Origin of the sequence: Streptomyces sp. NBC_00271 (assembly GCF_036178845.1) — a bacterium.
In the GTDB taxonomy this organism is placed as follows: Bacteria; Actinomycetota; Actinomycetes; order Streptomycetales; family Streptomycetaceae; genus Streptomyces.
Genome location: NZ_CP108070.1, coordinates 9,011,757 through 9,238,720, shown reverse-complemented (window position 1 = coordinate 9,238,720; position 226,964 = coordinate 9,011,757). Strand labels below are relative to the sequence as shown.

The window sequence follows — 226,964 nt, the reverse complement described above, 5'->3', positions numbered from 1 at the left end:
CGCGAGCTGTGCGGGAAGATCCGCAAGCACCCGGTGGACTGCGGGGACCGGGCCGGTTTCATCGTGAACGCGCTGCTCTTCCCGTACCTGAACAACGCGATCAAGATGGTCCAGGAGCACTACGCCACCCTCGACGACATCGACGCCGCGATGAAGCTGGGCGGCGGCTACCCGATGGGGCCGTTCGAACTCCTCGACGTCGTCGGTCTGGACGTCTCGCTCGCCATCGAGAAGGTCCTGCACCGCGAGTTCCGCGACCCGGGTCTCGCCCCCGCGCCGCTCCTGGAGCACCTGGTGGCCGCGGGCTGCCTCGGCCGCAAGACGGGCCGCGGCTTCCGCGAATATGCCCGCCGCTGAGCGTCCCGGCGACCGGCTGGCCGACACCGCCGACTGGGGCGGACTGCTCGGCCCGGCCGGGAACCCCCCACCCGTCGAGGGTGGGGGGTTCCCCGGACATGCGCGTTCCCCTGCGCACATGCAGTACGTTCGGGTCATGTCCCAGCCCGCCAAGTCCTCACGTACACCAGCCACGCCCGACGCTCCGGAGAGCGCCGCGGGCAGTCGCGCCGCCGCCCAACGGCTCAAGATGCGCCGAGAACTGGCGGCCGCGGCCATGGAGCTGTTCGCGACCAAGGGGTACGAGGCGACCACCGTCGACGAGATCGCGGCCCGGGCCGGGGTGGCCCGCCGCACGTTCTTCCGCCACTTCCGCTCCAAGGAAGAGGCGATCTTCCCCGATCACGACGACACCCTGATCCGCGCGGAGGCGGTCCTCAACGCGGCTCCGGCGCACGAACACCCGCTCGACACGGTGTGCCGCGGCATCAAGGAAGTCATGACGATGTACGCGGCCCAGCCCGAGATCTCCGTCTCGCGCTACAAGCTGACCCGCGAGGTACCCACGCTCCGGGAGGCCGAGATCGCCTCCGTGGCCCGCTACGAGCGGCTCTTCACCCGCTATCTCCTGGGCCACTTCGACGAGCACGCGCACGACGACGACGCCAACGACGATCCGCTGCTCGCGGAGGTCGCCGCGTCCGCCGTGGTCACGGCCCACAACCATGTCCTGCGGCGCTGGCTGCGGGCGGGGGGACAAGGCGACGTCGAGGCGCAGCTGGACCACGCCTTCTCCATCGTCCGCAAGACCTTCGGGACGGGGATCGGGGCCGGGCGGGAAACCACGCCCCGTACGGCGCCGGCGTCCGCCTTCACCGAGGGTGACGTCCTGGTGACCGTGGCCCGCGTCGACGCGCCCTTGGACCAGGTCATGCGGACCATCGAGCAGGCGTTGCGGGAGCGGTCGTAGAACGCGGGTCGCAGGGCCCTTCCGGCGCCGGGGGCGCGGTCCCGCCCGGACTCACGCGCGCCCGTCAGGACGGTCCGAGTCCACTCCTGACGGCTCGGCCGGGGACGAACTGATAGCTCGGCCGGAAGCGAATCCGGGGGGCAGAGAGTCGTCCGGCTTTCCCGTCAGCAGTCCCGTCACCAGGCGTCCCGTCGCCGGGGCCGGCATCAGCCCGAGCATGCTGGGGCCGGTCGCCAGGACCACCCCGGCACGCCCCGGGATCCGGCCGAACTCCTCCTAAGGTGTGCGGAGTTGATGGATCTTCTCGGGGCGCGGCACGGTCTGGACGGGTGGGTCTTCACCCTCGCCGAGTTGCGGTGCCGCGGCTGGTCGCCATGGCCGTCCACCGGAGCACGCGCACGGCGATGGCCCTGTACCTGGCCAGCCCGGCAGACGCACTCTGGCGCCGGCCCGGCACGCCACCGCCCCAGCCGGACGGACGGGCGCCGTGAGGCGTGGGCCGAAAAGTGCCGCCCTCAGGCAGGTACGCCCCCTGGTCCCGTCGCCCGCACCCCCGGCTTCGCCGCCGAGCGCCCCCGTCATCGACCGCCCGGCGCTCCCGACGCCCGGCGCTCCCCAGGACGTCTCGTCGGCCCTCTGCAACGTCGGCTCACCCCGACCCCACCCCCGCACGCGCCTCCACGCCGGAACCCTCACGCCGTGCCACCGACACCAGGTGTTCTCCGAAGCGGCCCGCCACCCCGCCGCTCCGGCCCGTGCGGCGGCCCCTCCAGACCGCCCCTGACCAGTGCGTTTTGATCGATCATCGGTCGATCTGATCGATCATCGCTCACGTGTTACGTAAAGATTTCACCTGAGCGAAATTCATGGCACTCCGTGCCTTGCGAGGTGACACGGCGTGCCATACGTTGATGTTGTCCGGGCGGCCGGCGTGCAGAGACCTTTCGTACGCCGGCTGTCCCCGCAAGCCACTGGCGAGCGCGCCCGGACGCCTGCGTCACAGGCAACCTTTTGCGCCAACCCGGCGCTGCCACCGCACCACCCCTCCGCCGAACCGACGGCACACCCCTCACTCCCAGCAGCAGCACCGACGTAACCCTCAAGTGTCTTCCCTCAAGACGCTCATCGCCGGAGGCAACACCGTGAAGGAAATCCTGGACGCGATTCAGTCGCAGACGGCCACGTCCGCCGACTTCGCCGCTCTTCCGCTCCCCGAGTCGTACCGCGCGATCACCGTGCACAAGGACGAGACGGAGATGTTCGCGGGGCTCACCACCCGCGACAAGGACCCCCGCAAGTCGATCCACCTGGACGACGTGCCGGTGCCGGAGCTCGGCCCGGGCGAGGCCCTGGTGGCCGTGATGGCCTCCTCCGTCAACTACAACTCCGTGTGGACCTCGATCTTCGAGCCGGTGTCGACGTTCTCCTTCCTGGAGCGCTACGGCAGGCTCAGCGAGCTCACCAAGCGGCACGACCTGCCGTACCACGTCATCGGCTCCGACCTGGCGGGCGTCGTCCTGCGCACCGGCCCGGGCGTGAACGCCTGGCACCCGGGCGACGAGGTCGTCGCGCACTGTCTCTCCGTCGAGCTGGAGTCCTCGGACGGCCACAACGACACGATGCTCGACCCCGAGCAGCGCATCTGGGGCTTCGAGACCAACTTCGGCGGCCTCGCCGAGATAGCCCTCGTCAAGTCCAACCAGCTGATGCCCAAGCCCGACCACCTGTCGTGGGAGGAGGCCGCCGCTCCCGGGCTCGTGAACTCCACCGCGTACCGGCAGCTCGTGTCGAGGAACGGCGCCGGCATGAAGCAGGGCGACAACGTCCTCATCTGGGGCGCGAGCGGCGGGCTCGGCTCGTACGCGACGCAGTTCGCGCTCGCCGGTGGCGCCAACCCCATCTGCGTCGTCAGCAGCGACCAGAAGGCGGACATCTGCCGGGCGATGGGCGCCGAGGCGATCATCGACCGCAACGCCGAGGGCTTCAAGTTCTGGAAGGACGAGCACAACCAGGACCCCAAGGAGTGGAAGCGGTTCGGGAAGCGCATCCGTGAGCTGACGGGCGGCGAGGACGTCGACATCGTCTTCGAGCACCCGGGCCGCGAGACCTTCGGCGCCTCCGTCTACGTCACCCGCAAGGGCGGCACCATCGTCACCTGCGCCTCGACCTCGGGCTACAACCACGAGTACGACAACCGCTACCTGTGGATGTCGCTGAAGCGCATCATCGGCTCGCACTTCGCCAACTACCGCGAGGCCTGGGAGGCCAACCGGCTGGTCGCCAAGGGCAAGATCCACCCGACGCTCTCCAAGGTGTACTCCCTGGAGGAGACCGGGCAGGCCGCGTACGACGTCCACCGCAACCTCCACCAGGGCAAGGTCGGCGTGCTCGCGCTGGCGCCCCGCGAGGGCTTGGGCGTGCGCGACGAGGAGAAGCGCGCCCAGCACATCGACGCCATCAACCGCTTCCGGAACGTCTGAGGTCCCGAGATGACTGAGCGTCAGAACGCCGCTGGACGGCGGGAGAAGGACCGGCCGTGGCTCATGCGGACCTACGCCGGTCACTCCACCGCCGAGGCGTCCAACGAGTTGTACCGGCGCAACCTCGCCAAGGGGCAGACGGGTCTCTCCGTGGCCTTCGACCTGCCCACGCAGACCGGGTACGACCCCGACCACATCCTCGCCCGCGGCGAGGTCGGCCGGGTCGGGGTGCCGGTCTCGCACCTCGGTGACATGCGCCGTCTGTTCCAGGACATCCCCCTGGAGCAGATGAACACCTCGATGACCATCAACGCCACCGCCATGTGGCTGCTGGCGCTCTACCAGGTCGTCGCCGAGGAGCAGGGCGCCGACATCACCAAGCTCCAGGGGACGACGCAGAACGACATCGTCAAGGAGTACCTGTCGCGGGGTACGCATGTCTTTCCGCCGGTGCCCTCACTCCGGCTGACGACGGACATGATCGCGTACACGGTCTCCCACATGCCCAAGTGGAACCCGATCAACATCTGCTCGTACCACCTCCAGGAGGCGGGCGCGACCCCCGTCCAGGAGATCGCGTACGCGATGTCGACGGCCATCGCCGTGCTGGACGCCGTCCGCGACTCGGGGCAGGTGCCCGCCGAGAAGTTCGGTGACGTCGTCGCCCGTATCTCCTTCTTCGTGAACGCGGGTGTCCGGTTCATCGAGGAGATGTGCAAGATGCGGGCGTTCGGACGGATCTGGGACCAGGTCACGCGCGAGCGCTACGGCATCCAGGACGCCAAGCAGCGGCGTTTCCGCTACGGCGTCCAGGTCAACTCGCTCGGCCTGACCGAGGCGCAGCCGGAGAACAACGTCCAGCGGATCGTCCTCGAGATGCTGGCCGTGACGCTGTCGAAGGACGCACGCGCGCGTGCCGTGCAGCTGCCCGCCTGGAACGAGGCGCTCGGGCTGCCCCGGCCCTGGGACCAGCAGTGGTCGCTGCGCATCCAGCAGGTACTGGCGCACGAGAGCGACCTGCTGGAGTACGAGGACATCTTCGAGGGCTCGCACGTCATCGAGGCGAAGGTCGCGGCCCTCGTCGAGGAGTCGCTCGCCGAGATGGACCGGATCGACGAGATGGGCGGGGCGATGGCCGCCGTCGAGTCGGGCTACCTGAAGTCGCAGCTCGTCTCCTCGCACGCCGAGCGCCGGGCCCGGATCGAGGGCGGCACCGAGAAGATCGTCGGCGTCAACATCTACGAGTCGACCGAGCCGAACCCGCTCACCGCTGACCTGGACGCGGCGATCCAGACCGTCGACCCGGCCGTCGAGGCCCGTGTCGTCGCCGCGCTCCAGCAGTGGCGCGACACGCGCTACCAGCCGCCGTTCAACCACCCGCGCCCCTGCAAGGCGCTGGAGCGGCTGAAGGAGGCGGCCAAGGGCACCGACAACCTCATGGAGGCCACCTTGGAGTGCGCCCGCGCCGGGGTCACGACCGGCGAGTGGTCCGAGGCCCTGCGCGAGGTGTTCGGCGAGTTCCGCGCCCCGACCGGCGTCTCGTCCGCGCCCGTCGCGGTCACCGCCGAGGAGGGCACCGCGCTGGCGCTGGTGCGCCGCAAGGTCGAGGCGACCGCCCGCGACCTCGGCGTCGGCAAGCTCCGCTTCCTGGTGGGCAAGCCGGGCCTGGACGGGCACTCCAACGGCGCCGAGCAGATAGCCGTGCGGGCCCGCGACGCCGGGTTCGAGGTGGTCTACCAGGGCATCCGGCTCACGCCCGAGCAGATCGTGGACGCGGCCGTCGCCGAGGACGTGCACGGCGTCGGCCTGTCCATCCTGTCCGGCTCGCACGCCCAGTTGGTGCCGGACGTGCTGGAACGGCTGCGCGAGGCCGGCGCGGCCGACATCCCGGTGATCGCCGGCGGGATCATCCCGAACGCCGACGCCGAACTGCTGCGCGCCGCGGGAGTCGCCGCGGTATTCACACCGAAGGACTTCGACATCACCGGAATCATCGGCCGTATCGTCGACGAGATCCGGAAAGCGAACAAGCTCGACCCCCTGGAGGTCCCCGCATGACCACGCCCGTCAACCGCCTTCGCCCGCGGCGTTCCTGCCTGGCCGTGCCCGGCTCGAACCCCCGCTTCCTGGAGAAGGCCCAGGGCCTCCCCGCGGACCAGGTCTTCCTGGACCTGGAGGACGCCTGCGCCCCGCTCGCCAAGCCCGAGGCGCGACACACCATCGTGAAGTTCCTGAACGAGGGCGACTGGACCGGCAAGACGCGGGTCGTACGGGTGAACGACTGGACGACGCACTGGACGTACCGCGATGTCGTCACGGTCGTCGAGGGCGCGGGCCAGAACCTCGACTGCATCATGCTGCCGAAGGTCCAGGACGCCCAGCAGGTCGTCGCGCTCGACCTGCTGCTGACGCAGATCGAGAAGACGATGGGCTTCGAGGTCGGCAAGATCGGCATCGAGGCGCAGATCGAGAACGCGAAGGGGCTCGTCAACGTCGACGACATCGCCGCGGCCTCACCGCGTGTAGAGACCATCATCTTCGGCCCGGCCGACTTCATGGCCTCCATCAACATGAAGTCGCTGGTCGTGGGCGAGCAGCCGCCGGGCTACCCGGCGGACGCGTACCACTACATCCTGATGCGCATCCTGATGGCCGCCCGTACGCACGACCTCCAGGCGATCGACGGCCCCTACCTCCAGATCCGCAACCAGGAGGGCTACCGCGAGGTCGCCCGGCGCGCCGCCGCCCTGGGCTTCGACGGCAAGTGGGTGCTGCACCCGGACCAGGTCGCCGCGGCCAACGAGATCTTCTCGCCCTCCCAGGAGGACTTCGACCACGCCGAGCTCATCCTCGACGCATACGAGTACTACACGTCCGAGGCGGGCGGCAAGAAGGGCTCCGCGATGCTCGGCGACGAGATGATCGACGAGGCCAGCCGCAAGATGGCCCTGGTCATCTCGGGCAAGGGCCGGGCGGCCGGCATGCAGCGCACGTCCAAGTTCGAAGCCCCGGAGGCCTGAGCACCATGCAGTTCGGACGCACGTACGAGGAGTTCGAGGTCGGCGCGGTCTACAAGCACTGGCCCGGGAAAACGGTCACGGAGTACGACGACCACCTCTTCTGTCTCCTGACCATGAACCACCACCCCCTCCACATGGACACGAACTATGCGGAGCGGACGACGGACTTCGGCAGGAACGTCGTCGTGGGCAACTACATCTACTCGCTGCTGCTCGGCATGTCCGTCCCGGACGTCTCCGGGAAGGCGATCGCCAACCTGGAGATCGAGTCGCTGAAGCACGTGGCGCCGACCTTCCACGGCGACACGATCTACGGCGAGACCACGGTCCTCGACAAGACGCCCTCGAAGTCGAAGAGCGACCGCGGGATCGTCCACGTCGAGACCAAGGGCTACAAGCAGGACGGCACGCTGGTGTGCGTGTTCCGTCGCAAGGTCATGGTGCCGACCGAGACGTACATCAAGGAGCGCGGGGGCGAGCAGCCCGGCCGTCCGGAACTCAAGCAGCAGGAGAAGTAGCCATGGCGCGACTCGCCCAGACCGCCGGTCTCACCGACGTCCAGCAGGAGATCCTCTCCACCGTCCGCGACTTCGTGGACAAGGAGATCATCCCGGTCGCGACCGAGCTGGAGCACCGCGACGAGTACCCCCAGCAGATCGTCGACGGCCTCAAGGAGTTGGGCCTGTTCGGTCTGATGATCCCCGAGGAGTACGGGGGCCTGGGCGAGTCCCTCCTCACCTACGCGCTCTGCGTCGAGGAGATCGCCCGCGGCTGGATGTCGGTCTCCGGCATCATCAACACGCACTTCATCGTGGCGTACATGCTCAAGCAGCACGGCACGCAGGAGCAGAAGGACCACTTCCTGCCCCGGATGGCCCTGGGCGAGGTGCGCGGCGCGTTCTCGATGTCGGAGCCGGCTCTCGGCTCGGACGTCTCCGCGATCACCTCGAAGGCGGTCAGGGACGGCGACGAGTACGTCCTGAACGGTCAGAAGATGTGGCTGACGAACGGCGGCTCGTCGAACCTGGTGGCCGTGCTCGTACGAAGTGACGAAGGACACCCGGAGGGCACCGCGCCCCACAAGTCGATGACGACCTTCCTGGTCGAGAAGGAGCCCGGCTTCGGAGAGGTCCGCCCCGGCCTCACCATTCCCGGGAAGATCGACAAGATGGGCTACAAGGGCGTCGACACGACCGAGCTCATCATGGACGGACTACGCGTTCCGGCCAATCGGGTACTCGGCGGCACCACTGGCCGAGGGTTTTACCAAATGATGGACGGAGTCGAGGTCGGCCGCGTCAACGTGGCGGCACGTGGTTGCGGTGTCGCACAGCGTGCGTTCGAGCTGGGTGTCTCCTATGCCCAGCAGCGTCACACTTTCGGCAAGCCGATCGCGCAGCACCAGGCCATCCAGTTCAAGCTGGCCGAGATGGCCACCAAGGTCGAAGCGGCCCATGCAATGATGGTGAACGCGGCCCGCAAAAAGGACTCCGGGGAACGAAACGACCTCGAGGCAGGGATGGCGAAGTACCTCGCCTCCGAATACTGCAAGGAAGTGGTCGAGGACGCCTTCCGGATCCACGGCGGCTACGGCTTCTCCAAGGAGTACGAGATCGAGCGCCTCTACCGTGAGGCGCCGATGCTGCTGATCGGCGAAGGTACCGCCGAAATCCAGAAAATGATCATCGGGCGCCGACTGCTCGAAGAGTACCGACTCCAGGGTTAAGCAGGGTTGGATGTCGTGGTTCGGGGTGTTTTCTTCGAGAAGAAGATCACACCCCGTCACACTCTTCGGCCGCCGACTCGGCTTCCTGGCTTGCCCAGTTGCGGCCCGCGCCCGGTACGATCCCGGGAAAGCCGCCGTCCCCCGTTCCAGCGCGGCATCATCCGCTACGAAGGTCATCCATGCCCCACAGCCAAACCTCTGCACCTCGCGGCCGGGTCCGCCTCGCGCGCGGAGCATCGCCGTGGCTTCTCCCGACCGTTGCCACCGCAGCACTCAGTCTGGCCAAGGCACGCCGCTCCGGCGCCGCCAAGGCCGTGGCCGTACCCGCCACCGCGCTCGCGGCGGGCATGCTGTGGTTCTTCCGCGACCCCGAGCGCGAGATCGCCCCGGGCCGGGTCATCTCGCCCGCCGACGGTGTGGTGCAGAGCATCATGCCGTGGAAGGACGGACGCACCCGCGTCGCGATCTTCATGAGCCCTTTGAACGTACACGTCAACCGCGCGCCGCTCTCCGGCACGGTGACCTCGGTCGAACACATCCCCGGTGGGTTCGTTCCGGCGTTCAACAAGGAGAGCGAGAACAACGAACGCGTCGTCTGGCATTTCGACACCGAACTCGGTGACATCGAGATGATCCAGATCGCCGGCGCGGTCGCCCGCCGTATCGTTCCTTATATCCCGCAAGGTACGAAGGTCGAGCAGGGCGACCGGATCGGTCTCATCCGCTTCGGCTCGCGCGTCGACATCTACCTCCCCGAGGGTGTCGAGGTCGATGTGGAAGTCGGTCAGAAGACCGTGGCTGGGGTGACTCGAATTGACCGTGATTGATCCTGAGACTCAGGCCGGCTGGGTGCCGGAGGCCGACGAGGTGGACGACGAGGAGGAGATGCCCCTCTCTCTCCGCCTCTCAATAGCGGACACCCTCACCCTCGGCAACGCCACGTGCGGCTTCATGGCGGTGTACTTCACCACCACGGGCATTCTGATCCCGCACCTCACCGGCAGCCAGGAGTCGGGCATGGCGCGCCACAGCGCCGCCACGGCCGTCATCCTGATGCTCTGCGCCGCGGTCTTCGACCTCTTCGACGGCCTCGTCGCCCGCAAGCTGCGCTCCTCCCCCATGGGCGCGGAACTGGACAACCTGTCGGACCTGATCAGCTTCGGTCTGGCGCCCGCGTACTTCGTCCTCGTCTACGGCATGGTCGCGGACGACGCGCACCAGAGAGTGGCGGCGCTCGGCGCGATCGTGGTGTTGCTCGCGGTCGTCCTCCGCCTCGCCCGCTTCTCCTGCGTCACGGTGAAGGACGGCACGTTCCAGGGCATGCCGTCGCCGTTCGGAGCGCTGACGGTCGTCTCGATCGTGCTCCTGGAGCTGCCCTTCGCGGCGACGCTGATGGCGATCCTCGGCACGGCGTGGCTGATGGTGAGCCGGGTGGAGTACCCGAAGCCGCGGGGCCGCCTCGCGGTGGCGATGCTCTCCTGGATCGTCCTGTCCATGGGTCTGCTGGCGGCGTGGGCTTTCGACGCCCCCAGCGGTCAGCTCCTGCTCCAGACCGGCTGTGCGCTGCAGCTCGTCATGGGTGCGGTGATTCCGCTGTTCGCGACGGCTCGGCGGGTGAACAACTTCCGCGACAACCGGCGTGAGGCACGGGCGGCGCAGCTGCCGTAGCTTTTCCTCGTACACGCCCGAAGGGGCCCGAACCGGACAACCGGTTCGGGCCCCTTCGTCATGCCGCGTCGTACCTCGCCTTACCTCTTCGTGCCTCGTTGTCCCCCTGGACCGGTCAGGTCAGGAAGTCGCGGGCGATGTTCTGGGCCACCGTCTCCAGGATCGGCCCCGCGTCGGAGATGCATCGTGCGATGTCGGGCTCGACCTCCGTGAGGGGGTACGCGCGCCGGATGCCGGCCCTGCCGAGCGCCTCCGGGCGCAGTGCCAGGCGCCCGCACACCGCGACGACCTCCTTGCCCGCGGCGCGGGCGGCCGCGGCCACCCCCGCCGGAGCCTTGCCGTGGAGGGTCTGTTCGTCGAGGGACCCCTCACCGGTGATCACCAGGGTGGCCCTCTCCAGCGCGGGCGCGAAGCCGAGGACGTCGAGCATCACGTCGATACCGGGACGGAACCGGGCGCCCAGGACCAGCGCACCGTAGCCGATGCCACCCGCGGCTCCCGCTCCCGGCGCCGCGGCGTACTCCGTGGCCCTGGACCCGATCGACTTCTCCAGAACCGCGGCGAAGTGTCCGAGGGCCGCGTCCAGGATCTCCACGTCGTCGGGGCTCGCCCCCTTCTGGGGGCCGTACACGGCGGGCGCGCCCTTCGGCCCGGTGAGCGGGTTGTCCACGTCGCTGGCGAGGACGAAGTCCACGGAGGACAGCCGGGGGTCCAGGCCGGACAGGTCCGCGGTCGCCACGTCACTCAGCGCCGCACCGCCGGGAGCCACCGGCTCCCCCTCCGCGTCCACGAACCGCGCCCCGAGCGCGGACAGCATCCCCGCCCCGCCGTCCGTCGTCGCGCTGCCGCCCACGCCGAACACGATCGTCCGGGCCCCGGCGTCCAGCGCGGCCCGCAGGAGCTCCCCGGACCCGTACGTGGACGACGTCAGCGGCGCGAACACCCCGGCGGGCAGCCGCTGCAATCCGCTCGCCTCCGCCATCTCCACCACCGCGGTGTCGCCGCGCAGCGCGAAGGCGGCGGTGAGCTCGTCGCCCAGCGGGCCGGCGACCCGCACCTCCCGCCGCTCGAACCCGGCCGCGACCGCCGCGTCCACGGTCCCGTCGCCGCCGTCGGCCACGGGCAGCGCCTCGACCTCGACACCCGGCACGACGCGGCGCAGCCCGGCCATGACGCGCTCCGCGACCTGCACGGCGGTCAGCGATCCCTTGAACTTGTCCGCGGCGATCAGCACCCGCGGAACACGCCCGGTGCCCGCACGTGTCGTCTTCACAGCAGAGTCCGCCACCTTGCATTCCCCTTGCTTTCCGGCCTCGCACACGTCAAGGCAGTCGCGCCGCTGCGACCTTAACCGGAGGACGCCCCCGCCGTCATGCTCCGACCGGCCCGTGGAACACCGCACGCTCATGCCCGGAATTGGGTAAACCGGAGCTATGACCCCTGTGGGCACCGAACTCGCGGACCGCGTTCTCGGGGGCTGGCTGGGCCGGATCGCGGGCAACATGCTCGGCAAGCCGGTCGAGCAGGGCGACCACTGGACGCGGGACCGTATCGACCGCTATCTGCGACAGGCCGCCGCCCTGCCGCTCACCGACTATCTTCCCGAGCCCGCCACCGACGGTGACGCCGGCGAGTTCGAGCTGCGGCCCGAGTGGCGGCAATGCGTGCGCGGCCGCATCCACGGCAGCTGCCGTGACGACGACGTCGACTACGCGATCCTGGGGCTGCACCTGCTGGAGACGCACGGTTTCGGTTTCAGCACCGAGCAGGTCGGCGACCTGTGGCTGCTGCGGCTGCCGTATCTGCAGACGTTCACGGCGGAGCGGGCCGCGTACCGCAACCTCGCCAATGGCATCAAACCGCCGCTGACGGCGACGTACGACAACCCCTACCAGGAATGGATCGGCGCCCTGATCCGCGCCGATGTCTACGGCTGGACCAGCCCGGGCGCGCCGCACCGGGCGGCCTCCCTCGCCCGTCGCGACGCCGTGCTGTCCCACACCGGCAACGGCGTGTACGGGGCGATGTGGGCGGCGGCGCTCGTCTCGGCCGCGTTCACCGCGCCCACGGTCCGCCACGCGCTGGACACGGCGCTGACCGTCATTCCCGCGAGCAGTCGCCTCGCCCGCACCGTAGGCCGGGTGCTCACGCTTCACGAGACCCGGATGACCTGGGAGGACACGCTCACCACGGTGTCCGAGGAGACCGCGGGGCTCGGCTGGATCCACACGATCCCGAACGCCGCCGTGCTCACGGCCGGGCTGCTCTACGGCGACGGCGACTTCACCCGGACCATCACGCTGACCGTCCGCGGCGGCCTGGACACCGATTCGAACGGCGCGACGGCGGGCTCGGTGGCCGGGGTCCTGTGCGGGGCCGGGGCCATTCCCGCGCAGTGGAAGGACCCGCTGGAGGACACCGTACGCAGCGCGGTGTTCGGCTTCGACGGTGTACGGATCAGTGAGCTGGCCGCGCGGACGCTCGCGCTGGCGGAGACGGAGGGCGAGGCCCAGGGCGGGACCGCTACCGGTCCCGACGCCCGGGACCTGTCCTAGGCCCTGTCGTCGGCGACCTCGAAGTCTCGTCCGTACGCTTTGGGAATGACCACTCCAGACTTCGCCACGTACATCGCGGGCCTCCCCCGTGTCCTCGCCGGTGCCGCCGCGCTCTTCCGCGACAGTGACGGCCGGGTGCTGCTCGTCGAGCCGAACTACCGTGAGGGCTGGGCCCTTCCGGGTGGCACCGTCGAGTCGGACGACGGGGAGACACCGCGCCAGGGCGCGCGCCGCGAGACCGCCGAGGAGATCGGGCTCGACATCGAACTCGGTCCGCTGCTCGCGGTCGACTGGGTGCAGGGGACGGCGCGGCCCCCACTGGTCGCCTACCTGTACGACGGCGGAGTCCTCGGCGAGCGGGAGCTCAAGGCGATCCGGTTGCAGGAGGAGGAACTGCTGTCGTGGCGGCTGGTGCCGCGGGAGGAGCTGGCCGAGTACCTGCCGGGCGCACTCGGCCGCCGGGTCCTCGCCGCGCTGGACGTACTGACGGAGGGCGGCGGAACCGCGGAACTGGAGAACGGCCACCGGGTGGGCTAGTCGCCCCTTGGCTACGGCGAATTCGCCAACTTCACTACCTTCGCGGGACATTGATCGGCACAATGCCCGTGCGCCGCACTACGACTACATGGAGTTCGCCCTCGCCGACGGGGCCCACGTCCGACTCGAGCTCGCGGCCGCGGGGGAGGCGTCGGCGGCGCGTGGAGCGCGTCGACACCGTCCACGCCGGCCAACTCCCCCTACCGGGCACCCGAGGTGACGTACTGGGGCGAGTCCCGGATGCTGCTGCGCTGTGTCGAGCCCGAACCCGCGGGGCGGCCGACCGCCCGGGAGGTGGCGGACGCCTTCGGGGCGCTGCTGCCGGGCGGGGTGGAGTGGGAGGACGTGGAGGGCGGCACGGGCGGGGACGAAGACAGCCCCGCCGTCGAGCCGGAGACGGCGAGCGACGAGGAGGACGACCACGAGCAGTGGATGCGCACCATCCGCACCCCCTTGCCGGAGCCCCTGCGGATCGCGCTCGTGGGTGTCAAGGACGGGGTCGGCTGCACCACGACCACGATGGTGCTGGGGGCCGTACTGGCCGACCAGCGGCAGGAGCGGGTGCTCGCCATCGACCCCGACCGGCACACGGGCAGCCAGGTCCGGATCGGCGGGCGGGTCTTCCGCAACACCCTGGCCAGCCTGTCGGCCCTGGCCGAGTCGCTGCACGAGGTGCGGCACTTCGAGGATCTCCAGCTGTTCCTGTCGCCGCACCGCTCGGGGCTCCAGGTTCTCGCCAACGACTCCGTCTCGCGCATCGCGTCGGTCGGCCAGTTCACGGACTACGACTTCCACCGGGTGACCCGCACCACCCGGGAGTACTTCGACCTCACCCTGGTCGACTCGGACAAGTTCATGCCCACGGTGCTCAGGGCGGCCGACCGCGTGGTCATCGTCTCGCGGGCCGACCCCGCCGGTCTGACCCAGGCGCAGCAGGCCATGGACCGTCTTGTCACCCTCGACCTGCCGGACCTGGTCCGCGAGGCCGTCGTCGTCCTCAACCACAGCCGCCCCGCGGCCGGTTGGACGCTCGACGCCGCCAGTATCCGGGGCCTGAGCTCCCGCTGCCGCGGCGTGGTCATGGTCCCCCGCGACGGCCACCTCACCATGGGCAGCACGGTCGAACTCTCCTGGCTGACCCCCGAGGCCTACAAGGCGTACCTGCGCCTCGCTGCCCTCCTGTTGGGCCCCCGCCCGATCTTCCCCTGACCGTTCGATGTGCCCACGCCGATTGCGCGTCCGGTCGAAAAGGCCGCGGCACTTCACGATCAAGCGGCCTGCTCGTCTGCGGTGCCGCCGGGTGCCGCCAGCCATGGCATCCGGCGGACGAGGCTGTCGCGCAGCTCGGTGAGGATCGCGATGCGCTCCTCCAGCTGAGCCACCCGCTGTGCGCCGACGCCGTAGCCGTCGGCGCACAGCGGTGAGTAGGAGAGCACCTCGGGCAGATCGGCGTCGAGGTAGGCCAGGAGGGACTTCACATCCTCCACGGTGAGCCCGCAGGACAGAAGCTCACGGATGTTCCGGACCCTGCGTACCGCACCGGGCTCGTACAGGCGATAGCCCGCCGTCGTACGGTCGGACTCCAGCAGGCCCTGCTCCTCGTAGTAACGCAGGGCACGGGTCGTGGTCCCGGCCTGCGCGGCCAGTTCTCCGATCAGCATTGCAGCCACCTCCGAGTCCGACCTTAAGGCTTCACCCGTACGTCAAGGTCAACTCCCGAGCCGGACCACCGTCTTCCCGGTGTACGCGCCGTTCACGAGATCGAGGAGAGCCTGCGGTGCATGGGCCAGCCCATCGATCACCGTCTCGTCATGGACGATCGCGCCCTCGCGCAACCACATACGGAATTGCGCGCCGAACTCCGGAGCACGCTCAAGGTGATCGCCCACGGTGAAGCCGCGGATGGTGAGCCGCTTGCCGAGGACACTGAACAGGTCGCCGGGACCGGCTTCGCTCTGCCCGCTGAGGGCTCCGCACAGGGCGACGCGGCCATGCGGGTTCATGATCTCGATCGCGGCGCGTAGCTGCTCGCCACCCACGTTGTCGAAGTAGACGTCGATGCCTTCGGGTGCGGCCTCGCGCAGCCGGTCGACGACCGGTCCGTCGTGATGGTCGAAGGCCGCATCGAACCCGAGTCTCCCGGTCAGATGGTCGACCTTGTCCCTCGATCCGGCGCTGCCGATCACCCGGGCCGCTCCCTTGAGCCGAGCGATCTGGCCGGCCATGCTCCCGGTCGCCCCCGCCGCACTGGAGACGAAAACGGTGTCGCCGGGCCGTAGTTCCGCCGCGTCCATGAGCCCGACGTAGGCGACCAGTCCGAAACTCAGGTAAGTGGAGGGCGTCGGGTAGGCGTCCCGGTCGACGCGGCGGAACAGCCCGGCCTGCGCCACGGCATACTCGCGCCAGCCAAGCCGGTGCATCACCAGGTCGCCCTCGTCAAGTGATGAATCCGCGGAGGCGACCACTTCACCGATGGCATCGCCGTACATCACCTCGCCGACCTCATAGCGGGGCATCGGCAGGCCGGACTCGCCCGCGATCAGCATGAGCATGCCGGGATCGAGCGACATGAACAGATTGCGGACCAGCACCTGCCCCGATGCGGGATCGGGAACAGCGACCTCGGTGATCTCGAAGTCCCCGGGAGCGGGCAGGCCTTCAGGCCGTGCCAACAGCCGGGCCTCCAGTCCGGTACGGGAGATGCCGGAGCGGCTGGAGAACGTTGCGCTCTTCGAAGATGTGTCCATGCCGACGACGCTAGGGATTGACCCATGCGTCAAGGTCAAGCCGTCCGACCGGCGGTGGCCTCGAGACGTACCTGGAGGCCGAACGGGGTATCGGCCCGCACGTAGTGCACAGGACTCGATGCCCCGGGTACCGGCCCTGTACTACCTCCCGCCCAGCAACACCGCCTACCCACGCGACCTCCAAATTCCCTATTCCCTATTCATTCCCTATCCCTGGGAGAGGACGGCTCCAGCGGGTTCGGACAGACCAGCCAGGCCGAGCGTGATTCAAACTCCCCCACCCGTTCGAGATCGCCCGCGGCGGGGTGCAGTCGCTCCCCAAACGCTGCTCGCTGGATCGGAACCGGTCAGCAGCGCGTTGAGCGTCGCCGGGACGTGAGGCGGAAGGTGCTCAGCCATCCCCGCCTAGGCCACGCCGACCGGACAGGACACACCGGGCCCGGCGAGCCTGCGCTGCCATGTGCCCCGTAGGCGGCAGTCGGCCGTTCGGTGAACTTGTGCCGTATCAGGCAACGTTTGCCCTGTTGACGATGGCTCGTAGGCGCTGGTCGTCGGCGTGACGGTTTCGCCAGATGATGTAGCGCCGGATCATGCTGCCCTGCTCCTTGTGGCTGGCGTGATCGGTGCCGTCGAGGGTGAAGTAGCGCAGGGTGGTGAACTGGGCCTCGATGCGGTTGAGCCAGGAGCTGTTGGTCAGGGTGTAGGCGATCTCGACGTTGTTGACTTGGGCCCAGTCACCTACTCGGGTGTCGCGCCTGGTGGTCAGGTGCGGGGAGAAGTTGTCGACCACGATGGCGATGCGGATCTCGGGCGGGTAGAGGCTGCGCAGATAGCGGCAGAACCCCAGGAACTTCGTTCGCGTCTTGGTCTTGTTGATGTGTCCGTAGAGCTTGTCCTTGCCCAGGTCGTAGGCGGCGAACAGGTGGCGGACTCCATGCGCGCGGGTGTAGGTCGCCCGCCGCCGCGGCCTGGGCTCGCGCTCGGGATCCTTCTGCTTGCCGCCGCGTTCGGCCCACTGCCTGCCTGGGTGCGGCTGGAGGTTGAGCGGACCGAACTCATCGACGCATAAGACCACGACCGGCTCACCGTCTTCGGGTATGACCTCGCCGTCGGCGATCGCGTAGAGGTGCTCGATACGAGCCTTCTTTGTGGCGTACTCGGGGTCGCGCGAAGCCTTCCAGGTCTTCACGCGTTGAAAGGAGACGCCCTCCTCGCGGAGCGCGATGCGCCCAGGCTCCAGGTCGAGAACGGCAGGCCGTGCTCGGCCGGCTTGGACTTGGCGATCTTCTTGACCTCGCGCCGCTCGGACAGCGTAAAAGTCCTCGGGTGACCGCCCTTGTACTTGGGGTAGAGCGACTCGAAGCCGTCGGTGTTGAAGTCGTGAATCACATCGCGGACCCGATCCGCGCTGGTGCACGTCACCTCGGCGATCTCCGCCACCGCCATGCCCTGTGCTGACAGCAGCACCATCTGGGCCCGCCGCCACGTCACGACCGAGCCGGTGCCTCTGCGGATGATCCGCTGCAACCTCCGGCCTTCATCGTCATCGATCTCACGAACCCGTACACGTTCTGCCACCCGGACAGACTCATGGTGACGCACCGCCTGCGCCAGCACCCGAGCGGCACGTCAGATCACAACAGGGCAGACGCTGCTTGATACGGCGCTAGATGCTCGCCGATGACATGGCGCGATGCGGTCTCGATGCCGCTGGCTCCCGGATTGTGGCGGCCGCCGACGGGAGGCAGGGTGGTGTCGAGACCGTTTCGCGAAGCAAGTTGTGTGAGCCGGGAACAGGCGAACTTGGTCACCGCCGAACGAGTGGGTCGGTACACCGGTCCGGAATGCGGTGGCCGATGCAAGATCGTCCATTCTGGGCAGGCTTACGGAGGTGCGGTACATGTCAGCGAAGGACCCAGAGAGCGGGAGCACGCACGAGGTCTCCTTGCCGCCCGAAGTCAAGTTGCTGCAGGAAGTCACTCCGCCTTTCTTTCCCGAAGGTGGTTCGGGAATGACCATCCTCGTCGATTGGCCTCCCGGTCACCCCGGGCTCCCTCCGCATCGCCACTCGGGCCCGTCGTTCGGCTACGTGATGGAGGGCGCGCTCCGGTTCGAGCTCGAGGGCGAGCCGGAGCGTGTGGTCGAGGCCGGTGGGACGTTCTGGGAGCCAGGCGGTGACGTGATCCACTACCAGGACGGCAACGCCCTGTCGGACGCACCGACCAAGTTCGTGGTGACCATGGTGTGCGCGCCGGGTCAGCCGATGCTCAAGCTGGTCGACGAGGAGGAGCTGAAGGAACGGGCCCACCTGCGCGCCCCGCGTCCCTCCGATGGCTGACCCGCGAGATCGACAAGAGTGCGGAGTCCGGAATACCGATCCAGGTGCCGGGCTTTGCAGCAACCTCCTGCCTTCAGCGTCATCGACCTCACGAACCTGCACACGTTTTGCCACCCGGACCGACTCATGGTGACGCACCGCTGCGCCAGCACCCGAGCGGCACGTCGCATCACGACAAGGCAAACGCCTGATACGGCACTAGTCGGTCACGGGCGCAGGGCGGCCAGTAGTTCGTCCCCGGCGGGGTAGGGGCGCTCCTTGGGCAGCAGTGCGGCCGCGGCATCCAGCTCGCTGCGGCGTACGAGCTCGTAGATTTCTCGGGCGAGCGGAGTCACGTCGCTGATGGCCACGGTCCACTCGTCCGCGTAACGCTTAACGGCTTCACCGGAGAGCCCGAGTTGGAGTGAGCGGTACGTCAGGGGGCGCAGGTGCAGGTCGCGCTCGGGGTCCCACTGGACGCGGGCCGGTGCGCGCTTGAGCTGACGTTGCCAGGTACTGAGGTCGGGGTGCGGCCCGCGCACGTAGCTGGCTGGACAGACAGGCATGACGCAATGCCCACTCGAAGCCGTCGCGGGTGATCTCGATGGCCAGGACAGTCCCCTGCCCGGCCTTCGTCGCCCAGCCACAGCGGTACACCATCCACAGGAAGGACGGCTTGATCCACGTCAAGCCGCGTTCACAGACCATTCGTCGAGCTGAAGCGGACTTGGATCGTTCCGTCGACCAGCGATCGTGACCGGCCGCCCGGCCGAACGGCGACTATGCGGAAACGCAGTGGGGGCCGGCGAGCAGGGCGCGCAGCGGGGCGGTGTCGGGCGTGTCGGCGACGGCGGCGTCGATGGCGTCGTCCATGCCCTTCTCCCACGACTCGGGCAGAATGAGTCCAGGCTGCCCCGACCAGGCGATGTCCGGTTTCGCGTATCCGGACTCGGCGAGGCGCAGGTGGACCATGCCCGCGAGCCCGTCGAAGACCTTGGGTCGAATGAAGTTGCGGGCTGACGGCCCGGACAGCCGCGCCGCCTGATGCGGCTTGGGCATGCGGTCGGCGACCGCCATCCACAGTAGGCCGCGGTCGAACGCGTCGAGTATCTTTTCCAAGGTGGGCAACTCGTTGTCGGCCACTGCTTCGGTCGTGGCGGTTCGGTGTACGGTCGCCGTCTTGCCTGCGCCTTGCGCCGATGAGCGAAGCGCCCTGGCCACGGCGACCCGCAGCGGCCGGGACCAGTCCTCGGCATCGGCGACCGCGCGGGCCATAACGAGGCGCCGCAGCCGCGCCGCCTCCTGCGACAGCGTGCGCGACTCCAACGCAATGAACACTTGGCCCAGGTCGTGCAGCAGAGTTAGCGCGGCCGGCTCGTCGGTCGCATCATCGGGCCGGCCATCGGTGGGCAGCTTCTCGATCAGGGCGATCCGTTCGGCTATCGGTGGGTGTGAGTCGTACTGGTGCGGCCGCGGCGGACGCTGCCCGGAGGAGAGCAAAGCGAGCTGCTCCCCGGTCTCGGCGAGCAGTCGACGGAAACCGCCGTGCACCTCGCCCTCAGGCGGTAGCGCTCCCAGCGACCTACCCATCGCGGCGTACGTCTCCAGGTAGTGGGTGTATGTGGCAGCGAGCACTGGAACGACGCGTAGTGCAGCGGCTGTCGCGTCGCGGCCCGCGTGCCGGGCGGCTGTCTGGTCCGCGGCAAGCTCCTGTTGGCGGGCCACGGACTGCGAAGTCCGCAGGAACATCCGGGCGTAGCCGATGTACAGGGCACCAATCGCGTGGTGCAGCCGAGTGCTGCCCTCCTGGAAGACCTCCACCGTGTGCAGTAGCGCGTCCCGACCGCGCATCGTGACAGCGCCGAGCCGGGTATCGAGGTTGCCGTAGTGCCCGAACTCGTGGGCGAGGACGGCGCGCAGTTGCGGGACGGTCAGCCCGCCGAGCAGCGGCAGGCCCAGGAGCATGCGGCGTCGTCCGGGCAACAGTCCCAGCAGGCGGCTTTGTTCGGCGACCCCCGCGTTGACCTCGGCGACCAGGTAAACCTCATTGGGCGGCCGTTGCCCCGTCACTTCGGCGGCGGCTTGTATCTGTCCCCACAGCTCGGGCTGGTCCTGTGGCGTGACCGCCACCCCGTGTGGCACCGGGCCCAGACGCCCGGCCCGTAGAAAGGTGAAGAGACCCCGCAGAATCGCCGCCGCCAACAGGGCGGTGACGGTCAGAACCATGCCTTCGAACCAGGCCGCCCGCGCGCTGAACAGCCGCGTCATCAGCAGCCAGTCGAACACCGCGATGGCCGACAACAGAGCGACTCCCATCAGATGAAAGCCGACCAACAGCGTGAACGCACGGACAGCGCGCAGCCGAAACGACATCGAAAAATCCCCCACCCACATGGTTCAACCAGCCCGAATGGGCCAAAGGCGCTCGCGGATAGTACCCCCGCAGATCACCTACGGTGTGGAAGCGAACCAGAGCCTCAGCGCTTGGGCTCGGACGGCTCCAGCACCACTGATGCGGTCTGTGAACGCGGCATGATGGCCCATGTCAAGCCACGTTCATAGACCTCACTCGCGATGACCGCGACGGATGCCATCTTCCTCAGGGCCGCACGTTCTGCACGGCGGAGGGCTACCACCAGCAGTACCTTTCAAGCAGCAAAAACCCGGACGGGTACTGCGGGCTGGGTGGGACGGGGGTCAAGCTAAGTACCCCGTTCGCGACGAAGTGTCCTGCCCGACGGGCATCGCACCGGCGCCGCAGGCCACCGAGGTATAGTCCGCGCAAGATGCTCTTGATCAGTCCCGGGCGATGGATAGGCTCACGGCATGGACGTCCATGTAGAGATCGCCCGGGAAGCAAGTCAGGAACTCGTGGATGCCTTCGGCCGGCTGCTACCGCAATTGTCTTCGACGGCGGACCCGCTCGGTTACGAAGCGATCGACCGGATGGTGACGTGTGATGCCAACACGGTGCTCGTCGCCCGGACATCCGATGAGATCGTCGGCACCCTGACTCTGGTGCTGCTCCCCTTGCCGTCCGGCTTGCGAGCCCGTGTCGAAGACGTGGTCGTGGACAGCGTTGCGCGGGGCCGGGGAGTCGCCGGCCTCCTCACCCAGGAGGCCTTGCGGATTGCCCAGGAGGCAGGTGCCCGGACGGTCGATCTCACCTCCCGGCCGGATCGTGCGGCAGCGAACCGGCTTTATGAACGTCTGGGCTTCCAGGCCCGGCAGTCAACGGTCTACCGCTTCCCGATCGACCGGTAGGACGTCCACGAACGCCGACACGCAGGCTGTCTCATGACCGGGATGACTTCCCAGCACCGAAAGCGGCTCCTCCCGACGCGGTGACGCCGCCCTTTCGCTCCCTTTCTCGCAGGGCCCGACGGGTCATGTGACATGGCAGGCCAGCCTGGACAGGGGTCAAGGTAAGTACCCCGTTCGGGACGAACTGGGGGGCGTCTTGCCCGACGGGGGTCGCCCCCACGCCGAACGCTGAATAGCAGCAGGGTCTGACCTTCCGAGCCCTCCTTTGATCAAGGAAGGGGCTCAGTGCTGCTGTCGCTCGCAACTGCGAGTCAGTCCCGCTCGGCCCGTTTCGGCTATGCCGAGTTACAACTTCCTCTGCGGCCGGGCCTGTGCTCCTGTCTCCGCCCCGCTCCAGCCCGGCCGGCGCCCGTGCCGCGCCTGCAGTATGCAGAGGTATGGTGCCAGCGAAAGGGCACATCGTGGCTGGATCGGTCGACTCCACAGCCCTAGAGAGTTTGGGCACGAGCCTCGAGGACTCAGAGGCCGCCGGAAGCTACGACGTAGCTCTTCGAGCCTCGGAGATCACAGCATCGACGAGACGCTCCAAGCCTCGCGGGTAATCTCCCAGGAACAGATTCGGCTCGATGAGCTCCAGCTCCATGACCACGGGCTTCCTGCTGTCGTCCAGGGCCAGGTCCACCCTGGCGAACAGCGGGGGCTGCGGAGACGGAACACTTGCCAGTGCTGCCAGCGCGGTGTCGATCTCCTCGGCGGTCGGTGAGTACTGGGTTACGTCGGGGTGCGGCACCCGGTCGTTGTCGATCACCCCGGGCTCGGTCAGTACGGGTCCCTTTCGGATCGCGTGGCTGAACGTGCCCGAGACGAAGACCAGAGCGCGTTCCCCCTCTTCCACGAGACGCAGATACGGCTGAATCATCACGACGCGGCCTTGATGCAGCAGCATCCGGGCATGCTTCTCGGCGTCGGCGTGGCGGTCGGGTTCGTAGCGTGCGGTGTCGAGTGCACCTGCGGATATCGCGGGCTTGACCACCACCCCGCCGACCCCGTGGAAGTCCTCCTCGTCGTACTGGTCGCCCGGTTCGATGAAGCGCGTGGGCACGACAGCGACCCCTTGCTCGGCGAGGTCCAGCAGGTAGCGCTTGTCGCTAATCCAGCGCACCACCGACGCCGGGTTCCACAGACGCGTGAGGTGAGCCGTCGTGTCAGCCCATGCCAGAAACTCGCCGACGCGTTCCGCATAGTCCCAGGTAGACCGGATGACCGCGAGATCGAACCTGTCCCACGCCACGCCCTCCGCGTCCCACGCCACTGCTTCGGCTATCGCACCACCATCGCGCAACGCATCCACGATCAGCCGGAGATCCGTGTCCCAGAGCATGCCTGCCTCGCTCGTCACGACCGCGATCCTGGCAGCGTCCACGTAACTCTCCTGTCGTAACCCGACAGGCCCGTGCAGTCCATGGGGATGGCTTTACCGCAGCGTAGGCGTGCCCCATCTATCCCAACCGAGTATCGATTACTCCATCCCGTCGGGCGCCCTGAACGACAGCGCAAGCCCACCGTCAGCCAGGCGCGGCGGGGAGCGGCTCCGCACCGGAGAGGTACGACCCGACGGTGAGACCCCACCCGTGTGCCCGTAGTCCTGGTGGAGCCAGATCAACTTCTTACTTCGTGGAGCCACTTTCCATTGCCGCACTGGAGCCCAAAGAACTGCTTACAGACAAACAGGTCGGCACCCGCCCCGATTCGGTCCTGCCCAGTTGAGGGACAAGTCCTAGATTCGGGCGTCAGCGGTTTCCTGCATCGGCTGACGACTCTCCACAACTGTGTTCGGTCGCCGGCCGGCCATGCGGCATCCGAGACAGTCCGCGTGGCCGCCGCGCGCACTCAGATCGCGCACGCGCCAGTCCCATTGGTCATCGGGACGAGGTCCGCTCGGCTTGCCCCATCCGGCTAGGTGAAGTACCCACGTGACCCCCGCAGCGAGTACGACGGTCGCAGCTCCAGCGTCGATCACGATGGCGGAGGCGGCTATCACGCCGATGCCGGCGATCCCGAAGCCGACCACGGCGATGAGGGTGCCAGTCCATCCCGCCATCGTGTGGCCCAGGTCCACATGGCCGTGCGCGCTCATCAGTTCTCCCAGGTCTCATGGCAATGAGCCGGTAGCCCATGCGCACGAGCAACGCTGGACCGCTCACGAGGCCACCGGATGAGTAAGAGGTACTCATTTCATCGGCACGGACCCCGTGCAGGCGACTGCACAGGGGCCTGAAGCAGAGCTTCGGCATAGTGGCGTGACGCACGGTTTGTGATCATCCGAGGCCGAGGAGAGCGAGAGGGCGATCCGCGGCCGCCGGACCAGGACGTAGTCACAGACCGTCGAGTACGACGCCTGGTCAAAGCCGTGATCCTGCGCGAGCCGCTGGTAAATCCGCCGGGCTGTGTGCTTCTGCTTGCGCGGCGCGGTGAGGTCCTCCCGCAGCATCGCGTCGATCCAGCCCTTGGCCGGATCCAGAACCGTCGCCCGCGGCACCGGCTTCTTCCTCGGTGGGGGGACCGCCGAGTTCAGAGCCTGACGCACCGTGGTCGCGGCAAGTGCTGTGGTCCTGACGGGACAACCCCGAAGGTGGGTCGGAGGTCCGAATCATCATGCGCATGTACCGGACCGGCGCCCTCCTCGGCGCACTGCTCGTCGCTCTGCTCACCTTCACCTCATGCGGTTCGCCCCGGGCGGGGAGCGGGGGGAAGGCCCCGGAGCGGCCCACGCCGTGGACCACGCCGAAGGGGCCGGGCGGCTACGGCGGGCTGCTCCTGGGCGCACGCTGGCGGGTCGACTGGGTCACCGTCGACGGGCGCGACATCGACGCACCGCCGGACGCCGGCGCGTGGGTCGAGTTCAGCTACGACAACACGGCCGTGGGCGACTATGGATGCACGCCGTTCAGGACGTCGGCCACGGTCACCGCCACGACGCTCACCGTCGGTGCGGACACGTCGGGGGCGACGCCGGACGACGCGTGCCCGGCGAAGGAGCGGGCCTTCGAGGAGCGGATGCGGAAGATCCTCACCGGCGGCCCCCTGGCGGTGGCCGAGCGGGTCGACGACCTCTCGATGACGCTGAAGAACCAGCGGGGCGACTATGTCGCGTTGCAAATGCTGTGGCCTCAGGGGCTCTTCGGAGCGCCCTGGCAACTCCAGAATCTGATCGTCTCCGATGCCACCATCGACATGACGGCCGGCAAAGAGGTCTACTTCGTCTTCCACCGGGACGGCACGGTCACAGGAAAGGGAGGCTGCAACGGCTTCAAGGGCCGGGCCGCCTTCGCAGGCGAGCACGTCACGCTGTACCCGCTCACCCGGACTACGCACCGGACGTGCTCACGGGAGATCATGTCCAAGGAGGACGGCCTGCTCGACCAGGACCCGCGCACGTTCCAAGTGTGGGTCAATCACGGCATCGAGTTCGTGGACGAGACCCGCGGCCTGGAATTCTTCGGCCACCACTTCGTCCGGCTGACCGGCACACCGCCGCGCCCCGGGTCCTAGATTCGCAGTCGGCCAACGGAGATGGAGAAGGTCACGTCACCCGGGACATCGCACGCGGTCTGTAAATCTTCCGTCGGCCGCCTCCGGGCCGTGCGAGGGCAACCGACAACAGCAACTAACGACCAACAACGACCATGAGGGCGCGGCAGTCGGCCGCGCCCTCATGGTGTGTCTGCGCAGCTAGTGCCATAGCAGGCAACGTTCGCCCGTGAAGGAGCGGCGTCCGGTGCGTGCTCTCGGCGTGCCGGCCGGAGGCCCTCGTACTGGACGTACTTGGGTCTTCGACGGGTGCGGCGAGTGGGGGCACCTCCCACGCCCTTAAGGCAGTGTGGGAGCGTGCCGGGCGTCGCGACAGGGCGAACACTGCCTGTCACGGCGCCAGACCCAGGTGTCCAGCCACATCCGGGAGCGCCACTGGTCTACGGGGATCGCGGTGCCCGTTGTCCTCGCTCCGACCGTCTGCGGATGGGTACGGTCGTGGTCGTGTCTGGTGCACGTCGGGTTGGTCACCCGTGGGCGTGTGCTGATTGATCGCGCGCGACTAGGGGAGCTGGTACGGGCATGGCGGTTGACGCTGCTCGGTCGGAAGAGGGGTTCACGTCGGCGGGGGCGACGCGGGTGATGGTTGCCGCCTGCCGGGCTGCGGGGCTCGATGACAGAGGCGCGGAGTTGATCCGCCTCGGGGAGAATGCGCTCTTCCGGCTCGTGTCGGTGCCGGTGATCGTGCGTATCGCGCAGTCGGTTGAGTACCAGTCGGCGGCTCGCAAAGAGGTGGCCGTGTCGCGGCGGCTGGCTGGCGAGGGATTTCCGGCAGCTCGTGTCGTTGAGGATCTTGAACAGCCGCCGCTGGTCGACGGACATCCGGTGACTTTCTGGCATCTGATCGTCGACGCGGGCAGGGCGGCTACGTACGGAGAGTTGGGTGCGGTCCTGCGTGATCTACACGCGCTGCCTCTGCCCGACAGCCTGGAACTGCCTCGGTACAGCGCCTTCGGACTCTCGGACTCTCGGACTCTCGGACTTGCGGCTTGAGCGGGCCGCGGGGATATCAGAAGACGACCTTGAGTTTCTGCGCAAGCAGGGGCAGGAACTGAAGGGGCGCTTGGCGGAGCTACGGTTCGGATCGCCGCTGGGGCCTGTGCACGGCGACGCGCACACCGACAACCTGATGGTCGACAGGAGCGGGGTTGTGCACCTGATCGATCTGGAGAACTTCTGCGTTGATCATCCCGAGTGGGACCTTGAAGTGGCCGCCCACGAATACCACCGTCTCGGTTGGGTGACAGACCAGCAGTACGCCGACTTCGTGGGCGCCTACGGCCGTGACCTGAGGGAGTGGTCCGGGTTCGCGACGCTGTGCGCGATCCAGGAGTTCAAGATGACCACGTGGCTCATGCAGAACGTGTCCGAGGGGGAGAAGGTAGCTCAAGAGGTGGGCCGGCGGATTGCGTCGCTGCGTGATGATGCTGCTCCACGCGACTGGCTCCCGTACTGAGAGACGGGTTACTTACTGCAAACCCGCTACGAGCGCCGCGCTGACTTGCATCCAGGACTTCTGCAATTGGCGTGCTGCGTCATCTGCCTGCGCCAACTGTCCAAGCATTTGTCCCATGCGCAGGCTGGCCGGACCTGAGTGCAGTGCTGCACCGGCCGGCTGTCACACTCGCCCGATGAGTACGAACAGCCGGCAAGGTCGATCCGTTGATCCGGAAGAGCTGCTGCTGCGGACAGACTGGAGCTCGGTGGAGCACTGCTGCCCGAACATTGCGCCGGCGACGCCTGTGGTCTTGCGGCAACTTCTCGACAATGACACGGGCAAGCAGGGCGCTGCTCTCCGTGACCTGCAACAAGCCGTCACGCATTCGAACACCTTCTACACTGCCACGGCCCCCGCGGCGTCTTTCGTGGCGGCGGTTCTCGGGCACCCGCGGACTCTCGCCGAAGTCACCGACCAGAGGCAATGGGATGCCGCTGACTTCGGTGAGGAACCACGGTTTCTCCTTCGCGTCGGTCTCCTGAACTGGCTCGGCAGCACGGCCTGGGACGCCAACGAAGAGTCACCTGACGGGTACGAAGCTGACATTGAAGCGTTCCGCACCCTTCGACCGATCCTCTATGACGCCATTCAGCCCTTCCTCAAAGACGACGAGCTGAAGGTCCGCGATGCCGCCCTAGCTGCTGTACTTCCGTTGCTTGCCTCACCAGAGCTCGCCCACCACGCTGAAGGCCTGCGTGATGACGTGTGGGCTCTCGCCGCCGATAGCGCCCCTTACCGGCAGCGCGCGATCGACACACTCGCCAGCTGGGGCGCGGACATCACGCCCTTCCAGCAGTACAAGCACACGCCCGCTGACGTCCGCGCTCACGCTGAAGGCTTCGCCGACGATCCGCCTTTCTGAAACCACCTTTTAAAGAGCATTTTGTCCCGGTAGGGACGTTTGTTGGCGCTTTAGGGGGTGACTCGACGTGGTGCCATTGGTGCAGACGCGTCCGGTGCGGCGGATGCAACTTCTGCGTCGTCTGGTGCGGGAGGCCGAAGGCCGCGATGGCGAGCCGAGCGCCTGCGTGCTGGACGCGCAGAGTGTGAAGACCTCCGCGAACATCCCCGCGGCCAGCCAGGGTATCGATGCCGGCAAGAAAATCGCGGGCCGCAAACGCCATATCGGGGTGGACACCCTCGGCCTGCTCCTGGCTGTCTGGGTCACCGCAGCGAGTGTCTCCGACAACGCGGGCGGCATGCACGTGATGTCCCGCGTTGCCGCCACGAACCCTCGCGTGACCAAGGCATGGGCCGACACCGGCTACCGCACCAAAGCCATCGACCACGGCGCCCGCCTCGGCATCGACGTGGAAGTCGTCCAACGCGACCCCGGCGTCAAAGGATTCAAAGTCATCCCCCGGCGCTGGGTGGTCGAGCGGACCTTCGGCTGGCTGATGCACCACCGCCGCCTCGCCCGCGACTACGAGACCCACCCACACCGCTCCGAAGCCATGATCAAGCTGGCAATGATCGACCTGGTAAGCCGAAGGCTCACCAGCGAGGGGACACAGAACTGGCGCGACACTTGAACCGCCGCGTTGCCCATCAGGTCACTGGAACGAGCTGGACCAGGCAAAACGTGGTGCGCGGTCTGGGCGTCACCTGCGCGGCTTGCACCTGGTAACGCCCTGCTGCGATCTCGACCCGCAAGCGTTCGTCCTCATACGCCTCGTCCCCCGGACAGGCTGAGTCCAACAGCACCACGGGGCCCGGCACATCCCACGTCACCGTCTCTTCCCAGACGACGGACGCAAAAGCCGTATCGACGCTGTCGAGAAGTTCCTCCTCCGAGTCCGCGGCGATCCAGCGCACGAAGGCACCAACGTTCGGCAGAAAGGCCGTAGAGGCGGGATCGAAGCCAAGCACCAAGGCATGCGACTGCCCCACGGCAATCAGGCCCACATGGCCGCCGACATCACACGCCCTGTCGTAATCCTCCCACTCATCCCCGCCAGCTCCCCTCCACGCAGACAGCGATACCTCGGGAATGACGATCAGAGGCCCACCACCGGACTCGATCCACTCAACGGCCCCCGGATCTGCGTATCGCATCATGCCGCGACGCTACAAGGCACTACTGACAGCCTCGTTGACACAACTCAGGACTCCATTACGAGACCAAACAGAACGAACAGGACTAAACGCTCTTTGAGTAGCAGCAAGCACGGTGACACTACGGCTTGAGAATTCAGTCGAGGAGCCACTTCAATGGCGCCGTGACCATGGCAGCGATGGACAGCAACGGGAATGTCGCCGGACGCATCTCACTCGGCGACGTCATCGCACAACTGGGCAGGCACAGGCCGGTCTTCCACTCCGAGGCCGATCTTCAGCACAGCTTCGCGCGGGCCCTGTGGGAACTGTCGCCGGATGTGCACTCCAGGCTTGAGGTACCGCAGAGGGCGGGGAGCAAGGCCGAATACCTGGACCTCCTGTGCATCGGCCCGTCGGCCCGCACCGCGATCGAGTTCAAGTACTTCACCCGGAGATGGACGGGCACGGTGGGCGCTTCCGCCGAGGACTACGCCTTGAAGGGGCATGCCGCCGCTGACCTCGCCCGCCTGTACTTCGTGCGGGACATAGCCAGGCTGGAGCGCTTCTGCCGCCGGCCTGACCAGAACGGTCTTGCCATCATGCTCACCAACGACGCGTCCCTGTGGACTCCGCCCGGCGCCAGCCGCGGGCAGACTCGGGATCGAGAGTTCAGGATCCATCAGGGACGTGAGCTGGTCGGCACGCTGCTGTGGGCCGAGGGCGCCTACGAGCCGAACACGTGCACGTTGCGGGGTACGTATCCGCTCGATTGGGAGCCGTACTCCGAATTGGACGGAGCAGGGGGAGAGTTCCGGTATCTCGCCGTGTCCGTCAGCCCGTTGTCGGGCGTGACCGGCGACGGGCCCTCGCATGTGTAGTGGGTTCGACCCCAGACTGCCGCGCAGTGCTCTGGTACTGACTACCGTCGTGGCATGACGTCGGTTGACGAATGGCCGGACTTTCCCGAAGGACTCGATCCCGGAAGCGTGTCGTTTCGGGAAGCCCGGTGCACGTGGCACGGCAGGACTTGTGCAGAGCCACCCGTCAAGGTCGTACACACCCGAGATGGAGCGCGGTGGGCGGCGTGCGCACGGGCCGTGCGCACGATCACTGCTGAACGTGGTGCCCAGCCTGGCCGGTAAGCCGCCAGGGTCCTGCGGCTCACGGATCACTCCGGGAAATGGAGCGCGTAGTCGCGGAAGATACGTCGCAGTCCGTCTCGCTCGATGTCACGGGCCCAGAGGAATTCTCCGAGGAGCCCGAACAACACGTCGACAGCCAGGCGCAGGGGCCGGCGCCGTAGCCGTAGAGGTACGTGACTTAGCCGCCGTACGAGGCGTCCAGGCCTGTAGTACACCGGGCCGTGTTCGGATGTGCTCCAGATGCTCCCCGAAGCTGAACTCACCGGTGCGGCGATCACCGAACATGGACATCGGCCAGCGATCAGTCAGCCGTGGGAACCGGCGTGAGGCCTGTCGGGCAGTACGGTCGCCAGTTCGTCCTGAACGGGTCACCTGGGTTGACCCTCGGCCTACCAAGGCCGCAGTACCCGTCCGTTTCACTGCTTGAAAGATGCTGCCGATGGTACGGCTCAGCCCGGCAGGAGTCGCTCCCGCTCCCACAGCCAGAGGCAAGGGCTCTGAGCGCGGGACATGCCCCTTGGCCGACGAGCACAGCCGACGCACGAGGGGCATGCCCCGATATCCACTCGCTCTGATCAGGCAGGAGTCCTACTCTCGGCCCATGGGCAGCCCTCTAGTAGCCATCCTCAGTGGCGCAGGTATTTCCACCGATTCAGGAATCCCTGATTATCGCGGTCCGAACGGGCTGTGGCGGCGGGATCCCGAGGCCGAGAAGCTCGTGACGTACGAGTACTACATGGGCGATCCCGAGATCAGGCGCCGGGCGTGGCAGATGCGGCGGAAGAACCGGACGCTCCAGGCCGAGCCCAACGCCGCACACCTGGCCGTGGCCGAACTCGAGAAGTCCGGGGTGCCCGTGCGCGTGATCACCCAGAACGTCGACGGCCTGCACCAGCTCGCCGGAATGCCTGCCCGCAAGGTCCTCGAACTCCACGGCACCGCACGTACCGTCGTGTGCACCGAATGCCACGCCAAGACACCCATGCAGGACGCCCTCGCCCGCGTCGAAGCCGGTGAGGAGGACCCGCCGTGCCTGAAGTGCGGCGGCATCCTGAAATCGGCGACCGTGCTCTTCGGCGAACGCCTCGACCCCGTCGTCCTCGGCGAGGCCGCCGCCATTGCCAAGGCCTCCCAGGTCTTCATCGCCGTCGGCAGCAGCCTTCAGGTCCAACCCGCCGCCGGCCTCGCGGGTGTCGCCGCCGACCACGGAGCCCGGCTCGTCATCGTCAACGCCGAACCCACCCCCTACGACGAGATCGCCGACGAGGTCGTACGGGAACCGATCGGCACCGCCCTGCCCGCACTGCTTCGCGGGCTGACCGATGAGATCAATTACTAAAGCGCGCCTGGAACGCCACCACGGCCCTCAGGCTGTTCAGCAGGGGGAGTCACCCGGCTCGATCTCCTTGGCCTGCTCAGGAAGCAGCCGATTGACCATCGTCTCCGGCGTCGCCTCCATGCCCAAAGCCTTCATAGCCGCGGCCGAGTTGAGACGATCCTTAGCGCCGGGGTCTCCAACCCGATCGATGAAGGTCGTCGCGACTTCGAGCTTATGGTCAATGTCGATCTTACTTTCGTTGTCCTCAGCAGCCTTGGTGAGGTTGGCCATGGTGCGCTTCGAGTGGAGCGCCAGTGCGCCACCGCCAACTGTGATCAGCGCTCCCGTCAGGCTCGTGACAAGTGGGAGATAGCTGAGGTCCGGGCACAAGCGCCAGGACTGCTCCGGCCAGAATCACCACCGCTCCACCCGTCATGAACCACACGCTGAGGCGAAAGGTCCACTCCGCCTGCTTGAGCGAGTGATTCAAGCGGCACGAGCGGTGCGGACTTCGTCGAACCCGTCACGAACCGCCCTGTTCGCTACACCACCTGCGACGGGAGGAACCACCCTTCTCTGCGTGTTACTTCCACCACACGGCACGTCAGGGCGGAGCGACGTGACGTCACTCCGCAAAGAAGTGGCGAGGTTTGGGTAAAGCCCCTCCCAATGGGGTGATCGACTAGGCGTTCGAGACAACAAACCGGAGGGGGAGCCGAGTTGTCTTTCGATGAGGAGTGGGCCCAGTTGAAGGCCGACGCCCTCGCGCGCAGGTCGACGGGCATGCAGATCGACCAGCTTCCGGCCGACGCGAGCGGTGGCACCGGCGCACCAGTCGCCGGGAGTCTGGTGGCCAAGACCGACTCGATCAACGGCAACGCGAATCTGCTGATTGAAATAGCGGGCTTCCTCCAGGAGGGCCGGCCTGACGCCGAACTCACCACCACGGCCCGGGAGCCTCGAACACACGAGGACGTGGCCAAGCAGGTGGCCCGGTTCGCCGGATTCGCGGATGACCAGTACCTGGACGCGGTCGCTCTCTTCGCGGCACTCTCCACCCGCCTGCGAACAGTCGGCAGCGACTTCGTGAAGATCGACGACGACACGGCACAGCGCTTCCTCGACAACATATTGCACTAGGGCCAGTACGTCGCTCCGGAGGCACGATGAGCGGCGGAATCAGCCACCGCAAGGACGTTGAATATCTGGAGGGCTGCAACCCGCCCCTCGTCGAGCGGAACGCGGACGAGTTCAAGCGCCTGCACGACATGCTCGTGGCGGTCGACCCGTCCGCCGAGCGAGCCGAGAAGCACACCCAGTGGAAGAGCGACGGCAGCCAGCACTACGAAGCCCGGCTCACCGAGGCGCGCAAACTGCTCACGCAGCTCGCCGAGGGCTACCATAAGGCCGCCGGCGCCCTGAGCGACTATTCGTTCGCCCTGGAGGTCGCCAAGGCGCACTACTCCAACGGCAAGGCGAACGAGCAGTCCCTCGCAAACCTGATCCACACCAAGGGCACGGCGATCACCCGTGAGGCCCAGGAGGCGGAGCCGATGCGCCAGTGGGAGGACATGCGGTCCACCACCGGTGTCATGGACTTCTTCGCCGAACTCACCATGGATGTCGACGACATCCGCGACGACGCGAACCGGCTGCACGACGCCGCCGGCGGCGATTTCCATCTGGCGAAGACCACAGAACACGAGGCACGGGAGCTCTGCGTCCACCAGCTCAAGCAGGCGTACGACCTGCTGCCCGACTTCCGCATGGGCTTCATTCAACGCGTCGACATCGTCTCGGCGATCGCGGACTTGCGGCGAGAGGCTGCCGAAGCGCGCACGAATCCGTTGACCCATCTGCCCGGCAGCGGCCTCAAGCAGGACTACTACCCCATCGCCGGGAGCGACATCGTCTCCCCGACGCTGCGCGACATCCGCCTCCAGGTCGCCAACCTCCCGGGAGCGAAAGACAGTTACTGGAGTCCGCCCTCCAACGCCCAGGAGCGCGCCGACTGGATCACAGCGAACAAGGACATCATCAAGGCGGCGGCACGGAACTCGGGGCTCCCGCCGGACATGGTCGCCGGTATCGCCTGGCAGGAGATCGGAGGACAGCCCGGCATCCTGGACGACATCACCGACACCATCCGCGAACAGGCCGACTCCCCACTCAGTCCGATCACCCCCGAGAGCCTCCCCTGGCGTCTCGGCGGCGATCCCGACAACACGTCCATGGGGCCCATTGCCATCCAGGTGCGACGTGGCGCCAAGGTCCTCGGCTACGACCCCGACCACCTCACCGACCAGCAACGCAGCATGGTGGAGGATTCTCTCCAGGACCCTGCGCAGAACATCTTCATCGCCTCGGAGTACCTGGCCCAACTCAAGGCGGAGAGCGAGTTCGCCAACGTGCCTGCGGAGGAGATGACGTCGGCCCAGTATCAGGAACTCGCCGCGCGTTACAACGGTGGCCCGTACTGGCAGACCGACGACGCCCAGGCCTACGGGCGTGGCTTTACGAACAATCTGGACGAGGCAAGGAACGCACTGCGCTGATGACCAGCCATTCCGAGGTGGACAACGACCGTGGCTGCCTGCGCCTGGTCCTCGCCGTTCCACTGATCCTGCTCACCCTTGTCGCTGCGTACTTCTGCTGGACGGCACTGACCATCCGTCCGTCCGGGCCCTGGGACGACGACGCGTATGCCGGCATCGTTCTCTCATGCGTCCTCACCATCGGGGCTGCCGGTGCGGTGGGAGTGCTGTGGCTGCTGCCGTCGGTGCGACGGATCATGGGGTGGTGGTGGGTGGGCCCCGCCGTGCTGTTGGGTGTGATCGCAGCGATCCGCTGGGTGACGGGCGGTTAAGCCGTCCAGCGCCATGGCTGCGTCGACTACCCATATGGTCCTGTAGCGAGTGCTCCGAACGCTCCATTCGTCGGCACGGTGCTTTGTGTTACATCCACCCATGCCTTGCGATTCCGGAATCCCCGACTATCGCGGGCCGAACGGGCTGTGGCGGCGCAATCCCGAGGCCGAGAAGCTCGTCACGTACGAGTACTACATGGGCGATCCCGAGATCCGGCGGCGGTCCTGGCAGATGCGACGCGAGAACCGCGCCCTCCAAGCCGAGCCGAACGCCGCACACCGGGCCGTGGCCGACCTGGAGCGGACCGGCGTGCCCGTACGAGTGATCACCCAGAACGTGGACGGACTGCACCAGCTCGCCGGCATGCCCGCACGCAAGGTCATCGAACTGCACGGGACCGCGCGGAGTTTCGTGTGCACCAAGTGCCACAAGCGGGGCCCGATGAAGGACGCGATCGCCCGCGTCGAGGCCGGCGAGGACGATCCGCTGTGCCTGGAGTGCGGCGGCATCCTCAAGTCGGCGACCGTGATGTTCGGCGAGCCGCTCGACCCCGTGGTCCTCAGCGAGGCGGTCGCCATCACCAAGGCGTGCCAGGTGTTCATCGCCGTCGGGAGCAGTCTGCAGGTGCAGCCCGCCGCCGGGCTCGCCGGTGTCGCCGCCGATCACGGAGCCCGGCTGATCATCGTCAACGCCGAGCCGACACCGTACGACGACCGGGCCGACGAGGTCGTACGGGAGCCGATCGGGACCGCCCTGCCGAAGCTGCTGCGCACCCTGAGCGAAGAGAGCTAGAAGAGTGCCGTACCGCTCTCGAAGTCCAGCAGGCGCTGCTTGCGGTCCAGGCCGCCGCCGTATCCGGTGAGGCTTCCGTTCGCGCCGACCACGCGGTGGCAGGGCACGATGATGCCGATGGGGTTCTTGCCGTTGGCGAGGCCGACCGCGCGGGAGGCGCCCGTGTTGCCCAGGGCTTCGGCCAGTTCGCCGTACGAGCGGGTCTCGCCGTAGGGGATCCCGCGCAGCTGCTCCCAGACGCTGCGCTGGAAGGGGGTGCCGGACATGCGCAGTTCGAGGGTGAACTCCTTCAACTCGCCCTCGAAATAGGCCTTCAGCTGGTCGGTGACCTCGCCGAAGGGCGTGTCGTCGCGTTCACCGAAGGTCTCCTCCGGCGGGCGGTGGCGTTGGCCGACCATGTAGAGGCCGCACAGGACGCCGTCGTCGGCGACGAGGGTGAGGGGGCCGTACGGGCTGTCGATGACCATGTGCTGTTTCACAGTTCGTACCTTCGAGTCGCTTGAAGCCATGCGCATGTGCCTGAAGTCGCTTATACGGGGAGGAAGTTGATCGGGTGGCTGTCCGTCGCCCACAGGTACTGGACCGCGTACGCCCGCCACGGGCGCCACGCCGCCGCGCGCGCCGTCAGGGCGGCGGGGGTCGACGGCAGGTCCAGCTCCTGGGCCGCGCGCCGGATTCCGAGGTCGGTGGGGAGGAAGGCGTCGGGGTCGCCGAGGGCGCGCATGCCGATGACGTCGACCGTCCAGGGGCCGAAGCCGGGGAGGGCGAGGAGGCGGGCGCGAGCCTCGGCCCAGTCACACTCCACTCCCAAGTGGAGGGAGCCGTCGGCGAGTTGGCGTACGAGGGTGGTGAAGGTGGTGCGGCGGGTGCTCGGCATCGCGAGCGTGGACGGGTCGAGGGCCGCGAGCGCCTGAGGCGAGGGGAAGACGTGGGTGAGGCCGCCCTCGGGGTCCTCGACGGGTTCGCCGTGCGCGGTGACCAGGCGGGCCGCGTGGGTACGGGCGGCGGCGGTGGAGACCTGCTGGCCCAGGACGGCCCGTACGGCGAACTCGGCCTCGTCGACCGTGCGCGGCACCCGGCGGCCGGGGGCCTTCGCCACCAGGGGCGCCAGCACCGGATCCGTCCGCAGCTGGTCGTCGACGGCTACCGGGTCGGCGTCCAGGTCGAGCATGCGGCGGCAGCGGCTGATCGCGACGGGCAGGTCACGCAGGTCACTGAGGGTGAGGCGGCAGGCGATGTGGTCGACGTGCGGGGTGAGCCCGACGATCCCGTGGCCGTAGGGCAGGCGCAGGGTGCGCCGGTAGGCGCCGTCGCGCCACTCCTCGACACCGGGTACGGCGGTCGCCGCGAGGTGGCCGAAGAGGTTGTCGGGGTTGAGCGGGGCGCGGAAGGGGAGCCGCAGGCTCAGGACGCCCGGGGTGGCCGGGGCGCGTTTCTTCGGCACCCGGTCGCGCAGCTCGCTCGGGGCGAGGGCGAAGACCTCGCGCACGGTGTCGTTGAAGGTACGGATGGAGGAGAACCCGGCCGCGAAGGCGATCTCCGCCATCGGGAGCGCGGTGGTCTCGATGAGCAGCCGGGCGGTCTGGGCGCGCTGTGCCCGGGCGAGCGCGAGCGGTCCCGCGCCCAGCTCGGCCAGCAGCTGCCGCTCGACCTGGCGGATGCTGTAGCCGAGCCGGCCGGCCAGACCCGGAACGCCCTCGCGGTCCACGACCCCGTCGCCGATCAGACGCATCGCGCGGGCGACGAGGTCGGCTCGCTGGTTCCACTCGGGCGAGCCGGGGCTGGTGTCCGGACGGCAGCGCTTGCAGGCCCGGAACCCGGCCTGCTGGCAGGCCGCGGCACTCGGGTAGAACGTCATGTTCTCGGGTTTCGGCGGCACCACCGGGCAGCTCGGCCGGCAGTAGATTCGCGTGGTCAGGACCGCCGTGAAGAACCATCCGTCGAAGCGCGCGTCCTTCGATTGGACAGCGCGCACACAGCGCTCCATGTCGGTGTGCATCCCATTCCGCATGCCTCAAGCATCGGGCACGCGCGAGGCCGGGGCTGGCGAGAATCCGACATCAACCTCACAGCGCCCGAGGTCGGCCTCCGTCCGGCCGACGCCCTGCGGACTCCCGCAGACGCCATGCGGACTCCCGGAGCAGCCGCAGCCCGTTCAGCCCGACCAGCACGGTGGAGCCCTCGTGGCCCGCGACACCGAGCGGCAGCGGGAGGTGTCCGAGCAGGTCCCACAGGACGAGGACCATGATGAACGTACCCGCGACAAGGAGATTCTGGACCACCAGGCGGCGGGCCGCGCGGGACAGCCGTACGACCGCGGGGATCGCCGCCAGCTCATCCCGGACGACGACGGCGTCCGCCGTCTCCAGCGCAAGGTCGGAACCCGCCCGGCCCATGGCGATCCCCGAATGGGCGGCGGCCAGGGCGGGCGCGTCGTTGACGCCGTCGCCGACGAACAGGACCTTGCGGCCGGCGCGTTGGAGCTCCCGTACGGCCGTGACCTTGTCCTCGGGCAGCAGGGATGCGCGTACGTCCGTGATGCCGGTGGCGGTGGCCACCTGGGCGGCGGCGCGCGGGTTGTCGCCGGTGAGGAGCACGGGTGAGGTGCCCGTCAGGGCGGTGAGCCCCGCGGCCGTCTCGGCGGCGTCGGTGCGCGGGCGGTCGGCCAGGACGAGCGTGCCGACGAGGGCGCCGTCGCGTTCCACGCGGACGACCGTGCCGCCTTCGACGTCGGTGTCCGTGTTCGCATTCGTGTTCGCATCCGTGTGCGTATCCGTGTCCAGGCCCGGGTCGGGGCGGCCGACCGTGACGACCCGGCCGTCGACCGTGGCGGTGACGCCGTGTCCCGGCTTCGCCGCGAAGTCGCGTGCGGGGGCGAGGCGCAGGTCACGGGTGCGGGCGGCGGCGACGATCGCGCGGGCGAGCGGGTGTTCGCTGGGGTGCTCGGCGGCGGCCGCCAGCGCCAGCAGGGCGTCCTCGTCCAGCCCCGATCCGGTCGCCGGGCGTACGGCCGTCACCTCGGGCGCGCCCTCCGTCAGCGTCCCGGTCTTGTCGAGGGCGGCCGTGTCGATCTCGCCGAGGCGTTCCATGGCGAGCGCGGACTTGACCAGAACGCCGTGCCGGCCGGCGGTGGCGATGGCGGAGAGCAGCGGGGGCATGGTCGCGAGGACGACCGCGCACGGCGAGGCGACGATCATGAAGGTCATCGCCCGCAGCAGCGCGCCGGTGAGGTCCGCGCCGAAGGCGAGCGGCACGGCGAAGACGGTGAGCGTGGCCGCCACCACGCCCACCGCGTAGCGCTGTTCGATCTTCTCGATGAACAGTTGCGTCGGCGCCTTGGTGCGCGAGGCCTCCTCCACGAGGGTGACGATCCGGGCGATCACGGAGTCGGTGGGGTCGCGCTCGACACGGACGCGCAGGGCTCCGGTGCCGTTGAGGGTGCCCGCGAAGACCTCGTCGCCCGGGGTCTTCAGGACCGGCAGCGGCTCGCCGGTGATGGTCGCCTGGTCGGCCTCACTCGTACCGTCGAGGACCCGTCCGTCGGCTCCGATCCGCTCCCCCGGCCGGATCAACAGCTCGTCACCGACGCGGAGTCGGCTCACCGGGACGGACTCCTCACCGTCGGCGGTCACCCGGGTCGCCGTCGCGGGCGCGAGGTCGAGCAGACCACGTACGGAGTCGGCGGTGCGGGCGGTGGCCAGGGCCTCCAGGGCGCCCGAGGTGGCGAAGATGACGATCAGCAGGGCGCCGTCCAGGACCTGCCCGATCGCGGCCGCGCCGAGGGCCGCGACGATCATCAGCAGATCGACGTCCAGGGTCTTCCCGCGCAGCGCCCGCAGTCCCGCCAGCAACGGCTCCCAGCCACCGGCGAGGTAGGCGATCGCGTACAGCGGCCCATACGTCCAGCCTGGCGCGTCAGCGAAGTGCAACGGGAGTGCCGACAGGAAGGCGGCGGTCGCGAGGAGCGCCCAGCGGGCCTCCGGCAGCGCGAGGACGCGGGTGCGGCGGCGCGGGGCCGTGCGGGCGGACGCGTCGAGGGAGGGGACGGGCGGCGAGTCAAGAGTGGAGGACACCCTGGCACCATACAGGAACGCATGAAGACTTATTCATACATTCATGTGCGATGAGTAAGATACGCCCATGGGTCATGGAGCCGTCACCACCGCGCAGGACGCCGCCGCTCGGAACGTCACCACGCGCGTGCGTCTGGACGCGGCCAATGTCGCGAAGGTGGCCACCACGCTCCAGGCCCTGTCCACCCCCTCACGGCTGCTGATCCTCGCGCGGCTGCGCGAAGGTCCGCTTCCGGCGACGGAGCTGGCCTCCGAGGTGGGCATGGAGCAGTCCGCCTGCTCGCACCAGCTGCGGCTGCTGCGCAATCTGGGCCTGGTCGTCGGCGAGCGCCGCGGCCGGTCGGTGGTCTACGCGCTGCACGACCACCATGTCGCCGAACTCCTCGACCAAGCGGTCTACCACGTGGAGCATCTGCGGCTCGGTCTCAGCGACGCGTCCGAGTAGCGCGGACGCCCCGGCCGACGGCCACACGGCAGATGCGGCCGCCGCGCGCCGCCGGGTTCACGAGGACCGGGATCAGGCTCCTTCGACGTAGGGGAAGACGCGGGTGAGGTCGGCGCCGGGTTCCGCCGCGGCGAAGCTCTCCCACAGGACGCCGGTGGCCGCCCCGATCGGTGACGGCCGGTCCTCTTCCTCGACGGCGCGCAGGTAGAGCTGGTGGCTCCGTAGGCGTCGCCGAGCACGGCCCGGCGCATGGCACGGGCGGCCCGCAACTCGTCGGTCTCTTCTCCACGGGAAACAGATGGGCGTCACGGCCCTGCCCCGGCAACCCGACCCGGAAGGGTCAGCGAGGCTCCTCGCCCTGGGCGATCTCCACCTCGTGGTGGAAGGTGAGGACGCCGGTCGCCGCCGCGGAGGCCGAGACGGTCGCGCAGGCGACGAGGAGAAGGGCGATCCAGGAGGCGACGCGGGGGCGGCGCCCGGGAGCCGCGAGAAGAGCCGCGACCCGCTGGGGTACGGGTCCGGTGGTCGCGGCGGCGGCGAAGTCGGGGCGGGTGGAGCGGGCGGCCGTGGTGGCGAGGGCGGCGCGGGCGATGGCGCGCGCGGTCAGCCGCCGGTCCCCCACCGCCGTGGCGGCGGCCTCGTCCGCGGCGCGCTCGGCGGCGAGCGCGATGCTGTCGCGGACCGGGCGCAGCCCGGGGTGGCAGTGCGCGGCGATCTCGGCCGCGACGAGGAAGCGGTGGTGGTTGCCCGCGTTGTGGGCCCGCTCGTGGGCGAAGAGCACCTCGCGCTCTTCGGGACAGAGGCTGCGGAGCATCCCGGTGGTCACGACGATGCGGTGCGGACGGCCCGGCAGCGCGTACGCGTCCGGGTGGGGCGATTCGATCACGCACAGGTCGCCCGCGGCCGGTCGACGGTCGGCCTGGCTGCGAGCGGTGCGGAAGGCGCGCAGCTGGCGCAGGGCGGAGCGTACGAGGGTCGCGGCGCCGACGGTCAGGAGGCCGGTGGCCGCCGCCGCCAGCGGCAGGACGATCAGGTTCGACGGGGTACGCAGGGGGTGGACGAGGTCACCCAGGCCCGCCAGGACCGGCAGCTTGAGCAGGCCGGTGAGGAGCAGCGCGCCGAGCGCGGCCACGGAGGCACCGGCCAGGACGAGGGCCGTGAGGGTCAGCGCCCACAGGGCGGCGACCGGCGCGAGGCGGTCGAGGCAGCGGCGGGCCAGCCCCGGCAGCGCGAAGGGCAGCAGAAGCGGGACGAGCAGCGGAATGATCAGCAGAGTGGTCATTACTCACCCGATTCTAGTGGCTCACCCGATTCCAGAAGATCACGCAGGAGGCGCTCGTCGTCGGGGCTGAGCTGGGCGACGAACCGGGCGAGCGCCGTCTCCCGGTCCTCGTCCCGGTCCAACTCGGTGTGCATGCGGCGGGCGGTCAGGCCGTGCGGGTCCTGGACGGGGAAGTAGGCGAAGCCGCGGCCCTGCCGCTCCCGGCCGACGATCCCCTTCTCGTGCAGCCTCGACAGGATCGTCGTCACCGTCGTACGGGCCAGCCCCGAGCCGAGCTCCGTCTGGACGCGGCCCGGAGTCAGGGGTGCGCCGGCGGCCCAGAGGGCGGCCATGACGGAGGCCTCGAGCTCACCCGCCGGTCGGCGTTCGTCCTTCGCGCTGGTCATGGGAACGATCCTCACCCCGGTATCGTCTACAGTTCAGTAGACCGTCTACAGGATTGTAGTCACTCGGGTGCCGTCACGACTGCGCCCGCCCGTCCAGTATGAGAGGGCTCCCGGCGATGGCCGCACCTTTGTTCGCAGCGTCACAGCTCGGTTCACAGCTCGGGTCGGAGCTGGCGGTGAACATCCTCAGCGCCCAGTCCCTGCTCGCCGCCTTCGGTGTGCTGGGTGTCGGCGTGGTGATGTTCGCGGAGACAGGGCTGCTGATCGGCTTCTTCCTGCCCGGTGACTCGCTGCTGTTCACGGCGGGCCTGTTGTGCACGGGGTCGGGCCACGGCGGCCTGAAGCTCTCCCTGGGGCCGCTCCTGGTCTGCGCCGCCGTGGGCGCGCTGGCCGGCTCCCAGTGCGGCTATCTCATCGGACGCAAGGCGGGCGGCGCGCTGCTCGCCCGCAGCGGTTCGCCCCGGCTGCACGAGGGGGCCAAGCGCGCCGAGGAGCTGCTCGAGCGGTACGGCCACGCGAAGGCGATCGTGCTGGCCCGCTTCGTCCCGGTCGTGCGCACGGTGCTGAACCCGATGGCGGGCGCCCTCCAGGTCCCCGCCCGCACGTTCACCGTGTGGCAGGTCGTCGGCGGTCTCGTCTGGAGCATCGGCCTCACCCTCGCGGGCTACGCACTGGGCTCGTCGATTCCGAACGTCGACCGCTATCTGCTCCCGATCATCGCCGTGATCGTCATCGTGTCGCTGATCCCGCTGGCCGCCGAGTTCCGCCGCTCCCGCAAGGCCGCTGCCACGACCGCGGAGAAGGGTGCCGAGGGATGATCCTCGCGTTCAACGGGTCGTCGATCGACGGCTCCACCTACACCTACGTGGTGAATCTCGCCCATGACTCCCCGTCCTGGCTGGACAGCCTGGTGTCCGCCTGGTCGACGTACGGGCTGGCGCTGTTCGCCGTTCTCATGCTCGTGGGCTGGTGGCAGGCCCGTCGCAGCAGCGCCCGGGCGGCGATGGTCGCGCTCGCGGTGCCGGTGATCGTCGTCGTCGCGTTCGGGGTGAACTCCCTGTTCAAGATGGTCGTGCGCGAGGACCGCCCCTGTCAGAGCCTGCACGTGAAAACACTGGAGGCGTGTCCCGCGCCGGGCGACTGGTCCTTCCCCAGCAATCACACGGTCATCGCCGCCGCGGCCGCCGTGGCCCTGCTCCACGTCTCCCGTCGCCTCGGCACCATAGCCCTGCTGGGCGCCTGCCTGATGGCCGTCTCCCGGGTCTGGGTCGGTGCGCACTATCCGCACGACGTGGTCGCCGGTGTCCTGGTCGGCACGCTGATCGCGATGCTGCTGATGACGCTCCTGCGCAGACTCTCCGACCCGCTGGCGGCCCGGCTGACGGACTCACGGCTGCTGCGCCCGTTGCTGGTCTCGGCGTAGACCCACGCCCACGGCTAGGGGTACGGCTACGGCTACGGCTACGGCTACGGCTACGGGGAACAGGCAAGCACCTTTCCGGAGCGGCTGAAGGCTGCCGGAGCGGCTGAAGGCTGAAGGAGGACCATGCGGCACACGATCCTGGTCGTCGAGGACGATCACGCCCTGCGTGACGTCCTGCTGCGCGGGCTGCGCGACGAGGGCTTCGACACCGTGCCCGCCCCGGACGGGGCGACCGCGCTGCGGCTGGCCGGGGACGACGTCGACGCGGCCGTGCTGGACGTCGGGCTGCCCGACGCGGACGGGCGGGACGTGTGCCAGGCGATCAGAGCCAATGGCTTCCTCTCGCCCGTCATCTTCCTGACCGCCCATCACCACCTCACGGACCGGCTGGCGGGCTTCTCGGCCGGCGGCGACGACTATCTGCCCAAGCCGTTCCACCTGACGGAGCTGGCCGCCCGGCTGCGGGCGGCGCTCAAGCGCAGCGGACCGCTCCCGGCCACCACGGCCGGGGACCTGACCCTGGACCCGGTCGGGCACAGCCTCACCGTCCAGGGCACCCGGGTCGACCTCACCCCGACGGAGTTCCGGCTGCTGGCGGCGCTGATGGCGGGGGCCGGGGACATCGTCCGCAGGCGGGAGCTGGTCAGGGCCGGCTGGCCGGAAGGCGCGCAGGTCAGCGACAACACGCTGGACCAGTATCTGACCCGGCTGCGCCGCAGGCTCCGGGACGGCGGCAGCGCGCTGACCATCACCACGGCGCGCGGCATCGGCCACCGGCTGTCGTGAGGGCGTTCGCCTCCCGCTGGTGGCCGCGCACCCTGCGAGGCCGGCTCTCCCTGGTCGCGCTCACCACGGCGACGATCCTGATGGTGATCCTCACGGTCGCGTTCAACACGGTCGTACGCCGTCACCTTCAGCACCAGGCGGACGACGAGCTGCGCACCCGGGCCGCCGCCGTCGCCGCGACCGTCGTCACCGACGGCTCCCGGGTGCGGGTCCTGGAGACCCCGGGCGAGGAGCTCCTCGACACGAACGTGTGGATCTACTCGGGCGGCCGGCTGCTCGAGAAGCCCCCGTCCGCCACCGCCACCAGCCCGCTGACCCGCGCCGCCGACCGGCTCGTGGCGCGCGGCGAGCGGCACTGCCTCACCGTGCACAGTCACGACGAGGTACGGCTGTGCTCGCGCCCGGTGCCCGGCGGCAAGGGCGCCGCCGTCGTCGTCACCGCACTCGACCTCTCCCCGTACCGCGGCTCGGCCGACACGATGCTCTTCGCGTCCCTCGCCCTCGACGCCGCGATGCTCGCCTGCACCTACGCGCTGACGCGGCTGGCGGTGGGCCGCGCCCTGCGTCCCGTGCGTTCGATGACCGAGCACGCCACCCAGTGGAGCGCGATAGCCTCCCAGGAGCGCTTCGGCACCGTGACCCGTCCCACCGAACTCGCCCAGCTGGGCGGTTCGCTGGACGCCCTCCTCGCCCGCATCCGCGCGCTGCTGCGGCACGAGCAGCAGCTCACCCGGGAGCTGTCGCACGAGCTGCGCAACCCGCTCGCCCGGATCATCGCCGAGCTCGACTGGTGGGGAGCCCGCCCCCGCTCCGACGCCGACACCAGGACCACGCACGCGGCGATCGCCGACGCGGCCCAGTCCATGCGCACGATCTGCGACACCCTGCTCGACGAGGCCCGCGACAGCGCGGCCACCGCGCCCGGCACGGCCGACGTACTGCCGGTGCTGCACCGCCTGGTGGACCGCCTCGGGCCCACGAAGGCGGGCGTCGAGGTCGTCGTCACCGCCTGCGACGCGCGGTTGTCGGCCGGGGTGCCGGACGCCCTTCTGGAGCGCATCGTCAGTCCGCTGCTCGACAACGCCCTACGGCACGCGCACACCCGGGTCGAGATCCTGGCCCGCGCCCGGCCCGGTGGCGTACGCGTCGAGGTCGGGGACGACGGTCCCGGCGTACCGGCGTCGTTCGCGGCACAGCTCTTCCAGCCCGGCCGGCGCGCCGATCCCGAGGACGAACACGGCGGAGCGGGCCTCGGGCTGCCGCTGGCGCGACGCCTGGCCCGCTCCGCCGGCGGGGAGGTGGACCACGACGGACGGCGCACCTCCGGCGCGACGTTCGTGGTCACGCTTCCCGCGGGTTGAGTACGTCATCCCGCCTGAAGACCTGCTCGCGGCCCCTACTGGAGGCTGAGCTCCCGCTCGGACTCGGTGACGTCCTTGCGAGTCATCGACAGGTACACCACCAGAGCGAGGATGACCGCGAGGAACAGCACGCTGGTGACCGTGGTGCCCAGGCCCAGGCCGCCGTCGCCGGTCGGCTGCGAGAGGTAGTCGCCCATGGAGGCACCCAGCGGGCGGGTCAGGGTGTACGCGATCCAGAAGCTCAGCACGGCGTTCAGGCCGAGCGCGAAGTGCGCGACCGCCACCGCGGCGATGGCAAGGCCGAACAGGATCGCGGACACCCAGTATCCGAGGGCCATCTTCTCCGCGACGAGGTCACCGGCCGAGGTGCCCAGAGCGAAAGTGAACAGCACGGCCAGCCAGTAGTAGGCCTCGCGGGACACCGTGTCGATGCTGTGGATGGACAGCGTTCCCTCGCGGCGGTACCAGATGGCGAATACGACGGCGAGGGCGACGGCGAACACGGTGGTACAGGTCGTCAACGACACGCCCGAATTGTCAGCCGATCCGGCTCGGCGACCTGGTCGTCGACATCACGGCACGCCGCTGCACCCTGCACGAGGACGAGATCCCGCTGAGGCCCAAGGAGTTCGAACTGCTCGCCGTGCTCGCCCAGAACGTGGGCGCGGCCGTCTCGCGCGAGACGCTGATGGCCGAGGTGTGGGACGAGAACTGGTTCGGCTCGACGAAGACGCTCGACGTCACCATGGCGGGACTGCGCCGACGGCTGACGGACACGGCGTCCCGTCCGTCCCGGACACCGCGCATCACAACCCTGCGGGGGCACGGCTACCGGCTTGAACCGCCCTGAGGTGCCGCGGCATTCGGCGAGCGCCGACAGCGGGGCCGCGCCGGAGTCCCCAAAGGGACCTTGCGGCGGGCTCACAGGACCTTGCGGCGGGCCAGTACGGCCAGTGCCAGCAGCCCGGGGATCAGGGGCAGCCACACCGTCAGCAGCCGGTAGCCGAGGACCACCGACGCCGCCGCACCGCCCGGGACTCCGGCCAGCGTGAGGGCCACGGCGAGCGCCGCGTCCAGGGAACCGATCCCACCGGGCGTGGGCAGGAGTACGGCGGCGCTACTCGCGGCGAGGTAGGCCAGCGCCACCTGGGCCGGGGGCAGCGGCAGTTCGAGGGCCTGGGCCACGGCGACGACCACGGTGGCGTGCAGCGCGGCGAAGGCCAGCGAGCCGCCCCACAGCGCGGCCGCGCGCGCCGGGACCTCGTGCACGGCACGGACGTCGACCAGCACGGCCCGCAGCGCGCGCCGCAACGGCCCGCGCAGCAGTACGGCGGCGGTGACCACCACGGCGAGCGCGATCGCGACCGCCGTCGCCGAGATGTGCGGCAGACGGAGCAGGCCGGGGCAGGCCAGCGCGAGCACGGCGATCAGGAAGCCTCGCGAGACGGCCCCGGCGGTGGCCTTCACACCGAGCGCGGTCGCCGACCGGACGACCGGCAGACCGCACCGGGTCAGGAAGCGGAGGTTGACCGCGCCCGCGCCGAGGCCCGCGGGCAACACATGGTTGGCGGCGGAGGCCGCGAACTGGACGGCCACCAGCTGCCGGGCGGGCAACGGCCGGGCCACCGCCCCCTGTTGGGCGAGAGCCGAACACAACCATGTCGCCACGGTGGCGACGGCCGCCACGAGCAGCCAGCCGCGGTCGGCGACGGCCAGCCGGCCGGCGCCGGTCTCGATCACCGGCCAGTGGCGCCGGCCGAGACAGACCGCGCCCACCACCATGGCGAGGGTCACCACGGCGTGCAGGGAGACCCGCCTACTGACGGTTGTCACGACTGTCGTCGACGCCGGGCGGAAGGAGGGTCATGTCGCTCAGCCTGCCCGGACGGCGGGGGCGACGTACACCATCAGATGGCCGACGCGGTGCGCTTCCCACGTGCGGGCGTACGTGGGTGGCTTTTGGCCCGGTGTGATCAGCACACCGACCGGGAGCCGCTGTCCGGCCCGCACTATGGCGTCGACGGTGGTGTTGGCGTTGTGGCCGACGGTGTCGACGGAGGAGCACCCGGTGTAGAAGGCGATCGGGACGTCCTCGTAGCCGGTCAGCATGCAGGGCGGCTTCACCCCCAGCCGGTGCAGCTGCGTCGCGGTGTCGGCCCAGTCCTGGTGGGAGACGGTAGTGCCATGCACGGTGTGCTGCAGCACCGCGAACTGCACCGCGAGATGCCCGGCCAGGCCGAGCGCCACCAGGGTGGCGGCCACCGGGCGCCTTCCGCCGCCGGGCGCGGTCACCAGGTGGATCAGGGCGTCGGCGGCCGGGATGGCCAGCAAGATGTACACGGGCAGCAGGAAGCGCGGCGCCGCGTATCCGATCATGAAGAGGTACGGGAAGCCCACCACCGCGGCGCAGGCCAGGGGCAGCAGGCTGTTCACCCGGCGCCGGGCCTTGACGGCGATCACCGCTCCGAGGACGGCCACGACGGGCAGCGCGAACCACCACAGCATCACCGGCGGGGCGGGCATCGCCCCGGTGCAGGGACGGCACAAGACGCGCCCGCCGAGGCTGCGCATCTGGTCGTCGAAGGCTAAGTTCCAGCCCAGGCCGCCCTGGATCTTGGACCCGTCGGAGAGCCGCTGGGCCAGGCCGCCATAGCTGACATACGCCTCGACGACCCATTCGCCGGCGCCGGCGACCAGGCCCGCGACGAGCGCCACCAGCAGCCTCGGGCTCCGCCAGCGGCGTACGCACACGACGAGGAAGAACAGCGGCAGGGTCACGTAGACCGCGTCGGTGGGCCGCATCCACGCCATCAGCGCGGCGCTCAGGCCCACGCCCCACAGCGCCGCCCGGTCGAAGCGGTCGGCCTGGGCGCGCAGGAAGCAGCCGACGCAGGCCAGGGCGCCGATCGCGACCCAGTAGTTGGGCATGGCCTGCGGGCCGTAGAAGAGGGTCACCCAGAGCGTGGCGAACAGGGCGCCCGCCGCCGCCAGTACCCGCGTCGGGAACAGTCCGCGCCAGACGCGCAGCGCCACGAACAGGCCGAGTCCGGAGAGCACCGCGAGATACACGCGCAGCAGGGCGGTGGACGAGGACCAGGACGCGATCGGTGCCACCAGCAGCGACACTCCGCGGGCGCGCGGGGCACTGAAGAAGGCGGCGGGGACGTCTGAGCCGACCTGGCTGACATAGACGGTCTCGTCCCAGCCGAGCCCCATGCCCGGCCGCACGAGGATCAGTTGGGCCAGAGTGAAGGCGCCCGCGACCAGGGCCAGCCACTGCTGGCCGTGCGGCCGTCTGAAGATGCGTTTCGTCGAGGGTGGGCTGCGGCGATCGGCGCCGACAAACGGACGGTTCACAGTCTTGGCCATCATCCACCCTTCACCCTACATTCTGTAGGGTCCTTCACCCTACAAGACGTAGAGTGAAGGGGGAAGTTGAGCAAAACACAGTCAAATTACCGTGGAACAAGCGGGGCTGCAGGGGATGTCGGGCATGCAGCCCGGGGGCCCACCCTCGTACACCCTGGGCACACTCGTACGCCCTCACCGCCCCCCGTGCCCCTACGCGCTGTAAGGTGACGGACATGGCTCGCACAGGCCCCCATGGCCGAGCGGAACGACGCAGCGCCGGTGAGCTGGAGAGCGAGGTCCTCGCCGCCCTCTGGGCCACCGAGGAGGCCCTCACCCCCGCCGACATCCAGGGTGAGATCGGCGGCAACCTCGCCTACAACACCGTTCACACCATCCTCAAACGCCTGTACGACAAGGGTCTGGTCCTGCGTGACGTCGACGGCCGGCGCGGCGCGTACCGGCCCGCCAAGAACGCCGCCGAGCTGACCGCCGAGGCCATGCACGAGGCGCTCGACCGGGGACCCGACCCGATCGCGGCCCTCCAGCAGTTCGTCACCGGCCTGAGCCCCCAGGAGGAAGAGGCCCTGCGGGATCTCCTCGGGGGGAGCGGGATGTGAGGATCGACGTCTACATCCCCCTCATCCTGCCGCTGCTGCTGACGGCCGTCGCGTCGCAGGTGGGTCTCAAGGTCTCCCCCGCGCTGGCCGCCCGTGTCCTCACCATCGCCGCCGTACTGGCCGCCACCGCCTCCACCTGGGCGCTGCTCCTGCTCGCCGCCACCCTGGTCAACGAGGCGCCGCACGTGGCCACGGAGGCCGGGGAGGACGGGCGGCGGCTGCCCGAACCGGTCCCGGTGGCGATCGCCGTCGCCGCGATCATGCTCCTGTGGCTGATCGGCTTCCGGCTCGCTCGCGCCCTGCGCGCCCACTACGCGACCCGCCACGTCCTCGAGCGGCTGTGCGAGGGACATCCGCCCGACAGCGAACTCATCGTCGCCGCCTCCTCGACGCCCCGGGCCTTCGCGATCCCCGGCACGCCGGGCCGGATCCTGGTCACGGCCGCCATGCTCGGGGCGCTGGAACCGGCGGAGCGGCGCGTACTGCTGGCCCACGAGCGCGCCCATCTCGCCCACCGCCACTCGGTGCTGTCGACCGCGGTGACCCTGGCCGCCGCCGCCAACCCGGTGCTCGCACCCGTGCGCACCACCGTCGGCTTCCTGGTGGAGCGCTGGGCCGACGAGGAGGCCGCACGGCGCGTCGGAGACCGCCGTACCACCGCCCGCGCCCTCGCCCGGGCCGCCCTTGTCGCCCAACGTGCCCGGCCGGGCTGCGCCCTGAGCTTCTCCGAACACGCGGTCACCCGCCGGATCGCCGCCCTGCAGACGACCCCGCCGCCGAACCTGTGGTCCATCGGCGTGGCCGTCCTCGCCCTCGGCGCCCTGCCCGCGTTCGGCGCGCTGGACGCCACCGGCGATCTGCTGCGCCTGCTCGGCGAGAGCCTGCCCGGGTAGGCCTTACGGGCTAGGCCTCACGGGGGCAGGACCTGTCTTTCGGTGAGGCCTGGCTCGCCGGTCTCAGGTGGCGAGCGTCCTGCGCTCCCGCAGGTGGGCATAGCCCATGAGAGCGACGAGCACCGCGAACAGCACGGCCGACGAACCCGCCGTACCGAGGTCGAGCCCGCCCTTGGCGGTCGGCTTGGTGAGGAAGTCGCCCGCGGTCGCGCCGAGCGGACGGGTGAGGACGAAGGCGATCCAGAACAGCAGCACGTTCGGCACCGCGGGGACACGCATCAGCGCGACGAGGACCGCGAGCAGCCCGGTGACGAGCAGCGCGCCGCCCGCGTAACCGAGCCCGGAGCTGTCCGACAGGAAGTCGCCCATCGAGGTGCCGAGGGTGTTCGACACGAGGATCGCCGACCAGAAGAGGGCCTCGGCCCGGAAGGTCACGATGTCGCGGATGACGAACGTCATCCCGGTGAACTTCCAGACGGTGAAGATCACGACCAGTAGCGAGATCAGGATCGCGGCGCCCGCGGGGTACCCGAGTCCCAGGCCCTGCGGACCCCAGCCCAGCGAGGTGGCCCCGTCGGAGAGGTACTTGGCGCTGGCGTCACGGTTCATGAAGTCGGACATCGTGGTGCCCGCCATGCTGGTGGAAAGGATCACCGTCCAGTAGAAGAAGGGGTTGTAGCGGCGCGACCTGAGCTGCACGACCAGTGTGACCACGAAGATCAGGAACAGCAGGATCGTGGTGAGGAAGTAGCCCAGCTTGAGGGTCTGCGCGAAGAGGTCACCCGCGGTCTCGCCGAGTGTCGTCGCGGCGATCTTCATGATCCAGAAGGCCAGGGTCACCTCTGGCAGCTTCTTCATCGCGGAGGCGCCGGGGTCGACGGCTTGGGGGTCGGCGACGAGTTCCGTCTTGTCCAACGTTCGCTCCTGGGGGGTGCATCGACGCCCCCAGGGACACGGCCGAAGGAGGGCGCGTGTCCATTGGCTCAGTTGGCTCAGTGTTGCGCAGGCCTGCGCGCCACGCCGATCAACGTGGCGGTCGCAGCCTGAACGCATCCTGAACGCGCGATCAGGCCTCCGGGAGGTCGTCCCGCGCAGGCACCCCTCTCGGACTCCTGGTTGATTCGTTACGGCTCAGTACGCCGGACGGGTGAGGAGCGCCAAGGCGCGGACGTGGGCGACGTGGGCGGTGGCGGGCAGACGGGTGAGGAGTTCGCGGGCCCTGCGGGCGTGGTCGTCGGCCATCGCGTGCGCGGTGTCCAGGGCTCCGGTCCGCTCCAGCACGGCACGGATCCGGCACAGGGCGAGCTCCGGTTCGGTCTCGTCCAGCAGGGCGTGGCGCAGCGCCGCGCGGCTCTTGGGGTCCGCGCGGCGGTGGGCGATCAGCACGGGCAGGGTGGGGCGGCGGTTGCGGACGTCGCTGTCGGAGGGCTTGCCCATGGCGCGCGCGGCGATCGGGTCGTACGGCAGCACGTCGTCGCGGATCTGGAAGCAGATCCCGAGGTGGTCGCCGAAGTCGCCGAGCAGCTCCGTCGTCGGGGCGTCACCGCCGCCGAGAATGGCGCCCACGCGGCAGGCGGCCGCCAGCAGCACGGCGGTCTTCGCCCGGGCCATCGCCACGTACGCGCCGACGCCCAGTTCCAGGTCGCCGCGCATCGCCAGTTCGTCGAAGGCGCCCCGGCAGATCGCCACCCCGGCCTCGGCCTGCACGGCCATGGCGCGTTCGACACGGTCGGCGGGCACCTCCAGGCGACCGCACTCGGAGAGCGCCGCGAACCAGGAGAAGAACAGGGCGTTGCCCGCGACGACTGCCTGGGCGGGTCCGAACTCCGTGTGGACGGCCGCGCGGCCGCGCCGCTGGGTGTCGCGGTCGATGATGTCGTCGTGCAGGAGGCTGCCGACGTGCGCCCCCTCGATACCGACCGCGGCGGGCAGCACCGCGCCCAGCTCTCCGCCCACCGTGAGCGCCGCGTGCAGCACCAGTAAGGGCCGCAGGAGCTTTCCCGGCGGGATCATCGCGTACCGGTGCACGGCGTCCAGCCCCAGGGAACGCCCCGGCCATCGCCGACCGAACTCCGCCTCCAGAAGCTCCGCGAATTCGACGCGGGGCGAGGGGGAATCGGGCGGGGATCCGGACGGAGGCGCGGGCACGGGGCCGGGTCCGGTGCCGGGGTTGGGGTTGGGGTTGGGGTTGGGGTTGGGCGCAGAGACGAGGCTGGGGCTGGGGTGCGGGTGCGGGTTGGGTACAGGGTCGAGGCGGGGGCCAGGGTGGGGGTGCGGGTTGGGTACAGGGTCGAGGCGGGGGCGGGGGCCAGGGTGGGGGTCGGACACAGGCCCGCGTTGGGGCTCGGGCCCGGGCTGGGGCTGGGCCCGGGGGCCGGGGTGGGGACTGGGCAGAGCCCCCGAGCCGAGTCGAGGCTTCGGCTGAGCCCCGGGACCGGGATGAGGACCGGGCTGAGCTCCCGAGCCGAGTCGAGGCTCGGACTGAGCCCCAGGACCGGGACGGGGACCGGGCTGAGCCCCCGAGCCGGGCTGAGGCTTGGGATGACGCTGGGGTCCACGTCGGGTATTGGGCTGGCCCTCGGATCGGACCTGGGGCTGGGCCTCAGGTTGGCCTTCGGACCGCGCCTCGGGCTGGGCCTGGGGGCGCACCTCGGACCGCACCTCAGGCCGCACCTCCGGCCGGGCCTCGGGCTGAGCCTGAGGCCGCACCTCGGACGGAGCCTCGGGCCGGACCTCAGGCCGTGCCTGGAGCCGCACCTCGGGCTGAGCCTGGGAAGGCCGGGCTTCGGATCGACCCTCGGGCCGCACCTCGGACCGCGCCTCAGGCCGGACCTGGGGCCGCACCTCAGGCCGGACCTGGGGCCGCACCTCAGGCCGGACCTCAGGCCGTGCCTGGAGCCGCACCTCGGGCTGAGCCTGGGAAGGCCGGGCTTCGGATCGACCCTCGGGCCGCACCTCGGACCGCGCCTCAGGCCGGACCTGGGGCCGCACCTCAGGCCGGACCTCCGGCCGTGCCTGGGGCCGCACCTCGGGTCGGGCCTGAGGCGCGGTCCGAGGGCGCGGCTCGGGCTGGGATCCGGTGGCGGGTGGGGCGTCCTCGCTGGGTGGTTCGGTCATGGAGGCTCCCCCGTCACCCGCTCGCCTGAGCGTGGCGATGTACCCACCCCAACACACCCGCGACTTCGCCGGAACGGCTCACGCGCATCCCGCGGCGGCACGCCTCGCCCCGCTGCCGGAGCTCGCGCTCCCACACCACCCGATCGGACGGTTTCACCGCACGGACGCGACCGCAGTCAGAGATAGTCGACCGGTCGTACAATTGCGTCATGGGACGAACCAGCGACGCCAGGGAAAAGATCCTCAGCGCCGCGCAGTCGCTCATCGAGCTGCGCGGCTACTCGGCGCTGGGGGTGGCCGAGATCTGCAAGGCGGCCGGCGTGCCCAAGGGCAGCTTCTACTACTTCTTCGCGTCCAAGGAAGCCCTCGCCCTGGCCGTGCTCGACGAACACTGGGACGCCCAGAAGAGCGCCTGGGCACGCGTCCTGAACAGCGACGAGGAACCCCTGCGGCGGCTGTACCGGCTGTTCGAGGAGACGGAGGCCGGCCAGCGCGCCGGCCAGCAGAGCTGCGGCACCGTGTCCGGCTGCCTGTTCGGGAACCTCAGCCTGGAGATGAGCAACCACACCGAGCCCATCCGCACCCGCCTGCAGGAGATCTTCGACGCGCAGGTCGAGATGGTCGAGTCGGTCATCACCGAGGCCCGTGCGCGCGAGGAGGTCACCACCCTCGACAGCCGGGAAGCGGCACGGGCGGTGGTCGCCCAGCTGGAGGGGCAGGTGCTGTTCGCCAAGCTCTACAACAACACCCGTCGGCTCAGCCCCCTGTGGGCGAACTGCCTGGCCCTGCTCGGTGCCCGCGCGCCACAGGAGGCCGTGGCGGGCGCCTGACGCCCGCCACGACACCGAACAGAGGTTTCAGAGGATTTCAGAGGGCATTGACGTCGACGACCGCCTTGGCGAATGCCGCAGGGGCTTCCTGCGGCAGGTTGTGGCCGATGCCCTTCAGCGTCCGGTGGTCGTACGCGCCCGTGAAATGCGCGCGATAAGAGGCACCGTTTCCCGGCGGCGTGAAGGGATCCAGTTCGCCGTCAAGGGTGATCGTCGGCTGCGCGATGGCGGGACTCTGGGCGAGTCGCTTTTCCAGCCGATCGAATCGCGGGTCGCCCTTGGCCAGACTCAGTCGCCACCGGTAGTTGTGGATCACGATGGGAACCCAGTCCGGATTGTCGAAGGCGGTCGCGGTCCGATCGAACGTGGCGTCACTGAAGTGCCATGTCGGGGAGACGTTCTTCCATATGAGTTTCGCGAAATCGTGCTTGTACTTCGCGAGGCCGAGCCGTCCCCTTTCGATGGCGAAATAGTATTGATACCACCACGCCCATTCGGCCTTTGGCGGCAGCGGCGCCTTTTGGACTTCACGGTTGGTGATGAGATAACCGGTCACGGAGACCAGGGCCTTGCAGCGCTCCGGCCAGAGCACCGCGATGATGTCGGCCGTCCGCGCTCCCCAGTCGAAACCGGCGAGGATCGCCTTCTCGATCTTCAGCGCGTCCATGAGCGCGATGATGTCGAGCGCGATCACCGACTGCTGGGCGTTGCGGAACGTCTTGTCCGACCGGAAGCGTGTGGTGCCGTGACCGCGCAGGTACGGCACGATCACCCGGTGGCCCGCCGCGGCGAGCCTGGGCGCCACATCGACATAGCTGTGAATGTCGTAGGGCCAGCCGTGCAGCAGAACGACCGGGGGGCCGTGAGCGGGACCGACATCCACATACCCTATGTTCAGCTCTCCGGCACGGATCTGCTTCAGCGGGCCGAAAGAGGTGTGTGTTCCGGCCTGGGCCGCGGGCGGAATTGCGGACTTTTCTCCGTCGGCCACGGCGGCCGACGCAGTGGATGAGGCGGAGGCCGATGTCACCGGGAGCGAGGCTCCGGCTGTTCCTACGGTGAGAATCCGGGAAAACGTGCGCCTGTCTATGGCATTCACCTTTCTTGACCGGTGCGTGACCAGTGGGGGAATCGACAAGGCCGGGACGTCATGAACGACGTCATGTGCCGTCGCCACCTCGCCAGATGTTGTCGAAGGCCGCGTTCTCGATGCTTCGCCGTTGCCGTACCGCTGCCAGTTCCGTCACCGCACCGTTGACGGCGGCCAGTACGGTCAGGACCGAGTCGTCGACGAGACCCGCGGCCTCCTCGGTCGACTCGTCGTGGATGCCCACGGCGGCCGCGAGGACGGTGAGGATGGGCTCGCCCGCGGTCCAGCGTTCGTCCGCGTGACTGCGATCCGGCGAGTCGGCCGCTTCCGTACGGCCGCCACCGAAGGGAATCCAGCGGTGGCGCGGCCGGGCGAGCTGTCCCTCCGCCTCCAGGTCCGCGCGATAGGCCACGGAAAGCCCACGGCCCCGGCGCCACAGCCAGTCGTCCACGGACTCGTACGGCCTCTGCCGGACCAGCGACGCCACGGCCCCGTCCAACAGACGGTCGCCCATGGTCCACTGCGCGCCGGGCACGATGCGGTCGTCCTCCAGCGTGATGGCCTGGGCCTCGATGAGGTCGACCAGTTCGGCTCCCGCGAGGGCCAGCGACAGGTCGCCCTGCTCGACGGGTCGGCTGGACGGGACGTCCATGGCGATCATCAGCAGGTCCCGCGGTGTGGTCATGGCGGACTCCACGTCTGAGTCATCGGTGGCTGCCCGCGTCCGCGGCGGATTCCGTCGGTGCGGGCTGTCGTACCGGGGCAGTAGCTCGCACTACCACCATGTGGTGCGGAAAGCCGATGCGCAGCACGGCGGCGGCCACGGCCGCCACGAGAACCACGGAAGCGGCCAGGATCAGGGCCTGCTGGTAGCCGTGGTGGAGCAGGGGCGCGACCACCAGCGGGCCGAGGATCTGGCCGCCGGAGTATCCGGCGGTCAGGAGCGCGACGGAGCGGGGGAACTCCAGGTGGGCCCCGGTGGCGAGGGCGAGGGTGCTGATCCCGATGAACGTCGCGCCGAACAGCACCGCGGAGACCAGGGCGGCCGGTGCCCCGCCGATCAGCGCGGGCAGGGCGATGCCCACCGCTTGGACGACGAGCGCGGCGAGCAGCAGGTCGGGGCGGGACCAACGGCGCCCGAGCCGGGCCCACAGCGCGGAGGAGGGCACGGCTGCCAGACCGACCAGCACCCAGGCGCCGCCGCCGAGCGGTCCCGGGGAGCTCTGCTCGATCGCGGCGACCAGGAACGTGCCCGCGATGATGTAGCCGATGCCTTCCAGCGTGTAGGAGGCGAACAGCGCGGTGAACCAGCGGTGCGTGCGCGGCCCGTCGCTGGAATCCGCGGTGGCCGCAGTGACTGTGGTGGCCCCCGTGGCCTGGGCGGCCGGAGCGGCCTGGATAGCCTGCGTGACCGGTGTCGTCGTGGAGGGTGCTTCAGGGCGGAGGTTCCACGAGGCGACGGCGAGGACCGCGGCGAGTGCGGCCGAGGCCCACCAGGCGGCCCGCCAGTCGGCGACGGGGCGCAGGAGCAGCACGAGCAGACCCGACAGGGCGATGCCGGCGCCGACCCCGCCGAACGCCCATCCGGGCAGATGAGCCGGGTACTCCCGCAGGTGGCTGAGGAGCGAGCTGACCGCGATGACGAAGATCAGAGCGCTGGCAACCCCGGCCAGCAGCCGCAGCGCGCACCACGCGGCGGTGTCGTGGGTGGCGGGCATCGCGGCCAGGGTGCCGGTCAGTACGACGAGGGAGGCCCGCAGCAAGGCCCGCGAGCGGACCACCGCGGGGGCCAGGATGCCGACGAGCGCGCCGAGGAGATAGCCGACGTAGTTGGCGGTGGCCAGGTTCGCGCCCGCACTCGCGGACAGCCCCGCCCCGGCGTGCATCAGCGGGAGGATCGGGGTGTAGACGAACCGGCCGACCCCCATGCCCGCGGCGAGTGCCGCGGCGGCCTGGGCCACGTGGCGCCAGGGCGAGTGCGGCGCGCCGGCACTTCCGGCCGGGGAGGCGCGCAGGGGTCGTACGCTCATGACGAAGTCCATGTCGCACCGGTCCCCGCCGTCACCGCGCGGCGTCGGTCCGGCCCGGGTCGTTGGGGTGGGACTCGAGCGCGGTGACGGTGAGACTCATCCACGGGCGCAGCGGCAGCGTGCCGAGCACCTTCTCGTGGAGTTCGTCCTCGTCACCGGCACACCAGATGCCGATGCTGCGCAGCTCGCCGACCGGGCGCCACAGCCGCGCCAGGTTGCCGGTGGCGGCCAGTTCCCGGGCACGGACGGCCTCGGCGGCGCGCCGCCGGTCGACTTCGTCCTGGGTGGTGCCCTCGGGGATCGTGGTGGTGATCTCGACCAGGAACTCTCGCATGGTCCTGCTCCGCTCGATGGGACGTCCGGCGGTCACCGGAACGCCGCGTGGGGTGAGGGTGGCCGACCGGAGGACCGCTGAGGTCGTCCGCCGTCAGGTGTCCCGCCGTCGTCCGCCGTCAGGTGTCCCGCCGTCGTCCGCCGTCAGGTGTCCCGCCGTCGTCCGCCGTCAGGTGTCCCGCCGTGCCGCACTCGGCCGGGCTTCCATGGGCTCCATCCTCCGCCTGCCACCGGGGCGATGCCACGACAGGCTTCCTCCCTGCTGAGAGGCGCGGCCTCGCACCGACGTAGCATGACCAGCGTGGAGTTGCGCCAACTGCGGTATTTCGTCGCCGTCGCCGAGGAGCTGAACTTCGGCCGGGCCGCCGAGCGCCTGCTGATCGCGGGCCCCTCTCTGTCCCAGCAGATCAAGGCGCTCGAACGCGACCTGGGCGTGCGGTTGTTCGATCGCGATCGTCGCTCGGTGTCCCTCACCGCGGCCGGTTCGGCCCTGCTCCCCCACACCCGCGCCCTGCTCGAGCGGGCCGACGACCTCCAGCGGCGGGCCGGTCGACTGTCCGGATCGGAACCGGTACGGCTCGGCTACGTCAACTGGCTCCCGTCGGACCTCACCGCCCGCACCGCCACCGTGGCCCAACTCCACCTCGACGCATGGGTCGCGCCCTCGCACACCCAGGCCGCCCGGGTCGCCGCGGGCGGTCTGGACCTCGCGGTCTGCTGGGTGCGGACCGAGGACCTGGAAGAACGCGGCCTGCGCGCCCGGCTCATCGGCGCCGACCGGCTCTATGCCGTCGCAGGCGGTGATGACACGAGCGACGTGGCCGCCCGGGACACCGCCGTCCTCCTCGACGCCGACACCACCTCCTGGTCGTCCTGGAACGTCTACGCCGAAGAGTTGGCCCAGGACACCGGGGCCCGCGCGGTACGCATCTCCAACGGCGGCATCACCGGACCGGCGTTCTTCGATCACGTCCGTCGCTGCGGTCGTCCGGTCGTCAACTCGCCCAAGGGCCAGACCACCCCGCTGCCGCCCGATCTGGTCCAGCGCCCGGTCACCGCACCGGAGATCTACTGGACCTGGTCGCTGGTCTGGCGCGAGAACGAGGACCGCCCGGCCGTCCTCGCCGTCGTCGACGCCCTCTGCGACGGTGTGGGCGACCTCGGCATCCGCGCCCCGGGCGCCTGGCTGCCGGACGGGGATCCGCACCGGTAGGGCCATCGGCCCACTGACCTGGACTGGGAGGCCGCGCCTACCAGCAGGGAGGAATTCGGTCCTGGTCAGGACCCTGTTGACCTTTGACTTCTCCGCTCCACCCCGCCTAACTTCCAAATAGTCGACCGGTCGGCTAGTACTAGCGGCATCGGCGACCAGTCAAGAAGTCCCCCGCTTCATCACGGAATCACGGAACCCGGAGAAGATCAGCATGAGCTCTCAGAACCAGAAGGTCGCCGTCGTCACCGGAGCCTCGCAGGGCCTCGGCGCGGGCATTGCCGAGGCCTACCGCAAGCTCGGGTACGCCGTCGTCGCCACCTCGCGCACGATCGCTCCCGCCGACGACGCGGGCATCGTGACCGTTCAGGGCGACATCGCCGACCCCGCCACCGCCGAACGCGTCATCGCCGCCGCGGTCGAGCGGTTCGGCCGTGTCGACACCCTGGTCAACAACGCGGGCATCTTCCTCGCCAAGCCCTTCCACGAGTACACCCAGGACGACTACGCCGCGGCGACCGGCGTGAACGTCACCGGCTTCTTCCGCATCACCCAGCTGGCCGTCGAGCGCATGCTCGCCCAGGGCGGCGGTCACATCGTCAACATCACCACCAGCCTGGTCGACAACGCCGACTCCAACGTGCCCTCCGTACTCGCCTCGTTGACCAAGGGCGGCCTGCAGTCCGCCACCAAGTCCCTCGCCATCGAGTACGCCACGCGCGGCATCCGCGCCAACGCCGTTTCGCCGGGCACCATAAAGACCCCGATGCACGCCGAGGAAACCCACGAGGCCCTCGCCGGGCTGCACCCGGTCGGCCGGATGGGCGAGACGAGCGACATCGTCGACGCCGTGATCTACCTGGAGAACGCCCCGTTCGTCACCGGCGAGATCCTCCACGTCGACGGCGGCATGAGCGCCGGCCACTGACGGAACACGACAAGGGGAGAATCCCGATGAACAGCACGACGGACAGCGACACGGAAGCGATCCTGCGCGGCGTCCTCGACCAGTGGAAGGCCGCCGTCGACGGGCACGAGCCGGAGCAGGTCGCCGCCCGGTTCACCGAGGACGCTATCTTCCAGGGGCTGCACCCCTACAGCGTCGGAAGGCCGGGCGTCGCGGCCTACTATGCCTCCCAGCCCATCGGACTGGCGGCAGCGTACCGGATTCTCGAGACCAGACGCCTCACCGACGACCTCGTACTCGGTTATCTGAGCGTCGACTTCTCCTTCACCGACCGCCCCACCCTCAACGTCAAACTCGGCGTACTGGTGCGACGCGTGCAGGAGACCTGGTACATCAGCCACTACCAGGTGTCACGGCTCGACTAGTCCTGCTCCCTGACAGGGACTTCACCTACAGGGACTTCTCCCAGGCCGCGGTGTCGCCGGGGCGGCCGAAGCGAAGGGTGTCGAGGGGCGCGAAGCGCGGGTCGCCGGTGCGGCGGGTGATCTCGCGGCGCCGGTTCGCGTGCTGGGACCAGGCCCACCAGAGGGGGTGTTCCCGGCTCAGCCAGCCGGTCCAGGTCTCCCTGTTGCCACCGAACAGCGGCTCGCGTGTGACGGTGCGGCGGACGGAACGGCGCAGGACGCGGGGCAGGACGACCCGTTTGGGATAGTCCAGCCATATCACCGTGTCGGCCCGGTCCCACATCAGGTCACGGACCTCGGGATAGCCGAGGGAGTCGATGATCCAGCCGGGTTCGGCGGTGATCCGCAGTACGTTCTCGCTCAGCTTCTCGTTCACGGCCCACCCGGCGCCGGTGAAGTACAGCGCGTCCATCTCGTGATAGGGCAGGCCGAGGCGAGCGCTCAGGCCCCGGGCGAGCGTGGACTTGCCCGCACCGGTACTGCCCACCACCAAGATCCGCCGCATCCCCGCACCCTAACCGAGCCGGATCCGTCCGCGAGAAAGGGGGAGTCAGCGGACCTGCGCGGCGAACGCCTCGTACGCCGGCTCGTCGAAGAGGACGAAGGTGACCTCCTCGACGGCCGTCCGCGTGGCCCGTACCGTCTCCACCGCGATCCGGGCGGCGTCGTCCATCGGCCACCCGTAGATACCGGCGGAGACGGCCGGGAAGGCGACCGTGCGGGCGCCGAGTTCGTCGGCCACCTTCAGCGACTCCCGGTAGCAGGAGGCGAGGAGTTCCGAGCGGTCCTCCTCACGGCTGAAGACCGGGCCGACCGTGTGGATGACCCACCGCGCGTCCAGCTCGCCCGCGGTGGTGGCGACCGCCCGGCCCGTGGGCAGTCCCTTGCCGTAGTGCGAGGCGCGGAGCCTGCGGCAGTCGGCGAGGATGGCGGGGCCGCCACGTCGATGGATGGCCCCGTCCACGCCTCCCCCGCCGAGCAGCGACGAGTTCGCCGCGTTGACGATCGCGTCGGCGCTCTGACGGGTGATGTCTCCCTGGACCAGGGTGATGGCGGTCATGACGGCCTCGGCCTCCTCGTATGCGGTCTTCGATCCTCCCCGCATCGGGCTCCGGCCGCCACGCGGTAACCGACTGTCAGACGACCACTCCGTCGATCTCGAAGGTCTGCACGGACGCGGCGGAGAAGGCCGCGGTGAGCGTCTTGCCGGTCAGATAGGTGTCCGAGTGGGCGGTGTAGAGGTCGCCGCTGCCGGAGGTGACGGTGTTCCAGCGTCGTACGAGTCCGCCGCTGCCCCCGCTGACCTGGCTGAACTTGGACAGGTCGAAGGTGAGGTTCTGCGCGGCGCCGGAGTTGACGGCCACGATGACCAGGCGCTTCGCGCTCGCGTCGTACGCCGCTGCCGCGTATCCGACACCGGTGTCGATGATGGTCATGCCGGGGCGGATGTGCCGGCTGAACTGGGCCATCACGTAGTACTTGGTCTGGACGGTGGTCGGCTGGAGGGTGCTCTGGTCGTAGGCGATCATCGCCCAGCCGGTGCTGGGGTCCATCACCTGCCAGTACACCCACGCGGTCGGGTGCAGCCAGCGGAAGTCCAGGCAGAGGTTGCTCGCCAGGGTGAGGCCGGTGGCGTCGGAGTCGCCCGTCTCGGAGTTCCACAGCCGCTTGCCCGCCGTGGTGACGACGTCGGTGTAGAGGAGGTCACGGCGACCGCCGGAGCCCTGATAACCGTGCACGTTGACCCGGTTGACCTGGGCTTTCGTGGTCGAGCTGAAGGAGTTCCAGGTCGTGCGGGCCAGGTCGTAGTTCGTCTCGTCGGACGCGGAGACCAGGGTGCCGGTCAGACCGCGCTTGTCGAGTTCGCTGCGCAGATACGGGAGGACGGCCGCCTGGACGGTCGCGTCCATGTGGCAGCCCTCCTGGGTGCCCGTCGCCGTCCACCAACTGGAGGAGGGCTCGTTGAACGCGTCGACGGAGCTGAAGCTCACACCCCAGTTGTTCTTCGCGTAGAGCGCCACCGCGGCCAGGTGGGAGGCGTGCTGACGGTAGTTCCAGGACTGGAGGTTGTTGCCGCCGCCGGACGCGCCGGACGGGTTGTGGTTGAGGCACATCCACCACATCGGCGAGTTGGCGAACAGCTCGCTGACGGCGCCGCGTTGGGTCGCCTTGACCAGGGCAGCCCGCTGGTTGGCGTCGGCCGTCCAGTCCCAGGCGGAGGAGGTGGGGTCCTCGTTGTTCCAGTCCTGCCAGTACCCCTCGATCTGCTTGAACGCCGGGATGTTGGCGGAGGCGACCATGCTCTCGCCGCTCACGGTGTTCCAGCTGCACGCGCCCAGGTTGTAGCGGGCGATGTTGAGGCCGAGGCCCGGCAGCGTCTTGCCGCCGTACGCCACGGACTTGGTGGTGAAGAAGATGTCGGCGAAGTCGTCCCGGGCGCCGAACACATTGGCCCACCAGGCGAGGGAGGTGCCCCAGCCCTCCCAACTGCCGTACGTCGTACCCGGGTTGACCCCGATGGTCGCATCGGCCCGAGCGGTGCCCGTGGCCAGCGCACTGCCGAGCAGCGCACCACCCGCCGCGGCCAGCACCGATCTGCGCTTGATCATGTGGAAGTCTCCTGTCACGGTCATGCCACGGCCCCATCGCATGATCGGGCCGGGGCGGGACGTTGTCGAGACGCGTGACAGCGCTTTCTTCCTGTGAAACGAGGCACGGATGTGACGGCTTGCGCCGCCTCTGGTCAGGACTGGTGGTCGCCTCTGATCAGGACTGGCGCAAGCGCCGCCATACGGCCTTCGCCGCGTTGTGCCCCGACATGCCGTGCACACCGGGGCCCGGCGGGGTGGCCGAGGAGCAGATGAAGACGGCCGGGTGCGGTGTGCTGTACGGAAACAGGGAGAGCTTGGGGCGCAGCAGGAGCTGGAGTCCGGAGGCGGCACCGCAGCCGATGTCGCCGCCCACGTAGTTGGCGTTGTGCGCGGCGAGTTCGCGCGGGCCCGCGGTGGCGCGAGCCAGTACGCGGTCACGGAAGCCGGGTGCGAACCGCTCCAACTGCCGCTCGATCGCGTCCGTGAGGTCACCCGTCCAGCCGTTCGGAACGTGTCCGTACACCCAGAAGACCTGCTTGCCCTCCGGGGCCCGGGAGGGATCGACGACGCTGGGCTGGACCGTGATCAGGAAGGGAGCGTCCGGCGCCCGGCCCTCGCGCGAGGCGGCGCGCAGGGCGGTGGCGATCTCGGCGCGGCTCGCGCCCACCTGCACCGTCCCGGCGGTGCGTGCCTCCTCTGCCGTCCAGGGGACGGGGCCGTCCAGGGCGTAGTCGATCTTGAAGACGGACGCCCCGTAGCGGTAGTCCTCGTAGTACCGCCCGAAGCCCGCGATGCGGGACAGCGCGGTGGGTGAGGTGTCGAAGACGTAGGCGCGGGCGGGCGGCAGGTCGTCGAGACGCTTGACTTCGTAGTCGGTGTGGACGGTGCCGCCGAGGTCCTTGAGGTACGCGGTGAGGGCGTCGGAGATGGACTGGGAGCCGCCGCGGGGCACGGGCCAGCCGCGGGCGTGCGCGGCCAGCGCGAAGACCAGGCCGACGGCGCCGGTGGCGATGCCGTCGAGCGGGGCCATGACGTGTGCGACGAGACCGGCGAACAGCGCCTGGGCCCGCTCGTCGCGGAAGCGCCGCATGAGCCAGGTCGAGGGCGGCAGCCCGGCCAGGCCGAAGCGGGCGAGCGTCACCGGGTCGCGGGGCAGGGCGGTCAGTGGCAGGGACATGAAGTCGTGGGCCAGCGTATCCCACTTGGGGAGGAAGGGGGCGACCAGTCTGCGGTACGCGCCGGCGTCGCGCGGGCCGAACGAGGCCGCCGTCTCGGCCACGGAGCGGGCGAGCACCGCCGCCGTGCCGTCGGGGAACGGGTGTGCCATGGGGAGCTTCGCGTGCAGCCACTCCAGGCCGTACCGCTCCAGGGGCATCGCTCGGAAGGCGGGTGAGTTGATGCCGAGGGGGTGGGCCGCGGAACAGGGGTCGTGCCGGAAGCCGGGGAGTGTCAGCTCTTCGGTGCGGGCGCCGCCGCCCACGGTGTCCCGTGCCTCGAACACGGCCACGGAGAAGCCGCGGCGGGCCAGCTCCACGGCAGCCGTCAGTCCGTTCGGCCCCGCACCCACCACGACCGCATCGAGCATCGATGGCACCTTCGGACTCCTTTGTCAGCCGACGGCCACTGGACATCAGGATATGCCGGGGGACTGACAGCCTTGATGGCGCGGGGGGTTGGGAGACGGAAGTCGTCCGGCGGACGGGGGTCTGGGCTACCGGGTCAGGGGCCGCCCGGGCTGTGGGGTCTGAGGCCGCCTGGGCTGTGGGCCCGCCGGACCTTAGGTCGCCGGGGTCCGGGACCCGCAGGGGGCCCAAAAGCCATCCGCTTTCACCTTGTGCCGACGGGGCCACTGGTGTGAGACGGGTGCTCGCCCGGACGGATCCCGAGATGCTGCTACTGGACCTGCTGGCCGCCTAGCGCGACCGCATCGACCGGCAGATGGCAGACCTCCGGAGCGTACACAACCGTCTCGACGACACGATCACCGAGGCGCGCGAGCCTGACCCCGACTGCCCCTATCTACCGGCTGAACCCCTGGACGGAGAACAGCGGGGCATCCGGCAGCAGGGGCGGGCAGCGTCGGCACGAGTGAGCAGCTGAGCGCCGAGCAAGTTCGGGATCCGCCCAGGCGAGAGCTGCTGGATCAGCCCGACGCGTTCGACCGCATCGGCCGGGTACTGGCGCTGTCCCCCCGCCCCCGACCGACTGTTCCCGATGGTCAGCACCCCCAGCGTCACCGTCCGCGAGATCGTCAGCGACGGCCCGCAACGCCTCATCGGCCTGGTCGACGCCCACGGTGTCCACCCGGCCGGCGAGTCCTGGACCATGCCGGTCACCGAACTCTTCTGGGCATGGCAAGCCGCTCGATATCGTCACGTCGAAGCCCTTGCCCGTTCCCGGTCGCAGTCGGGGGCGCGTGTGCGGTGCCGGACGGGCGCCGCGCAACCCCTCGACCTTCGCCGGGACCGCTTCCAGCCCCAGGGCCACGGTCGGCTGCCGACGCCGCCATGCCCTCGGCGCGTCGGTGGGGTCAGAGGCCGGCGGTCAGCAAGCCCCGTACCCGTCGGGCCGTGGCCTCGTCGCGGGCCGCCGTGAAGGGGAGGGTGTTGCCTCCCGTGATGCGGAAAGGTTCGCCCGTGAGGGTCAGGTGGGCGCCGCCCGCCTCCTCGACGAGGAGCAGGCCCGCCGCGTGGTCCCAGGCCGCCTCCCAGGAGAAAGCTGTCCCGTCGAGCTCACCGCGGGCGACGGCCAGATACTCCAGCCCCGCCGAACCGCAGGGACGCGGCCGCACGCCCTCGGTACGCAGGCCGAGGAGAGCGCGCTTCTGCTCGTCGGTGGTGTAGTCGGGGTGGGAGGTGGCTATCTCGAGGTCACGGCCGGGCGTGGGCGCACCCGGGCGCAGCAGCTCGCCGTCGAGGCGGGCACCCCGGCCGCGCACGGCGACGGCGAGCTGGTCGCGGGCCGGGGCATAGGTCCAGGAGGCGTGCACGACCCCGCCCACGGCGAGCGCGACGAGCGTGCAGAAACCGGTGTCGCCGTGGACGAACTGGCGGGTGCCGTCGACCGGGTCGACGATCCAGACCGGGGCCTGCCCCTGGATCGCCTCGTACGTCGCCGGATTGGCGTGGACCGCCTCCTCGCCGACGACGACCGAGCCGGGCAGCAGCTTGGTGAGCGCCTCGGTGAGGTACTCCTCGGCCTTGCGGTCGGCGTCCGTGACCAGGTCGTGCGGGCCGCTCTTCTCGTCGATCTCGTCCGCGGTCAGCTGCCTGAAGCGCGGCATGATCTCGGTGGCGGCCGCCTGCCGGATCGTTTCTTCGACGTCGGACGTGCGGCGCGCGAGAAACTCGTCGATGGTTTCGATGTCTTCGATCATGGCTCCATGACAACACGCGCCACTGACAATCCCCGCCCCTCCGGTGCACTCCGGGTGGAATTGCCGTGAATTCCCGGAGATGCTGATCAGCGTCCCACCGCGTACCCCTGCATCCCCCGCGGGTTCGCCGCCGCCGACAGCACACCCGTGTCCGGATCCCGGGCGACCGCGCACAGCAGGCCCTCGGACCAGGCCTCCGCGACCTGGACGTCATGGCCGCGACGGCGCAGCTCCTCGATGACCGCCTCGTCCGTGCGGGACTCGACGGTGAGGCTGCCGGGGCGCATGCCGCGCGGGTGGAACGAGCCCGGGAAGCTGTCGTTGTGCCAGTTCGGGGCGTCGATCGCGCCCTGGAGGTCGAGCCCGCCGCGTACCTCGGCGCGCAGCGCCACGGCCAGGAAGAAGTGGGTCTGCCACTGGTCCTGCTGATCGCCACCCGGGGTTCCGAACGCCATGACCGGGACTCCGTCGCGCAGCGCCAGCGAGGGCGTCAGCGTCGTACGGGGGCGGCGGCCCGGTGTGAGGGAGTTGGGCAGCCCCTCGTCCAGCCATGCCATCTGGAGCCGGGTGCCGAGCGGGAAGCCCAGCTCGGGTACGACGGGGTTGGACTGAAGCCAGCCACCGCTGGGGGTGGCGGCGACCATGTTGCCCCAGCGGTCGACGACGTCGAGGTGGCAGGTGTCGCCCCGGGTGCTGCCGTCCCGGGCCACCTCGGGTTCCCCCGCGGCCCTGGCGACGGTGGGTTCGCCCGCGCCCGGTGCCGCCGGTGCGTCGAAGGCCGGATTCCCGGCGGCGACCTCGCGCGCGTGGCCACTGATCGTCGGGGTGCGCCCTCCGGGACTGCCGGGACGCAGCTCGCGGGAGGCCTTGTGGCCGATGAGGGCGCGCCGCTCCGCGTTGTACTCCTGCGACAACAGCTCGTCGAGGGGCACCTCGGCCGCGTCCCCGTACCAGGCCTCCCGGTCGGCCATGGCGAGCTTGCAGCCCTCGACGAGCAGGTGGACGTACTCCGCGGAGCCGTACCGCGGCAGCCGGGGCGGGAGCAGGGCGAGCTGCTGGAGGAGGACCGGGCCCTGGCTCCAGGGGCCCGCCTTGCACAGGGTCCAGCCGCGCCAGTCGTACGTCGCGGGCGCCTCGTAGCTCGCGGACCAGGAGGCCAGGTCGGCGGCTGTCAGGGTGCCGGTGTGGCGCTGTCCGCTGGTGTCCATGGTGGGCCGCCGGGCCTGCCGTACGAGGGCCTCGGCGATGAAGCCCGAGCGCCAGACGCGGCGCGCGGCCTCGATCTGCGCCACGCGGCCGGTCTCTACGGAGACCTCCGCGAGCAGGCGGCGCCAGGTCGCGGCGAGGGCGGGATTGCGGAACAGTTCGCCGGGACGCGGCGCCTTCCCGCCGGGCAGGTACACCTCGGCCGACGAGGTCCACTCCGTCTCGAAGAGCGCGCGCACCGACTCCACGGTCTCGCCGACCCGCTGCACGGGCGGGTGCCCGTCCTCCGCGTATCCGATGGCGTACTTCATGACGTCGGCGAGGGACCTCGTGCCGTGGTCGCGCAGGAGCAGCATCCACGCGTCGAAGGCGCCGGGCACGGCGGCCGCGAGCGGCCCGGTGCCGGGTACGAGATCCAAACCGAGTCCCCTGTAGTGGGCGATCGTCGCCCCGGCGGGCGCGACGCCCTGCCCGCACAGCACACGCACCTCGCCGCCCGCCGGGGCGAGGATGATCGGGACCTCGCCGGCGGGTCCGTTGAGGTGCGGCTCGACCACGTGCAGGACGAAGCCCGCGGCGACGGCGGCGTCGTACGCGTTGCCGCCGTCCTCCAGGACGGCCATCGCCGACTGCGAGGCGAGCCAGTGCGTGGAGGACACCATGCCGAAGGACCCTTGAAGCGTGGGTCGAGTAGTGAAGTGCATCTCTCACCTCGGTGTTTGCGCGCGTCGGCCGGTACCAATGAGTCCTCCGGACGCGCCGTGGGAGGAATCCGGGGAGTTCCGGCCCGGCTCGGCTCCGGTCGCCCTGATCAGGCAGCAGACTACCGATCGGACGCGCTCTCACTTCGGCGCCCACCGGTGGGCGGCTGTCACCCACCGGTGGGGAGGTCCCCCGGAGGAGTTCCGCGGCTCGAACACCACGGTCGCCACGGACTTGCCGTTCTTCAACTTGAGCCACGTCGAGCGGACGGCGGTATCAGGAGACGGGCCGTCAGACGTCGTCGGGGGCGGGTACGAGCAACCCACCTCCGACGCACCCCTCAGTTCACACTCCCCCGGGCCGTCACCAAGCCCGACTCGTAGGCGAACACGACCAGTTGGGCCCGGTCGCGGGCGCCCAGTTTCGTCATCGCCCGGCTGATGTGGGTCTTGGCGGTGAACGGGCTGATGACCATGTGCGCGGCGATCTCCTCGTTGGTCAGACCGCGCGCGGCGAGTGCCGTGACCTCGCGTTCGCGGCGGGTGAGGCACTCCAGGCCGGGCGCGGTGGCCCGGTCCGGGGGCCGGGCGACGAACTCGCCGATCAGGGTGCGGGTCACGGACGGGGACAGCAGCGCCTCTCCGCGCGCGACGACCTCGATGGCCTGGAGCAGGTCGGCGGGCTCGGTGTCCTTGAGCAGGAAGCCGCTGGCCCCGGCCCGCAACGCCTCGAAGACGTACTCGTCCAGGCCGTAGTTGGTGAGCATGACGACACGCACGGCGGACAGCTCCGGGTCGGCGGCGATACGGCGGGTGGCCTCGATGCCCGACATCACCGGCATCTGTACGTCGACGAGGGCGATGTCCGGCAAGGAAGCGCGTACCAGCGCGAGGCCCTGCTTGCCGTCGGCGGCCTCGCCCACGACCTCGATGCCCTCCTCGGCATCGAGCAGGGCGCGGAAACCGGCGCGCATCAGCGCCTGGTCGTCGACGAGCGCGACCCTGATCACGGCACCTCCTCCGGTAGGCCCAGCGGCAGTTCGGCGCGCACCGAGAAGCCGCCCTCCGTGCGCGGTGCGGCGTGCAGGGTGCCGCCGAGGGCCGTGACACGTTCGCGCATGCCGGTGAGGCCGATGCCGGGGGTGGGCGGACAGGACGGGTCGGCGCCGCCGTCGTCGTCGACGGATATCGTCAGGTCGGCGGTGCTGTAGTCGAGTTGGACGGCCACCTTGGCGGGGCCCGCGTGGCGCGCGGCGTTCGTCAGGGCCTCCTGGACGATGCGGTACGCGGCACGGTCCACCGTCGCCGTGAGCGGACGCTCGTCGCCGCTCACCGTCAGCTCCACGGCGAGACCGGCCGCACGGGCCCGCTCCACGAGCAGCGCCGGGGTGCCGGTCGGCTCGTCGGTGCGCAACACCTCGAGCGTGGCCCGCAGTTCGCGCATCGCCTCGCCGCCCGCCTCCTGGATGGCGAGCAGCGCGGGCGGGACCTCCTCACCGCGTTTGCGGGCGAGATGGACGGCGACACCCGCCTGGAGCTTGACGATCGAGATGCTGTGCGTGAGCGAGTCGTGCAACTCGCGGGCGATCCGCAGCCGTTCCTCGCCCGCGCGGCGCAGGGCCGCCTCCTCACGGGTGCGTTCCGCCTCCATCGCGCGCTGTTCCGTCTGGCGCAGATACGCCTGCCAGTTGCGGTCGGCGAGGCCCGTCACCAGGGCGCACAGGAACCAGCCGGCGAGCAGGAGAGAGCGCTCGGCGCCTGCGCGTGCCGTGAGGTCCATGGCCACGAATGCCGCCAGGAACAGGGCACTCGCGAGCGCCGCCACTCCTCGATGACCCGCTCGGGCCGCCGTGTGGACGGCGGCCAGTACGGGCAGGGCGGCGAGGGTGCCGGGGTGGGCGTGCAGGACGTACGCCGTCGTGGTGACCGTACTGACCGCGAGTACCCGGCGCGGGGCGTGGCGGTAGGCCGCGAGGGCGAGGGAGCCCGCGGTGATCAGCGCGTAGTCGGCGGGGGTCGCGCCGCCGTCGGCCGCGGCCGCGGTCATGACGAGGGCACCGACCGCGACCGCGAGGGCCGCGTCGGTCAGGTGCCTGCGCGCGCCCTGGTCCAACGCCATGTTCCGCACGATAGACGGCTGTTCGGACAGTGGCGTCAGACCTGTGGAGGGGGCGCGGCGTACTCCGGCTGGAGTAGATCACGGCGCGCGCGGGGCGGGTGGGGGTAGTTCGGGATGCCTTCGGGGGGACGACGACCGGGGACGGCTCCCTGAAGGAGGGTGGCGATGGCGGCCGAGCCGGCGGCCTCGCGCTCATTCCCTACCAGGAGGCGTCCCATGCCCAGTCCCTTCCGTTACACCACCCCGTCTCCGCCCAGGTCCGCCACCGGCCGTATCGCGGGCGTCTACGCCCAGCTCGCCGACGACTTCGGCATCGAGCGCGCAGCGACCTTCGTCGTGCTCTCGCCCGCTCCCGGTCTCATGGCTTCCGCCTGGGCGTTGATGCGCGAGTCGCTGATCGCGGGCGCGGGCAGCCGGACGGGGAAGGAACTCGCTGCACTCGGGGTGTCCGTCGCCAACCGGTGCCCGTTCTGCGTGGACGCGCACACGATGTTGCTGCACGCGACCGGGGACCACCGGCTCGCGGAGACGGTGGCGCGCGGGGACACCCCCGCCGACGAGGAGCACGCGCGCGTGCTGGCATGGGGCGGGGCGACCCGGACCCCGGGGGCACCCGAGTTGGCGCCGTACCCCTTCCCCGTCGCGCACGCCCCCGCCTACATCGGCACCGCCCTGTCCTTCCACTTCATCAACCGCGTGGTGTCGGCGCTGCTCACCGAGAGTCTGCTGCCCGGCAACGCGCAACGGTTCCGGGCGGTGCGGAGTCTGGCCGGGCGGTCCGTCGCCCGGACGGTGCGCAGGCGACCCGCGCCGGGTGCGGGCCTGGAACTCCTCGACGACCCCGGGCCGGGTCCCGACTGGGCGCGCGGGACCACCGTCGGCCCGGCCTACTCCGCACTGCGGGCCGCCGCCACCGAGGGAGAGGGGCTTCTCGACGAGGCCGACCGGATCCTCGTACGGGAGACGCTGCGGGACTGGGACGGCTCGCACCCGCCGCTCGCGTGGGACGGACTGCCCGACCGTTCGCGGCCCGGGGCGCGGCTCGCGCTGCTGGCCGCGCTGGCCCCGTACCGGATCACGGACGAGGACGTGACGGCCTGGCGCAAACCCATCCATACCGACCACTGCCTGGTGCATCTGGTCGCCTACGGCGCCTTCGCCGCCGTCGACCGGATCGAGAGCGCGCTTCCCGTCCGCACTGCCGAGGAGACCTCATGACACAGATCGCCAACTCCGCTCAGGCGCGGGCCTGGAACGGCACTCTCGGCCACCACTGGGCGAGCCACCACGAGCGCTATGACACGCTCGTGTCGGGCCTGAACACCGCGCTCTTCGACGCGGCGGCGATCGCTTCGGGCGACCGCGTCCTGGACGTCGGCTGCGGGGCCGGTGCGACGACCCGGATCGCTGGCCGGCTGGCGGCGCACGGGCACGCCGTCGGGGTCGACATCTCGGCACCCCTGCTCGACCGGGCCCGGGCGACGACCGCCGCGGAGGGGATCACCAACGTCGCGTACGAGCTCGCCGACGCCCAGATCCACCCCTTTCCGGCCGCCGGATACGACGTCCTGATCAGCCGGGGCGGGGTGATGTTCTTCGCGGACCACGCGGCGGCCTTCCGGAACCTGGCGCGCTCGCTGCGGCCGGGAGGGCGGCTGGCGTTCGTCTGTCCGCAGCCCGCCGGCCCCGAGGTGGAGGAGTCACGCGCCTTGAGCCTTTTCGGAGAACTCCTGGACGAACCGGACGCCGCGACGGTCGCCGTCCAGGCCGCCATGGCCTCCCTGTCCGACCCGGCGCGCATCCGCGAGGTTCTGCACGGGTGGGACGACGTGACGGTGACTCCGGTCGCGACGGAGACGACATGGGGGCGCGACGCCGCGGACGCCGTCGACTTCATCCTCTCCCGCACGCCCGGCCGGACGGTCGACGCCGACACGCGCGCGGCCCTGCGGGACACCTTGCACCCTTATGAGACGGATCGCGGTGTTCGACTCCGGGCGGCGGTATGGCTGGTGACGGCGAAGTGGCGGACAGGCGGTTCCCAGTGAGTCACTGTCACCACACAGGTACGGAGTGAGTTGGCACTTCCGCCCCACAGGCAGGCATGTGACACTGGCGTTCCGTCCGCAGTGTGGACTCCCTCCGCACCGTCCCCCACGAGAAGTGCGCCGTGCATTCTCTTCCTCTGCCACTCGCCCTCACCGCGCGCCTGCTTCCGGTCGCGGTCCTCGCCTGCACGGGCTGGGTCATGTCGTCCGGCACGTCGACGACGACCCCGGCCGCCACCGACCACAAGTCGCCCCAGGCGACGCAGTCCCCGTCGGGCCCCGCGGCGACGGCGGTCGCGAAGACGTACACCGCGGCCCCCGCGCCCTGCACCGGCGTGACGGAGAAGACGGTCAAGGCCCTTGTCCCGGGCGCCAAGACGGCCGGCCAGGAGATTCCGTCGACCGACAAGTCGGTGCGCCGCACCTGTTCCTGGAACGCGCTCAAGGGCTTCGATTACCACTGGCTGGACGTCTCGTACGAGATAAAGGATTCGGACGAAGCGGCGCAGAAGTCCTATACGGGGCGCGTCGGGGACAAGAGCGGCGGAGGTGCGGTTCCCGGCCTCGGTGACTCGGCCTACTCCGTCGTGAACCTCACCACCACGGACAAGCAGCAGACCCGTGAGGGAGTGGTGATCGTCCGCGCGTCCAACGCGCTGGTGGTCGTCACGTACAACGGCAGCAACTTCGAGACGAAGAAGGCGCCCAGTACGGACGAGATCAACAAGGGGGCCATCAAGGCCGCCAAGGACGTGGTGGCGACGCTGGAGAACGGCCAGAAGAGCTGACCGTTCTCCGACGACTGTCCTTCCTCACGCGTCAGACTGCGGTCTTCTCCTTGCCCCGCAGCAGCATCAGCACCAGGTACAGCACCATCGACGTACCGAGTCCGACCGCCCAGCCGTAGTCGGCCAGGGACTTCAGCGCCGGAATGGGCCGTCCGTCGATGAGCGGGTGGAAGTCGGCGCCGCCGACGGCCAGGACGCCTCCGGTGAGGAAGGCGACGACGGCCCGCCAGTTCCAGCCGCCGTCGTACCAGTAGCGGCCGCCCGTGCGGTACAGGTCGGCGAGGTCGAGCTTGGTGCGGCGCAGGATCCAGTAGTCGGCGATGAGGATGCCGGCGACGGTGCCGAGCAGACCGCCGACGAGGCCGAGCCAGGTGAAGATGTAGCCCTGCGGGTCGGAGTACAGCTTCCAGGGGAAGATCAGCACGCCGAGGACACAGGTGGCGAGCGCGCCGGTACGGAAGTTGATCTTCCGCGGTGCGAGGTTGGAGAAGTCGAAGGCCGGCGAGACGAGGTTGGCCGCGATGTTCACGGACAGGGTCGCGACCAGCACGGTGACCAGCGCGTAGAGGAGGCCGAAGACGTTGTCGGTCTTGGCGGCCAGCTGGACCGGGTCCCAGACGGCCTCGCCGTACACGGCCTGCGAGCCCGAGGTGACCATGACCGACAGGAAGGCGAAGAGCGTCATCGTGGTGGGCAGACCGAGCGCCTGACCCCAGGTCTGCGCCTTCTGGCTCTTGCCGTACCGCGTGAAGTCGGGGATGTTCAGCGACAGCGTGGACCAGAAGCCGATCATGCCCATGAGCGAGGGCCAGAACAGCTTCCAGAAGTCGCCGCCCCAGCCGAGCTTCGAGGGCTGGTCGAGCAGCGGGCCGAAGCCGCCCGCCTTGCTGCTCATCCACCACAGCATCACACCGGCGCCCACGAGCACGAAGGGCGCCGCCCAGTTCTCGAAGCGGCGGATCGTCTCCATGCCCCGGTAGATGATGGCGACCTGGAGCACCCAGAAGATCGCGAACGACAGCCACATGGTCCAGGCGTAGCCGCCGACCTTCGAGGCATTGGCCCAGCTGTCGCCGAAGAGCTTCCCGGCGAGGAAGTAGATCGCCTCGCCGCCGATCCAGGTCTGGATGCCGAACCAGCCGCAGGCCACCAACGCCCGTACGACAGCGGGCAGGTTGGCGCCGCGGACCCCGAAGGAGGCGCGGGCAAAGACGGGGAAGGGAATGCCGTACTTGGGACCGGCATGCCCGGTGAGCAGCATCGGGACCAGCACGATCAGGTTGGCCAGCGCGATGGTGAACACGGCCTGCTTCCAGTCCATGCCGACGGCTATCAGGCCGGAAGCAAGGGTCCAGGAAGCGGTGTTGTGGGCCATGCCGACCCAGAGCGCCGAGAAGTTGTACGTGGTCCACGTGCGCTTCTCGACCGGGACCGGCAGCAGGTCCTCGTTGGCGTAGGGGCCGCTGGGCGCGGGCGCGTCGGGCGCGATCTCCACCCGGCCGTCGGTGAGCGTGACTTGAGCGACGGGCGGGCCCTCGCTGGGGACGGTCTCGGTCATGGGCAGGCCAATCAAGTGAGGAGTGACGGGAGAGGCCGTGCGGGTGACGCCGTGGGGGGTTGTGCGGATGCGGTGGTGCGGTGATCCCCTTCCCCGGACGGGGGGAAGGGGACGTATGGGGAGGAGGAGCGGTGGCCGGAGTACGGCCGGTGGTGCGGTGGGCGGCCGGAGGCCGGCCGCCCGGAGCGGAGTTGTCAGCCGTTGACGGCCGGGATGACCTTCGACCCGTACGCGTCGATCACGGCCTCCTGCGCGTCGTGCATGTCGTACACCGCGAACTGGTCCACGCCCAGCGCGCGCAGCGCCTTCAGCTTCTCGATGTGCTGCTCGGCCGTGCCGATCAGACAGAACCGGTCGACGATCTCGTCCGGCACGAACTTGGTGTCGGGGTTGTCGCTGCGCCCGTGGTGGGAGTAGTCGTAGCCCTCGCGCGCCTTGATGTAGTCGGTGAGTTCCTCGGGCACGGCGGCGGAGTGCTCGCCGTACTTGGAGACCAGGTCGGCCACGTGGTTGCCGACCATGCCGCCGAACCAGCGGCACTGCTCACGCGCGTGGGCGAGGGCCTCCGGCGAGTCGTCCTCGGTGATGTACGCGGGCGCGGCCACGCAGATCTTCACCTCGGAGGGGTCACGCCCCGCCTCGACGGCCGCGTCCTTCACGGCCTTGACCATGTACTCGGTGAGATAGAGGTCGGCGAGCTGCAGGATGAACCCGTCGGCCTCCTCGCCGGTCATCTTCAGGGCCTTGGGACCGTACGCGGCCATCCAGACCGGGAGTTCGGCACCCGGCCTGACCCAGGGGAACTTGACGACGGTGCCGCCGAGGTCGGCCTCCTCGCCGCGGCCGAGGGCGCGGATGACCTTCATCGCGCCGCTGATGCGGGCGAGCGTGTTGGGCTTGCGTCCGGCGACGCGCATCGCCGAGTCGCCGCGCCCGATGCCGCACACCGTGCGGTTGCCGTACATGTCGTTGAGCGTCGCGAAGGTGGAGGCGGTGACCTCCCAGGTGCGGGTACCCGGGTTGGTGACCATCGGGCCGACCGTCAACTTCTCGGTGTTCGCGAGGATCTGACTGTAGATCACAAAGGGTTCCTGCCACAGCACGGCCGAGTCGAAGGTCCAGCCGTAGGTGAAGCCGTTGCCCTCGGCGCGCTTCATCAGGTCGATGACGCGGGAGGCCGGGGGGTCGGTCTGCAGGACGAGTCCGAAGTCCATGGCGCCACTCCTAGTCGCTCAGAGAAGGTACTGACAGGTGGAGCGGGGGGTGTAGACGCCGTGACCGGCGCGTCCGGTGAACTCCCGCTCGGTGATGACCGGTTCGCCGCGCGAGAGCACGGTCTCGACCTGCCCGGTGACGCGCTTGCCCTCGTAGGCCGAGTAGTCGACGTTCATGTGGTGGGTCTCGACCGACATGACCTGCTCGGCGTGCGGGTCGTAGATGACGATGTCGGCGTCGGCGCCCGGCGCGATGGTGCCCTTCTTCGGGTACAGGCCGAACATCCGGGCCGGGGTGGCGCAGGCGATCTCGATCCAGCGGCGGCGCGAGATGTGCCCGTCGACGACGGCCTGGTGGAGCAGGTCCATGCGGTTCTCGACGCCCGGGAGGCCGTTGGGGATCTTCGAGAAGTCGCCCCGGCCGAGCTCCTTCTGGCCCACGAAGCAGAAGGGGCAGTGGTCGGTCGACACGACCTGGAGGTCGTTGGTGCGCAGGCCCCGCCACAGGGCGGCCTGGTGCTCCTTGGGCCGAAGGGGCGTGCTGCACACGTACTTCGAGCCCTCGAAGTCCGGCTCCGCGAGGTTGTCGGTCGACAGGAACAGGTACTGCGGGCAGGTCTCGCCGAAGACGTTCAGGCCCTCGTCACGCGCCCGTGCGATCTCGGCGACCGCCTCCTGCGCCGAGACGTGCACGACGTACAGCGGAGCGCCCGCGACCTGGGCGAGCTTGATGGCGCGGTGGGTTGCCTCGGCCTCCAGGAGCGCCTTGCGCACCTCGCCGTGGAAGCGCGGGTCGGTCTCGCCGCGCGCCAGCGCCTGTTCCACGAGGACGTCGATCGCGATGCCGTTCTCCGCGTGCATCATGATCAGGCCGCCGTTCTCGGCGGAGCGCTGCATGGCGCGCAGGATCTGGCCGTCGTCGCTGTAGAAGACGCCGGGGTAGGCCATGAACTGCTTGAAGGAGGTGACGCCCTCCTGGACCAGCAGGTCCATCTCCTTGAGCGTCTCCTGGTTGACGTCGGAGACGATCATGTGGAAGGCGTAGTCGATGGCGCAGTTGCCGTCGGCCTTGGCGTTCCAGGCGTCGAGGCCCTCGCGCAGTGAGCGGCCGACGCTCTGCACCGCGAAGTCGACGATGGTGGTGGTGCCGCCCCAGGCCGCGGCCCGGGTGCCCGTCTCGAAGGTGTCCGAGGCGAAGGTGCCGCCGAAGGGCAGCTCCATGTGGGTGTGGGCGTCGACGCCGCCCGGGATGACGTACTTGCCGGTGGCGTCGATGGTCTTCTCGGCCGTCCACGACTCGGCCGCCGGGGTGCCGGTCGCGGCGAGGGCGACGACCCGGCCGTCCTCGATCAGGACGTCGGCGTGGATCTCGTCGGACGCGGTGATGACGAGGCCATTACGGATGACGGTACGGCTGCTCATGCTCCCTCTCTCCTGCCGTGCGCTGAATGCGGTGCGCTGAAAACTGCGGGTCACTCGTGGCTGGTCGCGCCCACGCGGCGAAGCCGCGCACTGCCACAGCCCCGCGCCCCGTCGGGGGCGCGGGAAGCCCGGCGGACTCCAGGGCCCCGCCGGGCTACGGCGTGGTCAGCGGCTCGTACGCGTCGGGGCGGCGGTCCCGGTAGAACTGCCAACGGTCGCGCACCTCGCGCAGCTTGGCCATGTCGAGGTCGCGGACGACGAGCTCGGTCTCCTTGTCGCTGGCCACCTCCCCGACGAACTGTGCCTCCGGGTCGACGAAGTACGACGTTCCGTAGAAGTCGTTGTCGCCCAGCTCCTCCACGCCCACGCGGTTGATGGCGCCCACGAAGTACTCGTTGGCGACGGCCGCCGCCGGCTGCTCCAGCTGCCAGATGTAGGAGGACAGTCCGCGCGAGGTCGCCGACGGGTTGAACACGATCTCGGCGCCCGCGAGGCCCAGCGCACGCCAGCCCTCCGGGAAGTGCCGGTCGTAGCAGATGTAGACGCCGATCCTGCCGACGGCGGTGTCGAAGACCGGCCAGCCGGCGTTGCCGGGACGGAAGTAGAACTTCTCCCAGAAGCCCTCGACCTGCGGGATGTGGTGCTTGCGGTACTTGCCGAGGTACGAGCCGTCCGCGTCGATCACGGCGGCCGTGTTGTAGAGGACGCCGGGCTGCTCCTCCTCGTACATCGGCAGCACGAGGACGATGCCCAGTTCCTTGGCCAGCGCCTGGAAGCGCCGGACGATCGGGCCTTCGGGGATCTGCTCGGCGTACTCGTAGAACGCCTTGTCCTGGACCTGGCAGAAGTAGGGCCCGTAGAAGAGCTCCTGGAAGCACAGCACCTGTGCGCCCTGTGCGGCGGCGTCGCGGGCCGCCTGCTCGTGGACCTGGATCATCGACTCCTTGTCGCCGGTCCAGGCAGTCTGGAAGACGGCGGCGCGGATCACTCTGCTCATCGGGACCTCCGGTCGCTCGGTGTGCGAGGAGCCTAGGAAGCCCGGACCACGGCTTTGAGTTGCACCGTGTCACGTCTGAGGCGCTGTGCCGTTCCACGGTGTCACCCCCGCGTTGTCCCATGTTTCACCTGAGTCGTCCCGTGTTTCACCGTTGTTGCGCGTCATGTGCGAGCAGTGCGATGTGTACGGAGGCGGCCTGCTCGAAGTCGTCGAGGTCGACGCCGAGCCGGGCCTCGATGGCCTCCAGCCGGCGGTAGAGCGCGGGCCTGCTGACGTGGTGGAGCTGCGCGGTGCGGGACTTGTTGCGGCCGGTCGCGAGGTAGGTCCGCAGCACGGGCAGCAGCTCCGACTCGGCATCGGCCCCGCACAGCAGACCGTCCAACTCCCGTTCGGCGAAGGACTGGACGTTCGGGTCGTCGCGCAACAGCCGTATCAGGCCCCGCAGATGGACGTCACGCAGCCGTACGAGCACCGGCTGGTCCTGGTCGGCGGGCGCGTCGGCGGCGGCCTCGGCGACGTGCAGGGCCTCGCGCAGGCCGCCGGGGACGTCGTCCCAGGCGGTACGGGGCGAGGCCGCCGCCACGGTCGTACGAGTGCCGGTCTCATGGCGCAGCCGCAGCGCGAAGTGGGCGGCCAGCGCCTCCGCGTCCTGGTCGCGGGCGAGGCTGAGCAGCACGGCGGTGGCCCCGTCGGCGAGCTCGGCGACCAGTCCGGGGAGCCCCAACAGACGCAATACGCGGTCGAGTTGGCCCGGGTCGCCGTCCCGTACCACCAGCGGCACGAAGGCCCGCCGGTTGACGGGCAGCCCGGCCGCCCTGGCCCGCGGGAGCAGCTGCCGTGCCGGTACGACCCCGCTCACCAGGTCGGTCAGCAGGCCCTGCGCGGACTCCTCCTCCCAGGTGTGTACGGAGCCACCCAGCATCCGGTGCAGGACCAGGGCCTCGGCGGCACGGTCGGCGAGCAGCCGCCCGGTGGCGGCGTCGCCCCGGTAGCCGCACAGCACGATGCGGCCCCATCTCTCGCCGCGCCCGCCCAGCTCGGCGCGGATCCAGCCGTCGCCCTGGCTGCCGCCCGCCTGCCGGGCGATGCGCTCCCAGTCGCGCAGCACGTCGTCCACCGCGGACCGCTCCCCCGCCGTGGCGAGGACGCGGTGGGCGAGGTTGGTGACGACGACCGGGCACGCGGCGTGCACGGCGATCTCGTCGAGCATCCGTTGCAGGGGCGCGCCCGTGGTGATGAGCCCGGTGAGCGCGGTCCGTACGGCCTCCGAGAGGCTCACCGCCGCGAACTTGCTGCGCACGAGCCGGGACTGGACCTCCTCCGTCAGCTCGGCGAACGGGAAGGGCCGGTGCAGGACCACCATGGGCAGCCCGCAGCGCTCGGCGGCCCGGCGCATCACGTCCGGCGGGGTCGGGAAGGCCCGGCCGAGCCCGAGGACGACGGCCGCGGCCTCCGCGCGGTGCAGCGAACGGATGTACTCGGCCTGCGCGTCCGGGTCGCCGGCGAGCAGGACTCCCGTGGTGAGCACCATTTCCCCGCCGCTGAGCATCACGCCCACGTCGGCGGCCTCGGCGACGTGCACCCAGCGCACGGACCGGTCGAGGTGGCCCGCGCCGGCCACCACCTCGGGCTCTCCGGCGAGCACCCGGTCCAGGGCGAGGACCTGGCGTACCGACAGGGCGGGTTCCAAGGCGGTGGCGGTGGTCATGGCACGTTCCCTTGCTCAGAACTTCTTACTGGATACACCTCAGCGCGTGCTCGAGAATCGCCGCGCCCTCCTCCGCCTCCGCGACGGTGAGGGAGAGCGGCGGTGCGATGCGCAGCACGCTGGTGTTGTGACCGCCGCCCTTGCCGATCAACAGGCCGTCCTGGCGGGCCGCTTCGAGCACGGCCGCGGCGCCTTCGGGGTACGCCTCGTCGGTGCCGGGCCTGACCAGCTCGACGCCGATCATCAACCCGCGCCCGCGCACCTCCCGTACGTAGTCGAGCGGCACGGAGATCGCCCGCAGCCGCTCGCCGAGCAGACCGCCGACGCGTCGGGCGTTGCCCTGGAGGTCGTGTTCGAGGAGGTACGTGAGGTTCGCCAGGCCCGCCGCCATCGTGATCGGCGAGCCGCCGAAGGTCGAGATGGAGTTGGAGTCGAGGCAGTTCATGATCTCGGCGCGCGCGACGACGCCGCCGATGGACATGCCGTTGCCGATGCCCTTGGCGAAGGTGAGCATGTCGGGCGGGCCTGCGGAGGCGTGCGCCTGCCAGCCCCAGAAGTGCTCGCCGGTGCGGCCCCAGCCGGTCTGCACCTCGTCGGCGATCCAGAGGATGCCGTGCTGGTCCAGGACCTCGCGGAAGGCCGCGTACAGGCCGTCGGGCGGCGCGGTGAAGCCGCCGACGCCCTGGATGGGTTCGGCGATGAGGGCGGCGGGCGGGCGGACGTGGCCGAGCAGGTCCTTCAGGTCGTCGACGCAGGCCGCGATGAACTCCGCGTCGCCGAGATCGGCGTACGGGCCGCGGGTGCGGACGCCGCCGTGGACGTACAGCGTCTGGAGGGGCGAGAGGGAGGTCGGTGACCAGCCCTTGTTGCCGGTGATGCCGACCGCGCTGAAGGAGCGGCCGTGGTAGCTGTTGCGCATCGCCAGGATCTGGTTGCTCCGCCGGTGGGCGGTGGCGAGCAGCAGGGCCGTGTCGTTGGCCTCGGTGCCGGACGTGGTGAAGAAGACGCGGGCGTCGGGGATGCCGGACAGCTGGGCGATCCGCTCGGCGAGGTCGACCATCGGCCGGTTGAGGTAGAGCGTGGAGGTGTGGATGATCCGCCCGGCCTGCTCGCTGACGGCCTTGGTGACCTCGGGCAGGGCGTGCGCGGTCATCGTCGTCAGGATGCCGCCGAAGAAGTCGAGGTACCTGTTGCCCTGGGCGTCCCAGACGTGGCGGCCCTCGCCGTGGGTGATCTCGATCGGGTCCTCGTAGTAGAGGGCCAGCCAGTCGGGCAGGACGGCCTTGTGGCGCGCGTACAGGTCGCTCACGGCTGCACCAGCCCCTCGTAGGCGTCGGGCCGCCGGTCGCGGTAGAACGCCCACTGCTGCCGGACCTCCTCGATCAGGTCGAAGTCGAGGTCGCGGACGATCAGCTCCTCGGTCTTGTCACTGGCCGTCTCCCCCACGAACTGTCCCCGCGGGTCGACGAAGTACGAGGTCCCGTAGAAGTCGTTGTCGCCGTACTCCTCCTGCCCGACCCGGTTGATCGCGGCGATGAAGTACTCGTTGGCGACGGCCGCGGCGGGCTGCTCCAACTGCCAGAGGTAGGCGGAGAGGCCGCGGGAGGTGGCGGAGGGGTTGTAGACGAGCTGGGCGCCGTTCAGGCCGAGCTGCCGCCAGCCCTCGGGGAAGTGCCGGTCGTAGCAGATGTACACGCCGATCCTGCCCACCGCGGTGTCGAAGACCGGCCAGCCCAGGTTGCCCGGTTTGAAGTAGTACTTCTCCCAGAAGCCCTTCACCTGCGGGATGTGGTGCTTGCGGTACTTGCCGAGGTACGTGCCGTCGGCGTCGATCACGGCCGCGGTGTTGAAGTAGAAGCCGGACTGCTCGACCTCGAACACGGGCACGACGATGACCATGCCGGTCTCGCGCGCGAGTTCCCGCATACGAGTGACGGTGGGCCCGTCGGGCACCGGCTCCGCCCAACGGTAGTGCTCGGGCTCCTGGACCTGGCAGAAGTAGGGGGCGTTGAAGACTTCCTGGAATCCGATCACCTTGGCGCCCTGCCGGGCCGCCTCGCGGGCGTGCTCCTCGTGCTTGGCGACCATGGATGCGGTGTCGCCGGTCCAGGTGGCCTGGACCAGAGCGGCGCGTACGACGTTGGCCATGAGCTGCTCCTTCGACGAGACGTCAGAGAGCCTCTACGCCCGTAGACAAAGGCGGTAGAGGCTCGAAAGTAAGCCCAGCGGACAGCCTTGCCAAGACCATCGCCGTTAACCCGCTGAGTCGATCACGTTTCGCACCCCTGTGGGTGAGCGGTCGATCCGGTGGGCGACGGCTCGACGGACCTTCGGCGGGCTCAGGAATGCCTTCCCTGATGGCTCAGGCGGTGAAACCGGCCACCCTCAGCGCGTGCACCAGGTCCCAGTGGCGCTCTTCCGAGACGCCCTTGGCGGCTGCCAGCAGCAGCGGCACGAGGCGTCCCGGGTCCGCCTCCGCGCTGCGGGCCGCCTCCTCTGGAGTGCGGACGCGGACGTACGCGTCGAGCAGCGCCCGGATCTCGCGCTGCCGCCCCTCGTCGGCCAGGCTCAGCACGGCGGTCCCGATCTCGGGAGCGGGGCGGGCGACGCCCTGGCGCAGCATCTGCCGGCCGTCGGCGCTGCGGCCCGCCGCGACGAGCGCGTCCGCGGCGCCGACCAGCCGGTCCGCGGGGAGCGAGCCGGCCTCCCACAGCAGGGTGGCCCAGTCCGCGTCGAGGCCCGCCCGGTGCAGTTCGGCGGCGAGCAGCGGGAAGCGGGCGGCGGGCCAGTAGGCGGCCTCCACGAGCACGGCGTGCGCCTCGCCGCTGCGGCCCTCGCGGCGCAGCCGGGTCAGGGTCTGGACGGTCTCGGCGGTGACCCGCCGCGCGTCCTCGTCCAACGCCTCGGCGCGCGGCTGCGCGGGCGGCGGCTCGGCGGCACCCGCGAAACGGGCTCCACGGGGGCTACGGCCGCTCGGCGCGGCCGGGGCGGACACGGGCGGCCCCGCCGTCTCCGGGACGGCCACGGGGGCCGCCTCGGCCTCCATCATCCCGGCGAAGCGGGCACTGCCGCGGGGGCGCCGCTTGGAGCGCTGCTTGGGGACGGGGGCGGCGCTCGGAGTGGGGGCGGGGACCGGGCTGGGGGTGGCGCCCAGGTTGGGAGTGGTACTGGCACTGGCACTGGAAGTAGCGCCGGTACTGATACCGGCCTGGTCGTAGGGGCCGATACGGGCGGCCGCCGAGTCGCTTCGGGCGGCACGGGCAGCCGCCGGGTCGTACGGCCCGGAACCGGGGGTCGCCGGGTCGCGCGGCGCCGTGGGAGCGGGGGCGGGGAGGGAGCCGGGCCCGGAGTGGTCGGTCACCGCCGTCCCCGGCGCGCCGGGCCGCGTCTCGAGCGCGCGCTGGTCGGCCGGCTCCGCGACCCGGACGACGCCCCCGCCCGCGCCCGCCGAAAAGTCGAACGCGCCCGATACGTGGGTACGCAGGGCGCGGCGGTCCAGGTTCTCCATCCGATGGCGGAGTTCGACACATCGGGCGGTGGCCCGTTCGTGGTCGTCGTGGGCCCAGGCGAGGTCGACCCGGACGATATCGGCCTCCTCCTGGGTGGTGGCCGCGTGCAGCTGCCGGCTCAGTTCGGCCTGACGTTCCGCGGCGTAGCGCTGTTCGCGGAGCATGACGTCGAGACGGTCACCGAGGGCGTCCCGGCCGCCGGGCCGGCCGTCGTAGGCGGTGAGCGAGGCGCTGTGCAGGGCACGGGCGCGCTGGGCCTCCTGGGCCGCGGCCTGGGGGCCCTGCTCCGCGGCGAGGTCCTGGAGGAGCGCCTCCACGACGTCCCACGGGGGCACTTCCCAGCCGTCCAGGCAGGCCCGCATGCCGTCGGGGTCGCGCTGCCAGAACACTGCGCACCAGCCGCCGTCCTGATCGAGGCGTTTCATCAGCCCGCTCAGGTAACTCGCGAACTCCCGCACTTGACCCGGGAGTTGTTCCACAGCCATCACACGACTCCCCGCCCGACTGGAGTACTCCGGTCCGGTAGAAAACACCCTTCGTGTTACGGAACGGCTACAGGGAGTTTTCGGACTGGCCGCAGAGTCCTGTGATCGATGTCATCCATGGACAGTCCGAGCGCACGCGCCAGCGCCGCCACGGTGAAGAAGGCGGGGGTGGGGGCCCGTCCGGTCTCGATCTTGCGTAGGGTCTCGGCCGAGATCCCGGCGGTCGCCGCGACCTCCACCATGCTGCGGCTACCGCGCGCCTCGCGCAGCAACTGCCCGAGCCGCTCGCCGCGTTCGCGCTCTTCGGGGGTCAGGGGGTTACGCACCATGCCCCCATTCTAATACCGGTATAGTAATTGGCATGGTGGAACTCAAGACGGACACGTCGATCGACGAGATGTACGAAGCGGGCCAGGTCGTGGGCCGGGCGCTCACGGCGGTGCGCAAGGTGGCGGACGTGGGGGTCTCGTTGCTGGAGCTGGACGAGGTCGCCCACCAGGTGCTGCGCGACGCGGGCGCCGGCTCCCCCTTCCTCGGCTACCGGCCCTCGTTCGCGCCCACCCCCTTCCCCGCGGTCATCTGTGCCTCGGTGAACGACGCGATCGTGCACGGCATCCCGACCGGTTACCGGCTGCGGGACGGCGACCTGGTCTCCATCGACTTCGGGGCCGAACTGGGCGGCTGGGTCGGCGACTCGGCGATCAGCTTCATCGCGGGCGAGCCGCGCGTGGCCGACGCGCGGCTCGTGGAGACCGCCGAGCGGGCCCTCGCGGCGGGCATCGAGGCGGCGGTCGTCGGCAACCGGATCGGGGACATCGCGCACGCCGTCGGCACGGTGTGCCGCGCGGCGGGGTACGGCATCCCGGACGGCTTCGGAGGCCACGGCGTGGGCCGCCGCATGCACGAGGACCCGTCCGTCCCGAACGAGGGCCGCCCGGGCCGCGGCCTCCCCCTGCGCCACGGCATGGTGCTCGCGATCGAGCCCATGCTCATCGGCGGCGGCACCGACGGCTTCCACGCGGCCCCCGACGGCTGGACGCTGCGCACCGACGACGGCTCCCGCGCGGCCCACGCGGAACACACGGTGGCCATCACCCGGACGGGCCCACGCATCCTCACGGCGCGCTGATCGCCACCGGCGCGCCGACGTCGACGGGCGCGAGGGCGCCGCTCGCTACGACGCCGGTCGCACCACCATCGCCGAGCCGCCACCGCGCCGTACCTTCTCGGCGGCCGCCAGCCACTGGCCGCTCGGGAGGCGCTGGACGCCCGTCGCGGCGCCGATCTCGGGGTTGAGCTTGAAGGAGTGCCCGAGGGCTTCGAGCTGGGTCCGCAGGGCACTGTCGTACAGGCCGGGTTCGAGCTCGGTCTGGGCCGCGTTGCGCTGGCTGGCGCGCGGGGCGGCGATGGCGTCCACCAGCGGCAGCCCCCGGTCCAGGAACTCCGTCAGGGTCTGCAGGACGGTGGTGATGATGGTCGCGCCGCCGGGCGAACCGAGCGCCACCACGGGCTGGTTGTGCCGGTCCAGGACGATCGTCGGGGAGATCGACGAGCGCGGACGCTTATTGGGGCCGGGCAGGTTCGGGTCGTGGACGGCAGGGTTGGCCGGGGTGAAGGAGAAGTCCGTCAGCTCGTTGTTGAGGAGGAATCCGCGCCCCGGGACGGTGATCCCGCTGCCGCCGGTCTGCTCGATGGTGAGGGTGTACGAGACGACGTTGCCCCACTTGTCGGCCACCGTGAGATGGGTGGTGTTCTCGCCCTCGTACGTCGTCGGGGCGGCCGTTCCCCCGGTGGAGCAGGCCGCCGGACTGCGCGGGTCGCCCGGTGCGAGCGGGCTCGTCAGGACCGCGTCGTCCTTGATCAGGCAGGCGCGCGAATCGGCGTACTTCTGCGAGAGGAGTTCCTTCGTGGGGACGTCCTCGAAGGCGGGGTCGCCCACCCAGCGCCCCCGGTCCGCGAACGCGATCCGGCTGGCCTCGATGTAGCGGTGCAGGTACTGGACCTCGCTCGCCTTCGAAAGGTCCGTCTTCTCCAGGATGTTGAGGGCCTCGCCGACCGTGGTGCCACCGGAGGAGGACGGGGCGATCGAGTAGACCTTCCGGCCGCGGTACGACGTCTCCGTCGGCGCCTGCCGCTTCGCCCGGTAGGCCGCCAGGTCCTTCGACGACAGCTTGCCCGGGCGGGCGTCGTAGCCCGAAGCCGGGTCCACCGGGGGCTTGTTCACGGTGGCGACGATGTCCTTGCCGAGGTCGCCGTGGTAGATCGCGCCGACGCCCTTCTTGCCCAACTCCTCGTACGTTTTGGCGAGATCGGGGTTGGTGAAGATCGATCCGACCACGGGGAGCGAGCCGCCGGGCAGGAACAGCTTCGCGGTGTCGGGGAAGTTCTTGAAGCGCGCCTGGTTGGACTCGGTCTGCGAGCGGAAGGTCGCGTCGACCGTGAACCCGTCGCGCGCGATCCGCTCCGCGGGCTTCAGGACGCTCCCGAGCCGCTTGCTGCCCCAGCTGTCCAGAGCCGTCTGCCAGGTCGCCGGCGTGCCCGGCGTGCCCACGCTCAGCCCGCTGGTGACGGCGTCCGCGAAGGCGAGCGGCCGGCCGTTCTCCAGGAAGAGCCCCGAGTCGGCGGACAGCGGCGCGGTCTCACGGCCGTCGATCGTATGCACCGTACGGGACTTGGCGTCGTAGTAGACGAAGTAGCCGCCCCCGCCGACGCCGGAGGAGTACGGCTCGGTGACGCCCAGGGCCGCCGCGGTGGCGACCGCCGCGTCCACCGCGTTGCCGCCCTTCTTCAGGACCTCGATCCCGGCGGCGGAGGCGTCGGCGTCGACGCTGGCCACGGCACCGCCGTAGCCGACGGCGACCGGCACCTTCGCCGGGGTGGCAGGGGAGGAAGCCGTCCCGGCGGCAGGTGGTGCCGCCGCGCCGACCGACACCACCGCGGCCGAAACCGCCAAGACCGCCAGATTCCGCGCAACAGGGCGACGCATCCGTACCTCCAGTCAACAGCCGTCCGCGCAGCGTAACTTCACCGCGCCCCTCCCGTCAGGACCCCCTCGAACACCGGTCCGCACTCCCGATACCATGCGCGCCCATGAATGACGACGTGCGCAACATCGTCCTCGGCGTGGTCGCCGCCGCCATCAGCGCCGCGCTCGGCTGGCTCGCCCGCACCTACCTCTGGAAGCGCAGACTCCGGCGCAAGCAGGCGTTCTTCGGGCTGCCCGACAACTCCGAGTCGCTCCTGGTGGTGAACCGCGAGGCGGGCGGCCCGGAGCTCACGGTGATGCGTTTCGACGTGTTCGCGCTGCTCGAACTCGCCGCGCTGATCAAGGACTGCGGCGCGCACGCCCAGGTCGTCGCGCACGACGCCGCGCAGCAGGGGTTCGGGGAGCGGACCGAGTTCTGCGTGGGCGGGCCGTCGTCGAATCGGCGCATGGCCGCGCATCTTCACAGCCTGCTCCCGGGTATCCAGGTGAACACCGACGCCGAACCGGGCCCGGACCGCGGCGCCTTCCAGATCGGCAGCGAGCGCTACCTCCTGGAGCCGGGGAAGGGCGAGTACGTGATCCTCGCCCGGCTGATCGCGGGACAGGAGCGCGGGACGCGGCCCGTCTTCCTCTTCTGCGGGCAGCGCGCGATCACCAACCAGGCGGCGACCCGCTATCTCGCCCGCAACCACGAACGGCTGGCACGCAAGCACGGCGGCAACTCCCTCGTACTGCTGCTGAAGGTGGTGAACTCGCACGCGTACGGGCCCGATGTCGTCGAGCTCGTCGCGGATGTGACCCGGGCCGCCCAGACCCCGCTGCCCACACCCGCCCCGGCCCGCAACTCCCACCGCGCCTCGTAGATTTCACCTCGCCTCATAGATTTCACGGTCCTCGAACAATCTTTACCCGTGCGTAACTTACCGACGGGTTACTTCCGGTAAAGCAGCGAGGTTACCGTCGGGTCACATTCTACTGACACGAGTGAGGAGTGGCCCGTGGGACACCATCGTCATGCCCTGCGCACGTCCGCCGTCGGTGCCGTATCCGCAGCCCTGATCGCCGGTACCGCCCTCGGGCTCGCCCCCACCGCCGAGGCGGCCTCGGCCCCTGTCCGCTTCGTCGACATCGCCGGAGACGGCGGCACGGTCCTCAAGGCCAATGTCGTCACCCCCGCGGGCGCCGACGGCAGCCGCAGGTACCCGCTCCTCGTCATGCCGACGAGCTGGGGCCTGCCCCAGGTCGAGTACCTCGCACAGGCCCAGAAGCTCGCCGACTCCGGCTATGTGGTGCTCACGTACAACGTGCGCGGCTTCTGGCAGTCCGGCGGCGAGATAGAAGTGGCGGGACCGCCCGACGTGGCCGACGCCTCCAAGGTGATCGACTGGGCGCTGGCGAACACCCCGGCCGACGCCCAGAAGATCGGCATGGCGGGCGTCTCCTACGGCGCCGGGATCAGTCTGCTCGCCGCCGCGCACGACAAGAGGATCAAGGCGGTCTCCGCCATGAGCGGCTGGGCCGACCTCATCGACTCGATCTACTCGAGCCGCACCCAGCACTCCCAGGCCACCGCCCTGCTCGGCGTCGCCGGGACCATCACCGGGCGCCCGAGCGCCGAACTCCAGCAGACCCTCAAGGACTTCTTCGCCTCGAACCTGTCGAAGGAGCAGGAGATGATCGCCTGGGGGAAGAAACGTTCCCCCGAGACCTATGTCGACCAGCTCAACAAGAACGGCGCGGCCGTCTTCATGGCCAACGGCTGGGGCGACACGATCTTCGCGCCCAACCAGTACGCCAAGTTCTACGAGGAGTTGACCGGCCCCAAGCGCCTGGAGTTCCGCCCCGGCGACCACGCCACCGCCGAGGTGACCGGTCTGTTCGGGCTCCCCAACGACGTGTGGACGGACACCGGCCGCTGGTTCGACCACTACCTCAGGGGCGTCGACAACGGCATCGACCGCGAGCAGCCCGTCCAGCTCAAGCCCCGCACCACCGGCGCCTACGAGGGCTACCCCGACTGGAAGTCGGTCGGCGCGACCAGGAAGAAGATCGCCCTCGCGGGCACCACCACGATCCACACCAACGTCGACTCGGGCGCGGACGGCGGGATCATCTTCCTCTCGAGCATCCTCGACCAGATCGCCCAGGTGCCCCCGATGGCGTCGATCCCGCTGCTGCCGCGCCGCTGGGCGGCCGTCTGGCAGTCGGAGAGGTACGCGAGCGTCCAGCGAGTGCGCGGAACCACCACGCTGCACACCACGCTCACTCCGACCAAGGAGAGCGGCACCCTCGTCGCCTACCTCTACGACGTGGGCCCGCTCGGCCTCGGCAAGCTGGTCAGCAACGCGCCGTACACCTTCCACGGGCAGACGCCCGGAGAGCCGTTCGGCGTCGACCTGGAGCTGTACTCCACGGCCTACGACGTCCCGGCAGGGCATCGGCTCGCCCTGGTCGTCGACACGGTCGACCCGCTCTACATCGAGCACAACCCGTCCGGCGCGCAGCTGACCTTCTCCTCACCGGCGAACGACCCGTCCTACGTGTCCGTTCCCCTGCGCGAGCAGTGATCTCCGGCTGCTGGCGCCGGCCGGGTCTGGCCCTGTGAGCTGCTGCTCCCCCTACAGTCGCGGGGCTGTGGGGGGACCCCCACCCGGCAGCAGCGTCCCTGGTTCGGCCGGTGCCACATGCACGGCCTCGGTCTTGGGACTGCGCTGCTCCCGCCGGGACACCCACTGGGCGAACCAGGAGAGCAGCATGCACATCCCGATGTAGATCGGCGAGATCACCATCACCACGGGGATGAACGGCAAATCGTAGTCGAGGTTCGAGGCGATCAGTTTCCCGGCGTGAAGAAACTCCTCGTAGGTGATGAGAAAGCCGAGCGAGGTGTCCTTCAGGGCCACCACGAGTTGGCTGATGATGGCGGGCAGCATGGCCCGCACGGCCTGCGGGACGAGGACGTACGTCATGACCTGGGTCTTGCGCATGCCGAGCGCGAACGCGGCCTCCCGCTGGCCGCGTTCGACGGCGTTGACGCCGGAGCGGAAGACCTCGGCGAGCACCGAGCCGTTGTAGAGGGTCAGCCCCGCGACCAGCGCGGGCAGCGGCTGCACCTTCAGCGCCACGAAGATGAAGAAGATCATCACCAGTACGGGCATGGCGCGGAAGAACTCGACGACCAGCGCGGAGACCCAGCGCACCGGACGGTGGTCGGACAGGCGCCCCGTCGCGAGCACGGTGCCCAGCGCCAGCGAGAGCACCGCGGCCATCGCGAAGGCCTTCAGCGTGTTGCCCAGCCCCCGCAGCAGCAGTTCCTGGATGCCCTTGTACTCGAACGGCATCCACTTCGTGTAGGTGAACTGGTCGGTGTCGAAGAGGAGATAGAGGATCCAGCCGACCAGAGCGAGGATCAGGGCGGTGGACACGGCCGCGTAGAGCCGGTGCCGTTGACGGGTCCTGGGTCCGGGAACGTCGTACAGGGCGGTGGATTCGGGGGCGGTGGTCATCGGGCGACTCCCCAGCGCTGTTCGAGGTAGTTGAAGATCGCGCTGATGGTGAGGGTGATGATCAGATAGCCGACGGCGATCCAGACGAAGGTCCAGACGATGTTGTAGCCGAGCTCGCTCAGCGTCTTGTAGGTCCCGAGCAGTTCGTTGACGCTGAACGCCCCCGCGATCGCCGAGTTCTTGGCGAGGGCGATGAGCGTGGAACCGATGGGCGGGATCACGGACCGGAACGCCTGCGGCAGGACGACCACGGACAGCGTCTGGCTGAAGGTCATGCCGAGGCTGCGGGCCGCCTCGCCCTGTCCCTTGGGCACGGTGTTGATGCCCGAGCGCAGCGCCTCGCAGATGAACGCGGAGGTGTAGCAGCCGAGCGCCAGGATCGCGAACACCTTGAAGGGCAGCACGAGTCCGAACCGGGGCAGCCCGAGCAGCACGGCGAAGAACAGCAGGGTGAGCGGGGTGTTGCGCAGCACGGTCACCCACACCGTGCCGAAGGCCCGCAGGGAGCCGACCGGCGCGACCCGGAACGACGCCATCAGGAAGCCGAGCACGAGGGCCAGCACGCTCGCGTAGACGGTGAGTTCGACCGTGCCGAGGAATCCCTGGGTGAAGGTGTGGAAGTTGTCGATCAGTACGTTCACATCGGCCTCGCTCAGCTCGCCGGGTAGCGGTCGATGGCGGGCGGGGTGGGCGCCGGCACCCCGGAGAGCCCGAGCGTCGCCTCGTACGCCCTCTTCCAGTCGCCGTTCTTCTCACGGGCCTCCAAAGCATCGTCGAGCGCGAACCGCAGCGCGTTGTCGTCGCGCGGCACGCCGATGCCGTACGGCTCCTTCGAGAACGGCTTGCCGACGACCTTGAGTTCGTCGGGCACCTTCGCCGCGTAGCCGATCAGGATCGCGTCGTCGGTGGTGACGGCGTCGACCTGGTAGGTGAGCAGGTTGTCGACGCAGACCGAGTAGGTGTCGTAGGCGACGAGCGTCGCCCTCGGGTAGTCGGTCTGGATGCGCTGGTACGGCGTCGAACCGGCCGCCGAGCAGACGCGTTTGCCGGCGAGGTCCTGGGGGCCGTGGATGTCCTTCTCGTCCTTGCGTACGAGCAGCGACTGACCGGCCATGTAGTAGGGGCCCGCGAAGCCCACGAGCTTCTTGCGGTTGTCGTTGATGGTGTAGGTGCCGACGTAGAAGTCGATCTGACCGTTCTGCAGGGCGGTTTCGCGGTTGGCCGAGGCGATCGTCTTGAAACGGATGGTGCTCGGGTCGAAGCCGAGCGAGGCCGACATCATCCTGGCGATCTCGATGTCGAAGCCGGAGTAGATGCCGCTCGCCGGGTCCTTCTCGCCCAGGTACGGCTGGTCCTCCTTGACGCCGATGTTGAGGTAGCCGCGCTTTCTGGCTCTCTCCCAGGTGGGCGAGGAGGGGAGCTCGAAGTCCTCCGCCACCTGGTAGTGGGGCAGTTTGCCGGGGGCCGGTCCCTTGGTCGGCGGACTTCCCTCCTTGCCGCAGGCGGCCGTCAGCAGCGCGATGCACACGAGGGCGGCCACGACGAGGCGCGTACGCGTCGTACGGATCATGGTCGTACTCCCCCGCCTAGTGCTTGAGGATCTTGGAGAGGAAGTCCTTGGCGCGGTCGCTGCGCGGGTTGGTGAAGAACTCCTCGGGGGTGCGGTCCTCGACGACGCGGCCGTCGGCCATGAACACGACGCGGTTGGCCGCGGAGCGTGCGAAACCCATCTCGTGGGTGATGACGACCATGGTCATGCCGTCGCGTGCGAGCTGCCGCATGACTTCGAGGACCTCGTTGATCATCTCGGGGTCGAGCGCCGAGGTCGGCTCGTCGAACAGCAGGGCCTTGGGGTCCATGGCGAGGGCGCGGGCGATGGCCACGCGCTGCTGCTGGCCGCCGGAGAGCTGCGCCGGGTACTTCGAGGCCTGAGAGACGAGGCCCACGCGGTCCAGGAGCTCCATGGAGCGCCGGTCGGCCTCCTCCTTCTTGCGGCCACGGACCTTGATCTGGGCCAGTGAGACGTTCTGCAGGATCGTCTTGTGGGCGAAGAGGTTGAAGGACTGGAAGACCATCCCGACCTCGGCGCGGAGCCTGGCGAGCGCCTTGCCCTCGTCCGGCAGCGGCCGGCCTTCGAGCCTGATGGCGCCGGACTCGATGGTCTCCAGCCGGTTGATCGCCCTGCACAGGGTTGACTTGCCCGACCCCGAGGGGCCGATGACCACGACCACCTCCCCCTTGCCGACGGTGAGGTTGATGTCCTGGAGGACATGCAACTCGCCGAAGTGCTTGTTCACGTCCTGCAGTTCGATCAGAGGATCGACAGCCATGCCCGGCCCTACCCACTCTCAGCTGTGTCGCAGAAGCCGCAAACTATCCGGGCAGGGTGACCCCCCATACGCGACACGCACTTTTCGGGCATTAGCCGTATTTATGAAGTTTCAGGTTTACGCCGTCACGGCGGGACGGGCTACCCCTCCGCCACCTCGGCGTACAACTGAGAGAGTTCGGGGGCGCCGCTGGACGCCCAGGTGTGGCCGGCGGCGACGACATCGATCTCCCGGCCGGAGGCCAGCCGCACCGCCGGGTGGCCGTTGGGCCAGACCTCCCAGCGGGCGCCCGGCACCGTGCGCACGATGACCGAGCCGAGATAGAGCCCCGCGTCGTTGCCGAGCCATGGCAGGCTCTCCTCGTCGTCGCGCCAGCGCGGCAGCAGCTGGTCCAGCGCTTCCAACGAGGCGACGGAGTCGTCGAGTTCGACGCCCGCCTGATGGGCCTGCGAGCGCAGCAGCTCGCACTCGGAGAGGAGTTCGGCGACGCCGTCGGAGTCGTGATCACCGTCGGAGAACACCGCGACGCCGAAGGCGGGACCGTGCTTCTTGCGCCAGGTGCCCAGGAAAGGGATGTTCATACGCCCAGCGTGACATTCGCACTCCAGGTCGCACCACAGGCGCGCCCCGGGGGCACTCACACGTCGAGGTCCACCACGACCGGCGCATGGTCCGACGCGCCCTTGCCCTTGCGCTCCTCGCGGTCCACATAGGAGTCGGTGACCGCCTTGGCGAACGGCTCGTTGCCGTAGACCAGGTCGATGCGCATGCCGCGGTTCTTGGGGAAGCCGAGCTGACGGTAGTCCCAGTACGTGAACGGGTGGTCGTACTTCAGGGGCCGCGGGACCACGTCCGACAGGCCCGACTCGCGCAGCGCGGCGAGGGCCGCCCGCTCGGCCGGGGTGACGTGGGTGGCCCCCTCGAAGAGGGAGATGTCCCAGACGTCGTCGTCCGTCGGCGCCACGTTGTAGTCACCCAGCACGGCGAAGGGACGGCTGCCCGCCGCGTCGCCCGCGACCGCGGCCTTGAGTGCCTCGAACCACTGGATCTTGTAGGCGTAGTGGGGGTGGTCCACCTCGCGTCCGTTCGGCACGTACACCGACCAGACGCGGACCGGGCCGCAGGTCGCGGAGACGGCCCGGGGCTCCTCCACGCCCTCGTAACCGGGGTCACCGGGCAGCCCCTTGACCACGTCCTCCAGGCCGACGCGGGAGAGCACCGCCACGCCGTTCCACCGCCCGGTCGCGTGGACCGCCGCCTCGTAGCCCAGCTCGCGCAGCTCGTCGACGGGGAACTGCTCGGCGGCGACCTTGGCCTCCTGGAGGCACAGCACGTCCGTGCCGCTGCTCTCCAGCCAGGCCAGCAGCCTCGGGAGGCGAGCGGTGATCGAGTTCACGTTCCAGGTCGCGATGCGCATGCCTCACAACCTACCGGGCGGGTACGACAACGGGTCGCCGCGCCCGCCCGGCGCCCCTGCTCTCGGGTGGTGCTAGGGCCTGTCCGGCGGATCAGGTCGGAGGAAAGTAACGGCGCCTCATAAGTGCAGGTGAGCGGGGTCTGGTGCGTGCAGCTGCAAGGCGGAGGAGGGCGTCGACGCGGAGCGTCGGCAACCGACGACAACGCCGCAGATGGGCGTGCCAGACCCCGCGTCTCCGGCATGATCCGCCGGACAGGCCCTAGACCTCCGCCGACGCCCCCGGCGCGAGCCGCAGGTGCTCGGAGCCGCCCAGGGAGCCGATCTGGTGGTCGTAGATCGGGCGCGCGAGGTCCGTCAGGAGCGCGTCGTGGATGTCGTACGCGCGCTGCGGCTTCACCTCGCGGACGTAGTCGATGACCTCGGCGATCTTGTTCCACGGGGCCATGACCGGGAGCATCAGCGTCTCGACCGGCTGCTCGGGAACGGTGAGGGCGTCGCCCGGGTGGAAGACGCGGCCGCCGTCGATGAGATAGCCGACGTTCGTGATGCGCGGGATGTCCGGGTGGATCACGGCGTGCAGTTCGCCGTGCACCTGGACGTCGAAGCCTGCGGCGGTGAACGTGTCGCCGTGACCGACGGTGTGCACACGGCCCGGGAAGGCCGCGGAGATCTTCTCCGCGACCGACTTCAGGGTCCAGATCTCGGCCGCCGGGTTGGACTCCAGGCCGGCCCGCAGCCGGTCCTCGTTGAAGTGGTCGAGGTGCTCGTGCGTGACCAGGATCGCTTCCGCGCCGACGGCCGCGTCCTCCTCGGTGAAGGTCCCCGGGTCGATGACGAGCACACGCCCGTCCTTCTCGAGACGGATGCAGGCATGCGACTTCTTCGTGAGCTTCATGGGTCCATCCTCCCCCTCCCGGTGCCACGGAGGGCTGTCGAGACAGGTGCTCCCACTACCAGGCTCAAGATCACTCCTGGGGGGTGGTCTCCTCCCGGATGACCTGCTGCGCCACCTTGAAGGCGCTGTTGGCGGCCGGGACACCGCAGTAGACGGCCGCCTGGAGCAGCACCTCCTTGATCTCGTCCGGGGTGAGGCCGTTGCGGAGGGCGGCTCGGGTGTGGAAGGCCAGCTCGTCGAGGTGACCGCCCGCCACCAGCGCGGTGAGCGTGACACAGCTGCGCGAACGCCGGTCGAGGCCCGGCCGGTCCCAGATCTCGCCCCACGCGTAGCGCGTGATGAACTCCTGGAAGTCCCCGGAGAACTCGTCCGCCGAGGCCAGCGCCCGGTCCACATGCGCGTCGCCCAGCACCTCGCGGCGCACCTTGATCCCGGCGTCGTAGGGATCGGGCCTGCCCAGGCCCGCGGGCTGGACGACGGGCGGGGCGATCTCGGCGACGGGGCCGACCGGCGGGGGTGCCGCGAGCACCGGCTTGACCGGGGCCGCCGGGATGGCCATCTGGCCCGTGGTCGAGTCGTAGGCGGGCTGCCAGGCGGTGGAGAAGTGCCGTATCAGCAGGTCGGTGACCGCGGCCGGCTGCTCCACGGGCACCAGGTGCGAGGCGCCGGGTACGACGGCGAGGCGGGCGTCCGGTATTCCGGCGACCAGCGTGCGGGCCTCGGCGGGTCCGGTGACCTGGTCGTCGGAGCCGACGAGGACGAGGGTGGGGACGCCGATGCGGCCCAGTTCGACACGTACGTCGAACGCGGCGAGCGCCTCGCAGGCGGCGATGTAGCAGCCGGGGTCGGTGGTGCGCACCATCTGCACGGCCCACTCGGTGATCGCGGGCTGCGCAGCGACGAAACCGGTCGTGAACCAGCGCTCGGGCGAGGATCGCGCGATCGGGTCGAGACCGTTGCTGCGCACGATCACCCCGCGCTGCCGGAACTCGTCGGCCGATCCGAAGCGGGGTGAGGCGGCGATCACGGCGAGCGAGGCGATCCGCTCCGGGTGACGCAGGGCCAGCTCGATACCGATGGCCCCGCTGAACGCGCAGCCCGCGTAACCGAAGCGCTGCACGCCGAGCCCGTCGAGGGTGGCGAGCAGCCGCCCCGCGAGTTCGGTCACGGAACCCGCCGGGTAGGCGGGGGCGCCGCCGTGGCCCGGCAGGTCGAACCGGAAGATCCGCCAGTTCTTGGACAGCTCCGGTATCTGCCGGTCCCACATGTGCCAGGTGGTACCCAGTGAGGGACCGAGGATCAGGACAGGGGCGTCTTCTGGCCCGTCAAAGCGGTATTGCAGGGTGTTCATCGGTGTCTCACTCACCCGCCTGAGCCTCTCATCTGTCACGACTGCCCCTATGAGCGGGGTCCTGGCTGTAGCTGTTTGACCAGGTGGAAGACCTCGCGGGCCGCGTAGCGTTTGAGTCCTCTGAGTCAAGTCAGCTGGCTTTGAGGCGTTGGGTGGCGGGGTGGTTGTCAGGGTCGTAGGGGGTGGCGTTGTGCCAGCAGGCCCATATGACGCGGAGCCACGCGCGGGCGACGATGCGGGTGGCGTGCGGGTTGCGTTTCCCGCGTGCGCGGGCGTTTGCGTAGAGGGCGGCGGCCCAGGGTGATTGCATGCGGGAGTTGTGAGCGAAGGCGGTGACGGCCTTGCGGGCACGTGTGTTGGCGGCCCATCGGAAGTAGACGCCATGTGCCTTCCCGGATGCCTTGGTCACCGGTGCGGCTCCGCACTCGGCGGCGGCCTGTTCGGCGGACTCGACGCGGTCGAGGATCGGGCCGACCTCGGCAAGCAGCTGCGCGAGGTTGATGGTGCCCACGCCAGGCAACCGGGCGAGGAGGACGGCGCGCGGGTGCCTGGCGAGACACTTCTTGATGGTCGTCTCGAGCTGGGTGATGGTGGCCTGCAGACTGCGCAGGAGCTGGACTTGTGCCGTGATGAGCGCGGTGAGGACGGGCGTGGGGAGGCTGACCGGGGCGACGGGAGCGGAGCGGAGCCGGGCCAGCAGTGCGGATGCCGGTTTGCCGCCGCGGTAGGCATGGCGCTTGCAGAAGGCGGCCATGCGGGCTTCGCCGAGTCGGGCGGCCGCCTGCGGGGTGGGGTAGTCGGTCAGGAAGTTCAGGGCGATGTCGGAGACGAGCGAGCAGAACAGGTTCCTGGGCCCAGGCCAGTGCTGTTCGAGCAGGGCGCCGAGCTGGTTGCCGGCGGCCGTGCGTGCGCGAACGTGGTCGTCGCGCAGGCGCACGAGGGCTTGGAATTCTCGCAGGCCGCTGTCGACAGGCACGAGGCGGCGCAGGCGGTGGCCGTCGGTTCGCAGGTAGTCGGCGAGTTTGTAGCTGTCACCAGGATCGGACTTGGCGCCGGAGGCGCCCCATCGAGGCCGGGCGGCGTGGAAGGCGGTGGGGTGCACGGGGACGACCGGGTGTCCGGCCTCGAGCAAGCGGTCGACGACCAGCCCACTGGAACGTTCGATGATGACGGGCAGTACGGCCGGGGTGCCGTGGCTGGCCAGCCGGGCCAAAGCAGTCTCAAAGTCGTCTTCGCTGTGCTGGAAGGCCCAATGGTCGATCACGATGCCGCGGTCCTCAATGACGGTCACGTCATGGCTGGCGCTGGCCCAGTCCCATCCGACGAACATCAATCCCAGCCCTTCTGTCGGAGTTGGCGGTTGACTCCGCAGGTGGCGAGACCCAGCTGCCGGTTCCTCATTGTTCGGCCCTCGGTCGGGCATGTCCTTGACGCCGGTCTGGGGCCCCGGTGTGTCAGGGGCGGCAAAACTCAAACTGGCCGTCGAGCGCGGCACGGCAACGAGGCCGTCCCCCAACACCCACCGAGGGAGTCACGACCCGTGGATTGGGCCGCACCATCAATACTTCCCCAATGAGGCAACGGATGATCTCACGACGGGTCTTGCCCTCCTTGATGCGGCGCTCGTAGTAGTCCTGGGTACGCGGGTCGACCCGCAGGCGGGTGAACACGATGCGGTGCAGAGCGGCATTCGCCTGCCGGTCGCCACCATGGTTGAGCCGGCGCGAGCTCCGGCCGCCCGAGGAGTATTCGATGGGGCTGACTCCGCACAGAGCGGCGAAAGACGCCTCGCTGCCCAGCCGCTCGGGATTGTCGCCCATGGCGATCAGGAGCGTGACAGCGGAGTCCGGGCCGATACCCACCTGCGCGAGCAGCTGCCGGGCATGGCGTTCAACGAGCCCGGTCAGTCGCTGATTCAGCTCATCGATCTGCCCGGTGAGCTGCTCGATGCGCTGAGCCAGCATGCTCAGCGTCATGAGAGTGGCCTCGGCTACAGGGTCTTCATCGCTCCCGCCGGCCTCGCCCTCGCGCGGACTGAGGCGTGCGCAGGTGCGGAACAGTTCGCGGTTGCCCAGGCCAGACAGCCGTTCCCGCAGGACCGGGTCGGCTACGACCAGAACGGCCTTGAGCTGGTTGATCGCCTGAGTGCGGGCCTTGACCGCGGAATCCTTGGCGAGCTTGAACATCCGAGCACTCTGCACCGGACCGTCGCCAGTCTTCGCCCGCGCCTGGGCGCGACCGCTGAGCACCGCCCGCGCGGCGGCCTGTGCGTCGAGCGAGTCTGACTTCCCGAGCAGCCGGCGGGCCGAGCGGTCGGGCCGGTTCACCTCGAACACCGCGACATGCTGCGCCAGCAGGTACCGCGACAGACCCGCGCCGAAGGTACCGGTGCCCTCCACCCCGGCCCGCCGCACCATGCCTACCGGTAGTTCGTTAAATCCGGAGGTAGAGGTCAATGCCGTGTCCGGTGGTGACCTCTACCTCCGGATTTAACGAACTACCGGTAACTTGCGGGCCCAGGCGAGCAGCCGACGGTAGCCGACCGCCGTGACCGGAAAGGACTTGGTGCCCAGGATCTGGCCCAGTGGGCAGACCACTGCGGCAACATGAACCTCGCCGTGCGTGCCCACGCCCAAGACGACGAACCTGCTCTGGACGGGATAACGATAAGTTGACTCCTCGTCCACCCGTGACCGGCATTGACGGACAGCCCAGTGGCCCGCCCTACCAGCGGCCCCTCACCGGCCATCGCACGGGCGGCCTCGAACCCTCGTCTTGGTAAACGGCGGCCACAAGTCCTGTAACTGCTGCGCGAGTTCCCCGCCGGCTTCCCCAGCTCCTCCACGAGGTGGGTGCTCTACGCGGTCCTGGCCGCTGGCGTGCGAGCACCGGCGGTTCGCCCCTACTCGATGTGCGGCGGGATCGCACCGAGGGAGCCTGCCCCAGCGGCACATTCTCCCGGCAGGCGAGCAGCCCGGAGATGGCCACTTTCAGGGGCTGGCGGACCACGTCGGCGAAATCGATGTACAGGGCGACCACGACCGGGCCCTTGAGATACGCCGCAACGAGTTCCTGGGACATTGTCGGCTCAATTTCACCCACCACTCTCTATGCGCACAGGGGGAATTCGCGTTGCTTCCGGTTTCCTGATGTCATCACCAGCTCCACGAGCCCGGGCCCGGGAGTTGGGAGCCGCGGATCTCCGGTTCGCCGATGGCCGGTCCGCCGACGTCATGGGGCGGGACGGCACGGTCCTCGATCGGCTCGGGTTCGAGGGGAGCCCCTGAAGCGAGCACCCTTCGCCGACGAGAGGCTGCCCGACCACTCCGACGGCGCGGGGGCGGGGGCGCCTGCGGTTCCGGCGACCGCGCGAGGAGGCCCCGCAGCCCCGACTCCACGTGATCCAGGTCGGTGAGGGAGAACACGGGGTCCGGGTGGACCAGGACCGCCAACTGGGCAATGCCGGACTTCAATTCCATGGCATTGGACTCGCGCACCGCCTCACCCATGACCTTGGTGAAGTCGCTCCCCACCTTCAGCGGGGACGCGCCCAGAGCGTACTGGAGCATCGACCAGGCCTATCTGCCTGCTGGGCGGCAAGGAGGAGCCGGCGGGCGAGCTTGTTCAGCTCGGGCCGCGAGATCCTCGGAATGCGGTCTGGACTGCTCGCCTCTTGTTCCACGCTCATGGACGTACTCCTCGAAGAGCCGTGCCGACTGCGCCCGTTCGTCCTCGACGGTACGTCGCCCTGCGCAAGGCTGTGGGGCACGAGAGACGTACGGAGATCGACCGAACCGAACAGGCGGATGAGTCGGAGAGAAGCAGCCTTCAGCCGGCCGACAACTCCTTCTCCACCAGCGTCCGGAACCCCGGCGTCACCTGGTCGCACCCAGCCATGCCGTCAGCCGCTCCGCCTCCGCCTCTCCCCCCACGTCTTCCCCACCCAGGAATCCGCCACACGATCTCCCCGTCGGCCCGTTGCGCCCAGGCCCCCACCACCCGCCCGTCCCACCACACCGTCGGCCCCACGCTCCCGCTCCTCTCGACCAGGGACGGCCGTGAGGTCGATGGCGGCCGAGCGGCGGCCTCGGGCCAAGGGGACCTGGGCGGCACCGTCCCGGGCCGGGGTATCGGTGCGATCGATGCGGAGGACTTCGGCTCCGAGGTCGGACAGCACGGTGCAGGCGAAGGGGGCAGGCGCGAGGCTGGCGAGTTCCAGGACCCGTACGCCGCGCAGTGGGCCGGTCCCGGTCATGGCGTGGCTCCTTGAGGTTCCGACTTGTATGGCGGTAGCCATACAAGTCGGAACCTCAGTGCCAGGCGTCGAGGAGAGGGATGGCGCAACCCTGGAACCATCCCAGCCGTATTGACGTGCAGCTATGGGGAGTGCCTGGGATGCCGCCCCGGATCGGGACAGGACTGCACAGGCCGACGGATGGATGCGAGTACGGACCACATGGATGCAATCCACGATGACGTGGCGGAGTTCGCGCTACTGCTGACGCGTCTGAAGGAGCGCACAGACCGCAGCTACGCGGCGCTGGCCCGCCGTCTGGACATGAACGCCTCCACGCTGCACCGCTACTGCGCCGGAGAGGCGGTTCCCCTGGACTTCACCGGGATCGAGCGGTTCGCCGCACTCTGCGGAGCCTCCCCCGAGGAACGCGTGGAGTTGCACCGCCGGTGGATCCTGGCAGTCGCCGCACGGCAACGGTCCCGCTCATCTGATGCCCGGCGGACACCGACGCCCCACGACGCCACAAGCACCGCGGCATCGGCCGCATCCGCGAGTCACAGCAGCCCGGCGGACGAGGCACCCGAGCCGACCTTGCCGGCCGACCCGCGCCCGGAGCCGGCCTCGGCGGCCGACCGACGGCCCCACGCCGGGCGGCCTCGACGACAGCCTGGGCGATCGATAGCGCTGGCGGTTTCGCTCGCCGTCGCGCTCGCCGGCCTCACCACATCCGCTGCCGGACCCGTCTCCGGTGGCGGTGAGTCGTCGGCCTCCGCCCGCACCACACCGAAACCCTCAACGTCGGCCACGCACAGCGGCGACAGCCCGCAGACGAGCCGGGCGAGCGCCGGCACGGTCGCACCGCCGGCTCCGCTCACCTGGACGGCCGACTCCCAGCTTTGGCAACGCGAATGCGCCCATGACTACGTCATCGCCAAGCCACCGCAGCAGGTCCCGCCGCCGCCGACCCCGGCGGACGCCGCGGTGTGGGCCGCGTCCCAGGGGGCGGTGCACGGCGGCACCACCGATCTGCGGATCTCGGTGCAGGGACGCGGCTCCGCCGCCGTCGTCCTGGAGGCACTGCATGTGCGCGTGGTCAACCGCACCACCCCCGCCGCCCGCCGGGGCATCGCCTACTCCATGTATGAAGGCTGCGGCGCCATCCTCGTCCCCCGCTACTTCTCCGTGAACCTCGACGCTCACCGACCCCTGGCCCGTTCGATGCCCGGCAACGACCCGGACAGGCCGACGCCCGCGGTCGACTTCCCCTACCAGGTGTCCCTGCGGGAGCCGGAGGTCCTGCTGCTCTCCGCGCACACCGAGTCCTGCACCTGCGACTGGTACCTCGACCTGGACTGGTCCTCACAGGGCCGGACCGGCACGGCGCGCATCGACGACCACGGCCGCCCGTTCCGCACCACCAGCATCAAGGGGCTACCGCACTACTGGTACCGCAACCCCGCTGGCTGGGTCCCCATGACCGCCGCCTACGACGACAAGGCGGAAACCGGCGACTGACGAAGCGACAGGCCGCACAGCCCGTCCGACAGCAGGACCGGCAGGGGCGGTGGCCCGGCCGTCCCCGCCGACGATGGGATCCGGGCAGGGAGGTGGTGCCGTGCATCTCTCCGGCCGCGGGGTTGACCCAGGGGCCGCACCGTTGTGGTGCGGGTTGCTCCGAGGGTCTTGCCGTTGACGAACGGCTTGGCCGGGCCGCTGGGGGCGCCTCACGCAGCCCTGCCCGTCGCCCGGCGGGCGCGCTCACGCACGCCTGCCGGCCATTCCAGCGGATTCAGCACGTGGAGCTGCTGGAAATCTTTATTCCGTTGACGCTGTAGGAGTTGGTGAACACGGTTTGGGTGTTCGGCTCAAGGCAGATTGAGCCCCCGCTCTGGAGCCGCAGATACACCACGTCGTCATTCCGGGTGTTCAGGACCCCGTAGTGCGGCCGGGGCGTGACCGCCTGATAGGCGCTGGTGACGTCCCGGTACTTCGAGAGCGGCGTGCCCGCGTTCAAGGCATTGCCGTCCACGTAGAAGCAGACGTATGGGTACGGGCAGCCCTGGGTGGGGGACTCCGCGTGGGCTGCGGATGCACCGGTCATGGACATGGCCGCGACGGCCACACTCACCCCCGCGAAGCTTGCAACCTTCCGTATGACGGGCTTCATCAAACCTCCAGTAATTCGACTATTCGTTCGGATTGTCCGTGAGTGTCGACGGACATGACAGGGTGGGAGCGAAGCCGGGTGGACGTGTGCTGCTGTCGCAAACTTCCCACGTACCGAAGGTGCTTGCGGATGGTCACGCCCGGGCCCGGCCAGCAGAGCTCTGCTACTCGTCGCGAATGCTCCTTGCGGACGGTCTTGCTACAGGCGAACCCGGGGCCCGCCTGGACCTCAGCCGACCACGACGGCGGGCGCGCCCACCGACCACGCACACGTGTGTCTCGCTGTACCCCCACCGGCCTCACCCCGCGTCCTGGGTGCCCGAGGACATGGGTGTCCCAGGGGCGGGTGCACGGTGGGTGGGGTGTCATGGTGCTGCCGGGCCATCGGCCGACTTCAGCCGGTGTTCAGTAGGCCATGTGAGCGTTCTGGTCAGCCGCTGGGAAGAGGTCCGGATCGAGGTCCGTCACTTCGACATGATGAAATCCAGGGCGAAACCGGAAGCAGTCGTCCAGTAGGTGACAAGCTGGCCGTCGTCCGCGTACAACGTGGGGGCGGGCATGGGGACATCGATCGGCTTGCCCGCGTTGCTGCCGAGCTTGCGGCCCTGGAGGCTCAGAGTGATGCTCTTCGCCTCGTACTCGTCCCTGGCGCCGCCGCTGACGAGCAGAGCGGCATATGCCTCTTCACCCGGCGCGAGGGTGACGGGCACCCCCGGGGTCGGGTCGCTCTCCTTGATCACGGGGACCGTGGTCCGGGCATCGGCGCCAAGCCGCACGAGAGGGTAGCGGTAGAGGTTGCACTTCTTGTCGCCGGCGTTCTGGACGATCAAGAGGAGGTGCCTGGCCTCCTTGCTGTCCGCGGGCTCCTTCACGGAGGACACCCCCAGGACGTCCTGGGAGCAGGCGGCGATGGTGCCCTTGTCGCCACTGCCGCCGGAGCGGTGCGTCACCCCTTCATCGGTCTTGCCGCTGATCGTCCTTGGCCCGGTGGCGGAGGCATGCGCCGACACACCACACCCAAGAGCCAGGACGAGACCCGCGGCCACGGCCACCCGGCGGCCCGCAAGGGACTTCATGTTCATATGCGTGTTCCTCCTTCTGATCGGCGTTAGGTCGCACGCGCCTGCGGCCCGGCACTGCGGCTTACGGTGCAGGGCTGTCGGCGCCGCACCACCCCGTCTCCTCCCGGACCGCGTTGGCGGGGGCGAAGGCGGTCGGGCGCCCCCTTGAGCGTCCGCGCCTGCACCCCGGGCTCCCGAAGAGATGGGTGTCCCAGTGGACGGGTGAGTCGGGGTGTCGTGGCGCTGCCGGGCTCTCGGCCGCTTCAGCCGGTGCGACAGCCATAGCCTCGGATGCCTCGTGGGCCTGAGGCAACAGCCGCTACCCAACCTGCAACGGTGGAACGATCCCACCCCCTACCACCTGCAGAAACAAAGAAGCCTGGGATGCCTGTCTGGGATGGCAAACCCCCTGAGGCCGGCGGCCTGAGACCCGGTGGACTCGGCAGGCGTCGGCGGTCGGGGCGGCCGCTGGGGCCGATGCGTGCGTGTTCGTGCTGGGGGCTGGCGGGTAGCCCGGGTACGGCTGGATCGGCGACGCCCTGCGCAATGGGACCGCGCCTGGGCCGAGTCCGACGCATGCCAAGGCCACCGGCACGCGTAAGGCGCCAGCGGACCGGATCCTTGCCCAACTGCGGGACGCGGAAGGGGACTGGGAGCGGCCCGTTCTTGTGCACCGCACGACATCGCCGCCAGCGTCCTGCGCCTGACCCCAGGCGGCATCGACGGCGTCTTCGATGCCGCGCTGATCGGCGACCCGCTGCTGCCCGTACTGCGAACGGGCAGTTGCTTCGTCTCCGCCTCCCAGGCTCGTCTCCCCACCGCCGAACGCGCCATCCGGGTTGCGGCCGTCCGCGGTGCACCTGACGGCGCACAGCTTGCGGAGATCCTGGAACGGCTGGCGACCGGCCGCCTTACCACCCGCGTCGCCGAGGTCCTGCCCCTGGGGGCACGCCGCCGAGGCCCACCGTGAAGCGGAAGCTGGCGCCTCGCCGGGCCGACTCGTGCTGACGATCTGACCCGCAGCGTCAACGGCAGAAGTGGAACAACCATGGCGCTCCCACCTGTCTGCGCTGGTGCGTCGCCATCGGGATCCGCACACCGACGGTCGCCAAGGCTGGCATCCGTGCGCAGCGCCCAGTTCCGCCCCGTCCGCTCCGTCGTGAGGGCCACCGGAACAGCGGCCCTCATTCGACTCCCTGGTCGCCCTTGAAGGCGTCCCTGGCCTATGCGGCACTAGCTCGCGGGGGTCCTGCAGCGCGTTTTCTGTCACTGCCCCTATGAGCGGGGTCCTGGCTGTAGCTGTTTGACCAGGTGGAAGACCTCGCGGGCCGCGTAGCGATTGAGGCAGCGGACGATTTCGCCCGCGCGTGGGCCGTGAGCGGGGCCGCCTCGTGGGAGACTCCTCGCCGACCTCCTCGCGACTGTTCACGTCGGTGAACCGCGCACAGGTACGGAAGAGTTCTCCGCAATCACCGTCCCCGTAGCGGAGTTCAATGCCAGGGCCTGCGAGAACGGTTAACGCCACGGCGTCTTGCGCCAGGCCAGCCACTCACAAGACCGCGATCAAAAGCTGGAGTACTAGGCGACATGCGCGACCTCAGCGCCTTCGGCGACGCAACATTCGACGTCGTATTCCATCCGGTCTCCAACCTGTTCGTACCGGACTTGGCACCGGTGTGGCGTGAGTGTTTCCGCGTCCTGTGACCGGGCGGAACTCTGCTCGTGGGCTTCCTCAACCCTGATGTGTACTTGTTCGACCACGAGGCGCTCGACGAGCGCGGCGAGCTGATCGTCGTGCACAAGCTGCCCTACAGCGATGTCACGCAGTACTCCGCCGAGGAACGCGCCACGAAGTTCGGCGCGGATGCCGCTCTTGAATACAGCCACACCCTCACCGACCAGATCGGCGGGCAACTCGCCGCGGGATTCGTCCTCACCGGCTTCGCGGAAGCGCCGCACCAATCCAACGTATCCGCTCAATACATGTCGAACTATTTTGCGACGCTGGCGGTCAAGCCGGGCTGACCCAGCCGTGGGGCCGGCCGAGACGACCGTGTCTCCGAATGGCCAAGTGGAGCGCTGTGCCAGCCCGACCCCCACCAACGTCGCTGAGCCGCCATCCGGGCACTGAAAGCACAGCCGGTGCCGGTGCCGATCTCCAACACGCGGTCTCCAAGGCCGATGCCGACGAGCTCCAGCATGCGCACCACCAGTGACGGCAGGGTGGCCGCGGACGTGGGCCGGCCTGTCTGCGGCGTGGTGGCAGCGGCGGCGCGCAGTCCGTCGACCTGGGGTCACCGGGGTCTTGTCGGCGTACGCCAGGTGCAGCCAGTCCTCCTCGCCGAGGTCGCTGCGGGGGACCGGCTCCCGCAGCAGGTCGCGGTTCTGCCGTAGAGGTGGCTGCCGAGGAACACCTCGCGGGGCGCGGCTGTCGGCGGGCGCCGCTGCTGGCTTGTATCGGTGGCCCGCCGCCTTCGTCGCCTCCTTTCCCTTCCCGCGCCAAGCCGCAGGTTCCCGGCTGGCGGTCGCCGGAGCCGCTCCTTGCCATCCGCCCCGTCCCGAAATAGAATTACGATCGTAAGCTAAACGATCGTAATTCAATGATGCAGGGAGACTGTCATGGCGACTCATCGGCCGGTAGCACTCGTGACGGGGGCGTCATCGGGGATCGGTAACACAACCGCTCGCGCCTTCGTCGCAGCCGGGTTCGAGGTGATCGGAACCGGACGGAGCACCTCGGGGCTCACCCCGCCCGCCGGTGTGACCTTCCTCGACCTCGACGTGACCAGTGACGAATCCGTCACCGCCGCCGTCCAGGAAGTGATCGAACGGTTCGGACGGATCGACGTCCTCGTCAACAACGCCGGTCTGGGCTCGGCCGGCGCCGTCGAGGAGAACTCCGTCGCCCAGGCCCAGAGCCTCTTCAACCTCAACTTCTTCGGTCTCGTCCGCATGACGAAGGCCGTCCTGCCGCACATGCGCGCCCAGGGCCGTGGACGCATCGTCAACCTCTCGTCCGTCCTCGGCGTCATCCCGCAGCCCTACATGGCCCTCTACGTCGCCGCGAAGCACGCCATCGAGGGCTACTCCGAGTCCCTGGACCACGAGGTCCGCGAGCACGGCGTCCGCGTCCTGCTCGTCGAGCCCGGCTACACCCGGACCGCCTTCGATGCCAATGCCGCGCAGCCCGACACCCCGCTGCCGCTGTACGCGGAGCGGCGGCGTGTCTTCGACGAAGTGGTCGCTGCGGCGATGAAGACCGGCGACGACCCCTCCGTCGTCGCCAAGGAGATCGTCACGGCAGCCACCGCCCCGAAGCCGAAGCTGCGCTACACCGCCGGACCTCTCGCCTCACGCATCACCACCGCGCGACGCCTCGTCCCCGCCGGGATCTTCGACAAGCAGATCCGCAGATTCAACCGGATGCCCGGCTGACGTCGCACCCGGCCCATCGACCTGCGCGCGAGGCGCGTTCACCTCTGACCTGACAAGGAGCATCACCATGGGAATCAGCACGGAAGCACAGCAGTTCGCGCAGTTCCTCGAAAGCGTACGCGCGAAGGCATCGACACCGGGCCTCGATCTGGCCGTCGTCCGCGACATCGTCGACACACATGCTTCGGCATCGACCGAGCCGGAAGGCGTCACCTACGCCGACGTGGACGCGGACGGCGTCCCCGCCCTGTGGGTCATCCCTGAGGACTCCGACCCTGACAAGGCGCTGCTCCACTTCCATTTCGGCGGATCGGTCGCCGCCTCGATCTCATCGGACCGCAAGGCCGCCGGCCACATCGCCAAGGCGGCCGGAGCCCGCTCGCTCGTCGTGGGCTTCCGCCTGGCCCCCGAGCACCCCCACCCGGCGCAGATCGACGACGCCGAGACCGCCTACCGCTGGCTGCTCGCGCAGGGCTACGAGCCGCGCAACATCGGCAGCACCGGCCACTCCATCGGAGGCACCCTCGCGGTCGCGCTGCCGCTGCGCCTGCTCGCCAAGGGCGAGGCAGCCCCCGGGGCGATCGTCAGCATCTCGCCGTGGACCGACCTCACCATCAGCAACCCGAAGGTGGACGAGAACGAGGAACTCGACAAGATGCTCAGCCGGAACATCCTCGAGCAGTTCCGAGCGGCTTGGCTGCAGGACCCCGGCGTGGACTTCACCGACCCCAACATCAGCATCGTGAACGCCGACCTGACCGGCCTGCCGCCCACGGCCCTCCACTACGGCGAGTACGAGGCGCTTGCCGGCGAGGGCGCCGGCTTCGGCCGCCGACTCGCCGACTTCAAGATCCTCTCCGAGGTCCGTCCGCTGCCCGAGGGGCAGCACTCGTTCATCCTGGGCGCGGGGCGCGTGCCCGAGGTGGATCGGGCGATCGAGCAGATGGGTCAGTGGCTTCGACGGCACCTCGGCAGCTGACGTGGAAGCTAGCCGGACATGCGCAACGTCCGCCGAGAAGGCAACCGAGAAGATCACGCAAAGAGATGGCTGACATGAAGGCATTCGTCGTCGAGAAGTACGGCAAGGACGGCCTACGCGCCGCAGACGTTCCCGAGCCCACCGTCGGGGCCGGCGACGTCCTGGTCCAAGTGAGCGCCACCAGCATCAACCCGCTGGACAAAATGGTCCGCAACGGCGAGTTCAAACGACTCCTGAAGTACAGGCTTCCGTTCGTGCTCGGCCACGACGTCGCCGGCATCGTGACGCAGGTCGGGTCGGCCGTGCGCGACTTGACAGTCGGCGACGAGGTCTACGCACGTCCCCGCGACCTGCGGATCGGAGGCTTCGCCGAGTTCATTGCGATCGACCAGGACGACGTCTCGCTCAAGCCGGAGTCACTCACCCTCCGCGAGGCGGCCGCGGTGCCGCTGGTGGCCCTGGCCGCCTGGCAGATCCTCGTCGACCGCGCCCACGTGATGCCGGGTCAGAAGGTGCTCATCCACGCCGGTGCCGGTGGCCTCGGATCGACGGCCATCCAGCTCGCCAAGCACCTCGGTGCCACGGTGGCGACGACCACGAACTCCCGCACCGAGAAGCTGGTCAGGAGCCTCGGCGCCGACATCGTCGTCGACTACGCCAAGGAGGACTTCTCGCAGGTGCTGTCCGGCTACGACCTGGTGCTGGACTCGCTGGGTGGAGTCAACCTCGAGAAGTCGCTGACCGTGCTGAAGCCCGGTGGCCTGGCCATCAGTGTCGTCGGCCCCCCGGACGCCGCGTTCGCCAAGCAGCTCGGCGCCCCATCCTTTCTGGGCCTGGTCATGAACGTGCTCAGTCGCAAGATCCGCAAGCAGGCCAAGGCCCTGGGCGTGCGCTACCAGTTCTTCTTCATGCAGGCGAACGGCGCCCAGCTGCGCGAGCTCGCCACCCTCTACGACAACGGACAGCTCCGCCCGGTCATCGACCGAACGTTTGCCTTCGACCAGACGCTCGAAGCGATGGCGCACGTCGAGCAGGGCCGCACCGCGGCCGGAAAGGTCGTGATCTCGATGGCGCACGACAACGACTGAAGGTATGTCGGTACTCCAATACACCGTCGGCACACCATTGGAGTACGTTCGCAATCCAATACGATGGCGAAGCGCGGGTGACCCTTCCGGCGCACAAAGGAGCGAGCGCGTGGTGCGTTACGGGAAAGAGCACAAGCAGGCGACCCGGCAGCGGATCATCGAGACCGCCGGCCGCCGGTTCAAGAAGGACGGTATCGACGGCTCGGGCATCTCGACGCTGATGGCGGACGCCGGACTGACCAACGGCGCCTTCTACACCCACTTCGAATCCAAGGACGATCTCGTGGCCGCCGCGGTCGCGGACCAGTTGCGCGTGCAGTACGCGAACGTCATCGAGCAGGCGGCCCCCGGGATCGCCGGACTCGAGCAGATCGTACGGTGGTATCTGTCGCCCCAGCACCGCGACAGTCCCGACGACGGCTGCCCCTCCGCCGCACTCCTCGATGAGATCGGGCGCTGCGCGGACGAGACCAAGCAGGCGTACACCGACGGCGTGCTCGCCGTCATCGACGGTATCGCCGCTCGCCTGGCACCTGCCGATCCGCGCTCGGTGCACAAGAAGATCCTCAGCGTCTACGCCATGATGGTCGGGACGCTGCAGCTCTCCCGCGCCCTGGCCGACCGGCGACTCTCCGACGAACTCCTCGAAGAGGGCATCCGCAACGCCCTCACTCTGCTCAGCGCACAGGAGTCCCGCTGACACGCCGCAGCACCACGCGGCAGCCCCGCCGAGCCGCTCCACACCACGCCCCCGACCAAGCGTCCCATCCGGTTCCGGAGGCGATCAGTTCAGGGCCTTGCCCAGATCAGCGGCCCCCGAGGCCCTGCGGGCGCTGCCGCCGACCCATAGCTGCTCGGGCTGACTCACACGGCGTCAACAGATTTGACAGTGAGCCGGACTTCTCGTTCCGTTCCTACCGGGACACCCGTCCTTGGCCACCGGCATCCCCAGCAGCGCGGCCAGCCTGGCGCCGGGACGCCCCGCCAGCACCAGCGCGATCGACGACAGCAGCTGCCTTAACACCGGCGTGTACCGGGCGTGCGGCCGGGTCAGGCCCTCGACCTGCTCGGCGTACGTCACCGCGGCACAACGGGAGTTACGCGCTCAGAGCCTTGAGGCTGCCACAGCCCGTCTAAGGAGGTGCGCCCAGTACGACCTACACGCGATCCGGCTCCGCGTTATCCGCGACTGGCAGACATGAGGCAGGACCGGCCCGCGATCTGTCACTGCGGGGATAGAGCCCTTTGCGGCAGGCTCAAGGATGGCGACGCACTCCACGTGATGCGTCATCGAAAAGAGGTCGTCCCGGACGAGTCACGAAGAACACCAGCTCAGGGACCGTTTTCCTGCTCATTGCTCCGCGTGCGTGCGCCGAGAGCGTCAAACGAGCGTCAAGACCAACAGTCCCCTCCTCCTCACTCGCGACCGGTATTCGGGACTTCAAGGACAGCTTCTTCCTGCACCACCAGGATGTGCTCGAGCAGTCGCAGCAGGGAAGACGAGCCTTCGATGCATGCCCGAATCCAGTTGGGGTACTCGGCTCGATTCGGGCTTGAACAGAGGAGGAACATGGACGACGTCGCCGCTCCCGGCAGGGAAAGCGTCCCCCTGTCCGGGCATCAGGCGCGTTCTGGCGCCCTGCTCGACGGAACGCTGGAAAACCTGCGGGCGTCCGCCATCGCGATCGATGACGATGGCCTCATCGTCGCGGTCAACAGCGCGGCCCAAAGCCTGCTGGGCAGGGAAGCCTCAGAACTCGTCGGTCAGGACTTCCACGACCTGCTGCACCGGGACAGATACGGGCACTCGGTGCCGCGCACGCGCTGCCTGATGAGGAAGGCCATCCTCACGGGGGACACCAGACATGGCGACGCCGAGTGGTTCGCCTGCGGGGACGGCACTCTCGTCCAGTTGTCCTGGCTGATCACGCCCTACTCACCCGGTCCGGGCGGGACAGGTGCGCTGGCGATGCTGTACGAGCCGAGGCCCGGGGACGTGCGCCACACCGACGGCGGGCACTCCGCGCCGCTGACGGAACTGGACCGCCTGTCCCTGCTGGCGGAGACGACCACGCAGCTCACATCCACCCTGGTCGCGGACGAGGCGCTGCACCGACTGGCGGCCCTGACCGTGCCCCGGCTCGCGGACTGGGCCGTGTTCGACCTGCTCACCGAACGTGACGAAGTACGACGCGTTCTCGTAATGGAGCACAAGGACGGCATTCTCGTCGAGCGGGACGACCTGCAGGGCCCGATGCCTCCCGTGCCGGCAGAGTCACCGATGCCCCTGTCACGGGCCCTGCGCGGCGCCGCCTCCTCCCTCGCCGGCCCCGCCACCTACCAAGGTCCGCCCGACTCCGGCATAGCGGTCGAGCAGCAGCGCCTGTTCACCGCGACAGGTATGCACTCCGCCGTCATCGCACCCATTCGCGGACTGCGGGACGTACTCGGCGCCCTGACCCTGGGCCGCGCCCAGCGTCATGACGCCTTCACCCCTGCCGACCTGCCGCTGCTGGAGGACCTCACCCGCCGGGCGGGCCTGGCGCTGGACAACGCGCGCCTGTACCAGCGCCAGCGCAAAGTCGCCGAGACCATGCAACGCCACCTGCTGCCCCAGCTGCCCGTCCTGCCCGGGCTGGAGATGACCGCGCGCTACGTACCCGCTCCGGACGCCTCATCCGTGGGCGGTGACTGGTACGACGCCTTCGCTCTGGCCGCCCACGCCCACGCACTGGCCATCGGCGACGTCGTCGGACACGATCTCGACGCCGCAGCCGGCATGGCGCAGGTCCGCAACATGCTGCGCGCCTTCGCCTGGTCCCACCCCGAGGCCGCACCCAGCACCGTCGTCACACGGCTCGACGATGCCGTGATGCACATAGCCGAGGTACCCATGGCCACCATGATCCTCGCCAGGCTCACCCTCGGGAATGACACACTGTGGCGCCTACGCTGGACGAACGCCGGCCACCCGCCGCCCCTGCTCATCACCCACGACGGTCAGACCCGCTACCTCGACGAGGCTCACGGCATACTCCTCGGAACCGGAGTCACCAGACCTCGCCCCGACGCCGTCACCGTCCTGCCACCCCAGGCCACGCTCCTGCTCTACACCGACGGACTGGTCGAATCCCCGCACCACTCCATCGATCACGGGCTTGACCGGCTGCGCCGACACGCGGCCTCCCTCGCCCACCGCCCCCTCGACTCCTTCTGCGACTTGCTGCTGGACCAGGTCCGCCCCAGCGACAACGATGACGACGTCGCCATGATCGCGCTGCGCACACCCCCTCCCGTAGGACCCGCCTGACCCGCGCGTGAGGCAGATCGAGTGGGCGGAGCGGGAGACTGTCGAAGCTCCTGAGCCGGTGGGCTGAGGCTTCGAACGCCTCTCTCCGCCGCGCGAGAACTTCGCGCTGTGCGGGCCCCGCGCTGCCCCGCACTGCCCCGCCGGTGAGCGGGGCCAGAACGCGGTGTCCGCGTGCCGGTTCGCCGCGGAGGACGGGCACCGTGGGCATGTAAGTCGGAGGCGGCCAGGAGGAGCTGTTTGGTGAAGGCGTACGGCAGGTCCCTGCGGTGCTCGCGGGTATCGGCGTCACGGTGTCCAGGTCGGCTCCGGCGTATGGTCATCACCTTCGACGGCGGACTCGGCACGGCACGACATTCGCCTCAACCGCCTTACGCACACCGATGATGGGACAGCCTCTTGGCCGGCAACGAGGGCCCGGGAGGAAGACCGTCCTCACCGTGATCGCCCTGTCTGGACTCTCGTTCTGCGGGACCACGGGGGGCGGGAAGGGCGGTGCGTGTGGAGGACGAGCAGCGCCAGGGCGCCGGTCGCTGCGGACCAGGTGAGGGAGAGCAGGCCGTGGGACCAGGGGATATGCGGGGTGAGGGCTGAGCTCAGCGCCAGCTGGTGCACGCCGTACAGAGGAAGCGCGGACACGCCCGCCACATCCATGAGCGTGTTGAAGACGGGATTCTGCAGGCCGGTGTCGACCAGGCTGAGCATGATGATGAGGAAAAAGCCCTCCAGCTCGCCGCGGACCAGAGAGCCGAGCAGAAGACCGATGCCGCCGTAGGCAAGGCCGGCGCCCGCAAGGGCCAGCGCCAGGGGTGCTGTGTGGCGTACGGGCAGGGAGATCCACAGCAGGATCGTGGTGTAGAAGGCCAGCAGGGCGGCGGTGAGGCGACGGCAGCAAGTTTGGCCAGCAGTATCGGCAGCCGGGGGTAGCCGGCCAGCAGCAGACGGCGGTCCATCTCCCGTGATTGGAAGGTCTCGGTGAAGGCGATGAAGCCGGCGACCATGGTGATGGCGCCCAGCGCGCTGGCCACCTGGCCGGCCTGGCTGGCCGGGGCGGAGACGGGGGTGCTGATGGCGTCCAGCCGGATGTGCACCACTTGGCCGGAGGTGCACAGGCGTGCCACGGCGATCCAGATGGGGATGAACGCGATCGCCAGAACCAGGGCCAGCCGGTTGCGCAGGTGGCCCAGCAGAGTGCAGCGCAGCAGTTCGGTGAATGCCGTCCAGGAGAGCCTCATCGGTCGGTCTCCTCGAAGTGCAGACGCCCCTGGCGCAGGTGAGCGATCGCGTCGAAGTGGTGCAGGTCGTGCAGCAGGTGAGAGACCACGATGATCGACCGGCCCTGATCACGCAGGTCGGCGGCCAGGGTCCAGAACCGCTGATGGGTGTCCCAGTCGAAGCCCTGGTAGGGCTCGTCCAGGACCAGCAACTGCGGATCGTGCATGAGAGCGATCAGCAGGTTCAGCTTCTGTCGCGTTCCGCCGCTGAGCGCGCCGGCCTGCTGTCGCCGGCAGCCGGTCAGCGCCAGCTGCTTCATCAGCTCGTCGGCGCGCTCCAGTGTCGGCAGCCAGTAGGCCATCTGGAACAACCGCAGATGCTGTCCGACGGTGAACGCCTCGTGCAGTACTGCCCGTTGCGGGCAGTACCCCACCGTCCCGGTCCGTGTCACCGTTCCGCGGTCCGGTGCGACGTGCCCCACGGCGATCTCCAGCAGAGTACTCTTCCCCGCCCCGTTCTCGCCGACGACTCCCACCAGCGTCCCGGCAGACACATCGAGATCCACATCGCGCAGGACCTGCCTGCCGCCGTACCCCTTGCAGACTCCGCTGATCATCAGCCGTGGCCGGTGTGACCGGTGGCGCGTCGTCACTGCCTGCACATGAGCCCCTCGAAGGATCGGACAGGTGGAGCGAGCCGACCCGGAGGAAAGGCCCGCCACAGAGTCCGGGGCCGCGCAGGCTCATGTCCCCTGGCTTGCCAGGCTCATGACCGCTCAGCCGCGTCCTGCCCGGACGGCCCGGCCCTGGGGCGGACCGATCCCCCGCAAGGTCTACTGCCCGGTGTTCAAGGACTCCATACCGCCGGTGTAACGCGGTCACCCGCTGTTCTACACCCGTCAGTTGAGCGTGACGTGTGCCGCGGTCTGCCGTTGTAGGAGGCGATGCCCACGACACCACAGCGAGACCTCAGCGCTCCCACGATCGTGATCGGAGCCGGCCCCCACGGCCTGGCGGCCGCCGCGCTACTGAACCGCTCCGGAGAGCCGGCCGTGATCATGGAACGGTCGGACCGCGTGGGAGCGAGCTTGGCGCAGCGCTATGACCACCTGCGCCTGCATACCACTCCCAGCACGTCGAAACTCCCCGGCCTGTCGGTGCCGCGCGGCGGGCCGGTGGGTGAGCCGGGACGACTACGTGCGCTACCTGGAGGGTTACGTCGTCCATCATCCGCTCGACGTCCAGGTGGCCACCCCGGTGCAGCGCATCGAGCGGGCCGAGCCAGGTTCGAAAGCACAGTGGCTGGTCCATACCCCCGACGGTCCGGTGCCCACTGGCGCGGTCGTGGTGGCCACCGGCCGCTGCCACACCCCGAACATCCCCGACTGGCCCGGGCGTTCGACCTTCACCGGCACGCTGCTGCACTCGGCCCACTACCGCTCTCCGGCCCCCTACCGCGGGCAGCACGTCCTGGTGGTCGGCGCCGGTAACAGCGGTACCGAGATCGCGAGCGTCCTGGCTGGAGCCGGAGCCGAACGGGTACGGATCGCGGTCCGTACCCCACCCAACATCCTGCCCCGCTCCAGCGCCCGATGGCATGCGGCCGGCCGGCTGACGGAGGCCCTCCCGCTCGCGTGGCGCGACCGCACCTCCCTGCTCACGCAACGTCTCGCGGTGCCCGACCTGACCTCACGGGGACTGCCGCGGCCCCGCACGGGCCTGTACACCCGCAATGCCCGCGAGGGGGTCAACCCGGTGCTCGACCACGGCTTCGTGGACGCCGTCCGGTCCGGGCGGGTCGAGCCGGTCTCGGCCGTCCAGGCGTTCGACGGTCCCGACGTTTTACTGGCCGACGGCACGCGACTGCGACCCGACACGGTCATCGCCGCCACCGGGTACCGACCCAACCTGCACGACCTGGTCGGGTCCCTGGGCGTACTCGACGATGACGGGCAACCCCTCGCCGTAGGGGCACGGACCCATCCCGAAGCCTCGCGTCTCTACTTCGCCGGATACACCAATCCCCTCACGGGTGTCCTTCGACAGGCAGGCATCGAGGCGCGCGCCATCGCCCACGCGTTCCGCCGCGAGAAGGCGCGGGCAACCCATTCCACCCCCCAGCTTGGCGACCGCACGGCCGGCACACTCAGCAAAGGGCACGCTCCGAGCTGCCGGAGCTTCGGAAGCCTGGCCCTTCAGCGGCTTGCCCTGGCAGGGCGACGCCTCAGGGATGGAGCCGGGCGTACCCGTCATCCGCGGCGTTTCACGCACCACGTCAGCCCTGTCCCAGCGGATGCCGGTCTGGTCCGCAGCTCCGAAAACCTATGGGTCGATCTCCGAAAGACGCTCTCGGGTCGAAGTGGACGATCTTGCCCAACGATCCAGCGGTCGGCAGGAGTCTTTCGCTCAGCGGCGGACGGTGTCGCTACTGGCCGTGTCGGACAGGGCGAGGCGGGCCGTGATGCGTTTGCCGACGGGCTCCTGTTCGGTGAAGAGGTCCTGGGTGACGGCTTTGACGATCTCCAGGCCGTGCTGACCGATCCTGTCGGGATCGGCGGCCCGGGCAGCGGGCACGGTGGGGTCGCTGTCCCACACGACGACGTCCACGGCGTGGGCGGTGATGCGCAGTTCCATCAGGACGGGGCCGGGGGCGTATTTGAGGGCGTTGGTGACCAGCTCACTGACCACCAGCTGCGTGAGGTCTCTCGCACGAGCGGGCACGGGCAGCCGGTGATCGGTATGGGCCTGGTTGAGGAAGGCGACAGCGTGGTGGCGGGCGTCGGCGATGCAGCCGTCACCTCCGTCCAAGGCGTAGCCGGCTCGCATCAGGTACTGATCTCCGGTTGAGCCGACACCGTCGGCATGGGATCCCACGTATCTCGCCCTCACTCCCCCCGTTGACGTGCGCAAGTACCCGCGGCAGCGTCAGGCATGTCACCGGAGGTGTTGTCCGGCATGGCTGCCTGGGCGCATGCCGCCGCGGCGGTGGGGCAGGATCGTCCGGGCAGGCCCTGAGTGGGCAAGCCTAGGCGCAGCCGAGGAGACCTGAGCGACATTCACAAGGAAGACCGGCCACGCCGGCTCTCCATCCAGCACGCAGTGGTCGACGGCGCCCTCATCGTGACCGCGCACGGCGAGATCGACCACGATGTCAAAGATGTCCTCAGCCAGGCACTGCTGTCTTGAGGACGGCACGGCGCCGCCGCGGATCGTGGCGGACCTCAGCGGGGTGACCTTCATGGACTCCAGCGGCATCAATGTCTTCGTCACCGCCCACCGGCGCGCGAGCGGCGCTCAGGGATGGCTGCGCATCGCCGGTGCCCAAGAGTCCGTCGTGCGTCTGCTGCACCTGGTCGGCATTGACGAGATCATCCCCTGCCACCCCACCCTCAAGCAGGCCCTGAACACCTGACCCCCTACCCGTGCCGGTCCGGGACACCCTGATGAGACGAGCGCCGCTCAACCGCCGCGTCCAGCTCCTGGGCGGGAGTTGTCCATACGCCTGCCCGCGACCGGAACACCAAACACTCTCAGAGTGAAGCGAAGATCACATGGAGACTGCGGGAGGAGGGCACGGCCTCCCCGATCCCTCCAAGTCGTCACCAGGGACGAGTACCACCTGCGCCGCACCGACGACGGCACGACGAACCACTCCTGGACGGGGAGGACAACCTCTCAGTCCTGTTTTCGATCCCTCGCGGTGAAACGCCGGGCGGTTCCTTCCGGGAGGCAAATTACAAGGGCAGATTCCGTTTCGGCTGCCCCACGACATGACGGCACGGCACACGATCAACAGGTCTTGTCCCATGACAATCTGCAGGCCGACACGATGACTTGGAGCTGGAGGTACACCGCTCGTGGCGGCGAACAGCAACCCCACCGTCAGGAGGCGCCGCCTGGGGGCCGAGCTCCGCCGGCTAGGCACGGCCGGTGGGCTGAAGAGCACAGAAGTGGCCGAGCGGCTCATGGTCTCCCAGCCAAAGATCAGCCACCTGGAGAACGGCAACCGCGCCGTCAGCTCCCGCGACGTGCGCGACCTGTGCGCGCTGTACGGAGTGACGGACCAGCAGGTAATCGACACTCTGCTGCAGATGGCCAAGGAATCCGACAGCAGGGCTGGTGGCACGCCTACGGCGACGTCCCCCAGAGCGTCTACAGTGCGGGAGATCGTTCCAAAAGCCGATTTGCCGTTCGGCTTCCAGGTCCCCCACACCGACCGGGTCCAGCCGCTGGACCTGCAGCCGGGCGACCGGCTGGTGATGCTGACCGACGGCATGCTGGAGCGCAACGCCAACAGCCTTGATCGTGCGCACCCGCGCGCTACATCCCCGCGAGGCCGCCCGCACTCTGATCGCGGCGGTCGTCGACGCCAACCACGACCACCTGGAGGACGACGCGACCGTCATGTGCCTGGGCTGGCACGGCGTCGGCCACTCCGAGCGGGACGCCGACACGGCGCCGACCTCACCGACGCCTCTGACACTCCGCTACGTCCGGTCCCCGGGCCGGCGGCCGGGGGGGACGCTTGCCCGGCTGACCGCGTCACCGGGGAAGGTGCCTGCGGCGGCTGCCCAGGCGCAGGCCGAGGAGGACGAAGTCGGCGACCAGAACCACCACGCCGATGACCAACAGATAGAACAGGCCCTTCGCGACCACACCGATGATGCCGAGCACGATGGCCACAATGATCAGCAAGAGGAAGAGAGCCATTGGTGTCACCTCATGGTGGGAGACGTTGTTGGGGGCATCAGCGGCGGGCGAGGCGACGTTCGCCACCCTCACCCATGCGGTAGGCGAGCTCGTAGTGCGCGAAGACCGTCTTCTCGTCCTCCGCGAGCAGTTCGCCATCCGTGCCGATCGAGGGCGCTTCCTTTACCTGCTTCCTGTCGTAGGCGACCTTCAGATAACCGGGACCGACCGTCGCGTCGCCCAGGGGGACGAACACCAGCCGGTGCCGGGTCGGCAGGCCGACCGTGACCGTCGCGAACACGGGCTGGTCCGTGGCCGTGTCGACGTAAACCGCCTCCAGGACGCCGATCTTGTGCCGCTCGTGGTCGACCACGTCGTGGCCTCGCCATTCCCTGATGTCTTGCGCCTCGAACACGGGGCCCCCTCTGTCGCAGGTCAGCTGAAGACCGCTGTCGTCACTATCTCGCTCCTCCCTCCTTACCTGCCTACGGAGCGTCACACCCTGGAGAGCAGCCAACTTGCAGGCCGGACGACGGACGACCTTCACGGGCGGCGCGATGCCTCGGAGACCGCCCGGCCCGTCGCGGTCCAGCGCGCGCCAACGTGGGGGCGATGAACGGCGCAGGCCGGAACACCTGTCGCGGTCAGTAGGTGACCAGGGAGATGGCGATGTAGTGCGCGGTGAAGGCCGCCACGGTCAGGGCGTGGAACACCTCGTGGAAGCCGAACCAGCGGGGCGAGGGGTCGGGGCGCTGGAGGGCGTAGACGACCGCGCCCGCGCTGTAGAGGAGACCGCCGGCCACGATCAGGGTGAGTACGGCCGCTCCGCCGGTGTGCAGGAAGTCGGGCAGGTAGCGCACCGGTGCCCATCCCAGGGCCAGGTAGCACGGGGTGTACAGCCAGCGCGGCGCTCCGACCCACAGGACCCGGAACGCGATGCCGGCCGATGCGCCCGCCCACACGATCCACAGCAGCACGGACCGCTGGTCCGGCCGGAGGAGGAGCACGGCCAGGGGCGTGCAGGTGCCGGCGATGATGAGGAAGATGTTGGCATGGTCTAGACGTCGCAGAAGAGCCTCGCCGAGCGGCCCCCAGGTGCCGCGGTGGTAGACGGCGCTCGTTGCGAACAGCAGCCAGGCGGTGACCGAGTACACGGCACAGGCCAGGGCCGCCTGCGGGGTGCGAGCCAGGCAGACGAGCACGATGCCTGCGATCAGTGCGGCGGGGACCATTGCGGCATGGAGCCAGCCACGCAACCTCGGCTTGATCGGTTCCGCCAGGTCGGCCGCCCGCTCCACCAGAGCGGCGACCGGGTGAGCGTTCTTCCCTGCCCCGTCATCCTGTGATCCGACGGGCAGCCCCTCTTCACGGCGTTCTCCACCCCCTGAGGCGGCGTGGACGTGTTTGGCTTCAGCGGCGTCGCGGGACACAGCTTCTCGTCCTCCCTCGGACTCCTGGGCGTCACCGGTGATCATGGGGTCATGCTGGAAGACGACACCCCGACGGCATTCTAGGAGTCCGGTCGCGAACACCACGCCCGCGTCGCCGGCATGGTGTTCCGCAACCGTTTGGACTCCGACCTCGTTGATCCTGGCGCCAATCGGGCCTGCCGAGGCCGAGTAGATCGGCTGGTCATGGGAACGATCAGGGCTCCCGAACGGGCCTCTCTGCTTGCCTACGCGCAAGGATCGTCGATGCTTCCTGAGGTCTGCCCCCACGTATCCGCCCCCCTCGCACACCAGTTGGAACACCAATTGGGCCTGGCTCGGCATCTCGAAGCGGGCCAACTCGATGTGGAGCGCGTCGCCGGCATCGCAGTCGTCGCAGCTGCCCACTCCGATGGGTATGTGGCCACCGGCCATCTCCTCGGACTGCCGGCCGCGCTACCTGCCCCCACCAAGGCAGGAGAACGCTTCTGGTCGGACCTGTGGGGGCTTCGGGCACTGCGTACCTGCTCCCCGTCAACATCAAGGCTCTGGTGCTGCGTTCCCTGGCAGGAGAAGGAACCCCTGGCCCGACAGATCCTCTCGGCCGTCGATGAGGTGACCCTGCCCCAGCGCGTCGCGGCCGGGGAGGTGATCGGTCAAGCCCTCGCCGAGTCCGACCATTTTCCCGACCTCAAGACACAGGTCACCGGAGAACTGTGGCTGCGAGATCTCGAGCTCACCGCCTGGCGCGTCCTGCACGCAGACCACGGGTCGGACGATCCGGCTGGACGGACGGCCTTCCTCGACGCCTGGACCAGCGTCTGAACGTCTGCTCCTGCAAGCTGCGCTTTGCGTGCCGGGCAGCATGCGTGAGCGGCAGCGGCGAAGCTGCCGGGAAAGCCGTAGTCCCAGCCGTCTCAGGACGCGGCTGTTGGATTCGCCGATTCGGCGGCGCGGCGGTATTCGGCGTTGATGCGCTGGGCTTCCTCAAGCTGGTCTTCGAGGATGACGATGCGGCAGGCGGCCTCGATGGGGGTCCCGTGGTCGACGAGCTCCCGGGCGCGGGCCGCAATGCGCAGCTGGTAGCGGGAGTAGCGGCGATGGCCGCCCTCGGAGCGGAGCGGGGTGATGAGGCGGGCTTCGCCGATGGCGCGGAGGAAGCCCTGGGTGGTGCCGAGCATCTCGGCGGCCCGGCCCATGGTATAGGCGGGGTAGTCGTCGTCATCGAGACGGCCGAAGGAATCGTCTGCTGTCATTGCACCTCACTGTGGAACGCGTGGAGGGGCCCTGGTGCCATATGGCACCAGGGCCCCGAAGGGAACTGCTACACCATCTGCCGGCCCTGATACTGCGCCGGCCTACTTGTTCCGCAGGCCCACCCGGGAGAGGACGGGGAATGCGGGGATCGCGGATGCGTGACCGGAGACCACCTACCTATCGATGTCCTGCGGTACCCGGGCTCGAGCCTTCCGCCCGGGCGATCCTGATGGCGCTGAAGCCCTCCGTTCTTCCCTCTGAACCAATCACTTACCAAACGGGGACTGCGTACTGCTTGCACTGCTGATACCGCGAACTGCTGGTGGCCTCGCCTAGCGCCACTCTTCGGCAGCCAGCCCCGTCGCCGGTCCTGCATCTGCTCTGGCTTAGAACCCCACTGCCGAACCTCCCGGCACGCGCGCCCGCAGCCGACGCCTTTACCGAGGAACCACTGACAACCGCACTGCTGGTACTGCGAACTGCACTTACGGAACTGCTACTGCGTGAACTGCGGTCCTGCTCACGGCGGCCCCTGATCACTGCGGGCCACCCGGTCCGGTCGTCAGCCCCGTCGCCGTCCTGCGACAACCCTGGCTTCGGAACTCCACCACCGCACCGTCCTGCGAACTGCAACTACGTGTACTGCTGCCCGGCAGTTCATCTCTGCCGGGCCTCGCTCGATCTCGGCTACGAGAGAAACCATAGCCACACCACCACCCAATGTCTACTCCAGCAAACATAGATTTCCGTGTGCCCCGAGATGAAGCTATCCGCCTCGATCGGTCTATATGGGCGGTCGGATCTGCCCGAAGCTCAGGTCTGGCGTTCGGAGTGCCCCGCAGCCGGGCAGCCCGTTGGGCTGCCCTGACGCCGCCGACTGCGCCGCGGCTACCGTCGGCGGGTACCGGCCACCACTGGGCACCTCATATTTCCGGCCGTGACACCCCGACAGGCCGGCGGAGGACGGGCGTAGCACGAGGGCCTGCGCCGGCCTTGACGATCCCGGCCCCACGACGGAGCAGCAGTTCGTGGAAGCCATGCGCGCCGGTGCCGGTGCCGCAATCCGCAGACTGCCGTTCCTGCTGCCGCGTCAGCGCCTCGAGAGGATCTACTTCATCGGCCCGCGGTAACTCTCTGCGCCCTCGCCCGGCTGGCCGTGCTCGCCCGACCGGTGGCGTCCGCCTCGGATGGGCCGCCTGCTCGAACCGGCGCGGGGCCCCGACTCGAGCAGGCCGTGGGCCGGCACCGTGACACAGGCGTGACGCGGACGCACGGCAGTGCCTTGGCGGGTGGCGGGACGAGGCAAGAGATCGGGTAGGCAAGGCCGGGCATGGACGATCCAGAGACCAGGGTGACCCTGATGAACATGATGGCCGTCAACGCCACAACCGTCCGTTCCACGACAGCCGTTGCCGACGCACGCGATACGGCACGGGCCTTCCTCGAATGCCTGCGACAGCCGGCCGTGGCCCCTGACGCGGCGGACACCGTGGTCCTGGTCGTGTCCTAGCTCGTCACCAACGCCCTGCGCCACGGCCCGGGGCCGCTGCACATGGGAACTGACTGCGCACCCCGACACCATCGAGGTGGCCGTCCACGACCCCAGTCGGCATGCGCCGCGCATGAGCACCACTGACCTGAACGGCGGCGCAGGGGGCTTCGGTTGGCCCATGGTCAACCGCCGCGCCCGCGCCACCGCGGTCACCCGCCGGGCCTCCGGCGGCAAGACCGTGAGCGCCCGTCTTGCCCGGTGGCGCCACCGCTGAGCACTCGGATGGCCGGTAAATATAATCTGCCCCATGTCGAAGCCTGACGAGCTGCTCGTTGACGTCGCCGCCCTGGTGGAGTCCGGGCAGAGCAACCAGATGTCCCTGACCGTGGTCACCGGTGGCGCTGTCATCACCGGTCGGCTGGCTCCCGAAGCAGTGTGGAGGCAGAGGGTGTCGGATGTGCTGACAGATTCCGCCCGCTTGGGAGAATTCTCCGCCGCCTTCGACACCCCCGCGAAGAAGAACGGGCCGCCCACTCATCTTCACTTCCACGTCGCCCGGATCCTGCAGGGCACGGTCGGCATCCCGGAGACAGGCGGGATGTACCGTGTGGCGATCGACGACGTCAGCGCCTGGACCATGGGCGACTTCAGCTATTCCGACCACTGAGCGACACTGCGACGGAACCCCGTCGCAAGCAGTGTGGGCCCGACCGGCGCTCGCCGGTCGGGCCCACACTGCTGTTCAGGCGTCGGCTCGTTGCCTGTCCCGTCGGTCAGACGGACACGGGAGTACCGAGCATCGCGGAAGCTTGCTGGAGCGAGCTGAGGATGCGTACGGGTGCGGCCGTGGGGAGGGTGCGGCAGGTGAAGCCGAGCTGAGTCATGGCCCGGAGGACTTCGGCGGCGCTGAAGTCACGGCGGTCCTGGCGGGTGATGACCTGGCCGACTTGCTTGACGGGGTAGTGGCGGCGGCCGATGATCACGGATTCGCCGGTGCCGGGTTCGGGCTTGATGCCCTTCATCGATTCCAGCACGCCGTTCTTGGTGAGCTCGAAGGGGAAGCGGGCAATGACGCAGCGCATGTGGCCTCACAACGAGAAGGAGAGAACGGTCCGCCCAGGGTGAGGCGGTTCAACGGGAGAGGGCGAGGACGCCCAGGGCGCTGCCTTGCCCGTCGACCACCGGCAGGGCACCGAGCCGGCGGGAGCGCATCGCGTGCTCGGCTTCGGCCATCGTGGTCACGGGTGAGGTGAACGACCTGTGGTCGCCGAGGATGTCGCGCAGGCGGACGCGGTCCGTGTAGGCGGAGCTGTCGCGGACCGCGGTGAGTTCAATCTGGGTGACTAGTCCGGTGCACTGGCCGTCCTGGTCGCAGACGACCAGTCGGCCCGTGCGGGCGGCGGCCATGACGGACAGCGCCACCTCGACGCTCATGTCGTCACAGACCTGCGGTCCGGCCGCGTCCACGACCTCAGCCACCGTCCCGCGCACGTGGCTGGCGATCGCCGGGCGGGGCTGCATCTGAACCAGCGTCAAAAGGTGCCTCCTGCAGAGATGGGTCAGCTTCCTGATCACGAAGGTCTAGGCCGCGGCGTCGAAGACGGACTTTCGTACGGGCGCGCGCCGGGTTGCCGAAGCGGGGCGGCGTCGGCCTCGGGAGGAGGCGCTGCGCTTGGAGCGTTCGACCACCGGTGCGGTGATGACGACCGGGATGCCGGAGGGGGCCTGGGCGCCGGTGATCCGGCTCAGGGCCTCGTCGCCCGAGCGGATCTGGGTGGTCTGCGGCCGGATCCCGGCGTCCGACATGAGGCGGACCATATCGCGGCGCTGGTTCGGTGTGACGAAGGTGACGACGCTGCCGGACTCGCCGGCGCGGGCGGTACGTCCGCCGCGGTGGAGGTAGTCCTTGTGGTCGGACGGCGGGTCGACGTTGACGACGAGGTCGAGGTTGTCGACGTGGATGCCGCGCGCCGCGACGTTGGTCGCAACCAGCACGCTGACGTGCCCCGTCTTGAACTGCGCCAGCGTGCGGGTGCGCTGCGGCTGCGACTTGCCCCCGTGCAGCGCGGCGGCCCGTACCCCGCTGTTGAGCAGGTCCTGGGTGAGCCGGTCGACGGCGTGCTTGGTGTCCAGGAACATGATCACCCGACCGTCGCGAGCGGCGATCTCGGTCGTGGCGGCGTGCTTGTCGGCGCCGTGGACGTGCAGGACGTGGTGCTCCATCGTCGTGACCGCACCGGCCGAGGGATCGACCGAATGCACGACAGGGTCGGTCAGATAGCGGCGCACCAGCAGGTCGACGTTACGGTCCAAGGTGGCGGAGAACAGCATCCGCTGCCCCTCCGGACGCACCTGGTCGAGCAGCGCGGTGACCTGCGGCATGAAACCCATGTCAGCCATCTGGTCGGCCTCGTCCAGAACCGTGACGCCCACCTGGTTCAGCCGGCAGTCGCCACGGTCGATGAGGTCCTTGAGCCGGCCAGGGGTCGCGACGACGATCTCCGCTCCGCCTCGCAGCGCGCCGGCTTGCTTGCCGATCGACATCCCACCCACCACCGTGGCCAGCCGCAGTCTGACGGATCGTGCGTACGGAGTGAGCGCGTCGGTCACCTGCTGCGCCAGCTCACGCGTCGGGACGAGGATCAGCCCCAGCGGCTGGCGGGGCTCAGCACGCCGTCCGGCGGTACGGGCGAGCAGGGCGAGGCCGAAGGCGAGGGTCTTGCCGGAGCCGGTGCGCCCGCGGCCCAGGACGTCACGGCCCGCCAGGGAGTTCGGCAGCGTCGCGCCCTGGATCGGGAACGGCGCGCTCACGCCCTGCCTGCCGAGTTCGGCCAGCAGCTGCTCGGGCATGCCGAGATCGGCGAAGCCCTCAACGGCAGGCAGTGCGGGGGTGATCGTCTTGGGGAGCGCGAACTCCCCCTGCACCGCGGCGGGCCGACGGCCGTAACCGCCAGAACGGGCCGGGCCGCCGGAACGGCGCGGTGCCGGCGAGCCGAAGCGACTGCCGCCCCTTCCTGCGTCGGCACCACCCTTACGGGCGCGGGCGGAGCGGTCGTTCGTACGTGTGCGGTTCATGTGGGGCCTTCCTCGATGTGGCACATATCAAGGAATTCCCGCAAGCGATGAGCAGCACGGAATTACAAGTATGAACCGATGTCAAAGCAAATCCGGCCGACGGGAATCCACGCGGGCGTAAATGCCGAAATAGGTGACGCAGTGGGGACGTAAAATCCGGGGGGTGACTGCGGTGTAGCTCTTCAGGATGCGCCTGCGTCCCGAAGGAGGAGCCGCATGTGGTGAGACTGCGGATTCCTCCGAGCCGTCCCGCGGGTGAAACCACCGCGGGAAATGGCTGCAGCTGGGGCCCGCACCCCGAAGGATGCGGGCCCCAGCTACAAGTCTGTCAGGCCGGAACGATGTTCTCGGCCGTCAGGCCCTTCTGGCCCTGCGCGATATCGAAGTTCACCTTCTGGCCTTCGAGCAGCTCACGGAAGCCCTGGGCGGCGATGTTCGAGAAGTGGGCGAACACGTCAGCGCCGCCACCGTCCTGCTCGATGAAGCCGAAACCCTTTTCCGCGTTGAACCACTTCACGGTACCAGCAGCCATGTCATATCTCCTTTGGGGCAGTACACCGACGTCCGCACTGTGCGAGCACCGTGTCGCCGCGATGATTACCCCGCCGGAAAATGACCGGAAATAAAAAAGCGCTCTCCCCGGCAAGAGCGGGGTAGGAGCACTTGAAGTTTCGGGAACCACAACTGCAACTGAGATGGACAGTAGCACGCCGCAACGGCCCGCGTCGGTTAAGTAATTCCACTCCACTTGTTGCGGCAAAAACTCTCACTACACCGTCCGTCAAACTCTCACCTCACGAACACAGATATTGACTCACTCGCAGTGCAACGTTCCAAAAAAGGGAGCGGAGTCGTCAGCCGCTACCATGGCCGCCAGGGCGCTATGACGTGCGCGGCCGTCCGAAAGATCGCCTTCAACAACGGCTAACACGATGAGGCGGACCTGCGCTGATCGCCGCGTCCAGAGCAGTAGTCGAGCTTTCGGTCCGGTGCGGAGACCCCACCGTGGATCGTGTCGGGCAAACTACGCCCTCCGGCAGTGCCGCGGGCACGAAGGCTCCGCTTCCCCGGACATGGCAGCTGACCGCCGAGCTGGAAATTCGGTGTTCGTTCGCCGTCTGCCCGACGGGCGCCCCGCACTCCTGACGACCTGCGGCGAGAGTCCGACCGCTGACCGGGAGCGGGGCGCCGTTGCCTGGCGTCAGGAAGTAAGGGCTTGACGAAGCGTGGGGTAGCAAGGAATGACCGTGTCGAGACCAACCATTTCAACGACCCGCTGAACCGTTGCCCTCAAGGACGCCAGCCGGATCCAGCCGTCGGCGGACGCTGCATCGCGTTGCGCGGCGGCCAGGGCACTGATGGCGCTGGCATCCAGGAAGGCGAGCGCACCGAGGTCGAGAAGCGTCCGCGACGCTCTGGCGCCGTCTATGCGGAGGGCCTGCCGCAGGAGGTGGACGTTACCGGCGTCGACTTCGCCGCTCGGCGCCAGGACGCGGATGCCTGCGGCGGTTGCCTGGTTGATCATAGGCCGGGCGCCCTGCCCGGCCGTCTCGTGCATGTCTGACGCGTGTCCTTCAACAATCCTCTGCGGCACCGCCAACGCCCCCAAAGAGGGCACCGGAAGCGCTACACCCCATAAGGGCGCTGCCCCCGTGTAACTGTGCTGGAGGGTAACGTTCCGGTCGGGCATACCCGGCATACCCGGCCCTAAAAGGGGTAGCGGGCGGGGAGAGGGAAGCGGGCACGGATGGACGAGACGAGTGGGGCCGACGGCGGGGCGGCCTCGCTGCTGGAGGCATCGCTCGCGCTGGACAGCGACGGCTCCCGCATAGCCCAGGCCCGCCATCTGGCATCGGCTTTCCTGACGACGGCGCGAGACGACCAAGGCATCCCGGTGGTGACCGCCACGGTCGAGATCGTCCAGCTGATCGTCAGCGAACTGGTCACGAACGCCCGCAAGTACCCGCCGGGACCGGCCCTTTTGCGTCTGCGGGTCACCGGTGCCGTGGTGCGGGTTGAACTCTGGGACAGCAATCCCGTCGTACCGGCCGCCAAGCCCCCGATCCCGAACGCGTGGGCCAGCACGGCCTTGAGACCGTCCGAGCACTTGCCCAGAGCGTCACTGTCGAGCGGACACTCCTCGGCAAGCGCATCACCGCGGACATCGCCCTCACCACGGCGACCACATAACCGGACCGGTCTCGGCAGTTGCTGTCCGCTCATGGCGACGGCCGCCGGCCGCCCGGCGACCGTGTGCCTTGCGAGACGTGGCCCCCGTACCGTCCGCATCGAGCACTCCCCACGGGCACAACCCGGAAGCGCGGAAACCCGGTCTCGAAGCTGGCCGCCAGGGACGCACCGGGCCGCGGCATCTGCGGGAGCCGAGGTGGGCCCGGCGCTCGTGGAACGCCGCAGGCTCACTGTGCTGCGGGAAGCAGCCTCAACCACCACGCCCGAACGGCACGGGGAGACTGCATCAACCTAGCCCTCACAGCCGCTATCGACCGCCATAAGCGCCCCAGCTGCTCACGCACAAGGGAGGAAGCGAGCCTGCGTGCGTCCGATCGCTCCAGCTCCGCGGCCGTGGAAGGCGAAGCTGCGCAGCACGTTGCGCGTCGCTGGCGACCTGCGAGGGTGACAGGCAGTGAAGCGCGGGTTGCACGTCCTGGCCGCCTCAGGCGGCGGTTGTCGGGTTCGCTGATCCGGCGGCGCGGCGGTACTCGGCGTTGATGCGCTGCGCTTCTTCGAGCTGGTCTTCGAGGATGACGATGCGGCAGGCGGCCTCGATCGGAGTGCCCTGGTCGACGAGTTCCCGGGCGCGAGCGGCGATGCGCAGCTGGTAGCGCGAGTAACGGCGGTGTCCGCCCGCGGAGCGCAGCGGGGTGATCAGGCGCGCTTCACCGATGGCGCGGAGGAAGCCCTGGGTGGTGCCGAGCATCTCGGCGGCCCGGCCCATCGTGTAGGCGGGGTAGTCGTCGTCATCGAGACGGCCGAACGAGTCGTCTGCTGTCATTGCACCTCTCTCATGGAACGCGTGGAGGGGCCCTGGCGCTGTTCACGCCAGGGCCCCGAAGGAACTGCTACACCATCTGCCGGCCCTGATACTGCGCCGGCCTTCTGAGTCCGCACCAGCTCACGGGGGATGAGGGCTTGTGCGGGGATCGCGGTTGCTCGACCGGAGACCACCTCACTATCGATGTCCTGCGGTACCCGGGCTCACGACTTCCGCCCGGGCGATCCTGATGGCTCTCGGCCCCTCCGTTCTTTCCCTCTTGGATCAACTAACTGCTGGTACTGCTCTCCTGCGTACTGCTGGTATTGCGAACCGCTCGGTGACCTGTCACAGCGCCACTTTCCGGCAGCCAGCCCCGTCGCCCGTCCTGCGTCTGCTCTGGCTTGGAACCCCACTGCCGAACTTCCCGGTGCGCGCGCCCGCAGCCGACGCCTTCACCGAGGTACCGCTCGCTCTCTTCACTGCTGGGCCTTGCGAACTGCACTTACTGGTACTGCCACTGCATCAACTGCGGTCCTGCTCACGGTGGCCCCTGTTCACTGCGGGCCACCCGGTCCGGTCGTCAGTCCCGTCGCCGTCCTGCAACCACCCTGGCTTCGAAACTCCACCACCGCACCGTCCTGCGTACCGCTGCCCGGTAGTTCGTGTCTGCCGGGCCCTGCTGTCTCTCTGGGCTACGAGAGAAACCATAGCCAGTCGATCACCCAATGTCTACTCCAGCCAACATAGATTTTCGGTTGTTCGGCAGCGAGATAATCGGCCTCGTGTAGCGACGACGATCTCAAAACCGGGGGACCTGATGGACACCATGAGCGTCAGCGCCGCAGCCGTCCGCTCCACGACATCCGTTGCCGACGCTCGCGAGAGCACCCGGGAATTCCTCGAAGGGCTCGTGCCGGCGGTCGCGGCGGAGGCTGCCGAAACCGTGGTCCTGGTGGTCTCGGAGCTCGTCACCAACGCCCTGCGCCACGGCGGCGGCACCTGCACCCTGGACCTGACCGCGCACCCGGCAGCATCGAAGTAGCCGTGCATGACCGCAGTCCGCAGGCGCCGCGCATGCGCACCCCCGACCTGAACGGCGGCACTGGAGGCTTCGGCTGGCCCATGGTCAACCGCCTCGCCCACGCCACCGCCGTGACCCGCCAGGCCGCCGGCGGCAAAACCGTCAGCACTCTCCTTCACCGGTAGCACCAAGACGCCAGCACCGACGGCATGACCGGCCCGCTTTCACGTACAGCGCCATGCGGGGCTCAGACCTGGAATTCCGCGGTTAAGGGGGCATCTTCCGGATGGACGGGTGCTGACGTCTGCCCGCACCGACCCGCCGCCAAGGCACGCCAGAAGGGGGGAGGCGGCAGAACACCAGGTGCCCGGTCCTGCGGCGCTCTGCGGGATTGGGCTACGCGCCTCGCGGACGGCGGCCGAAGTCCGCTTGCGGCTGGGTGGGAGTATGGCGGTACGGATATCCGCAGCAGGAACAATGTGACGGTCACTGGCGGGCTCGCCGCAGGTCCAGCTCCTCACAGATCTCCACCACATCGTGGGCATAGCCCTTCAGCGAGGAGTACCGCTCGGGGCTGAAGACCGACGGATCCGAGCCGCCGGAGCCTACGTAGTCGAACAGCACCACCCGGTACCGCTCGGCCAGGGCGGGCACGGCCAGCCGCCACATGTTCTGATCACAGCCGAACCCGTGCGCCAGCACCACCACCGGCCCATCTGGACCCGGGCCAGGACCTGGTCACCGACCTGTCCGGCCTGGAGTACTGCGACTCCACCGGCATCACCGCTCTCCTCGCCGCCCGCCAACGCGCCCAAGCCGCCGACGCAGACATGACCCTGGCCGCCGTTCCCCGCCAACACCCTCCACATCCTCACCGTTGTCGGCCTGGACCAGGTCTTCACCATCCAACCCGGCAGCAGTACCGCGTGGGATTCACGTCATCACGGCGTCGGCACGGCGCCCCGTGCACGGGTGAGCATCGGACCCGACCTCATCACGTGCGCCAAGCGGATCTGTTCGGCTGCTGGGGGGCAGGACAGCACAAATCCCGGCAGCCCACGGACGTGGCTGCCGGGATCAAAAGTGGTGCGCCTACTTGGGCTTGATGGCGTCCTTGGCCTTCTCCTTGGCCTCGCGCAGGTCGCCCTTGGACTCCTCGGCGTGACCCTCGGCCTTCAGGGACTCGTTGCCGACCGCATCGCCGACGACCTTCTTGATCTTGCCCCTGGCCTGCTCACCCTTGGCCTGAGCCTTCTCGTCCGCAGCCACAACCACTCACTCCTGTCTCGCTTGAAGGAAGTTTCACCCTCCGTGTCGCCCTGGATTCCACTCTTTAAACCGGAAGGCCGCCGCACAAACTCCTCGCAGCTCCGGGCTCTCTACGAAGTACGCGAGGTCCGCAGGAATGGAGATCGCCACGCGGGGCACACGAGGGGGCGGAGGTTGATAACTATGGTTCCTATTCTTCTTGTTCTTCTGCTCGCCCTGATTCTCTTCGGTGCCGGTTTCGCACTCAAGGCCCTGTGGTGGATCGCCGTCATCGTGCTGATCGTGTGGATCCTCGGCTTCGTGATCCGCCCCACAGCAAGCGGTGGCAAGCGCGGCCGCTGGTACCGCTGGTAAGCGGCCTGAACAGCGCACCCATACGGGTGGGGCCCGACGCCGCGGCGTCGGGCCCCACCCGTTTCCTGTCTTCCTGTTACCACAGGGATAAAAGTGGTGATTCTGCCGCTTCGGGGTACCTGGAGGTCATGGCCGGAGGTGGCCGTGACGCCAGGAACCGTGGCCTCCAGCACGGCACCTCCGGCCATCCGCAATTCTTCTCGGCATGATGTGTGGGGTCCGGGAGGCCGGGGCACCCGGCTTTCTGAGGAAGCGTCACCGAATTCGATGACGTCTGTAACTCCGCAGTTCTGCTGCGGCAGCAGCAAGGAATTCGACAAGGGAGCCGTTCTTTATGAGTGACAACATCTGGGGCTACCAGCCGACCACCGGCTACACCGCGGGCACCGACCTGACCGGATGGAAGGTCGAGGCCACCGACGGCAGCATCGGGAAGGTCGACAAGCACTCGGACGACGTCAGCTCCGCCTACCTCGTCGTCGACACCGGCGTGTGGATCTTCGGCAAGCACGTTCTGCTGCCGGCCGGGACCGTGAAAACGGTTGACCTGGCCGAGCGGAAGATCTACGTCGACCTCACCAAGGCCCAGATCAAGGACTCCCCCGAGTTCGACAAGGACAAGCACGTCGGCGACGCCGACTACCACGAGCAGGTCGGCGGCTACTACCAGAACCACCGACACGCCTGACCTCAGCACCACCCCGGAAGTGGGGCCCGCCGGAGACGCTCCGGCGGGCCCCACTTCTCACGGCCCAGACCACCCCATTGGGCAAAAACCGGGTGCGCTGGGTCCGCTCTAAAATCACCTGGCATGCATTCTTCGAACCCGGGTACGCCGTCTGTTGCCGCCGCACAAGGGGCCGGTGACACGAAGCCTGGATCGCACAGGAGGGGCCTGACATGACAGTGACGAAGACGGCAGAGGCACGGACCGTGGTGCTGCCCGAGATCGCGGACCCGTCGCAGGTCGCCCCCAAGGACGCCCGGCAGTTGTCCAGGCTGTTCTTCGACCAGCTCGGCGTTCTGGAAGAGGGCACGCCCGAGTACCAGTACGCGCGCAACACGCTCATCGAGATGAACATGTCCCTCGTCCAGTACGCGGCCGGGCGCTTCCGCAGTCGGGGCCAGGACGAGATGGAGGACATCGTCCAGGTCGGCACGATCGGACTGATCAAGGCCATCGACCGGTTCGAGCTGTCCCGCGAGGTCGAGTTCACCTCCTTCGCCGTCCCCTACATCGTCGGTGAGATCAAGCGCTTCTTCCGCGACACCTCGTGGGCGGTCCACGTCCCCCGCCGTCTGCAGGAAGCCCGCATCCAGCTCGCCAAAGCCACCGAGGAACTCCGCAGCCGACTGGGGCGCATGCCCACCGTCAAGGAACTCTCGCAGCTGATGTGCCTGAGCGAGGAGGAGGTCAACGAAGCGCGTCTGGCTTCCAACGGCTACAACTCCTCCTCCCTCGACGCCACCATCAGCTCCAGCGAGGACGGCGAAGCGGTGCTGGCCGACTTCATCGGCATCGATGACAACGCTCTCGAACTCGTCGAGGACTTCAACGCCCTCGCCCCGATGATCGCCCAACTTGACGACCGGGAACGGCGCATTATCCACATGCGGTTCGTCGAGGAACTCACCCAGGCTCAGATCGGCGAACAGCTCGGCATCTCCCAGATGCACGTCTCCCGCCTCCTCAACCGCACCCTCGTCAAGCTCCGTGAAGGCATGCTCACCACCAGCTGACCGCAGCGGCCCGCAGCGAACCGGTGGTGTTTCCCCCACCAGGGGGGAAACACCACCGGTTCGCGTCACGGCATGTCGGTGAGGGCGCCTTCCTGTACCTCCCGTGTGGATGGGCGGACAAATCTGGGTGATCGGTACCGGAATGCTGGGGGGACCGGGCTGGGTCTCGTGGCGTCGGCGCGGGTGGGGAGTCCTAGGGGACGAGGCGGAGCATGGGCTGGTCGATCAGTGCTTGCTGCAGTCCGGCAAGACCTTCGGTCAGTGCGGTGCGCTGGTGGCTGGGCATGCTGTCGAGAGCCTGGAGGAGAAGTTGGTCGCGCCGTTCACAGACCTGGGCCAGGTGTCTACGTCCGGCGGGGGGGTCACGCACAGCGTGACTTCGCGGCGGCTGTCGGGGCACGGCCGGCGGTCGACCAAGCGGCAGACGGAGGGCGGCGATGCGCCCAGGAGCCGGGTGAGCGCCCGCATGCGGATTCCGTTCTTGTGGTCGACGATGTACATCACGCGCAGCTGGGAGACAGAGAGATACGGAGGCGGCCCGTCGTTGCGGTCTTGTTCCCACATGACGTCGAGGAGTTCGGCGATGCTGCTGGCCTGGCGGGCCGCGGCGCGGACGGGGTCGAAACTGGAGCTGATGCGCTCGGGCATGCGTTTTCCATCCGCGGGGCCTGGTTCCTGATTAGGGTCATGCACGCGTGGTCGGACGGCGCCAGAGTCCGATCCAGCCGACGAGACCCTTGGCCGTCGGCGTGGCCAACGAGTATGCCGTCCTCTGACGTATGACGATATGCCCCCTTGGAGCTCGGTCATAGCGCCGGCTCCTGATGTGCGTGCCTGCCTCACGCGCTTCTCTAACTCCGACAAAGATTGCGTGGACGGGTGCCCGTGCAGCGCATCCGTACCACCGTCACTCCAGGGCGACCGGCTTCTGGCATCAATGCCGCAGACCGGAGCACACCCGCCGATCGGGAGCGCAATGGCCCTCCGGTGTTCAGTAGTGGGCGTCGCCGGTCTGGCGGAGTTGGTCGGTGTGGTGGGTGATGGTGGCGATGCGGGCTGCGAGGTCGGGGTGGTTGGGCTTGAGGTGTGTGCGGGTGTCGGCGAGTGGGGCGATGAGGTTGGCGGCGTCGTTGTCGGCGAGGGCGTCGGCGAGCCGGGCCAGAGGTGTGCGAGCACGAGCGGGGAGGTCGGTGAGGGCGGTGATCTGGCCGGCGAGTTGGCGTAGTTCGGCGGCGTTGGTCCGGGCCCAGGTGGTGATGGTGCGGTCGGCGGCCCGGCGGTTGCGGGTGGCTTGTACGCGCTGTTCGCCGGTGGTGCCGGGTGTTCCGGGGCGTACGCGCAGGTAGCGGCGTTCGGCGGCCTGGCGGCTGGCGACGCCGAGCGGGTGGGCGAGGTCCGCCCAGCTGGAGCCTGCTGCCCGGGCTGCCTCGATCAGTCCAGGTTCCCATCCTGCGAGTTGGTCGCGCAGTTCACGCAGCAGGAGGAGTGCGGCCAGGGCCTGGTCCGCACTGGCTTGTCCGTCCTGTGGGTGCGCTCCGCTCTGGGGGGTCTGGGCGGTGCGGACGGCTTCGTTGATCGTGTTCAGCGCTGCCGCGGCAGCGAAGAACGAGGTGGGGTCGCGGGGCTCGGGGGAGGCGTTCACGGAGATCCTCTCGGCATTGTCACCCTTTGGACGACACCTTACTTGTCATCGTTTGGATGACATGTTACAACGGTGTCAGACGAAGCGCATTGGCAGTTCCTGCCAGACCTGTGGAGGTGTATTCGCGATGTTGATGCGCACCGACCCGTTCCGCGAACTCGACCGGCTTGCCCAGCAGCTGACGGGTGTGACCGGTACCTGGTCCAGGCCCTCGGCGATGCCGATGGACGCCTACCGTGAGGGCGAGGAGTACGTGATCGCCCTCGACCTGCCCGGTGTCGCGAAGGACGCGATCGACATCGATGTCGAACGGAACATGCTCACCGTCAAGGCCGAGCGCCGCCCGGTCGTGAAGACCGACGACGTACAGATGGAGCTCTCCGAGCGGCCCCTGGGTGTCTTCTCCCGCCAGCTGGTGCTGGCCGACACCCTGGACACCGAGCGCATCACGGCCGGCTACGAAGCGGGGGTGCTGACCCTGCGGATCCCGATCGCCGAGCGCGCCAAGCCCCGCAAGATCGCGATCGGCGGGGAGTCCGAGCACAAGCAGATCGGCGGCTGAGGAGCCAGTTCCCCGGCCGCGCCGACGGCGGAGGACGGGCATCGATCCCCCCTCTGGTCCCGTCCTCCGCCCTACGTCCATCACACAACGACGTGAAGGGGGCAGTGGTGGCCATGCGATGGGAAGCATTCCTCGACCACGTGCAGGAACGCGGCGAGTACACCACCCCCCAGGAAGCCGAACGGGCCGCGCGTACCGTTCTGGCCCTGCTGGGCGCGCATCTGGTGGGTGAGGTCCGCGCCGAGCTGGCCGCCCGGCTCCCGGAGACCTTCGCCCTGGTTCTTCTCAACCCGCTGCAGGCCACCGAGCCCCTCCCGCCGGAGCGGTTCCTGCGGGCCACCGCGGCGTGGATCGAGGGAGCCACCGAACAGACCGCGGCCTGGGACGTCAGCGCCGTACTGAGCGTGACCGCCGATGCGGCGGGCGAGGAACTCACCCGCCGCATCCTGCTCCAGCTCCCCCCGGGCTACGACCTCCTCTTCGGCCGTCCCGAGCACGCCTGAGCCCAGGAACGCGTGACCCGCTCATCAATTCAGCAGGGCCGGCCGGCACTCACCCCGGCCGGCCCTTCCCACAGGCGACAACGCCCTTGCCCGAGAAAGGAAATCACTCCCGATGCTTCCGCTGCGTGAACCTGCGACTGCCCGACCCGGCCCGCCACCCGCGAGGGCCTGGCGGCGATCACCACCGTCATCGGCCGGGGCATCAGCGTCAACGTCACCCTCGTCTTCTCGCTGGAGCGCTACCGTGCCGTCCAGGACGCCCGTCTGACCGGTCTCGAAGAGACACCATGTACGTGAGCGAACTGGTCGTCCCAGGGACCGTGAACACCATGCCGGCGAGCACGCTCGACGCGTTCGCCGACCACGGCCACGTACCGGCCGCCGCCCCCGTCGCCGACACCTACGCCTCGGCCGCCGCCCACTTCGAGGAACTGGGCCGCACCGGCATCGACTTCATGGACGTAACCGACACCCTGGAACGCGAGGGCCTGGCCAAGTTCGAGGACAGTTGGGCCGAGCTGGGCGCCACCGTGGACCGTGAGATGCGGGCCGACGCCGATGCCTCCGAGGACGGCACCGGGCCGTCGGGGGAATCGTCGAACGCCCCTGCTCTGCTGGCGATCTACCTCAACGACCATCTGGCGGGAGCGACCGGCGGCCTGGAACTCTGCCGCCGTGCCGCGCAGGGACAGCGGGACGAGGAGCGGGCCACCGCCTTCTCCACACTGGCCAAACAGGTCGAGGAGGACCACGACTCCCTGGTGCAGATCATGTTCGACCTGGGCGTCTCCACCGATCACCCCAAGGTCGCGCTCGGCCGGCTGACCGAGAAGGCCGGGCGGCTCAAGCCCAACGGGCGCCTCTTCTCCCGCTCACCGCTCAGTGACGTCCTCGAACTGGAGTCCATGCTCCTCGGCGTCCAGGGCAAGGCGTCCTGCTGGCGCACCCTGCGCGTCCTGGCCGAGGACGACGACCGTCTCTACGCCGAACACCTCGACGCCCTCCTGGAACGCGCCGAGCACCAGACCGCGACCCTTGAGGAACTGCTCCTCGCGGCGGCGGCACACACGCTGGGTCACGCGGCGGTCTGCGCACCGGGGTCATCGCTCACTCAGCTCACCGGTCCACCGAACTCGCCGAGTTCACGGGCCTCCTCGGGCTCGGCGGCGGAGGTCGCGCACGAGCAGGCGGCACCCCGAGCCCTGCCGGGCCGCCCGCCGTCCCAGCAGGATCTCCGCGCAGCCGGCGAGCGCTAGCAGGCGTACGACCTGGGCCGACGGCCGTCGCAGTGTCAGGCGCCGGCCCGAGTCCGCGGCGTGCTCGGCACCGTCCAGGAAGGCGTTGAGTCCGCTGACGTCACAGAACGTGAGCGCGGACACGTCGATGGCCATCTGCCGGCCGGGCCCACGCAGACAGAGCTCGATGGCCGTACGCATCTGGGGGACGGACTCCAGATCGGCCTCGCCCCGCAGCGCGACCGCCGGACGGATCCAGCGTCCACGCCGTTCGGCGACCTCGAAGGGAACCACCGTCACGCACCTCGGCTCATCGGACCGGCTCATACGGCACTGGCAACACCGGGGGCTTGGGCGCACTCGAACCCTACTCCTGGCACGCCACTCGGGGCAGGGCGCGTCTACGGGCCCTGACTCGCGCATCGCGTCAACTCGCGGTATAGGCATGCGGGTCGGGGGTACCCGCACCGTCGATGACAGGTTCACGTGAGTGGAGACCCCTGGTGCTGATGGCTCACCCCGCGGTGCTGAAGGACCTGGTCGAGCAGTACGAGACCCTGTGCACACTGCACGCCGAGAACGGCGGCGCCACCGCACGGCGACGGATGGACGACGTCGCCTGCACGCTCTGTGTGTCCACCGGCACCCGGACCGTCGAGGACGCCCTCGACGCCGCCTGCCGCCGCCCGCACGGCACCCGCGCAGGGCGACGCCGTACTCACCGGCGGCTGACCTCTCGTTCCCACACCTCCCCCTCACTCCTTGTCGGCGAAGACGCCGGAGTCCAGGTGGGCGAGGATGTCGGCGGCGTCACGGTAGACCGCGTGGGCACCGGCGGCCTCCAGGTCCGCGCGGGGAATCCCGCCGGACAGGACCGCCACCGGAAGCACTCCGTCCCGTACGGCGGCCTTCATGTCCCAGACGGTGTCGCCGACGAACACGGCCCGTTCGCTGGGCACACCGGCGAGTTCCCTGGCCTGTCGGACGGGGTCGGGGGCTGGTTTTCCGTCGGATACGTCGTCCGCGCTGGCCGCCCCGAGGATGACGTCGTCCGCGTCGATGGCACGCCGTAGCGCGGCCAGTTCGGCGCCGCTCGCCGAGGTCGCCAGGACGATCGTCCAGCCCCGCCCGGCCAGGGCGCGCAGCAGGTCGCCCGCCGAGTCCAGCGCCGGCAGCCGCTCGAAGTACGTGGCGTAGAGGGCGTGATGAGCGGCAGTGAGCTGCTCGTCCTCGTCGGGATCGCGGTCGTCGCCGTCGCCGAGCAGGTGGTCCAGCAGGTCGCCGCCGCTGAGTCCCACGGCCCGGTGGACGTCCCGCATGGGGACCTGGTGACCCGCCTGCCGAAACGCCTCCCACCAGGTGACGACGTGCAGGTGGTTGGTGTCGACGAGTGTTCCGTCGACGTCGAAGATCGCGGCGCGTTTCGTGGTCATCGCGGGTGCCCTCGCCCTCTCACAGTTCGTAGCGGAGGGCGGGCAGCAGCTTCCGCTCCGCCCACTCCAGGTACGGCTCCTGGTGGTCGCCGCCGATCTGGACGAGCGCGACCTCCGTGAACCCCGCGTCGGCGTAAGGGCGTACGGCCTCGACGACCGCCTCCACATCGTCACCGCACGGGATGGACTCGGCCACGTCCTCGGGCCGTACGAACTGCGTGGCACTCGCGAACGCGGCAGGCCCTGGCAGTTCGGAGTTGACCGGCCAACCGCCGCCGAACCAGCGGAACTGGTCGTGGGCGCGGGCGATCGCGGCTTCACGGTCGGTGTCGTAACAGATCGGCAGCTGGCCGACCTTGGACTTGCCCGTGCCGCCGTGGCCCTCGAACGCGGAGATCAGTTCCGGCCTGGGTTCCGTCGCGATCAGCAAGTCGGCCAGACGGCCCGCGAGTTGGCAGGAGCGGTCGCCGGAGACGGCGACACCGATCGGCGGGGGCCTGTCGGGGAGATCCCACAACTTGGTGTTCTCCACGTCGAAATGGGCGCCGTGGTAGTTGACGTTCTCCCCCGCGAAGAGCGAGCGGATGATCTCCACGGCCTCCTCCAGCCGCTCCAGGCGGACGTGCGCGGCGGGCCAACCGCCGCCCACCACGTGCTCGTTGAGGTTCTCCCCTGAGCCGAGCCCAAGGCGGAAACGTCCCTGGGAGAGGAGTTGCAGGGTGGCGGCCTTCTGGGCGACGACCGCCGGGTGGTAGCGGGTCGTCGGGCATGTCACGTAGGTCATGAGGGGGATGTGTTCGGTGGCCTGCGCGGCGGCACCGAGCACGCTCCACGCGTAGGAGGCGTGGCCCTGGGACTCCAGCCAGGGGAAGTAGTGGTCGGACGTGACCGAGAAGTCGAAGCCTGCCCGTTCGGCGCCGACCACATGGCCGACGAGTTCTCGCGGGCCGGCCTGCTCGGTCATCATCGTGTACCCGATCTGCACCATGTCGCTCATCTCCTCGTGGGTCGGAGTCTCGCGAGGACGGCTTCCTGTCCCGTCACCGCTTCGTCGTGAGCCGCAGGTCGACCTCCTTCTCCTGGTCTCCCGACGCCGCGCCCCAGTGGTCCACGGCGAACGCCGTGCTCAGGGCCTCGAACAGTTGGTCAACGGCGACGTAGGCGCCCTGGAGTGTGGCGGAGACCGAGCCGTCCAGCGGAATGGGATCGGCCGGGATCCACTCCTGCGTCGGCTCGAACTCCGCGCTCCACACGGCGGAGTGGTCGCCCGGCTGCTCCTGGGGTACGTCGTCGGCAGGACGGTCGGTGGGGAACGCCGTCCTCAGGACGCCGAAGACGGTGGCGGCGTCCTCCTTGGACGCTCCGGTGAGCGACACGGTGGCCATCGGGCTCACTCTCCTCAAACTTGAATACGGCGGGACGTGGGTGATCAGACGCACCCGTTCACGAATGGCGACAGCACACGGCCGAGCGGATCCCGCCTCGGCTCCCCCGGCGCGCGGGGCGTCAACCCGTCGATTCGTCGGGCACGGGATGCCCCGGACGCGTACTGCCGGAATGCCCGGCACCCCTCCGCCCGGTGCCGGCCTCATCCGTGTCGGGGATCCTCGGGTCGGGGACCTCCCGATCGTGCCCCTCCGGCTCGCGCTGTTCGTCGGCGCCGGCCTGCTGATCGGGCGGGTCCCTGGGGATCGGCTTCGGTTTCGGCCCCCCTCTGTTTCCGGGGGCTTCCGGGCGGCGCTCGCTCACGGTGTTCTCGCTTCCTCGCGCAGGGTGGGTGTCAGGCGCGGGTACCCCGACGGCCGACGATGATGCGGACCCTGGCGCTCCGGACCCTGGGGTCCCGGACCGGGCACGGCGAAGGGCGGGCACCGGCAGAACGCCGGTGCCCGCCCCTGTGTACTGCCGCGACGGTCAGGCTCGGTGGTCTCCGTAGTAGCCGCCGACCTGCTCGTGGTAGCCGGAGTCACCGGCGTGCTTGTCCTTGTCGAACTCGGGGGAGTTCTTGATCTCTTCCTTGGTACGGCCGACGTGGATCGTCCGCTCCGCGACGTCAATGGTCGAGATGACACCGGCAGGGAGCAGAACCTGCTTGCCGAAGATCCACACTCCGGTGTCGACGACGATGTACGCGGCCCCGACATCCTCGGAGTGCTTGTCGACCTTGCCGATCGAACCGTCGCTCGCCTCGACCTTGAATCCGGTCAAGTCCGTCCCCGTCTGGTGACCCGACTCGGCCTGGTAGCCCCACATGTTGTCCGTCATACAAAACCTCCCCTTGCAATACGTGAATAGCGAGGAAGCCCGTCCAGTATTTCGGTGGGCGACCCTCGGTAGGTCGAGTGCCCACGGTTTTCCGTCCCACACCCTCATCCATTTATTGATGGCGAACCCTGCACCACCGAATATCAGGGCAAGACAAGTACAAGAATCAACACAACCGTTTTGACAGCCAAGAACGGGCGGTCGGCACGGTCGGCCCGCATGAGACGGGCCAAGCGGGTTACCCGTGGGTCGTGTTGAGAATCGGAATGATCGCGGTGGTCGTGGGCGCCGCCCTCGCAGTGGCCGGTGTGGCCGTCGTGGTGTCGCCCTGGTGGTGGCTCGCGGCGGTGCCGCTCGCCGTGCTCGGTGTCATCGGTGTGTGGGACCTGACCCAGCGACGGCACTCGGTGCTGCGCAACTACCCGGTGATCGGGCACGCCCGCTTCCTGCTGGAGCGCATCCGTCCCGAACTGCAGCAGTACTTCGTCGAGCGGAACTTCGACGGGCGGCCCTTCGACCGGGACATCCGCAGCATCGTGTACGAGCGAGCCAAGGGCAGCGCCGCGGAGGAGCCGTTCGGCACCGAACGCGACGTGTACCAGGCGGGCTACGAGTACCTGGTTCCCTCGATGGCTCCCCGCCCGGTGCCCGAGCACCCGGGGCGCGTACGGATCGGGGGTCCGGACTGCACCCGGCCGTACGACATGGCCCTGCTGAACGTCTCCGCGATGAGCTTCGGCTCGCTGTCGGCCAACGCCGTACTGGCGCTCAACAAGGGGGCCGCGGCGGGCGGTTTCGCGCACGACACCGGTGAGGGCGGGCTGTCGGAGTACCACCTGCGCCCGGGTGGTGACCTGGTCTGGGAGATCGGCACCGGCTACTTCGGCTGCCGGACCCGGGACGGGGACTTCGATGCCGGGGAGTTCGCCGAGAAGGCGTCGGGCGACAGCGTCAAGTGCGTGTCACTCAAGCTGTCGCAGGGCGCCAAACCCGGTATCGGGGGTGTACTGCCCGGAGCGAAGGTCAACGCGGAGATCGCCAAGGTGAGGGACGTCCCCCAGGGACAGACGGTCATCTCGCCCCCGTACCACAGCGTGTTCGCCACCCCGCGTGAACTCGTCCAATTCGTCGCGCGGATGCGGGAGTTGTCCGGCGGCAAGCCGGCCGGTTTCAAGCTGTGCCCCGGTTCACGGCGCCAGTTCCTCGCCGTGTGCAAGGCGATGCTCGAGGAGGGCACCGCACCCGACTTCATCATCGTCGACGGCGGGGAGGGCGGCACAGGTGCCGCACCGCTCGAATTCGCCGACCACGTCGGCACCCCGCTCACCGAGGGTCTGATGACCGTGCACAACGCCCTGGTCGGCGTGGGCCTGCGGGAGCAGATCCGGATCGGCGCCAGCGGCAAGATCGCCACCGGGGCCGACCTCGTCAAACGCCTGGTCCAGGGCGCCGACTACGGCAACGCGGCCCGCGCCATGATGTTCGCGGTCGGTTGCATCCAGGCCCAGCGCTGCCACACCAACACCTGCCCCGTCGGCGTCACCACCCAGGACCCGCGGCGAGCCCGCGCGCTGGACGTCGGCGACAAGGCCGAGCGGGTGCGCCGCCTGCAGGAGGCCACCGTAGGCAGTGCACTGCAGATCATGGCCTCCATGGGAATCACCGACCCCGCACAGCTCCACCCGCACATGCTGCGGCGCCGCATCGACGCGCAGACCGTGCGCTCCTACGACGACCTGTACGAGTGGCTCTCCCCCGGACAACTGCTGGTCGAGCCGCCCGCCGACTGGGCGACCGACTGGAAGGCCGCCGACCCGGACCACTTCACCATCTGACCCACGACCGCTCACTTCACCGTCCGACCTGGAGGAAACCGTGGCACGAACCGTCGCCCGCGTCATCGTGGACGCCCTGAGCGAACTCGGCGTCCGCCAGGTGTTCGGCGTCGTGGGAGACGCGCTCAACCCGCTCACCGACGCCATCCGCACCACCGACGACGTGGAGTGGGTGGGCTGCCGTCACGAGGAGGCGGCGGCCTTCGCCGCGAGCGCCCAGTCCCAGCTCACCGACCGCCTGGGGGTGTGCATGGGCACGGTCGGCCCCGGTTCCGTGCACCTCCTCAACGGCCTCTACGACGCGGCCAAGAGCCGTACGCCCGTCCTGGCCATCGCCGGCCAGGTCCCCCTGTCCGAGCTGGGCAGCGACGCCTTCCAGGAAGTCGACAACGACCTGCTCTTCCGTGACGTGGCGGTCTTCCGCGCCACCATCACCGACCCCGACCAACTGCCACAGCTCCTCGAGACGGCGGTACGCAACGCCCTGGGCCACAAGGGCGTCGCGGTCCTCACCGTGCCGGGCGACATCGGCGACCGGGAACTGCACGCCGACCGTCCGGCCCGCTTCTCCCTGACCACGCCCACCACCCGCCCCGAAGCGTCCGCCGTACGCCGGGCCGCCGAGCTCCTCGACCACGCGGACCGGATCACCCTGCTGGTCGGGCAGGGCGCCCGCGCCGCCCGCGGAGACGTCCTCGCGCTGGCGGACCGCCTCGCGGCTCCGATGGTGCTGACGTTGAAGGCCAAGGAGGGCTTCGAGGGCGACAACCCCTTCCAAGTCGGCCAGACCGGACTGATCGGCAACCCCGCGGCGGCCGGCGCCATGCAGTCCGCGGACACCCTGCTCCTGCTGGGCACCGACTTCCCCTACCGCGACTGGTATCCCGAGGGCCGCACCGTCATCCAGGTCGACACCGAACCGGCGCACATCGGCCGCCGCGTGCCGGTGGACATCGGCCTCGTCGGCGACGCGGGTGCCACCGTGCGCGACCTGCTCGCCCACCTGACCGCCGAGCCGGGCGGGTCGTCCGGGTCGGACGGCGCACACGACCGCGGACACCTGAACCAGGCACGGGAACGTTTCCTGAGCTGGCGTGAGGGCCAGGCACGCCTCGCCGATCCCGCACACGACAAGAGTCTGGTCGGCAGGGCCCGCTCCGCGCTCGACAACCGCGAACACGACATCCGCCCGGAAGCACTGGCCGCCGCCGTGGACCGCAACGCCTCCGACGACGCGATCTTCACCTCGGACACCGGAATGGCCACCGTCTGGCTCTCGCGGTTCGTCGAGATGCGCGGGACGCGTCGGCTGCTGGGCTCCTACAACCTGGGCTCCATGGCCAACGCCATGCCGCAGGCACTCGGCGCGCAGTATCTGGACCGGGACCGCCAGGTCGTCGCGTTCTGTGGCGACGGCGGTCTGAGCATGCTCCTCGGCGACCTCATCACCCTCAAGTCCTGCCGACTGCCGGTCAAGCTCGTCGTCTTCGACAACCGCCGCCTGGGCATGGTGAAGCTGGAACAAGAGCAAGCCGGTCTCCCGGAGTTCGGAACCGTCCTGGACAACCCCGACTTCGCCGCCGTCGCCACCGCCATCGGCATCACCGGCATCCGCGTCACCGACCCCGCCGACCTCGACGACGCCGTAGGCCGCGCCTTCGCCACCCCCGGCCCCGTCCTCCTCGACGTCCTCACCAACCCGGACGAGATCGCCGTCCCCGCCAAGCCCACCGTCGAACAGGGCTGGGGCTTCGCCGTCGCCAAGATGAAGGAACGGCTGCGCAGCCACGGCGACGAAACCCACGACTGACCCCCTCCGCCGAAAGCGACCATGCCCGCCCGGGGATCCGGGAAAGGAAATCCGGGCGGGCTGTGGTCATGACTGATCGTGCGGCACCAGGGCCACGGTTCAGCGGCGGCGCAGCATCATGACGACAGCGACGATGACAATGATGACGACGACAGTACCCAGACCTATGTACACGAGTTTCTCTTTCCTTCGGGGAACAGCACCCATCGGTGCCGCAGAGAACCGAGTGCCCCCGTCAAATCCTTTCATCCCGCTCCGGTGAGTCTGTTGCCCCGCCGTGGCATGTGCCCATAGCTGCTGACCGCCACTGAATTCCTCGGCCGCACAGGCCGCAGAAGAAGGTCGGTCATGGTCTCCCTTCGCCCGATAAACGACCGGAACCATAAACGCACCGAAATAGCAATCACGGTGTCAGCTCAGGACCGCTGTGATGGCGTCTGCTCCGAGCAGCGGTGAGGCGCCGTTGCCCGGGTACACGGACACAGGATCAAACGGTGGCAGGCGAAGGCCGGTTGGTCGCCGCCCACGGCGGTTCACGACCTCCGGTGAGCACGAACGGACGCCGAACGTCACAGGACCTGCCGAAACGCCGACGAAGGACAGGTGAGCGCCCATGACCGCAGAGGGTTCCCCACGCACCGACAGTGGAGCACAGGAACCGGTCGGCGACCTGGTCCACCGCGCCTCGCAGCAGTTGTCGCAGTTGGTCCGCGCCGTCGCCGCGCTGATGGCAGCTCTCGGCAAGCGGCAGATCAGCAAGGCATACCCGCCTGCACCGGAACAGACCATCGACAGCGTCAAGGCCGACGTAGCCGAAATCAGGGAGAAGGCACAGCGATGACCCAGGACAAGCCGCACACGGGCGATGAGGCAGCCCCCTCCACGGAGGAACTGCGCAAGCAGGTCGAGGCGACCCGCGAGGAGCTCGGCGAGACCGTGGAGGCGCTCGCGGCCAAGGCCGATGTCAAGGCCCGCGCCCAGGAGAAGACGGACGCCGTCAGGGAACAGGTCGAGGAGAAGGCGGCACAGGCCAAGGCCCAACTGCGGGACACAGCATCACGCGTAGTCCACGAGGTGCAGGACAGGACCCCGGAGCCTGTGCGGGCCAAGGCCGCCGCCGCCACGGAGCAGGTCCGTGACAAGGCAGTTCACGCCGGTCAGCTCGCCTGGGAGAAGACCCCGAAGCCGGCACGCGAAAAGGCCGGCCAGGGTCTGCGGGCGGCACGAGCCAACCGCGCTCCGCTGCTCGCCGCGGCAGGCGCACTCATCGCGCTGCTGCTCATCCGTCGCTCCAGGAAGCACCGATGAAAGCGAGCAAGATCGCTTACAAACCACTCGGCATGGCCATGGGCGCCCTCAGCGGCATGCTGGCCGGTGCGGCGTTCAAGCAGGTCTGGAAACGGCTCGGCCACGACGACGACACCCCCAACGCCACCGACGAGCACCGCACCTGGCCCGAGGTCCTGTCGGCAGCCGCCCTGCAAGGAGCGATCTTCGCCGGCGTCAAAGCCGCCGTCGACCGCGGCGGCGCCACCGCTGTCCGCCGACTGACCGGCACCTGGCCCGGCTGACCACTTCCCTCGGCGTCCCCCGCAGCCCGCAGCCGGGCGGACGCCGACGGGCAGTCAGCTTCCAGAAGGAAGACACCTTCCAGCTCTCCCCTTCGCCATGCCCCCTTGCGGTTGCCGGGCCCCTCTCGTCTTCGGACAACCGGGCAGAGAGCCAGAAGCCGACGAAAGAGGTCGCCAAACGCCTGCCAGCCCAGGCGTGCTTCTCCATGTGCTCCTGTAACGACGTCCTTCCGGCCGCCGCCGACTTCCCAAGCTCAGCCACCCGTCGGCCGCCAAGAGGGGCCCTCCACGCCTCCGAATCGACTGCGTGCCCATAGCGTGCCCATAAGACCGGTGAACCACGGTCAACAGCGGTGCGATTCCGTGCCGACGAGTGCCATAAAAGAGCACATACGCCCAGGTCAGAAGCTGTCCGACTCCGCGAGCGCCGTCGCTTCCCAAGCTGAGAGCGCGAGGCCGAACCAGCACCGCCTCTCAAAAGCCCGAGGCCATGGGTGACCGGCGCCCCGCTTGATGCGGTGGGATGCGCGATCTCCTCCGGGTTCGCCGCGCCGCCGTCGGTGAACTCGTTGAGGCTTCCAATCACCAGTGACGTTCCTCCCACTGCTGGCCGTATGGGGGGCGTGGTGCAGGCCGCGCTGATCTTACTGTTCCCGATCCGCCGTTGGGGGAAGTCGTCCCGCGGCCAGGTAGCCCACGAAGGTGCTGAGCGCCAGACCCGCGCCCGCGCCGAGCGCGATCACCTTGCGTGGACGCCAGGTGCGCTGGAAGGTGGCCCCACCCGCGGAGTAGGCACCGAGGGCGGCGGACGCGGCATAGGCAGGAGAGACCAGCCACAGCGCCGGCCCGATGACGATCGCCAGCCCAGCGGCCGTGCGCAGCGCGAGCAGGGGCTCCAGCCGCGTCTCCTCGATCGTGAGCCCGGATCGCACGACCTCCCCGAAGGCCCGCAGCCACGTCACGGGTGTGAGCCCAGCCGGAACACCCTGCCGGGTCGCATCGGCCTGGTTGAGGTGCGGCAACCGTCGGGCAGGGAAGCCTCCCACACGCCCCGCGAACAGGCCGGCGGCCGCAGCCGCTGGACGGGGTGCAGCCACTGCGGACACTGCTGAGCGTCCGCCGTCCGTCCTACCGGGCCGGAGCGCGGGCAATCGCCGTTGGTTCAGGTCCGACAGAAGCGCGGGCGATTGCCCCCAGCCCCGGCCGGAGGACGGGCGGACGGCGGCCCCGGGTCGCCTACCGCTTGTGGCCGTTCCCGTGTCCGTTCGGATGCAGGACCACCTTGGTCCAGCCCTCGTCACGTGCGTCGAAGTGCTCGTAGGCGGTGGGGGCCTCGTCCAGGCTGAGTTCGTGGGAGACGACGAAGCTCGGCTTTGCCTTCCCGCCGGCGATCAGATCCCGCAGCGCCCGGTTGTACCTCTTCACCGGCGCCTGCCCGGTGCCCATGTGCTGGCCCTTGAACCACATCATGCCGAAGTCGATCGGGACCTTGCCTTGCGCCTCCAGTTCCCCCTGGGCCTCCGCGCCGCCGGGGTCCTGCGGCAGGAACACGCCCACCACACCGATGTCGCCCGTGAACCTGACCGAGTCGATCAGTCCGTTGAGCGTGAGGCTGGCGTCCTCATGTCCCTCGGGGTCGTGTGCCTGGTAGCCGACGCACTCACAGCCGTTGTCGGCGCCCAGACCGAGGGTGGCCTCCTTGACGACCTCCGCCGGCTTCTGCTCGGCGGTGTTGATCGGGATGGCCCCGATCTCCTCCGCCTTGCGCAGCCGGTCGGGCTGGTGGTCGGCCACCCAGACGCGCCCGGCGCCCTTGAGGAGGGCGGAGTAGGCCGCCATCAGCCCGACGGGGCCGGCCCCGAAGACAATCGTCTGGTCGCCCGGTTTGACGTGGGCCATCTCGGTGGCGTGATAGCCGGTGGGGAAGATGTCGGCGAGCATCACGTAGTCGGTCTGCCGCTCGGCGGCGTCCTCACCCAGCCGCAGCGCGTTGAAGTCGCCGTAGGGCACGCGCAGCAGTTCCGCCTGGCCGCCCTGGTAGGGGCCCATGTCGGCGAACCCGTAGGCGGCCCCGGCGAGAGCCGGTTCCGGCTGCATGGTCAGGCAGTAGTTGGTCAGACCCCGCTCGCACTGCTTGCAGAAGCCGCAGGCGATGTTGAAGGGCAGGACCACATACTCGCCGACCTGGACCTTGCGGACGGCCGAGCCGACCTCCACGACCTGGCCCATGTTCTCGTGTCCCAGGGTGCGGCCGGACTCGAACGAGGTGCGGCCCTCGTACATGTGCAGGTCCGAACCGCAGATGTTGGTAGTGGTGATCTTGACGATGATGTCGCAGGGGTGTTCGATCTTCGCGTCCGGTACGTCCTTCACCGTGACCGTTCGCGGGCCTTCATATACCGCTGCTTTCATGATCGCTTCCTTCGGTGCCGCGGCATGACCGCAGCACGGGTGCGATGGAGACGGCGTACCGAGCCTGACTCCCGGGAGTTGGTCCGACGGGGTCCATGGCTCCGGCATGCCTCTGTGGGCCGTTCACCCGGTTCAGGGGAACGGCGGTGCCGCCGTGGGCCTGCCCAGGCGGAGCTTCGGCGCTCCGGCGGCGTGCCTTCCGAGTCCCCGTCGGCCCTTGACCGAAACAACCACGCACCGATCGATCAGCAGCGGAATCTTCGTACACGGACGACCACCAACCACCGACGACCACCAGCCACCAACGAATCTCCGACTCGGGTCACCAGCTAGTCGCCGTCGTCGTCTTGGAGTATTCGGCGGCGCTCCTGTTCGCGCTTGGAGTAGGCGGCTGCCCGGATCGCCTCGTCGCTCTCCAAGCCTGATCCCAGCGCCCCGCCCACCGTGGCGACCGAAGCGACGAACCAGGACAACGTCCAGTATTCCGCGGCGTGAAGCGGGGTTCGTGTCGTGGAGGCGAACACTTGGCCGTTGAGGATGAACAGGGCCCACACCAAGTTGATGACGATCAAACCCACGTAGCAGACGAGCACCCCGATACCCACGGTCATGACCGTCGAGGCGTTGTAGAGCCTCGCCCTCTGCCTCGCCTCCCGCGAGACCTCTGCTGATCGATGCCACAGCTGCGCGTCCACGATCAGCCAGCCGATCATGAGCGCGACGGACCCGACCGTGGCGATCACGAGGCGTGGCGCGCTCAGGGACTCGGCCAGGTTCCAGATGGTGGAGTTCACAGTGGCGACTGCTCCCGTGGCGAGTGCGGCCGCCAGGGCTTTCGACAAGCCCGGCACCAAGCGCCACGGCCGGTTGGCGCGGACCATACCGACGAGCACCCTCAGGTAACCGCGCGGTCCGCTGACGACGTACCGAAGATCAGCGGTCTCCTCCTCACCGACCTGGCCCGGGTGAATAGGCGCGAGGCGACTGACGAAGGGCCCCAGAAGCGGCTGACTCCGCGGAGTTCCCTCAGCCCCGGTGGCCCGCGGGCCCGCCAAGCTGAGCACGGCTTCTTCCACGGCCCGCCGGGCTCTCGTCTGCAGACGCAGGCCCCCCAGCGGAGGAAGAGACAGCAGGGCCAAGCCGTGTTCGTGACTCAGATCCACAACGAGCTTGCGCCCGTGTGAGTGCAGCGGAAGGTCGGTGAGGGCCACGACGATGTCCCAACTCTCCGCTCTTCCGCGGTCCATGATCCGGCGCATCAAGGTGGACGGGTCATCGGTCCCTGCGGTGAAGGGCTCACTGACCACCTCGACGTCGAACCGTCGCCCCTGGCCTGACTTGTCGGCGAGCCGAGTGGGAAGTATCCGGGCCATGCGCTGCGCGATCTCCGTGGGCGCGTCGGGATCCGCCAGGAGAGCCACGACCGTAACGCCCTGAGACGACACCCGCATGACTCCTTCTCGTCGGCTGCCCCCGCGACCGCCCGTGCCCACAGGATGCCCCCGAGGTATCGCCGACGCCGCGTGACACGCTGGCCCCTGCCAGCAGGTGCAGGCGGTACGGTCAGATCTCCTCGTCCTCCGCGCACAGGGCCTGCTCCACCACCGGGCCACGGTTGCGTGCGCCACCCCGGGCAATGTCACTGCGGCGTTCCTGCTCACACCGCAGTCCTTGCCTCCCCTCGTCCGACACCAGCACGATGCCGAGTGCCTCTCCACGGTCCCGGTGCTCGTGCACGAGGCGGATAGCCATGGCACCCTCACCGGCCGCCGACGCCACCCGTCTGATCTGGGCATCTCCCTTGTGTGGCCGGGGTGTTGAGCGCTGAACAGGTGTGGGTGGAGACGTTCACAGAACTTCGGTTGACGCAGTTTTCGCGGCTGCTCAAAGCAGTGCGGGAGCGCGGTGGCAACGGCACGATGCAGGTGTTCGGAGTGTCCTCGTCCACCGTGTACCGGGTGAATCCAACGCCAGGACGTGACCGTCCTGGGTGACGGCGCCTACCTCAACTGCGGGATGGTCGTGCCGCACCGCAAACGCCCGCGCCGGGCCGTACTGGCAGGCGAAGAAGCGGACAACGCCGCCCACCGCAAGGTGCGTGCCCGGGTGGAGCATGTGATCGTACGCATGAAGAACCATAAGATCCTCCGCGGCTGCCGACAGCACGGCGACGGCCTCCACCACGCCGTCCGCGGGATACTCCGGACGCTCGTGTGAGCGGGGCCCGGTGACGGCTCCTGTCGCGCGGTTCCCGGTGCGATCAGGTAATCAGGAACGGTGAACAAGGACGCGACCGACCTCTTCGTACATGTCCGGGGCGCCAGTGAGAACAACCTGCGGAACATCGATGTCGACGTTCCGCGGGACGCGATGGTCGCCTTCACCGGCGTCTCCGGTTCGGGCAAGTCCTCGCTCGCGTTCGGCACGCTCTACGCGGAGGCCCAGCGGCGCTACTTCGAGTCCGTAGCACCGTACGCCCGAAGGCTGTTGCAACAGGTCGGCGCACCGCACGTGCAGGAGATCACCGGACTGCCACCCGCCGTGGCCCTGCAGCAGCGACGTGGGTCGCCCAGCTCGCGCTCGACGGTCGGCACCATCACCACGCTGTCCAATCTGCTGCGCATGCTGTACTCCCGCGCCGGCACCTATCCGCCCGGGGCCGCACGGCTGGAGGCCGAGTCGTTCTCACCCAACACGGCGGCCGGGGCCTGCCCGGAGTGCCACGGACTGGGCGTCGTGCACGACGTCGCCGAGGACCTGCTCGTCCCGGACCCCTCGCTGAGCATCCGCGAGGGGGCGATCGCCGCCTGGCCGGGCGCCTGGCAGGGCGCCAACCTGCGCAGTGTCGTGAGCGGCCTGGGGATCGACATCGACCGACCGTGGCGCAGGCTCAGGAAGAAGGACCGGGACTGGCTGCTGTACACGGACGAGCAGCCCTCCGTGTACATCGAGCCGGAGGAGGACCGCGTCGACTACGGCTACCAGGGCAAGTTCTGGAGCGCCCGCAAGCACGTCATGCACGTCCTCGCCGACTCCAAGAGCGAGAAGATGCGCGAACGGGCGCTCCGGTTCGTCAGGAGTGTGCCCTGCCCCGAGTGTCACGGCAGCGGACTGCGGCCCGAGGCGCTCGCCGTGACCTTCGCCGGACGTTCCATCGCCGAGATCAACGCGATGCCGCTCACCGAGGTCGTGGCGCTGCTGCGGCCCGTCGCGGGGCGGTCCGAGGCCGACGCCACCACGTCGACCGCCCGATCCGGGGAGACGACCGAGGTCGCGGTCCGGATCTGCGGCGATCTGGTCGCGCGGGTCGACGTACTGCTCGACCTGGGCCTCGGATATCTCAGCCTCGGGCGCCGCTCGACGACCCTGTCGCCCGGCGAGGCGCAGCGCCTGCGGATCGCCACCCAGCTGCGCTCGGGGCTGTTCGGCGTCGTCTACGTCCTCGACGAGCCCTCCGCGGGCCTGCACCCGGCTGACGCGGAACCGCTGCTGGACGTGCTGGACCGCCTCAAGGCGGCGGGCAACTCGCTGTTCGTCGTGGAGCACGACATGGACGTCGTACGGCGGGCGGACTGGGTGGTCGACATCGGCCCCGGCGCGGGTGAGGGCGGCGGACGCGTCCTGTACAGCGGCCCGGTCGCCGGTCTTGAGCGGGTCGGGGAGTCGGCTACGAGCCAGTACCTGTTCGGGCGCGCCCAGCCGCTCGATCACCGCCCGCGCGCATCGCACGGCTGGCTGCACCTGAGCGGCGTCTCCCGCCACAATCTGCACGACGTGTCCGTCGACGTACCGCTCTGCGTACTGACGGCGGTGACGGGCGTGTCCGGTTCCGGAAAGTCGACGCTGGTGACGCAGGTGCTCGCCGAGGTCGTCCGCGGCCACCTCGGACTCGTACCCGAGGAGCCCGACGAGGCGCAGCTGGAGGTCGACGTCCAGGACGCGTCGGGGGTCGAGTCGTTCGACCGGCTGGTCCGGGTCGACCAACGGCCCATCGGCCGAACTCCCCGGTCCAACCTTGCCACGTACACGGGGATGTTCGACGCGGTGCGCAAGCTGTACGCGGCGACGGACGAGGCCAAGGCGCGCGGCTACTCGGCCGGGCGGTTCTCCTTCAACGTGCCCGAAGGGCGGTGCGAGACCTGCCAGGGCGAAGGATTCGTCGCGGTCGAACTGTTGTTCCTGCCCGGCACCTACGCACCGTGCCCGACCTGCCAGGGCGCCCGGTACAACGCCGAAACGCTGGAAGTCACCTACCGCGACAAGAACATCGCGGAAGTGCTGGCGCTGTCCGTCGACGCCGCCGCCGAGTTCCTGTCCGCCGTCCCGGCCGCCTCCCGCAGTCTGGAGACGTTGCGCGAGGTGGGACTGGGGTACCTGCGGCTGGGGCAGCCCGCGACGGAACTCAGCGGTGGTGAGGCGCAACGCATCAAACTGGCCACTGAACTCCAGCGAGCCCGCCGCGGTCACGCGCTCTACCTGCTCGACGAACCGACGGCGGGGCTGCACCCCTCGGACATCGCGCTGCTGCTGCGACAGCTGCACCGGCTCGTCGACGCCGGCAACACGGTCGTCCTCGTCGAGCACGACCTGGACACGATCGCCACCGCCGACTGGGTCATCGACCTCGGGCCGGGCGGCGGCGACGCGGGCGGGCGGGTGGTCGCGGCGGGCCCGCCGGCCAAGGTGGCGAGGGCCCGCCGCAGCGCCACCGCGCCCTATCTCGCGGCCCGGCTCGCGCGCTCATGACGACGGCGCGAAGGGCTGAGCACCGGTTCAGGACGCGGGGTCGCTCGCGTCGATGCCGCGTTCCAGCTTGTGGCGGATATCGCTCGCGAGGTGCCCCGTCTGGGCCCATTCCGCCGGGTCAGCTGGGCATGGGGTGGTGCGCCCGGGCGAACTGCTCCACGACGGCGGCGCAGAAGGCGGGCAGGTCGGCCGGGCTGCGGCTGGTGACCAGCTGCCCGTCGACGACCACCTCCTGATCGGCGACGACCTCCGCGCCGGCGTGGCGCAGGTCGGTGCGGATGCTGGGCCAGGACGTCAGGCGACGGCCGCGCACGGCGTCGGCTTCCGCCAGGGTCCACGGGTCGTGGCAGATCGATGCGACCGGTTTCCCGCCGGCCATGAAGTCCTTGACGAACTGCACCGCGTCGCGGTCCATGCGCAGCTGGTCAGGGTTCATGGTCAACACCCTGCTGCAGATCCTCGATGACGGCAGCATCACCGACGCTCAGGGCCGCACCGTCGACTTCCGCAACGACGAACTGCGGCAGCGGCTCGCCGAACGCCGCATCACCGTCGAACTCACCGACGCCGCCAGAGAAGTGATCGCCCACCAGGGCTACGACCCGGTGTACGGGGCCCGGCCACTGCGCCGCTACATCTCCCACGAGGTCGAGACACTGGTCGGACGCGCCCTGCTGCGCGGCGACGTCCAGGACGGCGCGACGGTCCGCGTCGACGCCGAACACGGAGAGCTGGTGGTCACCTACGACCAGCCCGAGGACGTGAAGGGAGCGCGGGCGGCATGAGCACGATGCGGGCGACGACCGTCAGTTGTCCTAACTGCGGGCGCATCAACCGGGTGCCCGTGGCCGCGGAGGGCCGCCCCAAGTGCGGCCACTGCAAGCAGCCCCTACCGTGGATGGTGGACGCGGGCGACGACGACTTCACCGAGGTCGCCGGGCGGGCCGACGTCCCCGTAGTGGTCGACCTGTGGGCCACCTGGTGCGGCCCCTGCCGCATGGTCAGCCCCGCGCTGGAGAAGGTCGCCACCGATCTCACCGGCCGCATCAAACTCGTCAAGGTCGACATCGACAAGAACCCGCGGCTGTCGCGGCGTTTCGAGGTCCAGGCGGTACCGACACTGCTCGTCCTCGACCAGGGCGAGACGGTCGCCCGGCAGGCGGGGGCGGCACCCGCCCCCGTCCTGCGCCAGTGGGTGGAACAGTCGATCACGGCCCGGGAAGGGTGATCCGGATGACCCTGCACGCAGACCCCCACCTCGCGCTTGTCCGGCCGGTCCAGCCGCTGACCCCAGAAGGGTGTCAGGAGTGTCTGCTGCTCGGCTCCCCGTGGGTCCACCTGAGGCTCTGCCTGACCTGCGGGCACGTCGGCTGCTGTGACTCCTCGCCGAACAAGCACGCGCGCAGGCACGCAGCTGCCGACGCCCATCCGATCGTGCAGTCGTTCCAGCCCGGCGAGGATTGGCGCTGGTGCTACGTTCACGAGGCGTTCGTCTGATGTCCGGCGACCGGCCGCTGCCGGGCGGAGAACCGGTGCCGGAGGAAGCGGACGAGGCCGTCTTCCGGGAGACCCCGGACACCTGCGGCGCGTATCCGCGCCTTACGGAGGACCAGATAGCACGTCTGGCGGAGCACGGGCAACGCCGGAGCATGGCTCCGAACGACGTGCTGATCCAGGAGGGGGAGCGCTGCGAGACGTTCTTCGTCGTGCTCAGCGGTACCGTCGCCGTCGTCGAGGACTATGGCACTCCCGAGGAACACGTGCTGCGCGTGCACGGCCCCGGTCGCTTCATCGGCGAGCTCGGGCTGCTGCACGGACAGGTGGCCTTCTACACCGCTGTCGCCAGGGACCCGGGCGAGGTCCTCGTCGTCTCCTTGGACCAATTGCGCCACCTGGTGTCCCAGGACTCCACCATCGGGGACCTCGTGCTGCGCGCCTGTCTGGGCCGGCGCGCGCTGCTCGTCGGACAGGGCGTCGGCTTCCGCATCATCGGCTCGCGCTACTCCCCCGACACCCGGCGGCTGCGCGAGTTCGCCATCCGCAACCGGCTGCCGCACCGCTGGATCGACCTGGAGACCGACGAGGAGGCCGAGGACCTGCTGCGCCGCTTCGGCGTCGGCCCGGAGGAGACACCGCTCGTCATCTGGCGGGACACCACCCTGTTGCGCAACCCCAGCAACGCGGAACTGGCCCGGCTCATCGGCCTGCCGTCATTGCCCGCCGGAAACCGTCACGGCGACGTCCTCATCGTCGGCTCCGGACCCGCCGGCCTCGCTGCCGCGGTGTACGCCGCCTCCGAGGGCCTGAGCACCACCGTGGTGGAGGCGTTGGCCACCGGCGGCCAGGCCGCCACGTCGTCCCGCATCGAGAATCTGCTCGGCTTCCCCGCCGGCATCTCAGGCGCCGAACTCACCGAACGCGCCGTGCTCCAAGCCGACAAGTTCGGCGCCAGGATCAGCGTTCCGCTGGAGGCGACCGGTCTCCGTCCCAAGGACGAGGACCACTACGTGGTGGCGTTCGCCGACGGCAGCGAGATCGCCGCCCGCGCCGTCGTCCTGGCCACGGGCGCCCGCTACCGCCGGCTCCAGGTGCCCGGCATCGAACGCCTGGAGGGAACGAGCGTCCACTACTCGGCGACCGTCTACGAGGCCCAGCAGTGCCGCACCGACCCGGTGGCCGTCGTCGGCGGAGGCAACTCGGCGGGCCAGGCGGTGCTGTTCCTCGCCGGGTACGCGCCGAAGGTGCACCTGCTGGTCCGAGGACCCAGCCTTGAGGCCAACATGTCCCGCTACCTGGTCGACCAGGTCGAACGCCATCCGCGGGTGGAGGTCATGCTGCACACCGAGGTCACCGAGGTCATCGGCCAGGAGGTGCTGGAGGAGCTCGACGTGGTCGACAACCGCACGGGCGGGCACAGCCGACTCGCGGTACGGGGCCTGTTCGTCTTCACCGGCGCCGACCCCCACACCGAGTGGCTCGCCGGCATCATTGCCCTCGACTCCCGCGGCTTCGTCCTCACCGGCCCGGAGGCCCAGGAAGCCTGCGCCTACCCCGAGGTGTGGCACGGCCTCGGGCGCTCGTGCATGACCCTGGAGACCAGCCTGCCCGGGGTCTTCGCGGTAGGAGACGTCCGTAGCGGCTCGGTAAAGCGGGTGGCCTCCGCGGTCGGCGAAGGCGCGATGAGTGTCCACTTCGTGCACCGCTACCTGGGCCGCACGGCCGCGCACGGCGGCACCGACAGCTCACCGCAGACCCGTCCGAAGGAGTCCGCTTGGCTCGCATGACGCCCAGGAGATGCGGGACTTGCGGGATCTGACGCGGTCACGGACAGCGATGACACAGGAACGGGCTCGGATGATCCAGCGACTGGAGAGGGTGCTCCAGGATGCCGGGATCAAGCTGACATCGGTGGCCTCCCAGGCGTACTCGAAGTCCGCGCGGGCGATCCTGGACGCACTGGTGGAGGGAGAGCGCGATCCAAAGGTCCTGGCCTCGCTGGTCAAGGGCCGCTTGCGGTCCAAAAGGGAGAGGCTGGAGGTGGCACTCGGGCACCGTTTCCGCGTCGAACACCGCGGGGTACTCGCCCGCCGACTGCTGGCCAACCTGGACACCCTTGATGCCGCAATCACCGAGCTGGACACCGAGACCGGCCGACGGCTGGAGCCTCATCAGCCGATGCTGGACCTGCTGTGCCGCGTCACGCGCGCAGGGTCCGCGACGTCCTTGCGGGTCACCATCAGGTACACCACCAGGCCGAGGATGACCGCCAGGAAGAGCCCGCTCGTGACGACGGTGCCGAACCCGAGGCCGCCGTTGCCGGTCGGCTGGGACAAGTAGTCGCCGATCGAGGCGCCCAGCGGGCGGGTGAGGATGTAGGCGATCCAGAAGCTCCACACCGCGTCCAGGCCCAGCGCGAAGTACGCGACCGCCACGGCGGCGATGGCCAGCGCGAACAGGACCGCCGCGAGCCAGTAGCCCAGGTCCATGCGCTCGGAGACCAGATCGCCGCCCGCCGTTCCGAGGGCAAAGGTGAACAGTACGGCCAGCCAGTAGTACGCCTCACGGCTGGTGGTGTCGATGCTGTGGATGGAGAGGGTGCGCTCGCGCCGGTACCAGACGACGAACACGACGGCGAGAAGGACGGCGAACACCGCGGTGGTCGTCTCCAGCGGTACTCCCATGTTGTCGGTGAGGTTGTCGCTGATCAGCGTGCCGACCACGCTGATGAGGGCGACCGCGAGCCAGTACACGCCCGCGCGGTAGGCGGTGGTGCGGAACTGGATGACAAGGACGACCGCGAGCAGTGCGCTCATCAGGACCGACACGCCGGTCAGGCCCAGACCGGCCTTCTCGTTGAGAAGGTCGGCCGCGGTCTCGCCGACCGTCGTGCACAGCACCTTGATGATCCAGAAGTAGGCGGTGACCTCGGGGACCTTGTTCCAGCGCAGACGTGGGGAGGGACGAGCAGAGGCACTCGTGCCCGGTTCGGCCTCAGGAGTCTCGGAGAGTTCATAGGTCATGGGGCCAGACGGTGCCAGCGGTTACCTGAACGCATCCTGACCGCCGCGCGACTTTCCCGGCCCTCCGGGTCCGGCCTGATCACGATGAGCGCATGCACACCCGCGCCGCGTCCTGGCTGCGGCACCGGCTCGGCCGCGTCGTCGTCATGTCCTACGCCCTCGCCCTGTTCCTGCCCGGCCCCGGCCTGTGGCTGCGCCGCCCTCACCCCTTACCGATACCGCCGACGCACCTGACGCTGCACACCGCACCGCTCCTACTGTCCCTGGTGCTGTGCTCGGCAGGGCTCCAGGTACCTGTCCGCGCGCTGGGCCGCCTGCTGCGACGGCCGAAGGCCCTGCTCGCCGGGCTCGTGCTGCACCTCGCGATCCCGCTGGCGGTCGTGCCGCTCGTCGCCTTCCTGCTGCGGCGCACCCCCGACACCGACGGCGGCAGCGGACTGCTCACCGCGATGATCCTCGTCGTGGCGATGCCCGTCGCCGCCGGAGCCACCGTGTGGACCGACAAGGGCGACGGCGACCAGCCGACGATGGTGGGCCTCGTCCTGGCCTCCACCCTCCTCAGCCCGGTCACCACCCCCTTGCTGCTGCAGACCCTGGCGCCGCTGCTCAGCGGCGGCTACGCGCACACCCTCGCCGCCACAGGGCAGCTGGCCGAGGGCGGATTCGCCCTCACCGCCGTAGTCCTTCCCTGTGCGGCGGGCCTCCTGGGCGCGCTCGTCCTGCCCGCGCGCCTGCTACACCGCCTCCAGTTGACGGTGACGCCCTTGGCCCTGACCGGCTCGCTGCTGCTGACCTACGTCAACGCCAGCGGCGCCCTCGGCTCCGTCCTCACCCGGCCCCGCCCTCTGCTGTTCGCCGCCGCCCTGGCGGTGGCCGCTCTGGTCTGCCTGCTCTCCTTCGCCCTCGGCCGGGCCGCCGCCCGCGTCCTGCGACTGGAGGCGGGCACCGCCTCGTCGCTGACGCTCGCCTGCGGCATGAACAACAGCAGCGCGAGCGCGGTCCTGATCACCTCTACCCTGCCCGACAAACCGCACCTGTTGCTGCCGGTCCTCACCTACGGGCTGCTGCAGAAGACCGCCGCGAGTCGCATGGTCACCCGCCTGCGGCGCGACCCCGCTCCGCCGGCAGGCCCCTGACATGCTCAGCCGCCGCCCGCCGGGCCGGCCTCCTCCTGGCGTACGGGAACGAGCAGAGTGAACGTGGCAGGACGGCGACCGGTCAGGGAGAGTCTGCCGCCCAGAGAGACGGCCAGGTCGCGGGCGAGGGACAGGCCGATGCCGGAGCCCGGTCCCGCACCGGTGTGGCCGCGGTCGAACAGCCGAGCCGCCTCACCGTCCACGGCGCCCTCGTCGGTGACGTCGAAGGCGACGGATTCGCCGAGGTCGCGGGCCGTGAGACGTACGGTGCCACGCCCGTGGACGCGCGCGCTGTCCAGCAGGACGCCGAGGATCTCGGGTACGGGCCTCCTCACCGGCATCCGCCCTACGCGACCGAGTCCTGATCGTCTGGGCGGTCCTCGCCGGGGTCCGCGCCCTCGCGCTGATCCACACCGGACACGGCCGTGCTGCTGCGCGAGGCCGCGGAGCGCTGGCACGGACTGCTCGCCCGCGACGGCAGACGCCTGGGGTGCGGGACCCCTGAGACGTCGGACGACATCCGCGTCCCCGGCGCCCCCGTCACTTCTTGGTCAGCTGCCGTGCGTCGATCATTCGTGTTCTCCCTGTCGGGCTCCGGCGTGCGTCACCTCGGACGCCACACCGGCAACGCTGAGCGCCGAATCACCCCGATCCGGTGGTACCGGGAGGCTGAACCGCGCCGCGCACGTCGTACCGCGGTACCACGCGACTACCTGCGGTGCCTTCCGTGTCCGTCGGCTCCACCGGCGTGGCAGCAGGCCTCCGGCCGCTGCCCGGGGTGGCCTGCCCACGCCGCGCCCAGCGCCCCGGCGTCCGCGGCGCACTGGGCCCGTTCCGCGCTCTCGACCAGGTTCTCGCTGTCCGAGGCGGCGTTGGCCAGGCTGGCGCAGCACAAGGTGAGCAGGAGGGCGCCCGCCGCGAAGGGCAGGGTGCGGCGCGGGGGCGGCGGGGCCAGCAGGGCCTGTACTCGCTGGGGCACCGCCCCGCCGGTCGCGGCCAGGGAAGCGGGGCGTGGCATGCCGGCGGAGGCGAGAGCCGCCCGCCCGACGGCGCGGGCGACGACCGTACGGCTGCCGATCCGGGCTGCGGCCTCCTCGTCCGCCCACCGCTCCAGGACGAAGCCACCGGCCTCGGCCAGCGGTCGCAGCAGCGGGTTGGCGGCCGCTGTGAGTCGCCACACGGTCTGAAAGTGGTGGTGGCGGCCGCGGAGATGGGCCCGTTCGTGCGCCAGGAGTGCCTCGCGCTCCGCGTCACCGAGGCAGCGCAGCATCCCGCGGGACACCACGATCCGTCCGGGGGTACCGGGCAGCGCGAACGCCTGCGGGGCCTCATCGTCGAGCACCGCCAGTTCGGTGTCTCCGGGCACCCGGCCGCATTCGCGCCGCGCCCACAGGACGTGGCGGCCCTGCCGTACGGCGGCCGCCCCCAGCGATACGAGCCCCGCCGCCAGGGTCAGGGCGCTGACGGTCGCGACGCCCAAGGAGACCGGGTCCTGCGCGCGCAGCGCGGTCACCGACCAGTGGCCCTCCTCCGCGACCTCGGGGATCTGCGCGAACCCGGTGAACGCCAGCAGGGCCAGTGAGCCGAGCCAGCCGGTCGCTGTCACGAGCGCCGCACACGCCAGGGACCAGGCCGCGAGACGCGGTGCCGGCCGCCGGGCTGCCCGGGGCGCGAGCACCGCGAGGACCACGGTCACCACGAGGGGGACGTACACGCTGATCCTCACCGGCTCACTGCCCGTCGTCGCCGCGTCCGGCGTCCTGCTCGCCCAGCAGACGGTGCAGCAACTGCTCGTCCTCCTGGGACAGTTCGGATACGAAGCGGGTGAGCACCGCCTCCCGGTCCGAGCCGCGATCCAGCAGGCTGCGCATCCGTACGGCTGTGTCGGACGCCTCGTCCCGGACGGGCGTGTAGGCGTATCCGCGGCCCGCGGGATGCCGTACGAGCATGCCCTTGTCGTGCAGGCGCGACAGGATCGTCAACACCGTCGTGTAGGCGAGGCCCCCGGGCAGCCGCTCCAGGACCTGGCGTGCGGTCAGCGGCTCGGACGCGGCCCACAGAGCGGCAAGGACACCGCTCTCCAACTCCCCGCGCGCCCTCCTGCCGGTCGCCCCGCCGCTTTCGTCGCTCTTCCGGTCGCGCACCGTTCACCCACCTTCCCGCTCGGCACCCCAGCCTACCGGCGGATCTACTACGGCTTGTAGGACGCCGACGCCGACGGGATCTCCGCCACGGGAGCCGACGGGAGCCGACGGGGGCCCACAGGGAGCTACTACATCTTGTACGAGTTTACCTACTACATGTTGTAGAGTTCGGCCGCCCACTCCACCTGCGGAGGAACGAGCCATGCCCTACCTCGGAAGTTCAGTGCATCCGCGCGCCCTGGCGGCCGCCGCCCTGCGCCCCGAGCCGGTGCCGATCACGGCACGGGCCGAGTGCGTCGCGATCGTCTCGGCGAGCATCGGCGCCGGTCACGACGGCGCCGCCGCCGAACTGGAACGCCGGCTCACGGCCCATGGCCTCGTCGTCGACCGGTTCGACCTGCTGGACCTGCTGCCCGCCCGGATCGGACGACTGGTCCGGGACGGCTACCACCGCATGCTCGTCCAGGCCCCCTGGGCCTACCAGCGGGTCTACCGCAGCACCGAACGCGCCGGCGGTGGCGGGCTGTTGGCCAGGGCGCTGCTGCGCACCGCCGAGGAGCGCATGCTGCGCGCGCTGCGCCCCGGCACCGGCGCGGTCGTCTCCACCTACCCGGGAGCCAGCCGCGTCCTGGGCAATCTGCGGCTCCGCGGGCGGCTGGCCGTGCCCGTCCTCACGTATCTCACCGACTTCTCCGTGCACCCGCTGTGGGTGGCCGACGGTGTCGACGTCCACCTCGCCGCACACGCCGTGCCCGCCGCCCAGGCCCGGGGCGCCGGGGCGCGGGACGTCCGGGTGTGCGGTCCGGTCGTGGATCCACGGTTCCGTCCCGGCAGCGCGCGGGAGCGCGACACGGCCCGGGCCCGCTTCGGGCTGCCGGAGAGCGCCCCGCTGGCGCTGCTGGTCGCCGGCTCCTGGGGAGTCGGACCGGTCCGGCAGGTCGCCCTGGAGCTGCGCGACTGCGGCGTTGCCGTCCCCGTGGTCGTCTGCGGCCGCAACGAGGCGCTGGCCGAGCAGCTTCGTGCGGACGGCATCGAACACGCCTACGGCTGGGTCGACGACATGCCCGCCCTGATGCACGCCGCCGACGTCCTGCTCCACAACGCCGGCGGGCTCAGCTCCCTGGAGGCGTTCGCCACCGGTCTGCCCGTCGCGAGCTACCGGTGCATACCGGGCCACGGGCTGACCAACGCCGCCGCTCTGGAGGAGGCCGGTACGGCGGTCTGGATCCGCGACCCGGCCCGCCTCAAGGCCGTGCTGTGCGACCTGATCGACGGCCCGCTCGGACTGAGCCAACGCGCGGCCGGTCTCGCCCTCTTCTCCGCCGAGCCCAACGACGGACCCGCCGCGGAAACAGCGCGCGTCCACCGCGCGGGGCTGCCGCCGCTGCCTCCCCGGTCCGCCGTGCGACGGCGCCGTCCGGCGGCACGCCGGCTCGTCGCCACCACCGCCGTGGCCTGCGCAGTCTGGGCCTGTGCCGTCGGCACGGGGATCGCCACCGCGTACGACGGCCCGGGCATGATCCACGCCATCGGGCACGGTCTCGACCTGGACGACCCCCACCCGGCCCACGCCCCCCACCCGGAAGGCCACCACTCGTGACCGCCGCCCGACTGGTCCGCACCGCCGCCCTCGCCGCCCTGCCCGTCCTCATGACCGTCCAGACCGCACCTGCCGTCTCCACCTTCGGACCACTGCGCAATCGCGTCATGCCCCGCCTTTCGGGCCGGGGCCGCCCGGATCACATCGCCCTCACCTTCGACGACGGACCCGACCCGTTGTCCACCCCGTTCTTCCTGCGTCTCCTCGCCGAGCGCCGGATCCGGGCGACCTTCTTCCTGCTGGGCCGCGAGGCACAACGCTCGCCCGGCCTGGTCCGCGAGATCGCCGCGGCGGGACACGAGATCGGCATCCACGGCTGGCTGCACCGCCCGCTGCTGCTGCGCGGCCCACGCGCCACGTACGACGACTTCGCCTGGGCCCGCGACACCGTCGCCGACATCACAGGAATCCGGCCCACACTCTTCCGACCCCCGTACGGCGTCATGTCGACCGCCGCACATCTGGCCGCCCGCCGCCTCGCTCTCACCCCCGTGCTGTGGACCTGCTGGGGCGAGGACTGGACCGCCCGCGCCACACCGGAGTCCGTCCACCGCACCGTCACGTCCGACCTGGACGGCGGCGGCACCATGCTGCTGCACGACTCCGACTGCACGTCCGCTCCCGGCGCCTGGCGCTCGGCCCTGGGCGCGCTCCCCCGCATCCTCGACACATGTGCGCAACGGGGCTACGAGGTCGGCCCGTTGCGCGACCACGGATGGCCGACGGACACGGACACCACGCGCGGGACGGCAGGACCAATGGGCAGCACCGCGGGCGGCCGGACGGACACTGCACCGGAACAAACGGACGCGACACGAGAGCAGAGGGAGGACCATGCGGCAGACGAACCTGGTCGTCGAGGACGATCACGCCCTGCGTGACGTGCTGATGCGCGGACTGCGCGACGAGGACTTCGACCCCGACCCCGCGCCGGACGGCGCCACCGCCCTGCGCCTGGCCACCGTCGACGTCTCCGCCGCCGTACTCGACATCGGGCTGCCCGACGCCGACGGGCGGGACATTGCCAGGCGATGCGCGCGAACGGGTTCCTCTCCCCCGTCATCTTCCTGACCGCCCATCACCGGCTGACCGACCGGCTGTCCGGGTTCTCGGCCGGAGGCGACGACTACCTGCCCAAGCCCTTCCACCTCGCAGAACTCGCGGCCCGCCTGCGGGCCGCCCTCAAACGGGCCGCGCCGCCGCCTGCCGCCACAGCGGGAGACCTGGCACTGGACGCAGTCCGGGACGCCGTACGCGTCGAGGTCATCGACGACGGGCCCGGCGTACCGCGCCCGTTCGCCTCACGGCTCTTCGAGCCCGGTCAACGTGCGGATCCGGGCGACGGACACCACGGTGCGGGCCTCGGGCTGCCGCTGGCTCGACGCCTCGCACGCAGCGCCGGCGGCGAGGTGACGTACGACCCCGAACACACCCCCGGGGCACGATTCGTCGTCAGCCTGCCTGCCGGGTGACGGCAGCCGCACTCGGCGCTACCGGCGTATCACGGTGTGACGTCGCGCTGGACGTCCTTGCGGGAGGTGGCCAGGTAGCCGACGAAGCAGAGGATGGCCACCGTCCAGGACAGCGTGACCGGCCCCAGGCCCAGGTCGAGTCCGCCCCTGCCGTGGCCGACGGCCATCCAGTCGGCGACAGAGGCGCCGAGCGGGCGGGTGATGACGTACGCGGCCCAGAACGCGGCCACCGCGTTCAGGCTCCCCCACCGGTGAGCGACGGCCGGAACGGCGATCGCGGCGGCGTACAGGACGGCGGAGCCCAGGTAGCCGAGCCCGATCGTGGCAGTGAGATCACCAGCGGCGGTGCCAAGCGCGAACGTGGCCAGCACGGCGGCCCAGTAGAAGGTCTCGCGACGCCGGGTGTGGATGCTGTGGATGGACAGGGTGCGTTCGCTGCGGTACCAGAGGACGAAGACGGCAGCCAGCGCGGCCATGAAGAACGGGGTCGAGATTGCATAGGGCACGCCGAGGCCGACATGCAGGACGTCGGCGGCCATCGTGCCGAACACGCTGACCATGACGATCGCCGTCCAGTAGACCCAGGCCACGTACCGCCGGACGGCGAACTGGACCGCCAGGGCGGCCACCAAGGCGATACCGCCGACACCGACCGCGGGGATCGGGCCGAGCAGGTGGGCGAGCCAGTCGGAGGCCGTCTCGCCCATGCCGGTCGTGAGTACCTTGATGATCCAGAAGTAGACGGTCACCTCCGGCACCTTGCTCGCCGCGTGACGGATGTGGCCCGCGGGCCGGTTATGAGTGAGGTGATCAGTCGACATGCCAGGCACGATGACATGAGGCCCGGCTCTCGTCCCAGACCCCTTTGCCAGAGTTTTGGCGCTTCCGGTGCGGAAGTTGCCCGAGGCCCAGCCGGACCTGAACGCGACCTGAACGCACTGGCTGATGCGCTGGTCGGCAGCGTGGGGCAGGTGGTATCGGTGGTCTCCCGACATCGGCCTGGCGACTGAGACGCAGACATCGCGATGGTCCGGACCCCGGACGGTCACAGTCGGCTCGAGCTGGCGAAGTACCGCAGCCCCGCGGTGATCAGCGCCGGGCCGCGCAACCGGCCGCACAACATTCCGGGCACGCACCGCGTCATGTTCGCCGTCGACGACATCGAGGACACCGTTGCCCGCCTGCGCCCTCACGGCGCCGAACTCGTCGGCGAGATCGCCCGATTCGAGGACAGCTATCTGCTCTGCTGCCTCCGCGGCCCGGAGGGCATCATCGTCGGACTGGCCGAGCAACTGCGCTGAGATGTGGCCACCCTCGCGCGCAGGCTCCTGAAACGACGGCACCAGTAGGTGAGACACATCTGAGTGTCTGGAGAACCGTCCACATCGGGCCAGGGCGTCGAACAGCGCCAAGCTCTGGGCCCGCGGCAGCCGCTCATCGTCGCGGCGGCGGCGTAGAGGCCTGAGCCAGGCCCCTACAAGTACCAGAGGTCACCAGGACCCACCGCCACCGCCGCCGTCACCCCCACCGACGTCTCCGCCGCTACCGGACCCTCCGCCGCCACCTCCGCCACCGCTGCCGCTGGAGGAAGGGGCGGCGCTGGACGTCGAGGCGGCGGTGATCAGGCCGAGGGCGAAGCCTGGGGCGAACCCGGCCACGAGGGTCGAGCGGTGCACGGGAGCGGCCGTCGAGTCGGCGATCGCTCCTTCCCACGCGTAGGCCACGTCCAGGGCCACCGCCCACGCGGTGTACAGCTTCAGTCGTATCTCGCCGGGGTGCTCGTCGCGCTGGGGGAAGGAGGGGTCCATGAGATAGCGCCGGAACGCCTCCGTCCGAAGCCAGAGGGCGGTGCCGCGCGGGGTGCGGGTGTGCAGCTCCCAGGAGCGCAGCCGCAGCGCGAAGCCGGCACCCACGGCGATCAGGCCCACCACGAGGACCGGCCAGCCGGCGGCGTTCCGGTGGCCGCCGAGCCAGGCCCCGACGGCCGTCGTGACGAAGCCGAGCAGGGTGGCGGCGGTGCCTATGGTGCGTCCGACGCGGGCGCGACGCGCGGCGGCCGCGTCCCACAGACCGCTGTCGGCCTGCCACTGTGTCAGCCCGCGGTTGAGGCTCTCCCATGCCGACCGGAATTGCGGGTCGCGCAGGCCCAGGGTGACGGAGTCGCGTCCCGAGAAAATGCTGCCGAAGACGACCCTGGCGAGCGGGTCCGCGGGTGCGTCGGCCGGATCGCGGCGCGTGAGGGTGGGATGCCGGTCGGTCCCCTCGATGCCGATGTGTCCGTCGATCGCCGCGCCGAGGAGCCAGGCCACCTGGTGGTGGTTCTCGACCCGTTCATCGAGCAGGATCCCGCCCTGTGCCGGGGTCAATTCCGCTGGGGGCACGGGCGATGGCGTGAGCGAGGCGGCGAGCCGGTCGAGGGCGACGCGCCGCGTCCGGCCGGGCGTGCCGTCGGGTCCTTCCTCGACGATCCGGTCACGGCCGAGGAAACGCAGCAGCAAGAGCGTCACGGCGGCGCAGACCAGCGTGAAACCGAACGCGAGCAGACCCACCCGCAGCGGGCTTTCCACGGTCGTGCCGACGGCCTTTCCGGAGGGCGGCGCGGGCAGGGCCACCTTCGCTCCGGTCAGTTTCTGTCCGCGGGAGGCGTAGAGGGTGACACCCTCGTGCCCCTTCAGCTGGTCGAGGGTGACGTCCAGCCGCCCAGGACCGCTCCCGCGGGCGGTGCAGGCGTCCTCGGAACCGTTGGTGCCGTGCACACAGCGTGCGCCGGTGAGTTCGTACGGGGCCACGACGTGGATCTCCACGTCCGAGCGGTCGACCCGCCAACCGGTGCCGACAGCGTCCCAGGCGATCTTACCCTTCTTCACAACGTCCGTGAGCGTGTACCGGATGCGATACCGGTGCACGCCGGTGACCGAGCCGCCGGGGTCGCCCACCTTGATCCGAGTGGCTATCTCCCGCTGGCCGTTCGGCTTCTCGTAGTAGCCCCCGACGGTGAGTTCCCACGGGACCCGGGCGCCGTCCAAGCTGACGCTGATCTTGGCGTCGTCCTCGTCGTACGGCAGGTCCGGCAGGTCGCGGTAGATGCCGTGCCGGGTACTGTCGGGCTCTCCGAAGTCGTAGTCGATGACCTCGGTGACGCGGATGCTGCCGTCGGCGGCGACCTCGGCGCCCACCCACATCGTGTTGACGCGCTCCACGTTCCCGCCCATCCGGAAGAGCACGACGAGACCGCTGAGCAGCAAAACGAGGAAGAAGATCTTGATCGAGGCGACGCCCCTGCGTCTCCGGTTCAGGGTCCCCGCCGCTCTCGGTCTCTTGTCCTTCGCGGTGTTCAAGGAGATACCCCCTGTTGTCACGGGGGCCTCCCCAGCCCCCATGAAGGTCGCAACGCTATCCCGGCGGCGGGCCGACAACAAGGGTCTTCGAATTGGGGGGTGCGCCTCCCGTCGGCTTCGCCGAGTGGTTGCACAGCGTGAGCGCAGGCGGCGTCACGCGCTTGGAGCTTGACCCCCTTGGTTCTCTCGGTTCCTGAAGCCGAAGCGGGCTACTTGCGCCCGGGCACCCGCACCGCCGCACTCCCATCAAGTTCGAAGACCCCCATGAGCGCCTCGACCAGACCGCGTAGCGATGCAGGATCCCTGAGGTCGTCGTGCCGACCCTCCGCGGTCGCCTGTGCCATCGGCAGGACGAGCCACCCGTCTTGTGGGCTGGAGTCGAGGATGGGCATGTAGTGGGTCTGCCGGCCCAGGAGTTGGGATACCTCGATCTCTCGCCGCATCCGTGCGACGGCTGTTTCACGCTCCGAACTGCGGCGCTTGAAAGCGACTTCGGTGTCGGTCTCCTTGTGCACTGCCCGGAAAACCTGTGCTTGCCCGCCCTCCTCCATGAGGAGTCGGTCGAGGCGGTAGTCCTTACGGTCACCGCGGGCTTTGGCTCGTTCCAGGTCGTAGCGACCCAGAGCACTGCTCTTGGCAGACGTGGGCTCGCCCTCCGCGCGTTCCAGCGCTTTAGCGACTGCCCTCCCGAGGGCACGTGTCACAGCGGGCGCTGTGGAGTGCAGGATCTGCCGGTAAACGGTCCGTGAGCTGCCTTCGAAAGGATAGCCGTCAGGAAATCCCCGCAGCAGCGCTGCCTGCTCCACGGTGAGGTAGGGCCCGTCGGGACCGAGCAACGATGCCTGGGCGTTCCTGAGGTCGTCGGCTAAGCGGAGGATGTTGATCCCGCAAGCGGGCCAGGCTTTGACAGGCCCCTTCCCCTCTGGCATATACGTGCCCGCGGATCTCAATCGCATGCTCGTGTCGAGAACCCTGGAAAGGGTCGACGGCGTCAGCGCCTTAGGAGTAGGCAGGGGAGGCTCAAAGGAAGCCTGCTCGTCGCGCAAGGCAACGAGAAAGGCCGCACACCATGGACTGGGAGCGCCGTCGTCCCGGGCGTCGTACACGGTCCAGTGCGTGGTGTCGTATCCCAGACGCCCCTATAACGGGGGGACGCTGGATGCCATCCTGACCAGGTTGAAGGCCTCTCGGGCGGCATATCGCTTGAGGCATCGGATGATCTCACGACAGGTCTTGACCTTCTGAGTGCGGCGTTCGTAGTACGCCTGGGTGCGGGGGGCGACGCGCAGCCGGGTGAACACGATGCGGTGCAGGGCGGCGTTGGCCTGGCGGTCGCCGCCGTGGTTGAGCCGGCGCGAGGTCCGACGGCCCGAGGAGTACTCGATGGGACTGACTCCGCACAGAGCGGCGAAGGCCAGCTTGCGGGCCCAGACGAGCGGCCGACGGTAGCCGGCCGCCGTGGCCGAACGGACTCCGTGCCCAGGACCTTCCCCAGCGGGGAGACCACAGCGGCGGCATGAGTCTCGCCGTGCGTGTCCACGCCCAGGACGACCTCGCCCGGAACGGGAGGATCCGTGCTGGAGGAGGTGCTGCGCTGTCGGGTCGTCGCGGTGGTTCGCCTCCCGCGTGGTGACGTCTGGGTGGACGGCACCGGCCTGCTCGGGCGCTCTGAACCGTGACGGCGCCTGATCGTCCGCAAGGCCCCTATGGGGACACGCCCTGCCGCTCGGTGACAGCGGGCACCATCCCGCAACGACAGTCGACACGCCTGCGACTGGACACTTCGGTCATAGATGTCATGAGTCAGACCCTCGTCCGGGACGGCACCGCGCAACCGTGCCATTGGCCCCGGCACACCGGCACGCATCGATCACAGCCGCACGGCTTCGAACGAGCCGATGCTCAACCTGGCTTTGACGGGCTGACACTGTGGTGACCACTCGCCCATTCGTGACCGGCATTGACGAACGGCTTGTGGCCCTGCGGAGCACTATCGCGGGCGCGGGATCGACGGTGGTGATCACGGTGAGGTCGGTGACCCACAACCGGTTCGGCGCCGGTGCGGTGAAGTCCCGCTCGACCACGTCCGGGGCGAGTGTGGCTCTGGGGTCGCAGCGCGTGAAGCCGCCCCGGCGCGGACTGATCCCCCGCGATCTCGGCTGTCATGGGTGAGTTGTTTCCCCGGAACGAGGACTGCTCGTCCGGTACACGCCGGACCGCAGCATGGTGGTCACGGGACGGCTGCGAGGGGCTACTCGGAGGTTCTGATCTCGACAAGCAGGTAGTCACGGCCTTCCGGTTCGGCGGCCTCGCCCACCGGAGTCCAGGCGTTCCGGGTGATGTCGAATGACTTCTCCTCGGTGCCGACGGTCATGTCGACGGTGGTGAAGTAGTCGTCGCCCTTGACCGAGTAGACGGCAGGGATCTCCAAGGTCAGCCGGCCCTCCTCGCCGACGACCTTGAAGCAGATCTTGCCGCTGTTGTTGCGGGCCAGGAGCTCGAGCTACCCGGTGCCGGCCACGCGGTCGGCGAGCGCGATGTGGCCGCCGCCGCGCTTCAGGACGAGGTTCTTCTCCGCCAGGATCTTGTCGGCCTGCGGGTAGTCGAAGTCCTCCACGGCACTGCCGGGGGTGCTGTCTGCGACGCTCGCCGTGTCGGCCTTCTCGGACGGCGGGACAAGGACACCAGCGGTCGTGGCGAGTACGGCAAGTGCGCCTGCCGCCGCCGTGCAAGAATCCGCGCAACAAGTCGATTCATTCGCCGCTTCACAGCCATTACGCCATGTCCCCCCATTGCGCTCCTCGCCTCAAAGCGGAATGGCAGGCATGCGAAATATCCCTCATATCGAGGGGTATCGCAGCTACTTCGCAAAGGCTCGCCCGATCTCTCGCCGCGAGGGCTGTAGACCTCTACGACCTTCACGAACGCAACCATGGCAACACAAGGCGAAGCGCTGGTTAACCGTCAAAATCCGCTCGAAAAACGGATATTGACGACGCGTCAGACGGGACGTTCGCCACTTCCCGAAAGGGCTGCACGGAAAGAAGCGACAACTTTGTAACACCTCGCGTGGCGCCTACGACCTTCCCGATCCTTTGCCTCTGCTTTCACTGCGGTGAGTTGGTAGGGTCACCGTCATTCACTGACGTTCCCACGTATACCCATGCCGGATCCTGCCCGCGCGGTTTCAGCGGAGCTCATCCCTCTTCTCACGCGAGGAAATCCCTTTATGCAGACAAGTTTCTGGAGCAGACGCCGCGTGCTCGGTGTGCTCGCCGCCGCGACCGCCGTCGCGGCCACTCCTTCGGTCCTGATACCGGCCACCGCCGCTGCCGCCGAAAACACCGCACCCGAACCGGTGCCGCTGCCCGACACCGAGCGCGCCAAGGTCGTCAGGGCGTGGCTGACCGGTGGCAAGGGCGTCAAGGCCGCCGCCGCCGTGGCCCTTTACGGTTCGGACGCCGCCATCCAGACCTTCCTCGCCGAGACGCTGCCGAGGCAGACCGTGGACGACAACTGGGTGGCGATCGTCCGCAGCCTGGACCGTGCGGGCAAGGGCCTGCGCCGGGAGGCCGTCGCCACCCTCGAGAGCGGCGACGCCGCGATCGCCGCGTTCCTGCAGGACGGCTTCAGACCGGCCATCCTCGAAGATCTCCAGGTCGCCACCACCACCGTCTCGTCCACCGGCGGCAAGGCGGTGGTGCGCAGCGCCAACGCCGCCCTCAACGCCGCCACCACACCGGCTCTCACCACCTTCCTCACCGACAGCCAGTACGACTCGCGCCTGGAGGACACCCGGGTCCAGGTCACCACCATGCTGCTGACCGCCGGCCCGGAGGTGCGGAAGTACGCGAGCCGTGCGCTCGACGGCGCCGCGAGCGATGTGGAGTGGTTCATCGAGACCGGTCAGCACATCGCGCGCGCCCGTGACCAGGAGTCGGCGACCATCGAGGAGCTGGTGGCCCTCGTCGAGCGCGAGGGCAAGCGCGCCGAACAGGAGACCAACCTGGCCGTGGAGGCCTCGGCCCGCGCCGAGACGCCGCCGGGAAGGCCAAGGAAGCCGCCGAGAAGGCCGCTGCCGAGGCGACCGCCGCCCAGAACGATGTGCAGAAGTCGGGGGCGGCGGCCCGCAAGGCGGCGAGCGCGGCGAAGGGCGCGGCGGACGCCGCACGCAACGCCATCAACGCCTCCAATGCCGCGGTGAGCGCCTCCCGCCGCGCCTCCTGGGCGGCCACCGGCGCCGCTCAGGCCGCCTCGAAGGCGGGCAGCGCCGCGGCCGCTGCCTACAAGGCCGCGATAGCCGCCTCCAAGGACGCGACCAAGACGGAGGTGGCCAAGAACGCCGCCGTCGCCGCCAGGAACGCGGCGGCCAAGGCCCGCAGCGCCGCCAAGGCCGCCGACAAGGCCGCCATCGCCGGCGACGCGTCCGCGACCGCCGGCAGGGCCGCCGCCTCCGCCGCACGCAACGCGGCCGCCGCCGCCACGGCCGCCGCCCAGGCCGCCGTCGCCGCCGGTGTCGCCCAGGCGGAGGCCGACGAGGCCAAGCGCCAGGCCACGATCGCCACCGCTGCCGCCAACCGTGCCACCAACGCGGCCTCCGCCGCACAGGCCCTGGCCGGCACCGCCGCCGCCGCGGCCCGCACCGCCCGCGACGCCGCCAACTCCGCCGCCGACCACGCCGACAAGGCGGCGACCGCCGCCGAGGAGGCCGTGAAGTACGCGGGCCAGGCCATCGACTACGCCAACAAGTCGACCGCGCACGCCGGTGAGGCCGTGAAGGCGGCGAACGTCGCCACCAAGGCCGTCACCGACGCCATCGAGGTGGAGAAGAACGCCCGCGCCGCCGAGGCCCAGACCCTGGAGCAGGACAAGCAGCAGGCGATCGAGGAGGCACAGCTGCTCGCCTCCGTCGAGGTGACCGAGCTGTCCGACGTCCGCGACAAGCGGCTCCTGGCGGACCGCACCGCCCAGGAGACCAAGGACCTCACCACCAGGGCCGAACAGGCCCTGTACTCCGGGGACTTTGCGCTCGCCGGGACCCTGGGGCGCAAGGCCGCGATCGGCCGGATCGACGCCCGAGGCGCCTGGACCCGGCAGGCCGCCCAGCACGCCCTGGCGGGCTCCGACGACGACATCTTCGCCTGGATCGACCTCGACCGGGCCCTCGCCGAAGCCCAGGACGACCGCGAGACCGCCCTCCATGTGGCGACGGTCGCCGCGCCGCAGATCGCCGAGGCCGCTCAGCTAGCCCTGGCGAGTTCCAGCTCCACGGCCGTCGGTGACTTCCTCACCATCGGCATGAAGAAGGCCTCCGACGAGGAGCTGCGCGTCGCGATCGTCAAGATCCTCAACGATGGCGCGGGCAAGGCCGTCACCGAGGCCGGCAACAAGGCACTCGACAAGAACACCACCGAATCCCTCAACTACTTCTTCGACCACGACTACCCGCTGGCGCAGGAGGAGGACGACAAGGTCCTTGCCGGCCAGCTCATCACCACCGGTGGCGCCTTCACCAAGGCCTACGCCGAGGTCGCCCTCGAGGGCCCGGCGTGGATGCTCCGCAACTTCATCTCCGTGGTGCAGTTCCAGACGGCCCAGTTCGACCACGACACCGCCACCCATGTCGCCGCGATCCGCGGTGCGATCGCCGCCGCCTCGAAGATCGCCTACCAGGCGCAGCAGAACGCGGAGCTCGCGTCGAAGGCCGCCGCTGAGGCCCGTAACGACGCCCAAAAGGCCCAGGAATGGGCGGACAAGGCGCTCGACTCGTCCAAGAAGGCCGACAGTTACGCGGACGAGGCGCGAGCGAACGCGGACGCCGCCGACAAGTCGGCCGCTGACGCCCAGGCTTCCGCCGACAAGGCGAAGGCGGCTGCCGCGACCGCCCGTGGCGCGGCACGTACAGCCAACTACGCGGCCAACAAGGCGATCGACTCGGCGCGTGCCGCCCTCAAGTCCTCCGCCGACGCGCAGGCTTCGGCCAACGCCGCCCGTGCCGCCAAGCTCGCCGCGCAGGCGGACGCGAAGGAGGCCGCCGCCGCGTACTCCGACGCCAAGCGGATCGTCGCCGACAAGCACCGGGCCGAAGTGGCCGCCGCCGCCAAGGCCGCCGCCGAGAAGGCCAAGGAGGCCCGCCTGGCCAAGGATGACCCCGCCGCCCACGACCGGAACAACCAGGTCAACCCCAACGGCACCAAGGACCCCGCCGACTCCGACGAGTGGTGGAACGACGCCCAGTGGTACGCCGACGCGGCCAACGCGGTCAGCATCGGTGCCGGCTTCCTCGCCGCCGGCTGCACTCTCGCAGGCTTCGTCTTCCCGCCGGCCTTCGTCGCGGCCGGCTTCTTCGCCGAGGTCTCCGTGGGTGCAAGCGCCATCAGCACTGTCTTCACCGGCATCGAACACGGCTTCACCAGCAGCGAGTTCGGGTGGTCCGCCGCAAGTACCGGCCTGAGCCTGGTCACCTTCGGCGTGAGCAAGGCACTGGGCGCGGCCGCAAAGCCCGCCAGCACTCTCGTCAAGCCCGTCGTGGGCAAGATCGCAGGCGTTGTCGAGGACGGGGCCTCCAGCATCACCAGGGATCTCTACAGACTGATCAGCTGACGAGTTCGTCCCTTTCGTCCGGCCCTGACGCGGTAGAGCGCAGGCCGCCCACCGCTGCCATTCAGGGGGGCACTGCATGTCCGGTGCCCCCCATTCCCCCTGCCAGCAGGACAAGGAATCAAGGAAGAGAGATCTGACGTACATGCACGAGATACGCCCCAGAGGCGCGGCCCGAATACGGGCCCGGTCGACCGTACTGGCCGTACTGACCGCGGTGACGCTGGGACTCACCACGGCGGGCACGGCCACGGCACAGCAGGCCGCGCACCAGGCACCGAAGGCATCCCCCCACAAGGCGGGGAGCACGAACCGGGCCGCCGCTCCGGTCCCCGCCACCGCGACCAGCGCCTTCCCCAAGCAGTCCGGGGAACGCTGTGAGGCTACGAAGGCGGGTTCGAAGGAGCGCCGGGCAGGCGCCGTCGAGGCGTGTGTGAGCACCAGCCCCATCCTGGCCGCGCGTACCACGGCACAGCCGAAGAGCCTTGCCGCCACTGCCGCTGCCCCCACTGCTGCTGCCGCGGCCGCCGCCAGCTGCTCCATCACCACCCCCGGCAACTACTCCTACGAGCGCTTCAGTTACTGCGTGACCGGGGTGAACGTCCTCTACCTCCTGCGCGACAGCAACGGCGCGGAGCTCGGACGCGGCACCCTGACGATCTCCACCAGTGCGTCACTGCCCGCGAGCGGCACGACGTGGAGCGAGCAGGTGACCGTGACGATGACCGCTGCATCCGGCGAGGTCACCGCCCTCAACGCCAAGTTCCGCGCCGCCTGCGGAACCGGCTGCACGGCGACGAAGACCGCGCCCTGGTACAACAGCGACCTGGTCCTGGGGCAGTCCCTCAACGGCACCGTCACGTACTCCTCGGCCCCCGCGGCGGGCGCCGTCGCAGAGTTCCTCACGTCGTACAAGCTGTATGTGACCTCCCCGGGCGCCACGGCCATCGACCCGAACGCCTCGTGGGACAACCCGCGCAAGATCCGCTGCGACAACGCGGTCGGGGGCACCTCGACGGCGGGCTGTGTCATCCCTTCGATCATGCCCGTCGTGCCTATGAGCGCTAAGGCCTCCGACGCCGGCGGCGCCGTGGCCGCCTATGCGTGGGCGCAGAACAACCTCGACGACGGCTGGGGCAAGAGCAAGCCGCTGACCCGGTCGACGAGCGGCGTGGCCGACCGCACGGCCCGTACCTGCGGCAGCTTCACGGCGCAGACGGATCTTGTCAGCACCGACACCTGCAGCGAGTTCCCCTTCGCCGAGACGAAGGAAGGGGGAACCGACGGCGCCCAGTGCGTCGAGGTGATCCCCAACCTCGGCAACGGCGAGTGGGACACGTACGTACTGGGCAACAGCAAGAAGCTGGACCGGACCTCGCCCTGTGTGCGTGCCCATGCCACAGCCGCCGACAAGCAGTTCGCCGACGCACAGCTCACCAAGGGCTTCGCGGACCAGCGGGTGATCGACGCCGACCAGTTCGAGGTGAAGTTCACTCTGCCGGACACCGGCCCGCACGCCCGCTGCCTGGACACCACGCCGCTCAATGCGCTTCCCAACGGCGACGGGTGGATCCTGAACACCACCGAACCGGTCCCCCACGTCAACAAGACGACCAGCCCGCTCGGCCCGCCCGGGCAGCGGCCGACGCAGGCACAGGCATGCCTGGACAGGACGGCCCCCGAGGGCACCGATGCACAGGGAGACATCCCGGGCTGGCAGGACGCGGAGAAGTTCAAGGCTGACAACTCGCTCACCAACGGGCAGGCCCGGTGTCACCTGATTCCGAAGGTCACCGGCGGAAGGGGTATACAGGTCAATCTCGTCCCATGCTGGCATTCAGGGATGAATACCGGCACGCCCAGCATGTGAACCTGCGAGACCATGGCGCAGAAAATGATCAGGGACTCCTCCTCCAGTCTCGGAACGGACGACGCGGTCTTCTACCAGGTGACGCCCGTCTACAACGACGAGACCAGCACGATCCCGGTAGGTGTCACGATGAACGCTAATATCGAACGGGCGGATGGGACGACCGAGGAGCTGTTCCCCAACGTCTATGTCCCCAACACCCCGAAGAACACCGGGTTGTACAACCTCGGTAACTGATTACCCATCAGTTTGTGCCATCGGGAGCCAGTATGAGTTTCACCACCCCGCCGCGGCCGCTCGACGCGACCGCGCTCTTCCCTCAACTGGCCCCGCTGGCAAGGACAGCGACCCGGTTGCATCCCCGGCCAGGGTCTCCGTCCGTGTACGACAGCTCGGTCGGCGGGCCGCTTCTGTGGCCCGCCGACGAGCCGTGGCCCCACTGCGTAGAGCCGCACGACAGTGAAGCGGCAGACGAGATGCACTCTCCGGACGAGATCCGGATCCTGCGTCGCATCCATGCAGCAGCGGCCGAGCGCCGGCTCCGCGACCCCCAGGCGCCCGCGATCACGCCCGAGGATCGGGAGATCGAGCAGCGGCTCCGCGAGGGCCACCCGTGGTTCGACGGCCCGATTCCCATGATTCCCGTGGCCCAGCTCTACGCCCGCGACGTCCCTCTCCCGGTCAGCCCTCCCGGCGCCGACCTTCTCCAGGTCCTGTGGTGCCCTTGCGACCACGAGGAGTTTGCACACCCCCGAACCGCCCTCTTCTGGCGTTCCTCCGCCTCCGTCACCGACGTTCTCGAGGCCCCGCCCGAGCCGCCTGTGATCCAGTTCGACTGGTACCTCCCGGAACCGTGCCTGCTCGCACCGGAACAGATCACCGAGTACCCCAGCCCCCTGGAGCTGAGCAAGGAACTGCAGCAGCAATTGGGCGACGTGAACCTGTGGGAGACAGCCGGATTCGCGTGGGACAGCACCGGCGCGCTGGACCCGCAGGAGTTCTACTTCCGCAACCTGTGCCACGCCCCTGGGTGGAAGACCGGCGGCTGGACCCGCTGGGGCCTCACCGACCCCATGCCCCGCCCCTGCCCCGAATGCGGCACCGAGACGCCCCCGCTCCTCACCATCGCGTCCTCGGAATGGAACTCCGGCAGCCAGAGCTGGATGCCCGAGGAGGAACGGACGAACCCGACTCCGCTCCTCCTCGGCACCCCGCCCTCGAACTTCACTCTCCTCGACATCGCCGGCGCCTACGCCCTGCAACTCCACGTCTGCCCGGTATCCCCGGACCATCCCCACATCGAACTGGTCCAGTGACCGGTCGCGCAGAACCGAACCTGCCGATGCCGGTCGGTATCCGCGCCGCCTTTGACGCACAGCAGCGGACGCTGTCGCTCCTCGAACCTGCAGTACGGTCCACCCGGACCGTCGGTTCCTCACCGGCGAGCGTCCGCTCGGCGGTCTCGGCCTGACTGCCGAAGAGCACCAGGTTGCTCAACCTCGGTAACTGACCACAGCCAGTTCGTGCCATCGGGAGCCGACATGAGTCCCACCACCCCACCGCGGCCGCTCGACGTCACCACGCTCCTCCCTCAACTGGCCCCGCCGGCGCGCACGGCGACCCGGCTGCATCCCCACCCCGGGTCGCCCACGCCACACGTGGGACCGGGTGAACGAGATCCTCGGAACTGAGCAAGGAACTGCTGGAGCAACTGGGCGACTGGAGCAGGTGGCTGGCGGCCGGGTCAGCGCTGGCAGCTCCTACGAGCTCGCCCCGGACGAGTTCTACGGGGACCATCTGTCCATCGCTCCCAGCCATCGCTCCCGGCTGGAAGGTCGGCGGCTGGACCCGTTGGGGCCTCACCGATCCCATGCCCCGGATCTGCTCCGAGTGCGGCACCGAGGCGGTCCCGCTGCTGACGATCGCCACCACCGAATGGGGCTCCGGCGGCGAGGGCTGGATCCCCGAAGAGGAGCAGGCGAATCCCACGCCGATGCTTCCTGGCCGGCCTCCGGCGAACTTCACCAGGATCGTGGTCGCCAGCGGCTACAACCTCCGGCTCCACGTCTGCCCTGCCTCCCCGGACCAACTGGACACCCGTGGACGGTTTCTACGGCATGTGCCAGGTGGTGCCGAGCGAGGGTCCGAGGATGAGGACCGGGGAGTCTTCCGGGCCGTCGAACCGGTACTGGAGGGCAGGGGTCTTCGGCCTGTGGTGCCTGACCGGGATGCCGTGTGACTCGGTCGGCGCGGGCGGGCGGGTCAGAGCTCGCCCGGTGCGCCGAGGCCGGTCAGAGCGCCGACCGGGTCGAGGTCGGGGGTGCCCCGGGGCCACCAGTCCTCGTGGCCCGGTTCCGATTCGTAGGCGTACCAGAGGCCGTCGTGGCCCAGGCGGAGCTGGGCGTGGCCGCGGGGGTGGGTGAGATGGTTGCGCCAGGGGCGGAAGGCCGGGAGGTCGGCGGCGAGGAGGAGGGGGCGGGCGCGGTCGAAACGGCCCGCGGGCGGGTCCCAGGGCTCTTCGAGGACGGTGAGCCCTTCGAGCCCGCCCTGCCGCCAGGCGGCGACCGCGCGGGCCAGGTCGGCGGGGGTACGGCCGGCGGCGGAGGCCAGCGATGAGTAGAGGGCGCGGGTCGCGGCGGTGAGGCCGGAACCGGGGCGGGCGGCGGCGAGCCGTACCGCGTCCTGCCACAGCGTCAGCTCCGCGACCGGGTCGCGGCCCGTGGTGAGCAGCGCGTGCGCGCGGGCGGCCGCGTCCGTGGCGAGCTGGTCCAGCGCGAACGGGTCGGGGCCGCCCGGCGCGCCCGGGTAGGTCGGTGGCTGCTCGGGGTGCGCGGGGGCGGGCAGCGGCGCCGGGAGGGGCGGCAGCGCCCGGCGTGCGAGGGCGTCACGGGCCCGTACACCGGGCAGCGGCGCCGACTGCTGTTCCTGGGCGGCGCGGGCCGCACGGGTGGCGTTGCGGCGGGACAGCACGTCCAGCAGCTCGCGCTCGCCCCTGCCGCGCAGCAGAAGCAGTACGAAGGGGTCCTCGTCGAGCAGACGTGCCGTCTGGTAGCAGAGGGCGGCGGCGTGTTTGCAGGGGTGGCCGTAGTCGGGGCAGCTGCACTGGGGGGCCAGGTCTCCGGGGCCGGGGAGCAGGTCGGCTCCGCAGTCCGCGAGCGACTTGGGCATCTCCTTGTCGAGAAGCGCCGCGATGTGTCCGGGGCGCTCGGCCGCCGCGTCGAGGAAACGGTCCCAGTCGCCGTCGTCCAGCGTCCGCAGTCGGACCTGGACGCGGTACGGCCGCGGGCGGCTCCCGTGGACATAGGCCAGCACGAGTCCCGGTGTGACGGTGATGGCGTCGACGTGCCCCTGGTCGGCGTACGCCCGTCCGCGCGCCAGCCGCGCCGCGTCCAGGGCCCCCTCTTCGAGGGCGCTCACCCAGGCGTTGCCCCACCAGGTCTCCGCGAAGGTGTCCGCGTGCGAGGTGCGGGCGGGGAGCGCTTCGAACGTGCGGCGCAGCTCGCCGTCGCGGCGCGGGGATGCCATCGAGCGCGGCACGGCGGCGGCCGACGGGAGCGTGCTCGGCTCGCTGAGCCGGGGTTGCGTCGGGAGCACCGGTTGCGCCGGGTGCTCCGACTGTGCCGGGTGCGCCGGGTGTACCGACCTGCGGTGCCACTTCTCGGCGTCGGTTTCGGTGTCGCTGTTGGCGTCGGGGGCGGTCTCGGTGTTGGTGTCGATGGTGGTGTTGGTCTCGACGTCGGTCTCGCGGGGCGCTTCGGCGCCGGGCAGCTCGAAGGCCTCCGCGAGCACCTCTCGTACGTCCCGGACCCGGCCTCCCCGCTCCTCGTCCCGTCGGTCGCGCCGGGCCCGCGCACCGGCCGCCGCACGGTCTGCCGACCGGTGCGCGTTTCCGGCGCCCTTGGTCTCCGCCGCCGTCCGCGCCTGTCGGGCCTCCGTGCGCGCCGCGCGCAGTGCCTCACGGGCGATGTCACCAGGACGCGTGCCGACTAGGGGCACGTCGGCGGGCGGGGCGTCCGCCGTCTCCGCGCGGGCGGAAGGCCGTACCGGACCGGGTTCGGCGCCTGAGTCGGTCTCCGGATCCGGGACGGTGTCCGCACCCGCACCCGAACTCGGGTCCGGATGCGGACCGCTCCCCCGCGTGGCGGCCCGGCGCAGGGCCTCCCTGGCCGCGTCGCCCGGTCGGGCCGCCGGGGAGGTCACCCCGTCGGACCGCGAACCCGGCTCGTCCCCTGCCGCCGCGCCCCGTGTGTCGCGCTCCCGCGCGGCCCGCAGCGCGCGACGCGCCACGTCGGCGGGGCGCGGCCCGGCCGACGGACGTGACGGCTCGGCGTCCGGCACGTCCACGCCCCCGGTCACGGGCCGTGTCTCCTCCTCGGCACCGCTCACGACGACCTCCGCAGTGACACCAGGTCCGACAGCTCGCGGTCGGTCAGTTCGGTCAGAGACGCCTCCCCGGAGCCCAGGATGGCATCGGCGAGCGCCCGCTTCGCTTCGAGCATCTCGGCGATGCGGTCCTCGACCGTGCCCTCGGTGATGAGGCGGTGGACCTGGACGGGCTGGGTCTGGCCGATGCGGTAGGCGCGGTCGGTGGCCTGTTCCTCGACGGCCGGGTTCCACCAGCGGTCGAAGTGGACGACGTGGCCCGCCCGGGTGAGGTTCAGGCCGGTGCCCGCGGCCTTGAGGGACAGCACCAGGATCGGGGTGGCCCCGCTCTGGAAGCGGTCCACCATGTGCTCGCGTTCGGCGACCGGGGTGCCGCCGTGCAGGAGCTCCACCGGGACGGCGCGCTCGGCCAGGTGGGCGGTGATCAGTCGGGCCATCCCCACGTACTGGGTGAAGACCAGCGCCGAGCCGTCCTCGGCGAGCAGGGTGTCCAGCAGCTCGTCGAGCAGGGCGAGCTTGCCGGAACGGGCGGAGGGTCCGAGGGTGGCCGCCCGGGCGTCCTCCTTCAGGAACAGCGCCGGGTGGTTGCAGATCTGCTTGAGGGAGGTGAGGAGCTTCAGGACCAGGCCCCGGCGCGCGATGCCCTCGGTCGTCTCGATGGCAAGCATCGACTCGCGGACCACGGCCTCGTAGAGGGAGGCCTGTTCGCGGGTCAGGGGGACCGGGTGGTCCGTCTCCGTCTTGGGCGGGAGCTCGGGGACGATCCCGGGGTCGGACTTCTTGCGACGGAGCAGGAAGGGGCGGATCAGCCGGGCCAGGCGGGCGATCGCCTCCTCGTCCTCGCCGTTCTCCACGGCGCGCGCGTGGCGGGCGCGGAAGGACTTGAGGGGTCCGAGCAGGCCGGGCGTCGTCCAGTCCAGCAGGGCCCACAGCTCGGAGAGGTTGTTCTCCACGGGGGTGCCGGTGAGGGCCACGCGCGCGGGGGACGGGATCGTCCGTAGGGCCTTCGCCGTCGCCGAGTAGGGGTTCTTGACGTGCTGGGCCTCGTCCGCGACGACCATGCCCCACGTCTGCTGGGCGAGCCGGGGCGCGGCCGAGCGCATCGTGCCGTAGGTGGTGAGGACGAAACCGCCGTCGAGGTCCTCCAGGGTGCGGTCGGGGCCGTGGAAGCGGCGGACGGGGACGCCGGGCGCGAAGCGGGTGATCTCCCGCTGCCAGTTGCCCATGAGCGAGGCCGGGCAGACGACCAGGGTGGGTTCGCCGCGGTCCCGGCGCAGGTGCAGGGCGATGACGGTGATGGTCTTGCCGAGGCCCATGTCGTCGGCGAGGCAGCCGCCGAGGCCGAGCGAGGTCATGAGGTCGAGCCAGGCGAGGCCCCGCAGCTGGTAGTCCCGCAGCCGGGCCTGGAGCCCCGGGGGCGGCTCCACGGGGGTGATGCCGGCCGTCAGACGGTCGCGCAGCGTGGCGAGGGCGCCGACCGGCACCGCCTCGACCGTCTCGCCGTCGACCTCCGCGGTGCCGGTGAGCGCCACGGACAGGGCGTCGACCGGGTCGAGCAGGCCCAGCTCCCGCTTGCGGGCCTTGCGGACGAGGGCGGGGTCGACGAGGACCCACTGGTCGCGCAGCCGGACGACGGGGCGGTGGGCCTCGGCGAGGGCGTCCATCTCGGCCTCGGTGAGCGGGTCGCCGCCGAGGGCCAGCTGCCAGCGGAACTGGAGCAGTTCCTCGCTCTCGAAGAATCCGGTGCCGTCCGTGGCCGAGCCGGGCGCGGGGCGCACCACCGCGGCGGCACTGAGGTCGTGGGCGAGGTCGCGGGGCCAGTGGACGGCGACGCCGGCCGCGCCGAGGCGGGTCGCGACGATGCCGAGCAGGTCGGAGAGCTCCTCTTCGGAGAGTGCGAGGACGTCGGGCACGTCCTGTTCGGACAGACGGTCCAGGGGCGGCCAGACGCGGGCGGCGCGGCGCACGGCGAGCGCCGCGTCCACGCGCGCGCGGGGGCCGAAGGCCGTGTCGGCGTCGCCCGCCCACAGGGCCGCGGCGTCGACGACGAGGGTCGGGTCGGCGAGGCTGTGCACCTGGACGACGGCGGCGCCCGCGCGGAGCGCGCCCTCGCCGTCGTCGAAGAGCTGGTACGCCGACAGGTCCAGGCGGAGCGAGATCCGTACGCCCGCGTCCATGCCCGCGGCGACCTCGGCGGCCCAGTCGTGGGCTCCGGGCAGCCGCTGCGGCTCTCCGGCCGCGAAGGGTTTCCCTGAGGTGTGGGGAGCGGCGGGGGTGCGCGGCAGGGTGTCGGCGACCGCGTCCAGGAAGGAGCGCATCAGCGCTTCCGGGTCGGGCAGCCGGAGGGGGCCCTTGCCGGGGAGCGGGACGGCATGCCCTTCGTGGGGAAGAGCGGCGGCCACGGCGCGCAGGTGGGCGATGTCGTCCGGGTCCAGTGGGCCCGCGCGCCAGGCGTCGTGGCCCTCGGGGGTGAGCCCGGGCAGCAGCCGGCCCCGCGCGACGAGCCGCAGCGCGTGCAGCGCGGCCGCGCCCCAGCAGGTCGTGGCCGGATGCGCGGCGCGGTCGTGGCGGGCCCCGGCGAGCAGCGGGAGGGCCTCGGCGATCGGCAGGGTCAGCGCGGGGACGGTGCCGCGGCGGGCTCCCGAGCCATGCGGTCGTACCACCGTCAGCTCGGTCGGCTCGGCGGACGGTGTGTTCTCGGCGGGCGACACGCTCCCGGCGCCGTCGGCGGCGGGCAGCGGCCCGCCGTCCGGGTCCCAGAAGGCGACGCGCCCCTGGCGGGGCACGGGTGCGGGCAGGAAGACGGCGGCAAGCCGCACCGGCACAGCCGTATCGGTCTTCACGGCCTCGTCGCCCATACGTCCGGTCACCTCCCGCCCCTCGGTCGAATCAGTTGTCTTCGACTCTACGGGCGGGCTCTGACAATCGGTCCCGACGGTGGCCCCGGCGCGGGGCCGGGGCGGCTCAGGGGATCGTGCGGGAGACGACGTAGACGATGGCGTGCCCGGGCTTGGGCCAGTTCACGACGATGTCCTGGGTGGGCGCCGGGTCCTTCTGTTCGTGGACGAGGCCCCACCACGAGCCGGGGCCCGTGAAGTCCCAGCTGACGACCTTCTGGTCGCGGGTGCCGATGGCGATGTTGTTCTTGCGCAGTGTGTCCCTGCTGGTGCCGATCTCCGCGAGGAACTCCTCCAGCCCCGCGCCGTTGGTGGCGAACTGCACGTAGAGACGGCTGGTCTTCCAGTTGTTCGTCTCGTAGTAGGCGACGGAGACGCTGTTCAACGGGATGGGCACCTGGTAGAGGCGGCGCTGGACGCGCGAGGGCCAGCCCACGGTGAGGCCGGTCGCCGAGTACTTCTCCTCCTTCTGCTTGCCGCTGTCGCGGCTCTGGTTGGCGGAGATCACCAGGTAGCCGGCCGGGACGCCGATGAGCAGCACGATGATCAGCAGCGTCAGGGCACGGCGGCGGAACTTGTGGCGCGGGTCCTCCGGCGGGCGCCGGGGCTCGTCCGGAGGTGAGGCCTGGCGCGGCAGCGAGGCCGTCACAGCGACCCCTGGGTCGTACGGCGGGACTCGGAGTAGCGCTCGTACCGCTCGTAGCGCTCCACACGGCGGCGCTTGGCGCGGCGGAAGCGGCGGGCGACGAGGCGGGCGAGGTCGGCGGCGCCGACCATGCCGGCCTCGGGGCCGAGCTGGGCGCGGGCGATCCGGGCCTCGGGGCGGTAGCCGCGGCCGGTCAAGTGGCGGCGGAAGGCGTCGCGCGCGGGGCCGATGAGGAGGTCGTCGGCCGCGCTGACGCCGCCGCCGATGACGAAGCAGGAGGGGTCGAGGGCCGCCGCCAGGTTGGCGATGCCGACGCCGAGCCACTGGCCGATGTCCTGGAGCAGCTCGATGCACATGGCGTCGCCCTCGCGGGCGAGCTCGGTGATCATCGGGCCGGTGATGTCGCCGATGTTGCCCTTGACGTGCTCGATGATCCCGTACGCGACCGGGGAGTCCGCGGCGGCGAGTTCGCGGGCCTCGCGGACCAGCGCGTTGCCCGAGCTGTACTGCTCCCAGCAGCCGCGGTTGCCGCACGCGCAGCGATGGCCGCCGGGGACCACCTGCATATGGCCGAACTCGCCCGCGACGCCGAACTTGCCGCGCTTGACCTGACCGTCCTCCAGCAGCGCGCCGCCGATGCCGGTGCCGAGCGTGATCATGACGAGGTTGTCCTCGCCACGGCCCGCGCCGAACCGCCACTCCGCCCAGGCGGCGGTGTTGGCGTCGTTGTCCACCAGGACGGGAACGGCGAGCCGGCCGGCGAGACGGTCGCGCAGGGGCTCGTTGCGCCAGGACAGGTGGGGAGCGAAGAGGATGCGGTTGCGCTCGGCGTCGACCCAGCCGGCCGCACCGATGCCCACGGCGTGCACGTCGTGCCGGTCCGAGAGGTCCAGGACCAGCTCCACGATGGTGTCCTCGACGACCTTGGGGCTCTTGGACTTGTCCGGCGTCTCGGCGCGGAGCTTCTCCAGGATGTTGCCGTCGGCGTCGACGACGCCCGCCATCACCTTCGTGCCGCCGATGTCGATACCGACGGTGGGGACGCGGGGTGCCGTCAGGTGGGAACGGCGTTCACGCGTCCCTACGGTCCGCAGGACAGTGGCCCGCGCGGAGCCGCGGTGTGCGAGGTCGCGGTAGGTGCTCATCGGGCCGATTCTGCCTCACCACGCCCGGGGGGCGCATGGCGGAGTCCCCCCGAGCTCTCCGGGGCGCCCCGCCGGAGCGCCTCGGAGAGCCTTGGGCCTTATGTGAACCGCGGGCCGTATGTGGCTGGTCGCACAGTTCCCCGCGCCCCTTGAGAGGCGCCCCTTGAGAGGCGCTCCTTAAGGGCGCTTGAGGGGCGCTCCTTAAGAGGCGCTCCGCTCAAGCTCGTGGCGGAGGTCGTCCAGCTCGCTGCCGCCCGCCATCTGGCGGGTCAGCTCGTCGAGGGTGATCTCCTCACGGGTGTGACTGCCGAACATGGCGCCGCGCTTCAGGAGGACGAAACGGTCGCCCACCAGGTACGCGTGGTGCGGGTTGTGCGTGATGAGAACCACGCCGAGGCCGGCGTCCCGCGCGGCGGCCACGTATTTGAGGACCACGCCGGACTGCTTCACACCGAGCGCGGCGGTGGGCTCGTCGAGGACGAGGACCTTGGCCCCGAAGTGGACGGCGCGGGCGATCGCCACGCACTGGCGCTCACCGCCGGAGAGGGTGCCGATGGGCTGGTCGACGTCACGCAGGTCGATGCCCATGCGCAGCAGCTCCGCGTGGGTGGTCCTGCGCATGCGGTCGACGTCCATGCGCTTGAAGGGGCCCGTGCCCCTCGACAGCTCGGAGCCGAGGAAGAAGTTCCGCCACACCGGCATCAGCGGGACCACGGCGAGGTCCTGGTAGACGGTGGCGATGCCCCGGTCCAGGGCCTCGCGCGGGGAGGTGAGCCGGGTCTCCTCGCCCTCGATGCTCAGGGTGCCCGCGTCGTGCTGGTGCAGGCCCGCGATGATCTTGATCAGTGTGGACTTGCCCGCGCCGTTGTCGCCGAGCACGCACGAGATCTCCCCCGCGTGCACCACCAGCGAGACGCCTTCGAGGGCGCGGATGTTGCCGTAGTACTTGCTGACGTCGTCGAGTTCGACGAGTGCCGTGCGTTCCGCGGCGGCCGCGCCGGTCGTCTTTCCCGCGTCCGTCGTCATGCCGTCGCCGTCCGTCGTCATGCCGTCGCCTCCGCGCGCTTGCGGACCCAGTGGTTGAGCAGGGTCGCCAGGAGCAGCATCACTCCCAGGAAGAACTTGAACCAGTCCGGGTTCCACTCGGCGAACACAATGCCCTTGCTCACCATGCCGAAGATCAGCGCGCCGACCGCCGCGCCGACCGCGGAGCCGTAGCCGCCGGTGATCAGACAGCCGCCGATGACGGCCGCGATGATGTAGATCAGCTCGTTGCCGACGCCCTCGCCGGACTGCACGACGTCGAACGAGAACAGCAGGTGCTGTCCGGAGATCCAGGCGCCGAAGGCGACACCCATGTAGAGGCCGATCTTCGTCTTGTTGACCGGGACGCCGACCGCGCGGGCCGCGTCCTCACCTCCGCCGACGGCGTAGATCCAGTTGCCGAAGCGGGTGCGCAGCAGGATCCAGGTGGCGACGACGACCAGGGCCAGCCACCACAGGATGGTGATCTTGAAGTCGACGCCGCCGATGGTGAACGTCGAGGCGAAGACGTCCCTGGCCGAGGAGAAGCCCTGCATGTCGGAGATCGACTTCGTGGACACCGTGCCGCTGATCAGCTTGGTGAAGCCGAGGTTCATGCCGGTCAGCATCAGGAAGGTGCCGAGCGTGATGATGAAGCTCGGCGGGTCCGTGCGGGTCAGCATGACGCCGTTGAAGACGCCGATCGCCAGCGTGACGACCAGCGAGACGAGGACGCCGACCCAGACGTTCGCGGTCATCTGGTAGCTGAACATCGAGGAGATCAGCGCGGAGCTGGTCACCATGACGCCCGCGGAGAGGTCGAACTCGCCGCCGATCATCAGCAGCGCGACCGGTACGGCCATGATGCCGATCGTCGAGGAGGCGTACAGCACCGTGCTGAGGCTCGCGGCCCGTACGAAGCTGTCGGCGAAGATCGCGAAGAAGAGGAAGACCGCGATCGCGCCGACCACGGAGCCGAGCTCGGGCCGGCCCATGAGTCTGCGCAGGGGCGAGGTCTTCAGGAGGCGCTCGTCGACCTTGGTGTCGGGCGACGGCGCGGGTGCAGGCGCAGTGGCGCTCATCGGGTCCCCCGCTTGGTGTACTCCTCGAGCGCGGCGGCCTGATCCTTGGTGATGATCTGCGGGCCGGTGAGGACCGGCTTGCCGCCGCCGAGGACATCGGCGTTGTACTTGTAGAGCCACAGCAGGTCCACGGCCTCGTACCCCTGGAGGTAGGGCTGCTGGTCGACCGCGAAGCCGAGGGTGCCGTCCTTGAGCTCCGCGGCCACCTTCGCGTTCAGGTCGAAGGTGTCGATCTCGGCCTTGCTGCCCGCGTCGGCCTTCGCCTTCACGGCGGTGTCCGCGTACGGGGCGCCGAGCGTGACGACCGTGTCGATGGACTTGTCGGCCTGCAGCTTGGCGCCGATGGAGGACTGCACGTCCGGCATGCTGGTGCCCTGGACGTAGAGGTTCTGCACGGTGCCGTGGAAGGTGTTCTTCACACCCGCGCAGCGCTGCTCGTGGCCGACGTTGCCCTGCTCGTGCAGGATGCACAGGGCCTTCTTGCGGCCCCGCTTGTTCAGCTCCTCGCCGACCGCCTCGCCGGCGATCGTCTCGTCCTGCCCGATGTGGGCGAGCGCGCCGAATGCCTTGGACTGCTCGGAGCCGGAGTTCACCGTGATCACGGGAATGCCGGCCTTCTCGGCGCGTGCGACGGCGGCCTTCATCGCGTCCGGCTTGGCCAGCGTGACGATGATGCCGTCGACCTGCTTGTCCACGGCGGCGTCGACGAGCTGCGCCTGCTGCTGCGCCTCGGCGTTGTGCGAGTACAGGAAGTTGATGTTGTCCTTGACCGCGGCCTGCTTGGCGCCGTTCTGCACGATGTCCCAGAACGTGTCGCCATCGCCCGAATGGGTGATCATCGCGAAGGTCCACTTGGGCGTGTTCACCGCGGCCCTGCCCTGGGCCGCCGCCGCCTTACGGGCATCCTCGGCCCGCTTCCCGCCGGTGCTGCTGCATCCCGCGAGGGACACCCCCAGCGCCCCTGCGAGCGCGATGCTTACCCAGGTCCGAGTCCGTGCCACGAGGCCGTGCCCTTCTTGCTGTGTTCTTTGGTGCGCCGGGGCCCGCGAAGCGGCCCGGCGGGCCGTTCCGCAGGCCCCGGGGGCCGACATCTCGTCGGCCCCAAACGCCCAAGTATCGAACACTGGGATCGTGCACCCCATCAGCGGGTCCCGCGCGCGGTGTACTTCTCGAGGGTCGAGGCGTCCTTCTCGGTGATGATGGCCGGGCCGGTCAGGACCGTCTTGCCGCCGCCGAGGATGTCGCCGTTGGTCTTGTAGAGCCACAGCATGTCAATGGCCTCGTAGCCCTGGAGGTAGGGCTGCTGGTCGACCGCGAAGCCGACCTCCTTGGCCTGGAGGCGCTTGACCACCTCGGCGTTCAGGTCGAAGGTGTCTATCTCCGCCTTGCTGCCCGCGTCGGCCTTGGCCTTCACCGCGACGGCGGCGATCGGGGCGCCCAGGGTGACGACGGCGTCGATGCCCTTGGTCGCCTGGAGCTTCGCCTCGACGGAGGACTGGGTGGCGGGGGCGTTGGTGCCGTCGACGTTGAGGTTCTCGACCGTGCCCTTGAACGTCTTCTTCACGCCCGCGCAGCGCTGCTCCAGCGAGACGTTGCCCTGCTCGTGGATGACGCAGACGGCCTTCTTCAGGCCCCGGTTGTTCAGCTCCTCGCCGACGGCCTCACCGGCGACCGACTCGTCCTGGCCGAAGTGCGCGAGCGCCCCGAACTGCTTGGAGAACTCGGCACCGGAGTTGATCGTGACGACCGGGATGCCCGCCTGCTCGGCCTTGGCGAGGACGTCCTTCATGGCATCGGGCTTGGCCAGGGTGACGACGATGCCGTCGACCTTCTTGTCGATGGCGGCCTGAACGAGCTGGGCCTGCCCGCCCGCTTCCTTGTCGTTCGAGTACAGGAAGTCGACGTTGTCCTTGCTCGCCGCCTGCTTGGCACCGCTCTGCACGATGTCCCAGAAGGTGTCGCCCTCGCCGGAGTGCGTCACCATCGCGATCTTCAGACGGGGCGTACTCGCGGCCTTGCCGCCGCTCCCGCCGGCGCTCGCCTTGTTCTCGGAGTCCTTGCCACCGGAGTTGCTGCAGCCGGCCGCGAGCGCGATCACGGCGATCACCGCCGCTGCCGTTCGGGCTGTACGCATGGTCGGAACACCCTCTTTTCCGCCGCACCTTTGCGGCTGAGGGGAGTTCTAGCTTTGCGACCGCACACCAGTCAATGGACTTTTTAGAACATTCTTACGATTCAAATTCGGCCTCGCCGAAGCCGATTCACCACCCCTTCACCACGGCTTCACGGCCGTACGAGGAGCTGGAATTCGAAGGAGTAGCGCGAGGCACGGTACATGTGGCTGCCGAACTCCACCGCGCGTCCGGTGTCGTCGAAGGTGGTGCGCTGCATGGTGAGCAGCGGTGCCCCCTCGGGCTCACCGAGCCGCTCCCCCTCCTCCGCGGTGGCCGCGCGGGCGCCGACGGACTGGCGGGCGCTGTGCAGCGTGATGCCCGCGGCCCGCATCAGCCGGTACAGACCGGTGGCCTCCATCTGCTCGCTGTCCAGCTCCAGCAGCTCCGGGGGCAGATAGTTGCAGAGGTACGCCATCGGCTCCCCGTGGGCGAGCCGCAGCCGCTCCACCCGGTGCACTTCGCTGCCCTCGGCCACGCCCAGAGCGGCCGCGACCTCGGCGGACGCCGGTACGAGGGTGTTGACGAGCACCCGGGTCGCGGGACGCTGCCCGGCCGCCTCCAGGTCGTCGTACAGACTGCTGAGCTCCAGGGGCCGCTTGACCTGGCTGTGCACGACCTGGGTGCCGACACCGCGGCGGCGCACCAGCAGACCCTTGTCGACGAGGGACTGGATGGCCTGGCGGACCGTGGGACGGGACAGCCCGAGGCGCCCCGCGAGCTCGATCTCGTTGCCGAGAAGGCTGCCCGGGGTCAGGGTCCCGTGCTCGATCGCCGCCTCCAGCTGTTGGGACAACTGGAAGTACAGCGGGACCGGACTGCTGCGGTCGACGCTGAGCTGGAGCGACACGGTCGGATCCTCTACTGGTTTCGGCACGGGCCGAGCGTAGCTCCGGGAGATGTTGACGGGAAGTTGTGTAGTTCGATTGTCCGGACAAAGCATTGACAGCGTGCCTGGTAGGCCCTCACTTTGTTCCCATGCGCATCGGATTGATCGGAACGGGTCGTATCGGCACATTTCACGCGACCGTTCTCAACCGCCACCGCGAGGTCGGCTCCCTCATCGTCACGGATGCGGACTCGGTGAGGGCACATATGGTCGCGGACCGGTTGGGCGCCACGGCGGCCCCCAGCGTGGACGAGATCTTCACGTGGGGTGTGGACGCCGTGGTGATCACGGCGGCCACCTCGGCGCACGGCGAACTGATCGGTAGGGCGGCGCGCATGGGGCTCCCGGTGTTCTGCGAGAAGCCCATCGCCGTCGATCTGCCCGGCACGCTGTCCGCGCTCGCCGAGGTCGACGCGGCCGGCACGGTCCTGCAGCTGGGTTTCCAGCGCCGCTTCGACACGGGCTACGCGACCGCGCGCGAGGCGGTGCGCTCGGGGCGGCTCGGACGGCTGCACACGATCCGCGCGATGACCTCCGACCAGTCGCCGCCCCCGGCCGCGTACCTCCCGATCTCCGGCGGCATGTACCGCGACTGCCTCGTCCATGACTTCGACATGCTGCGCTGGATCACCGGCCGCGAGGTCGTCGAGGTGTACGCGATGGGTTCCGACGCCGGGCCCTCGATGTTCCGTGAGGCGCATGACATCGACACGGCCGCCGCCGTCCTCACCCTGGACGACGGCACGCTCGCCACGGCGACCGCGACCCGGCTGAACGGCGCGGGCTACGACGTACGCATGGAGCTGGCCGGCGAGCTGGACCAGATCGGCGTCGGCCTGGACGACCGTACGCCGATCGCCTCCACCGAACCGGCCGGACCGCCGGCCGCCGACAAGCCGTGGACCGGTTTCCTGGAGCGCTTCGGCCCTGCCTACGAGGCCGAGCTCGCCGCCTTCGTCGACGTCGTGCGCGGCGAACGCGCCAACCCCTGCGACGGGCAGGAGGCCCTGCACGCACTGCGCATCGCCGAGGCCTGCGAGCTGTCGCGGCTGGAGAGACGCCCGGTGTATCTGGCGGAGATCCCCGGCAGACGCGACTGAGCGAACACGTCGGCGCCGCTCCCCACCCGAGGCCGCACCACCGTCTCCCCTCCACTCATCTCCACACACCACCACTCACCAGCGCACCGGCAGGCTGCGCAGACCGCGCATCAGCATGCCGGAGAGCCAGTCACCAGGGGGCCCGGCCGGCGCGAGATCCGGGCATCTCTCCAGCAGGGAGCGCAGCGCGACCCGGGCTTCGAGACGGGCCAGCGGCGCACCCAGGCAGTAGTGGATGCCGTGCCCGAAGGAGAGATGGCCCTGCGGGGCGCGGCGGATGTCGAAGCGGTCCGGATCCGGGCAGCGCGCCGTGTCACGGTTCGCGGCGTCGAGCCCGATCATCACCGGGTCACCCGCCGCGACGGCCCTGCCACCGATCTCCAACGGCTCCGCCGCATAGCGGTACGTCGCCGTCTCGACCGGTCCCTCGAAGCGCAGCACCTCCTCCACCGCGCCGTCGAGGAGCGTCATGTCGGCCCGCAGCGCGGCGAGCTGGTCGGGATGGGTGAGCAGGGCGTGCACACCGTTCGTGATCAAGTTGACCGTGGTCTCGTGGCCCGCGACCAGCAGGATGAACGCCATCCCGCGCAACTCGTCACGGGAGAGCCGGTCGCCGTCCTCGGCCCGGGTGCGGATGAGGTCGCTGAGCAGGTCGTCGCCGGGTGCCGTGCACCGCTTGTCCTCGATCAGCTCATCGAGATAGGCGGCCAGCTGCCGGACGGCGGCCACCTCGGAATCCCCGTCGGTCGGCGTCACGATCTCGTTCGACATCGCGCGGAACGCCACCCGGTCGATGTCCGGGACGCCGAGCAACTCGCAGATGACGGTGATCGGCAGCGGATAGGCGAACGAGTCGACGAGGTCGGCGCGCCCCTTCGGCAGCATCTCGTCCAGCAGTTCGTCGGTGATCTGCTGGACGCGCGGGCGCAGCGCCTCCACCCGCCGCATGGTGAACGCGCCCGTGACGAGGGAGCGCAGCCGGGTGTGCTCCGGGGGGTCGGCGATCAGCACATACCGGCCCATCAGCTCTTCTTCGAGTGAACTCCACCCCCCTCTCCTCGTGTCCTTGGAGAGCCTCGGGTCGGCGAGAGCGGCCCGCGCCTCCTCGTACCCGACGACGAGCCAGCCCTCGTACGCACCCGGCTGCGGTGTCCGCACCCAGTGGACGGGGCCGCGCTCGCGCAGCGCCGCGTACACCGGATACGGGTCCCTCGTGAACCCCGCGCCGTACTCCCCCAGATCGATCACGGTCCCCCCTCCCGTTGTCCTTCCAACGTGCGGGCCCCACGCTCAGTGCCCGTCGTCTCCCTCCAGAAGTCCCGCGTCGTACGTCAACAGGGCGATCTGCACACGGTTGTTGAGGGCGAGCTTGGCGAGGATCCGTGAGACATGGGTCTTGACGGTGGCGACGCTCATGTACAGCTCGGCCGCGATCTCGGCGTTGGAGGAGCCCCGGCCGACGGCCACGGCGACCTCGCGTTCACGGTCGTTGAGCGTGCCCATCCGGTCCCGGGCGCCGGTACGCCGCCCGCCCGGCGCCCCACCGGCCGCGTGCTCCATCAACTGGCGGGTGACGGCGGGCGAGAGCACGGGATCACCGGCCGCGACCCGGCGTACCGCGTCGAGGATCTGCACGGGCGGCGTGTCCTTGAGGACGAACCCGGCGGCACCCGCGCGCAGCGCCCGCAGCACCTGGTCGTCGGCGTGAAAGGTGGTGAGGACCACGACCTGCGGCGCGTCCTCGCGCCCCCGCAGCCGTTCGGTGGCCGTGAGTCCGTCGATCACCGGCATCCGGATGTCCATCAGGACGACGTCCGGGCGGGTGCGGTCGACGAGCGCCTCGACCTCGCCGCCGTCCGCGGCCTCGCCGACGATCTCGATGTCGTCGGCGCCGCCCATCATGAAGGACAGGCCGGCCCTGACCAGCGGATCGTCGTCGACGAGAAGCAGCCGGATCGCATTCATGGTGCCTACCGTAGGTGCCCGCCGGGGCATTACCCACGCTTCGACCGCGGCGAACGACTACCGTCGGCCGCCAGGACAGTCTCGACGGGGTCTCTCCCAGGAGTGAGGAGTTCAGTGCGCTATCGGCTCTTGGGCAGGACCGGCCTGCGCGTCTCGGAGCTGTTCCTCGGTGCCATGACGTTCGGGGAGCAGGGCGGGGTGGGAGCGCCGAAGGAGGAGTGCGCGCGGATCCTCGACACGTACGCGGAGGCGGGCGGCAACGTGGTGGACACGGCCGTCAACTACCGCGGCGGCGCCAGCGAGGAGATCGTGGGGGAGTTACTCAGAGGCCGACGCGACCGTTTCGTCCTCTCCACCAAGTACACCGTCTCCCGTGACGGCACCGACCCGAACGCCGCCGGGAACCACCGCAAGAACCTCGCCCTCTCCCTGGAGACGAGCCTGCGGCGCCTCGACACGGACTACATCGACGTCTACTGGGTGCACATCTGGGACCGGAACACACCGGTCGAGGAGACCATGCGCGCCCTGGACGACGCCGTACGGTCCGGCAAGGTCCTGTACGTGGGTATCTCGGACGCGCCCGCCTGGGTGGTCTCGCGGGCCAACACCCTTGCCGAGTGGCGGGGTTGGTCCCCCTTCGCCGCGCTCCAGGTGCCCTACAGCCTGCTCAGCCGCGACGCGGAGCGCGAGCTCCTCCCCATGGCGGAGACCCTCGGCATGTCGGTGGCCGCGTGGAGCCCGCTCCACAACGGCGTCCTGTCGGGCAAGTACACACGTCCGGGCGGCGTGGCCCCCGGCACGGCGACCCGCCTCTCCCCCGAGGCGATCGGCGAACTCGAACGGACGGTGGCCGAAGCGGTCCAGTCGGCGGCCGACGAACTCGGCGCCTCCCCGGCCCAGGTGGCCATCGCCTGGACCATGGCCCACTCCCCCACCGTCCACCCCATCATCGGCGCCCGCCACGTCACCCAGCTCACCGACAACCTGGGCGCACGCGAACTCACCCTCCCCGACCACATACTGACCAGCCTGGAGGAGGCCACCGCCTTCCGCACAGGCTTCCCGACAGACTTCATCGAGGAAACAGCGAGCTGGGTATACGGCACCGCAGGCCACCGAGTAATCCCCCGCAAGCCCTGACACACCCGCAGACCCCCCCGACCCGCAGCCGCGGTGCAACGCAAGGGGCCGTGGCGGTGCGTCGCAAGCCCGTCGCTTACGCCCGGATCGAGCAGCGGCTCCCTTGCCCGGCCCACGTCTGATCCAGCGGCGACGGGCTCGACGCACCGCCACGGCCCCGACCCACCCACGACCGCGGGCGCACCCCCCGCCCGCGGGGCACCCCACGACCGCGGGCGCACCCCACGCTCACCCACGCAACCGCAGGCGCACCCCCACGCTCACCCACCCCACGGCAGCCACGCCCGCACCAAGAAGCCCCCACCCCCGTCGGACCCGTGCTCCAGACGCCCCCCGGCCAGAGTGGCCCGCTCGGTCAGCCCGATCAGCCCCTGCCCCGAACCCGGCACATGCGGCACCTCCCCCGGAGGAGCAGGGTTACGCACGGACACACTCACACCGTCACCCGGGGCCCCCGAGACGTCCACCGTGACCTCGGCCCCCGGAGCATGTTTACGAGCGTTCGTCAGCCCTTCCTGGGCGATGCGATACACGGTCCGCCCGACAGAGGCGGGCACAGCCGCGGCATCGGCGACCCGCAGATCGAGGGCCACCTTCATCCCCGCCTCACGCGACTCGGAGACCAGCGCGTCCAACGCGCCGAGCGTCGGCTGCGGCCGCCCCGCGTCGTCGGAGTCACCCGCCCGCAGCACCCCGATGATCTCCCGCAGATCCTGCAGGGCCTCGTGCGCGCTCTCCCGGATCACCCCGGCGGCCCGCGCGACCTCCTCGCGAGGCGCGTCCGGACGGAACTCCAACGCTCCCGCGTGCACGCTCAACAACGTCAGCCGGTGCGCGAGCACATCGTGCATCTCGCGCGCGATCGCCTCGCGCGCCAGCCGCTGCGCCTGCTCGGCCCGCAGCGCGGCCTCCGTCTCGGCCCGCCGTGCCCGGTCCCGCAGACTCAGCATGAGCTGCCGCTTGGACCGTACGAACATGCCCCAGCCGACGACCGCCAGGGTCAGCAGCGCGGTGACGGCGATGGCGGCGGCGTAGGACAGATCGGGATCGGGGCGCAGCCAGAAGTAGACCGGAAGCAGGGCGAGCTGGAGACCGGCGACCCAGCCCACGTACTTGAGGGGCCGGTGCACGGCGAGCGTGAAGAGGGCGACCAGACCTGCGCCGCCCGAGGTGGTCGAGAGCAGTCCGACGGGGATCATCGCCACGGCCAGCCCCAGCGGCCACCGGCGGCGCGACCAGACGGCGAGGCAGGCGAGTCCGCCGATCCACTGGTCGACGACGGCGAGGGCGTACGGGGTGTCCGGGTCGCGGGTCAGCGTGTGCGCGGCCATCGCCCCGATGACGACGGCCAGCACGAAGCAGCCGAAGTCGACCATCCAGTCACGCGCGGTACGCCGGGGCCGTCCACCCCGTCCCGTCCGCTCGGGGTCGAGCTCCGCGACCACGGCCGACGGCAGCAGCCAGCGCCGCCCGGGCAGAACGGGTGCCATAGGCACCGGATTGTCACCACTCACGGTCGACAAATCTACGAGGCCCGCCCCGCGGGCACTCCCCCGCGGCGGCGATCGTCGACCAAAGTAGCGGCGCCGCATACTTTCGTCCGGACGTACCTCGCCCCGCGGCCCATGAACGTGGGGGGAACCGCGGGGCGAGGATCTTCCACAAAGCAGTCAAACCAGTTGAACCGGTTGAAGCAGATGAAGCGATCAGACCAGCCGGACGCGCAGCCCTCGACTCAGCAGCCGAAGTTGATCAGCTTGAACGTGACGTAGTGGTCCGAGGTGTAGTAGTCCTCCTGCGTCTTCTTGCCGGTCACGATGCGCTTGGCGCCACGCGTCGAGGAGCCCGGCGTGATGACGGTGTACTCGTGGTAGTACCCGGTGGACTGGGAGGGCAGGACACCCTCCCGGTTCTGGAAGACGGCCCCGTCCTGCGAGTACGGGAAGGGACCGCCGGACGCGATCAGGTCCAGCGTGTCGTACGCCTGCGACGGCAGCTTGCTGTAGCAGATGCTGCCCACGGCGGTGGCCGCCGCGTTGGCGGGGACCACGGTGGTGCCGCCGATGAGCAGCGCGGACATGAAGGCGACCAGGGCGCCGATACGAGTGATTCGTGGGGGGAATCTCATGACTCTAGGATGACGCGCGTAGACCCTGACATGTCAATGTCAAGGCAGAGGATTTCTCCCGTCAAGTCCGATGAATTTTCCGGGAGTTAACGAAGCCCGACACGACGCCGTGCGCGGTCAGCTGCTCGCGGGGCCTTCGGCGGTAGTGTGCCGAGGGACGGTGCAGTGCGCACACGACGCCATCCACGGTGAGGGGCGATGATCGTTTCGGTGGTGTCGATGCCGGAGGGTGTCGTCGCTCGCACCGGTCTTGCACAGGCCCGGGAGCGCCTCACGGCGACCTCCGGCTTCGTGATCGTGGACATCGACCTGGGGGTCGAACCCCCGCCCGACGAGGAGCCGCTCACCCGTCGGCTCGGACTGGACGACGCGGCCGGCGAGTGGCTCGGCAGAGCGGACGAGCGCGTCCGTGCCGAGTACCACGACGGGACTGCCATCGGCGTCGTTCCGGTGGTCTGCGGAAACGAGGTCGCCCATATCCATGTCCTTGCCGACCAGCGCCGCTTCATCACGGTGCATCACGGGCCCGTCGAACTGATCGAGGCCTTCCTCGACCAGTTGCCGCAGGACCTGCCCCCCGACGTGGTGACGACGCTGTTCCTGTTTCTGCAAGGGGTCCTGGAGACCTTTCGCCGGGCCGTCACGCAGGCCCATCTGGAGGTCGAGGACCTGGAGGAGGCGATGTTCGAGCGGCGGCAGACGGAGCATGTCCAACGGCTGGCCCAGCTGCGACGGCGCGCGGCCCATCTGCATCGCGCGTTCCTGCCGTACGCCGCGGTCGCCCAGGAGATCCTGGTGCGCCGCAGGATGGCGGGTCACCACCTCTCGGAGGAGCGGCTGGCGATGAACAGGCTGCACGAGCACACCGTGCAGCTGGTCCTCGTGGAGATCGAGGCGCTGCGGGACGCGGCCCGGCGGGCCGCGACCAGCTACGCGTCTCTCGTCGCCGATCAGCAGAACGTCGTGATCAACAGACTCACGATCGTCTCGATGGTCTTCTTGCCGCTGTCGTTCCTGTCCGGCTTCTTCGGCATGAACTTCGCCTACCTCACCAACCGGCTGATGAGCGAGGACTCCTTCCTGGAGTTCGGTGTGGGTCTGCAGGTGGGTGCCGTGGTGGTCGCCCTGTACTACGTGCTGTACCGCACGCACTGGCGGCAGCTGCGCGACAGCCGTACCCGCGACGCCGCCGACGACCAGTCCTGATCGCAGCCCGCCGGAGCCCCGCGTGGTGGCGCGGCCTCAGCCGCCGAGCTCCTGGTGCCTGGCCGTCAGGGCCGTGGCGCCCTCCTCCGTGAGGGAGCCGAACAGACGCAGGCGGGAGATGCCTCCGTCGGGGAAGATGTCCACGCGCGCGTGGGTCCCGATCACGGGCGCGGCGAGGACGAAGCGGTGGTTGGTGTCGGGCTGGAGGCGGGTACGGGGGAGGATCTCCGTCCAGTCGCCGTCGTCGCCGTCCTTCACCGACACCGACGCCCAGCCGGCGCTGTTGCCCTTCAAGTACGCCGTGTCGATCTCCAGGGCGCGGATCTCGGACTGGGCGACCAACTGGTAGCGGATCCAGTCGTTGCCCTGGTCGCGGCGGCGGCGGGTCTCCCAGCCGTCGTCCATCTTGCGGGAGCGTCCCGGCTGGATGGTGTTCGTGGCGGGCGAGTAGAAGAGGTTGGAGGCGTCCTCGACCCGGCCGCCGTTCTCCAGGGCGAGAACGTCGAAGGTGCCGAGCGCGGAGAGCCACTCCGGGTCGGCCACGACCTCGCCGTAGGCGCGCAGCCGGGCGATGCCGCCGTCGGGGTGCTGGTTGACGCGGAGGTGGGTGAAACGCTGCTCGACAGAGACGGCGAAGCCGTTGGCGGCGTGGCCGCCGACCGCCGTGCGCGGCACGAGCGTCGTCCACTTCACGTCGTCCGCGAGGAGTTCCTCCGGTGACGGGGAGCCGGGCACCGAGGTGCCCTCGACCGACACCGCCTGGGGGTAGTTGCCCCGGAAGTGGGCCGTGTCGACCACCACGCCGCGTACGACACCGGGTGCGCCGAGCCGGACGAGCGCCCAGTCGTGGTCCTCGGCCGTCGGCCACGGGTGCTCGGCCGAGGCGCCGCGGCGGCGCCGCGTCTCCCAGCCGTCCATGACCTTGCCCTTGTGCCCGAAGTGCTCGGGGTCGAACTCGGCCCGCCCGGGCAGCAGGAGGTTCTCGCGCTGGGCGAAGAACTCGTCGTTGGCGGCGATGACCCCGGCGCCGAGCTGCCGGTCGGCGAGGTTGGCGTACTGGGTGAAGGGGAAGTCGGCGGTGCGGTGGTCCGCGTACGGGTCGCCGCCTCCGTAGGGGTTCGCGTCGCCGGTGAAGTGAGGAATCGCCGTCACGTTGATCAGGTCTGCCTTTCGAGGTCGGCCGCTACGGGGGCGGGTACGGGTGCGGGTTCGGGTGCGTTCGAGGACTATGGGGTGCGCGTCAGGAGTTCGCCGCCGGGGGCGCCGAACGCGCCGTCGGCCACGATGCGCTCGCCTCGCAGCCAGGTGGACTTCACGACCCCGCTGAGCGTGCGGCCGGCGTAGGCCGTGACCCGGTTGCGGTGCTGCAGCGCGGCGGGATCCACGGTGAAGGTCTCGTCGGGGGCGAGGACGGCGAAGTCGGCGTCACGGCCCACCGCGATGGCTCCCTTGCGGGAGTCCAGGCCGACCAGTCGGGCGGTGCGCGTGGACATCCAGCTGACCACGTCCTCCAGGCTGTGACCGCGCTTGCGGGCCTCCGTCCAGACCGCCGACAGGCTCAGCTGGAGCCCGGAGATACCGCCCCAGGCGGTCGCGAAGTCGTCCGTCTTCAGGTCGGCCGTGGACGGCGAGTGGTCGGTGACGACGCAGTCGATCGTGCCGTCGGCCAGCGCCTGCCACAGCAGGTCCTGGTTGGCGGCCTCGCGGATGGGCGGGCAGCACTTGAACTCGCTCGCCCCGTCCGGGACTTCCTCCGCCGTCAGGGTCAGGTAGTGGGGGCAGGTCTCCACCGTGATCCGCACGCCCGCACGCTTGGCGTCGGCGATCAGGGGCAGCGCGTCGGAGGACGACAGGTGCAGCACGTGCACACGCGCGTGGAGGCGTTCGGCCTGCGCGATGAGGTTGCCGATGGCGGTGTCCTCGGCGTCGCGCGGGCGCGAGGCCAGGAAGTCGGCGTACTTCCGGCCGCCCTTCTGAGGGGCGGCGGCGAGGTGGTGCGGGTCCTCGGCGTGCACGATGAGCAGGCCGTCGAACGCGGCGATCTCGGCCAGGGACCGGACCAGTTGTTCCTGGTCCAGTTCGGGGAACTCGTCCACGCCGGACGGCGACAGGAAGGCCTTGAAGCCGAAGACTCCCGCGTCGTGCAGCGGGCGCAGGTGCTTGACGTTGTCGGGGAGGGCACCGCCCCAGAAGCCGACGTCGATGTGCGCCTTGGAGCGGGCGACGTCCTGCTTCGTACGGAGGTGGTCGACCGTGGTCGTCGGCGGGAGGGAGTTGAGCGGCATGTCGACCAGGGTGGTGATGCCGCCGGCCGCGGCGGCGCGCGTCGCGGTCCAGAAGCCCTCCCACTCCGTGCGGCCGGGGTCGTTGACATGCACGTGGGTGTCGACCAGACCCGGCAGGAGGACGTCGTCCCCGAAGTCCTCCAGGCGGGCGCCGGGCGGCACCTCGGCGTCGTACGCGAGCACGGCCGTGATCTTGCCCGCGGCGACCGCGACCGTGGCGGCACGCGTCCCTTCGGGAGTGATGACGCGCGTCGAGCGCAGCATCAGTTCGACCCATCCGACGTCGGACACCCGGACCCCTCTCTCTGCCGCTGTCGACTCCCGCTGCCGCAGTTAACTTCCACGTAACGGAATTCAACGTTCTGTTGAAGGAGTCTTCACTCAAGCCCTCGCGTCGTCAAGGGCTCACCCCTCCACCCTGCCCCCGAACGCACCCCTCTGGATATTTCCACAGAATGGAATTAGACTTCCACAAAGCAGAACTTAGCTACGGACCCCCAAGGAGTCAACCAACAGCCGGGTAGGCTGCATCACTGCCTGTCAGCCGTGAAAGGACCGCGCCGTGCCTGCGTCCAGCGCCAGCACCACCGACGCCGCCAAGTCATCCGCCCCGAGCGGTGGTGTCCAGTCCCTCGAGCGCGCCTTCGACCTGCTCGAGCGCATGGCCGACGCCGGCGGAGAGGTCGGCCTGAGCGAGCTCTCCGTGAGCAGCGGGCTGCCGCTGCCCACCATCCACCGCCTCATGCGCACGCTCGTGGCCTGCGGTTACGTACGTCAGCAGTCGAACCGCCGCTACGCGCTCGGCCCCCGCCTGATCCGCCTGGGCGAGTCCGCCTCCCGACTGCTCGGCACCTGGGCGCGCCCCTATCTCGCCCGTCTGGTCGAGGAGACCGGCGAGACGGCGAACATGGCGCTGCTCGACGGGGACGAGATCGTGTACGTGGCCCAGGTGCCCTCCAAGCACTCGATGCGCATGTTCACCGAGGTGGGGCGCCGGGTGCTGCCGCACTCCACGGGCGTGGGCAAGGCCCTGCTCGCGAACACCCCGGCGGACGAGGTGCGCGCACTGCTCGCCCGTACCGGCATGCCCGCCGCGACGGACAAGACGATCACCACCCCGGACGGCTTCCTCGCCGCGCTGGAGGAGGTGCGCAGGCTCGGTTACGCGGTGGACGACAACGAGCAGGAGATCGGCGTGCGCTGCCTCGCCGTCTCGGTCCCCGACTCCCCCACGGCCGCCGCCATCTCGATCTCCGGTCCCGCGGGCCGGGTCACGGACGTGGCCACGGAGAAGATCGTGCCCGTGCTCCAGCAGGTCGCGGCGGAGCTGTCGGAGGCGCTGGCGAGCTCGGGCCCGGCAGCCTGACCGGAGCACCCCCGGGGTCCTGTCCGGGGCGGGCACCGTCAGGGCCGGGCAGCGGGCGGCCCAGGCGCTGTCGGGGTCCGGCGGTCCATCAGGACGCACCCCGGCGTGGCCGCGGCAGCCCGAGCCCCCACCGATACGGGCGGCGAAGCGCCCCGCGGCCAGCCTGCTCACCCACTCCCGCACCGGCACCCCCGGCATCCGCGCCTCCTGGCGCCGCTGCATCTCCCGCTCCGCACGATCGGTGAGGCAGTGGTCGCCTCCGTTGCCGCACATGATCCGCTTCTCGCAGACGTCTCCGGTGTCGATCGACATCGCTCCACTCCCCTTCCCAGGCCAATGCAGTGGGACGATTTCCCCTGGTCACCGAAGTCTGTACGCTGATTGGCCTGCCCCACAGGGCCAATGCGAGGGAGTTGGCACCGTGAACGGACCGGTGGTCCACGGAATGGACAGGACGCTGGGAAGCCGGCAGCTCGCCGCGCTGCTGTCCGCCGTGCCCCAGGTCGACGGCCGCCCCGGGTATCGCGCGCTGGCCGAAGGTGTACGCAGGCTGCTCCTCGACGGCCGGATCGCGCTGCACGTCCGGCTGCCCGCCGAGCGCGAGCTGGCCTCCGCGCTCACGGTCAGCCGCACCACTGTGACGGCGGCGTACGACCTGCTGCGGGAGGACGGGTTCGCGCGGAGCCGGCGGGGCGCGGGGACTTGGACGGAGCTGCCCGACGGCCACCGCCCGGCCAATGTGGCCTCCTTCCCGACCGAGGACGGGGTGATCGACCTGGCCATCGCGGCGCCCGGCGCGCCCGAGGCGGAGCTCGCCGCGGCGTTCGCGGAGGCGGGCGTCCTGCTGGCCCGGCGGGCCTCGACACCCGGCTTTCACCCCTACGGGATCCCGGAGTTGAGGGCCGCCGTCGCCGAGCGCTTCACCCGGCGCGGGCTGCCGACGCTGCCGGACCAGATCCTCATCACGAACGGGGCGCAGCAGGCCCTCTCGCTGACGCTCGGGCTGCTCGGACGGCCCGGCGACCGGATCCTGGTCGAGAACCCCTCGTATCCGAACGCGCTCGACGCGATGCGCCGCGTCGGACTGCGTACCGCTCCCGTTCCCGTCACGGCGGAGGGCTGGGACCCGGGGCTGATCGACTGCGCACTGCGGCAGGCGGCGCCCCGGCTCGCGTATCTGATCCCCGACTTCCACAATCCGACGGGCCATCTGATGCCGCCTGAACAGCGCCTGGCCGTACTGGAGTCGGCGCGCGCGACCGGCACCTGGCTGGTGATCGACGAGACGATGACGGACATCGCGCTGGATGTGCCCGCAGCCCCGCCGTTCGCCTCGCTCGCGCCGCGCGGGATGAGTGAACAGGTCGTGACCGTGGGGTCGTTGAGCAAGACGCACTGGGGCGGGCTGCGCCTCGGCTGGGTGCGGGCGGGTTCCCGCCTGATCACGGAGCTGGCGACCGCACGGGTGCCCACGGACAAGAGTGGTTCGGTCCTGGACCAGTTGGTCGGGCTCGGACTGCTGGCGCGCACGGACGAGGTGCTGCGCGAGCGGCTGCCGCGACTGCGCGCCCAGCGGGGCGCGCTCGCCGACTCACTGGCCCGTCATCTCCCCGACTGGCGCTGGCAGTTGCCGCCCGGCGGGCTGACGCTGTGGATCGACCTGGGCCGCCCGATCGCCTCGTCGCTGGCCCGAGCGGCCCTGGCCCAGGGCCTGCGCATCGAAGGCGGTGCCCGCTTCGGCGCCGACCCTGGCACCCATGAACACCGGCTGCGTTTCCCCTACACCCTGCCGTCCGAGGTGCTCGAGGAGGCCGTGCTCCGGCTCACGACGGCCCTGCACAGTGGGCTCAACGCGGCCGGAGCGGAGGCGGCCCGCCCGCAGTGGGTGGTGTGAGGAGCACTCCGGAGACACACCCCGGAGAATGGAGACACACCCCGTAGAAAGGCTCCGGCCCCCTCAAGGGCGCCGGGGCGGCTCCCCGAACAGCTCCACCGCGCTGCGTACGCCCGCGAGGCCGGTCGACAGCGCGCTGACCGAGCCGATCGCGCCCGCGATCAGCAGCAGGGAGCGGCGCAGCCGGGGTATCTCGGGCATACCGCTGAGGGCCATCGCGGCAAGCGCGGCCAGCTCGTCCTCGGCGATGCCCCGGTCGGGGAACTCGGCCGGATGCGTGGCGAGTTCACGGCGCAGCCGGGAGACGGCGGTCCGCAGTTCCGCCACCCTCGGATCCTCGTCGCTGCCGGTCACTGGCCTCTGCCCCAAGCTCCGCAACACAGCTCGCCCCCTCGCACGTCCTTGTGCGCACGCCCTTCGCCGGTCTGTCCCACACCCCATGGCGATGGTCGGGCGCCGGGGGACGCGGGCCAGTAAACGCCACCCGATGCGGTGGCGCCACCGCGCGGACCGAAATTCAGCCCCGCGAGACCGTGCCCTCGGCGGCGGGTCAGGTATGCAGGAGGTATGACGCACAGGGAAGACGGCGTATGACGCACACAGAAGACCAGGTGGCCGGGCTGCTCCTCGCGGCGGGCGGGGGGCGACGGCTCGGCGGGCGACCCAAGGCGCTGCTCGAACACCGGGGGCGCCCCCTCGTGGAGTACGCGGTGGGGGTGTTGCGCGCGGCCGGGTGCACGCGCGTCCACGTGGTGCTGGGGGCGCGGGCCGACGCCGTACGGGAGCGGGCGCGGCTCGACGGGTGTGTGCTCGTGGACAACCCGGAGTGGGAGCACGGCATGGGTTCGTCGCTACGGGCCGGGCTCGACTCGCTCACCGGCACGGGCGCGCGGGCGGCACTGGTCTCGCTGGTCGACCAGCCCGGCATCGGGCCGCGGGCGGTCGCCCGGGTGCTCGCCGCCTACCAGGACGACACCTCGCTCGTTTCCGCGGCGTACGACGGTGTGCGCGGCCATCCCGTCCTCTTCGGCGCCGCCCACTGGGCCGGTGTCGCGGCGAGCGCCACCGGTGACCGGGGGGCGCGCGCCTACCTGAAGGAGCACGAGGCCGCGATCACGCTCGTCGAGTGCGGTGACGTGGCGGAGCCGTACGACATCGACACGGAGGACGATCTGGGACACCTTGAGTGAACGGCGTGGCACTGAGCGCCACGGTGCCTCGACCTGGAGAATCTCGACATCAACAAACCATTGAACTTCCACCATGAGGAAACTACTATCCACTGTTCAGAAGCGCCGGGCTGCTCTCCAGGCGCTGATCGCCCTACCCGGGTCGCCTGGCACCCGGTGCCACGCTCGCTGAAGGAAGTGACAGCTCATGTCCGCACCAGCGCCGTCCCCGCTGGCCATCGTCGACGCCGAGCCCCTGCCCCGGCAGGAAGAGGTCCTCACCGACGCGGCCCTCGCCTTCGTGGCCGAGCTGCACCGGTTGTTCACGCCCCGGCGTGACGAGCTCCTCGCCCGCCGCGCGGAGCGCCGCGCCGAGATCGCCCGCACCTCCACGCTCGACTTCCTCCCCCAGACCGCCGCCGTCCGCGCGGACGACTCCTGGAAGGTGGCCCCCGCTCCGGCCGCCCTGAACGACCGCCGTGTCGAGATCACCGGCCCCACCGACCGCAAGATGACGATCAACGCCCTCAACTCGGGCGCGAAGGTGTGGCTCGCGGACTTCGAGGACGCCTCGGCGCCCACCTGGGAGAACGTGGTCACCGGTCAGCTCAACCTGATCGACGCGTACACCCGCAGCATCGACTTCACCGACCCGAAGTCCGGGAAGTCGTACGCCCTGAAGGCGAACGACGAGCTCGCGACGGTCGTCATGCGGCCACGCGGCTGGCACCTGAACGAGCGTCACCTCGTCGACGAGGACGGCACCCCCGTCCCCGGCGCGCTCGTCGACTTCGGCCTGTACTTCTTCCACAACGCGCAGCGCCTGCTCGACCTCGGCAAGGGCCCGTACTTCTACCTCCCGAAGACGGAGTCGCACCTGGAGGCCCGCCTCTGGAACGACGTCTTCGTCTTCGCGCAGGACTACGTCGGCATCCCGCAGGGCACCGTCCGCGCGACCGTCCTGATCGAGACGATCACGGCGGCGTACGAGATGGAGGAGATCCTCTACGAACTCCGCGACCACGCCTCCGGGTTGAACGCGGGTCGCTGGGACTACCTCTTCTCCATCGTCAAGAACTTCCGTGACGGCGGCCAGAAGTTCGTGCTGCCGGACCGCAACGCGGTGACGATGACGGCCCCGTTCATGCGCGCCTACACCGAACTCCTCGTCCGCACCTGCCACAAGCGCGGCGCGCACGCGATCGGCGGCATGGCGGCGTTCATCCCCTCCCGGCGCGACGAAGAGGTCAACAAGGTCGCCTTCGAGAAGGTCAAGGCCGACAAGGACCGCGAGGCGGGCGACGGTTTCGACGGCTCGTGGGTGGCCCACCCGGACCTGGTCCCGATCGCGATGGCCTCCTTCGACGCCGTCCTCGGCGAGAAGCCGAACCAGAAGGACCGGCTGCGCGAGGACGTGTCGGTCGCCGCCGGGGACCTGATCGCCGTCGACTCCCTCGACGCCAGGCCGACGTACGACGGTCTGGTCAACGCGGTCCAGGTCGGCATCCGTTACATCGAGGCTTGGCTGCGCGGGCTCGGCGCCGTCGCCATCTTCAACCTCATGGAGGACGCGGCCACCGCCGAGATCTCCCGCTCGCAGATCTGGCAGTGGATCAACGCGGGCGTCGAGTTCGAGCACGCGGGGCACACCGTGAAGGCCACCCCGGAGCTGGCCCGCGAGGTCGCCGCCGAGGAGCTGGCGAACATCCGCACCGAGATCGGCGAGGAGGCCTTCGCGGCCGGCCACTGGCAGCAGGCCCACGACCTGCTCCTGGAGGTCGCGCTCGACGAGAACTACGCCGACTTCCTGACGCTGCCGGCGTACGAGCAGCTCAAGGGCTGACCTCCGAGGCGGCTCACTTGTCCGAGTGGCCCAGGGACCTTCCCGGGGCCACTCGGTCGCGTACGAGCTTCTTCACGGCCGTCGGTTCCGGGAAACCCTGCTCGCGCCGGTCCCAGACCACCTCGTCGTTCACGCGGACGACGAACACGCCGCCGGTACCGGGCTTCAGGGACAGCTCGGTGAGTTCCGTCTCGAAGGTGGTGAGCAGCTCCTGGGCCAGCCAGGCCGCGCGGGGCAGCCAGCGGCACTGGGTGCAGTATTCGATCTGGACGCGCTGGACGTCTGTCATCCGAGGTGCACCGACCAATCCTGTTCCGCCGCCGGTTTGCCGTGCAGGTCGGGGACCCGCTTGAGCCAGTTCGGGCGGCCCTGCTGGGTTTTCGTCGCGCGGTCCGCGTCCTCGGCGGCAAGCTGTTCACGGCTCGGGAAGTCCGTGGGGAGCCAGTCCGCGGAGGCCTTCACGCGGGCGAGTAGATAGCGGACGTAGGCCTCGCGCGCCTCGTCCGGGGTCGCGAAACCGGGTTCTTCCGCGAGCCAGGCGTCCGGCACCGCGGCGGTGACCTCGCGCAGCAGCTCCTCCGTCACCTTGGGCGCCAGTTCCGCGTCGGCGGCGCGGGTGTCCGGGGCGTAGCCGCCGAGGGCGTGGTTGCGGAAGTCGTACGCCTTCTCCGGTGCCGAGGCGTCCCAGCGGTGGTGGAAGACGAGGGCGGCGCCGTGGTCGATCAGCCACAGCCGCGGGGGCGCGATGCCGAACGTCGGCCAGACCATCAGGTTCGAGCTGTGCACGGTGCGGTCCACGTTGACCGTGAGGGCGTCCAGCCAGATCACCTCGCCCGCCTCCAGCGGGTCGACGGGGAACGTCCTGGCCGTCTCCGGTGTGAAGTCCTTCGCGCCCGGCAGATAGTCCATGCCGAGGTTGATCCCTGCGCTGACGCGCAGCAGGTCCTGGACCTCCTGGTGCGGCTCGTGCTCGGCGACGGCCGGGTCGAAGTGGACGAGGACCAGCTCGGGGAAGCGCAGCCCGAGGGCGCGCGCCAGTTCACCGACGATCACCTCGGCGACCAGCGCCTTGCGGCCCTGCGCGGAGCCCGTGAACTTCACGACATACGTCCCCAGGTCATCGGCCTCGACGACTCCGGGGACGGAACCACCGGCCCGCAAGGGTGCGATGTAGTGGGTTGCAGTGACCTCTCTCAGCATTTTCTCAGGCCATTCATCTCTTTAGCCTTACAATCCACGCCCAACCTCAGGCGTGCGCAACAGCGAGAAGTATCCATCATCAGCCCTGGGGAGAATCTGGGGAGTTTCCACCGGCATGCAGCGAAGTGAGCATAGTAACCGAGCGTGATCGCCGGCGAGGAGTGACCGAGCCACCGCGCCACGGTCACGACAGACTCTCCCGCCTCCAGAGCGGTTCGGCAGGTGAAGTCCGCGACTTGGGCCCTGGCTGTGATGACGCGTGGGGGCGAGTCAGGCGGCGGGGCGTTGAACCGCTGCAGCCAGGACAAGATGGCCCCCGTCACAGCGGGGACGGCCACGGAGACCTCCTGGGCGCGGACCTGGGACGGTCAGCCACGCCGCGGTCGCCGAACGTTCCGGTGACGGCCAGGCCACGGTCTAGCCACTGGCCGCGGCAGCGTCTCCTGCCCGGCCACAGTCTGACCGGCTCCGACGGGCAGCTGGCGGGGCGTCGACACATTCGCCACGGCGAAGCCCGGGACCGTCTTCCCGCTCTAGAGATTCGTGCCCGTGTCGCCCTCGTCATTCAATGAGTCCCGCCGCTTCCTCTCACGCGGAGCAGAGAGGCCCTCTTGCCCGTCCAGCAGCTCCAGGAGCGCGGCGTCCGCCTTCTGCCTGTCCTCTTTCGTCAGTTCAAGAGGTGCGTTGCTGTAGACGGTGTACCGGTCGGGATCAATGATGTTGGCGGCCCTCAAGGTGAACGTCACCAGGGAGCGCCACCCTTTGCGGTGACCGACCTTCGCCTGAAGCTGAACCTTGTAATCGCGGGGCTCCGGAACGAATCCGGAAAACGGTGCCTCGAACTCGACGAGGAGCTGTTGCGCTTCTCTGCCGGCCACGGCGAATCCGGCTGGCAACTTCGGCTCGTCCTCCGGCCCGGGTTGGAGACGGGACGGCGAAGATATCCACAGGAGTGGCAGATGGGAGGCAGGCTCATCGGGGAAGGTCAACCTGAGATCCTGCACCACTATCGGCTTGGCACCGGTGTTGTGAAGGACGAGCGGAAGCCGCAGGCGAGCCATGGAGCAGTGGACAATCGCGGCAAAGGAATGAGGCTCCCAGGACTTCAGGTGCCCTTGCCTGGCGTTGATCCACCAGAAGGACGCGACGGTAAAGATCAACGCGCAAACCGACACAACGCCAGCACCAGGAATCGATGGAAACGCATCCTGAACTGCGGCGGCCATCAGCGGAAGCACAAATTCAGTGTGCCAGCCCCAGGGTGCGCGCGCGAACAGAGCTCGATGGAGCGGGACCCTTGAGCGGCCCAGCCTCTCGGTGCGGAACAGCTGGTTTCCGTCATCCTCCGGCGATGAGGTGCCCTGCAGGAAATCCTTGATTTCCCGCGCCGGGGCTTTGAGCAAGGCCGTGCCATCGGGCGGACTGAGAAGGATATACAAGTCGCTTCGCGAGGTCACTCGCAGGTTGCAGCAGCGCGGGTCGCTCCTGCCCGGCGGTCGGCTCTGTATTGCGCCACCCGACGCGAGAGAGGTGCCGATGCGTTGACACCCCGAGGTTCCATACGTCGTACGGAAAGTCGAGAGGTGTTATCAGCAGGGAAGAGACTCACCCGTCACTCGTAATGACGGCGACGTTTGCACCGGAACCCGGGCCTCGTGCCGGGCGACACGCCGCATGGCGAACTGTGTCTGGTCACGCGCGGCATCGCGGTGACGACACGGTGGGGCCATGACCCGATGGCCATCGGCCGTCAGCCCGCTGTCAGTCCCGTCAGCGGCAGCGTGTGCTGGGTGCGGACCACCTTGGTACGGAGGTAACGGACGTTGTGGGCGGTGGTGAAGACGCCCGTGGGAACGTGGTGGGCCACCGTCAGGCCCAAGGCGCGCAGCTGGGCCGCCTTGTCCGGGTTGTTGGACAGCAGGTCCAGCTCAAAGATGCCGAGGGCGGCGAGCATCTGAGCGGCGGCGGTGTAGTCGCGGGCGTCCTCGGGGAGGCCGAGGGCCGCGTTTTCTCGGCGCCGGGGGCGCCGCCTCGGCCGCGGTTCCCGAGTCCGCGCACGTGCAGCGTCCGGCCGTCAGCGTCAAGGCCGACGACTATCGCGGGGACCGCAGTGTCGCCTACCAGCACAACTCCGAGGAGGACTACCGCCGGGACGGATACCGCGCCCGACAGCACAGCGACCGCTTCGCCGACTCGCACCAGTACGACCGCCGCAGTCACTTCTCCTACTGGGACGACGAGGACTACAGCTGGAAGCACGACAGGAACCACCGCTACAACTGCGACCGGTCCGACCGCGACTCGAACCGGCATGACCACGACTCCAACCGGTCCAACCGCAACCGGGGTTGCGACAACCAGTGAGACAGGCGGCGTTGGCACGGGTGGGCTCAGACCGTGCACATCGCCGTGATGTCCGCCGGCGACAGGGAGGCGGCCGCCGATCTCAGGATCAGCTACTCCTGACCACGCCCAGACAGCAGGCAGGAGGGGCTCAACACCGCCCTCCTGCCTGCACCTGCCGACATTCCATACGGCGTACGGAATGGGTGATACCGTACAGCGGCTTCGTCATCGTCGGCCTGTTCTTCGCCACGTGAGCTGCGGCCCGCCGAGCAACAGGCCGACTGACAGCGGGTGATGCGTGAGCCGCACGACGGCGCACTGATTGTCACGGTGTCGATCGGCGCCCTGGTCTCGTTCTCGTGCCCTGATACCTCTGCAGAAATTCCGTCACAGCCACTTCCGTGAAAAATGGGCGCCGGTACTCGGAAGAGCACCGGCGCCCACGGCATGGCGCCTCTCACCTATCAGGCGGCCGCAATGCCCTCAGGCATAGGCGACGGCGTCCTCGACGGGCACACGGGGCAGCCGCGGGAACCACGGGTCGGCACCGGGGTGACCGATGTTGACCACCAGTTGCGAGCGCCAGCTGGTACCGGCGAAGAACTCCCCGTCCACACCTGCCTTGTCGAAGCCCGCCATGGGACCGGCCGCGAACCCCGACGCGCGGACCGCGAGGAGGAAGACCCCGGTCTGCAGTGCCGAGTTGTAGGCCGCGATGCTCTCGCGCGCGTCGATCTGGTCGGCGAACGCCGCTCGTAGCAAGTCTCCGCGCGCCGGGAAGACGGTCGGCATCTGCTCGTGGAAGTCGACGTCGTACGCCAGGACCGCCACGGCCGGCGCACTGAGCGTCTTGGCCCTGTTGCCCTCGTCGAGATGCCGGACGAGTCGTTCCTTGCCCTCTCGGGTCCGCACGAAGAGCACGCGCAGAGGCTGGCCGTTGGCGGCGCTCGGCGACCAGCGGGCGAGTTCCCAGATCATGGCGAGTTCGTCGTCGGCAACGGCCACCTCGGCGAAGGTGTTCGCGGTGCGGGCCTCGGTGAACAGCACCTTTCGTCCGGCGTCGTCGAGGACATCGAGGGCCTGCGGTTCGCGGTCGGTCATGCTCATCATTTCTCTCTTACTTCGGTTGTGTGTGGTGCCGGGGCGGGTTGACCACCCCGGCACCACCCCCTGGGGACGGGGTTTACGGAGCCGGGCAGGGCACGAGGACCCGGTGCTGTCACGTGGGCCCGGGGTCCCCTGGCCGACGTCATGTGTCGTGCGCTGACCGCTTGTTCCGCTCCGCGCCCAGGCGGGCGAAGTAGGCGATCAGGTCGGGGTTGTCGACCGCCGCGGGGTTCAGGACCTGCTCGGCGGGGGCACCCTGGAGCAGGCGCTTGACGGGAACCTCGAGCTTCTTGCCGGTCTTCGTGTGCGGCAGGGCCCGTACGGCGAGGATCTCGTCGGGGACGTGGCGGGGTGAGGCGCCGGTGCGGATCGCGTCGCGGATCCGGACGCGCAGGGAGTCGTCCAGGGCGACCCCGTCGGCGAGGACCACGAAGAGCGGCATCCAGTAGCCGCCGTCGGATTCCTCCGCGCCGATGACGAGAGCCTCGGTGATCTCGGGGAGGCGTTCGACGACGTCGTGGATGTCGGCACTGCCCAAGCGCACGCCGTTGCGGTTGAGGGTGGCGTCGGAGCGGCCGTGGACGATCACCGAGCCGTGCGAGGTGAGTGTGATCCAGTCGCCGTGCCGCCACAGACCGGGGTAGGCGCCGAAGTAGGCGTCGCGGTAGCGGCTGCCGTCGGGGTCGTTCCAGAAGTACAGCGGCATGGACGGCATGGGCCGGGTGACGACCAGTTCGCCGACCTGGTCGAGGACAGGGATACCCGTCGCGTCGTAGGCGGCCAGGGCCACGCCGAGGCTGGGGGCGGACAGCTCCCCAGCCCAGACGGGGGTCGTGGAGGCGCTGCCGGCGAAGCCGGAGACGATGTCCGTACCGCCGCTGGTGGAGGCCAACTGGACGCCGGCGCCCACGTGGTCGCGGACCCAGGGGTAGGCGGAGGCGGGCAGAGCGGAGCCGGTGCAGCCGACGACGCGGATGGCCGACAGGTCGTATACGGAGGGTTCGATGCCCAGCTTGGCCATGGTCAGCAGGTACTGAGGACTGGTGCCGAAGACGGTGACCTTGTGACGGGCCGCCAGCTCCCACAGGACGTCCGGACGCGCCTGCGGAACCGGACTGCCGTCGTAGGTGCAGGTGGTGGCACCGGTCAGCAGGGTGGAGACGACCAGGTTCCACATCATCCAGTGGGTGGTGGTGAACCACAGCAGGCGGTCCCCGGTGCCCAGATCGGTGTGCAGGCCGAGGGTCTTGAGGTGTTCGAGCAGGACCCCGCCGTGCCCGTGGACGATGCCCTTGGGCAGTCCGGTGGTGCCGGAGGAGAAGACGACCCACAGGGGGTGGTCGAACGGCACCGGGGCGATGGTGAGGTACTCGACGCGGCTGACCGCGTCCTCCCAGGGAACCGTCAGCCCCGCGTCCCCGCCCTCGGGCCACGCAAGGCCCACGTGGTCCACGAGCACCGTGGCCTTCAGCGTCGGCAGGGCGGCGGCGAGTTCGAGCGAGGCGGCGCGGCGGTCGTGGGTGGTGCCGTTGAAGAGGTAGCCGTCCGCGGTGATGAGCACCGTGGGTTCGAGCTGCGCGAAGCGGTCGGCGGCCGCCTTGGGTACGTAGTCCTGGCCGCACACCGACCACACCGCGCCCAGGCTTGCGGTGGCGAGGAAGGCGATGACGGCGTGGGGGGTGTTGGGCAGATAGCCCACCACCCGGTCGCCCTGTCCGACGCCCAGGTCGCGCAGGCTGGCGGCGACGGAGGCGACCCGGGCGCGCAGCTCCCGGCCCGTGATCTCATAGCCGGCCCCGGTCTCGTCCAGGGCGGTGATCGCGGGAGCGTCCGGCTGCAGGTTGCGCAGCGCGTGATGCGTGTAGTTGAGGGTGGCGCCGGGGAACCAGCGGGCGCCGGGCATGGTCTCCTCGGCCAGCACCCGCTCGTACTCAGTCGTCGCGTCGATGTCGAAGTACTCCCACGCCGCGGCCCAGAACCCTTCGAGGTCGGTGACGGACCACTCGTACAGGGCTCGGTAGTCCGTGGGGTCCTGGATCCCTTCGGCGCCCCGGTGTCGGGCCGCCCATCGGGCGAAGTCCGCGATGCGACTGTGGGCGGCCACCTTCGGGTCGGGAGTGAAGAAGGGTTCCGTATACGGCTCAGGGCGCGGGGTGGTCATGGTGTGGAGCTCCTCGTCAGGCGGGCCGGGCGTCGGCGGTATGGCGGGCCGTGTGCAGCAGGGGGGCCCAGGCGACGGTGTCCGTGAAGTCGCCGGTGCCGACCGGGACGGTGTCCATCACGACGCGGTCGGGGCGCAGCAGGACGGCGTCGGCACGGCCGCGGGCCAGCCAGCCGGCCAGGGTGCCGTCGTCGCCCAGATCGTCGACGCGGATCATCGGGGCACCGAGTGCCGTGGCCACGGCCGTCATCTGCGCCGTGGGCGGCACAGCGGTCAGGACGGCGAAGGAGTCCCCGAGGACGTCATCGAGGCGCACTCGCCTGCCGTCGTGCCGTACCCAGGGCTGCGGGCCAAAGGTGCCGGCCAGCACGCGGCCGGTCAGCCTGGGGCGGCGCCGTACGAGCGGACCGGCGGTCAGGGCGGGACTGAGGTCACGGCTCACCGCCGCGGTCACACCGGGGATGCGACAGGCCGTGCCCACGACGGCCCGGCGGAACGCCGCACCGCGGTCCTGTCCGCCGGTCATGGCCCAGCCGACGGCGACCGCCACGCGGATCACATGGCGGGCGTGCGGCTTGCGCTCGCGTTCGTAGGTGTCCAGCAGCCCCTCGTGTGCGCCCCGTTGGAGCACCTGGGCGAGCTTCCAGGTGAGGTTCTGGGCGTCGCGCAGGCCCGTGCACAGTCCCTGCCCGACGAACGGCGGGGTGAGGTGGGCGGCGTCGCCCAGCAGGAAGACGCGCCCCTTGCGCCACCGGTCGGCGAGGCGGGCCCGGAAGGTGTACTGCGCCTGCCGCACCACCTCGAAGTCGTTGCCCGGCGAGGCGTCGGGCGGCAGGTCCACCCAGGGGGCGACCAGCTCGCGCAGGCGCTCCCATCCGTCCGGGCCGTCCAGGTTCTGGTCGTCGGCCAGCCTGAACTCCCAGCGGTAGCGGTCCTCGCCGACGCGCATGAAGGTGGCCGGCTGGGTGGGGGAGCAGATCTGCTCGGCGCCTTCCCAGGTGCGCACAGGGCGGCTGGTGCGCACGTCGATGACCCGCCAGCTCTCCTCGAAGTGCAGGTCCTCCCATACGGCGCCGATGGCATCGCGGGTGAGACTGCCCGCACCGTCGCAGCCGAGGACGGCATCGGCCCACAGGTGCTCCTCCTCGTCGCCGCCGTCGCGCCGAAGGGTGACCCGGACCGGACCCGTCGGATCGTTCGGTCCGTCGGTGTCCCGTGCGACGGACTGGGTGACGGACACGACCTCCACCCCGCTCCACAGCTCGCACTCCGGGCGGCGCGCCAGGGCGTCACGCAGCACGCGTTCCAGCTCGGGCTGGTCGAACATGCTGGTCTCCGGGAAGCCGTGGTGTCCGTGCATGGACCGCGGGAATTCGGCGATCACGCGGCGCCCGGCGTCCAGCAGCCGCAGTCCGGGCGCCGGGCGGGCGAGGGAGGCGAACTCCTCGTGGACACCGGCGCTCTGCAGGATCCGGCGGATCTCGTCGTCCACGACGACGGCGCGCGGCAGGGGGTAGATGTCCCGGTGACGTTCGAGGAGCAAGCTGCGCACTCCGTGCCGGGCGAGCAGCAGGGCGGCCATGACCCCGACGGGTCCCGCACCGATGATCACCACCGGTCTCCGGGATGCGGCTTTCATGATGCGTCCGCAACGGGGGTCCGCTGCTCGCCGAGGTCGATCCGCCCGTCCGGGGTGGCGATCGTGGCGGTGACGAGGTCACCCTTGCGCAGGTACTTGGGGTTCTTGGCCTGGCCCTTGAAGAACGCCTTCCACTTCAGTGCGGGCGGCAGCAGCGCACCGATCTTCTCGGCCGCCTTGGGCGGGGCCTTCAGGGCCGTGCCGCCGGGAGTGCCGGTCAGCAGCAGGTCGCCCGGGGCGAGGGTCTGGAAGCGGGCGAGCAGGGTGAGCGCCTGCGCGGGCCGCACGATCATGTCGGCCAGCGTGCGGTCCTGGCGCGACACGCCGTTGACCGACAGCTGCAACCGCAGGTTCAGCAGGTGAGCGAAGTCCTCGGGCTCCAGCAGGGCCAGGTACGGACCCGTCGGCGTGAAGGTCGGATAGGACTTGCTCTCGTAGAACTGGGTCTTGGTCAGCTGGACGTCGCGGGCGCTGACGTCGTTGGTCAGGACAAGGCCGGCGACATAGCGCGGCAGGTCCTGCTCCTCGACGACGGTGCCCACGGGCAGGGTCGCACCCATGACGAGGCCGAGTTCCACCTCGTAGTCGAGGAACTTCACGTGCCCGGGGCGGATGATCGCGTCATGGGGGCCGCTGACCGAGCCGGACGCCTTGCGGAAGAAGGTGGGCGGGATGTCGCCGGTGAAACCCGAATCCTTGGCGTGGCTGCGGTAGTTGACCATCTGGGCGACCACCCGGCACGGGGTGGTGACCGGAGGCAGCGCCACCAGGTCGGCGACGGGCGTGCCGCTCTCGGCGGAGGCGGCGGCCTCGCGGACCGCGTCCCGGTCAGCGAGCAGTTCGGCGGTGGTGACGGCCTTGGTCTCGACGCGGACGGCGCGTTCGTCCCGGACGACCCACCAGCCCTCGGTGGTACGCAGAACGTTGGTGCTCATGAGCTCATCGCTTTCATCAGGCCCAGCAGGCGTGCGGGGTCGAGTTCGTTGTCGCCGCGCAGGGCCGTCATGACCTCGCGCAGCTTGGCGGGGGAAGGGCTGGCGCCCAGGAAGTCGCGGGTGACCGGCGGACCCCACTGGGCCAGGCCGCTCGCCGACATCGGTGCCCAGCCGGGCTCCAGGTCGCAGGAGAAGAGGTCGCCGTCGGCGAAGTGCTCCAGCATGAAGTGGTCGGGGTCGCGCCAGTAGTCGAACAGCTGGCTGCCCTGGATGTGCCGACCGATGCCCCAGCTGCGCTGGTAACCGCGCTCGGTCAGGTACTCCCCGCCGGCGCCGATCGCGTCGAGGTCGGTGACCTGGTAGGCCGAGTGGACATAGCCGGTTCCGGGCCCCAGGTGCAGGGCCAGCGTGTGGTGATCGACAGCCACACTCCCCTGGTCGCACCGGACGAACGCCATCGTCGGCCCGCGCCCGCGCTGCCCGTCCAGGAACAGGAAGTCGGACACGATCATCCCGAGGGTGTCCAGGTACCAGTCCAGGGTGCGGGCGAACACCCGGGTCTCCAGCACCACATGGCCCAGCCGCTGGATACGGGACGGCTCACGGGGCGGACGCTGGGTGGCGTTCGTACGACCGTGATCGGTACCGAAGTTGAGGATCAGCGGCTCCTGCTCGGGCAACGCGGGCAGCTGCTCGGCGCAGTGCACGACCCGGACGGGCAGGCCCGAGGGATCGAGCAGGGCGACCGACTGCCCACCGCCCGGTACGCCGATGTCCCGGACGGTACTGCCGGTGGCGCGGGCCAGCCGGTCCAGGTCGGCCCGCTCGGCCGCGCGGAACGCCGGCCCGATGAACCGGGACGCACGCCCCCGCCGGATCACCATGCAGGGCGAGCCGGCGAAGGTGCCGCGCAGCCACAGCTCGTCCTCGGTGCGGGCGGCGATCGCGAAGCCGAAGTCACGGGCGAAGACCTCGGCCTGGTCCAGGTCGGGCTTCTCGAACTCCAGCCAGGCCAGGTCGGCCACCTTGATCACGGGATTCCGGGACCGTCCCGGATGCTCACCGCGCAGGGCGCCCTCCTCGCTGTGGAGGTCTTGGTGGGGCGTCTGGGGAGCGGCCTTGTTAACGCGGGTGTGGGACATGGTGTCCTCCAAGCAACACTGCTGTAATGAGGAAATCATCAACTTTGCCGTTACCCATCGTCAATAGGGCGGACCCAAATAATTGATAATCTCATCAGTAATGGCAGACTCATCGCGACGGTTGTTACACTCGCCGTATGCCGACGTCAGCCCCGCCCAAGAACCGCTTCGAGCGACGCCGTGCCGAGACCCGTCAGGCGCTCGTCCGCGCGGCCCGGCAGATCCTCGCGGAGACCGGGGACACCAGCGCCAGCATCCAGGCCATCGCCGAGCGCGCGGACGTCGGTTTCGGCTCCTTCTACAACCACTTCGAGTCCAAGACGGAGCTGTTCGACGCCGCGGTGACAGACGCCCTGGACGAGTTCGGGCAGGTCATAGACGAGCGCGTACAAGGAATCGACGACCCGGCCGAGCTCGTCGCGGCGGGCTTCCGGCTCACCGCCCGGATGGCCGATTCCCACCCTGAACTCATGCGGATCCTGCGTGACCGCGGTCTGGCCTACATCCACTCCGACCGGGGCCTCGCCCCGCGAGCCCTGCGCGACCTGGAGATCGGCATCGCCTCGGGCCGCTTCACCTGCCGCAACGCGACCACCGCCCTGTCCGCGTTGGGCGGCACCCTGATCTCCCTCGTGGCGCTGCGGCTGGCCCGCCCCGACCTCGACGGGGACGAGGCCGCCTCCGACCTGGCAGAGATGGTCCTGCGCATGCTCGGCGTGCCTCCGGACGACGCCCGTGAGGTCACCCGGCGCCCGCTGCCCGGCCTCGACTGACAGCTCAGGGGCCCGGCGTCCAGAAGGGATGCCGGGCTCCTGCGTGCTTGCGCTGGGCGGTTACTTCAGCGCCGCCAGGGCCGCGTCGACGCCCGCGACGAAGGACGAGACCACAGCCCGCCGACCCGGCCTCGGCGCACGCATCCTGCGCCGCCGGATCACCGACCTGACTACCCGCCTCGGGGCGACGCGCCGATTCCAGGCGGGCGCGCAGGCGGGCCGCCGCGGGTGGCTCTGAACCGCCTGTGGTTCAGGCAGGTCGGTAGCGAAAGACTGTGGGCGCCGGTGCTCCCTCAAGCACCGGCGCCCACTCACCCCTGCCCGAGGTGGTCTTGGTGAACTTTCTGTTCAGTCGTCAGGGGACGAGGATGAGGCGGATCGGGTCGCCGATCTTGTTCTCCAGCCGGTTGACCGCGTCGGCGGCCTCGGCGAGCGGGATGTGGTCGGTGATGGAGGGGGCCAGGTCGAGACGGCCGACCTCGGCCAGCCGGACCAGCTCGGTGACGGACTCGGGGCTGCCGCCGTAATGGCCGCGCACCTGCTTGCCCAGGTAGTTGAAGGTCAGGCCCTCGGTGATGGTGAGGGGCCTGGGGCTGATGCCGACCAGGATGAGGGAGCCGCCCAGGCCGAGTGCGGCGGCGGCCTGTTCGCGGACGGCGGGCACGCCGGCGCAGTCGAAGGCGAAGTCCAGACCCCGTCCGCCGGTGGCCGCGCGGACCTGGTCGGCGAAGTCGTCGGCAGCCGGGTCGAGGGCGAAGTCCGCGCCGAAGGCCAGGGCGCGTGCGCGGGCGCTGGGCAGCGGGTCTACAGCGATGATCGGCGCGGCGCCGACCAGGCGGGCGAGGCGTACGTTGTGCGCGCCGACTCCGCCCACGCCCCAGACACCGACGGACTGGGCGGGGCGTACGCCCGCGGTGGTGACGACGGCGGCGTAGGGGGTGGAGACCGCGTCGGGGATGATCGCGGCCTGGTCGAAGGGGAGGTTGTCGGGGATGGGGATGAGGGTGTCCTCGCGGGCGAGGGTGTACTGGGCCCAGCCGCCGTCGTAGTCGATGCCGGCGGTGCGCATCTGGGTACAGGGGCGGCGGCGCACGCAGCCGGCGCACTGGCCGCAGGTCTTGCCGGCCTCGAGGGTGACGCGGGTGCCGACGGTCAGGCCTCGCTTGAGGTCGGGGCCGAGGGTGTGGATCACGCCCGAAACCTCGTGGCCGACGGTGACCGTGTCGGAGGTGGCGAACAGCGGTACGAGGGAGCCATCGAGCAGGTGGACGTCCGAGAGACAGACGCCTGCGGCCTTGACCTCGATGAGGACCTCGCCCGGGCCGGGCACGGGGACGGGGACCTCCTCGACGGCGAACTTCTTGCTGTCCAGGTGGAAGCGCCCGGCGAGCATGGTGTCCATGGTGCTCTGCTTTCTGTGAGCGGCACTCCGGCGGTTCGGCCGACGGGTGCCGTGTGGAGCCTCGTGGGTGAGTGGTGACCGGGAAGGTGCGGGTTGTCAGGACCGCCGCACTCCTCCCGGCGTCCGGGGGGTCAGGCGAAGACGTCCTGCTGGTAGCGCTCGTCGGCCTCGAGCTGGGCGAGCCACTGCTGGGCGGCCTCGTCGTCGCTGCCGGTGTGCGTGCGGTAGATGGCGGCGAGCGCCTCGCGTACGGCGGGTGCCATGCGGCGGCCGTCACCGCAGACGTAGATGTACGCGCCGTCCTGGATGGCCTGCCACACGGTGTCGGCCGCATTGGCGATGGCGTCCTGGACGAACCGGGCCGGGTGGCCGGTCACCGCGGAGAAGGCGGTGTGCACCTGGGCGATCCCGGACTTCTCCCAGGCCTGCATCTCCTGGCCGTAGAAGTAGTCGTGCTCCGGGTGGCGGCAGCCGACGAAGACCTGGGACAGGCCCACCTGGGTGCCGTTCGCGTGCTGGTGGGCTCGCTCCTCCAGGAAGCCGCGCAGTGGCGCGATGCCGGTGCCCGGGCCGATGAGGACCAGCGGCGTGGCGGGGTCGGCCGGCGGGGCGAAGGTCGGGGAGGGTACGCGCACATAGCCGTAGACGACGTCGCCGGGGTTGAGGCCCGCGATGTAGGAGGAGCAGGTGCCGCGGTACCGGCCGTCACCGGACAGGGCCGGTCCTTCCAGCAGGCCGACGGTCAGGCGCACGTGGCGCGGGTCGGCCAGCGGAGCGGAGGAGATGGAGTAGAACCGCGGGCGGATCGGGCCCATCATCTCCAGGAACACCGCCAGCGGCAGTTCGACCGCGGGGAAGCGCTCCAGCAGGTTGAGCACGGAGACGCGCTTGCCCAGGACCTCGGTCTGGTAGCGCTCCTCGGCTTCGGCGGTGTCGGCCGTATAGGCCTGCAGTTGCGGCCGGGTCCAAGGGCACTCGGTGTGCCCGGCCAGCGTCCGTATCTGGGAGCGGGTGGCCACGTCCTGCAGCTCCAGGAACTCGGTGAACAGCAGACCCGCGGTGACGGGGGTGCCCACCGGGAGGTGCGTGCGGCCGCCGGCGGGCTGGTCCAGGCGCAGGACCTGGTCGCGGTCGACGCCGAGCCGCGCGAGGGCGCGGTTCACCAGCTGCGGCTCGTTCTTGGCGAAGACGGCCAGGTGGTTGCCCGTGTCGTAGGTGACACCGTCGGGGAGTTCGATGGTGATGGACTTCGCGGCCGGGCGCGGCGGCTCGATGCTGAAGTCCCACAGGCCGGTCGGGTCGTCGACGAGTTCCTCGTTGGCCACGACCGTGAGGGGGTAGGCCTGCTCGGAGACGATCGCGGGGCGCACGTCGGCCTCGGTGAGCAGTTGGACCTGGAAGCGCGGCCCTGTGGTTTCGGAGGTGTCGGCGGCGTACTCCTCGGCCAGGGTGGTCCACAGGGTGTCCATCCAGCGGGTGGCCATGCCGTCGAAGTCACCGGCGGCATCCGCGATGCCGCGCTCGACGACGCGGGTGGCGCCGGCGGCCAGCAGGCCAGCCTCGATCCGCTTCGGGAAGCCCTGGTAGGTGGCCACCCACTGGGTGTTGCCGGCACCGAGCAGTGCGAACCGCACGTTGGACAGCGAGCCCTCCGGGAGCCCGGCGGTGAGCAGTTCGTCGAAACGCTGCGCGTTGTCCGGAGCCTTGCCGTTGTAGCTGGAAGCCACGACGACGAGCAGGCCCTCGGTGGGCAGGTTGTCACCCAGCTCGTCCAGGCCGACCAAGGTGGTGCCGAACCCCGAGCGCTCGCCGCGGTCGGCGATGGTGCGCGCCAGGTCCTCGCACGAGCCGAGGCTGGAGCCGTAGGCGACGGTCAGGTTCACCCCGACACCGCTGACCGCGGCCTGGTGCTGCGTGTCGTCGGTCTGCAGGTCCGCGACGCCGAAGACGGTGCGCTCGTGCTCCTGACGGGACCGCACGACCAGCTCGAAGTCGCCGGGCTTGCGCGTCAGCGCCTCCCGCACGTCCATCTTGTAGTCGGTCGTGTCGGAGAACTTGAACTTCTGCAGCACCAGCGCGAGGGCCAGGCGGGCCTCAGTAAGCGCGAACTGCCGGCCGATGCAGGCGCGCACACCGTTCCCGAACGGCTTGTAGGCGTGCGGGTGGTGGTTGACCCGGTTCTCCGGCAGCCACCGGTTGATGTCGAACTCCTCCGGCCGCTCCCACGCCTTGGGATGGGTGTGCAGCGGGCCTTCGAGGATGTTGACCCTTGTTCCCTTCTTCAGCCCGTAGCAGCCGCCGATGACGGTGTCCTCCAGCGGGGACTTGCCGATCAGCGGGATGGGAGCCCACAGGCGCAGGGTCTCCTCCAGGATCCGCGGGATCACGTCCATCTGCATGATCGTGTCGTAGTCCGGGACCGTGTCGCCCGGCAGCAGCCGGTCCACCTCGGCGTAGGCCTGGGCCAGGACGTGCGGGTTGCGCATCAGCGAGTACGTGGCGAACGACAGCAGACCGCTGGTGGTCTCGTGGCCGGCGATCAGGAAGGTCACCACCTGGTCGCGGACGTTGTCGTCGTCCAGCCCCTTGCCGGTGTCGGGGTCCGTGGCCTGCAGCATCAGACCTAGCAGATCATCCTCACCCGTGTCGATGCCCTCACGGCGCTCCTTGATCACGTTCTCGACCAGGTCCCGCATCAGCTGGATGTTCTCGCGGTACTTCTTGTCATCGGCCTTGCGGAGCTTGGTCATCATCGGCAGCTCCTGCGAGCGCCGCAGCGACTCCACCAGCGCCTCGAGCAGCGCGTTGAGGAAGGGGTGCAGATCCTCCTTGGCGAAGGAGTCGAACCGGTAGCCGAACCCCGACAGGGCGATCGTGTCCAGGGTCAGCCGGGTGTAGTCGTCGGTGATCTTGACTGGCCGGCCCTCCCTGCTCTCCCACTTGCCCACCAGGTTCTGAGCGATCTCCAGCATCTGCCCGTAGTAGGACTTCATGGCCCGCTGGCTGAACGCCGGCAGGAGGATCCGGTGCGCCATGCCCCATTCCTCCTCGTGCTGATGAGCCGTGAACAGGCCCGCACCCGCGAAGTCCCGGACGTGGTTCAGCGGTGTCTTCTCGATCTGCTTGTAGAACCGCGTCTCGTCGCAGACCTCGGCCACCAGGTCCGGGTCCCAGACGAAGACCTGCTCGATACCGGCGATCTCCATGCCGTAGAGCCCCTCGGGGAACTGCTTGGACAGCTTGCCGAAGTACTCCACCGGGTTGGTGCTGGGGATCTGCGGCGTGTGGCCGAAGAGCGGGACCCCGCGCGGAGACCGGATGGGTCGCAGGCCGGCCTCGGACTGTGTGGACATGGCTTGCTCCTTTGTGCAGGGAGGGGATGGCAGGTGCCGGCCGAAACCCGGCCGCACCACGGAAACATACGCCGTATGGAATTGGTACCATACGACGTATGGAAAGTCGACCGCAACCCGAGACCGTGAGGGCGACCGACACGCCTCCGGTGACCGAGGTCATTTCCATACGTTGTATGAAACTGATACCGTCCGCGTATGGAAAAGGCGAAGCGTCCCCCGCGGGGAACCAGGAAGAGAGAGGTGCCTCTGACCGAGGCCGGGATCTATGCCGCCGCCCTGCGGCTCATCGACGCGGACGGGGTCGAGGCGCTCACCATGCGCAAACTCGCGACCGTGCTTGATGCGAACCCGATGTCGCTGTACCACCACGTGCCGAACAAGGACGCCGTGCTGCGCGGCGTGGCGAGAATGGTCGGCACCCAGTTCCGCACCGTGACACTGGAGGACGCTCCCTGGCAGGAGCGCATCCGCCTGCTCGCCACGGATTTCCGGACGCTGGCACACCGTCACCCCAAGCTCATGGCCTACTCATTCAGCCACCAGGCGGACTTCATCCAGCCCGAAGACCCGTTCTGGGTTGCGCTCACCGCGATCCTGGACGCCGCGGAGGTACCGCACTCGGAGCTCCCGCTGATCACCGCTCTCGTGGGCGCCGTCATCACCGGTGTCCTCACCGCCGAACTCAACGGCGCGCTCCACCGGTGGTCGAGCCTCAAACCCCCCACTGTCGGCGAAGACGGGCTCACACCTCCAGACCTCGACGAGAACCGCGTCTTCCGCCTGACGCTGGACACGATCATCATGGGCCTGGAGAGCCGACTCGCCGCCGATGGTGACGGCCAGGGCGTCGGCCATTGATTGTGCAGACCTGAAGTGTTGCGGCCTGACGCCGGCCCGTGGCGGGGCGGGGTCAGGCCGCGGCGCGCATGAGAAGGCACCCATCACATCCGGAAAGGCCCTCTCGAAACCTCGCGGTCAGTGTTGCCGCAGTGCGGCCGCCTGGACGGTGTGCGTCGCCCGCGGTCTCGCACCGTCCCAGGAAAGCGCAGCATCCTCCAGTGGCCAGGGCCCTGGATGCCGCCGTGCGACTCGCTCGTACTCCGGACGACGACCCTGCGCATGGCTGGGCCGGCCAAGCTCCGGACGCGGCAGCAGCCTGGCGCACGGTGCCGCCGGTACGCGTTCATCCCCGGTCGGCGGGCCTCCATGTCACCGGGCGTCAGCCGCCCGTACCGATAGGCGCTCCACCGGGTCTACGGCAACTGCAACCGTCCCCGCGACCTCGCCAGTCTCATCCATGCCGCTTGCCGTCCAGCGAGCCCCTTGGCGGAGTCGCGCGGCGTTCCGACACGAACGTGAAGGTCGCCGCAGACTTCCAGCGGCGGTACCTGTCACCGCAAGGGTGAGTCGGCGGTGGGCGTCAGGACGGACTCGGCGACGCCGACGATCTGACTGATGTCGAAGCCCTCCATGTCCGCGCGGAATTCGGGGCTGGAGAGGTACGCCCCCAGTCGCTCCTGAACGTCGTCGGCGTCCCGGTAGGAAACGAGGGCGTACAGCTGGGGAACCTCAGTCCCGGGAGTCGCCGGCACCGTCCAGACGCCGTGTGTGGTGATCCTGTGCTTGGCCATACCGGGAATGTGCTTGGACCAGATGTCCTCGTAGGCGACGAGCGCCTCAGGGCTGCGCAGTGTGTAGACACGAAGCTGGTACTGGGACATGAACTCTCTTTCCTTCTCTTCTGCCGCCGGGACAAGGATCCCCAGCGGCACAGCGGTTGGGAGGCTTCTCTCAGCCTTTCGCGAACAAGTTCGCGAGTTCGAGCCCCCAGTCGATGCGTCCGGACTCGGTGCCCCGTGGCACCAGCGCCTCCGTGTTCTCGAGGAAGGTTCTGACGTCCTGCACGGGAACCTCGAGCAAGGCGGTCCCCGCGGGAGACCCGAGAACGATGTACATGGCTTGGTCACCACGGCCGACGGCCGGCCAGACCCGGATGTCCCCACAGCCTGTGGAACCCGTCAGGCCATCGGCCAGGAGTTCACGCCCCAGAACCCACTCGGTCTGCTCGTCGGTGTCGGTGAAAAAGGCGGCACGGACGACATAGGGATCAGTGGGCTCGTACCGCAGGCTCATGCACATGGACAGCGAGTAGGTGCGCGAGACGACAAGCTGCACGGCCACCCCCTGCACGACGGTCTTCAAAGACTCCATCGACTTTCACTCCCGGCTGGGTGGCGGTCAGCGAACGCTGATCTCAACCTGGACGTCGTGACACCAGCCACGGATCTCGTCCCAGGAGTAGCCCAGTTCGAGCAGGTAGCCGACACCGTGGTCCCAGCGGTGGTCGCCGGCGTTGACACTGACGGCCGGACGCTGGACGTGCGCGGATACAGAAGGCGCGGCCGATGCGGTACCCCCCGCACCAAGAACAGCGGCACTCGCGACCGCCACGGAGGAAGCGGTGACGGCAACGCGCCTCGTGAGCTTGTTCATGATCTTTCCTTCCCGATTGGTGCGATCTGCACCATCGACTACATGCAGGCGATGTGTGGCGCCTGGTGTGGCCCGAGCGAACTTTTCCATACGCCGTATGGAAGTACCTTCCCAGAATTACCATACATCGTACGGAACTGTCGAGGTGGCGAAATCGGCTCGCACGGCCGACAGCGGCATGAACAGCTCGATGCCCTCGCCCGGACCGCGTCGGTCGCCTGGACGAACTACGCCTGGCCTTCGAGAAGATGTTCACCTGCATCGACCATCTCGCCCTCCGATCCGCAGAGATCAGCCAGACCGACGAGCAACTGGACAGCAATTCCCGGGCGTTCACCCGCCTCTCCCCCATCGGCCGCGGCCGTCGGACTCGACCACGGTGAACCGGCCTGCGGCCATGCCCTCCTCCACGTCACACTTCGCCCGCGGAGCCAGTCCGTCACCGGCACATATCCGACCGAGCCGACGGCCGTGGCACAGGATCCGCATGATCTCCGGGTATGACTCAGCCATGCGCGCGCTGAGCCGCACACCCCCAGCGAGGCGCTCGGCGGGATCAACGACGCCGTGCAGGCGTTCGTCGACGGCTTGGGCGTACTCCTCGAGCACATCGGCCACGACGGCGTTCGAATCGGTTCCTGCGAGGGACCGGCATCGACACTGACAGCATGCGGTCACATTTGGGCATTTGATCAGATTCGAGGGGCTTGACGATAAAGCGGTCGTATCTGACTATTTCATCAGAAGTGGACAAAGTCGTCCAAGGTTGGCAGACGTCGTGCCGGCTTCCACCACGGCCACAGATCGGGCCGACGCCCCACACGCCGACGCTGTCTCACACCCGCACCGATGGGAAGAACCGGATGACGAACACCACCGACCACACGCCACTCGCCGAGCCGGTGAGTCCCCGAGAGATACCCGATGCGGCGATAGCGATGCTCGATGCGGAGGGGACCGTGGTGGGGTGGACGCACGCCGCCGAGCAGCTTGTCGGGTACTCGGCCGGGGAAGTGGTGGGCCGGTCCGCCGCACACGTGCTGCCGCCCGCCAAAAGCGCCCCGAGTGCTCCGGCGTTCGCCGAGCAGTGCCGTGCCCAGGATGGCTGGTCCGGCGCCGTGACGGTCCGCCACCGCGACGGCCACGCCATCAAAATGACGCTGCGGATCTCACGGCTGTGGGGGCAGGACGCCGGCACCCGCTGGCTGGTGTCCGTGACCGACATAGGCACCCTGTCCTCGGGGGCGTCCAACGGAGCTGTGCGGGAGTCGCTCCTGGCCCACGCACCGGTCGGCATCGCTGTCTATGACCCGCAGCTGCGCTGTACCTGGGTCAACGACGTCATGGAGCGCCACGACGGCACTCCTCGTCAGCGACGGTTCGGACGCCGCCTGCGGGACTCACTGCCCGCCGTCGAGGCCGAAGCGCTCGAGGTGGTGATGCGGCAGGTGCTGGAGAGTGGCACCACCATGGTCCACGAGTACCGGGCGTGGTCATCGACGGACCGGCGCCGGGAGCACGCGTTCTCGGCCTCGTTCTTCTGCCTCCAGGACGCTGACGGCACGGCACTGGCAGTGTGCTCCATGAGCGTGGACGTCACCGGCAACCGGCGGTCGCGCGAGCGCCTTGCCATCCTCAGCGAAGCCAGCACGCGCATCGGCAGCACCCTCGAGGTCATGCGGACCGGGCAGGAACTGGCCGACCTCGCCGTGCCCCTGCTGGCCGACCACGCAGTCGTCGACCTGATGGAGTCGGTTCCGTTCGGCGTGGATACCTGGACGGGGCCCGGCAAGGCGAACGGCCGCCCACCTGTGCTGCGCCGTGCCGGTGTGGCCTCCATCCACCCGGGAACCCTCAAGTTGCCGTGGGTGCGCGAAGAAGTGATCCGCCCCTTCCCGAATTCGCTGTTCGCCACCGCCCTGCGCACGGGCAGCTCTTACCTGGAATCGGTGCTCGACACCCGTTCGGGCCCCTGGGCCCTTCACGACCCGGTGAGCACGCAGAAGGTCCGTGACAGCGGCGTCCACTCTTTGATGGTCGTACCCATCCGTGCGCGGCGCTGTGTGCTGGGACTGGCGGTGTTCGGCCGCTCCGAGGACCAGACGCCGTTCCAGGAGGACGACCTCCTCCTCGCCGAGGAGCTCGTCACCCGGGCCGCGCTCAGCCTGGACAACGCTCTCCAGTACGCCCGCCAACGCACCGCGGCCCTGACGCTCCAACGCGACCTGCTCCCCCACCATGTGGGAGGCGGCGCCGCCCTCGATGTGGCCTCGCGCTATGTGCCGGCCGACATGGACCACGGCGTGGGGGGCGACTGGTTCGACGTGATCAAGCTGTCTGGCGCCCGGGTGGCCCTCGTCGTCGGAGATGTGGTCGGACACGGCATCAACGCCGCGGCGACGATGGGCCGATTGCGCACCGCCGTCCGCACGCTCGCGGACATGGAATTGCCTCCCCACGAACTGCTGACGCACCTCGATGACACGGTCAGGCGGCTGAGCGAGGAAGATGCCGACGCTCCGGACGAGGCCCCCGCGGCGGTGGGCGCCACCTGTCTGTATGCCGTCTACGACCCGGTCACCCGGCGGTGCACGATGGCGCGGGCCGGGCATCCCCCGCCCGCGATCATCGACCCGCAGGGCCGTATCACTTTCCCCGACATGCCCGCCGGGGCCCCGCTCGGCCTCGGCCTCGGTCTGGTCCCCTTCGAGTCCGTGGAACTGGAACTGCCCGAGGGAACTCTGCTCGCGCTCTACACCGACGGTCTGGTCGAGTCCCGCGACGACGACATCGACGTGGGCCTGGATCGCCTGGGCGCCGCCCTGGCAGGGTCCGGTTCGTCCCTGGAAGACCTGTGCTCTCACGTGATCGAGACCTTGCCGACTCAGGCCCCGGCCGACGATGT

207 protein-coding genes and 25 pseudogenes (2 of these 232 cut by a window edge) are annotated in these 226,964 nt (G+C 69.7%); 105 read left to right on the top strand and 127 right to left on the bottom strand.

Translation table 11 applies throughout. The features are described 5' to 3' along the window. From OG798_RS41910 to pssA, 9 genes are all read left to right on the top strand, one after another. Positions 1–357, top strand: partial view of a 3-hydroxyacyl-CoA dehydrogenase family protein gene (locus tag OG798_RS41910; protein WP_095851691.1) — the 3' portion only. Its footprint begins 1,449 nt before the window's first position; the window shows 357 of its 1,806 coding nt (coding positions 1,450–1,806); its start codon lies beyond the left edge, outside the window; it ends in the stop codon at positions 355–357. Between the two features lie 136 nt (positions 358–493). Further along, the gene (locus OG798_RS41905; RefSeq protein ID WP_060901027.1) at positions 494–1,306 is read left to right on the top strand and encodes a TetR family transcriptional regulator; all 813 of its coding nucleotides are present in this window, start codon (positions 494–496) and stop codon (positions 1,304–1,306) included. A gap of 1,142 nt (positions 1,307–2,448) precedes the next feature. Next, a complete protein-coding gene (gene ccrA / locus OG798_RS41900) occupies positions 2,449–3,786 on the top strand; it encodes a crotonyl-CoA carboxylase/reductase (RefSeq protein ID WP_267063960.1) in 1,338 nt (445 codons plus the stop codon). 9 nt (positions 3,787–3,795) lie between these two features. Beyond that, positions 3,796–5,844 carry a protein meaA gene (locus tag OG798_RS41895; protein WP_095851693.1) on the top strand — a complete coding sequence of 683 codons (2,049 nt, stop codon included), beginning with the start codon at positions 3,796–3,798 and terminating at the stop codon, positions 5,842–5,844. Beyond that, a complete protein-coding gene (locus OG798_RS41890; RefSeq protein ID WP_095851694.1) occupies positions 5,841–6,806 on the top strand; it encodes an HpcH/HpaI aldolase/citrate lyase family protein in 966 nt (321 codons plus the stop codon). The genes OG798_RS41895 and OG798_RS41890 overlap by 4 nt, the downstream gene beginning before the upstream one ends. 5 nt (positions 6,807–6,811) lie before the next feature. Then, a complete protein-coding gene (locus tag OG798_RS41885) occupies positions 6,812–7,324 on the top strand; it encodes a MaoC family dehydratase (protein ID WP_054230298.1) in 513 nt (170 codons plus the stop codon). Positions 7,325–7,326: 2 nt separating this feature from the next. Then, positions 7,327–8,532: an acyl-CoA dehydrogenase family protein gene (locus OG798_RS41880; protein WP_054230299.1), complete on the top strand. Its 1,206-nt coding sequence runs from the start codon at positions 7,327–7,329 to the stop codon at positions 8,530–8,532. Positions 8,533–8,711: 179 nt separating this feature from the next. Beyond that, positions 8,712–9,359, top strand: coding sequence for a phosphatidylserine decarboxylase (locus OG798_RS41875; RefSeq protein ID WP_095851695.1), 648 nt, complete (start codon positions 8,712–8,714; stop codon positions 9,357–9,359). 22 nt (positions 9,360–9,381) lie between these two features. After that, positions 9,382–10,200 (top strand): CDP-diacylglycerol--serine O-phosphatidyltransferase, encoded by an 819-nt coding sequence (gene pssA, locus OG798_RS41870; protein WP_054230301.1) that lies wholly within the window; start codon positions 9,382–9,384, stop codon positions 10,198–10,200. Positions 10,201–10,315: 115 nt separating this feature from the next. On the opposite strand, the gene OG798_RS41865 is transcribed toward pssA, so the two are convergent. Then, the gene (locus tag OG798_RS41865) at positions 10,316–11,434 is read right to left on the bottom strand and encodes a glycerate kinase (protein WP_095857645.1); all 1,119 of its coding nucleotides are present in this window, start codon (positions 11,432–11,434) and stop codon (positions 10,316–10,318) included. A gap of 199 nt (positions 11,435–11,633) precedes the next feature. Between OG798_RS41865 and OG798_RS41860 the strand changes: the two genes are divergently transcribed. The 3 genes from OG798_RS41860 to OG798_RS41850 all read left to right on the top strand — a co-directional run bounded on the left by OG798_RS41860 (position 11,634) and on the right by OG798_RS41850 (position 14,501). Then, positions 11,634–12,755 carry an ADP-ribosylglycohydrolase family protein gene (locus tag OG798_RS41860; protein ID WP_328758705.1) on the top strand — a complete coding sequence of 374 codons (1,122 nt, stop codon included), beginning with the start codon at positions 11,634–11,636 and terminating at the stop codon, positions 12,753–12,755. 45 nt (positions 12,756–12,800) lie between these two features. Further along, complete coding sequence (locus OG798_RS41855) at positions 12,801–13,292, top strand: NUDIX domain-containing protein (protein ID WP_095851697.1); 492 nt, start codon at positions 12,801–12,803, stop codon at positions 13,290–13,292. A gap of 216 nt (positions 13,293–13,508) precedes the next feature. After that, positions 13,509–14,501 (top strand): AAA family ATPase, encoded by a 993-nt coding sequence (locus OG798_RS41850; protein WP_328758704.1) that lies wholly within the window; start codon positions 13,509–13,511, stop codon positions 14,499–14,501. Between the two features lie 59 nt (positions 14,502–14,560). On the opposite strand, the gene OG798_RS41845 is transcribed toward OG798_RS41850, so the two are convergent. The 3 genes and pseudogenes from OG798_RS41845 to OG798_RS41835 form a co-directional block, all read right to left on the bottom strand. After that, positions 14,561–14,953: a MerR family transcriptional regulator gene (locus OG798_RS41845; protein ID WP_095851699.1), complete on the bottom strand. Its 393-nt coding sequence runs from the start codon at positions 14,951–14,953 to the stop codon at positions 14,561–14,563. 48 nt (positions 14,954–15,001) lie between these two features. Then, entirely contained in the window at positions 15,002–16,039 is a 1,038-nt protein-coding gene (locus OG798_RS41840; protein WP_267063403.1) for an NADP-dependent oxidoreductase, read from the bottom strand. Positions 16,040–16,544: 505 nt separating this feature from the next. Beyond that, positions 16,545–17,617 (bottom strand): annotated as a pseudogene (locus tag OG798_RS41835) (IS630 family transposase). A gap of 322 nt (positions 17,618–17,939) precedes the next feature. Here OG798_RS41835 and OG798_RS41830 point away from each other — a divergent pair. Beyond that, positions 17,940–18,377 carry a cupin domain-containing protein gene (locus tag OG798_RS41830; RefSeq protein WP_097224134.1) on the top strand — a complete coding sequence of 146 codons (438 nt, stop codon included), beginning with the start codon at positions 17,940–17,942 and terminating at the stop codon, positions 18,375–18,377. Between the two features lie 206 nt (positions 18,378–18,583). On the opposite strand, the pseudogene OG798_RS41825 reads toward OG798_RS41830, so the two are convergent. Beyond that, positions 18,584–19,046, bottom strand: a pseudogene (locus OG798_RS41825) (DUF4291 domain-containing protein); the annotation flags it as partial. Between the two features lie 90 nt (positions 19,047–19,136). Next, on the bottom strand, positions 19,137–20,729 hold the full coding sequence (locus OG798_RS41820; RefSeq protein ID WP_328758703.1) for a M48 family metallopeptidase: 1,593 nt from the start codon (positions 20,727–20,729) through the stop codon (positions 19,137–19,139). A gap of 227 nt (positions 20,730–20,956) precedes the next feature. Between OG798_RS41820 and OG798_RS41815 the strand changes: the two are divergent. Both OG798_RS41815 and OG798_RS41810 read left to right on the top strand, forming a co-directional pair. Further along, positions 20,957–21,132, top strand: a pseudogene (locus OG798_RS41815) (peptide-methionine (S)-S-oxide reductase MsrA); the annotation flags it as partial. A 50-nt stretch (positions 21,133–21,182) separates the two neighbouring features. Further along, positions 21,183–21,620, top strand: coding sequence for a GNAT family N-acetyltransferase (locus OG798_RS41810; RefSeq protein WP_267063399.1), 438 nt, complete (start codon positions 21,183–21,185; stop codon positions 21,618–21,620). A gap of 535 nt (positions 21,621–22,155) precedes the next feature. Here the strand turns inward: OG798_RS41810 and OG798_RS41805 are convergent. The 3 genes from OG798_RS41805 to OG798_RS41795 all read right to left on the bottom strand — a co-directional run bounded on the left by OG798_RS41805 (position 22,156) and on the right by OG798_RS41795 (position 24,159). Beyond that, entirely contained in the window at positions 22,156–23,043 is an 888-nt protein-coding gene (locus OG798_RS41805; RefSeq protein ID WP_267063398.1) for an ATP-grasp domain-containing protein, read from the bottom strand. 354 nt (positions 23,044–23,397) lie between these two features. Beyond that, on the bottom strand, positions 23,398–23,757 hold the full coding sequence (locus OG798_RS41800) for an HGxxPAAW family protein (RefSeq protein WP_267063397.1): 360 nt from the start codon (positions 23,755–23,757) through the stop codon (positions 23,398–23,400). A gap of 93 nt (positions 23,758–23,850) precedes the next feature. Continuing rightward, positions 23,851–24,159, bottom strand: a complete 309-nt coding sequence (locus OG798_RS41795) for a hypothetical protein (RefSeq protein ID WP_328758701.1) — start codon at positions 24,157–24,159, stop codon at positions 23,851–23,853. A 116-nt stretch (positions 24,160–24,275) separates the two neighbouring features. Here OG798_RS41795 and OG798_RS41790 point away from each other — a divergent pair, with 116 nt between their 5' ends. From OG798_RS41790 to OG798_RS41770, 5 genes and pseudogenes are all read left to right on the top strand, one after another. Continuing rightward, entirely contained in the window at positions 24,276–25,172 is an 897-nt protein-coding gene (locus tag OG798_RS41790; protein WP_328758700.1) for an META domain-containing protein, read from the top strand. Positions 25,173–25,733: 561 nt separating this feature from the next. Further along, a complete protein-coding gene (locus OG798_RS41785) occupies positions 25,734–26,204 on the top strand; it encodes a phosphotransferase (protein ID WP_328758699.1) in 471 nt (156 codons plus the stop codon). Further along, a complete protein-coding gene (locus OG798_RS41780) occupies positions 26,194–26,667 on the top strand; it encodes a phosphotransferase family protein (protein ID WP_323138765.1) in 474 nt (157 codons plus the stop codon). The genes OG798_RS41785 and OG798_RS41780 overlap by 11 nt, the downstream gene beginning before the upstream one ends. Before the next feature lie 175 nt (positions 26,668–26,842). Next, positions 26,843–27,571, top strand: coding sequence for a hypothetical protein (locus tag OG798_RS41775; protein ID WP_267063394.1), 729 nt, complete (start codon positions 26,843–26,845; stop codon positions 27,569–27,571). Between the two features lie 109 nt (positions 27,572–27,680). Continuing rightward, positions 27,681–28,241 (top strand): annotated as a pseudogene (locus tag OG798_RS41770) (IS5 family transposase); the annotation flags it as partial. Between the two features lie 16 nt (positions 28,242–28,257). Here OG798_RS41770 and OG798_RS41765 read toward each other — a convergent pair. After that, positions 28,258–28,767, bottom strand: a complete 510-nt coding sequence (locus OG798_RS41765) for an Imm21 family immunity protein (RefSeq protein WP_267063393.1) — start codon at positions 28,765–28,767, stop codon at positions 28,258–28,260. Positions 28,768–28,934: 167 nt separating this feature from the next. Between OG798_RS41765 and OG798_RS41760 the strand changes: the two genes are divergently transcribed. Both OG798_RS41760 and OG798_RS41755 read left to right on the top strand, forming a co-directional pair. Beyond that, complete coding sequence (locus tag OG798_RS41760) at positions 28,935–29,624, top strand: hypothetical protein (protein WP_328760143.1); 690 nt, start codon at positions 28,935–28,937, stop codon at positions 29,622–29,624. 865 nt (positions 29,625–30,489) lie between these two features. Beyond that, complete coding sequence (locus tag OG798_RS41755) at positions 30,490–31,227, top strand: SIR2 family NAD-dependent protein deacylase (RefSeq protein WP_328758698.1); 738 nt, start codon at positions 30,490–30,492, stop codon at positions 31,225–31,227. 36 nt (positions 31,228–31,263) lie between these two features. On the opposite strand, the gene OG798_RS41750 is transcribed toward OG798_RS41755, so the two are convergent. Both OG798_RS41750 and OG798_RS41745 read right to left on the bottom strand, forming a co-directional pair. After that, complete coding sequence (locus OG798_RS41750) at positions 31,264–31,497, bottom strand: hypothetical protein (RefSeq protein WP_328758697.1); 234 nt, start codon at positions 31,495–31,497, stop codon at positions 31,264–31,266. Next, on the bottom strand, positions 31,472–31,642 hold the full coding sequence (locus OG798_RS41745; RefSeq protein ID WP_328760142.1) for a hypothetical protein: 171 nt from the start codon (positions 31,640–31,642) through the stop codon (positions 31,472–31,474). Before OG798_RS41745 ends, OG798_RS41750 begins: the two co-directional genes overlap by 26 nt. 284 nt (positions 31,643–31,926) lie before the next feature. On the opposite strand from OG798_RS41745, the gene OG798_RS41740 reads away from it, so the two are divergent. The 4 genes from OG798_RS41740 to OG798_RS41725 all read left to right on the top strand — a co-directional run bounded on the left by OG798_RS41740 (position 31,927) and on the right by OG798_RS41725 (position 34,865). Beyond that, positions 31,927–32,346, top strand: coding sequence for a hypothetical protein (locus OG798_RS41740; RefSeq protein WP_267063389.1), 420 nt, complete (start codon positions 31,927–31,929; stop codon positions 32,344–32,346). A gap of 26 nt (positions 32,347–32,372) precedes the next feature. After that, positions 32,373–33,761, top strand: coding sequence for a hypothetical protein (locus OG798_RS41735; RefSeq protein ID WP_328758696.1), 1,389 nt, complete (start codon positions 32,373–32,375; stop codon positions 33,759–33,761). Next, entirely contained in the window at positions 33,761–34,072 is a 312-nt protein-coding gene (locus tag OG798_RS41730; RefSeq protein WP_267063386.1) for a hypothetical protein, read from the top strand. The genes OG798_RS41735 and OG798_RS41730 overlap by 1 nt, the downstream gene beginning before the upstream one ends. A 100-nt stretch (positions 34,073–34,172) precedes the next feature. After that, positions 34,173–34,865, top strand: coding sequence for an SIR2 family NAD-dependent protein deacylase (locus tag OG798_RS41725; protein WP_328758695.1), 693 nt, complete (start codon positions 34,173–34,175; stop codon positions 34,863–34,865). Here OG798_RS41725 and OG798_RS41720 read toward each other — a convergent pair. From OG798_RS41720 to OG798_RS41710, 3 genes are all read right to left on the bottom strand, one after another. Then, positions 34,862–35,344: a methylated-DNA--[protein]-cysteine S-methyltransferase gene (locus OG798_RS41720; RefSeq protein WP_328758694.1), complete on the bottom strand. Its 483-nt coding sequence runs from the start codon at positions 35,342–35,344 to the stop codon at positions 34,862–34,864. The two genes, OG798_RS41725 and OG798_RS41720, sit on opposite strands and share 4 nt — an antisense overlap. A gap of 50 nt (positions 35,345–35,394) precedes the next feature. Continuing rightward, on the bottom strand, positions 35,395–36,864 hold the full coding sequence (locus tag OG798_RS41715; protein WP_328760141.1) for an AlkA N-terminal domain-containing protein: 1,470 nt from the start codon (positions 36,862–36,864) through the stop codon (positions 35,395–35,397). Between the two features lie 67 nt (positions 36,865–36,931). Beyond that, positions 36,932–38,938, bottom strand: coding sequence for a heavy metal translocating P-type ATPase (locus tag OG798_RS41710; RefSeq protein WP_328758693.1), 2,007 nt, complete (start codon positions 38,936–38,938; stop codon positions 36,932–36,934). A gap of 67 nt (positions 38,939–39,005) precedes the next feature. Here OG798_RS41710 and OG798_RS41705 point away from each other — a divergent pair, with 67 nt between their 5' ends. Next, positions 39,006–39,383, top strand: a complete 378-nt coding sequence (locus OG798_RS41705; RefSeq protein ID WP_095851709.1) for an ArsR/SmtB family transcription factor — start codon at positions 39,006–39,008, stop codon at positions 39,381–39,383. A 340-nt stretch (positions 39,384–39,723) separates the two neighbouring features. Here the strand turns inward: OG798_RS41705 and OG798_RS41700 are convergent, their stop codons facing one another. After that, positions 39,724–40,665: a M48 family metalloprotease gene (locus tag OG798_RS41700; protein WP_121414510.1), complete on the bottom strand. Its 942-nt coding sequence runs from the start codon at positions 40,663–40,665 to the stop codon at positions 39,724–39,726. Then, positions 40,665–41,051, bottom strand: coding sequence for a BlaI/MecI/CopY family transcriptional regulator (locus OG798_RS41695; protein ID WP_075029680.1), 387 nt, complete (start codon positions 41,049–41,051; stop codon positions 40,665–40,667). Before OG798_RS41695 ends, OG798_RS41700 begins: the two co-directional genes overlap by 1 nt. Positions 41,052–41,167: 116 nt before the next feature. Here OG798_RS41695 and OG798_RS41690 point away from each other — a divergent pair, with 116 nt between their 5' ends. The 4 genes from OG798_RS41690 (at position 41,168) to OG798_RS41675 (ending at position 44,621) form a co-directional block, all read left to right on the top strand. Next, positions 41,168–41,869, top strand: coding sequence for a DedA family protein (locus OG798_RS41690; protein WP_164331836.1), 702 nt, complete (start codon positions 41,168–41,170; stop codon positions 41,867–41,869). Next, positions 41,866–42,474 carry a phosphatase PAP2 family protein gene (locus OG798_RS41685; protein WP_267063380.1) on the top strand — a complete coding sequence of 203 codons (609 nt, stop codon included), beginning with the start codon at positions 41,866–41,868 and terminating at the stop codon, positions 42,472–42,474. The genes OG798_RS41690 and OG798_RS41685 overlap by 4 nt, the downstream gene beginning before the upstream one ends. A gap of 123 nt (positions 42,475–42,597) precedes the next feature. After that, complete coding sequence (locus tag OG798_RS41680) at positions 42,598–43,260, top strand: response regulator transcription factor (RefSeq protein WP_121414512.1); 663 nt, start codon at positions 42,598–42,600, stop codon at positions 43,258–43,260. Further along, entirely contained in the window at positions 43,257–44,621 is a 1,365-nt protein-coding gene (locus OG798_RS41675; RefSeq protein ID WP_328758692.1) for a sensor histidine kinase, read from the top strand. The genes OG798_RS41680 and OG798_RS41675 overlap by 4 nt, the downstream gene beginning before the upstream one ends. 35 nt (positions 44,622–44,656) lie before the next feature. Here OG798_RS41675 and OG798_RS41670 read toward each other — a convergent pair. Continuing rightward, a pseudogene (locus OG798_RS41670) lies at positions 44,657–45,160 on the bottom strand (hypothetical protein); the annotation flags it as partial. Here OG798_RS41670 and OG798_RS41665 point away from each other — a divergent pair. Then, a pseudogene (locus tag OG798_RS41665) lies at positions 45,160–45,471 on the top strand (winged helix-turn-helix domain-containing protein); the annotation flags it as partial. The pseudogenes OG798_RS41670 and OG798_RS41665 sit on opposite strands and share 1 nt — an antisense overlap. Positions 45,472–45,542: 71 nt before the next feature. Here OG798_RS41665 and OG798_RS41660 read toward each other — a convergent pair. Further along, positions 45,543–46,403: a lysylphosphatidylglycerol synthase transmembrane domain-containing protein gene (locus OG798_RS41660; protein ID WP_328760140.1), complete on the bottom strand. Its 861-nt coding sequence runs from the start codon at positions 46,401–46,403 to the stop codon at positions 45,543–45,545. Between the two features lie 90 nt (positions 46,404–46,493). Next, positions 46,494–47,990 (bottom strand): hypothetical protein, encoded by a 1,497-nt coding sequence (locus OG798_RS41655; protein WP_413253667.1) that lies wholly within the window; start codon positions 47,988–47,990, stop codon positions 46,494–46,496. 215 nt (positions 47,991–48,205) lie between these two features. On the opposite strand from OG798_RS41655, the gene OG798_RS41650 reads away from it, so the two are divergent. Together OG798_RS41650 and OG798_RS41645 are read left to right on the top strand one after the other, a co-directional pair. Next, positions 48,206–48,589 (top strand): BlaI/MecI/CopY family transcriptional regulator, encoded by a 384-nt coding sequence (locus OG798_RS41650; RefSeq protein ID WP_075029673.1) that lies wholly within the window; start codon positions 48,206–48,208, stop codon positions 48,587–48,589. Then, on the top strand, positions 48,586–49,482 hold the full coding sequence (locus OG798_RS41645; RefSeq protein ID WP_328758691.1) for a M56 family metallopeptidase: 897 nt from the start codon (positions 48,586–48,588) through the stop codon (positions 49,480–49,482). Before OG798_RS41650 ends, OG798_RS41645 begins: the two co-directional genes overlap by 4 nt. A 63-nt stretch (positions 49,483–49,545) precedes the next feature. Here OG798_RS41645 and OG798_RS41640 read toward each other — a convergent pair whose 3' ends face one another. Then, a complete protein-coding gene (locus OG798_RS41640; RefSeq protein ID WP_261689733.1) occupies positions 49,546–50,397 on the bottom strand; it encodes a COG4705 family protein in 852 nt (283 codons plus the stop codon). A gap of 216 nt (positions 50,398–50,613) precedes the next feature. Continuing rightward, entirely contained in the window at positions 50,614–51,630 is a 1,017-nt protein-coding gene (locus OG798_RS41635; RefSeq protein WP_328758690.1) for a polyprenyl synthetase family protein, read from the bottom strand. Positions 51,631–52,808: 1,178 nt separating this feature from the next. Between OG798_RS41635 and OG798_RS41630 the strand changes: the two genes are divergently transcribed. Next, entirely contained in the window at positions 52,809–53,429 is a 621-nt protein-coding gene (locus OG798_RS41630) for a TetR/AcrR family transcriptional regulator (RefSeq protein ID WP_095851718.1), read from the top strand. Between the two features lie 37 nt (positions 53,430–53,466). Here OG798_RS41630 and OG798_RS41625 read toward each other — a convergent pair whose 3' ends face one another. From OG798_RS41625 to OG798_RS41610, 4 genes are all read right to left on the bottom strand, one after another. Then, positions 53,467–54,420 carry an alpha/beta fold hydrolase gene (locus OG798_RS41625; RefSeq protein ID WP_443053999.1) on the bottom strand — a complete coding sequence of 318 codons (954 nt, stop codon included), beginning with the start codon at positions 54,418–54,420 and terminating at the stop codon, positions 53,467–53,469. Between the two features lie 169 nt (positions 54,421–54,589). Further along, positions 54,590–55,204 carry a GOLPH3/VPS74 family protein gene (locus OG798_RS41620; protein ID WP_267063375.1) on the bottom strand — a complete coding sequence of 205 codons (615 nt, stop codon included), beginning with the start codon at positions 55,202–55,204 and terminating at the stop codon, positions 54,590–54,592. A 19-nt stretch (positions 55,205–55,223) separates the two neighbouring features. After that, on the bottom strand, positions 55,224–56,447 hold the full coding sequence (locus OG798_RS41615) for a YbfB/YjiJ family MFS transporter (protein ID WP_328760138.1): 1,224 nt from the start codon (positions 56,445–56,447) through the stop codon (positions 55,224–55,226). A gap of 133 nt (positions 56,448–56,580) precedes the next feature. Beyond that, a complete protein-coding gene (locus OG798_RS41610; protein ID WP_054230335.1) occupies positions 56,581–56,883 on the bottom strand; it encodes a muconolactone Delta-isomerase family protein in 303 nt (100 codons plus the stop codon). Positions 56,884–57,174: 291 nt separating this feature from the next. On the opposite strand from OG798_RS41610, the gene OG798_RS41605 reads away from it, so the two are divergent. The 3 genes from OG798_RS41605 (at position 57,175) to OG798_RS41595 (ending at position 59,424) form a co-directional block, all read left to right on the top strand. Then, entirely contained in the window at positions 57,175–58,095 is a 921-nt protein-coding gene (locus tag OG798_RS41605; RefSeq protein WP_095851720.1) for a LysR family transcriptional regulator, read from the top strand. Positions 58,096–58,306: 211 nt separating this feature from the next. Further along, positions 58,307–59,020 (top strand): SDR family NAD(P)-dependent oxidoreductase, encoded by a 714-nt coding sequence (locus tag OG798_RS41600; RefSeq protein WP_121414514.1) that lies wholly within the window; start codon positions 58,307–58,309, stop codon positions 59,018–59,020. 26 nt (positions 59,021–59,046) lie between these two features. Continuing rightward, a complete protein-coding gene (locus tag OG798_RS41595; RefSeq protein ID WP_328758689.1) occupies positions 59,047–59,424 on the top strand; it encodes a hypothetical protein in 378 nt (125 codons plus the stop codon). A gap of 25 nt (positions 59,425–59,449) precedes the next feature. Here OG798_RS41595 and OG798_RS41590 read toward each other — a convergent pair whose 3' ends face one another. The 9 genes from OG798_RS41590 to OG798_RS41550 all read right to left on the bottom strand — a co-directional run bounded on the left by OG798_RS41590 (position 59,450) and on the right by OG798_RS41550 (position 69,674). Then, positions 59,450–59,968 (bottom strand): adenylate kinase, encoded by a 519-nt coding sequence (locus OG798_RS41590; protein WP_267063372.1) that lies wholly within the window; start codon positions 59,966–59,968, stop codon positions 59,450–59,452. Between the two features lie 45 nt (positions 59,969–60,013). Beyond that, the gene (locus OG798_RS41585; protein WP_099925284.1) at positions 60,014–60,523 is read right to left on the bottom strand and encodes an O-acetyl-ADP-ribose deacetylase; all 510 of its coding nucleotides are present in this window, start codon (positions 60,521–60,523) and stop codon (positions 60,014–60,016) included. A 76-nt stretch (positions 60,524–60,599) separates the two neighbouring features. Further along, on the bottom strand, positions 60,600–62,072 hold the full coding sequence (locus OG798_RS41580) for a beta-1,6-galactanase (RefSeq protein WP_328758688.1): 1,473 nt from the start codon (positions 62,070–62,072) through the stop codon (positions 60,600–60,602). Positions 62,073–62,229: 157 nt separating this feature from the next. Continuing rightward, positions 62,230–63,639: a phytoene desaturase family protein gene (locus tag OG798_RS41575; protein ID WP_328758687.1), complete on the bottom strand. Its 1,410-nt coding sequence runs from the start codon at positions 63,637–63,639 to the stop codon at positions 62,230–62,232. Between the two features lie 945 nt (positions 63,640–64,584). Further along, entirely contained in the window at positions 64,585–65,430 is an 846-nt protein-coding gene (locus OG798_RS41570; protein WP_095851725.1) for an inositol monophosphatase family protein, read from the bottom strand. 86 nt (positions 65,431–65,516) lie between these two features. Beyond that, a complete protein-coding gene (locus tag OG798_RS41565) occupies positions 65,517–67,340 on the bottom strand; it encodes a gamma-glutamyltransferase family protein (RefSeq protein WP_267063369.1) in 1,824 nt (607 codons plus the stop codon). A gap of 338 nt (positions 67,341–67,678) precedes the next feature. Next, positions 67,679–68,347 (bottom strand): response regulator transcription factor, encoded by a 669-nt coding sequence (locus tag OG798_RS41560; RefSeq protein ID WP_328758686.1) that lies wholly within the window; start codon positions 68,345–68,347, stop codon positions 67,679–67,681. Then, on the bottom strand, positions 68,344–69,456 hold the full coding sequence (locus OG798_RS41555) for a sensor histidine kinase (RefSeq protein ID WP_095851728.1): 1,113 nt from the start codon (positions 69,454–69,456) through the stop codon (positions 68,344–68,346). The genes OG798_RS41560 and OG798_RS41555 overlap by 4 nt, the downstream gene beginning before the upstream one ends. Before the next feature lie 35 nt (positions 69,457–69,491). Continuing rightward, positions 69,492–69,674 (bottom strand): hypothetical protein, encoded by a 183-nt coding sequence (locus OG798_RS41550; RefSeq protein WP_143670724.1) that lies wholly within the window; start codon positions 69,672–69,674, stop codon positions 69,492–69,494. Between OG798_RS41550 and OG798_RS41545 the strand changes: the two genes are divergently transcribed. From OG798_RS41545 to OG798_RS41535, 3 genes are all read left to right on the top strand, one after another. Beyond that, on the top strand, positions 69,673–70,674 hold the full coding sequence (locus OG798_RS41545; RefSeq protein ID WP_328758685.1) for a carboxymuconolactone decarboxylase family protein: 1,002 nt from the start codon (positions 69,673–69,675) through the stop codon (positions 70,672–70,674). The two genes, OG798_RS41550 and OG798_RS41545, sit on opposite strands and share 2 nt — an antisense overlap. Continuing rightward, on the top strand, positions 70,671–71,504 hold the full coding sequence (locus tag OG798_RS41540; protein WP_328758684.1) for a class I SAM-dependent methyltransferase: 834 nt from the start codon (positions 70,671–70,673) through the stop codon (positions 71,502–71,504). Before OG798_RS41545 ends, OG798_RS41540 begins: the two co-directional genes overlap by 4 nt. A gap of 122 nt (positions 71,505–71,626) precedes the next feature. After that, a complete protein-coding gene (locus tag OG798_RS41535; protein ID WP_095857660.1) occupies positions 71,627–72,292 on the top strand; it encodes a hypothetical protein in 666 nt (221 codons plus the stop codon). A 31-nt stretch (positions 72,293–72,323) separates the two neighbouring features. Here OG798_RS41535 and OG798_RS41530 read toward each other — a convergent pair whose 3' ends face one another. The 9 genes from OG798_RS41530 to OG798_RS41490 all read right to left on the bottom strand — a co-directional run bounded on the left by OG798_RS41530 (position 72,324) and on the right by OG798_RS41490 (position 83,514). Beyond that, complete coding sequence (locus OG798_RS41530; RefSeq protein ID WP_095851731.1) at positions 72,324–73,850, bottom strand: NCS1 family nucleobase:cation symporter-1; 1,527 nt, start codon at positions 73,848–73,850, stop codon at positions 72,324–72,326. A 194-nt stretch (positions 73,851–74,044) separates the two neighbouring features. Next, positions 74,045–75,064: a TIGR03842 family LLM class F420-dependent oxidoreductase gene (locus tag OG798_RS41525; protein ID WP_097224161.1), complete on the bottom strand. Its 1,020-nt coding sequence runs from the start codon at positions 75,062–75,064 to the stop codon at positions 74,045–74,047. A gap of 18 nt (positions 75,065–75,082) precedes the next feature. Next, positions 75,083–76,486: a dihydropyrimidinase gene (hydA, locus tag OG798_RS41520; RefSeq protein ID WP_054230370.1), complete on the bottom strand. Its 1,404-nt coding sequence runs from the start codon at positions 76,484–76,486 to the stop codon at positions 75,083–75,085. A gap of 154 nt (positions 76,487–76,640) precedes the next feature. Then, on the bottom strand, positions 76,641–77,483 hold the full coding sequence (locus tag OG798_RS41515) for a nitrilase-related carbon-nitrogen hydrolase (RefSeq protein ID WP_067362420.1): 843 nt from the start codon (positions 77,481–77,483) through the stop codon (positions 76,641–76,643). 145 nt (positions 77,484–77,628) lie between these two features. Further along, on the bottom strand, positions 77,629–79,191 hold the full coding sequence (locus tag OG798_RS41510; protein WP_095851733.1) for a PucR family transcriptional regulator: 1,563 nt from the start codon (positions 79,189–79,191) through the stop codon (positions 77,629–77,631). A gap of 25 nt (positions 79,192–79,216) precedes the next feature. Beyond that, positions 79,217–80,500 (bottom strand): aspartate aminotransferase family protein, encoded by a 1,284-nt coding sequence (locus OG798_RS41505; RefSeq protein ID WP_121414526.1) that lies wholly within the window; start codon positions 80,498–80,500, stop codon positions 79,217–79,219. Further along, a complete protein-coding gene (locus OG798_RS41500; protein WP_054230374.1) occupies positions 80,497–81,339 on the bottom strand; it encodes a nitrilase-related carbon-nitrogen hydrolase in 843 nt (280 codons plus the stop codon). The genes OG798_RS41505 and OG798_RS41500 overlap by 4 nt, the downstream gene beginning before the upstream one ends. A 214-nt stretch (positions 81,340–81,553) precedes the next feature. Next, positions 81,554–83,185, bottom strand: coding sequence for a hypothetical protein (locus tag OG798_RS41495; RefSeq protein WP_328758683.1), 1,632 nt, complete (start codon positions 83,183–83,185; stop codon positions 81,554–81,556). A 56-nt stretch (positions 83,186–83,241) separates the two neighbouring features. Next, positions 83,242–83,514, bottom strand: a complete 273-nt coding sequence (locus OG798_RS41490; protein WP_121414528.1) for a helix-turn-helix domain-containing protein — start codon at positions 83,512–83,514, stop codon at positions 83,242–83,244. A 32-nt stretch (positions 83,515–83,546) separates the two neighbouring features. Here OG798_RS41490 and map point away from each other — a divergent pair, with 32 nt between their 5' ends. After that, complete coding sequence (map, locus tag OG798_RS41485) at positions 83,547–84,314, top strand: type I methionyl aminopeptidase (RefSeq protein ID WP_328758682.1); 768 nt, start codon at positions 83,547–83,549, stop codon at positions 84,312–84,314. A gap of 45 nt (positions 84,315–84,359) precedes the next feature. Here the strand turns inward: map and ggt are convergent, their stop codons facing one another. Next, on the bottom strand, positions 84,360–86,171 hold the full coding sequence (gene ggt, locus OG798_RS41480) for a gamma-glutamyltransferase (RefSeq protein ID WP_328758681.1): 1,812 nt from the start codon (positions 86,169–86,171) through the stop codon (positions 84,360–84,362). Positions 86,172–86,275: 104 nt separating this feature from the next. On the opposite strand from ggt, the gene OG798_RS41475 reads away from it, so the two are divergent. Further along, positions 86,276–87,034 (top strand): hypothetical protein, encoded by a 759-nt coding sequence (locus OG798_RS41475; protein WP_328758680.1) that lies wholly within the window; start codon positions 86,276–86,278, stop codon positions 87,032–87,034. Positions 87,035–87,169: 135 nt separating this feature from the next. After that, a complete protein-coding gene (locus OG798_RS41470) occupies positions 87,170–88,738 on the top strand; it encodes a CocE/NonD family hydrolase (protein ID WP_328758679.1) in 1,569 nt (522 codons plus the stop codon). Between the two features lie 51 nt (positions 88,739–88,789). Here OG798_RS41470 and OG798_RS41465 read toward each other — a convergent pair whose 3' ends face one another. The 13 genes and pseudogenes from OG798_RS41465 to OG798_RS41405 form a co-directional block, all read right to left on the bottom strand. After that, positions 88,790–89,677, bottom strand: coding sequence for an amino acid ABC transporter permease (locus OG798_RS41465; RefSeq protein WP_095851739.1), 888 nt, complete (start codon positions 89,675–89,677; stop codon positions 88,790–88,792). Next, positions 89,674–90,318, bottom strand: a complete 645-nt coding sequence (locus OG798_RS41460; RefSeq protein ID WP_095851740.1) for an amino acid ABC transporter permease — start codon at positions 90,316–90,318, stop codon at positions 89,674–89,676. The genes OG798_RS41465 and OG798_RS41460 overlap by 4 nt, the downstream gene beginning before the upstream one ends. Positions 90,319–90,329: 11 nt before the next feature. Continuing rightward, entirely contained in the window at positions 90,330–91,247 is a 918-nt protein-coding gene (locus tag OG798_RS41455; RefSeq protein WP_121414531.1) for a glutamate ABC transporter substrate-binding protein, read from the bottom strand. Positions 91,248–91,263: 16 nt separating this feature from the next. Next, the gene (locus OG798_RS41450) at positions 91,264–92,007 is read right to left on the bottom strand and encodes an amino acid ABC transporter ATP-binding protein (RefSeq protein WP_095851742.1); all 744 of its coding nucleotides are present in this window, start codon (positions 92,005–92,007) and stop codon (positions 91,264–91,266) included. A 140-nt stretch (positions 92,008–92,147) separates the two neighbouring features. Continuing rightward, a complete protein-coding gene (locus tag OG798_RS41445) occupies positions 92,148–92,588 on the bottom strand; it encodes a DUF6278 family protein (RefSeq protein WP_095851743.1) in 441 nt (146 codons plus the stop codon). Positions 92,589–92,644: 56 nt separating this feature from the next. Then, positions 92,645–93,424, bottom strand: coding sequence for an exodeoxyribonuclease III (locus tag OG798_RS41440; RefSeq protein ID WP_054230385.1), 780 nt, complete (start codon positions 93,422–93,424; stop codon positions 92,645–92,647). A gap of 259 nt (positions 93,425–93,683) precedes the next feature. After that, on the bottom strand, positions 93,684–94,319 hold the full coding sequence (locus tag OG798_RS41435; protein WP_075029634.1) for an MBL fold metallo-hydrolase: 636 nt from the start codon (positions 94,317–94,319) through the stop codon (positions 93,684–93,686). 70 nt (positions 94,320–94,389) lie between these two features. Then, complete coding sequence (gene pcaDC / locus OG798_RS41430) at positions 94,390–95,685, bottom strand: bifunctional 3-oxoadipate enol-lactonase/4-carboxymuconolactone decarboxylase PcaDC (RefSeq protein WP_328758678.1); 1,296 nt, start codon at positions 95,683–95,685, stop codon at positions 94,390–94,392. Positions 95,686–95,800: 115 nt separating this feature from the next. Next, positions 95,801–97,000 (bottom strand): IS110 family transposase, encoded by a 1,200-nt coding sequence (locus OG798_RS41425; RefSeq protein WP_328758677.1) that lies wholly within the window; start codon positions 96,998–97,000, stop codon positions 95,801–95,803. Between the two features lie 124 nt (positions 97,001–97,124). Then, positions 97,125–98,357 (bottom strand): annotated as a pseudogene (locus OG798_RS41420) (IS110 family transposase). Between the two features lie 468 nt (positions 98,358–98,825). Further along, positions 98,826–99,239, bottom strand: a complete 414-nt coding sequence (locus OG798_RS41415; RefSeq protein ID WP_121414533.1) for a hypothetical protein — start codon at positions 99,237–99,239, stop codon at positions 98,826–98,828. A gap of 259 nt (positions 99,240–99,498) precedes the next feature. Then, on the bottom strand, positions 99,499–99,687 hold the full coding sequence (locus OG798_RS41410; protein WP_323138807.1) for a hypothetical protein: 189 nt from the start codon (positions 99,685–99,687) through the stop codon (positions 99,499–99,501). A gap of 82 nt (positions 99,688–99,769) precedes the next feature. After that, positions 99,770–99,925: pseudogene (locus OG798_RS41405) on the bottom strand (CoA transferase); the annotation flags it as partial. A 201-nt stretch (positions 99,926–100,126) separates the two neighbouring features. Here OG798_RS41405 and OG798_RS41400 point away from each other — a divergent pair. Continuing rightward, on the top strand, positions 100,127–101,422 hold the full coding sequence (locus tag OG798_RS41400) for a helix-turn-helix domain-containing protein (RefSeq protein WP_267063272.1): 1,296 nt from the start codon (positions 100,127–100,129) through the stop codon (positions 101,420–101,422). A 274-nt stretch (positions 101,423–101,696) separates the two neighbouring features. Here the strand turns inward: OG798_RS41400 and OG798_RS41395 are convergent, their stop codons facing one another. Both OG798_RS41395 and OG798_RS41390 read right to left on the bottom strand, forming a co-directional pair. Then, positions 101,697–102,035, bottom strand: coding sequence for a hypothetical protein (locus OG798_RS41395; protein WP_267063271.1), 339 nt, complete (start codon positions 102,033–102,035; stop codon positions 101,697–101,699). Positions 102,036–102,537: 502 nt separating this feature from the next. Further along, positions 102,538–103,155, bottom strand: a complete 618-nt coding sequence (locus OG798_RS41390; RefSeq protein WP_121414536.1) for a DUF4232 domain-containing protein — start codon at positions 103,153–103,155, stop codon at positions 102,538–102,540. 1,566 nt (positions 103,156–104,721) lie between these two features. On the opposite strand from OG798_RS41390, the gene OG798_RS41385 reads away from it, so the two are divergent. From OG798_RS41385 to OG798_RS41350, 8 genes are all read left to right on the top strand, one after another. Beyond that, positions 104,722–104,838, top strand: coding sequence for a methyltransferase domain-containing protein (locus OG798_RS41385; RefSeq protein WP_267063269.1), 117 nt, complete (start codon positions 104,722–104,724; stop codon positions 104,836–104,838). An 18-nt stretch (positions 104,839–104,856) separates the two neighbouring features. Then, the gene (locus OG798_RS41380) at positions 104,857–105,159 is read left to right on the top strand and encodes a hypothetical protein (protein ID WP_267063268.1); all 303 of its coding nucleotides are present in this window, start codon (positions 104,857–104,859) and stop codon (positions 105,157–105,159) included. Between the two features lie 174 nt (positions 105,160–105,333). After that, positions 105,334–105,528, top strand: coding sequence for a hypothetical protein (locus OG798_RS41375; protein WP_267063267.1), 195 nt, complete (start codon positions 105,334–105,336; stop codon positions 105,526–105,528). Between the two features lie 225 nt (positions 105,529–105,753). Next, positions 105,754–106,569 (top strand): oxidoreductase, encoded by an 816-nt coding sequence (locus tag OG798_RS41370; protein ID WP_095851747.1) that lies wholly within the window; start codon positions 105,754–105,756, stop codon positions 106,567–106,569. 67 nt (positions 106,570–106,636) lie between these two features. Beyond that, on the top strand, positions 106,637–107,548 hold the full coding sequence (locus tag OG798_RS41365) for an alpha/beta hydrolase fold domain-containing protein (protein WP_121414538.1): 912 nt from the start codon (positions 106,637–106,639) through the stop codon (positions 107,546–107,548). Positions 107,549–107,622: 74 nt separating this feature from the next. Further along, the gene (locus OG798_RS41360; protein ID WP_121414539.1) at positions 107,623–108,636 is read left to right on the top strand and encodes an NADP-dependent oxidoreductase; all 1,014 of its coding nucleotides are present in this window, start codon (positions 107,623–107,625) and stop codon (positions 108,634–108,636) included. A 109-nt stretch (positions 108,637–108,745) separates the two neighbouring features. Next, a complete protein-coding gene (locus OG798_RS41355; protein ID WP_095851749.1) occupies positions 108,746–109,336 on the top strand; it encodes a TetR/AcrR family transcriptional regulator in 591 nt (196 codons plus the stop codon). Positions 109,337–110,206: 870 nt separating this feature from the next. Then, entirely contained in the window at positions 110,207–111,946 is a 1,740-nt protein-coding gene (locus OG798_RS41350) for a SpoIIE family protein phosphatase (RefSeq protein WP_121414540.1), read from the top strand. Positions 111,947–112,539: 593 nt separating this feature from the next. On the opposite strand, the gene OG798_RS41345 is transcribed toward OG798_RS41350, so the two are convergent. Both OG798_RS41345 and OG798_RS41340 read right to left on the bottom strand, forming a co-directional pair. After that, entirely contained in the window at positions 112,540–113,178 is a 639-nt protein-coding gene (locus tag OG798_RS41345; RefSeq protein ID WP_328758675.1) for a hypothetical protein, read from the bottom strand. Beyond that, positions 113,175–113,774: an ABC transporter ATP-binding protein gene (locus OG798_RS41340; protein ID WP_267063949.1), complete on the bottom strand. Its 600-nt coding sequence runs from the start codon at positions 113,772–113,774 to the stop codon at positions 113,175–113,177. Before OG798_RS41340 ends, OG798_RS41345 begins: the two co-directional genes overlap by 4 nt. 327 nt (positions 113,775–114,101) lie before the next feature. Between OG798_RS41340 and OG798_RS41335 the strand changes: the two are divergent. Further along, positions 114,102–114,200: pseudogene (locus tag OG798_RS41335) on the top strand (hypothetical protein); the annotation flags it as partial. Between the two features lie 58 nt (positions 114,201–114,258). Then, positions 114,259–115,005, top strand: a pseudogene (locus OG798_RS41330) (NAD(P)-binding domain-containing protein); the annotation flags it as partial. A gap of 558 nt (positions 115,006–115,563) precedes the next feature. Here OG798_RS41330 and OG798_RS41325 read toward each other — a convergent pair. Further along, positions 115,564–115,983 (bottom strand): ATP-binding protein, encoded by a 420-nt coding sequence (locus tag OG798_RS41325; protein ID WP_443054221.1) that lies wholly within the window; start codon positions 115,981–115,983, stop codon positions 115,564–115,566. A gap of 331 nt (positions 115,984–116,314) precedes the next feature. Here OG798_RS41325 and OG798_RS41320 point away from each other — a divergent pair, with 331 nt between their 5' ends. The 3 genes and pseudogenes from OG798_RS41320 to OG798_RS56705 form a co-directional block, all read left to right on the top strand. Further along, complete coding sequence (locus OG798_RS41320; protein ID WP_306454723.1) at positions 116,315–116,569, top strand: STAS domain-containing protein; 255 nt, start codon at positions 116,315–116,317, stop codon at positions 116,567–116,569. Between the two features lie 445 nt (positions 116,570–117,014). Further along, positions 117,015–117,313, top strand: a pseudogene (locus OG798_RS41315) (helix-turn-helix domain-containing protein); the annotation flags it as partial. A 1-nt stretch (position 117,314) separates the two neighbouring features. Next, a pseudogene (locus OG798_RS56705) lies at positions 117,315–117,392 on the top strand (hypothetical protein); the annotation flags it as partial. 307 nt (positions 117,393–117,699) lie between these two features. Here the strand turns inward: OG798_RS56705 and OG798_RS41305 are convergent. The 3 genes from OG798_RS41305 to trhA form a co-directional block, all read right to left on the bottom strand. After that, on the bottom strand, positions 117,700–117,867 hold the full coding sequence (locus OG798_RS41305; protein ID WP_179436378.1) for a hypothetical protein: 168 nt from the start codon (positions 117,865–117,867) through the stop codon (positions 117,700–117,702). Positions 117,868–117,904: 37 nt separating this feature from the next. Then, the gene (locus OG798_RS41300) at positions 117,905–118,261 is read right to left on the bottom strand and encodes a PRC-barrel domain-containing protein (protein ID WP_095851753.1); all 357 of its coding nucleotides are present in this window, start codon (positions 118,259–118,261) and stop codon (positions 117,905–117,907) included. A 229-nt stretch (positions 118,262–118,490) separates the two neighbouring features. Continuing rightward, positions 118,491–119,321: a PAQR family membrane homeostasis protein TrhA gene (gene trhA / locus OG798_RS41295; protein ID WP_328758673.1), complete on the bottom strand. Its 831-nt coding sequence runs from the start codon at positions 119,319–119,321 to the stop codon at positions 118,491–118,493. 219 nt (positions 119,322–119,540) lie between these two features. Here trhA and OG798_RS41290 point away from each other — a divergent pair, with 219 nt between their 5' ends. After that, a complete protein-coding gene (locus OG798_RS41290; RefSeq protein WP_328758672.1) occupies positions 119,541–120,098 on the top strand; it encodes a hypothetical protein in 558 nt (185 codons plus the stop codon). A 92-nt stretch (positions 120,099–120,190) separates the two neighbouring features. Here the strand turns inward: OG798_RS41290 and OG798_RS41285 are convergent, their stop codons facing one another. Next, on the bottom strand, positions 120,191–120,529 hold the full coding sequence (locus OG798_RS41285; protein WP_067385805.1) for a MerR family transcriptional regulator: 339 nt from the start codon (positions 120,527–120,529) through the stop codon (positions 120,191–120,193). Positions 120,530–121,890: 1,361 nt separating this feature from the next. Here OG798_RS41285 and OG798_RS41280 point away from each other — a divergent pair. Then, positions 121,891–122,296: pseudogene (locus OG798_RS41280) on the top strand (ATP-binding protein). Between the two features lie 33 nt (positions 122,297–122,329). Then, on the top strand, positions 122,330–122,689 hold the full coding sequence (locus OG798_RS41275) for a hypothetical protein (protein ID WP_067385807.1): 360 nt from the start codon (positions 122,330–122,332) through the stop codon (positions 122,687–122,689). A 106-nt stretch (positions 122,690–122,795) separates the two neighbouring features. Here OG798_RS41275 and OG798_RS41270 read toward each other — a convergent pair whose 3' ends face one another. The 6 genes from OG798_RS41270 to OG798_RS41245 form a co-directional block, all read right to left on the bottom strand. After that, positions 122,796–123,104: an SCO5918 family protein gene (locus OG798_RS41270; RefSeq protein WP_095851756.1), complete on the bottom strand. Its 309-nt coding sequence runs from the start codon at positions 123,102–123,104 to the stop codon at positions 122,796–122,798. Positions 123,105–123,153: 49 nt separating this feature from the next. After that, positions 123,154–123,558 carry a CBS domain-containing protein gene (locus OG798_RS41265; RefSeq protein WP_095851757.1) on the bottom strand — a complete coding sequence of 135 codons (405 nt, stop codon included), beginning with the start codon at positions 123,556–123,558 and terminating at the stop codon, positions 123,154–123,156. Positions 123,559–123,603: 45 nt separating this feature from the next. Further along, positions 123,604–125,097 carry a DEAD/DEAH box helicase gene (locus tag OG798_RS41260; RefSeq protein WP_328758671.1) on the bottom strand — a complete coding sequence of 498 codons (1,494 nt, stop codon included), beginning with the start codon at positions 125,095–125,097 and terminating at the stop codon, positions 123,604–123,606. A 328-nt stretch (positions 125,098–125,425) separates the two neighbouring features. After that, positions 125,426–125,629, bottom strand: a complete 204-nt coding sequence (locus OG798_RS41255) for a cold-shock protein (protein WP_067385816.1) — start codon at positions 125,627–125,629, stop codon at positions 125,426–125,428. Between the two features lie 669 nt (positions 125,630–126,298). Beyond that, positions 126,299–126,655, bottom strand: coding sequence for an STAS domain-containing protein (locus tag OG798_RS41250; protein WP_183127085.1), 357 nt, complete (start codon positions 126,653–126,655; stop codon positions 126,299–126,301). 1,116 nt (positions 126,656–127,771) lie between these two features. Beyond that, positions 127,772–128,110 (bottom strand): MerR family transcriptional regulator, encoded by a 339-nt coding sequence (locus OG798_RS41245; protein WP_095851760.1) that lies wholly within the window; start codon positions 128,108–128,110, stop codon positions 127,772–127,774. Between the two features lie 799 nt (positions 128,111–128,909). On the opposite strand from OG798_RS41245, the pseudogene OG798_RS41240 reads away from it, so the two are divergent. Next, positions 128,910–129,298: pseudogene (locus OG798_RS41240) on the top strand (ATP-binding protein). Between the two features lie 310 nt (positions 129,299–129,608). On the opposite strand, the pseudogene OG798_RS41235 reads toward OG798_RS41240, so the two are convergent. Beyond that, a pseudogene (locus tag OG798_RS41235) lies at positions 129,609–129,821 on the bottom strand (alpha/beta fold hydrolase); the annotation flags it as partial. Positions 129,822–129,829: 8 nt separating this feature from the next. On the opposite strand from OG798_RS41235, the gene OG798_RS56700 reads away from it, so the two are divergent. Next, a complete protein-coding gene (locus OG798_RS56700) occupies positions 129,830–130,219 on the top strand; it encodes an STAS domain-containing protein (RefSeq protein ID WP_413253665.1) in 390 nt (129 codons plus the stop codon). Here OG798_RS56700 and OG798_RS41225 read toward each other — a convergent pair. Next, the gene (locus OG798_RS41225) at positions 130,206–130,382 is read right to left on the bottom strand and encodes a CsbD family protein (protein ID WP_261691944.1); all 177 of its coding nucleotides are present in this window, start codon (positions 130,380–130,382) and stop codon (positions 130,206–130,208) included. The two genes, OG798_RS56700 and OG798_RS41225, sit on opposite strands and share 14 nt — an antisense overlap. 183 nt (positions 130,383–130,565) lie before the next feature. Here OG798_RS41225 and OG798_RS41220 point away from each other — a divergent pair, with 183 nt between their 5' ends. From OG798_RS41220 to OG798_RS41210, 3 genes are all read left to right on the top strand, one after another. Then, on the top strand, positions 130,566–130,736 hold the full coding sequence (locus OG798_RS41220) for a hydrophobic protein (RefSeq protein WP_095851763.1): 171 nt from the start codon (positions 130,566–130,568) through the stop codon (positions 130,734–130,736). A 334-nt stretch (positions 130,737–131,070) separates the two neighbouring features. Beyond that, entirely contained in the window at positions 131,071–131,424 is a 354-nt protein-coding gene (locus OG798_RS41215) for a PRC-barrel domain-containing protein (protein WP_121414545.1), read from the top strand. 212 nt (positions 131,425–131,636) lie between these two features. Then, the gene (locus OG798_RS41210) at positions 131,637–132,476 is read left to right on the top strand and encodes an RNA polymerase sigma factor SigF (protein WP_121414546.1); all 840 of its coding nucleotides are present in this window, start codon (positions 131,637–131,639) and stop codon (positions 132,474–132,476) included. 258 nt (positions 132,477–132,734) lie between these two features. Here the strand turns inward: OG798_RS41210 and OG798_RS41205 are convergent, their stop codons facing one another. Then, positions 132,735–133,124 (bottom strand): MarR family winged helix-turn-helix transcriptional regulator, encoded by a 390-nt coding sequence (locus tag OG798_RS41205; RefSeq protein ID WP_328758670.1) that lies wholly within the window; start codon positions 133,122–133,124, stop codon positions 132,735–132,737. A gap of 343 nt (positions 133,125–133,467) precedes the next feature. After that, entirely contained in the window at positions 133,468–134,118 is a 651-nt protein-coding gene (locus tag OG798_RS41200) for a type III effector protein (protein ID WP_328758669.1), read from the bottom strand. A 127-nt stretch (positions 134,119–134,245) separates the two neighbouring features. On the opposite strand from OG798_RS41200, the gene OG798_RS41195 reads away from it, so the two are divergent. The 4 genes and pseudogenes from OG798_RS41195 (at position 134,246) to OG798_RS41185 (ending at position 136,439) form a co-directional block, all read left to right on the top strand. Continuing rightward, positions 134,246–134,680: an Hsp20/alpha crystallin family protein gene (locus OG798_RS41195; RefSeq protein ID WP_095851767.1), complete on the top strand. Its 435-nt coding sequence runs from the start codon at positions 134,246–134,248 to the stop codon at positions 134,678–134,680. 107 nt (positions 134,681–134,787) lie between these two features. Further along, positions 134,788–135,183: a DUF2267 domain-containing protein gene (locus OG798_RS41190; protein ID WP_095858369.1), complete on the top strand. Its 396-nt coding sequence runs from the start codon at positions 134,788–134,790 to the stop codon at positions 135,181–135,183. A 150-nt stretch (positions 135,184–135,333) separates the two neighbouring features. After that, a pseudogene (locus OG798_RS56695) lies at positions 135,334–135,465 on the top strand (transaldolase family protein); the annotation flags it as partial. 5 nt (positions 135,466–135,470) lie between these two features. Continuing rightward, positions 135,471–136,439: a transaldolase family protein gene (locus OG798_RS41185; protein ID WP_328758668.1), complete on the top strand. Its 969-nt coding sequence runs from the start codon at positions 135,471–135,473 to the stop codon at positions 136,437–136,439. Here OG798_RS41185 and OG798_RS41180 read toward each other — a convergent pair. Beyond that, the gene (locus tag OG798_RS41180; protein WP_328758667.1) at positions 136,326–136,718 is read right to left on the bottom strand and encodes an STAS domain-containing protein; all 393 of its coding nucleotides are present in this window, start codon (positions 136,716–136,718) and stop codon (positions 136,326–136,328) included. The two genes, OG798_RS41185 and OG798_RS41180, sit on opposite strands and share 114 nt — an antisense overlap. A gap of 203 nt (positions 136,719–136,921) precedes the next feature. Here OG798_RS41180 and OG798_RS41175 point away from each other — a divergent pair. Continuing rightward, positions 136,922–137,150 (top strand): annotated as a pseudogene (locus OG798_RS41175) (DUF5133 domain-containing protein). A gap of 23 nt (positions 137,151–137,173) precedes the next feature. On the opposite strand, the gene OG798_RS41170 reads toward OG798_RS41175, so the two are convergent. The 4 genes from OG798_RS41170 to OG798_RS41150 form a co-directional block, all read right to left on the bottom strand. Further along, positions 137,174–137,851, bottom strand: coding sequence for an HAD family hydrolase (locus OG798_RS41170; RefSeq protein ID WP_121414549.1), 678 nt, complete (start codon positions 137,849–137,851; stop codon positions 137,174–137,176). 19 nt (positions 137,852–137,870) lie between these two features. After that, a complete protein-coding gene (locus OG798_RS41165) occupies positions 137,871–138,839 on the bottom strand; it encodes an LLM class F420-dependent oxidoreductase (RefSeq protein ID WP_267063258.1) in 969 nt (322 codons plus the stop codon). A gap of 52 nt (positions 138,840–138,891) precedes the next feature. After that, entirely contained in the window at positions 138,892–139,236 is a 345-nt protein-coding gene (locus OG798_RS41160) for a hypothetical protein (RefSeq protein ID WP_095851769.1), read from the bottom strand. Positions 139,237–139,765: 529 nt separating this feature from the next. Further along, positions 139,766–140,116: a PRC domain containing protein gene (locus tag OG798_RS41150; RefSeq protein WP_097224293.1), complete on the bottom strand. Its 351-nt coding sequence runs from the start codon at positions 140,114–140,116 to the stop codon at positions 139,766–139,768. 266 nt (positions 140,117–140,382) lie between these two features. On the opposite strand from OG798_RS41150, the gene OG798_RS41145 reads away from it, so the two are divergent. The 5 genes from OG798_RS41145 to OG798_RS41125 all read left to right on the top strand — a co-directional run bounded on the left by OG798_RS41145 (position 140,383) and on the right by OG798_RS41125 (position 145,332). Next, on the top strand, positions 140,383–141,951 hold the full coding sequence (locus tag OG798_RS41145) for an FMN-binding glutamate synthase family protein (protein ID WP_413253664.1): 1,569 nt from the start codon (positions 140,383–140,385) through the stop codon (positions 141,949–141,951). 40 nt (positions 141,952–141,991) lie between these two features. Next, complete coding sequence (locus OG798_RS41140; protein WP_267063255.1) at positions 141,992–143,761, top strand: thiamine pyrophosphate-dependent enzyme; 1,770 nt, start codon at positions 141,992–141,994, stop codon at positions 143,759–143,761. A gap of 613 nt (positions 143,762–144,374) precedes the next feature. Then, positions 144,375–144,602 carry a phage holin family protein gene (locus OG798_RS41135; protein ID WP_328758666.1) on the top strand — a complete coding sequence of 76 codons (228 nt, stop codon included), beginning with the start codon at positions 144,375–144,377 and terminating at the stop codon, positions 144,600–144,602. Next, complete coding sequence (locus OG798_RS41130) at positions 144,599–145,069, top strand: DUF3618 domain-containing protein (protein ID WP_120985914.1); 471 nt, start codon at positions 144,599–144,601, stop codon at positions 145,067–145,069. Before OG798_RS41135 ends, OG798_RS41130 begins: the two co-directional genes overlap by 4 nt. After that, a complete protein-coding gene (locus OG798_RS41125; protein WP_097224298.1) occupies positions 145,066–145,332 on the top strand; it encodes a DUF4235 domain-containing protein in 267 nt (88 codons plus the stop codon). Before OG798_RS41130 ends, OG798_RS41125 begins: the two co-directional genes overlap by 4 nt. Before the next feature lie 671 nt (positions 145,333–146,003). Here OG798_RS41125 and OG798_RS41120 read toward each other — a convergent pair. The 4 genes and pseudogenes from OG798_RS41120 to OG798_RS41105 form a co-directional block, all read right to left on the bottom strand. Then, positions 146,004–146,354: pseudogene (locus OG798_RS41120) on the bottom strand (FUSC family protein); the annotation flags it as partial. A gap of 214 nt (positions 146,355–146,568) precedes the next feature. Beyond that, positions 146,569–147,744 carry a glutathione-independent formaldehyde dehydrogenase gene (locus tag OG798_RS41115; RefSeq protein WP_097224299.1) on the bottom strand — a complete coding sequence of 392 codons (1,176 nt, stop codon included), beginning with the start codon at positions 147,742–147,744 and terminating at the stop codon, positions 146,569–146,571. A 329-nt stretch (positions 147,745–148,073) separates the two neighbouring features. Then, positions 148,074–149,195, bottom strand: a complete 1,122-nt coding sequence (locus OG798_RS41110; protein ID WP_183127088.1) for a hypothetical protein — start codon at positions 149,193–149,195, stop codon at positions 148,074–148,076. 112 nt (positions 149,196–149,307) lie between these two features. After that, on the bottom strand, positions 149,308–149,496 hold the full coding sequence (locus tag OG798_RS41105; protein ID WP_328758664.1) for a hypothetical protein: 189 nt from the start codon (positions 149,494–149,496) through the stop codon (positions 149,308–149,310). A 53-nt stretch (positions 149,497–149,549) separates the two neighbouring features. Between OG798_RS41105 and OG798_RS41100 the strand changes: the two are divergent. Both OG798_RS41100 and uvrA read left to right on the top strand, forming a co-directional pair. After that, positions 149,550–149,961, top strand: a pseudogene (locus tag OG798_RS41100) (transposase family protein). 60 nt (positions 149,962–150,021) lie between these two features. Further along, positions 150,022–152,490 carry an excinuclease ABC subunit UvrA gene (gene uvrA, locus OG798_RS41095; RefSeq protein WP_328758663.1) on the top strand — a complete coding sequence of 823 codons (2,469 nt, stop codon included), beginning with the start codon at positions 150,022–150,024 and terminating at the stop codon, positions 152,488–152,490. A 118-nt stretch (positions 152,491–152,608) separates the two neighbouring features. Here the strand turns inward: uvrA and OG798_RS41090 are convergent. Continuing rightward, positions 152,609–152,929 (bottom strand): annotated as a pseudogene (locus tag OG798_RS41090) (DJ-1/PfpI family protein); the annotation flags it as partial. A gap of 1 nt (position 152,930) precedes the next feature. Here OG798_RS41090 and OG798_RS41085 point away from each other — a divergent pair. From OG798_RS41085 to OG798_RS41070, 4 genes and pseudogenes are all read left to right on the top strand, one after another. Then, positions 152,931–153,275: pseudogene (locus OG798_RS41085) on the top strand (hypothetical protein); the annotation flags it as partial. Further along, positions 153,272–153,718, top strand: coding sequence for a thioredoxin (gene trxA, locus OG798_RS41080; RefSeq protein WP_328758662.1), 447 nt, complete (start codon positions 153,272–153,274; stop codon positions 153,716–153,718). The pseudogene OG798_RS41085 and the gene trxA, both read left to right, overlap by 4 nt. Before the next feature lie 5 nt (positions 153,719–153,723). After that, positions 153,724–153,987: a UBP-type zinc finger domain-containing protein gene (locus tag OG798_RS41075; RefSeq protein WP_097227389.1), complete on the top strand. Its 264-nt coding sequence runs from the start codon at positions 153,724–153,726 to the stop codon at positions 153,985–153,987. Further along, positions 153,987–155,774: an FAD-dependent oxidoreductase gene (locus OG798_RS41070; protein ID WP_328758661.1), complete on the top strand. Its 1,788-nt coding sequence runs from the start codon at positions 153,987–153,989 to the stop codon at positions 155,772–155,774. Before OG798_RS41075 ends, OG798_RS41070 begins: the two co-directional genes overlap by 1 nt. A 384-nt stretch (positions 155,775–156,158) precedes the next feature. On the opposite strand, the gene OG798_RS41065 is transcribed toward OG798_RS41070, so the two are convergent. Beyond that, positions 156,159–157,010: a COG4705 family protein gene (locus tag OG798_RS41065; RefSeq protein ID WP_328758660.1), complete on the bottom strand. Its 852-nt coding sequence runs from the start codon at positions 157,008–157,010 to the stop codon at positions 156,159–156,161. Positions 157,011–157,102: 92 nt separating this feature from the next. On the opposite strand from OG798_RS41065, the gene OG798_RS41060 reads away from it, so the two are divergent. Next, complete coding sequence (locus tag OG798_RS41060) at positions 157,103–158,146, top strand: sodium-dependent transporter (protein WP_095851783.1); 1,044 nt, start codon at positions 157,103–157,105, stop codon at positions 158,144–158,146. A gap of 5 nt (positions 158,147–158,151) precedes the next feature. Here the strand turns inward: OG798_RS41060 and OG798_RS41055 are convergent, their stop codons facing one another. The 3 genes from OG798_RS41055 to OG798_RS41045 all read right to left on the bottom strand — a co-directional run bounded on the left by OG798_RS41055 (position 158,152) and on the right by OG798_RS41045 (position 160,290). Next, positions 158,152–158,487 carry an ATP-binding protein gene (locus tag OG798_RS41055; RefSeq protein WP_328758659.1) on the bottom strand — a complete coding sequence of 112 codons (336 nt, stop codon included), beginning with the start codon at positions 158,485–158,487 and terminating at the stop codon, positions 158,152–158,154. 368 nt (positions 158,488–158,855) lie between these two features. Beyond that, positions 158,856–159,872, bottom strand: a complete 1,017-nt coding sequence (locus tag OG798_RS41050; RefSeq protein WP_328758658.1) for a M56 family metallopeptidase — start codon at positions 159,870–159,872, stop codon at positions 158,856–158,858. Between the two features lie 4 nt (positions 159,873–159,876). Then, on the bottom strand, positions 159,877–160,290 hold the full coding sequence (locus OG798_RS41045; RefSeq protein ID WP_121414561.1) for a BlaI/MecI/CopY family transcriptional regulator: 414 nt from the start codon (positions 160,288–160,290) through the stop codon (positions 159,877–159,879). 202 nt (positions 160,291–160,492) lie between these two features. Between OG798_RS41045 and OG798_RS41040 the strand changes: the two genes are divergently transcribed. From OG798_RS41040 to OG798_RS56690, 3 genes and pseudogenes are all read left to right on the top strand, one after another. Beyond that, the gene (locus tag OG798_RS41040) at positions 160,493–161,890 is read left to right on the top strand and encodes an MGDG synthase family glycosyltransferase (RefSeq protein WP_328758657.1); all 1,398 of its coding nucleotides are present in this window, start codon (positions 160,493–160,495) and stop codon (positions 161,888–161,890) included. Next, positions 161,887–162,606: pseudogene (locus OG798_RS41035) on the top strand (polysaccharide deacetylase family protein); the annotation flags it as partial. The gene OG798_RS41040 and the pseudogene OG798_RS41035, both read left to right, overlap by 4 nt. 118 nt (positions 162,607–162,724) lie before the next feature. After that, positions 162,725–163,362, top strand: a pseudogene (locus OG798_RS56690) (hybrid sensor histidine kinase/response regulator). 29 nt (positions 163,363–163,391) lie between these two features. On the opposite strand, the gene OG798_RS41020 reads toward OG798_RS56690, so the two are convergent. Next, positions 163,392–164,183 carry a COG4705 family protein gene (locus OG798_RS41020; RefSeq protein ID WP_095851787.1) on the bottom strand — a complete coding sequence of 264 codons (792 nt, stop codon included), beginning with the start codon at positions 164,181–164,183 and terminating at the stop codon, positions 163,392–163,394. 195 nt (positions 164,184–164,378) lie between these two features. On the opposite strand from OG798_RS41020, the pseudogene OG798_RS41015 reads away from it, so the two are divergent. Then, a pseudogene (locus OG798_RS41015) lies at positions 164,379–164,663 on the top strand (VOC family protein); the annotation flags it as partial. 189 nt (positions 164,664–164,852) lie between these two features. Here the strand turns inward: OG798_RS41015 and OG798_RS41010 are convergent. The 4 genes from OG798_RS41010 to OG798_RS40995 form a co-directional block, all read right to left on the bottom strand. Further along, the gene (locus tag OG798_RS41010; protein ID WP_328758655.1) at positions 164,853–166,700 is read right to left on the bottom strand and encodes a DUF2207 domain-containing protein; all 1,848 of its coding nucleotides are present in this window, start codon (positions 166,698–166,700) and stop codon (positions 164,853–164,855) included. 209 nt (positions 166,701–166,909) lie between these two features. After that, positions 166,910–167,806, bottom strand: coding sequence for a DNA cytosine methyltransferase (locus OG798_RS41005; protein ID WP_267063247.1), 897 nt, complete (start codon positions 167,804–167,806; stop codon positions 166,910–166,912). Between the two features lie 33 nt (positions 167,807–167,839). Beyond that, the gene (locus OG798_RS41000; RefSeq protein WP_328758654.1) at positions 167,840–168,466 is read right to left on the bottom strand and encodes a transposase; all 627 of its coding nucleotides are present in this window, start codon (positions 168,464–168,466) and stop codon (positions 167,840–167,842) included. Between the two features lie 485 nt (positions 168,467–168,951). Next, the gene (locus OG798_RS40995) at positions 168,952–169,131 is read right to left on the bottom strand and encodes a hypothetical protein (protein ID WP_267063245.1); all 180 of its coding nucleotides are present in this window, start codon (positions 169,129–169,131) and stop codon (positions 168,952–168,954) included. 798 nt (positions 169,132–169,929) lie between these two features. On the opposite strand from OG798_RS40995, the gene OG798_RS40990 reads away from it, so the two are divergent. The 6 genes from OG798_RS40990 to OG798_RS40965 all read left to right on the top strand — a co-directional run bounded on the left by OG798_RS40990 (position 169,930) and on the right by OG798_RS40965 (position 177,409). Beyond that, complete coding sequence (locus OG798_RS40990; RefSeq protein ID WP_328758653.1) at positions 169,930–170,904, top strand: ALF repeat-containing protein; 975 nt, start codon at positions 169,930–169,932, stop codon at positions 170,902–170,904. Then, the gene (locus tag OG798_RS40985) at positions 170,805–173,303 is read left to right on the top strand and encodes a hypothetical protein (protein ID WP_328758652.1); all 2,499 of its coding nucleotides are present in this window, start codon (positions 170,805–170,807) and stop codon (positions 173,301–173,303) included. Before OG798_RS40990 ends, OG798_RS40985 begins: the two co-directional genes overlap by 100 nt. A gap of 142 nt (positions 173,304–173,445) precedes the next feature. Next, on the top strand, positions 173,446–175,170 hold the full coding sequence (locus tag OG798_RS40980; protein ID WP_328758651.1) for a hypothetical protein: 1,725 nt from the start codon (positions 173,446–173,448) through the stop codon (positions 175,168–175,170). 12 nt (positions 175,171–175,182) lie between these two features. Next, positions 175,183–175,407, top strand: a complete 225-nt coding sequence (locus OG798_RS40975; protein WP_328758650.1) for a hypothetical protein — start codon at positions 175,183–175,185, stop codon at positions 175,405–175,407. 32 nt (positions 175,408–175,439) lie between these two features. Continuing rightward, positions 175,440–176,486, top strand: a complete 1,047-nt coding sequence (locus OG798_RS40970; RefSeq protein ID WP_328758649.1) for a hypothetical protein — start codon at positions 175,440–175,442, stop codon at positions 176,484–176,486. A gap of 554 nt (positions 176,487–177,040) precedes the next feature. Next, complete coding sequence (locus tag OG798_RS40965; protein ID WP_267063240.1) at positions 177,041–177,409, top strand: hypothetical protein; 369 nt, start codon at positions 177,041–177,043, stop codon at positions 177,407–177,409. Positions 177,410–177,432: 23 nt separating this feature from the next. Here OG798_RS40965 and OG798_RS40960 read toward each other — a convergent pair whose 3' ends face one another. The 9 genes from OG798_RS40960 to OG798_RS40920 form a co-directional block, all read right to left on the bottom strand. Continuing rightward, positions 177,433–179,457 carry an SWIM zinc finger family protein gene (locus OG798_RS40960; RefSeq protein ID WP_443054220.1) on the bottom strand — a complete coding sequence of 675 codons (2,025 nt, stop codon included), beginning with the start codon at positions 179,455–179,457 and terminating at the stop codon, positions 177,433–177,435. 95 nt (positions 179,458–179,552) lie between these two features. Continuing rightward, positions 179,553–182,411, bottom strand: a complete 2,859-nt coding sequence (locus OG798_RS40955; protein ID WP_328760137.1) for a DEAD/DEAH box helicase — start codon at positions 182,409–182,411, stop codon at positions 179,553–179,555. 106 nt (positions 182,412–182,517) lie between these two features. Beyond that, complete coding sequence (locus OG798_RS40950; RefSeq protein ID WP_095851794.1) at positions 182,518–183,099, bottom strand: sugar kinase; 582 nt, start codon at positions 183,097–183,099, stop codon at positions 182,518–182,520. Further along, a complete protein-coding gene (locus OG798_RS40945; protein ID WP_095851795.1) occupies positions 183,096–184,241 on the bottom strand; it encodes an ROK family glucokinase in 1,146 nt (381 codons plus the stop codon). The genes OG798_RS40950 and OG798_RS40945 overlap by 4 nt, the downstream gene beginning before the upstream one ends. Positions 184,242–184,442: 201 nt before the next feature. Continuing rightward, a complete protein-coding gene (locus tag OG798_RS40940) occupies positions 184,443–185,267 on the bottom strand; it encodes an ATP-binding cassette domain-containing protein (protein WP_328760136.1) in 825 nt (274 codons plus the stop codon). 17 nt (positions 185,268–185,284) lie between these two features. Then, positions 185,285–186,346 (bottom strand): ABC transporter permease, encoded by a 1,062-nt coding sequence (locus OG798_RS40935; RefSeq protein ID WP_095851796.1) that lies wholly within the window; start codon positions 186,344–186,346, stop codon positions 185,285–185,287. Further along, entirely contained in the window at positions 186,343–187,347 is a 1,005-nt protein-coding gene (locus OG798_RS40930; RefSeq protein ID WP_095851797.1) for a sugar ABC transporter substrate-binding protein, read from the bottom strand. The genes OG798_RS40935 and OG798_RS40930 overlap by 4 nt, the downstream gene beginning before the upstream one ends. Before the next feature lie 140 nt (positions 187,348–187,487). After that, positions 187,488–188,480: a sugar ABC transporter substrate-binding protein gene (locus OG798_RS40925; RefSeq protein ID WP_095851798.1), complete on the bottom strand. Its 993-nt coding sequence runs from the start codon at positions 188,478–188,480 to the stop codon at positions 187,488–187,490. A gap of 149 nt (positions 188,481–188,629) precedes the next feature. Next, entirely contained in the window at positions 188,630–189,367 is a 738-nt protein-coding gene (locus tag OG798_RS40920; RefSeq protein WP_328760135.1) for a GntR family transcriptional regulator, read from the bottom strand. 128 nt (positions 189,368–189,495) lie between these two features. On the opposite strand from OG798_RS40920, the gene OG798_RS40915 reads away from it, so the two are divergent. Next, a complete protein-coding gene (locus OG798_RS40915; protein ID WP_095851799.1) occupies positions 189,496–190,506 on the top strand; it encodes a Gfo/Idh/MocA family protein in 1,011 nt (336 codons plus the stop codon). Positions 190,507–190,581: 75 nt separating this feature from the next. Here the strand turns inward: OG798_RS40915 and OG798_RS40910 are convergent, their stop codons facing one another. Both OG798_RS40910 and OG798_RS40905 read right to left on the bottom strand, forming a co-directional pair. Continuing rightward, a complete protein-coding gene (locus tag OG798_RS40910) occupies positions 190,582–191,754 on the bottom strand; it encodes a cytochrome P450 family protein (RefSeq protein ID WP_095851800.1) in 1,173 nt (390 codons plus the stop codon). 42 nt (positions 191,755–191,796) lie between these two features. After that, on the bottom strand, positions 191,797–192,471 hold the full coding sequence (locus OG798_RS40905; RefSeq protein ID WP_097224310.1) for a response regulator: 675 nt from the start codon (positions 192,469–192,471) through the stop codon (positions 191,797–191,799). Between the two features lie 114 nt (positions 192,472–192,585). Here OG798_RS40905 and OG798_RS40900 point away from each other — a divergent pair, with 114 nt between their 5' ends. Continuing rightward, a complete protein-coding gene (locus tag OG798_RS40900) occupies positions 192,586–193,614 on the top strand; it encodes an aldo/keto reductase (RefSeq protein WP_267063238.1) in 1,029 nt (342 codons plus the stop codon). A gap of 260 nt (positions 193,615–193,874) precedes the next feature. Here the strand turns inward: OG798_RS40900 and OG798_RS40895 are convergent, their stop codons facing one another. Next, positions 193,875–195,104 carry a sensor histidine kinase gene (locus OG798_RS40895; RefSeq protein ID WP_261690706.1) on the bottom strand — a complete coding sequence of 410 codons (1,230 nt, stop codon included), beginning with the start codon at positions 195,102–195,104 and terminating at the stop codon, positions 193,875–193,877. Between the two features lie 245 nt (positions 195,105–195,349). Continuing rightward, the gene (locus OG798_RS40890; protein WP_095851804.1) at positions 195,350–195,742 is read right to left on the bottom strand and encodes a ribonuclease domain-containing protein; all 393 of its coding nucleotides are present in this window, start codon (positions 195,740–195,742) and stop codon (positions 195,350–195,352) included. Positions 195,743–195,940: 198 nt separating this feature from the next. Between OG798_RS40890 and OG798_RS40885 the strand changes: the two genes are divergently transcribed. Then, positions 195,941–196,948, top strand: a complete 1,008-nt coding sequence (locus OG798_RS40885) for a magnesium transporter CorA family protein (RefSeq protein ID WP_267063236.1) — start codon at positions 195,941–195,943, stop codon at positions 196,946–196,948. A 36-nt stretch (positions 196,949–196,984) separates the two neighbouring features. Here the strand turns inward: OG798_RS40885 and alc are convergent, their stop codons facing one another. Together alc and allB are read right to left on the bottom strand one after the other, a co-directional pair. Further along, entirely contained in the window at positions 196,985–198,100 is a 1,116-nt protein-coding gene (alc, locus tag OG798_RS40880; protein WP_121414572.1) for an allantoicase, read from the bottom strand. Positions 198,101–198,174: 74 nt separating this feature from the next. After that, positions 198,175–199,497 carry an allantoinase AllB gene (gene allB / locus OG798_RS40875; RefSeq protein ID WP_121418248.1) on the bottom strand — a complete coding sequence of 441 codons (1,323 nt, stop codon included), beginning with the start codon at positions 199,495–199,497 and terminating at the stop codon, positions 198,175–198,177. A 298-nt stretch (positions 199,498–199,795) separates the two neighbouring features. Between allB and OG798_RS40870 the strand changes: the two genes are divergently transcribed. Together OG798_RS40870 and yczR are read left to right on the top strand one after the other, a co-directional pair. Further along, positions 199,796–200,599: an IclR family transcriptional regulator gene (locus OG798_RS40870; RefSeq protein ID WP_097224312.1), complete on the top strand. Its 804-nt coding sequence runs from the start codon at positions 199,796–199,798 to the stop codon at positions 200,597–200,599. Positions 200,600–201,020: 421 nt separating this feature from the next. Further along, entirely contained in the window at positions 201,021–202,493 is a 1,473-nt protein-coding gene (gene yczR, locus OG798_RS40865) for a MocR-like transcription factor YczR (protein WP_413253603.1), read from the top strand. A gap of 63 nt (positions 202,494–202,556) precedes the next feature. On the opposite strand, the gene OG798_RS40860 is transcribed toward yczR, so the two are convergent. Continuing rightward, complete coding sequence (locus tag OG798_RS40860) at positions 202,557–202,874, bottom strand: DUF5955 family protein (protein WP_054237073.1); 318 nt, start codon at positions 202,872–202,874, stop codon at positions 202,557–202,559. Between the two features lie 209 nt (positions 202,875–203,083). Between OG798_RS40860 and OG798_RS40855 the strand changes: the two genes are divergently transcribed. Both OG798_RS40855 and aceB read left to right on the top strand, forming a co-directional pair. Further along, positions 203,084–203,683: a nucleotidyltransferase family protein gene (locus OG798_RS40855; protein WP_097224314.1), complete on the top strand. Its 600-nt coding sequence runs from the start codon at positions 203,084–203,086 to the stop codon at positions 203,681–203,683. Positions 203,684–203,870: 187 nt separating this feature from the next. Then, entirely contained in the window at positions 203,871–205,505 is a 1,635-nt protein-coding gene (gene aceB / locus OG798_RS40850) for a malate synthase A (RefSeq protein WP_267063235.1), read from the top strand. A gap of 13 nt (positions 205,506–205,518) precedes the next feature. Here the strand turns inward: aceB and OG798_RS40845 are convergent, their stop codons facing one another. From OG798_RS40845 to OG798_RS40830, 4 genes and pseudogenes are all read right to left on the bottom strand, one after another. After that, complete coding sequence (locus OG798_RS40845; protein WP_054237070.1) at positions 205,519–205,794, bottom strand: SelT/SelW/SelH family protein; 276 nt, start codon at positions 205,792–205,794, stop codon at positions 205,519–205,521. Next, positions 205,791–206,705, bottom strand: a complete 915-nt coding sequence (locus OG798_RS40840; RefSeq protein WP_267063234.1) for a HipA family kinase — start codon at positions 206,703–206,705, stop codon at positions 205,791–205,793. The genes OG798_RS40845 and OG798_RS40840 overlap by 4 nt, the downstream gene beginning before the upstream one ends. 533 nt (positions 206,706–207,238) lie before the next feature. After that, complete coding sequence (locus OG798_RS40835; RefSeq protein ID WP_328758647.1) at positions 207,239–208,162, bottom strand: hypothetical protein; 924 nt, start codon at positions 208,160–208,162, stop codon at positions 207,239–207,241. A gap of 293 nt (positions 208,163–208,455) precedes the next feature. Next, a pseudogene (locus tag OG798_RS40830) lies at positions 208,456–208,713 on the bottom strand (GTP cyclohydrolase); the annotation flags it as partial. A gap of 50 nt (positions 208,714–208,763) precedes the next feature. On the opposite strand from OG798_RS40830, the gene OG798_RS40825 reads away from it, so the two are divergent. Further along, the gene (locus OG798_RS40825; protein WP_267064000.1) at positions 208,764–209,069 is read left to right on the top strand and encodes a hypothetical protein; all 306 of its coding nucleotides are present in this window, start codon (positions 208,764–208,766) and stop codon (positions 209,067–209,069) included. 465 nt (positions 209,070–209,534) lie between these two features. Here OG798_RS40825 and OG798_RS40820 read toward each other — a convergent pair whose 3' ends face one another. From OG798_RS40820 to OG798_RS40800, 5 genes are all read right to left on the bottom strand, one after another. After that, positions 209,535–210,152, bottom strand: a complete 618-nt coding sequence (locus OG798_RS40820; protein WP_121414575.1) for a malonic semialdehyde reductase — start codon at positions 210,150–210,152, stop codon at positions 209,535–209,537. Between the two features lie 148 nt (positions 210,153–210,300). After that, positions 210,301–212,319, bottom strand: coding sequence for an acetoacetate--CoA ligase (locus tag OG798_RS40815; RefSeq protein ID WP_121414576.1), 2,019 nt, complete (start codon positions 212,317–212,319; stop codon positions 210,301–210,303). 16 nt (positions 212,320–212,335) lie between these two features. Further along, positions 212,336–213,958, bottom strand: a complete 1,623-nt coding sequence (gene mhpA, locus OG798_RS40810) for a bifunctional 3-(3-hydroxy-phenyl)propionate/3-hydroxycinnamic acid hydroxylase MhpA (protein WP_328758646.1) — start codon at positions 213,956–213,958, stop codon at positions 212,336–212,338. Continuing rightward, on the bottom strand, positions 213,955–214,893 hold the full coding sequence (locus OG798_RS40805; RefSeq protein ID WP_121414578.1) for a fumarylacetoacetate hydrolase family protein: 939 nt from the start codon (positions 214,891–214,893) through the stop codon (positions 213,955–213,957). The genes mhpA and OG798_RS40805 overlap by 4 nt, the downstream gene beginning before the upstream one ends. Continuing rightward, positions 214,890–216,035 carry a VOC family protein gene (locus OG798_RS40800; protein WP_121418250.1) on the bottom strand — a complete coding sequence of 382 codons (1,146 nt, stop codon included), beginning with the start codon at positions 216,033–216,035 and terminating at the stop codon, positions 214,890–214,892. The genes OG798_RS40805 and OG798_RS40800 overlap by 4 nt, the downstream gene beginning before the upstream one ends. A 137-nt stretch (positions 216,036–216,172) precedes the next feature. On the opposite strand from OG798_RS40800, the gene OG798_RS40795 reads away from it, so the two are divergent. Together OG798_RS40795 and OG798_RS40790 are read left to right on the top strand one after the other, a co-directional pair. Beyond that, a complete protein-coding gene (locus tag OG798_RS40795; protein ID WP_095851817.1) occupies positions 216,173–216,808 on the top strand; it encodes a TetR/AcrR family transcriptional regulator in 636 nt (211 codons plus the stop codon). A gap of 43 nt (positions 216,809–216,851) precedes the next feature. After that, complete coding sequence (locus OG798_RS40790) at positions 216,852–217,046, top strand: hypothetical protein (protein WP_147474150.1); 195 nt, start codon at positions 216,852–216,854, stop codon at positions 217,044–217,046. 117 nt (positions 217,047–217,163) lie between these two features. Here OG798_RS40790 and OG798_RS40785 read toward each other — a convergent pair whose 3' ends face one another. Next, positions 217,164–218,210, bottom strand: a complete 1,047-nt coding sequence (locus OG798_RS40785; RefSeq protein WP_121414580.1) for a zinc-binding dehydrogenase — start codon at positions 218,208–218,210, stop codon at positions 217,164–217,166. 131 nt (positions 218,211–218,341) lie between these two features. Beyond that, positions 218,342–221,563: a bifunctional cytochrome P450/NADPH--P450 reductase gene (locus tag OG798_RS40780; protein WP_328758645.1), complete on the bottom strand. Its 3,222-nt coding sequence runs from the start codon at positions 221,561–221,563 to the stop codon at positions 218,342–218,344. 243 nt (positions 221,564–221,806) lie between these two features. Here OG798_RS40780 and OG798_RS40775 point away from each other — a divergent pair, with 243 nt between their 5' ends. Then, the gene (locus OG798_RS40775; protein ID WP_267063228.1) at positions 221,807–222,424 is read left to right on the top strand and encodes a TetR/AcrR family transcriptional regulator; all 618 of its coding nucleotides are present in this window, start codon (positions 221,807–221,809) and stop codon (positions 222,422–222,424) included. Positions 222,425–222,957: 533 nt separating this feature from the next. On the opposite strand, the gene OG798_RS40770 is transcribed toward OG798_RS40775, so the two are convergent. The 4 genes from OG798_RS40770 to OG798_RS40755 form a co-directional block, all read right to left on the bottom strand. Continuing rightward, positions 222,958–223,287 (bottom strand): NIPSNAP family protein, encoded by a 330-nt coding sequence (locus OG798_RS40770; RefSeq protein ID WP_121414583.1) that lies wholly within the window; start codon positions 223,285–223,287, stop codon positions 222,958–222,960. A gap of 70 nt (positions 223,288–223,357) precedes the next feature. Beyond that, complete coding sequence (locus OG798_RS40765; protein ID WP_121414584.1) at positions 223,358–223,777, bottom strand: SsgA family sporulation/cell division regulator; 420 nt, start codon at positions 223,775–223,777, stop codon at positions 223,358–223,360. Positions 223,778–223,804: 27 nt separating this feature from the next. Then, a complete protein-coding gene (locus tag OG798_RS40760) occupies positions 223,805–224,059 on the bottom strand; it encodes a hypothetical protein (RefSeq protein WP_121414585.1) in 255 nt (84 codons plus the stop codon). Between the two features lie 333 nt (positions 224,060–224,392). Beyond that, the gene (locus OG798_RS40755; protein ID WP_328758644.1) at positions 224,393–224,677 is read right to left on the bottom strand and encodes a hypothetical protein; all 285 of its coding nucleotides are present in this window, start codon (positions 224,675–224,677) and stop codon (positions 224,393–224,395) included. 245 nt (positions 224,678–224,922) lie between these two features. On the opposite strand from OG798_RS40755, the gene OG798_RS40750 reads away from it, so the two are divergent. Then, a protein-coding gene (locus OG798_RS40750) for a SpoIIE family protein phosphatase (RefSeq protein ID WP_267063226.1) crosses the window boundary here: on the top strand, positions 224,923–226,964 show its 5' portion. Its footprint extends 424 nt past the window's final position; the window shows 2,042 of its 2,466 coding nt (coding positions 1–2,042); the start codon lies at positions 224,923–224,925; its stop codon lies beyond the right edge, outside the window.

Bases quoted from the DNA above. Each gene is read 5' to 3' on its own strand.
- OG798_RS40975 (WP_328758650.1), top strand. From the start codon at position 175,183: ATGGCGCAGAAAATGATCAGGGACTCCTCCTCCAGTCTCGGAACGGAC.
- OG798_RS41845 (WP_095851699.1), bottom strand. From the start codon at position 14,953: ATGCTGATCGGAGAACTGGCCGCGCAGGCCGGGACCACGACCCGTGCC.
- OG798_RS41105 (WP_328758664.1), bottom strand. From the start codon at position 149,496: ATGGCTATCCGCCTCGTGCACGAGCACCGGGACCGTGGAGAGGCACTC.
- OG798_RS41565 (WP_267063369.1), bottom strand. From the start codon at position 67,340: ATGCACTTCACTACTCGACCCACGCTTCAAGGGTCCTTCGGCATGGTG.
- OG798_RS41690 (WP_164331836.1), top strand. From the start codon at position 41,168: ATGGCCGCACCTTTGTTCGCAGCGTCACAGCTCGGTTCACAGCTCGGG.
- OG798_RS41860 (WP_328758705.1), top strand. From the start codon at position 11,634: ATGACCCCTGTGGGCACCGAACTCGCGGACCGCGTTCTCGGGGGCTGG.
- OG798_RS41765 (WP_267063393.1), bottom strand. From the start codon at position 28,767: ATGATGCGATACGCAGATCCGGGGGCCGTTGAGTGGATCGAGTCCGGT.
- OG798_RS41650 (WP_075029673.1), top strand. From the start codon at position 48,206: ATGGCTCGCACAGGCCCCCATGGCCGAGCGGAACGACGCAGCGCCGGT.
- OG798_RS41390 (WP_121414536.1), bottom strand. From the start codon at position 103,155: ATGAACATGAAGTCCCTTGCGGGCCGCCGGGTGGCCGTGGCCGCGGGT.
- OG798_RS40795 (WP_095851817.1), top strand. From the start codon at position 216,173: ATGCCGACGTCAGCCCCGCCCAAGAACCGCTTCGAGCGACGCCGTGCC.
- OG798_RS41475 (WP_328758680.1), top strand. From the start codon at position 86,276: ATGAATGACGACGTGCGCAACATCGTCCTCGGCGTGGTCGCCGCCGCC.
- OG798_RS40805 (WP_121414578.1), bottom strand. From the start codon at position 214,893: ATGAGCACCAACGTTCTGCGTACCACCGAGGGCTGGTGGGTCGTCCGG.
- OG798_RS41375 (WP_267063267.1), top strand. From the start codon at position 105,334: ATGCGCACCACCAGTGACGGCAGGGTGGCCGCGGACGTGGGCCGGCCT.
- OG798_RS41455 (WP_121414531.1), bottom strand. From the start codon at position 91,247: ATGATCCGTACGACGCGTACGCGCCTCGTCGTGGCCGCCCTCGTGTGC.
- OG798_RS41610 (WP_054230335.1), bottom strand. From the start codon at position 56,883: ATGCGAGAGTTCCTGGTCGAGATCACCACCACGATCCCCGAGGGCACC.
- OG798_RS40965 (WP_267063240.1), top strand. From the start codon at position 177,041: ATGCCCCGGATCTGCTCCGAGTGCGGCACCGAGGCGGTCCCGCTGCTG.
- OG798_RS41830 (WP_097224134.1), top strand. From the start codon at position 17,940: ATGTCAGCGAAGGACCCAGAGAGCGGGAGCACGCACGAGGTCTCCTTG.
- OG798_RS41305 (WP_179436378.1), bottom strand. From the start codon at position 117,867: ATGGCTCTCTTCCTCTTGCTGATCATTGTGGCCATCGTGCTCGGCATC.
- OG798_RS41020 (WP_095851787.1), bottom strand. From the start codon at position 164,183: ATGTCGACTGATCACCTCACTCATAACCGGCCCGCGGGCCACATCCGT.
- OG798_RS41745 (WP_328760142.1), bottom strand. From the start codon at position 31,642: ATGACGGGTGGAGCGGTGGTGATTCTGGCCGGAGCAGTCCTGGCGCTT.
- OG798_RS40945 (WP_095851795.1), bottom strand. From the start codon at position 184,241: ATGAGCACCTACCGCGACCTCGCACACCGCGGCTCCGCGCGGGCCACT.
- OG798_RS40885 (WP_267063236.1), top strand. From the start codon at position 195,941: ATGATCGTTTCGGTGGTGTCGATGCCGGAGGGTGTCGTCGCTCGCACC.
- OG798_RS41725 (WP_328758695.1), top strand. From the start codon at position 34,173: ATGCCTTGCGATTCCGGAATCCCCGACTATCGCGGGCCGAACGGGCTG.
- OG798_RS41365 (WP_121414538.1), top strand. From the start codon at position 106,637: ATGGGAATCAGCACGGAAGCACAGCAGTTCGCGCAGTTCCTCGAAAGC.
- OG798_RS41715 (WP_328760141.1), bottom strand. From the start codon at position 36,864: ATGCACACCGACATGGAGCGCTGTGTGCGCGCTGTCCAATCGAAGGAC.
- OG798_RS41350 (WP_121414540.1), top strand. From the start codon at position 110,207: ATGGACGACGTCGCCGCTCCCGGCAGGGAAAGCGTCCCCCTGTCCGGG.
- OG798_RS41605 (WP_095851720.1), top strand. From the start codon at position 57,175: ATGACCAGCGTGGAGTTGCGCCAACTGCGGTATTTCGTCGCCGTCGCC.
- OG798_RS41195 (WP_095851767.1), top strand. From the start codon at position 134,246: ATGTTGATGCGCACCGACCCGTTCCGCGAACTCGACCGGCTTGCCCAG.
- OG798_RS41170 (WP_121414549.1), bottom strand. From the start codon at position 137,851: ATGACCACGAAACGCGCCGCGATCTTCGACGTCGACGGAACACTCGTC.
- OG798_RS41215 (WP_121414545.1), top strand. From the start codon at position 131,071: ATGAGTGACAACATCTGGGGCTACCAGCCGACCACCGGCTACACCGCG.
- OG798_RS41490 (WP_121414528.1), bottom strand. From the start codon at position 83,514: ATGGTGCGTAACCCCCTGACCCCCGAAGAGCGCGAACGCGGCGAGCGG.
- OG798_RS41750 (WP_328758697.1), bottom strand. From the start codon at position 31,497: ATGGCCAACCTCACCAAGGCTGCTGAGGACAACGAAAGTAAGATCGAC.
- OG798_RS41055 (WP_328758659.1), bottom strand. From the start codon at position 158,487: ATGCCGGTGAGGAGGCCCGTACCCGAGATCCTCGGCGTCCTGCTGGAC.
- OG798_RS41360 (WP_121414539.1), top strand. From the start codon at position 107,623: ATGAAGGCATTCGTCGTCGAGAAGTACGGCAAGGACGGCCTACGCGCC.
- OG798_RS40785 (WP_121414580.1), bottom strand. From the start codon at position 218,210: ATGGACACCATGCTCGCCGGGCGCTTCCACCTGGACAGCAAGAAGTTC.
- OG798_RS41435 (WP_075029634.1), bottom strand. From the start codon at position 94,319: ATGAAGCTCACGAAGAAGTCGCATGCCTGCATCCGTCTCGAGAAGGAC.
- trhA (WP_328758673.1), bottom strand. From the start codon at position 119,321: ATGATCACCGGTGACGCCCAGGAGTCCGAGGGAGGACGAGAAGCTGTG.
- OG798_RS40815 (WP_121414576.1), bottom strand. From the start codon at position 212,319: ATGACCACCCCGCGCCCTGAGCCGTATACGGAACCCTTCTTCACTCCC.
- OG798_RS41685 (WP_267063380.1), top strand. From the start codon at position 41,866: ATGATCCTCGCGTTCAACGGGTCGTCGATCGACGGCTCCACCTACACC.
- OG798_RS40895 (WP_261690706.1), bottom strand. From the start codon at position 195,104: ATGGCACCCGTTCTGCCCGGGCGGCGCTGGCTGCTGCCGTCGGCCGTG.
- OG798_RS41075 (WP_097227389.1), top strand. From the start codon at position 153,724: ATGACCCTGCACGCAGACCCCCACCTCGCGCTTGTCCGGCCGGTCCAG.
- OG798_RS41370 (WP_095851747.1), top strand. From the start codon at position 105,754: ATGGCGACTCATCGGCCGGTAGCACTCGTGACGGGGGCGTCATCGGGG.
- OG798_RS41275 (WP_067385807.1), top strand. From the start codon at position 122,330: ATGTCGAAGCCTGACGAGCTGCTCGTTGACGTCGCCGCCCTGGTGGAG.
- aceB (WP_267063235.1), top strand. From the start codon at position 203,871: ATGTCCGCACCAGCGCCGTCCCCGCTGGCCATCGTCGACGCCGAGCCC.
- OG798_RS40905 (WP_097224310.1), bottom strand. From the start codon at position 192,471: ATGAATGCGATCCGGCTGCTTCTCGTCGACGACGATCCGCTGGTCAGG.
- OG798_RS41550 (WP_143670724.1), bottom strand. From the start codon at position 69,674: ATGGGACGCCTCCTGGTAGGGAATGAGCGCGAGGCCGCCGGCTCGGCC.
- OG798_RS41785 (WP_328758699.1), top strand. From the start codon at position 25,734: ATGGCGGTTGACGCTGCTCGGTCGGAAGAGGGGTTCACGTCGGCGGGG.
- OG798_RS41615 (WP_328760138.1), bottom strand. From the start codon at position 56,447: ATGGGGGTCGGCCGGTTCGTCTACACCCCGATCCTCCCGCTGATGCAC.
- OG798_RS40935 (WP_095851796.1), bottom strand. From the start codon at position 186,346: ATGAGCGCCACTGCGCCTGCACCCGCGCCGTCGCCCGACACCAAGGTC.
- OG798_RS41800 (WP_267063397.1), bottom strand. From the start codon at position 23,757: ATGAGCGCGCACGGCCATGTGGACCTGGGCCACACGATGGCGGGATGG.
- OG798_RS41630 (WP_095851718.1), top strand. From the start codon at position 52,809: ATGGGACGAACCAGCGACGCCAGGGAAAAGATCCTCAGCGCCGCGCAG.
- OG798_RS41210 (WP_121414546.1), top strand. From the start codon at position 131,637: ATGACAGTGACGAAGACGGCAGAGGCACGGACCGTGGTGCTGCCCGAG.
- OG798_RS40990 (WP_328758653.1), top strand. From the start codon at position 169,930: ATGCAGACAAGTTTCTGGAGCAGACGCCGCGTGCTCGGTGTGCTCGCC.
- OG798_RS41525 (WP_097224161.1), bottom strand. From the start codon at position 75,064: ATGGACTTCGGACTCGTCCTGCAGACCGACCCCCCGGCCTCCCGCGTC.
- OG798_RS41500 (WP_054230374.1), bottom strand. From the start codon at position 81,339: ATGGCCAACGTCGTACGCGCCGCTCTGGTCCAGGCCACCTGGACCGGC.
- OG798_RS41555 (WP_095851728.1), bottom strand. From the start codon at position 69,456: ATGGCGTTGGACCAGGGCGCGCGCAGGCACCTGACCGACGCGGCCCTC.
- OG798_RS40980 (WP_328758651.1), top strand. From the start codon at position 173,446: ATGCACGAGATACGCCCCAGAGGCGCGGCCCGAATACGGGCCCGGTCG.
- OG798_RS41060 (WP_095851783.1), top strand. From the start codon at position 157,103: ATGCACACCCGCGCCGCGTCCTGGCTGCGGCACCGGCTCGGCCGCGTC.
- OG798_RS41680 (WP_121414512.1), top strand. From the start codon at position 42,598: ATGCGGCACACGATCCTGGTCGTCGAGGACGATCACGCCCTGCGTGAC.
- OG798_RS41515 (WP_067362420.1), bottom strand. From the start codon at position 77,483: ATGAGCAGAGTGATCCGCGCCGCCGTCTTCCAGACTGCCTGGACCGGC.
- OG798_RS41705 (WP_095851709.1), top strand. From the start codon at position 39,006: ATGGGTCATGGAGCCGTCACCACCGCGCAGGACGCCGCCGCTCGGAAC.
- OG798_RS41400 (WP_267063272.1), top strand. From the start codon at position 100,127: ATGGATGCAATCCACGATGACGTGGCGGAGTTCGCGCTACTGCTGACG.
- OG798_RS41220 (WP_095851763.1), top strand. From the start codon at position 130,566: ATGGTTCCTATTCTTCTTGTTCTTCTGCTCGCCCTGATTCTCTTCGGT.
- OG798_RS41245 (WP_095851760.1), bottom strand. From the start codon at position 128,110: ATGACAGCAGACGACTCGTTCGGCCGTCTCGATGACGACGACTACCCC.
- OG798_RS41070 (WP_328758661.1), top strand. From the start codon at position 153,987: ATGTCCGGCGACCGGCCGCTGCCGGGCGGAGAACCGGTGCCGGAGGAA.
- OG798_RS41895 (WP_095851693.1), top strand. From the start codon at position 3,796: ATGACTGAGCGTCAGAACGCCGCTGGACGGCGGGAGAAGGACCGGCCG.
- OG798_RS41345 (WP_328758675.1), bottom strand. From the start codon at position 113,178: ATGAGGCTCTCCTGGACGGCATTCACCGAACTGCTGCGCTGCACTCTG.
- OG798_RS41270 (WP_095851756.1), bottom strand. From the start codon at position 123,104: ATGCGCTGCGTCATTGCCCGCTTCCCCTTCGAGCTCACCAAGAACGGC.
- OG798_RS41255 (WP_067385816.1), bottom strand. From the start codon at position 125,629: ATGGCTGCTGGTACCGTGAAGTGGTTCAACGCGGAAAAGGGTTTCGGC.
- OG798_RS41540 (WP_328758684.1), top strand. From the start codon at position 70,671: ATGACACAGATCGCCAACTCCGCTCAGGCGCGGGCCTGGAACGGCACT.
- OG798_RS41875 (WP_095851695.1), top strand. From the start codon at position 8,712: ATGCCCCACAGCCAAACCTCTGCACCTCGCGGCCGGGTCCGCCTCGCG.
- OG798_RS41440 (WP_054230385.1), bottom strand. From the start codon at position 93,424: ATGCGCATCGCGACCTGGAACGTGAACTCGATCACCGCTCGCCTCCCG.
- OG798_RS40915 (WP_095851799.1), top strand. From the start codon at position 189,496: ATGCGCATCGGATTGATCGGAACGGGTCGTATCGGCACATTTCACGCG.
- OG798_RS41260 (WP_328758671.1), bottom strand. From the start codon at position 125,097: ATGAACCGCACACGTACGAACGACCGCTCCGCCCGCGCCCGTAAGGGT.
- OG798_RS41655 (WP_413253667.1), bottom strand. From the start codon at position 47,990: ATGGCCAAGACTGTGAACCGTCCGTTTGTCGGCGCCGATCGCCGCAGC.
- allB (WP_121418248.1), bottom strand. From the start codon at position 199,497: ATGCTGCGCTCGACGCGCGTCATCACTCCCGAAGGGACGCGTGCCGCC.
- OG798_RS40970 (WP_328758649.1), top strand. From the start codon at position 175,440: ATGAGTTTCACCACCCCGCCGCGGCCGCTCGACGCGACCGCGCTCTTC.
- OG798_RS41415 (WP_121414533.1), bottom strand. From the start codon at position 99,239: ATGCTCCAGTACGCTCTGGGCGCGTCCCCGCTGAAGGTGGGGAGCGAC.
- OG798_RS41130 (WP_120985914.1), top strand. From the start codon at position 144,599: ATGACCCAGGACAAGCCGCACACGGGCGATGAGGCAGCCCCCTCCACG.
- OG798_RS41700 (WP_121414510.1), bottom strand. From the start codon at position 40,665: ATGACCACTCTGCTGATCATTCCGCTGCTCGTCCCGCTTCTGCTGCCC.
- OG798_RS41160 (WP_095851769.1), bottom strand. From the start codon at position 139,236: ATGGCCACCGTGTCGCTCACCGGAGCGTCCAAGGAGGACGCCGCCACC.
- OG798_RS40855 (WP_097224314.1), top strand. From the start codon at position 203,084: ATGACGCACACAGAAGACCAGGTGGCCGGGCTGCTCCTCGCGGCGGGC.
- OG798_RS41545 (WP_328758685.1), top strand. From the start codon at position 69,673: ATGCCCAGTCCCTTCCGTTACACCACCCCGTCTCCGCCCAGGTCCGCC.
- OG798_RS40760 (WP_121414585.1), bottom strand. From the start codon at position 224,059: ATGAACAAGCTCACGAGGCGCGTTGCCGTCACCGCTTCCTCCGTGGCG.
- OG798_RS41575 (WP_328758687.1), bottom strand. From the start codon at position 63,639: ATGCTCGATGCGGTCGTGGTGGGTGCGGGGCCGAACGGACTGACGGCT.
- mhpA (WP_328758646.1), bottom strand. From the start codon at position 213,958: ATGAAAGCCGCATCCCGGAGACCGGTGGTGATCATCGGTGCGGGACCC.
- OG798_RS41755 (WP_328758698.1), top strand. From the start codon at position 30,490: ATGGGCAGCCCTCTAGTAGCCATCCTCAGTGGCGCAGGTATTTCCACC.
- OG798_RS41425 (WP_328758677.1), bottom strand. From the start codon at position 97,000: ATGTTCGTCGGATGGGACTGGGCCAGCGCCAGCCATGACGTGACCGTC.
- OG798_RS40925 (WP_095851798.1), bottom strand. From the start codon at position 188,480: ATGCGTACAGCCCGAACGGCAGCGGCGGTGATCGCCGTGATCGCGCTC.
- OG798_RS40845 (WP_054237070.1), bottom strand. From the start codon at position 205,794: ATGACAGACGTCCAGCGCGTCCAGATCGAATACTGCACCCAGTGCCGC.
- OG798_RS40955 (WP_328760137.1), bottom strand. From the start codon at position 182,411: ATGGGCGACGAGGCCGTGAAGACCGATACGGCTGTGCCGGTGCGGCTT.
- OG798_RS41730 (WP_267063386.1), top strand. From the start codon at position 33,761: ATGACCAGCCATTCCGAGGTGGACAACGACCGTGGCTGCCTGCGCCTG.
- OG798_RS41530 (WP_095851731.1), bottom strand. From the start codon at position 73,850: ATGACCGAGACCGTCCCCAGCGAGGGCCCGCCCGTCGCTCAAGTCACG.
- hydA (WP_054230370.1), bottom strand. From the start codon at position 76,486: ATGAGCAGCCGTACCGTCATCCGTAATGGCCTCGTCATCACCGCGTCC.
- OG798_RS41040 (WP_328758657.1), top strand. From the start codon at position 160,493: ATGCCCTACCTCGGAAGTTCAGTGCATCCGCGCGCCCTGGCGGCCGCC.
- OG798_RS41450 (WP_095851742.1), bottom strand. From the start codon at position 92,007: ATGGCTGTCGATCCTCTGATCGAACTGCAGGACGTGAACAAGCACTTC.
- OG798_RS41775 (WP_267063394.1), top strand. From the start codon at position 26,843: ATGAGTACGAACAGCCGGCAAGGTCGATCCGTTGATCCGGAAGAGCTG.
- OG798_RS40770 (WP_121414583.1), bottom strand. From the start codon at position 223,287: ATGTCCCAGTACCAGCTTCGTGTCTACACACTGCGCAGCCCTGAGGCG.
- OG798_RS41285 (WP_067385805.1), bottom strand. From the start codon at position 120,529: ATGACAGCAGACGATTCCTTCGGCCGTCTCGATGACGACGACTACCCC.
- OG798_RS41855 (WP_095851697.1), top strand. From the start codon at position 12,801: ATGACCACTCCAGACTTCGCCACGTACATCGCGGGCCTCCCCCGTGTC.
- OG798_RS41585 (WP_099925284.1), bottom strand. From the start codon at position 60,523: ATGACCGCCATCACCCTGGTCCAGGGAGACATCACCCGTCAGAGCGCC.
- OG798_RS41465 (WP_095851739.1), bottom strand. From the start codon at position 89,677: ATGACCACCGCCCCCGAATCCACCGCCCTGTACGACGTTCCCGGACCC.
- OG798_RS41905 (WP_060901027.1), top strand. From the start codon at position 494: ATGTCCCAGCCCGCCAAGTCCTCACGTACACCAGCCACGCCCGACGCT.
- OG798_RS41890 (WP_095851694.1), top strand. From the start codon at position 5,841: ATGACCACGCCCGTCAACCGCCTTCGCCCGCGGCGTTCCTGCCTGGCC.
- OG798_RS41660 (WP_328760140.1), bottom strand. From the start codon at position 46,403: ATGGTGGTGGGCGCGGTCTGTCTCGGCCGGCGCCACTGGCCGGTGATC.
- OG798_RS40820 (WP_121414575.1), bottom strand. From the start codon at position 210,152: ATGACCGACCGCGAACCGCAGGCCCTCGATGTCCTCGACGACGCCGGA.
- map (WP_328758682.1), top strand. From the start codon at position 83,547: ATGGTGGAACTCAAGACGGACACGTCGATCGACGAGATGTACGAAGCG.
- OG798_RS41165 (WP_267063258.1), bottom strand. From the start codon at position 138,839: ATGGTGCAGATCGGGTACACGATGATGACCGAGCAGGCCGGCCCGCGA.
- OG798_RS40780 (WP_328758645.1), bottom strand. From the start codon at position 221,563: ATGTCCACACAGTCCGAGGCCGGCCTGCGACCCATCCGGTCTCCGCGC.
- OG798_RS41840 (WP_267063403.1), bottom strand. From the start codon at position 16,039: ATGGACACATCTTCGAAGAGCGCAACGTTCTCCAGCCGCTCCGGCATC.
- OG798_RS41290 (WP_328758672.1), top strand. From the start codon at position 119,541: ATGCTTCCTGAGGTCTGCCCCCACGTATCCGCCCCCCTCGCACACCAG.
- OG798_RS40765 (WP_121414584.1), bottom strand. From the start codon at position 223,777: ATGGAGTCTTTGAAGACCGTCGTGCAGGGGGTGGCCGTGCAGCTTGTC.
- OG798_RS41385 (WP_267063269.1), top strand. From the start codon at position 104,722: ATGCGCGACCTCAGCGCCTTCGGCGACGCAACATTCGACGTCGTATTC.
- OG798_RS41340 (WP_267063949.1), bottom strand. From the start codon at position 113,774: ATGATCAGCGGAGTCTGCAAGGGGTACGGCGGCAGGCAGGTCCTGCGC.
- OG798_RS41600 (WP_121414514.1), top strand. From the start codon at position 58,307: ATGAGCTCTCAGAACCAGAAGGTCGCCGTCGTCACCGGAGCCTCGCAG.
- OG798_RS41135 (WP_328758666.1), top strand. From the start codon at position 144,375: ATGACCGCAGAGGGTTCCCCACGCACCGACAGTGGAGCACAGGAACCG.
- OG798_RS41065 (WP_328758660.1), bottom strand. From the start codon at position 157,010: ATGACCTATGAACTCTCCGAGACTCCTGAGGCCGAACCGGGCACGAGT.
- trxA (WP_328758662.1), top strand. From the start codon at position 153,272: ATGAGCACGATGCGGGCGACGACCGTCAGTTGTCCTAACTGCGGGCGC.
- OG798_RS41205 (WP_328758670.1), bottom strand. From the start codon at position 133,124: ATGCCCGAGCGCATCAGCTCCAGTTTCGACCCCGTCCGCGCCGCGGCC.
- OG798_RS41510 (WP_095851733.1), bottom strand. From the start codon at position 79,191: ATGACCACCGCCACCGCCTTGGAACCCGCCCTGTCGGTACGCCAGGTC.
- OG798_RS41110 (WP_183127088.1), bottom strand. From the start codon at position 149,195: ATGCGGGTGTCGTCTCAGGGCGTTACGGTCGTGGCTCTCCTGGCGGAT.
- OG798_RS41495 (WP_328758683.1), bottom strand. From the start codon at position 83,185: ATGGCTGTGGAACAACTCCCGGGTCAAGTGCGGGAGTTCGCGAGTTAC.
- OG798_RS41150 (WP_097224293.1), bottom strand. From the start codon at position 140,116: ATGACGGACAACATGTGGGGCTACCAGGCCGAGTCGGGTCACCAGACG.
- OG798_RS40890 (WP_095851804.1), bottom strand. From the start codon at position 195,742: ATGAGATTCCCCCCACGAATCACTCGTATCGGCGCCCTGGTCGCCTTC.
- OG798_RS41590 (WP_267063372.1), bottom strand. From the start codon at position 59,968: ATGCGGCGGATCTTGGTGGTGGGCAGTACCGGTGCGGGCAAGTCCACG.
- OG798_RS41735 (WP_328758696.1), top strand. From the start codon at position 32,373: ATGAGCGGCGGAATCAGCCACCGCAAGGACGTTGAATATCTGGAGGGC.
- OG798_RS40940 (WP_328760136.1), bottom strand. From the start codon at position 185,267: ATGACGACGGACGCGGGAAAGACGACCGGCGCGGCCGCCGCGGAACGC.
- OG798_RS41885 (WP_054230298.1), top strand. From the start codon at position 6,812: ATGCAGTTCGGACGCACGTACGAGGAGTTCGAGGTCGGCGCGGTCTAC.
- ggt (WP_328758681.1), bottom strand. From the start codon at position 86,171: ATGCGTCGCCCTGTTGCGCGGAATCTGGCGGTCTTGGCGGTTTCGGCC.
- OG798_RS41695 (WP_075029680.1), bottom strand. From the start codon at position 41,051: ATGACCAGCGCGAAGGACGAACGCCGACCGGCGGGTGAGCTCGAGGCC.
- OG798_RS41325 (WP_443054221.1), bottom strand. From the start codon at position 115,983: ATGCGAGCCGGCTACGCCTTGGACGGAGGTGACGGCTGCATCGCCGAC.
- OG798_RS41185 (WP_328758668.1), top strand. From the start codon at position 135,471: ATGTACGTGAGCGAACTGGTCGTCCCAGGGACCGTGAACACCATGCCG.
- OG798_RS41880 (WP_054230299.1), top strand. From the start codon at position 7,327: ATGGCGCGACTCGCCCAGACCGCCGGTCTCACCGACGTCCAGCAGGAG.
- OG798_RS41320 (WP_306454723.1), top strand. From the start codon at position 116,315: ATGTCCTCAGCCAGGCACTGCTGTCTTGAGGACGGCACGGCGCCGCCG.
- OG798_RS40800 (WP_121418250.1), bottom strand. From the start codon at position 216,035: ATGTCCCACACCCGCGTTAACAAGGCCGCTCCCCAGACGCCCCACCAA.
- OG798_RS41790 (WP_328758700.1), top strand. From the start codon at position 24,276: ATGCGCATGTACCGGACCGGCGCCCTCCTCGGCGCACTGCTCGTCGCT.
- OG798_RS41810 (WP_267063399.1), top strand. From the start codon at position 21,183: ATGGACGTCCATGTAGAGATCGCCCGGGAAGCAAGTCAGGAACTCGTG.
- OG798_RS41145 (WP_413253664.1), top strand. From the start codon at position 140,383: ATGATCGCGGTGGTCGTGGGCGCCGCCCTCGCAGTGGCCGGTGTGGCC.
- OG798_RS41620 (WP_267063375.1), bottom strand. From the start codon at position 55,204: ATGACCACACCGCGGGACCTGCTGATGATCGCCATGGACGTCCCGTCC.
- OG798_RS41595 (WP_328758689.1), top strand. From the start codon at position 59,047: ATGAACAGCACGACGGACAGCGACACGGAAGCGATCCTGCGCGGCGTC.
- OG798_RS41820 (WP_328758703.1), bottom strand. From the start codon at position 20,729: ATGTCGTTTCGGCTGCGCGCTGTCCGTGCGTTCACGCTGTTGGTCGGC.
- OG798_RS41445 (WP_095851743.1), bottom strand. From the start codon at position 92,588: ATGAACATCCCTTTCCTGGGCACCTGGCGCAAGAAGCACGGTCCCGCC.
- OG798_RS41250 (WP_183127085.1), bottom strand. From the start codon at position 126,655: ATGCACGAGACGGCCGGGCAGGGCGCCCGGCCTATGATCAACCAGGCA.
- OG798_RS41125 (WP_097224298.1), top strand. From the start codon at position 145,066: ATGAAAGCGAGCAAGATCGCTTACAAACCACTCGGCATGGCCATGGGC.
- OG798_RS41760 (WP_328760143.1), top strand. From the start codon at position 28,935: ATGGCAGCGATGGACAGCAACGGGAATGTCGCCGGACGCATCTCACTC.
- OG798_RS41570 (WP_095851725.1), bottom strand. From the start codon at position 65,430: ATGATCGAAGACATCGAAACCATCGACGAGTTTCTCGCGCGCCGCACG.
- OG798_RS41115 (WP_097224299.1), bottom strand. From the start codon at position 147,744: ATGAAAGCAGCGGTATATGAAGGCCCGCGAACGGTCACGGTGAAGGAC.
- OG798_RS41580 (WP_328758688.1), bottom strand. From the start codon at position 62,072: ATGATCAAGCGCAGATCGGTGCTGGCCGCGGCGGGTGGTGCGCTGCTC.
- OG798_RS40840 (WP_267063234.1), bottom strand. From the start codon at position 206,705: ATGCTGAGAGAGGTCACTGCAACCCACTACATCGCACCCTTGCGGGCC.